The following is a 218,209-nucleotide window of genomic DNA, read 5'->3' on the forward strand; positions in this document are numbered from 1 at the left end:
TCATCTTCATCTCTCGATTGAAACAGTCACTCCCCTGACTATTTCAACGTCCCAAGATATAATCTCAGGAAGGCGATCATGCTTAAAACGGAAGTCATTGAGCTTGCGAATGACAGTTGAAGTTGAAATAGAAAGCTGATGGGCAATGTCAGTCATAGAAGCCTATTCAATCAACTTTTGAGCAATTTTTTGGTTGATAATACGAGGGATTTGGTGATTTTTCTTAACGATAGAAGTCTCAGCGACCATCATTTTTGAGCGATGATAGCACTTGAATCGACGCTTTTTCAGAAGAATTCTAGTAGGCATACCAGTTGTTTCGAGGTAAGGAATTTTCGACGGTTTTTGAAAATCATATTTCTTCATTTGATTTCCGCAATCAGGACAAGATGGGGCGTCATAGTCCAGTTTAGCAATAATTTCCTTGTGTATATCTCTATTAACAACATCCATAATTTGAATATTAGGGTCTTTAACGTCTGGTAATTTTGTGATAAAATATAATTGTTCCATATGATTCTTTCTAATGATGGTTTCGGCGCTTTTCATTATAGATCTTATGGGACTTTTTTTGTTTTGGTACCCAGAATGATTTTTATGTAAAATTTTTGTACAAAATCATCGGATTAATTTCTTATTTTATAAAAGTTGAATACTAACGCATATACTTATAAAGCAAGTCTTTCTTTAACAAATCACTAACTAAAAATGTGCAGTAATTATTTTATTATAAGCTTTAAAAATACAGGTGAGGAAGATTTTTACTAGCTTTGATAAGTATGATAATTCTAACTGATATAAACAAAGTTATCGTATTAAATATCAAGATAGTTCTGGGCTTAATTATTTTATAGGATTGGCTATTAGTAAGAAATATGGTATAATATAGGGTGAGACCTTCTTAATAAATAGTGAAAGAGTATAAAATGAAAAAAATTGTCATTAACGGCGGGAGACCATTGAAAGGTGAAATTACGATTAGTGGCGCTAAAAATAGTGTCGTAGCCTTGATTCCTGCCATTATTTTATCAGATGATGTTGTGATTTTGGATTGTGTTCCAGACATCTCTGATGTAGCTAGTCTTATTGAGATTATGGAAATCATGGGAGCTAGTGTCAAGCGTTATGACGATGTTCTTGAGATTGATCCTCGTGGTGTTCAAAATAAACCAATGCCTTATGGTAAAATTAATAGCTTGCGTGCGTCTTATTATTTCTACGGTAGTCTTTTAGGACGTTTTGGTGAAGCAACTGTAGGTTTGCCTGGAGGGTGTGACCTAGGACCACGTCCGATTGATTTGCATTTAAAAGCATTTGAAGCTATGGGAGCTAAGACAACCTACGAGGGAGATAATATGAATCTCTCAACCCAAGGATCAAGTCTACATGGTGCACATATCTATATGGATACTGTTAGTGTTGGTGCAACAATCAATACGATGCTAGCAGCAGTAAAAGCTAAAGGTCGAACAGTTATTGAAAATGCTGCTCGCGAACCTGAAATCATTGATGTGGCTACATTATTAAACAATATGGGAGCTCACATTCGTGGCGCGGGTACAGATATGATTACAATTGATGGTGTGGATAGCTTGGACGGGACACGCCACCAAGTCATCCCTGACCGTATCGAAGCAGGTACATATATTTCAATGGCAGCTGCAGTAGGTCATGGGATTCGAATTAATAATGTACTTTATGAGCATTTAGAAGGATTTATTGCTAAACTTGAAGAAATGGGAGTTCACATGACTGTTTCTGAAGACAGTATTTTCGTCGAAGAGCAAACAAATCTAAAGGCTGTTAATATTAAGACAGCTCCTTATCCAGGTTTCGCAACAGATCTTCAACAGCCTATTACTCCTTTGCTATTAAAAGCAGAGGGGCGTGGCACATTGATTGATACAATCTATGAAAAACGTGTCAACCATGTTTTTGAATTAGCCAAAATGAATGCAGATATTTCAACAACAAACGACCACATACTTTATAAGGGTGGAAATCCTTTGCAGGGTGCAAAAGTTAAGGCAACAGATCTACGTGCTGGAGCTGCCTTAGTTATTGCTGGCTTGATGGCTGAAGGAAAAACAGAGATTACCAATGTTGAATTCATCCTTCGAGGCTACTCGAATATTATCGAAAAATTGCGTAATCTTGGTGCAGATATTGAGCTAATCGAAGATTAGCAATTTGAAGATTGCAATGAATATCTGGACTAAATTAGCAAAATTTTCTTTCTATGAGACGGAACGTTTATATTTCCGTCCCTTCTTTTTTACAGATGTAGATGATTTTCATCAACTTGCATCAGATCCTGAAAATCTTCAATTTATCTTTCCTGCACAAGCAAGTATTGAAGAAAGTCAGTATGCTCTTGCCAATTATTTTATGAAATCACCATTGGGGATTTGGGCTATTTGTGATAAAAAAGAGCAACGGATGATTGGAGCTATCAAGTTTGAAAAACTTGATGAAATTAAGAAAGAAGCAGAAATTGGCTATTTTTTAAAGAAAGACTATTGGTCTCAGGGGTATATGACTGAAGCAGTTACCAAATTACGAGATTTATCCATGAACGAGTTTGCCTTGAAGCAACTTTCGATTGTGACACATCTAGAAAATGTTGCTAGTCAGAAAGTAGCAGAAAAATCAAATTTTGTTCTTTATCGTCATTTTAAAGGTAGCGATCGTTATACCCGAAAGATGCGGGATTATCTAGAATTCCGTTATACAAAAGGAAATCTAAATGAGTAAACACCAAGAAATATTAGCCTACTTGGAAGAATTACCAGTTGGGAAGCGTGTCAGTGTTCGTAGTATTTCAAATCGACTAGGAGTAAGTGATGGTACGGCATATCGGGCTATCAAAGAAGCTGAAAATAGGGGACTTGTTGAAACACGTCCTCGAAGTGGAACAGTACGTGTAAAGTCAAAAAAAGTAGCTATTGAGAAATTAACGTTCGCAGAAATTGCAGAAGTTACAGGCTCAGAAGTTTTAGCTGGTCAAGCTGGATTGGATAGAGAATTTAGTAAATTCTCCATTGGGGCGATGACTGAAAAGAATATTCTTTCTTATCTTCATGATGGCGGCTTACTTATCGTAGGAGATCGAACACGTATTCAGTTATTAGCACTTGAAAATGAAAATGCTGTCTTGGTAACAGGTGGATTTGAAGTTCATGAAGATGTTTTAAACCATGCTAATAAAAAAAATATTCCAGTATTGCGCAGTAAGCATGATACATTTACAATTGCGACTATGATCAACAGAGCTTTGTCCAACGTTCAGATTAAGACAGATATTTTAACGGTTGAAAAAATCTATCGTACCAGTCATGAATATGGATTTCTACAGGAAACGGATACTGTCAAAGATTATCTAGACTTGGTTCGTAAGAATAGAACGAGCCGTTTCCCTGTCATCAATCAGCATCAGGTCGTTGTTGGTGTAGTTACTATGCGTGATGCTGGAGATAAATCACCTGGTACAACGATAGATAAGGTCATGACAAGGACAGTCTACATGACTGGTTTAGCGACGAATATCGCTAATGTTAGCCAGAGAATGATTGCTGAAGACTTTGAAATGGTGCCTGTTGTGAGAAGTAATCAAACTTTACTTGGTGTTATTACTAGACGGGATGTCATGGAAAAGATGAGTCGCTCTCAAGTTTCAGCATTACCAACATTTTCAGAACAGGTTGGTCAGAAGTTATCTTACCACCATGATGAAGTTGTCATTACGGTTGAACCATTTATGTTGGAAAAAAATGGAGTCCTTGCAAATGGAGTTCTTTCAGAAATTTTGACCCATATGACGCAGGATCTGGTCGTGAATAGCGGACGTAATCTCATCATTGAACAGATGCTGATTTACTTTTTACAGGCTGTTCAGATCGATGATATCTTGCGGATTCAGGCTAGAATTATTCACCATACGAGAAGGTCAGCCATTATCGACTATGATATTTATATCAATCATCAAATCGTATCAAAAGCAAATGTTACTGTAAAAATTAATTAAAACTAGGAGAAAACATGATTACATTAAAATCAGCTAGAGAAATCGAAGCAATGGATAAGGCTGGCGATTTTCTTGCCAGTATTCACATCGGTTTGCGTGACATCATCAAACCAGGTGTAGATATGTGGGAAGTAGAAGAATATGTGCGTCGTCGTTGTAAAGAAGAAAATTTCCTCCCTCTTCAAATTGGTGTTGATGGGGCAATGATGGATTATCCATACGCAACTTGTTGTTCGCTTAATGACGAAGTAGCCCATGCTTTTCCACGCCACTATATTTTGAAGGAAGGCGATTTGCTGAAGGTAGATATGGTTCTTGGTGGGCCAATCGCTAAGTCTGACCTCAATGTTTCTAAACTAAATTTTAACAACGTTGAGCAGATGAAAAAATATACTCAAAACTTTACGGGCGGCTTGGCAGATTCTTGTTGGGCTTACGCTGTTGGAAAACCATCAGAAGAAATTAAAAACTTGATGGATGTTACCAAAGAAGCTATGTATAAGGGAATTGAGCAGGCTGTTGTAGGAAATCGTATTGGAGATATTGGAGCTGCTATTCAGGAATATGCTGAAAGTCGTGGTTACGGAGTTGTTCGTGATCTTGTAGGACACGGAGTTGGTCCAACTATGCATGAAGAACCAATGGTGCCTAACTATGGTATCGCAGGTCGTGGTCTCCGCCTTCGTGAAGGCATGGTCTTAACCATTGAGCCTATGATCAATACAGGTGATTGGGAAATCGATACAGATATGAAAACAGGCTGGGCACATAAAACTATCGACGGTGGTCTATCATGTCAGTACGAGCATCAGTTTGTTATTACAAAAGATGGGCCTGTAATTTTGACAAGTCAAGGTGAAGAGGGAACTTATTAATCAAAAAAGGAGCTGAGCTCCTTTTTTTGATTCTCTCAAGTTGAAAATAAATTTACGTAGCAGATATCTTACAAACGTTTTCTTTTATAGTAAAATAAAAGATGACTATATGAAAGAAGGTTCTTAATTGGAAAGTATTTTATTTTTTATTTCTGTCTTTATAGCTGGGGTCTTGTCATTCTTTTCTCCCTGTATCTTTCCCTTGTTACCAGTCTACGCAGGTGTTCTGCTAGATGATCAAGAGGAGTCAAAGACATTTCGTTTTTTGGGTAAAGATGTTGCCTGGTCAGGATTGATTCGTACCCTCTGTTTTATTGCGGGTATCTCTCTCATTTTCTTTATTCTTGGATTTGGAGCAGGATTCCTTGGGAATTTACTTTATGCTGACTGGTTCCGTTATGTCATGGGAATCATGATTATTATACTGGGATTGCATCAGATGGAAATTCTTCATCTACAAAAATTAGAGGTACAAAAAACAGTAACATTTAATCAAAAACAGTCTAGCAAATATTTGTCGGCCTTTTTACTGGGTATCAGCTTCAGCTTTGGCTGGACTCCATGTATAGGTCCAGTTTTAAGTTCTGTTTTAGCACTGGCTGCCTCAGGAGGAAATGGAGCTCTTCAGGGGGCCTTATTAACCCTCATTTACACTCTCGGAATGGCACTTCCATTTTTAGTTCTGGCCTTGGCGTCAGGTCTTGTCATGCCTTATTTTAGTAGAATCAAATCCCACATACTTTTATTGAAGAAAATTGGTGGTTTATTGATCGTTCTCATGGGAATTTTATTAATGTTGGGACAGTTAAATGTTTTATCTGGAATATTAGGATAAAAGGAGTTATCTATGAAAAAAATTATCTATTTTGGACTTAGTTTCTTGTCTCTCTTTCTTCTGATTGCTTGTGGCAAGGAAGAGAAAAAATCGAGTCCACAAAATCAATCAAATCAGACACAACAAGCGCCTGTGAAGCAAGTAGCTATTGGAGCAGAAGCACCTGATTTCACCCTCCAATCGATGGATGGAAAAGAAGTCAAATTATCTGATTATAAAGGCAAAAAAGTTTATCTTAAATTTTGGGCATCTTGGTGCGGACCATGTAAGAAGAGTATGCCAGAATTGATGGAGCTTGCTGCTAAGGAAGATCGCAATTTCGAAATTTTATCTGTCATTGCGCCAGGGCTTCAAGGTGAAAAAACTGTAGATCAATTTCCAAAGTGGTTTGAAGAACAAGGTTATAAAGACATCCCTGTTTTATATGATACAAAAGGAGCTGTTTTTCAAGCCTATCAAATTCGAAGTATCCCTACAGAGTATCTAATTGATTCACAGGGTAAAATTGCTAAGATGCAATTAGGTGCAATTAGTAACGCAGATGCAGAAGCAGCTTTTGCTCAAATGAAATAAAGTAATGAAATATAAAAATGTCTAGACAAATCGTCTAGACATTTTTTCTAACATAAATTAGTTTTTTGAAGCTGCTTGGAATTCAGGGTTTTTCCAAGCTTCATCAATAATAGCTTGCAATTCTTTTGCTGAAGCTTGCATTTTTTGAGTTTCAGCATCGTTCAATGGGATGTTAACTGGACGAACAATACCGTGTGCACCAACGATAGCTGGTTGACCGATAAAGACGTTTTCAACTCCGTATTGACCTTCTTGGAATACTGAAAGTGGAAGAACAGCATTTTCATCATCAAGGATAGCTTTTGTGATACGAGCAAGGGCTACTGCGATACCGTAGTATGTTGCACCTTTTTTGTTGATGATTGAGTAAGCAGCATCACGAACTGAGATGAAGAGTTCTACAAGGTCAGCTTCATCCAAGTCACGGTTAGCTTGCAACCATTGTTCCAATTTTACACCGGCAACGTTAGCGTGTGACCAAACAGCAAACTCAGAGTCACCGTGTTCACCCATGATGTAGGCGTGAACTGAACGAGCATCAACGCCGATTTTTTCAGCAAGTGCTTGACGGAAACGAGCTGAGTCAAGTGAAGTACCTGAACCGATAACACGTTCTTTAGGGAAACCTGAGAATTTCCAAGTTGAGTAAGTCAAAACGTCAACTGGGTTAGCTGCAACAAGGAAGATACCGTCGAAACCAGAAGCAACAACTTGTTCAACGATTGATTTGTTGATAGCAAGGTTTTTACCAACAAGGTCAAGACGAGTTTCACCTGGTTTTTGTGGAGCACCAGCAGTGATAACTACAAGGTCAGCGTCCGCACAGTCTTCATACTTAGCTGCATAAATTTTCTTAGGTGAAGTAAAAGCAAGCGCGTGGCTAAGGTCTTCAGCATCACCAACAGCTTTTTCAAACAATTGAGGAATTTCAATGATACCAAGTTCTTGTGCAATTCCTTGGTTAACAAGAGCAAAAGCGTATGATGATCCTACGGCACCGTCACCGACAAGGATAACTTTTTTGTGTTGTTTAGTTAATGTCATTTGTCTAAACATCTCCTTCATTTTTTAAGGGCTTCCCCCGTTTAGTTTCATTCTATCACTTTTAAATAGCTTTGTCACGGATATAACATCCACTTAGCCATGTAAACGTTTTAGTCGGATTGGAAGACTGAAATCTAGGTCAAACTATGGTATAATATATCTAGTTACTAATAGTGAAATGAGGCATTTGTTAATGCAAGATAAAAATTTAGTGAATGTCAATCTGACAAAGGAGATGAAGACCAGCTTTATCGACTACGCCATGAGTGTTATCGTATCGCGGGCCCTTCCTGATGTTCGAGATGGGTTGAAACCAGTTCATCGCCGCATTCTATACGGTATGAACGAATTGGGTGTGACACCAGATAAACCTCATAAGAAATCTGCCCGTATTACAGGGGATGTCATGGGTAAATACCACCCACACGGTGACTCATCTATCTACGAAGCTATGGTTCGTATGGCGCAATGGTGGAGTTACCGTTACATGCTTGTAGATGGGCATGGGAACTTTGGTTCCATGGATGGTGATGGTGCTGCCGCGCAACGTTATACCGAAGCACGTATGAGTAAGATTGCTCTTGAAATGCTTCGTGACATCAATAAAAATACCGTTGATTTTGTTGATAACTATGATGCCAATGAACGTGAACCTGTTGTTTTACCAGCTCGTTTTCCAAATCTTTTGGTCAATGGAGCTACAGGTATCGCTGTTGGTATGGCGACCAATATTCCACCACATAACTTGGGTGAAACCATTGATGCTGTTAAGTTAGTGATGGATAATCCAGAAGTCACCACCAAGGAATTAATGGAAGTTCTTCCTGGTCCAGATTTTCCAACTGGTGCTCTGGTCATGGGGAAATCAGGTATTCATAAGGCCTACGAAACTGGTAAAGGATCGATTGTGCTTCGTTCTCGTACTGAAATCGAAGAAACTAAGACTGGTCGCGAACGTATCGTTGTAACAGAATTTCCATACATGGTCAACAAGACTAAAGTCCATGAACATATTGTGCGTTTAGTTCAAGAAAAACGTATCGAAGGAATTACAGCTGTTCGTGATGAATCAAACCGTGAGGGAGTTCGCTTTGTTATCGAAGTGAAGCGTGATGCGTCAGCCAATGTTATCTTGAACAACTTGTTCAAGATGACTCAAATGCAAACTAGCTTTGGATTTAACATGCTGGCTATCCAGAATGGTGTACCAAAGATTCTTTCTCTTCGTCAAATCTTGGATGCCTATATTGAGCACCAAAAAGAAGTGGTGACTCGTCGTACTCAATTTGACAAAGAGAAAGCTGAAGCGCGTGCACACATCTTAGAAGGTTTGTTGATTGCTCTGGACCACATCGACGAAGTCATTCGTATCATCCGTGCCAGTGAAACGGATGCAGAAGCCCAAGCTGAATTGATGAGCAAGTTCAAGTTATCTGAACGTCAAAGTCAGGCAATTCTTGATATGCGTCTCCGTCGATTGACAGGTTTGGAACGTGACAAGATTCAGTCAGAATATGATGAGCTTATTGCCTTGATTGCTGACTTGGCAGACATTCTTGCAAAACCAGAACGCGTAGCGCAAATTATCAAGGAAGAATTGGATGAGGTCAAACGTAAGTTTGGCGATCCACGTCGTACTGAGTTGATGGTTGGTGAAGTCTTGACTCTTGAAGATGAAGACTTGATTGAAGAGTCTGATGTCCTTATCACTCTATCAAATAAAGGTTATATCAAACGTTTGGACCAAGACGAATTTACAGCTCAAAAACGTGGTGGACGTGGCGTTCAAGGAACTGGAGTTAAGGACGATGACTTTGTGCGTGAATTGGTTTCAACCAGCACTCACGATCATTTGCTATTCTTCACCAATAAAGGACGTGTTTATCGTCTTAAGGGATATGAAATTCCAGAATACGGTCGTACAGCCAAAGGGTTGCCAGTTGTCAATCTTTTGAAACTGGATGAAGGTGAAAGCATTCAAACCATTATCAATGTTGAATCAGAACGTAGTGATGATGCTTATCTCTTCTTTACAACTCGCGCAGGTATTGTCAAAAGAACCAGTGTCAAAGAATTTGCCAACATTCGTCAAAATGGTCTCAAAGCCTTAAATCTGAAAGATGAGGATGAGTTGATTAATGTCTTACTAACTGAAAAAGACACAGATATCATCATCGGAACCAGATTAGGCTATGCAGTTCGTTTCAGTCAGTCTTCAGTTCGTAGCATGAGTCGTATTGCCACTGGTGTTAAAGGGGTAAACCTTCGTGAAGGTGATGCTGTAGTTGGAGCAAGGGTGATTACTGACCAAGATGAAGTCCTTATCATTACTGAGAAAGGATACGGTAAGCGCACAGTTGCGACTGAATATCCAACAAAAGGGCGTGCCGGTAAGGGAATGAAAACAGCCAATGTTACTGAAAAAAATGGTCCTCTGGCTGGTCTCTTAACAGTAAAAGGGGATGAAGATCTGATGATTATCACTGACACAGGTGTCATGATTCGAACCAATGTTGCCAATATTTCACAAACGGGACGTTCAACTATGGGAGTAAAAGTGATGCGTCTAGATCAAGATGCTAAGATTGTGACTTTTACAAGTGTTGCAGCAGCAGAAAAAGAAGAAGTTGGGGCAGAACAGGAAACAGAAAGTGAAGCATAATGTCTAAAAAAATCAATAAAAAGAAAAATAAACGAAAAAATCTGTTGATCAATATATTGGCAGGATTTCTGATACTGCTATCAATCGCTTTGATTTTTAACGCTAAAATCCGTGATATTTTTATGGTTTGGAATACTAATAAGTACCAAGTAAGTCAGGTATCAAAAGAAAAATTAGAAGAAAATCAGGATACAGAAGGAAATTTTGATTTCGATTCAGTGAAGGCTATCTCATCTGAAGCGGTTTTATCTTCGCAGTGGGATGCCCAACAACTTCCTGTTATTGGTGGAATTGCCATTCCTGAAGTAGAGATTAACCTACCTATCTTTAAAGGTTTAGATAATGTGAACTTGTTCTATGGGGCAGGAACCATGAAACCAAATCAAAAAATGGGAGAGGGAAATTATTCTCTCGCTAGTCACCATATTTTTACAGCTGAAAATGCCAGTCAGATGCTCTTTTCACCTTTGGTCAATGCCAAAGAAGGGATGAAAATTTATTTGACTGATAAGGAAAAGGTTTATACCTATGTCATTCGTGAAGTCAAACACGTTACACCTGACCGCGTTGATGAAATAGAAGACCGTGAGGGAATCAAAGAAATTACCTTGGTAACCTGTGTAGACTACAATGCCACAGAACGGATTATCGTGAAGGGAGATTTCAAAGAAGTGAAACCTTATGCAGAAACTCCATCAGATATCTTAGAAGCCTTTAATAAGCCTTATAAACAAAGATATTAAGAGATAAGATTAATAAAAAAGGTTTGCTAGTATTAGCGAACCTTTTTCTTGTCAATTTCAGAAAATAGATAGGAAAAAGACTTTTCAATTTTGGTAAAAAGTAGTATAATGTTTCTATTATAGAAATTTTTAGAAAATTCCGAAAGAGGTTTGTTATGGGATACACAGTTGCTGTTGTCGGCGCTACAGGTGCCGTTGGTGCTCAAATGATCAAAATGTTGGAAGAATCAACTCTTCCTATCGATAAGATTCGTTACCTTGCGTCTGCACGTTCTGCAGGAAAGATTTTGCAATTCAAAGGTCAAGATGTGACCATCGAAGAAACAACAGAAGACGCTTTTGAAGGGGTTGATATTGCTCTTTTCTCAGCTGGTGGATCAACTTCTGCAAAATATGCACCTTATGCTGTTAAGGCAGGCGCAGTCGTCGTAGATAACACTTCTTATTTCCGTCAAAATCCAGATGTACCATTGGTTGTTCCTGAAGTGAATGCCCACGCCCTTGATGCTCACAACGGAATTATCTCTTGTCCTAACTGTTCAACAATTCAAATGATGGTGGCTCTTGAGCCCGTTCGTCAAAAATGGGGATTGGACCGTATTATCGTTTCAACTTACCAAGCTGTTTCAGGTGCTGGTATGGGAGCAATTCTTGAAACTCAACGTGAGCTTCGTGAAGTCTTGAATGATGGCGTGAATCCACGTGATTTGCATGCGGAAATCTTGCCTTCAGGTGGCGATAAGAAACACTATCCAATTGCTTTTAATGCCCTTCCTCAAATCGATGTCTTCACTGATAATGACTACACTTACGAAGAAATGAAGATGACCAATGAAACCAAGAAGATCATGGAAGACGATAGCATTGCCGTATCAGCAACATGTGTACGTATTCCAGTTTTGTCAGCTCACTCTGAGTCAGTCTATATTGAAACAAAAGAAGTAGCACCAATTGAAGAAGTGAAAGCTGCTATTGCTGCATTCCCAGGTGCAGTTCTTGAAGATGATGTTGCTCACCAAATCTATCCTCAAGCAGTTAATGCTGTTGGTTCACGTGATACTTTCGTTGGACGTATCCGTAAAGATTTGGATGCAGAAAAAGGTATCCACATGTGGGTAGTATCTGATAACCTTCTTAAAGGTGCCGCTTGGAACTCAGTACAAATTGCAGAAACACTTCACGAACGTGGATTGGTTCGTCCAACAGCTGAATTAAAATTTGAATTGAAATAATGTGTAGGAGTTCTTTTGAACTCCTTCTTTAAAATAGAGAGGTGTTTTGTATGTCTTATCAAGATTTAAAAGATTGTAAAATTATCACGGCCTTTATTACTCCTTTTCATGAAGATGGCTCTATCAATTTCGATGCCATTCCAAAGTTGATTGAACATTTATTAGCACATCATACAGATGGAATTCTCCTAGCAGGAACAACTGCTGAGAGTCCGACTCTAACTCACGATGAGGAGTTGCAGTTGTTTGCGGCTGTTCAAAAGGTTGTCAACGGACGAGTTCCTTTAATCGCTGGTGTTGGTACCAATGATACACGTGACTCTATTGAGTTTGTCAAAGAGGTAGCAGAGTTTGGCGGTTTTGCGGCTGGTCTTGCGATTGTTCCTTACTATAATAAACCATCCCAAGAAGGTATGTATCAGCACTTTAAAGCCATTGCAGATGCCTCTGATTTGCCAATTATCATCTATAACATTCCAGGTCGTGTAGTTGTCGAAATGACTCCTGATACCTTACTTCGTTTGGCGGAACATCCAAACATTATCGGTGTCAAAGAATGTACCAGTCTTGCCAATATGGCTTACTTGATTGAGCATAAACCAGATGAATTCTTGGTGTACACTGGTGAGGATGGTGATGCTTTTCATGCTATGAACCTTGGTGCAGACGGAGTTATCTCTGTTGCTTCCCATACAAATGGAGATGAGATGCATGAAATGTTTACTGCAATCGAAGAAAGTGATATGAAGAAAGCGGCAGCTATTCAACGTAAATTTATTCCTAAAGTCAACGCTCTCTTCTCTTACCCAAGTCCGGCACCTGTTAAGGCGGTACTCAACTATATGGGATTTGAAGCTGGGCCAACTCGTCTACCTTTGGTACCTGCTCCTGAAGAGGATGCTAAACGCATTATCAAGGTTGTTATTGATGGGGATTACGAAGCAACTAAGGCGACTGTCACTGGAGTCCTTCGTCCTGATTACTAAGATAACTAATATAAAAAACTTTCTAAACAAGTAAAATTGTTGGAAAGTTTTTTTCTTTTTCTACGAATAAATAGATAGAGAGAAAAACAAGGAGTCTATCATGAAAATTAAGATTGATAATTTTGAGATTTATAAGTTGAAACAAGCAGGTTTAAGTAATCAACAGGTTTTAAAGGTACTTCAATATGGAGAAATCTATGATCAAGAATTAACCCTAGAAACGATAGCAGAAGCATCTGAGTGTAGAAATCCAGTGGTTTTTATGGAACGTTACCATAAACTCACCTTTGAAAGTATGGAGCGATTACGAAGTGATTTTGAAAAATTTCCTTCTTTTTCCATCCTAGACGATGTCTATCCCTTTGCTCTCAGTGAAATCTATGATGCTCCAGTGTTGTTATTCTATAAGGGCGATTTAAATCTCTTAAAGTTACCTAAGATTGCAGTTGTGGGCAGTCGCTCTTGTAGTCAAACAGGGACAAAATCAGTCCGTAAGGTTATTGAAGAACTGGAGAATGAGCTGGTGATTGTGAGTGGGCTTGCTAGAGGGATTGATACTGCAGCACATATGTCAATTCTTCAAGGTGGTGGAAAAACCATTGCAGTCATTGGGACTGGCTTGGATGTCTATTATCCACGATCCAATAAACGACTGCAGGACTACATCGGTGAATATCATTTGCTACTGAGTGAATATGGACCGGGTGAAGAACCTTTGAAATATCACTTTCCAGCAAGAAATCGAATTATTGCTGGCCTATGTATGGGTGTCATCGTTGCTGAGGCAAAGATGAGATCTGGTAGTTTGATTACTTGTGAGCGAGCTATGGAAGAAGGAAGAGATGTTTTTGCTATTCCAGGGAGTATTTTAGATGGTCGTTCAGATGGTTGTCATCACTTGGTTCAAGAAGGTGCAAAACTTGTTTCAAGTGGTCAGGATGTGCTAGCAGAATTTGAATTTTAAGAACTAGCAAGGTTTTATCGGTTAAACTTTTCTTCTATATATAGGAGTTAAGTCTTGACAGGTTTTTAAAAATGGTTTACACTTTATAAAGTTTATTACTTTGAAAAGGTGTGATACTGTGGCTACGGCAACAAAGAAGAAAAAATCAACAGTTAAAAAAAATCTAGTAATCGTGGAGTCGCCTGCAAAGGCTAAAACGATTGAAAAATACCTGGGTAGAAATTATAAGGTTTTAGCCAGTGTTGGTCATATTCGTGATTTGAAAAAATCCAGTATGTCAGTCGATGTAGAAAATAATTATGAACCCCAATATATCAATATTCGTGGGAAAGGTCCTCTGATCAATGACTTGAAAAAAGAAGCTAAAAAAGCCAATAAAGTCTTTCTCGCAAGTGACCCGGACCGCGAAGGAGAAGCAATTTCTTGGCATTTAGCTCATATTCTTAATCTAGATGAAAATGATGCTAACCGTGTTGTTTTCAACGAGATTACCAAGGATGCGGTAAAAAATGCCTTTAAAGAACCTCGTAAGATTGATATGGATTTGGTGGATGCCCAACAAGCCCGTCGTGTCTTGGACCGCTTGGTAGGTTATTCTATTTCACCGATTTTATGGAAAAAGGTCAAAAAGGGCTTGTCAGCTGGCCGTGTTCAGTCTGTTGCTCTCAAGTTAATCATTGACCGTGAAAATGAGATCAATGCTTTTCAACCAGAAGAATATTGGACGATTGATGGAGTCTTCAAAAAGGGGACTAAGCAATTCCAAGCATCCTTCTATGGAATGAATGGCAAGAAGATGAAATTGACAAGCAATGAAGAGGTCAAAGAAGTCTTGTCTCATCTATCTAGCAAAGACTTTACAGTTGATCAGGTAGATAAAAAAGAACGCAAGCGTAACGCTCCACTTCCTTATACTACCTCAACTATGCAGATGGATGCAGCTAATAAAATCAATTTCCGTACTCGAAAGACCATGATGGTTGCCCAGCAACTCTATGAAGGGATTAATATTGGTACGGGCGTCCAAGGTTTGATTACCTATATGCGTACAGACTCGACTCGTATCAGTCCAGTTGCTCAAAATGAAGCTGCAAACTACATTAATGAACGTTTTGGCAGTAAATATTCTAAGCATGGCAGCAAGGTAAAGAATGCGACTGGTGCTCAGGATGCCCATGAGGCTATTCGCCCATCAAGTGTCTTTAACACGCCAGAAAAAATTGCTAAGTATTTGGATAAAGACCAACTTAAGCTTTATACTCTTATCTGGAATCGCTTTGTAGCGAGTCAGATGACGGGTGCTATCTTTGATACCATGGCTGTGAAGCTCTCTCAAAATGGAGTTCAATTTGCAGCAAATGGAAGTCAGGTTAAATTTGACGGTTACTTGGCCATTTACAATGATTCAGATAAGAATAAGATGTTGCCGGATATGGTAGTTGGTGATGTCGTCAAGCAGGTCAATAGTAAGCCTGAGCAGCACTTCACTCAACCGCCAGCACGTTATTCGGAAGCGACACTGATTAAAACTTTGGAAGAAAACGGAGTCGGTCGCCCATCAACTTATGCACCTACCATTGAAACTATTCAAAAGCGCTATTATGTGCGTTTGGCAGCCAAGCGTTTTGAACCAACAGAGTTGGGAGAAATTGTTAACAAGCTCATCGTTGAATATTTCCCTGATATCGTCAATGTAACCTTTACAGCTGAAATGGAAGGTAAACTGGATGATGTCGAAGTTGGAAAAGAGCAGTGGCAACGAGTCATTGATGAATTTTACCAACCCTTCTCTAAAGAGGTTGCCAAAGCCGAAGAGGAAATGGAAAAAATCCAAATCAAGGATGAGCCAGCAGGATTTGATTGTGAAGAGTGTGGCAGTCCGATGGTTATTAAACTTGGTCGTTTTGGTAAGTTTTATGCTTGTAGCAATTTCCCAGATTGCCGTCATACACAAGCAATCGTGAAAGAAATTGGTGTGGAGTGTCCAAGCTGTCATCAAGGTCAAATTATTGAACGAAAAACTAAGCGTAATCGTATCTTTTATGGTTGCAATCGCTATCCAGAGTGTGAATTCACTTCTTGGGACAAGCCTGTTGGACGAGATTGTCCAAAATGTGGTAACTTCCTCATGGAGAAAAAAGTCCGTGGTGGCGGTAAGCAGATCGTTTGTAGCAATGGTGATTACGAAGAAGAAAAAATCAAATAAAATGAGTCCTGAAAGTAAATTTCAGGCTCTTTTTAGTAAAGGCTTGACAAAATTCATCATTGTATGCGAAACTAGAAGAAGATTATTTTATACTCAATGAAAATCAAAGAGCAAACTAGGAAGCTAGCCGCAGGCTGCTCAAAGCACTGCTTTGAGGTTGTAGATAGAACTGACGAAGTCAGTAACATATATACGGTAAGGCGACGCTGACGTGGTTTGAAGAGATTTTCGAAGAGTATTAACTAGGAGAAGTTATGCGTATTGTTTATCTGATTATTGGATTTCTGTCATTAGCTTTGGCTATTGTTGGAGTTGTCTTGCCCTTGTTGCCTACGACTCCTTTTCTTTTGTTGTCTATTGCTTGTTTTTCGAGAAGTTCCAAGCGGTTTGAAGATTGGCTCTATCATACCAAGCTTTATCAAACCTATGTTGCGGACTTTAGAGAAACCAAGTCCATTGCGCGTGAACGCAAGAAAAAAATTATTGTATCGATTTATATCCTGATGGGAATTTCCATTTATTTTGCTCCTCTTTTACCAGTCAAAATCGGTCTGGGATGTTTAACCATCTTTATTACCTACTATCTTTTTAAGGTGATTCCTGATAAAGAATAACTTTAATAAGTAACGAATTTCCTTGATAAAAACAAAAACATATTCGGAATAATATGATATAATAAATTTAAACTAATCTTCAAGGAGAATCAAATGATTTACGAATTTTGTGCTGAAAATGTAACTTTGCTTGAAAAAGCTATGCAGGCAGGAGCTCGCCGCATCGAGCTCTGTGATAATCTAGCAGTTGGTGGAACAACTCCAAGCTACGGAGTGACCAAGGCAGCTGTGGAACTGGCTGCCGACTACGATACGACCATTATGACTATGATTCGACCACGTGGTGGTGATTTTGTCTACAATGACCTCGAGATTGCTATTATGCTCGAGGATATTCGTCTAACTGCTCAAGCAGGGAGCCAAGGCGTTGTCTTTGGTGCATTGACTGCTGATAAGAAGTTGGACAAGGCCAATCTTGAAAAATTGATTGCTGCATCTAAAGGTATGGAAATTGTTTTCCATATGGCTTTTGATGAATTGAGCGACCAAGATCAGTTGGAAGCTATTGATTGGCTTAGCCAAGCTGGAGTGACACGCATTCTGACTCGTGCTGGTGTATCTGGCGACTCGTTAGAGAAACGTTTTGCTCACTATCATAGAATTCTAGAACACGCTGCAGGAAAAATTGAAATTTTACCTGGTGGAGGGATTGACATGGACAACCGTCAAACCTTTATTGACCAACTGGGTGTGACACAATTACATGGAACTAAGGTCGTCTTTTAATAAATAGAAAGGAACTGCTAGCTTTTGGTAGCAGTTTTCGCTTATGTTTGAAATTTTTAAAGCTTATCAGTTTAATAGTAAAAAGGCTAAAGAGTATGGATTTGTAGAAAATCAAGGCGTATGGAACCATAGTTCGACTATCTTGCACGGAGATTTTCTCATGAGAGTTATAGTTGTGGACGGAGACTTATCTTTTCAAGTTTTTGACAAGGAAACTGGTGATCTTTATCCTCAAGTTCACATGGAAAGTATGAGAGGTACTTTTGTTGGAACTGTTCGAGAGGCTTGTTTAGAAGTTCTTTATGAAATCCGAAAGGCCTGTTTTGACGTGCAGGGATTTCTCTGTCCACAGACTAAGAGAATTATGGCAGTTGTTCAAGAAAAGTATGAAAACCAATTAGAATACTTATGGGAAAAATCACCTGATACGGCAGTTTTACGTCATGAAGATAATCAGAAGTGGTATGCGGTTCTTATGAAGATTTCTTGGGATAAGCTTGAAAAGGGCAGAGAAGGATTAGTTGAAGCAGTTAATCTCAAACAGGATCAAGTATCTGATTTGTTGGTAAAAAAAGGGATTTATCCAGCCTTTCATATGAACAAGCGCTACTGGATTAGTCTTCCACTCGATGACACTCTAACTGACGAAAAGGTGCTTGAATTGATCGAAAAAAGTTGGAACTTGACCTTGAAAAAGTAACTAGTTTTGCTTGATTTTTCAAATACTTTCAATTAGCAAAATATTCTTTACTGAAGAAATTTTCAGAAAATATTGGATTTTTTCTTGACATGTGTTTTTTCCTATGCTAAAATACTAAGCAAGATATCAAACGAAGGAGAAAGTCAAACATGAAAACAGCTAAGTTTAATCAATTTGCTTTGTTGTTGAGATACTCGGGCTAGTGCAAAAGCATTAGTCCTGTTTGGCTTACCAAGCGGGAGTAAATCAACATCTCGCTTGGAACTCCGAGCGAGATGTTTTTTTAAAACCGAATTTAGAAAAGGGGAAATCTTATGAGAACAGTTGAATTTCTAGATACTAGCCTTCGAGATGGTGAGCAGACACCAGGTGTTAATTTTTCGATCAAGGAAAAGATTGCCATTGCAAGACAACTGGAAAAATGGGGAATTTCGGCAATTGAAGCTGGTTTTCCAGCAGCTAGTCCAGACTCACTTACTGCAGTTCAGGAAATCGCAAAAGTCTTGAAGAAAACAGCGGTGACTGGTTTAGCTCGCTCTGTTAAATCAGACATTGACGCTTGTTATGAAGCACTGAAAGAAGCTAAGTATCCACAAATCCATGTTTTTATCGCTACTAGTCCTATTCATCGTGAATTTAAGTTGAATAAAAGCAAAGAGGAAATATTGGAAGCTATTAAAGAGCATGTTTCCTATGCACGTAGTAAATTTGAAGTGGTAGAATTCTCTCCTGAAGATGCGACTAGAACTGAGCTGGATTTCCTCTTACAAGTCGTTCAAACAGCGGTAGACGCAGGTGCGACTTATATCAATATTCCTGACACGGTTGGTTTTACCACACCAGAGGAATATGGGAATATCTTCAAGTATCTGATTGATAATGTTAAAACTGACCGTCAGATTATCTATTCTCCTCACTGTCACGATGACCTTGGAATGGCGGTTGCAAATAGCCTTGCAGCTGTTAAGAATGGTGCAGGGCGTGTTGAAGGAACCATTAATGGTATTGGAGAACGAGCTGGGAATGCTGCTTTAGAAGAAATAGCGGTAGCCCTCAATATTCGACAAGATTATTATCAAGCAGAGACAAGTATTGTCCTAAATGAAACGATTAATACGTCCGAAATGGTCTCTCGCTTCTCAGGAATTCCAGTTCCAAAAAATAAGGCGGTTGTTGGAGGAAATGCCTTCTCTCACGAATCAGGTATTCACCAAGATGGTGTTCTTAAAAATCCTCTCACTTATGAAATCATTACACCTGAATTGGTTGGTGCCAAGAGTAATAGTCTTCCACTCGGTAAATTGTCTGGTCGCCATGCTTTTGTTGAGAAACTAAGAGATTTGGCTCTAGACTTTACAGACGAAGATATCAAGCCACTCTTTACTAAGTTCAAGGCCTTGGCAGATAAGAAGCAAGAAATCACAGATGCTGATATTCGAGCTCTGGTAGCTGGCACCATGGTTGAAAATCCAGAAGGCTTCCACTTTGATGACTTGCAACTTCAAACCCATTCTGAAAATGACCTTGAAGCGACAGTTAGATTAGCTAATTTTGATGGTGAGAAAGTTGAATTTAATGCAACAGGTCAAGGTTCAGTTGAAGCTATTTTCAATGCTATTGATAAATTCTTTAATCAATCTGTTCGCTTGGTATCCTATACGATTGATGCGGTAACTGATGGTATTGATGCCCAGGCACGTGTATTGGTAACTGTTGAAAACAGAGATACAGAGACTATCTTTAACGCAGCTGGACTTGATTTCGATGTGTTGAAGGCTTCGGCTATTGCCTACATTAATGCCAATACCTTTGTTCAAAAAGAGAATGCTGGTGAAATGGGAACAACAGTTTCCTATCGCGATATGCCTAGCGTGTAAAGGAGAAAGCTATGACAAGAAAAATAGTTGCCCTAGCAGGTGATGGTATCGGACCTGAAATCATGGAAGCTGGTTTAGAAGTTCTAGCATCTATATCTGAAAAAACAGGTTTTGACTATGAGATTGACAGACGACCTTTCGGAGGTGCAGGTATTGATGCTGCAGGGCATCCTTTACCTGATGAAACCCTCAAGGCAAGTAGGAAAGCAGATGCTATCCTACTAGCAGCTATCGGTAGTCCTCAGTATGATGGAGCAGCGGTTCGCCCTGAACAAGGCTTGCTGGCTCTCCGTAAGGAACTCAATCTCTATGCCAATATTCGTCCGGTAAAAATCTTTGACAGTCTCAAGCATTTGTCACCTCTTAAGCCAGAACGAATAACTGGTGTTGACTTTGTAGTAGTACGTGAGTTGACAGGTGGGATTTACTTTGGAGATCATATCCTTGAAGAGAAATCGGCACGTGATATCAATGAATACAGCTATGAAGAAGTAGAGAGGATTATACGTAAGGCTTTTGAAATGGCAAGAAGTCGGAGAAAAATCCTTACCAGTATCGATAAGCAAAATGTTTTGGCAACATCAAAACTCTGGCGGAGAGTTGCTGATGAAGTCGCAAAAGATTTTTCGGATGTAACTTTGGAACACCAGCTAGTCGACTCAGCTGCCATGCTCATGATTACAAATCCAGCCAAGTTTGATGTTATCGTGACAGAGAATCTTTTCGGAGATATCTTATCTGATGAATCAAGCGTTCTATCTGGTACACTCGGGGTTATGCCATCAGCCAGCCACTCTGAAGATGGTCCGAGTCTCTATGAACCGATTCACGGTTCAGCACCTGATATTGCTGGACAAGGTATTGCCAATCCTATTTCCATGATTTTATCAGTTGCCATGATGCTGAGAGACAGCTTTGGACGTTTTGAGGATGCGCAGCGTATTGAACGTGCTGTTGAAGCTAGTTTAGCGGCTGGTATTTTAACAAGAGATATAGGAGGACAGGCTTCGACTAAGGAAATGACAGAAGCCATTATCGCAAGACTATGAAACTAAACGAAGGAATTACTTTTGCTCTCTTGATTTGGAACCTTTTGATTTTTACCATCTATGGTATTGACAAATTTAAAGCCCAAAGAGGTGCTTGGCGAATACCTGAAAAATATTTACTATCATTTGCATTTTTTTGTGGTGGTTTTGGTGCCTGGTTGGCAGGACTCACTTTTCATCACAAGACTAGAAAATGGTATTTTAAAACAGTTTGGTTCCTAGGGATAATGACTACACTAGTAGCTTTATATTTTGTATGGAGGTAATGAATGGCAGGAAAATCGATTTTTGATAAATTATGGGACCTCCATGTGATCACAGGAGAAGAGGGACAACCACAACTCATGTATGTGGATCAACACTATATCCACGAAGTGACCAGTCCTCAGGCATTTCAAGGTTTACGAGACACAGGACGCAGATTGAGACGACCAGACTTGACATTTGGGACCTTTGACCACAATGTACCGACAGTTAATATCTACGATATTCGAGATGTAATATCCAAGGCTCAAATTGATAAGTTAGCAGAAAATGTTGAGGAATTCGGGATTGAACATGCGGCCCATGGTTCTGAAAAACAAGGCATCGTTCACATGGTTGGTCCAGAAACAGGACGAACACAACCAGGAAAATTCATCGTCTGTGGTGATAGCCATACAGCAACCCATGGAGCTTTTGGAGCGATTGCCTTTGGAATTGGGACCAGTGAGGTCGAGCACGTATTTGCTACTCAAACCCTCTGGCAGGTCAAACCCAAGAAAATGCTGGTAGAATTCACTGGTGTTCCTCAAAAAGGAGTTTATTCCAAGGACTTCATTTTAGCCTTGATTGCCAAGTACGGCGTTGCCTGTGGTGTTGGCTATGTGGTGGAATATCGTGGACAGGCTATTGATGCACTGAGCATGGAAGAGCGAATGACCATCTGCAATATGTCCATCGAGTTTGGATCCAAGATGGGAATCATGAATCCAGATCAGACAACCTATGACTATCTTGAGGGACGAGAGTGTGTTCCCAAAGATTTTGACGCAGCAGTTGCTGATTGGAAAAGGATTGTTAGCGACGACGATGCTGTTTATGACAAGGTGATTCGTATGGATGTTTCTGAATTAGCACCTATGGTGACTTGGGGAACCAATCCAGCTATGGGTGTTGATTTTGATAGTAGCTTCCCAGAAATAAAGGATATGAACGATGAACGTGCTTATCATTACATGGATTTACAACCAGGTCAGAAACCAGCAGATATTGAACTAGGATATATCTTTATCGGCTCTTGTACAAATGCTCGTCTCAGCGACTTGCAACTGGCTGCGCGATTTGTTAAAGGGAAGAGAATAGCACCCAACTTAACGGCTATCGTAGTCCCAGGCTCTCGTCCTGTGAAACGAGCTGCTGAGAAGTTGGGCTTGGACAAGATATTTCTAGATGCTGGCTTTGAGTGGAGAGACCCAGGTTGTTCTATGTGCCTAGGAATGAATCCGGACAAGGTTCCTGATGGTGTCCACTGCGCCTCAACAAGCAACCGCAACTTTGAAGATAGACAAGGCTTTGGTGCTAAGACTCATCTCTGTAGTCCAGCTATGGCAGCTGCGGCAGCTATTGCAGGGCGTTTCGTAGATGTTCGGGAAATGCCAGAAGCCCAGTAAGGAGAGGATATGGAGAAATTTACAGTTTATACAGGAACGATCGTTCCTCTCATGAATGATAACATCGACACCGACCAAATCCTACCCAAGCAGTTTCTCAAGTTGATTGATAAGAAAGGCTTTGGTAAGTATCTCATGTATGCTTGGCGTTATCTAGATGACAAGTATACTGAGGATCCAGATTTTGTCTTTAACCGACCTGAATATCGTAAAGCCAGTATCCTTATCTCAGGGGATAACTTTGGGGCAGGTTCTTCGAGGGAACACGCAGCTTGGGCACTAGCTGACTATGGTTTTAAGGTCGTGATTGCAGGATCTTTTGGGGACATTCATTACAATAATGAACTCAATAATGGTATGTTACCCATTGTTCAACCTAGGGAAGTTAGAGAAAAACTCGCCCAGCTCCAACCAACTGACCAAGTGACGGTTGACTTGGAACAACAAAAAATCATCTCACCTATTGGAGAATTCTTCTTTGAAATCGATAGTGAATGGAAACACAAGCTCTTAAATGGTTTGGATGATATCGGTATTACCTTGCAGTATGAAGACTTGATTGCTGCATATGAAAAACAACGCCCAGCCTACTGGCAGGATTAGAAAAAATAGAAAAGGAAATAGAACTATGACAAAACACATTCAATGGAACGGAACACTTTCACAAGAAGGTTATGACATTTTAAAAGGTGAGGGCGGATGTATCGTTTGCCCTACAAAAGTTGGTTACATCATCATGACTAGCGATAAGGCAGGTCTTGAACGCAAGTTTGAAGCCAAGGAACGCAACCGTAACAAACCAGGTGTTGTTCTCTGCGGTAGCATGGACGAGCTTCGCGCTTTAGCGCAGCTAAATCCTGAAATCGAAGCCTTCTATCAAAAACATTGGGATGAAGACATTCTTCTTGGTTGTATCCTTCCTTGGAAACCAGAAGCCTTTGAAAAACTCAAAGCATACGGTGATGGCCGTGAAGAACTCATGACTGACGTCCGTGGTACTAGCTGTTTCGTTATCAAGTTTGGGAAAGCTGGTGAACAATTGGCTGCCAAACTTTGGGAAGAAGGCAAGATGGTCTATGCCTCATCTGCAAACCCATCTGGAAAAGGAAACCGTGGTAAGGTAGAAGGTATCGGAGAACGCATCGAAGGAGCAGTTGACCTTGTTATCGAGGCAGACGACTATGTGGCATCAATCCAGCCTGACAAAACGATTGAAACTCGCTACGAGCAAGGTGTGATGGTCTCTATGGTTGATAAAGACGGTAAACTCATCCCAGAACAAGGAGGAGCACGTTCAACCTCACCAGCTCCAGTTGTAATCCGCAAAGGTCTTGATATTGATAAAATCATGATGCACCTGTCAGACACCTTTAACTCATGGGACTACCGTCAGGGAGAGTATTATTAGGATGTAGAAGAAGTGAGGTTTATACTCTTCGAAAATCTCTTCAAACCACGTCAGTGTCGCCTTACCGTAGATATATGTAACTGACTTCGTCAGTCTTATCTACAACCTCAAAGCAGTGCTTTGAGCAGCCTGCGGCTAGCTTCCTAGTTTGCTCTTTGATTTTCATTGAGTATTAGTCATTATTGTAATAAGAGTGTGACATCTTTAAATTACTGAATAAGTTAGTAAGAAAGACGTTTTAGTTTAAGTCTCAATTTTAGAGAATGACTTTGGTTAAACTGACTAAGACGATAAAGTTTTTAAATTTATTTCTTTTATCAATCGTAACTAAAAATAACAGAGAACTTCTGAATCGATAAAAACAGAATTTTTAAAAGTATTCATACACAATTAAAATCAAAGTTCATTTTTTGTTGATAGGTGGCTTAAGAAATATCGTAATACAAGTATAAACTTTGAAATTTACCAGCTAATCAATGAACCATACTCTATTCAGGGAAAGCAAGTAATGAGTTTCTAACAATATAATAGACTGAATCTAGAACAGTACACTCTGATTGCTAGAAATATTTCTAGAAATTAGTTTAACTTTGCTAATTGATTTGTTCATACCCTATTTCAATCTACTATAACTTTAATATGTTTGTTTATACAGTAACATTTCTCCTCTTTTTGATTTTAAATGAGTATTGAATTGAGATAAGTTGAGTTAATTGGATTAAGAACCTCAAAAAAACAAAAAGGAAAGCATCTCATGAAAAGATGTTTTCCTTTTATTGTATAAGTTATCGAATAGAGTTATCTTAAATTCAGAAAGGTTCAAAAATGATATTTGATGAATAATGATACTCTACATTTTAACGATTTTATTAGTTATTTTCAACTTGTTCACTATATTTTGGTCTTAGTGTGGTTCCTGAATTGATAATAGTGCGTTTTTGAACTAAAGGCAATTCTGTACGATTATAAACTGTTCTCCAAGGTTCCCAAGCAAGACCTGTTTTTTCTTGAATTTTTACGCGAAGATTGCGAACATTTCCTCTAAATTGTAGTTCAGTTTGGAAACCAGCAGTTCTATTTTTTCCATTATCTTCCCATTCACGAGAGCGGATGCTTTCAATTCCATTTTCGTCATATGTGACTTCGTCCCAGTAAACGTAGTAACGAGCGACATACCCACCCTTATGTTGCAAATTGAGATAGCCATTCTTGTAAGAGGTAATTTTAGTTTCAATATAATCAGTACTGTTTTGGATTGTTGCAACTTGATTATCTCTTAAAAAGGCAGTTTTATAAGAAATAGGGACTGCAGGATTTTGTGTACTAAAATTAGCTCCTTCTTGAATTAATTTCTTGAGATCTTCAGGTGTTCCAGTAACTACTCGAGCAGCGCCATCAGCGTTGCCGCCAACAATAACAGCTGTTACAGAAGTATTTTTCAAAACACGAGCCCATTCAGATTCAGGGTTAATAGGCACACCTTTAATGACAGCATTTATAGCTGCTTTAAGTTCTGTACTTGTACTTGTTGTTTCAAATTTAACATACATTTGACGGCCATAAGACATACTAGAAACATAAACAGGAGGTGTTTGTTCATCCAAGCCACGATCTTGTAAATCGTTGACTGTTACATTATCACCAAAGACATCTCCAGGATTTTTTGGTGCATCAAAGTTAGCGGTAAAGTAAATTTGTTTAAAGTCGACAACTTCAATTTGTTTTTCACCTTTTTGTGCAGCTTCAAAGTCAATTTTTAAATCAACCCCAATTTTTTCAAAGTTGCTACCAAATTTTGCTTTTAGTTGATTCATACTATATGCTGAAGTAGAATCGTATTGCATACGAGCAGGTGCAGGATTACTTGATGCATAATTTGCATTCCATCTATTTACCAGAGTGTTAATTCCTTCCTGCATACCACTGACTGTTGTGTTTGCATCAGTATAGCTATCTGATCCAGCCATTCCTGGAAGGTCCACGCTGATTCTACCCTGTTTTCTATCAATACTAACAAGTTGAGGTTTATTTTCTAATAACCCTTGATCTGCTCGGAACAAAGCGCCTAAGAAGATGTCGCTATTACCGTTAATTGAAACATCAGCTGAATTATTAGAAATACTCTTTTTCACTTTTTCAATTACAACAAACTCATTCCCTTGTTGTTTTGAAGATGTATTTGAATAATTTTCGATTGCTTCACCTCTACGAGTTAAAATATCAATTTTATTGTAGTTTAATCCGAAAAGATATTTATTCAAGTCCTTATCTGCCTGATTAGTAGATCTCATGAGGTTTTCCATAACATCTGCTTTTGGCGCTTCAGTTACAGTAGTGGCGTCTTTTTCTTCAGGTTTTGAATTGAGGTTTGGAGTATTTTCTTGTTCGTTTACTGTAGGTTCTGTTTTGGGATTAGAACTACTTGAAATTGGGGTTTCAGTAGCTTTTACAGTATTATTTTGAATAATCGAAGCTGTACTTAATAAAAAAGTTGCAATAACTACACCACAGACACCAATGCTACGTTTTCGGATAGAATAACGAAAACCTTTGTCAAGATTATTTTGAATCATATAAAGCTCCTAGGTTTATTATTTCATTTTATCATCTCTTGAATGCGCTTTCTAGGGATAAAGATATTCTAGCAGAAATAAAAATCTTATGCAATCGTTTTCTGTGAAAATTAGACATATCTTTATATATGTTTAATTTTATTTCGAAGATTTTAGCTTTTTAGTGTAATTTTTCTTTACTTGAGAGTTCACTTATGATAATCCTCTTATGCAGCTGATTCGTCATACGATTGAGTACATAAATAATCAGAAACATTTAGGAAGCGGTATTATTGACAGCAATCGCGAGAATATGACAGAAATAATTCGTGTAACCCCATCTTATAAACTAGCTGATCGTGCTAAGATTATCCGACTAAATCAAACCAAACCTCTTCGTCATGCATATTTTCGAGAGTATAGAAAATTGCAAGAACTTTGCCTGATGATTCTAAATAGAGAAAAGCATGGTTTAGGATACCAAGAGCAAAAAATCCATGGTATTCTTTTTGATGTTGCCTGGCTTTGGGAAGAGTATGTTTATACCTTGTTGCCAAAAGATTTCATCCATCCATGAAATAAGGATAAGACGGACGGTGTTTCGGTATTTTCTGATCGTAAACGAAAAGTTTTCCCAGATTTTTATAATAGAGAACTAAGAACAGTTTTAGATGCTAAATATAAAAAACTAGAATTTACTGAAAAAGGAATTAAACGTGAGGACTTGTTCCAGCTGATTTCTTATTCTTATATTTTAAAAGCTGATCAGGCTGGGCTTGTTTTTCCAAGCAAGGAAAAGGTAGTTGATAATGAGATAGGCAAGTTAGCAGGCTATGGAGCCCTGTTGAAGAAATGGTCTATCCAAATACCTGGACAAGCCGAAAGTTATCAAGATTTTGTCAAGAGGCTTGAATCCTTTGAAAAAGTCTTTATCGAAAATCTTGGTAAAGATTTGAAAGGTAAGACAAATACAGGGTAGATGTCTAGTTATATCCTTGATTGGAAACAAAAAACACGAACATTATTTGTTTTCGGTCATTACAATTGACAAAAAACGGACAATATTGTAAACTTGTTAGAGTAATTGTCTGGAAAAGACGAGGCTATTCCTAACTTTAGGAAGGTCTAAACAAGAGAAATGAGAGAAATATGTTAAACGAATTTCCAATCTTTGACTATGAAGATATTCAGCTAATCCCAAATAAGTGTGTCCTTCAAAGTCGAGCAGAGGCTGATACACAGGTAACTTTAGGGAAACATACCTTTAAGTTGCCAGTTGTGCCTTCCAATATGCAGACAATCCTAGATGAAAATGTTGCTGAACAACTTGCTAAGGGTGGCTATTTCTACATCATGCACCGTTTTGATGAAGCTGGGCGTATTCCCTTTGTGAAACGCATGCATGAGAAAGGTTTGATTGCTTCTATCTCTGTTGGTGTTAAAGATTACGAATATGACTTTGTTAGTCAATTAAAGGCTGATGCACCAGAGTACATCACTATTGATATTGCTCATGGTCATGCTGACAGCGTGATTTCTATGATTCAGCACATCAAGAAAGAATTGCCAGATACTTTTGTTATCGCTGGTAACGTTGGAACTCCAGAAGCTGTGCGTGAACTTGAAAATGCTGGTGCGGATGCGACTAAGGTTGGAATCGGTCCAGGTAAGGTTTGTATCACTAAGGTAAAAACTGGTTTTGGTACAGGTGGTTGGCAGCTGGCGGCGCTACGTTGGTGTGCGAAGGCTGCGCGTAAACCGATAATTGCCGATGGTGGTATCCGTACACACGGAGATATTGCCAAGTCAATCCGCTTTGGTGCAAGTATGGTTATGATTGGTTCACTATTTGCAGGCCATATCGAAAGTCCTGGTAAAACAGTTGAAGTTGATGGTAAACAATTCAAAGAATACTACGGTTCGGCTTCAGAATACCAAAAAGGTGCTTATAAGAATGTCGAAGGTAAAAAAATCCTTCTTCCTGCTAAAGGACATTTGCAAGATACCTTGACTGAGATGGAACAGGATTTGCAAAGTTCGATTTCTTATGCTGGAGGTCGAAAGGTAGCTGATCTTAGACATGTGGATTATGTGATTGTGAAGAACTCTATCTGGAATGGAGATGCTCACTAAAAATATGATTACTTATTTATGCCGCGAATTGGCGTGGCGTTTCTACAAGGTACCGTAAATACCTAACAATGAGTAAGCTGCAGAGATATAAGAATAGGTGTTGAATCTATTTCTTTGTTTTCCAGAGGCTTACTTGGTAAGTCTCTTTTTATTTCGGAGGTTATTGTGAAATTATTAGAAGAACGAATTTTAAAGGACGGAAACGTTCTTGGTGAGAATATTCTTAAGGTGGATTCTTTCTTGACCCACCAAGTTGATTCTTCCTTGATGCGAGAAATTGGTCGCACTTTTGCAGAACATTTTAAAAATGCTGGTATTACCAAAGTCGTGACCATTGAAGCGTCAGGGATTGCCCCAGCCCTTTATGTGGCTGAACAGTTAGATGTTCCCATGATTTTTGCTAAGAAGGCAAAAAATATCACGATGAATGAAGGAATTTTGACTGCTGAGGTTTATTCTTTCACTAAACAAGTTACTAGTACCGTATCCATTGCAGGGAAGTTCTTATCTCCAGGAGATAAAGTATTAATTATTGATGATTTCTTGGCTAATGGCCAAGCAGCTAAAGGTTTGATTCAGATTATCGAACAGGCTGGTGCTACAGTCGAGGCCGTCGGGATTGTGATTGAAAAATCTTTCCAAGATGGTCGTGAACTGTTAGAAAAATCAGGTCATCAAGTAGTATCACTTGCGCGATTAGAGCGTTTTGAAAATGGAAAAGTTATCTTCAAGGAGGCAGATATCTAATGAAGCAACAGGAAAACCACTCACAGGCAGCCGTTCTTGGTTTGCAACACTTGCTAGCCATGTACTCAGGTTCAATTCTGGTACCAATCATGATTGCAAGTGCTTTAGGGTATTCAGCTCAACAGTTGACCTACCTTATTTCAACAGATATCTTTATGTGTGGGGTTGCAACTCTTTTACAATTGCAACTCAATAAACATTTTGGTGTCGGTTTGCCTATTGTTCTTGGGGTAGCCTTCCAGTCTGTTGCTCCTCTTATCATGATCGGTCAGAGTCATGGTAGTGGTGCTATGTTTGGAGCTTTGATTGCTTCAGGGATTTATGTTATCCTGATTTCAGGTATCTTCTCTAAAGTTGCCAATCTGTTCCCTTCAATCGTAACGGGTTCTGTCATTACAACAATCGGATTGACCTTGATTCCAGTTGCTATCGGAAATATGGGAAATAATGTTGAAAAACCTACTGGACAAAGTTTAGCTTTGGCAATGATTACTGTTCTCATTATTCTTTTGGTAAATATTCTTACAAAAGGATTTATCAAATCTATTTCCATTTTGATCGGTTTGATTGCAGGTACGATTATCGCTGCAACTATGGGCTTGGTTGACTTCTCTCCAGTAGCAGAAGCTCCACTCGTTCATATCCCAACTCCATTCTACTTCGGTGCTCCACAATTTGAGATTTCTTCTATTGTCATGATGTGTATTATCGCTACTGTATCTATGGTAGAATCAACTGGTGTTTATCTTGCCCTTTCTGATATTACTAAAGATCCAATCGATAGCACTCGTCTTCGCAATGGTTATCGTGCAGAAGGTCTCGCTGTTCTGCTTGGTGGACTTTTCAACACCTTCCCATATACAGGATTTTCACAAAACGTTGGTTTGGTGAAACTTTCAGGTATTCGTACTCGTTTGCCAATCTACTACGCAGCTGGTTTCCTCATCTTACTTGGTCTCTTGCCTAAGTTTGGTGCCTTGGCTCAGATTATTCCTAGCCCTGTTCTTGGTGGAGCAATGCTGGTCATGTTCGGTTTTGTTTCTCTACAAGGGATGCAAATCTTGGCGCGTGTAGACTTTGAGCACAATGAACACAACTTCCTCATTGCAGCAGTTTCTATTTCTGCTGGGGTGGGATTGAACGGAAGCAATCTCTTCAATACTTTACCGACTGAATTACAAATGTTCTTTTCAAATGGTATTGTTATTGCAAGTACAGTAGCCATTGTCTTGAATGCTATTTTGAATCGTAAAAAATAAAAATAAATGAGAAGCGATAGAAATATCCTTCTCATTTTCTTTTTTAGAGCTTGAGTATTGTTTATAGAGTCCTTTTTATGGTAAAATGGTTCTATGAATGAAAGAATGAAAGAGCTCGTTGAACTGCTCAATCGCTATGCGACAGAGTATTATACAAGTGATAATCCATCTGTATCTGATAGTGAGTATGACCGTCTTTATCGTGAATTGGTAGAGTTAGAAAAAGCTCATCCTGACCAAGTTTTACCAGAAAGTCCGACACATCGTGTTGGTGGAAAGATTCTTGATGGGTTTGAGAAATATAGTCATCAGTATCCTCTCTATAGTTTGCAGGATGCTTTTTCACGTGAAGAACTGGATGCCTTTGATGCGCGTGTTCGTAAAGAATTGGATGATGTCACTTATATTTGTGAGTTGAAGATTGATGGTTTATCGATTTCCTTGACTTATGAGCAGGGAATTTTTGTTGCTGGAGCAACTCGAGGTGATGGCTCCATTGGTGAAAACATCACTGAAAATCTTAAACGAGTGAAAGACATTCCTTTATCATTATCTGAAAAAATAGATATAACAGTTCGTGGTGAATGTTATATGCCGAGAGCTTCTTTTGACCAGGTCAATCAATCTCGTCAAGAAAACGGGGAGCCAGAATTTGCCAATCCAAGAAATGCTGCTGCAGGAACACTTCGTCAGTTAGATACAGCAGTAGTAGCCAAACGTAATCTTGCAACCTTCCTTTATCAGGAAGCTAGTCCTTCAACTCGGAATAGTCAAGAGAAGGTTTTAAAACATTTAGAACAATTAGGCTTTGTAGTTAATCAAAGACGTCTATTAGCTCATAGTATGGACGAGGTTTGGGCGTTTATCCAAGAAGTAGGTCAAGAAAGAGATCAATTGCCATATGATATAGACGGTGTCGTGATTAAGGTCAACGACCTAGCTGGTCAAGAGCAACTAGGATTTACAGTCAAAGCACCTAAATGGGCAGTAGCATATAAATTCCCAGCAGAAGAAAAAGAAGCGAAACTGCTTTCTGTTGACTGGACAGTAGGAAGAACTGGTGTCGTAACTCCGACTGCTAATCTTACTCCGGTGCAATTGGCAGGTACAACAGTTAGTCGTGCAACGCTTCATAATGTAGACTATATCGCTGAAAAGGATATCCGCAAGGATGATACTGTCATTGTCTACAAGGCGGGAGATATCATACCAGCCGTTCTACGAGTGGTGGAGTCTAAACGTGTGTCGGAGGAAAAACTAGATATTCCAACAAACTGTCCAAGTTGTGAGAGCAAGTTGTTACACTTTGAAGATGAGGTGGCTCTTCGTTGTATCAATCCACGATGCCCTGCTCAAATCAAGGAAGGTTTGACGCATTTCGCATCGCGTGATGCTATGAATATCTCTGGCCTTGGCCCATCAATCGTGGAGAAATTATTTGCTGCCGATTTGGTTAAGGATATTGCAGATATTTATCGCTTGACTGTGGAAGATTTGCTTTTGCTAGATGGTATCAAGGAAAAATCTGCTCAAAAGCTCCACCAGGCTATTCAAGCATCCAAAGAAAATTCTGCTGAAAAACTCTTGTTTGGTTTGGGGATTCGTCATGTAGGAAGTAAGGCAAGTCAGTTGCTTTTACAAAACTTCCACTCAATCGAATCGCTAGCACAAGCCAATCCTGAAGAAATTGCAAATATTGAAAGTTTGGGTAGTGTCATTGCTCAAAGCCTACAGACCTATTTTGCTACAGAGGGTTCTGAAATCCTTTTAAGGGAATTGAAAGAATCAGGTGTTAATCTAGACTTCAAAGGACAGACAGTTGTAGCAAATGCAGCCTTGTCTGGTCTAACTGTCGTATTGACAGGAAAGCTAGAGCGTCTTAATCGCTCAGAAGCTAAAAATAAATTAGAAAGTCTAGGAGCCAAGGTTACTGGTAGTGTGTCGAAAAAAACAGACCTTGTTGTAGCAGGAGCAGATGCAGGAAGCAAGCTCCAAAAAGCACAAGAACTGGGAATAGAGATTCGTGATGAAGCTTGGCTTGAGAGTTTGTAAGCTATGAAAGAAGAAAAAAAACGCGCACGCCTCATTTATAATCCGACCTCAGGCCAGGAAATTATCAAGCAAAATATCGCAGAAGTTCTAGAAGTGTTAGAGAGCATAGGCTATGAAACAAGTGCTTTTCAGACCAAACCTGAACACTTATCAGCCCAGAAAGAAGCAGAAAGAGCTGCAAAAGCTGGATTTGATTTGGTTTTGGTAGCTGGTGGCGATGGTACTATCAATGAAGTGGTTAATGGAATTGCACCTCTGGAACATCGTCCAAAGATCGCCATCATTCCTACTGGAACTACCAATGACTATGCAAGAGCATTGAAAATCCCTATGGGGGATCCAGTTGCTGCAGCGAAAATCATTACTAAAAATGAAACCAAGCAAATTGATATTGGTCGTGCTTATGGTGATAAGTATTTCATCAATATTGCTGCGGCAGGAACTCTTACGGAGTTAACTTTTAGTGTTCCGAGTGAACTAAAGACGCGTTTGGGTTATCTGGCCTACGTTGCTAAAGGCTTCGAGATGTTTCCAAAATCCAAAGCCCGTCCTGTTCGTATTTACCATGATTGGGGAATTTTTACAGGAGAAGTTTCTCTTGTCTTTGTTGCCTTGACCAATTCTATTGGTGGATTTGAGCAATTTGCACCTGATACCAGACTGTATGATGGCAATTTCACGCTTATTCTGGTAAAGACGGATAAAATACTAGATATGTTGAGTTTGCTAGTTCAGGCCATGAACGGAGGCCAACACGTGTCAGATGTCAATGTTGAATATCTTAAAACGAGTAAACTCCGAATTGAAACTTTAGATCAGGAAGAGCCATTTATGCTTAATCTTGATGGAGAATACGGTGGCGACACACCAGTAGATTTGGAAGTATGTCATAACCACATTGAGTTTTTTGTGAATCGTGAGGCACTTGATCAAGAAATTATTAGTCACATATAAAATCAAATTAATTTAGAAATTAGGGAGAACCATGTACAATTATCCTGTACTTATTCATTATCATCGCAGGGATGAAGCCTACGAGGCTTGCAGTTTCAGCAAAAAGCCTCTAGATTCAGTAGAGCTTATCAAAGAAGAAGAATATTTTGGAGCTAAATTTTCACTGACTCAATCGAGTGAAGTAGCCCTTGAGACCATGACTTTTACTGTTGAAAAAGATGGTGTCAGCAAAGAATATCCTATTCGCTTCAATTACTATCCACTTTTGACAGAGGTTTGGATTTTGGATGGAGACGATACAGTTTATTACTCTGAAAATCCAGCTATTGCCAGTCCCCACTATAAGGACCAAAATCCTTTTGCCTTCGACAAGGCAATTAATAGTGCTAGTTTTGACCACCACTGGGGTTATCAAGGAGAGTTGGGATGTCAAGTTTCTGAAATTGAAACAAGATTTAGCCTATGGGCACCAACAGCTACATCTGTCCAAGTAGTAGTCTATGAATCTGCAAGTAACGACGCACCTATCCTTAAAACCTTTGAAATGGAGCGTGGAAATAGTTACTCCTATAGTCACAAGTATAATACAATTGGTGTTTGGAGTTTATCAGTTCCAGAAAGCTTAGCAGGTTGTGCTTACCACTACCAAATTGACTTTCCTCATCACCAGTCATTAACTCGTGATCCATATACAATAGCGACAAGTCCTGATGGAAAACGTTCAGCCATTGTCTCAAACCAAGATCGTCAAGTCGAAGGTTTTGAGGTTAAGCATGGTACAGAAGCAACTTGGCGTTTGGAAAATCCTTGCCAGGCAGTTGTGTATGAAATGCATATCCGTGATTTGACTAAGTCTGAAACCTCTGGTGTTGCGCCAGAATTAAAAGGAACCTTCTTAGGTGCAGCGCAAACTGGAACAGTTAACCAATATGGTCAATCGACAGCGTTTGATTACATCAAAGAACTTGGTGTCAACTATGTTCAGTTGCAACCAATTGCTGACCGTCATAAAGAATACGACGCTGATGGAAATGTAACTTATAACTGGGGATATGATCCACAAAACTACAATGCTCCAGAAACTAGCATGTCTACAAATCCAAATGATCCAGGTCAAGCTATCCGTGATTTGAAAGCCATGGTCCAAGCTTATCACGATGCTGGTATCGGCGTTATTATGGACGTTGTTTACAATCATACCTTCTCAACCGTTGATGCACCATTCCAAACAACGGTTCCCGATTATTATTATCGAATGAACCATGATGGAACCTACCAAAATGGAACAGGAGTCGGTAACGAAACTGCCAGTGAGCATGAAATGTTCCGTAAATATATGATTGATTCTCTTCTCTACTGGGTAAAAGAATATAATATTGACGGCTTCCGCTTTGATTTGATGGGAATTCATGACGTCAAAACCATGCAAATGATTCGTTGGGCTATGGACGAAGTCGATCCGAAAATCATCCTGTATGGAGAAGGTTGGGATATGGGAACAGGTCTTGCTCCTTATGACAAGGCTAAGAAAGACAATGCCTACCAATTGCCAAACATTGGATTCTTTAATGATAATCAACGTGATGCGGTCAAAGGTTGTGAAGTCTATGGCTCTATCAAATCTGGCTTCGTCAGTGGAGCAGGTACTGAGCCAATTGTCGCAAAGGCTATCCTTGGAAGCCGAGAGCTTGGTTCATACCTTAGTCCAAACCAAGTCTTGAACTATGTAGAAGCCCACGATAACTACAACTTACATGATTTACTTAAAACCCTTCATCCGATGGAGAGTGATAAACGTATCATGAAGAAAGTAGAAACAGCAACGGCTATGAACCTCCTCATGCAAGGGATGGCTTTCATGGAACTGGGGCAAGAATTTGGCCGTACTAAACTCGTAGCTACAGGCGAAAATGGAGAGTTGACTCACGCAGATCGTGAGCGAGCAATGAACAGTTACAATGCTCCTGATAGTGTCAACCAAGTCAACTGGGATTTGATCAATGAGCGTCAAGATAGCATCGAGTTTGTCCGTCAGATTATCCGTCTTAAAACACAAACTAGTGCCTTTTCATACCCTACCTATGAAGAAGTATACCGTCATGTCTTTGTTCACACAGCCATTGAAAATAGTGGTTGGATTGTCTACGAGATTCATGGTGGCGAAGAGCACTTCTTGGTTGTATTCAATGCCAAAGGAGCTTCATATTACTATGAAAATGCAGGAAATCTTGAAATGCTAGTTACAAATAGCCGTTCTAACCAAGAAAATGTTATTGACGACGTCAGTGTGGCAGTTATGAATGTTTTATCCTAAAAAATAACCTAAAACTCAAGATTTATGCTTGAGTTTTTTTATATTTCTAGACATAAAAATAAAAATGGAACAATTACTAAAAATAGTTGAAAATTTCAGAAAATTTGGTAAAATTATATAAAAAGAGTTATCTACGAATATTATGTTATCAAAATCTAAAAATGTTCAGTTTTTAAGCGAGTTGTTTTATATATAGATAATGAGAGTTATTTTTGTAACAGTAGCTAATAGAAAATTCCATCGCTTATCATTATTTATGAAAATTTTAGAAATGTTAAGATAACTATATGAAGATTTTCGAAAAAAATTTTAGGAGAATTCGGAAATTAGTTGAAAGTTTTCTTAAAAGATAGTATAATAAAGTCATAGAAAACGCTTACAATAAAAGGGGGATTCAATGGATAAATTTGAGGCTTTAAGAACTTTTACTAGTGGCGAAAATTTTCATCTTCAGCACTATTTGGGAGCGCATCGTGACGAAAGAGACGGTGAGTATGGTTATACATTCCGTGTCTGGGCGCCAAATGCGCAGGCTGTCCATCTAGTTGGTGATTTTACTAACTGGCTTGAAAATCAAATCCCCATGGTTCGTAATGAATCTGGAGTTTGGGAAGTTTTTACAACTTTAGCTCAAGAGGGGCATATTTATAAATATCATATTACTCGTGCTAATGGTCATCAGCTTATGAAGATTGATCCTTTGGCAGTACGCTATGAAGCTCGTCCGGGAACAGGAGCTGTTTTAACAGAAATACCTGAGAAAAAATGGAAAGACGGTCTCTGGTTAGCTCGTAGAAAACGTTGGAGATTTTTCGAAAGACCGGTCAATATCTATGAGGCGCATGCAGGATCTTGGAAGAGAAATCCTGATGGGACACCTTATAGCTTTGCTCAACTTAAAGAAGAGCTCATCCCCTATCTTGTTGAGATGAACTATACTCACATCGAGTTTATGCCTTTGATGTCTCATCCTCTTGGATTGAGTTGGGGCTATCAGCTCATGGGTTACTTTGCTTTAGAGCATGCCTATGGTCGTCCAGAAGAGTTTCAAGATTTTGTTGAGGAGTGTCACCTTAACAATATCGGTGTAATTGTGGATTGGGTGCCAGGTCACTTTACAATCAATGATGATGCTTTGGCATACTATGATGGCACACCGACTTTTGAATACCAGGATCATAATAAGGCTAACAACTACGGTTGGGGCGCGCTTAACTTTGACCTTGGTAAAAATGAAGTCCAATCTTTCTTGATTTCTAGCATTAAGTTCTGGATTGATTTCTATCACCTAGATGGTATTCGTGTAGACGCTGTAAGTAATATTCTCTATCTAGATTATGATAATGCTCCGTGGACCCCAAATAAAGACGGTGGCAATCTCAACTATGAAGGCTATTATTTCCTACAACGTTTGAACGATGTTATTAAGCTAGCTCATCCGGATGTTATGATGATTGCAGAGGAGTCTTCTTCAGGTACCAAGATTACTGGTATGAAGGAAATAGGTGGACTTGGATTTGACTACAAGTGGAACATGGGTTGGATGAATGACATCCTGCGTTTCTACGAAGAAGATCCAATTTACCGTAAGTATGACTTTAATCTAGTGACCTTCAGCTTTATGTATGTGTTCAAGGAGAATTATCTCTTACCATTCTCACACGATGAAGTGGTTCATGGTAAGAAGAGTATGATGCACAAGATGTGGGGAGATCGATATAATCAATTCGCAGGCTTACGCAATCTCTACACTTACCAAATTTGTCATCCAGGTAAAAAATTGCTTTTCATGGGTAGTGAATATGGTCAATTCCTAGAATGGAAATCTGAAGAACAGCTGGAATGGTCTAACCTAGAAGATCCAATGAATGCTAAGATGAAGTATTTCACTTCTCAGCTAAACCAGTTTTACAAAGACCACCGCTGTCTGTGGGAAATCGATACCAGCTATGATGGTATTGAAATCATCGATGCGGATAATAGAGACCAGAGTGTTCTTTCCTTCATCCGTAAGGGTAAAAAGGATGATATGTTAGTCTGTGTCTTTAATATGGCACCAGTCGAACGAAAAGATTTTACAATCGGACTTCCTGTTGCAGGGATTTACGAAGAAGTCTGGAATACTGAGTTAGAAGAGTGGGGAGGCGTTTGGAAAGAACATAATCAAACTGTTCAAACGCAAGAAGGACTATGGAAAGATTATGAGCAGACCCTGACCTTTACCCTACCAGCTATGGGAGCAAGTGTATGGAAAATCAAACGTCGCTTGAAACCTACTAAAATTGTCACAAGTAAAAACCAAAAAGGAGTAGAAAATGAAGAATGAAATGTTAGCTTTGATTCTTGCTGGTGGGCAAGGAACTCGTCTCGGTAAACTCACTCAAAGCATTGCAAAACCAGCTGTGCAATTTGGTGGGCGCTACCGTATCATTGACTTTGCCCTATCAAACTGTGCCAACTCAGGGATTCATAATGTTGGAGTCATCACCCAGTATCAACCACTTGCTCTCAACAACCATATTGGGAATGGTTCAAGTTGGGGATTAGACGGTATCAATTCTGGTGTCTCTATTCTTCAACCTTATTCTGCAAGTGAAGGAAATCGTTGGTTTGAAGGGACTAGTCACGCTATTTACCAAAATATCGACTATATCGACAGTGTTAATCCTGAGTATGTTTTGATTCTATCTGGGGACCACATCTACAAAATGGACTATGATGATATGCTCCAGTCTCACAAGGATAATAATGCCAGCTTGACAGTAGCTGTTCTAGATGTCCCTCTTAAAGAAGCAAGCCGTTTTGGTATCATGAATACAGATGCCAATAACCGCATTGTTGAATTTGAAGAAAAACCAGCCCAACCTAAATCTACCAAAGCCTCTATGGGTATTTATATCTTTGATTGGCAGCGTCTCAGAAATATGCTTGTTGCTGCTGAAAAGAGCAATGTCGATATGTCAGACTTTGGTAAGAATGTCATTCCAAATTACCTTGAGTCTGGTGAAAGTGTCTATGCTTATGAATTTAATGGTTACTGGAAAGACGTTGGTACTATTGAGTCACTTTGGGAAGCGAATATGGAATATATTTCTCCAGAAAATGCCTTGGATAGTCGTAACCGTCAATGGAAGATTTACTCAAGAAATTTAATTTCACCACCAAACTTCCTTGGGGCCAACGCTCATGTGGAAGACTCCTTAGTTGTAGATGGATGTTTCGTTGATGGGACTGTTAAACATTCTATCCTTTCAACAGGAGCACAAGTTAGAGCAGGGGCAGAAGTAGTAGATTCAGTTATCATGAGTGGAGCAGTTATTGGTAGAGGTGCTAAAATTACACGTGCAATCATCGGTGAAGGCGCAGTCATCGCTGATGGTGTTGAAATTGATGGTACAGAAGAAGTACAAGTAGTCGGATATAACGAAGTAGTGGGGGTAGCAACAGATGAAGATTGATAAATATTCAGCGATTTTAGGAAATACCGTTGGTTTCCATGATATGTCAACCTTGACAAGTAACCGTCCAGTGGCAACTTTACCATTTGGAGGAAAGTATCGTTTGATTGACTTCCCGCTTTCAAGTTTAGCTAATGCAGGCGTTCGTAGTATCTTTGGAATTTTCCAACAAGATAACATCAGCTCTGTATTTGATCATATTCGTTCAGGACGTGAGTGGGGCTTGAATACACTTCTTAGCCACTACTATCTTGGAATCTACAATACTCGTGTAGAGAGCAGTACTGTTGGTAAAGAATACTATCAACAACTTTTGACTTACCTAAAACGTTCAGGTTCAGACCAAACAGTTTCCTTGAACTGTGATGTTTTAGTGAATATCGATCTCAATCAAGTTTTCCATTTGCATAATACAACAAAATCACCAATTACAGTTGTTTATAAAAAATTGCCTAAGAAGGACATTTCTGAAGTAAATGCAATCCTTGATATTGATGAAACTGACCATGTGCTTTCTCACAAACTCTTTGATAAAAAATCAAACCAAGAATACTACAACATGTCGACAGATATCTTTGTTGTAGACACTCAATGGTTGATTAAACGTTTGGAAGAAGAAGCTCAAAAAGAATATCCAGAAAAATTGCGTTATGTTCTTCGTGATTTGGCAGCCAAAGAAGGTGCTTTTGCATATGAATATACAGGTTACCTAGCAAATATTCATTCAGTAGAAACATACTATCAAGCTAATCTAGATATGCTGAATCAGCAAAAATTCTATTCTTTGTTCTCACCAAATCAAAAGATTCATACTAAAGTTAAAAACGAAGAACCTACCTACTACGCATCTGGTTCAAAAGTGAACACCTCTCAATTTGCTTCTGGTAGTATCATTGAAGGTGAAGTGGATAAATCTATTATTTCGCGTAATGTTCGTATCAATAAAGACAGCTTGGTTAAAGAGTCTCTTATCTTCCCTCGCGTTGTCGTTGGAAAAGGTGCAAAGATTGAGTATGCAATTGTAGATAAGGGTGCTGAAATAGCTGAGGGAGTTGTTATTCGAGGTACAGCAGAAAAACCTGTTGTTATCAAAAAAGGCGAAAAAGTAACAGAGGATGTCCTTTCATGAAAATTTTATTTGTAGCAGCAGAGGGCGCTCCCTTTTCAAAAACAGGTGGATTGGGAGACGTTATCGGAGCACTTCCAAAATCATTAGTAAAAGCTGGGCATGAAGTTGCTGTTATCTTACCTTACTATGACATGGTAGAAGCCAAGTTTGGTGATCAGATTGAAGATGTCCTTCAATTCGAAGTCTATGTTGGTTGGCGCAGACAATTTTGTGGAATTAAGAAAACTGTTTTAAACGGTGTTACCTTCTACTTTATCGACAATCAATATTATTTCTTCCGTGGGCATGTTTATGGAGATTTCGATGATGGTGAACGTTTTGCCTTCTTCCAACTTGCTGCCCTTGAAGCTATGGAGCGTATTGGATTCATACCTGACGTCCTCCATGCTCATGATTACCATACAGCAATGATTCCTTTCTTGCTGAAGGAAAAATACAGATGGATTCAAGCTTACCAAGGAATCAAGACTGTTTTGACCATTCATAACTTGGAATTTCAGGGTCAATTTTCTGAGAGTATGCTTTGGGACTTGTTCAGGGTTGGATTTGAGCGCTACGCTGATGGAACAGTTCGTTGGAATGATTGCCTCAACTGGATGAAGGCAGGTATTCTATACGCTGATCGTGTATCAACTGTGTCACCGAGCTATGCTTATGAGATCATGACTACAGAGTTTGGTTGTGGTATTGATCAGATTCTTCGTATGGAATCTGGTAAGGTTTCAGGTATTGTTAATGGTATTGATACAGATTTGTACAACCCAGAGACGGATGCGTTACTTGAGTATCATTTTAATAAAAATGATCTGTCAGGAAAGGCTCAAAATAAAGCAAAACTTCAAGAAAAAGTTGGTCTTCCAGTACGTCCTGATGTGCCATTGATTGGTATTGTATCTCGCTTGACTCGTCAAAAAGGATTTGATATAGTAGTTGAAAGCTTGCATCGTATGCTTCAAGAGGATATTCAAATCGTTCTTTTGGGAACTGGTGATCCTGGATTTGAACAAGCCTTCTCTTGGTTTAGTCAAGTATTCCCAGAAAAACTTTCTGCCAATATCACTTTCGATGTGAAATTAGCTCAAGAGATTTATGCAGCATGTGATATTTTCCTCATGCCAAGTCGCTTTGAACCGTGTGGACTTTCACAAATGATGGCCATGAGATATGGTACGCTTCCTTTGGTAAATGAGGTTGGTGGTCTTAGAGATACTGTTCAAGCCTTTAATCCAATTGATGGAACAGGTACAGGCTTTAGCTTTAACAACCTAACTCCATACTGGCTCAACTGGGCATTGCAAACAGCTTTGGATGTTTATCACAACCATCCTGATGTTTGGAAGAACATGCAAGTTCAAGCTATGGAATGTGATTTCTCTTGGGATACAGCCTGCAAGTCATATCTTGATTTGTACCATAGCTTAGCAAACTAAATAGTTAAAATCGTATGATACCTTCATACGATTTTTTGAGATTCTGAAAGTAAGGCAATTATATGAAAAAAATTAAAGGACTCTGTGTACTGGATGTTGATGGGACACTAATAGAAGAGGAAGTTATTGATTTGTTGGGGAAAGAAGCAGAGTGTGAAAATGAAGTAGCTCTACTGACTGCCCAAGCTATGAGGGGAGAACTAGATTTTGAAGAAAGCCTGAGAAAACGTGTTTCACTTCTAAAAGGACTTTCTATAGATACTTTTGATAAGATTTATCATGAACTACACCTTAGTAAAAATGCTGCGCAATTTATTAACACTCTGCAAAAAAATCAGATAGAAGTGGGTTTAGTTTCGGGTGGATTTACACCTGTGGTTGAAAGAATAGCAAAAGATTTAGGGATTTCATTATTTTCTGCTAATCAACTGGAAATCAGAGATGGTCATTTAACTGGAAGTCTTGTTGGTCCTATTATAAGCAGAGAAGTTAAAAAAGAAACCCTAGTAAGATGGGCTGATGAATTAAAAGTACCTATCGAAAGGACGATTGCTATTGGAGATGGAGCTAATGATTTAGCAATGTTGAAGAGAGCTGGAATCGGCATTGGCTTCTGTGCCAAAGAAATCGTGAAAGAGGAAATTCCCCTTCAAATTGAAGATAGAGATTTAACAAAAGTATTGAATCTGATAGATTTCCTTTGATTAGAAAGATGAGTGTATGAAAATTGTTATCGCGCCTGACTCTTTTAAGGAGAGTCTCTCTGCTAACCAAGTGGCTGAAGCTATAAAACGCGGCTTTAAAAAAGCTCTACCTGAATCGAAATGTTTGCTCTTACCTGTTGGCGATGGAGGGGAAGGAACAGTGGATGCCATTAAAAATTCACTTGGTCTTGTAGAAAAAACTGCTTTAGTGACAGGTCCCTTTGGAGATGAGGTTCAAATGACTTATGTTCAAAAAGGAGAACTTGCTCTTTTCGAGGTGGCTGATTTAGTTGGGCTTGCTAAAATTCCTATTGAAAAACGAAATCCACTGAAGATTCAAACAAAGGGGATTGGTCAACTGATCCTATATTTAATCGAACAAGGAATGAAAGAGATCTATATAGGAGTTGGTGGGACATCCAGTAACGATGGTGGTATTGGAATTGCCTCAGGACTCGGGTATCAGTTTTATGATGAAAGCGGGATGGAACTTGAGGCTTGTGGCCAGTCCTTATTTGAAATTAGTAAGATTTTGGACAAAAGTGTCGTTACCATGCCTGCTGATGTGCGTATCAAAATCTTAGCAGATGTGACCAATCTACTCTGTGGAACTCACGGTGCTACCTATACATTTGGAAAGCAAAAAGGGTTGGAACCAGCTAAATTCCAAGACGTTGATATTGCTATTGAAAATTTTTACCACAAAGTTGCACCTGAAATGTTAAAATTGGATGGTGCTGGAGCAGGTGGTGGTATTGCGGCTGGTTTGTGTGCCTTTGCAGGAGCAGAGATTGTATCTGGTATTCAAACCTGTTTAGATTTAATAAACTTTGATGAACAGGTTGTAGATGCAGATCTAGTTATCGTTGGTGAAGGTAGATTGGATGCTCAAAGTTTTTCAGGCAAGGCGCCAATCGGGGTAGCAAAAAGAACACCAAATGGTGTTCCAGTTATTGCTATTTGTGGTAGTTTAGCTGAGGATTTACCTCCTTTACCATTTGAGAATGTCATCGCTGCTTTTTCTATATTAGAAAAAAGTGAACCACTGGAAGACAGTCTAAAAAATGCCGCTATCTATTTAGAAGATACAGCTGCAAACATTGGTCAAATTTTAGCTTTGAAGAAAAATTAACCAAACCATTTTTTCCAGAGAGAAGTAGGAGCTTTCGTCTCTTTCTCTTGCCATAAGTCTGAAAAGGCCTTTCGGAGGTCTTTTTCACTTGTTTGAACCGGAACATCACTATGGATAACCAGTCCGAAAGGAGAAGAGTTATGATCTTCAGAAACGATAGTTGCTTGGCAATCAGAATCTTTAGCATTTTTTAAATAATAAACTTGTCTGTCAAACTCAACTTGAGGAGAGATTTTGACAAATAGAGGTTCAGTTTCTTTTTTAAAAGTCTCCAAAATAGTCAAAAAACCTTTTTGAAATTTGTCATCATTCGCAGTAGCGAGTTCAGCGTAGCCAAGAACACGTTCTTCAAAGGTACCAAGAAAACGTCTTTGTTCGTCGGGATTTAATTTAAGCCCGCCATGAGCTTTTTCTAATATTTGTTTTGATATATCAGTCATAAAAATAGTATATCATAAAATAAAGGAGAAAACAGATAAAAGAAAGCGATTACTTTATAAACTTAAGGAAAATTTGCACAAAGATAACGTTTTTCCTTGAAAAAGGTGTCTTTTTAAGGTATAATAGAGGAGTAAAAAATATAACTCAATAAGGAGAATAAGAAATGTCAATTATTACTGATGTTTACGCTCGCGAAGTCCTAGACTCACGCGGTAACCCAACACTTGAAGTAGAAGTTTATACTGAATCAGGTGCTCATGGACGTGGTATGGTTCCATCAGGAGCTTCTACTGGTGAACACGAAGCAGTTGAACTTCGTGACGGTGACAAATCTCGTTACGGTGGTCTTGGTACTCAAAAAGCTGTTGACAACGTAAACAACATTATTGCTGAAGCAATCATCGGCTATGATGTACGTGATCAACAAGCTATCGACCGTGCTATGATCGCTCTTGACGGTACTCCTAACAAAGGTAAATTGGGAGCAAACGCAATCCTTGGTGTGTCTATCGCTGTAGCTCGTGCTGCTGCTGACTACCTTGAAATCCCACTTTACAGCTACCTTGGTGGATTCAACACTAAAGTTCTTCCAACTCCAATGATGAACATCATCAATGGTGGATCTCACTCAGATGCTCCAATCGCTTTCCAAGAATTCATGATCGTACCTGCTGGTGCACCTACATTCAAAGAAGCTCTTCGTTGGGGTGCTGAAATCTTCCACGCTCTTAAGAAAATCCTTAAAGGTCGTGGTCTTGAAACAGCCGTTGGTGACGAAGGTGGATTTGCTCCTCGTTTCGACGGAACTGAAGATGGTGTAGAAACTATCATCGCTGCTATCGAAGCTGCTGGTTATGTTCCAGGTAAAGACGTATTTATCGGATTTGACTGTGCATCATCAGAATTCTACGATAAAGAACGCAAAGTTTACGATTACACTAAATTTGAAGGTGAAGGCGCTGCTGTTCGTACTGCTGAAGAACAAATCGCTTACCTTGAAGGATTGGTTGACAAATACCCTATCATACTTATCGAAGATGGTATGGATGAAAACGACTGGGAAGGTTGGAAAGCTCTTACTGAACGTCTTGGTGGTAAAGTTCAATTGATTGGTGACGACTTATTCGTAACAAACACTGCTTACCTTGAAAGAGGTATCGCTGAAGGCGCTGCTAACTCAATCCTTATCAAAGTTAACCAAATCGGTACTCTTACTGAAACATTCGATGCTATCGAAATGGCTAAAGAAGCTGGTTACACTGCTGTTGTATCACACCGTTCAGGTGAAACTGAAGATTCAACAATCGCTGACATCGCAGTTGCAACAAACGCAGGACAAATCAAGACTGGTTCACTTTCACGTACAGACCGTATCGCTAAATACAACCAATTACTTCGTATCGAAGACCAACTTGGTGAAGTAGCTGAATACCGTGGATTGAAATCATTCTACAACCTTAAGAAATAAAATAGTTCAGTGAACTATTTTATCCCGAACCTTGAAACTCAAAAGTTCGGCTCTTGATTTAACAAGATTTAAGCCCCTCGGATTTTATCCGAAGGGCTTTTTTTTCTGTTCAGGGGGCAAAAATATTAAGAAATAATTTCGCACATAAATTCCCTGTATTTTCACTATTCTAGGTGGAAATTAAAGATTTTTAAGCATATTTTTGGTATAATAATACCCAGGAAAAACTAGAGAAAAGAAGGAGGTAGAGATGGAAAAGTATTTATCTGTTACAACTTTGACTAAGTATTTAAAAATGAAATTCGATAAAGACCCCTACTTGGAACGGGTCTATTTAACTGGTCAAGTCTCTAACTTCCGTAAGCGTCCAACCCATCAGTATTTTTCTCTTAAAGATGACCGAGCGGTTATTCAGGCGACCATTTGGTCGGGTGTCTACCAACGTTTGGGATTTGACTTGGAAGAAGGGATGAAAATTAATGTAGTTGGTCGTGTCCAAGTCTATGAGCCAAGCGGAAGTTATTCGATTATCATTGAAAAAGCTGAACCAGATGGTGTTGGTGCTTTAGCTATCCAATTTGAACAACTTAAGAAGAAACTGGCAGAAGAAGGTTTGTTTCAAGAGCGATTTAAACAATCTTTACCACAATTTTCAAAAAAAATAGGTGTGGTGACCAGCCGTAGCGGAGCTGTCATTCAGGATATTATTACGACAGTTAGCAGACGCTTCCCTGGTGTGGAAATTGTCTTATATCCTACTAAAGTTCAAGGTGAGGGTGCTGCAGAGGAAATTGCTCGTAATATAACTCGAGCCAATGAACGTGAGGATTTAGATGTTCTGATTATTGGACGTGGTGGTGGATCCATTGAAGATCTTTGGGCCTTTAACGAAGAGATTGTAGTTCGCTCTATCTTTGAATCACCGTTACCCATCATTTCAAGTGTGGGTCACGAAACAGATGTCACTTTGGCTGATTTTGTTGCTGACAAGAGAGCGGCAACGCCGACAGCTGCTGCTGAACTCGCTACACCAGTAACTAAGTTAGATCTTTTGGCCTATCTTCAGAATCAAGAAAAACGAATGACTACAGCAGTTAAGCATACCTTGTCAAAGAAAAAAGAAGCTTTGAGAATCCTCAGTCAATCGGTCATCTTCAGACAACCAGAGCGTTTATATGACGGTTATCTACAACGCTTGGATCAGTTACAGCTGCGACTGAAGCAAGGATTGAATGCTGAATTGGTTCGTAATCAACAAAAGGTGCAAGAACAAGTCCACCGTTTGGAACAATTATCACCAATCATCAAAATCCAGCGTTATCAGGATCATATCCAGCAATTAAAGAAACTGCTGCGTAGTCAGATGGCTGTGATCTATGATGCAAAAGTAGCAGAAGTAAAACGCCTATCAGAAGCTCTCCTTATGCTAGATACTAGTCGAATTGTAGCCAGAGGTTATGCAATTGTTAAAAAAGGAGAAGTCGTAGTGGCTTCTGCGAAAGATCTGAAAGAAAATGACCAAATATCACTGTTGATGCGAGACGGTCAAGTAGAATTAGAGGTAAGAGATGTCAAAACAAAAGAAATTTGAGGAAAATTTAGCAGAGCTTGAGACTATTGTTCAAAGCTTAGAAAATGGTGAAATTGCTTTGGAAGATGCTATTTCTGCATTTCAAAAAGGAATGCTCTTATCCAAAGAATTGCAGGCAACACTTGATAAGGCTGAAAAGACCTTGGTCAAGGTGATGCAAGAAGATGGAACAGAAAGTGAACTGGTATGAACAAGCAGGAAAAACTAGCTTTGGTCGAGTCAGCTCTTGAAGACTTTTATGGCAACCAACAATTTGCATCCAGTTTAAGAGAGGCTGTTCTCTATTCCGTCCATGCTGGTGGTAAACGGATTCGTCCATATTTACTTTTAGAAATTTTGGACTCCTTGCAAGTGCCTATCACTCAGGAACATGCTCAAGTTGCAGCGGCACTAGAAATGATTCATACAGGAAGTTTGATCCATGATGATCTTCCTGCTATGGATAATGATGATTTTCGTCGGGGGCGTTTGACCAACCATAAGGTGTATGGTGAAGCTCTAGCTATTTTAGCAGGGGATGCGCTTTTTTTGGATCCCTATGCTTTAATTGCTCAAGCTGATTTGCCTAGTCAAACCAAGGTAGATTTAATATCTAATTTATCCCTTGCTTCTGGAAGTATGGGAATGGTAGCTGGTCAAGTGTTAGATATGGAAGGCGAAGGAAAACACTTGAATTTAGAGGAACTTCAGACTATCCATGCTAATAAGACAGGTAAACTTTTAGCCTTTCCTTTCCAAGCGGCTGGAATCATTGCTGGATTGGATGAAAATCTTCAAAAACAGCTTAAAACAGTTGGCGAGTTGATTGGTCTTGCTTTCCAAGTGAGAGATGATGTGCTTGATGTTACAGCAAGTTTTGAGGAAATTGGCAAGACACCCCAGAAAGACTTGCAGGCCGAAAAGTCAACTTATCCTGCTTTGTTAGGATTAGATCAGGCGATAGCATTTTGCAATCAAACCTTGGATCAAGCTAATGCGAAACTTGAAGAGATTAGCCAAGTTGTGAGCTTTGATAAGGAACCAATTGTGAAAATAGTAGAAAGTTTGAGAATCAATGGCTAAGGAAAGAGTAGATGTACTAGCTTACAAACAAGGTTTATTTGAAACGAGAGAACAAGCCAAACGAGGTGTTATGGCAGGTTTGGTAGTCGCTGTTTTAAATGGCGAACGATTTGATAAACCAGGAGAAAAAATTCCTGATGATACAGAGTTGAAACTCAAGGGTGAGAAACTTAAGTATGTCAGTCGTGGTGGCTTGAAACTTGAGAAGGCACTAGATATTTTTGATCTATCAGTTGAGGGACAAACGATCATTGATATCGGAGCTTCAACAGGTGGTTTTACTGACGTCATGTTGCAAAATGGTGCTAAACTAGTTTTTGCAGTTGATGTTGGTACTAACCAACTGGCATGGAAATTACGCCAAGACCCTCGTGTTGTAAGTATGGAGCAGTTTAATTTTCGATATGCTGAAAAGACTGACTTTGAAGAAGAACCGAGTTTTGCCAGTATTGATGTTAGTTTTATTTCCCTAGGCCTTATTCTGCCAGCTTTGCACCGAGTTTTAGCTGATCAAGGTCAGGTTGTAGCTTTAGTTAAGCCTCAATTTGAGGCTGGTCGAGAACAGATTGGTAAAAATGGAATTATCAGAGATGCCAAAGTTCACCAAAATGTTTTAGAATCAGTTACTAAAATGGCAGTTGATGAAGGATTTTCAGTCTTAGGATTGGATTTTTCTCCGATTCAAGGAGGACATGGAAATATTGAATTCTTAGCCTATTTACGGAAGGAAGACCAGGCGAGCAATCAGGTTGTTACTGAAATAGAAAAAATAGTGGAGAAAGCACATAGAGAATTTAAAGATGAATAAAAAAGAGAGACTTGAGAAGATTAGAAGATTTGTTACAGATTATCAAATCGGCACACAGGAAGAAATCGTTGAACACTTGAGAGAAGCGGGTATCTCTGCTACTCAAGCAACAGTCTCCCGAGATATTAAAGAGTTAGGTATTGTAAAAATTCCATTGAAGGACAATACTTACATCTATGAATTACCAAAATCAATCGTTAGAAGCTTGCAGTTGGCAGAAAACAATATTATTCATGCTGAACGCATGGGGCATATGATCAATTTGCAAGTCATTCCAGGAAATACTATTTTCGTCAAGAGTCAGTTGATGACTGTTTTTTCTGACCAAATTTTTAGCTGTATTGCTGATGATAATTCCATCTTGATGGTATTGAGAAGTGAAGAAACAGCCAAGGATATTTTTGAGCAAGTTAAAAATTGGTAGGATTATATGTTACTGGAAATTTCGATTAAAAATTTTGCTATCATCGAATCAATTTCTTTGAACTTTGAACAAGGGATGACAGTTTTAACTGGTGAAACAGGTGCGGGTAAATCAATCATTATTGATGCTATGAATATGATGTTAGGAGCTCGAGCTACAACAGAAGTTATTCGTCATGGGGCTCCAAAAGCGGAAATTGAAGGTCTTTTTTCAATTGAAAGTAATCGCGCACTAGAAGAAATTTTTGATGAACAAGGATTAGAATTAAGTGATGAAATCATTATTCGTCGCGAAATTTTACAAAACGGTCGGAGCATCAGTCGTGTCAATGGACAGATGGTTAATCTTTCAGTATTAAGGACGATTGGTCAACAGCTAGTTGATATCCATGGTCAACATGACCAAGAGGAGTTAATGCGCCCACATCGACATATCCAGATGTTGGATGAGTTTGGGGATGCTTCTTTCTTTGAATTAAAAGAAGCCTATCAGTTGAGCTTTGATAACTATCGCCGTATGCGAAAGCAAGTGCTTGACATCAAAAAAAATCAGCAGGAACACAAGGCGCGAATTGAGATGTTGGAATTTCAGATGGCTGAGATTGAAGCAGCTAATTTGAAAGCTGGTGAAGATGTTACTATCAATCAAGAAAGAGACAAACTACTGAACCATAAACATATTGCCGATACTTTAACAAATGCTTACAGTATGTTGGATAATGAAGAGTTTTCTAGTCTGGCAAATGTTCGTTCGGCCATGAATGATATGGAAAGTCTTGAAGAGTTCGATTCAGAGTATCGTGAGATTTCAGGCTCTCTTTCTGAATCCTATTATGTCCTAGAAGATATCACCAAGCGCTTGGAATCCATTATTGATGGTTTAGATTTTGATGGTAATCGTTTGATGCAGGTTGAAAGCCGACTAGATTTAATTCACACCATTACCCGTAAGTATGGTGGTAGTGTAGATGATGTCCTAGAATACTTTGCCAAGATTACAGACGAATACAATCTTCTAACAGGAAATAATCTATCTTCTGAAGATATGGAAATCGAACTCAAGAAACTTGAAAAAAATCTTGTGGACCTAGCAGGTCAAGTTGCTCAAGCTCGCCATAAAATAGCGCAGGACTTAGAAGATGAAATCAAGCAAGAATTGCAAGACCTTTACATGGAGAAAGCACAATTTCAAGTTCGTTTTAGTCAAGGAAAATTCAGTCGTGAAGGTAATGAGAGTGTTGAATTTTACATCTCCACCAATCCTGGAGAAGATTTTAAACCTTTAGTAAAAGTAGCTTCTGGTGGAGAGTTATCTCGTCTCATGTTAGCTATCAAGTCCGCTTTTTCTCGTAAGGAAGGCAAGACCAGTATCGTCTTTGATGAGGTGGATACGGGAGTTTCAGGTCGTGTAGCTCAAGCCATCGCGCAAAAAATTCACAAAATTGGACAGCACGGTCAAGTATTAGCTATTTCTCACCTTCCGCAAGTTATTGCGATTGCAGATTATCAGTTCTTCATCGAAAAGATTAGCAATGAACATTCAACCGTTTCAACAGTTCGCTTGTTAACAGTTGAAGAAAGGATTGAAGAAGTCGCTAAGATGTTGGCTGGGGAGAATGTGACAGAAGCAGCATTGACTCAAGCGAGAGAATTATTACAAAGTAAGGAGAAATAAATGACAGACTATTATGTAATTGGTGATGTCCACGGAAAAGCTGGAATGTTAGAAGATTTACTTAAAACATGGGATGGCAAGACTCAATTACTTTTTCTTGGAGATTTGATTGATAGAGGAGAAGATAGTCGCCGAGTTCTAGAAATGGTCAAGGATTTGGTAGATAAGCAAGGAGCTATCTGCTTATCAGGAAATCATGAGTATATGTTTTTAACTTGGTTGGATAATCCTGAAGAAAGTTATGACCACTATCGTCGAAATGGCGGGGATACAACTATTAATTCTATTTTGGGGCGCCCACTGGATGCACCAGTAGATGGAGTAGCAGATGCAAAGCGTGTTGAGACAGAAGCAGCAGACTTAGTGGAGTTTATCCGTCAGATGCCTTTTGTCATTGAAACGGAAAAGTATATCTTTGTTCATGCCGGTATTGATTTGACTTTGGATGATTGGCACGATACTACTGACTATAAGAAGGTATGGCTCAGAAAACCATTTCACGAAGCAGCCAATCATACTGGAAAAAACATTGTCTTTGGACATACACCAGTCTATGGTTTGTTGGATCAAAAACCTGGTACATCTGAACTTTGGATTACAGAAGACGGTAAGATTGGAATGGATGGAGGAGCTGTTTACGGTGGTGTCCTTCACGGTATTGTCTTTACCGACCAAGGTATGACTGAGCACTATTTTATCGAAAATGACGGCTTTGTTGCTGAAGATTAGTACTCCTAACAGGGTATGGTCTTGTCAAAATGTTAAAAACAATTTATAATTAATAGATACCCTGAAAGGAAGAGAATGATGAACTTAGAAGAATTGAAAAAACGACAGGAGAAGATTCGTAACTTCTCCATTATCGCCCATATTGACCACGGGAAATCAACTCTAGCAGACCGCATTTTGGAAAAGACGGAGACGGTTTCAAGCCGTGAAATGCAGGCCCAACTTCTTGATAGTATGGATTTAGAGCGTGAGCGTGGAATTACTATCAAGCTTAATGCTATCGAGCTTAATTATACGGCTAAAGATGGTGAGACCTATATCTTCCACTTGATTGACACACCTGGACACGTGGACTTTACCTATGAGGTTTCACGTTCCCTAGCTGCCTGTGAAGGTGCTATTTTGGTCGTTGATGCCGCCCAAGGGATTGAGGCTCAAACACTGGCAAACGTCTATCTTGCCTTGGATAATGATTTGGAAATCCTTCCAGTTATTAACAAGATTGACCTGCCTGCTGCAGACCCTGAGCGCGTGCGTACAGAAATTGAAGATGTCATTGGTCTAGACGCTAGCGAAGCAGTATTGGCTTCAGCCAAGGCGGGTATCGGTATCGAAGAAATTCTCGAGCAAATTGTCGAAAAAGTTCCAGCCCCAACTGGTGACGTGTCAGCACCATTGAAAGCCTTGATTTTCGACTCAGTATACGATGCCTATCGTGGAGTTATCCTCCAAGTTCGTGTCATGGATGGAGTAGTCAAACCTGGTGATAAGATTCAGCTCATGAGCAATGGTAAAACCTTCGATGTAACTGAAGTCGGAATTTTCACACCTAAAGCAGTTGGGCGTGATTTCCTTGCGACGGGTGACGTTGGTTATATCGCGGCTTCTATCAAGACGGTTCAGGACACACGTGTCGGTGATACAGTAACCTTGGCGATAAATCCAGCGACTGAACCACTTTCAGGATACAAGCAGATGAATCCAATGGTTTTCGCAGGTCTCTATCCAATCGAGTCAAATAAATACAATGACCTTCGTGAAGCTCTTGAAAAATTGCAACTGAATGATGCTAGCTTGCAGTTTGAACCAGAAACATCCCAGGCTCTTGGATTTGGTTTCCGTTGTGGTTTCCTTGGACTTCTTCATATGGATGTTATTCAGGAACGTTTGGAACGTGAGTTTAACATCGACCTCATCATGACAGCTCCGTCTGTTATCTACAAGGTTAATCAGACTGATGGTGAGTCTATGGATGTGTCTAACCCATCCGAGTTTCCTGATCCTACAAAGATTGCGACTATTGAAGAGCCTTATGTTAAGGCACAAATCATGGTACCGCAGGAGTTTGTCGGAGCAGTAATGGAATTGGCTCAACGCAAGCGTGGGGACTTTGTAACTATGGACTATATTGATGATAATCGTGTCAATGTCATCTATCAAATCCCACTAGCTGAAATCGTCTTTGACTTCTTTGATAAGCTCAAATCTTCAACACGCGGTTATGCAAGCTTTGATTATGAATTATCAGAGTATCGTCCATCTAAGCTGGTGAAAATGGATATCCTTCTTAATGGTGCTAAGGTGGATGCTCTTAGCTTTATTGTTCACAAAGACTTTGCTTATGAACGTGGGAAACTCATTGTTGATAAGCTCAAGAAAATCATCCCTCGTCAACAATTTGAAGTGCCGATTCAAGCAGCTATTGGGCACAAGATTGTGGCTCGTACTGATATCAAGGCTCTTCGTAAGAACGTACTTGCTAAGTGTTACGGTGGTGACGTTTCTCGTAAACGCAAACTCCTTGAAAAACAAAAAGCTGGTAAGAAACGCATGAAAGCCATCGGTTCTGTAGAAGTACCACAAGAAGCCTTCCTCAGCGTATTGAGCATGGATGAAGAATAGTTGAGCTCTCAAGAAAAAATAAGATAAATATAAAATAATGATTTTTTAAGAGGCTGGGTAAAAAGTCAATTTTCTCCGAAAATGAAAAAATATAACGCATAGTATCAAGGTTTTCAACATCTGATATTATGCGTTTTTCTGATTTTAAAGATTTTTTGCCCATCCTCTTTTCTTAATGTTTGACAAACGCGTCAACCTCAAGTATAGCAGATTGAACTTGGAATAGTACACTAAAGATTCTAAAACATTTTTAGAAATTGATTTGACTTTCCTAATCTCTTTGTTCATGTCTTATTTCAATCAACTATACAAGTTTGGGAATCGGTATTTCTGGGCGGAAGGTTATTATGTGAGTACAGTAGGTCTCAATGAAGCCACAATTAAGAAATATATTCAAGATTAAAGAAATTATCCAGTGGATGATTTCTAAACGAGTATGAAAATTTGAAAATAAGTAAAGCATGATCTATCACTAGATAAATTGAGTGTAAAAGAATATGAGGATCCCTTTAGGGATAGTAGCAAGTAATACTCACGCCTTTTTAAGAGGCAAGTGACGAGTCAAGAGCAATGAGGCTTGAACAAGGTGAAAGCCAGCGTCTTTAGGCGCTGGCTGGTAATTTGGGCTTATAGCGTTAGTGCAAACCACCCGTTAGATGGGTGGTTATGTTTTTTTGATTTTTTTCAATTTTTATTCTACAATAAAATTATATGAAGAGAAGGCGGTAACAATATGCTTAATGCGAAAATTTTTTATATATTTTTATTTTTGATCGTTGTCGAAACTACAGGCTTGTTGTTGTTGAAAAGAGGTCTCGAAATGGGTTATTTAGACACAAAAGCTATTATCCTCGCAATTTTTTCATTTGCTTTTTACAACCTATGTTCATTCGTTTGGGTCTACTTTACAATAAAAAACAATAAAAAATAAATAGACGTATTTTTAGTCAGAACCTCTCAAAAAACGCATTTTCTTGCACCTGCTCCGTAAATGTGTTATACGGATTCTGCGAAAAAGTGATAGTTTTCTAAGCCATGAGCAATGGAAAAGCACCAGCAGTACGAATGCTGAGGCTTTTTTTACGTGGTTGCAAATCACGTCCGGCCCAGTGGCACTTAATCATCACCTTTCTTATCTAGCCAGACATAAGAAACTCAAATAGTAGGTTCAGATGATTATCGCTATGTAAAAATTCCTAAATCATGGGTTCATTTCAAAGAAATTGAAGGTGGAGATGATATTCAGTACTGTGATGGGACGGATGTCAATATTGTAACTCTCAATACCTTTAAACCTTAGCAGTTTGGTATTAGTGAAAGTGAATATGCAGCTCTTGAAACTGTTCAAATTTCAACTAGCATTTATGAATCTAAACAGAAAAGTCAAGACTTTTCCAAGGTATGGGGGTCAAAATCAACTATCGGAGGCTATGAGGCATACGTAGTAAACTGTATTGCGAAGAATGGTAAATATCTAATTATCTGGGTATTTAAATCCGATGATGGCAAGTTTAGATACGTTTCTCTCGAAGGTGTTCCAGAGGTATTAAAAAATCTCCTTCCAATGGTTGAAGAAAGTTGGACCAATAAAAAGAGTTAACATCGTGAAAACAGGAGTCATTCCTGTTTTTTTATTATACTTATTAGGAAATTATAAAAAATATGTTTGAAATCATCAAATGTTTAATTCGTAAACAAAAAAAATAAAAATCAAACAAAATACAACAAAAAAACATTGACAACGGTTTCATATAGTGTTATACTTATACCATAAAAGTTAAATATGAAGGGAGAAGGCCATGGGATTAGATCATTTCTTTGACAAAGACCTAGTCTTTTGCTTAGAAGCAGATAATCAAGAGCAACTTTTCGATCAAGTTGCAACCATATTGGAAGAAAAGAAAGTTGTTACAGAGACTTATCGTTCGGCCTTGATTGAACGTGAAAAATCGTTCCCAACTGGTTTGGATATGGAGTTTTTAGGGAAGGATTTGCCTAACGTAGCTATTCCTCATACTGATACAATTCATAATCTAACTGAAAATGTTGTCGTGGTTCGTCTGGAAAAACCAGTAACGTTCCACAATATGATTGCCCCTGATAAGGAAGTAGAAGTATCATTACTCTTCTTTATCATCAACAATTCAAGCTCAAGTCAAACAAATATTCTTGCGCAGTTGATGGACTTCTTTACAGGCAATGGTCATCTTGAAGCGCTCTCTAAGATTACGGAACCTGAAGCTTTGTTCCAATATATCTCAGAAGCGACTGCTTAATTTGTTAATAATTTTTATATAAAAACGGAGGAAATCCAAATGATTAAAATTCTTGCTGCTTGTGGTGCAGGTGTTAACTCAAGCCACCAAATTAAAAGTGCTCTTGAAGAAGAACTTTCTAACCGTGGGTACGATGTTCAATGTGATGCTGTTATGGTAAAAGATGTCAATGAAGACTTGATTAAAGGTTATGATATCTTCACACCAATCGCTGCTACTGATTTAGGTTTTGAACCAGGTATCCCAGTTGTTGAAGCAGGACCAATCTTGTTCCGTATTCCAGCTATGAGCGCTCCAGTTTACGACAATATTGAAGCAGCTATCAAAGAACATGGTCTAAGCTAATTATTAATTTGTAAATATTCCATAAAAATAAAGGGAGGAAAATTATGGATTTCATTATTGACTTGGCCAATAAAGTATTCAAGCCAATCTTGGATATGGGTGGCCCAATTATCATGCTGATCATTTTGACAGTATTGGCTTTACTATTTGGAGTGAAATTCTCCAAAGCACTTGAAGGTGGTATCAAACTTGCCATCGCACTTACTGGTATCGGTGCTATCATCGGAATGCTTAACGGAGCTTTCTCAGCTTCTCTTGCAAAATTCGTTGAAAATACTGGTATTCAATTGAACATCACCGACGTTGGTTGGGCACCACTTGCTACAATCACTTGGGGTTCAGCTTGGACACTTTACTTCTTGCTTGTGATGTTGATCGTCAACATTGTAATGCTTGCAATGAAGAAAACTGATACACTTGACGTCGATATCTTTGATATCTGGCACTTGTCTATCACAGGTCTTTTGATTAAATGGTACGCTGACAACAATGGAGTTAGCCAAGGAGTTTCACTCTTCATCGCGACTGCAGCAGTTGTCCTTGTAGGGGTTCTTAAAATCATCAACTCTGACTTGATGAAACCAACATTTGATGACCTTCTTAACGCACCAAGTTCATCACCAATGACTTCAACTCACATGAACTACATGATGAACCCAGTTATCATGGTTTTGGATAAGATTTTTGATAAACTCTTCCCAGGTCTTGATAAATACGACTTTGACGCTGCTAAATTGAACAAACGAATCGGTTTCTGGGGATCTAAATTCTTCATCGGTTTCATCCTTGGTATCGTTATCGGTTTGATGGGAACTCCACATCCAGTTCCTGGTGTTGAAGGTGCTGAAAAATGGGAACTTGTTATTAAAGGTTGGTTGTCACTTGGTTTGACTGCCGGTGTCTGCTTGGAGCTCTTCTCATTGATCGGTTCATGGTTCATCGCAGCCGTAGAACCACTTTCACAAGGTATTACAAACGTTGCTACTAAACGTCTTCAAGGACGTAAATTCAACATCGGTCTTGACTGGCCATTTATCGCTGGTCGTGCTGAAATCTGGGCTTGTGCCAACGTACTTGCACCAATCATGTTGGTTGAAGCTGTGCTTCTTTCAAATGTCGGAAATGGTATCTTGCCACTTGCTGGTATCATCGCAATGGGTGTAACTCCAGCTCTCTTGGTAGTTACTCGTGGTAAATTGCTCCGTATGATTATCTTCGGAACACTCTTGTTGCCACTCTTCCTTCTTTCAGGTACACTTATCGCACCATTTGCAACAGAACTTGCTAAAGGTGTAGGTGCCTTCCCAGAAGGTGTAAGCCAAACTCAATTGATTACTCACTCAACTCTTGAAGGACCAATCGAAAAACTATTTGGTTGGGCAATTGGTAATGCTACAACTGGTGATATCAAAGCTATCCTTGGCGCATTAGTATTCCTAGTATTCTACGTTGGTATCTTTGCATGGTACAGAAAACAAATGATCAAACGTAATGAAGAATACGCAGCAAACGCAAAATAATTCGCTCCTAAAAATGTAAATTGTAAAAACTAGGTTGTCAGTTTCCAAATCTGGAGTCGACAGCCTAGTTTTTTTAGGTCTTAAATAAATGGAGGTAATTCTAATGATTGAATTAAAAACAGAACAGCTATGTGTACAGTTTCAAACTTTTGGTGGTGCACTTTCTTCAATAAAAGACAAAGATGGAATGGAGTATTTGTGGCAGGGAAATCCAACTTACTGGAGTGGACAAGCACCTGTTTTATTTCCAATTTGTGGATCCGTTAGAAATGATAGTGTCTTGTATGATCAAGAAGATGGTAGTCAAGTAAAAGGTAAAATTCCACGTCATGGATTGGTTCGAAAAAAAGAATTTGAATTAGTAGAACAAACAGAGAACTCTGTCACCTTTGCTATCGAAGATGACCAAGAAATGTATGAGAACTATCCCTATCATTTTCGTCTAGAAATAACTTATACTGTTACGGGAAAGACTATTCGAACACAGTATCAAGTTACCAATAAGGAAACAGATAAGAAAATGCCTTACTTTATTGGTGGACATCCTGGCTTTAACTGTCCTTTATTTGATGATGAAGCTTATGAAGACTACTATCTTGAATTTGAAAAGTCAGAAACTTGTACAGTTCCTAAACCATTCCCAGAAACAGGGATGTTAGATTTTCAAGATAGAAGTAGCTGGTTAAAAGACCAAAAAGAATTGGATCTAAACTATGATTTCTTTAGCTATGATGCTGTGACTTTAGATGAGTTAGCCTCTCGCTCTGTTTCCTTACGGTCACGTAAGCATGATAAGGGGTTGAAACTAAACTTTAAGGAGTTTCCAAACCTCATTGTTTGGTCAACGCTCAATAAAGGTCCCTTCCTTGCTCTGGAACCTTGGTCAGGTTTGTCAACATCACTTGAAGAGGGCAATCATCTAGAGGATAAGAAAAATGTTCGAATCTTAAATCCAGGTCAAAGTGATCAAATTGGTTTTGATATAGAAATTTTATAAAAATAAACAAAAACAAACACAAACTGTTGACTTTTTTAAACAATAGTAGTATATTATGTTTAGAAAGAACAATTTGTGTTTATTTTAACAAGTTATTCTTCAAATTTCTCCCAGGAGAAGTTTTTAAGAGTGATTAGATAAATCATTCTTAAACTAAAATAGTCAACAAAAACTACCAGTAACTACTTGGTAATGGTCATTTTCTTTCCAGAACCAAAAAATTTTTACTGGTCTATATAAAAAAGGAGTATACAATATGTCTATTGTTATTGGTGCAGATGCTGCAGGTTTGAGATTGAAAGAAGTCGTTAAAGATTTCTTGGAAAAAGAAAACTTCCACGTTGTGGATGTTACAGCTGAAGGTCAAGACTTCGTTGATGTAACTCTTGCAGTTGCTGAAGAAGTTAAAAAAGAAGAACAAAACCTTGGTATTGTCATTGATGCTTATGGTGCAGGTCCATTTATGGTTGCTACTAAAATCAAGGGAATGGTTGCAGCAGAAGTATCTGACGAACGTTCAGCCTATATGACTCGTGGTCACAACAACTCACGTATGATTACTATGGGTGCTCAACTCGTTGGTGACGAATTGGCTAAAAACATTGCTAAAGGCTTTGTAAATGGTAAGTATGACGGCGGTCGTCACCAAATTCGTGTCGACATGTTGAACAAAATGTGCTAATTTTTATAACGAAAGAAAGGTAAGATAAAAATGAGAATTGCAATTGGATGTGACCACATCGTAACTAATGAAAAAATGGCGGTTTCAGAATTTTTGAAATCAAAAGGACATGAAGTCATCGACTTTGGTACTTATGACCACGCTCGTACTCACTACCCAATCTTTGGTAAAAAAGTTGGTGAAGCAGTAGTTAGTGGACAAGCTGATCTTGGTGTATGTATCTGTGGTACTGGTGTAGGTATCAATAACGCTGTTAACAAAGTTCCAGGTGTTCGTTCTGCTTTGGTTCGTGATATGACAACAGCTCTTTACGCTAAAGAACAATTGAATGCCAACGTTATCGGATTTGGTGGTAAAATCACTGGTGAATTGCTTATGTGCGATATCATTGAAGCTTTCATCAACGCTGAATACAAACCATCTGAAGAAAATAAAAAATTGATCGCTAAAATCCAACACGTTGAAACTCATAACGATCATCAAACGGATGCCAACTTCTTTACAGAATTCCTTGAAAAATGGGATCGCGGTGAATACCACGACTAAGAGGTGACTTATGATTTTAACAGTCACAATGAACCCATCCATTGATATTTCCTATCCTTTGGATGAATTGAAAATTGACACTGTCAACCGTGTTGTCGATGTTACGAAAACAGCGGGTGGTAAAGGTCTCAATGTTACACGAGTTCTATCAGAATTTGGTGATTCTGTAGTCGCAACTGGACTTGTTGGTGGTAAACTTGGTGATTTTTTAGTAGAAAATATTGATGATCAAGTTTCGAAACGTTTCTTTTCTATCCAAGGGGAAACTCGTAACTGTATCGCAATTCTACATGGAGAAAATCAAACAGAAATCCTAGAAAAAGGTCCTGTAGTTCAAGAAAAAGAAGGACAAGATTTCTTGGCTCATTTCAAGGAACTTTTAGAAACTGTAGAGGTAGTAGCCATTTCAGGTAGTCTACCAGCAGGACTTCCTGTTGACTATTATGCTAGTCTAGTTGAACTTGCTAACCAAGCTGGTAAACCTGTTGTCTTGGACTGTTCAGGAGCTGCACTTCAGGCGGTTCTTGAATCTCCACATAAACCAACGGTTATCAAACCAAATAATGAAGAATTGTCTCAACTTTTGGGTAGAGAAATTTCTAAAGACTTGGATGAATTAAAAGAGGTTCTTCAAGAACCACTATTTGATGGAATCGAGTGGATTATCGTTTCATTAGGTGCTAATGGTGCATTTGCTAAGCACGGTGATACTTTCTATAAAGTAGATATTCCAAAAATCCAAGTTGTAAACCCAGTTGGATCTGGTGATTCTACAGTAGCAGGTATTGCTTCAGGTCTTTTCCATAAAGAAACGGATCAAGAATTACTGACTAAGGCTAATGTCCTTGGTATGCTCAATGCTCAAGAAAAAATGACTGGTCATGTCAATATGGCTAACTATCAAGGTCTATATGACCAATTAGTAGTGAAAGAGGTATAAAATGGTTTTAACAGAAAATAAACGTGCATGTTTGGAAAAACTCTCTGATGAGAATGGTATCATCTCAGCTCTTGCTTTTGACCAACGCGGTGCTTTGAAACGTCTCATGGCTCAATACCAAACAGAGGAGCCAACAGTAGCTCAAATGGAAGAACTTAAAGTATTGGTAGCAGATGAATTGACTAAATACGCTTCATCTATGCTTCTTGACCCTGAGTACGGACTTCCAGCTACAAAAGCTCTTGATCAAAATGCAGGTCTTCTCCTTGCTTATGAAAAAACAGGATACGACACAACAAGCACAAAACGTTTGCCAGACTGCTTGGATGTTTGGTCTGCAAAACGTATCAAAGAACAAGGTGCAGATGCTGTTAAGTTCTTGCTTTACTATGACGTAGATAGCTCTGACGAACTTAACCAACAAAAACAAGCCTACATCGAACGTATTGGTTCTGAGTGTGTGGCTGAAGACATTCCATTCTTCCTTGAAATCTTGGCTTACGATGAAAAGATTGCTGACGCAGGTTCTGCAGAATATGCTAAAGTAAAACCACACAAGGTTATCGGTGCCATGAAGGTCTTCTCAGACCCACGTTTCAACATCGATGTATTGAAAGTTGAAGTTCCAGTAAACGTGAAATATGTTGAAGGATTTGGTGATGGAGAAGTCGTTTACAGCCGTGAAGAAGCAGCAGCATTCTTCAAAGCGCAAGATGAAGCAACTAACCTTCCATACATCTACTTGAGTGCAGGTGTATCCGCTAAGCTCTTCCAAGAAACTCTTGTCTTTGCCCACGAATCAGGCGCAAACTTCAACGGAGTTCTTTGTGGACGTGCAACATGGGCTGGATCAGTTGAAGCTTACATCAAAGATGGTGAAGCAGCAGCTCGCGAATGGCTTCGTACAACTGGATTTGAAAACATTGATGAACTCAATAAAGTACTTCAAACAACAGCTACTTCATGGACTGAACGTGTGTAAACTTCCCCCTTTATGTCCTAAAACCTAGTAAAAAAACTTTTAAAAAAAGTTGTATGTAAAGGTTTACAAAATAAAAATCTTGTGCTATACTTAAATCACAAGTTAATACAAAGTGAGTGTTACTAAGTAATATTAGGCATGATCACAGATGACTCAGATGTATATTTTTTGAGTTCATTTGTGGTCATTTTTTATGCTCACAAAACTTAAATAATAGGGCAAGGAGGTTGCCATGTATCGGATATTAAATCCAATGAATAACAATGTTTCTCTCGTGCGGAATAGCAAGGGAGAGGAGTTGATCGTAATTGGTAAGGGTATTTCGTTCGGTAAGAAGAAGGGAGATTTGATTTCTGAGGATCAGGTTGAAAAAGTTTTTCGGATGAAAACAGAAGAGTCGCGAGAAAATTTTATGGCTCTTCTCAAGGATGTACCGCTTGATTTTATTACGGTTACTTATGAGATAATTGATAATCTTTCTAAAAAATATCAATATCCTGTCCAAGAGTATCTATACGTCACTCTGACAGACCATATCTATTGTTCTTATCAGGCTATTAGTCAAGGACGCTATAAGGATAGTAACTTGCCTGATATTTCTGCCAAGTATCCTATCGCTTTTCAAATTGCACAAGAAGCTTTTGAAATTTATCGTCAAAAACTGACAGAAAATTTTCCTGAAGACGAGATCATTCGTATCGCTTATCACTTCATCAATGCAGAAGGTGAAAACGAAGTCGAAGTTGTTGAGTCGATTGATAAGAGAAAGGAAATTTTAAAAAGAGTTGAAAGCGTTTTGAAGAGTTATAAAATCCAGCGAACACCTGAAAATAATAATTTCTACGATCGCTTTATGATTCATCTCAATTATTTTTTGGATTATCTGGATCGTAGTCGCGATGATAATCAATCCTTGCTCGATATGGAAGAACATATAAAAAATACCTATCCAGAAGCATTCGAGATTGGTAGTAAAATTTATGAGGTCATTGCTCAGGAAACTGGTCTTGACCTCTACAAGAGTGAACGAGTTTATCTTGTTCTACACATCCAACGTTTATTGTCATAACGCTTTACTAAAAAATATATAAGGAGAAATCTATCATGAATAGAGAAGAAGTGACATTGTTAGGTTTTGAGATTGTTGCCTATGCTGGCGATGCTCGTTCAAAACTATTGGAAGCTTTGAAGGCTGCTGAAGCTGGTGATTTTGCGAAAGCGGATAGCTTAGTTGAGGAAGCTGGTAGCTGCATCGCAGAGGCTCACCACGCCCAAACAAGCTTGTTAACAAAGGAAGCTGCAGGTGAAGATTTAGCCTATAGCGTGACCATGATGCATGGTCAAGATCACCTGATGACAACAATCTTGCTAAAAGATTTGATGCATCATTTAATTGAACTTTATAAAAGAGGAGCTAAATAATGAATAAGTTAATTGCCTATATCGAGAAAGGAAAGCCTTTCTTTGAAAAACTATCTCGAAATATCTATCTTCGTGCTATTCGTGATGGATTTATCGCTGGAATGCCAGTCATTCTCTTCTCAAGTATTTTTATCTTGATTGCTTTTGTTCCAAACTCTTGGGGCTTTAAATGGTCTGATGAAGTAGTAGCACTTTTGATGAAACCTTACAGCTACTCTATGGGGATTCTAGCAGTCTTGGTAGCTGGTACCACTGCCAAATCTTTAACGGACTCCGTCAATCGTAGTATGGAGAAAACCAACCAAATCAACTATATGTCAACGCTATTGGCGGCTATTGTTGGTTTGCTGATGTTAGCAGCTGACCCAATCGAGGGTGGCTTTGCAACTGGTTTCCTTGGAACAAAAGGCTTGCTTTCAGCCTTCCTGGCAGCTTTTGTAACTGTAGCTATCTATAAGGTTTGTGTCAAGAACAACGTTACTATTCGCATGCCTGACGAAGTTCCACCGAATATCTCACAAGTCTTTAAAGACGTTATTCCGTTTACGCTTTCAGTTGTTTCTCTTTATGCTCTTGACTTGCTCGCTCGTCAATTTGTTGGTACAAGCGTTGCAGAATCAATCGGTAAGTTCTTTGCACCTCTTTTCTCAGCAGCAGACGGTTATCTTGGTATTACAATTATCTTTGGTGCTTTTGCCTTCTTCTGGTTTGTCGGTATTCACGGCCCATCTATCGTTGAACCTGCCATTGCAGCGATTACATATGCAAATGCCGAAGTCAACTTGAACCTTCTTCAACAAGGTATGCATGCTGATAAGATCCTTACATCTGGTACACAAATGTTTATCGTCACTATGGGTGGTACAGGAGCAACTCTTGTAGTTCCTTTCATGTTTATGTGGTTGTGTAAGTCGAAACGAAATCGTGCTATTGGACGTGCTTCAGTAGTTCCTACATTCTTCGGTGTAAATGAACCAATCTTGTTTGGTGCACCACTTGTTTTGAACCCAATCTTCTTTATTCCATTTATCTTCGCACCTATTGCAAACGTATGGATCTTTAAGTTCTTTATTGAAACACTTGGCATGAACTCATTTACTGCCAACCTTCCATGGACTACACCAGGACCTCTTGGTATTGTTCTTGGTACAAACTTCCAGTTCTTGTCATTTGCTCTTGCAGCATTGTTAATCGTAGTGGATATTGCAATCTACTATCCATTCCTTAAAGTTTATGACGAACAAATTCTTGAAGAAGAACGTTCTGGTAAAGCCAACGATGAATTAAAAGAAAAAGTAGCCGCAAACTTCAATACTGCTAAAGCGGATGCTATCCTTGAAAAAGCTGGAGTAGAATCAGCACAAAATACAATCACTGAAGAAACCAACGTACTCGTTCTCTGTGCAGGTGGAGGAACAAGTGGTCTTCTTGCCAACGCCTTGAACAAAGCAGCAGCAGAATACAATGTTCCTGTTAAGGCAGCCGCTGGTGGCTATGGTGCTCACCGTGAAATGTTGCCAGAATTTGACCTTGTTATCCTTGCTCCTCAAGTAGCATCAAACTATGAGGACATGAAGGCTGAAACTGATAAATTAGGTATCAAACTTGCTAAGACAGAAGGTGCTCAATACATTAAATTGACTCGTGATGGAAAAGGTGCTCTTGCCTTTGTTCAAGCGCAATTCGATTGATGATAGGGACTGTAAAACAGTCTCCTATCATCACGGAAATCGCTATGGCGAATTTCCTAATCGCCTTGTTAATTCGTCGGTAAAAAAATATCGTTTTTACCTCCTCATGTCACAATTCGACTGACCTTGAGGACTATAAAAGAGTCTCCTGATTATATATTTGTTTTCCCCCTTTATGTCACTATTTGGTGACTTTGTACAAGAAGTGAGATGGAGATGGATGGCTCACTAACTCCTCTCCCCTCACTTTTCATTTTATCCAATCAAGAAATAGGTGAAAAAATGACAAAAACACTTCCTAAAGATTTTATTTTCGGTGGCGCAACAGCGGCTTATCAAGCAGAAGGTGCTACACATACAGATGGTAAAGGACCAGTTGCATGGGATAAATATTTAGCTGATAACTATTGGTATACAGCTGAACCAGCGAGTGATTTCTACCATAAATATCCAGTAGATTTGCAGTTGGCTGAGGAATATGGGGTAAACGGTATCCGTATTTCAATTGCTTGGTCACGTATTTTTCCAACTGGTTATGGTGAAGTAAATCCAAAAGGGGTAGAATTCTATCATAACTTATTTGCAGAATGTCATAAACGTCATGTAGAACCGTTCGTTACACTTCACCACTTCGATACACCGGAAGCACTTCATTCAAATGGAGACTTCTTAAATCGTGAAAATATCGAACACTTTGTGGACTATGCTGCATTCTGTTTTGAAGAGTTTCCTGAAGTGAACTACTGGACTACTTTCAATGAAATCGGCCCAATCGGTGATGGTCAATATTTGGTCGGCAAGTTTCCTCCAGGTATTCAGTATGATTTGGCTAAAGTATTCCAATCTCACCACAATATGATGGTGTCTCATGCTCGTGCTGTGAAATTGTATAAAGACAAAGGCTATAAAGGTGAAATCGGGGTTGTTCACGCCCTTCCAACTAAGTATCCATTGGATCCTAAAAATCCTGCAGACGTTCGTGCTGCTGAGTTGGAAGATATCATCCACAACAAATTTATCTTGGATGCTACATACCTTGGACACTATTCAGATGCAACAATGGAAGGTGTAAACCACTTCTTATCAGTAAATGGTGGTAGCTTGGATCTTCGTGACGAAGACTTTGCAGCACTTGAAGCATCTAAAGATTTGAACGACTTCCTTGGAATTAACTACTACATGAGTGACTGGATGGAAGCCTTTGATGGTGAAACTGAAATCATCCACAATGGTAAAGGAGAGAAAGGAAGCTCTAAATACCAAATCAAAGGTGTTGGTCGTCGTGTAGCTCCGGACTATGTGCCTCGCACTGACTGGGACTGGATTATCTACCCTCAAGGTTTGTATGATCAAATCATGCGTGTTAAGAAAGATTATCCAAACTACAAGAAGATCTACATCACTGAAAACGGACTTGGATACAAAGATGAATTTGTCGATAACACTGTTTACGATGATGGCCGTATTGATTATGTGAAACAACACTTGGAAGTTATTTCAGATGCCATTACTGATGGAGCAGTAGTCAAAGGATACTTCATCTGGTCACTCATGGACGTCTTCTCTTGGTCAAATGGTTATGAAAAACGCTATGGCCTCTTCTATGTGGACTTTGAAACGCAAGAACGCTATCCAAAGAAATCAGCTCACTGGTATAAAAAACTAGCTGAAACCCAAGTGATTGAATAGTACAACTAGTTATTAGGTATAGAATTTAAGCGAGGAAAGTTTATGCTCAAAGATTTTATCAAATCAATCTATGAAAAAGTTTATATTATTAACTTTGAACATTGCTCTCATGTACCATCCTTGACCAAGGAGCAACTTGCAAGTCTTGGAAAATGGTATGTCTCGACGGGTAAGGAGTGGATTTGTCATTCAGACTATGAATTTGAAGAATTTCAAAAGCTATTTTTAAATTTTGTCAACGCAGAAGATAAGGATAACATTTCCTTTGTTTCGGATTTTATGCCATTTCAACACTAAAATATTATAAAGAGGAATCTATCTCATACTAGGGGTTATTCCTCTTTTTTATCTACTTTTTACCAAAATTTTTAAAATTTTCTTGACAGATTTATGTGATAGGAGTAAACTATTAACTAGTTAAATAACTGGTTAAGTACATAAAAAGGTAACTCACTCGCTCAAATCTTGTTTGAAATATAGAAAATAGGAGGAGTTTTAAAAGTGATTTCGTTTTTCAGTTGTATGGTTAACCAGTTAAGGAAGGTCTTTAGGAAAAAGTGTAATTCTTCTTTAACGAATAAATGAAAATAGAAAGTGTGTTTAGATGAAAATCAATAAAAAATATGTTCTTGGTTCGGTAGCTCTTTTAGCATTAAGCCTTTCCAGTTATGAATTGGGGCGTTACCAAGCGTTACAGACTAGCAAAGAGTCTAATCGTGTGTCTTATATAGAAGGGAATCAGGCTGGTGCTAAGACTGAAAATCTGACGCCTGATGAGGTTAGTCAGCGAGAGGGGATCAATGCTGAGCAGATCGTCGTTAAGATTACCGATCAAGGTTACGTAACTTCACATGGGGACCATTATCATTACTTTAATGGCAAGGTTCCTTATGATGCTATCATTAGTGAAGAACTTCTGATGAAAGATCCGAATTATCAGTTGAAGGATTCAGACATTGTCAACGAAGTCAAGGGTGGTTATGTCATTAAGGTTGATGGTCGCTATTATGTATACCTCAAAGATGCATCCCATGCAGAAAATATTCGTAGTAAGGATGAGATCAATCGTCAGAAGCAAGAACACGGACATGGTAGTGGAACAAAAGTTAGCAATGAAGTTACCCTAGCAAGGGCTCAGGGACGTTATACAACGGATGACGGCTATGTTTTTAATGCAAGTGATATTATTGAGGATACTGGCGATGCTTACATCGTTCCCCATGGCAATCACTTCCATTATATTCCTAAGAGTGACTTGTCTGCCAGTGAATTAGCTGCGGCTCAAGCCTTCCTATCTGGTAAAGGTGGCCAAACAAGCTCAGTTGGGTATCGTCCGTCAACAAATTCTTCTAGCAGCTCATCAGAGGCATCGAATAGTAGTTCATATGGACAAACAAATCATAGTAATGTTGAGACAAATATTAGAAGATGGGCTCCAACTGTTAGCCCACAAGTGGATAATAGTTATCAAGCAAGTCCAAGTGAAGACATATCTAGTCTTTTGAAACAACTTTATGCCTTGCCACTCAGCCAACGACATGTGGAATCAGATGGACTTGTCTTTGATCCAGCGCAAATCACAAGAAAAACTGCGAATGGTGTTGCAGTGCCACACGGAGATCATTACCACTTTATCCCTTATTCTCAAATGTCTGTTCTGGAAGAAAAGATTGCACGGATGATTCCAGTTAAAAATCAAGGGAATATTTCAGCGCCTGGAGCAGCTAGTTTACGGCCAAATCCTACATTAAAACCAGTTCCACAGCCCGTCCCAAATCCGCAACCAGCACCAGTTCCACTTCCTGATAACCATTCTAATGAGGAGCTTGCCAAACAAGTAGTCAGAAAAGTTGGTCAGGGGTATGTCCTAGAAGAAAAGGGAGTTTCGCATTATGTCTTGAGTAAGGATTTGTCTAAAGAGAATCTTATAGCTTTTGAGAAAGAACTGAATAAGGTGGCTACACCAGCGCATACCTTGGCGGAGAAGAAAAGCACAATAGCTCCTCGAAATCAGGAATTCTATGATAAGGCTTATAGTTTGTTGGAGCAAACACATAAGAACTTACTTGAAAACAAGGGGCGGATGTCTGACTTCAAGACTTTGGATCAGTTGTTAGAGAGATTAAACGATGAGCATGTTAATAAGATAGCTTTTGTAGATGATTTGCTTAAATTTATTGCACCGATTAGTCATCCAGAACGGCTTGACAAGCCGAACGCTCAAATTGAGTATAGTGAAGATGAAGTTCGTGTAGCTCAGCTAGCGGATAAGTACACAACATCGGATGGTTATATCTTTGATGCCCATGATATTATCAGTGACGAGGGAGATGCTTATGTAACGCCACATATGGGTCATAGTCATTGGATAGGTAAGGATAGTTTGTCCGATAAAGAAAAATCCGAGGCTCAAGCCTATACCAAAGAGAAAAATATCAACCCTCCATCTGAAGATAGTGCGACCCAGGCAAATCCCAATGCGGAAAGCGCAGCATCTATTTACGAACGCGTTAAAGGTGAAAAACGAATTCCATTGGTTCGTTTACCTTATAATGTTGAACATACTGTAGCAATAAAAAATGGTAATCTAATTATTCCTCACAAGGATCATTACCATAATATCAAGTTTGCTTGGTTTGACGACAAATCTTATAAGGCACCGAATGGTTATAGTCTTGAAGACTTATTTGCAACGATTAAGTACTATGTAGAACACCCAGATGAACGTCCACATTCAAATGATGGTTGGGGAAATGCTAGCGAGCATGTCTTGGGTAAAAAAGATAATAGTCAAGATCCTACTAATAACTATAAACCAGAGGAAGAACCTGAAGAGGAAAGTCCTGTTGAACCAGAAGAACCACAGGTTGAGACTGAAAAGGTAGAAGCTAAGCTCAAAGAAGCAGAGGAACTATTAAAGACAGTCACAGATGCAAACCTTAAATCCAATGCTAGCGAAACCTTGGTTGGTTTGCGAAATAATCTGACTTTGGGAACTATGGATAACAATGGTATTATGGCTCAAGCTGAAAATCTCACAGCCTTACTAAAAAATAGTAAGCCTAAAACAAGTCAAAACGATTAAAATTCGTGAGTTAAAAATAACCAGTGAGAACTGAAAATGAAATCTAGTTCTCACTTTTTTCATGAAAATGCACAAAAAATATTGACATTTTAAATTTTTAGGAGTAAAATGTTTACTAGTTAATTAAATGGTTAAATACTAGTTAAGGAGTTGTTATGAAAAAAAGAAGTATCCTATGGCTCATGCTTGCCTTCCTTGCTCTCGTTTTAGGAGCTTGTGGACAGAAGATCAGTCAAGATAAGAGTGATGAAACTAAAGGGATGAAAATTGTGACCAGTTTTTATCCTATCTATGCTATGGTCAAGGAAGTATCTGGTGACTTGAATGATGTTCGGATGATTCAGTCAAGTAGCGGAATTCACTCCTTTGAACCTTCAGCAAATGACATTGCTGCCATCTATGATGCAGATGTCTTTGTTTACCATTCTCATACGCTCGAATCTTGGGCAGGAAGTTTAGATCCCAATCTTAAAAAATCTAAAGTTAAGGTTTTAGAGGCTTCTGAGGGAATGACTTTAGACCGCGTCCCAGGGCTAGAAGATGTGGAAGCAGGGGATGGAGTTGATGAAAAAACGCTCTATGACCCTCACACTTGGCTAGATCCTGAAAAAGCTGGCGAAGAAGCTCAGATTATCGCTGATAAACTTTCAGAGGTGGATAGTGAGCATAAAGAAACTTACCAGAAAAATGCGCAAGCCTTTATCAAAAAAGCTCAAGAATTGACTAAGAAATTCCAGCCTAAATTTGAAAAAGCGACTCAGAAAACATTTGTAACACAACATACAGCCTTTTCTTATCTAGCGAAGAGATTTGGACTTAATCAACTTGGTATTGCAGGCATCTCTCCTGAACAAGAACCAAGTCCACGACAACTAACAGAAATTCAGGAATTTGTTAAAACTTATAAGGTTAAAACGATTTTTACAGAAAGTAATGCTTCTTCAAAAGTAGCTGAAACTCTTGTCAAATCAACAGGTGTGGGTCTTAAAACTCTGAATCCTTTAGAGGCAGACCCACAAAATGACAAGACTTATCTAGAAAATCTAGAAGAAAATATGAGTATTTTAGTAGAAGAATTAAAGTGAGGAAAGAATGAAAATCAATAAAAAATATCTAGCTGGGTCAGCAGCTGCACTTGTTTTAAGTGTCTGTGCTTATGAACTAGGTTTGCATCAAGCCCAAACTGTAAAAGAAAATAACCGTGTTTCATACATTGATGGTAAACAACCGAGTCAAAAGGCAGAGAACTTGACACCAGATGAAGTTAGTCAGCGAGAGGGGATTAATGCTGAACAGATTGTCATCAAGATTACGGACCAAGGTTATGTGACTTCTCATGGGGACCATTATCATTACTATAATGGCAAGGTTCCTTATGATGCTATCATCAGTGAAGAATTGCTAATGAAAAATCCGAATTATCAGTTGAAGGATTCAGATATTGTCAATGAAATTAAGGGTGGCTATGTGATTAAGGTAGATGGTAAGTATTATGTCTATCTAAAGGATGCATCACATGCTGATAATGTTCGATCAAAAGAAGAAATCACTCGTCAGAAGCAAGAACACAGTAGTAATCACGGAGGTGGTTCTAATGATAATGCGGTAGTTGTTGCAAGAGCTCAAGGTCGTTATACAACAGATGATGGTTATATCTTTAATGCATCTGACATCATAGAAGATACAGGTGATGCCTATATCGTTCCACATGGCAATCACTTCCATTATATTCCTAAGAGTGACTTGTCTGCCAGTGAATTAGCTGCAGCTCGAGCCTTCCTATCTGGAAAAGGTAATCAACCAAGCTCAGTTGGGTATCGTCCGTCAACAAATTCTTCTAGCAGCTCATCAGAGGCATCGAATAGTAGTTCATATGGACAAACAAATCATAGTAATGTTGAGACAAATATTAGAAGATGGGCTCCAACTGTTAGCCCACAAGTGGATAATAGTTATCAAGCAAGTCCAAGTGAAGACGTATCTAGTCTTTTGAAACAACTTTATGCCTTGCCACTCAGCCAACGACATGTGGAATCAGATGGGCTTGTCTTTGATCCAGCGCAAATTACAAGAAAAACTGCGAATGGTGTTGCAGTGCCACACGGAGATCATTACCACTTTATCCCTTATTCTCAAATGTCTGATTTAGAGCAGAAGATTGCGAGAATGATTTCTGAAAATTATCAAGGAAATCATACTACTGCAGGTGGTAAAGAATTAAAACCAATTCCGACTCCAATCCCTGCTCCAGAGCCTACCCCAATACCAAGTCCACAACCTGTACCAAATCCTCAACCAGCTCCAAGCAATCCAATTGATGGAAAATTGGTAAAACAGGCGATTCGAAAGGTGGATGATGGTTATGTCTTCGAAGAGAATGGAATTTCGCGTTATATTTCTGCCAAGGAACTTTCAGCAGAAACTGTTGCAGCCATTGATAATAAACTTGCCAAACAAGAAAGTTTGTTTCATGAGTTAGGAGCTAAGAAAACCAATCTTGCATCTGCTTATCAAAAATTTTACAACAAAGTTTATGATTTACTAGCAACAGTTCATCAAGATTTGATTTCCAATAAAGGGCGCCAAGCTGATTTTGACGCTTTGGATAGACTATTGGAACGTCTCAACGATGAGTCAAGTGATAAAGTCAAGTTAGTTGATGATATCCTTGCTTTTCTAGCGCCGATTCGTCATCCAGAACGTTTAGGAAAACCAAATGCACAAATAACTTACACAGATGATGAGATTCAAGTAGCCAAGTTGGCAGGCAAGTATACAACAGAAGATGGCTATATCTTTGATCCTCGTGATATCACCAGTGATGAGGGGGATGCCTATGTAACTCCGCATATGAGCCACAGTCATTGGATTAAGAAAGATAGTTTGTCTGAAGCTGAAAGAGCAGCAGGTCAAGCTTATGCTAAAGAGAAAGGTTTGACACCTCCTTCAACAAATCATCAAAGTTCAGGAAATACTGAAGCTAAGGGAGCAGAAGCGATTTACAATCGAGTAAAAGCAGCTAAGAAGGTACCACTTGATCGTATGCCTTACAATCTCCAACATACTGTGGAAGTTAAAAATGGAAGTTTGATTATACCTCATTATGACCATTACCATAACATCAAATTTGAGTGGTTTGACGAAGGACTTTATGAGGCACCTAAGGGGTATACTTTAGAAGAGCTATTTGAAACTGTGAAGTATTATGTCGAACATCCAAACGAACGTCCGCATTCAGATAGTGGTTGGGGCAATGCGAGCGACCATGTTCACAGAAACCACAATAGTCAAACTGCTAACAATCAAACAGAGAAACCAACAGAGGAGAAACCTCAGACAGAAAAAATTGAGGAGGAAAAACCTCGCGAAGAAAAACCGAAAAATGAGAAAGCAGAATCTCCAAAACCAAAAGGACCAGGGGAATCAGAAGAAGAATCACCATCGGAACCAGAGGAACCTCAGGTTGAAACTGAAAAGGTTGAAGAAAAACTGAGAGAGGCGGAAGAGTTACTTAAAAAGATTCAGGATCCAATTCTTAAGTCTAATGCCAACGAAACTCTCACAGGATTAAAAAATAACCTGTTATTTGGTTCTCAGGACAACAATACTATTATGGCAGAAGCTGAAAAGCTATTAATCTTGTTAAAGGAGAGTAAGTAACTATACAACTATTATAGAAGATAAAAAGGGAGCAGAATATGGATTCTGTTCTCTTTTTTATGAAATTGTGTAAAAATTCTTGACATATTTTCTAAATAAAGATAAACTATTTACTAGTTAATTAAATGGTTAAATACTAGTTAAGGAGTTGTTATGAAAAAAAGAACTATCCTATGGCTCATGCTTGCCTTCTTTGTTCTTGTCTTAGGAGCTTGTGGACAAAAGACCAGTCAAGACAAGAGTGATGAAACTAAGGGGATGAAGATTGTGACCAGTTTTTATCCTGTCTATGCTATGGTCAAAGAGGTTTCAGGTGATCTAAATGATGTTCGGATGATTCAGTCTAGTTCTGGTATCCATTCCTTTGAACCTTCTGCAAATGATATTGCAGCCATCTATGATGCCGATGTTTTTGTTTATCATTCTCACACATTAGAGTCATGGGCGGGAAGTTTGGATCCAAGCCTACAAAAGTCCAAGGTAAAGGTGTTGGAAGCATCTGAAGGTATGACCTTGGAGCGCGTGCCTGGCTTAGAAGATATGCAGGCAGGAGATGGGATTGATGAGAAGACCTTGTACGATCCTCACACATGGTTAGATCCTGAAAAGGTTGCAGAAGAAGCACAGATAATTGCTGATAAGTTATCCGAACTGGACAGTGCCAACAAGGATACCTATCAGAAAAATGCACAGAACCTTAGTGCTAAGGCTCATGACTTAACTAAGAAATACCAACCCATCTTTGAAAAAGCAAATCAAAAGACATTTGTGACCCAACACACAGCCTTTTCATATTTGGCAAAACGATTTGGACTCAATCAGCTTGGGATTGCAGGAATCTCTCCTGACCAAGAACCAAGTCCAAGACAGTTAACCGAAATCCAGGAATTTGTAAAGACTTATAAGGTCAAAACCATCTTTACAGAGAGTAACGCTTCATCAAAGGTAGCTGATACACTTGTCAAATCAACAGGTGTGAGTCTGAAAACCCTCAATCCTTTAGAGGCAGACCCACAAAATGACAAGTCCTACATAGAAAACCTAGAAGAAAATATGGCTATCTTAGCTGAAGAATTGAAATGAGGAGATTATGAAGATTAATAAAAAATATCTAGCAGGATCTGCAGTGGTCCTTGCTTTAAGTATCTGCGTTTATGCTTTAAATCAACATCAAGCACCTGAGAAAAAAGATGATAATCGTGTATCCTATGTTGACGGTAAAGGATCTGAAGCTAAGAAGAATGAATCTCTGACACCAGATCAAGTTAGCAAGAAGGAAGGAATAGAAGCTGAACAGATTGTTACCAAGATCACTGATCAAGGTTATGTAACGTCCCACGGCGACCATTTCCATTACTATAATGGTAAGGTGCCTTATGATGCTATCTTTAGCGAAGAACTGGTCATGAAAGATCCGAACTATCAGTTGCGTGATCAAGATATTGTCAATGAGATTAAAGGTGGCTATATCATCAAAGTGGACGGTAAATACTATGTCTATCTAAAAGATGTGAGTCACGCTGATAATATTCGCACCAAAGAACAAATCGAGCAGCAAAAACAAGAACACACATCAGATAGTGGTAGTGCAAGTGAGGAAGTTCTTGCTGCCAGAGCACAAGGTCGATATACAACGGATGATGGTTATGTCTTTAATGCTGCAGATATCATTGAAGATACAGGTGATGCTTATATCGTTCCTCACGGTGGGCATTATCACTACGTTCCAAAGAGTGCCCTATCTTCTAGTGAATTAGCAGCAGCTCAAGCCTATCTAGCTGGAAGAGGAAGTCAACCAAGCCTAACGGATTATAAACCAAATTCAAGTGTTACACCAAGTTCTCAAGCCGATAGCCCAGCAACAAGCATCCCAGTAGATCAAGAGGATAGCCTCCAAAGTCTTCTCGCTCAGTTATATGCTTTACCAGTTAGTCAACGCTATCGAGAATCTGATGGCTTAGTCTTTGATCCAGCTAAAATTACTAGTCGTACACCATCAGGAGTTGCGATTCCACACGGTAATCACTACCATTTCATTCCTTATAGTAGTATGTCTGCTTTGGAGCAAAAAATTGCTCGTTTGATACCACTTGGAGGTGTTCTAACACCAACAAAACCGTTAGAAAATCAAAATAAACCAACAGTTCAGCGTGACCATGAAAATGTAACTCATAACATCCATCATGAAGATGAACATGATCATGGCTTTGCAGCTGAGCGAGTGATTAGAGAAGATGAGCAAGGTTTTGTAGTTTCACATGGAGACCACAATCATTATTTTTACAAGAAAGATTTGACGGCCAAACAGATTAAAGAAGCTCAGGAACACTTGAAAGGTAAAACCGAAGTTAAACCTAATCCATCAGATGAGCACCATGATGAAGACGGGCATGATCACCACCATGGTGAAGACCACGATCACGGATTTGATGCTGACCGAGTGATAAGTGAAGATGAGGAAGGTTTTGTCGTTTCTCATGGAGACCACAATCACTATTTCTTTAAAAAAGATTTATCAGCAGATCAGATTAAGGCAGCGCAAGAGCATTTGCATGGGCACCATCAGGCAGAGCCTGTAAAACCTCTTGCCAAGACTGTAGAAAGTTTCTCTCGAGACGCCAGCGATGAAGAAAAGATAGTTTATATCTCTAAAACTTATGGTGTTCCGCTTGAAGCGATCCGAATTTCAAATGGATTCTTTGTATTTGGAAATCCAGACCAGGCTTATGACCCAACTCACATTCACCCTTATGCAGTTCGAAAGGAACACGTTCGTATTCCTCTCCAAACAGGTGATGCAGAGCTTGATTTCCTAAACGAACTCTATACAACTGCTTTACGTGATGGCGTTTCTCCTTATAGTTTGCAGGTTGAAAATGGTAGCTTTGTTATCCCTCATGGTGACCATAATCACTACATCAAAGTACAAACTAAAGGCTATGAAGTGGCTTTGAAACATAAGATTCCTGCCTTGCAATCTAACTACCAACCAGGAGCCTTTGATGAAGCTACTGTTCAAAATAAGGTTGATCAACTTCTAGCAGAAAGTCGTGAAGTCTATAAAGATAAACCAATTTTACAAAGACAAATTGAGCTTGCCTTGGGACAATTCTCTGAAAATATGAAGAAGCTCTCAACCAACTCAACAGCTGGTTATCTGGCTGCTTTAGATCTCTTTGACAAGCAGTATATCCACGTTGACTCTAGTGTAAAACCAACAGAAATCAGTCCTTTAGACAAGAAATATCAAGCTTTAGTAGATAAGATTAATACCTTGGATACGGATGCTTATGGACTTCCTAAAAAGGATCTCTTGGCTCAACTCCAAGAAACTAAATTGGCTCAAGATGAGGCTGGTTTAGATGCAGTTGAAGCTAAACTACAAGCTCTGCAAGATTTTAATGATCGTACTGGTGTTACGACAGTCGAATACATTAAGTATTTCTATCAACATCTGTCAGATGGTCGTTTAAATGACACTCTTAGAAATAAAGTTGCTAACTTAACTTGGACTCTTTATCAGTCACAATCTTTCCTTAAGGCAACTGACTTGAACAAACTCTTCCCTGAAATCTATCAAACAAAACTAGAAGTTGAAGAAGCAGTGAAGAATGAACCTGTTGCTCATAAACCTTCTGAAACGATCCTAGACACTGAAAAAGTGGATGGTCATAGTGCTAAAACTGCAGTTTATGAGTTCTTGAAAGGTTTGTTTGATGATATTCAACCTGAGGAACAAAGTAACCATGTCTTAAAAGGTCAGGTGGCAGGACTTTTAACAAAAGCTGTAGAATTGGTAAGCCAAGTGAAAGAAGAAGGTGTTAAAGCTTCACTTGCTGACGAAGTTAAAAATCTGAAAGCTGCTCTAGATAAAGATGACGCAGATCTTGATGAATTAAATACGCAAGTCCAAGATCTTCTGAAGCGTATTTCACAAACTATTCAGAATGAACGTGAGAATGTCAAACAAGACCCAGAGGTTTTAGTTCTCTACCAAAAACTTTATAATGGTGTCATTGCCCTTCATACTTATTTAGAAATGAATAATGGTTCTGATGCTGACTTTGAAAAAGTGGACGCCTTATTTGACAAGCTTAGTGCCGCAAGCAAAGATAAGCAAGCTCTTTTAGCTCTTGCTCAAGAAATCGTTTTGTTAAACCAAGAATTTCAATCCAAAGTCAAGCCAGCTGAAGCTAGCACAGAAACAGCCAATACAGAAACAAACGATAAACAAGCTGAGTCAAACTTAACTCCTGCAACTAGCTCTCCAGAAACAAGAGAAAAAGTAGCAGAATAATAAAAAGTTCAGACAGCTACCGTGTCAAAAGTAGGCTGCTGATAAAAAAGAGGTCGGGAATTTTTTCCCGATCTCTTTAGTCTTTATAAGCTACAATCCCAATAATAGTGTCAACAGCACGTTCCATTGTTTGTAGGCTAACGTATTCAAAACGACCGTGCATATTTTCACCACCAGCAAAGATATTTGGAGTTGGAATTCCCATAAAGGAAATTTTAGAACCGTCTGTTCCGCCACGGATAGGTTCGATAATTGGTGTAATATCAAGATTTTCCATTACTGATTTAGCGATGGTGATTGGAGTCATATCCTTTTCAATGACTTCCTTCATGTTGTAATACTGATCCGTCAAAGTTAAAGTAACACGATCACTACCAAGTTCTTGGTTCATCTTATCAGCAATAGCTTTCATGGCAGCTTTACGCGCTTCGAAGGTTTCTTTTTCGAAGTCACGAATGATGTAGCTAGCACGCGCTTCCTCAACACTACCAGATACATCCATGAGATGGTAGAAACCTTGATAGCCCTCAGTCAATTCAGGGCGGTCACCAGCTGGGAGTTGGTTGTGGAAATCAATCGCTAACTGAAGGGCGTTAACCATTTGTCCTTTAGCTGTTCCTGGGTGAACATTACGACCTTGGAAATGAAGTTCAGCACCTGCAGCAGAGAAGGTTTCATACTGAAGTTCACCAAGAGGTCCACCGTCAACTGTATAAGCAAAGTCGACATCGAAGTCATCTGCATCAAATTTATTGGCACCGACACCAATCTCTTCATCAGGTCCAAAGCCGACACGGATTTCGCAGTGTTTAATCTCAGGATGAGCAGTCAAGTATTCAATAGCTGTCATAATCTCAGCGATACCAGATTTGTCATCAGCGCCGAGAAGGGTAGTTCCATCAGTTGTAATCAAGGTTTGCCCTAGATATTTCTCTAAGCTCTTGAAATCCGCTGGATCTAGTTTGAAACCAGAGTTGCCAAGCCCGATAACGCCACCATCATAATTTTCAATAACTTGCGGGTTAACACCTTCAGCATTAAAATCTGCTGTATCCATGTGGGAGATAAAGCCAATCTTACGAGTCAAACTAGGATCGTTAGCTGGAAGAGTACCGATAGCAAAACCGTTTGGTAGATAGTAGACATTTTGCAAACCAACACGTTTCATCTCAGGGATGAGGACATTGCTTGCGAAGTCTACTTGACTTTGGGTACTTGGTGTAGTGGTTGAATGTTCGTCAGAACGTGTATTGACTTTGACATAAGTCAAAAAACGCTCCAACAATGTTGGGTATTTCATAAAAACTCCTTTTTTCCTTGTTTTAAAACCATTGTATCATAGAAAGAAGAGAAAAACAAAAATCAGAAGGAAGATAAAATCCTTATGTTAGCGTTTACTTATGGCTACTTTAGTGATACAATAAAAAAGATAAAAATATCACAAGGATGGAAATATGAAAAAAGCGATTTTAATGATGACATTTGGTTCACCAGAAGAGATTACCTTTGAAGGAGTAGCCGACTTTTTTACCAACATTCGTCGTGGAGTTCGACCTCAAGATCACGAGATTCAAACACTCTATGATAATTATGTTCGAATTGGAGGAACTCCACTTCAAAAAATTACCCGTGAAGAAGTTGCTTTGGTAGAAGCTAGGTTAGGAAATGAATATAGTGTGTATTTTGCCAATAAATTTTCAACCCCTTTTATTCCAGATGTGATTCGGCAAATGGAAGCAGATGGAATTGAAAAGTGTATTTGCTTGATTTTGGAGCCACACTATTCTTTTTACTCTGTCATGGGGTACGAAAAGTTTCTGGAAAGCAAACAAATTCAGTTTTTAGTTATTAAGGACTGGTATCAAGAAGAAGCACTATTAAACTATTGGACAGCTGAAATTGCTAAAATTTTAAAAGAAAAGGTGAAACAGGATAGCTTTAAAGTCATCTTTTCTGCCCACAGTGTGCCCATTTTTGCCTTGGATTTTGGTGATCCCTATATCGACCAGATTTTCGAAAATAGCAAGTTAATTGCTGAGAAATTAGGCTTGAAACCAGAGCAATATACCAACACTTGGCAGAGCGAAAGTGATATTGGTATTCCTTGGATTAAACCAGATGTATTGGAGTATCTTAGAGAACAGGAAGAACATCCAGAGCATTATATTTTTGTGCCTATTAGTTTTATCAGTGAGCATATTGAAGTATTGTTTGACAACGATGTGGAATGTCATGACTTGTGTCAGGAATTGGAGGTGAACTACCATCGTCCACCAATGCCAAATACAGATTCTCGTTTGATTGATGCCTTGGTCAATATTGTCCGAGCTAACGAACATAAAGAATTTAGAGAATTCCTCCCAGAAGAAGAAACCTTTGATGAATTAGTCCCTTCGGAGGAAACTAAGAATATTTTAGATGAATCACAAGACTTACAAATGCCAGAATTTGTTAAAAAATTAATTGAGAAAAAAGGTCGTGAAAATGTCAAGATGCCTTATTTAATCAAAAGAATGCTTGAAAAAGCTGGCAAATTACCTAAAGACTAAGTGAAAATAGAAAAGAACTGGTAATACTCTTCGAAAATCTCTTCAAACTGCGTCAACGTCGCCTTGCCGTACTCAAGTACAGCCTGCGGCTAGTTTCCTAGTTTGCTCTTTGATTTTCATTGAGTATAAGGTTTGTTTCAGATTTCTGCTAAGGTAGGATATAACTTAGAAGGTGAAAGAAAAGGCGGTGGGACAGAAATCGATAGACAAAGTCTTGATTTCGTAGTCCCAGCCCCGCGAGGATGATTAGGAGCTTTTTGGAGTCTAAAAGACGAACAAAAAGTTCAATCAGCTATCGCGTCAAATTATGATTGATAATAAAAAGTGAGGTCGGGATCTTTTTGTCCCAACCTCTTTTTAGGTGACTAGTATTTTTTTGACCTAGTTTTTATGTTATTTACCCAGACAAAATTGGCTGAACAACTGAGTAATAAGTTCATCTGGAGCAGCATCACCAGTAATTTCTCCAAGAATTTCCCAAGTACGAGTTAAATCAACTTGAAGCAAATCAACTGGCATTCCTAGTTTGAGGCCTTCGTTTACAGCTTGTAGGCTTTCAACCGCCTTTTCAATTAATGAAATATGACGGGCATTAGACAAGTAAGTAGCATCTTGTTCGACCAAGCCAGCATTTTCAAAGAAGAGGTTGTTAATCCGTTCTTCAATCTTATCAATGTTTTGATTTTTGAGAACCGAAATACGGATGACATCATCTGGAAGCTCAGCAGTTTCAATCGCTTCTGGGAGGTCGGTTTTGTTGAGAAGAATGATTCGATTAGTATCTTGACTAATTTCAAGAAGTTGTCGGTCTTGGGCAGTTAGTGGTTCACTAGCATTTAGAACCAGTAGAACCAAGTCAGCTTCCTTGAGAGCTTTTTTGGAGCGCTCGACACCGATTTGTTCGACGATGTCATCTGTTTCACGGATACCCGCAGTATCAATCAACTTAAGTGGTACACCATTGATGTTGACGTATTCTTCGATGACATCTCGAGTAGTTCCTGCAATATCAGTTACAATGGCTTTATCTTCGCGCAGGAGGTTATTAAGAAGGCTAGACTTTCCAACGTTTGGACGACCAATGATAGCCGTTGAAATCCCTTCACGGAGAATCTTCCCACGACGTGCCGTTTTTAAGAGATTGGTTAAGAGTTGTTCAAACTCCAAGGTCTTTTCACGGACAACAGCAGTAGTGGCTTCTTCAACATCGTCGTATTCAGGATAGTCGATATTAACCTCTACTTGTGCTAGTGTATTGAGGATTTCCTGACGAGTATTATTAATCAAGTCAGATAGAGAACCGTCTAATTGTTTGACCGCTATATTCATAGCCTTATCAGTCTTGGCGCGGATGATATCCATAACAGCTTCAGCCTGAGTCAAGTCCACACGACCGTTTAGGAAGGCACGCTTGGTAAATTCACCAGGTTCTGCCATACGAGCCCCTTCACGGATAGCCAATTGGAGAATTTCATTGGTTACGGCGATTCCACCGTGGGTGTTAATCTCGATAATATCTTCACGAGTGAAGGTCTTTGGAGACTTCATAGCTCCAACCATGACCTCGTCCATAACCTTACCTGAATGAGGATCAACAATGTGGCCGTAGTTAAGAGTGTGGCTAGCAACCTTGCTCAAGTCCTTGCCTTTAAAGATTTTCTGCGCAATGGCAAAACTATCCGTTCCGCTTAAACGAACAATCCCAATAGCTCCTTCACCAAGTGGTGTCGAGATGGCTGCAATGGTATCAAATTCCCGTGTAATCATTTCAATTCCTTTATAGTTTATTTGTTTGTATAGACTAATATCTCTTCAAATTGTAACAAATTTTAGTATTTTCTTCAATGAATGTTACTTATAAAGAAAAGCCTAAGCAGATTGCTTAAGCTTTACTTAGTGCGCATTTCACCTTGTGGGAAATAGGTTCCTTCAGGCATATCGTTGATAATGACATGAACAGCAGATTGAGGTGCACCAGTGTTGCGAACAACAGCTTCCGTAACTTCCTTGGCTAGGGCTTTCTTTTGCTCTAACGTGCGTCCTTCAAATAAATCGATGCGTACAAATGGCATAATTGCGTCCTCCACTAGTTATTTGATTTCTTCTATTTTACCACAATTTGCCGTTTAAAGCTTTGAGAAAATATGGTATACTAGAATGTAGCAAAAATTTAGAATGGACGTGAAATAGAAGCATGGCACAGTTGTATTATCGTTATGGGACCATGAACTCAGGCAAGACGATTGAGATTCTCAAGGTAGCCTATAACTATGAGGAGCAAGGAAAGGGAGTCGTGATTATGACTTCGGCTCTGGATACGCGTGACGGTGTTGGCTATGTTTCAAGTCGAATTGGGATGAAAAGACCAGCAGTTGCTATTGAGGAAACAACGGATATTTTTGGATTTATCCGAGATTTACCTGAAATTCCATACTGTGTACTTGTCGATGAAGCCCAGTTTTTAAAGCGTCACCATGTTTACGACCTAGCGCGTGTTGTCGATGAGTTAGACATACCTGTTATGGCATTTGGTTTAAAAAATGATTTTCGCAATGAACTATTCGAAGGTTCAAAATATCTTCTGCTTTTAGCAGACAAGATTGACGAAATCAAGACCATTTGCCAGTATTGCAAGAAAAAAGCGACCATGGTGTTGCGTACGCAGAATGGTCTGCCAGTCTATGATGGTGAGCAGATCCAGATAGGTGGCAATGAAACCTATATCTCGGTTTGCCGTAAACATTATTTTGCACCACTGATAACATCTAAAAAGGAACAAGACTATGACAATTGAACTAAGAGATGTTACAATGGAAAATTATTTTGATGTTCTGAATTTGGATGTTAAAGAATATCAAAAACAATTTATTGCTACCAACGCAATTAGTTTAGCTGAAGCATATGTCTACACAAAAAATGGAGATTTTGTAGCTCCATTGGCAGTTTACGATAATGATGCAATCATAGGTTTTGTGATGTTAGCATATGATAAAAAGATAGGAATTAGTAATGGAAATTATTTACTTTTTCGTTTCATGATTGATAAGCATTTTCAAGATCAAGGATATTTTAAACCAATTATGGATAAGGTGCTAGACTATGTTCGGACAGCGCCAGCAGGTTTATCCAATAAACTTTGGTTGTCTTATGAACCAGAAAATGAACATGCAAGATCTTGTTACCTCAGTTATGGATTTAAAGAAACTGGGGAAATGTTTGAGAACGAAGTAGTAGCAATATACGATTTAACAATTGAGAAATAAGGAGAAAAAATGAATATCTATGATCAACTACAAGCTGTAGAAGACCGTTATGAAGAGTTGGGAGAATTGCTGAGTGACCCGGATGTCGTTTCAGACACCAAGCGTTTCATGGAGCTCTCCAAAGAAGAAGCTTCTACTCGTGATACCGTCACAACTTACCGTGAATACAAACAAGTTCTTCAAAACATCGTCGATGCTGAGGAAATGATTAAAGAATCAGGCGGAGATGCTGACTTGGAAGAAATGGCCAAGCAAGAATTGAAAGACGCTAAGGCTGAAAAAGAAGAATATGAAGAAAAACTGAAGATTTTGCTCCTTCCTAAAGATCCAAACGATGACAAAAATATCATCCTTGAAATCCGTGGAGCTGCAGGTGGTGATGAAGCAGCACTTTTTGCTGGCGATTTGCTAACCATGTACCAAAAATATGCTGAAGCTCAGGGCTGGCGTTTTGAAGTTATGGAAGCTTCAATGAACGGTGTTGGCGGTTTTAAAGAAGTAGTTGCTATGGTTTCTGGTCAGTCTGTTTACTCTAAACTCAAGTATGAGTCTGGTGCTCACCGTGTACAGCGCGTCCCTGTGACAGAAAGCCAAGGGCGTGTCCATACCTCAACAGCAACTGTCCTTGTCATGCCTGAAGTCGAAGAAGTAGAATACGATATTGATCCCAAAGACCTTCGTGTGGATATTTACCACGCATCTGGAGCTGGTGGACAGAACGTCAACAAGGTTGCGACTGCCGTTCGTATTGTTCACTTGCCAACCAATATCAAGGTTGAAATGCAGGAAGAACGTACCCAGCAGAAAAACCGTGAGAAGGCAATGAAGATCATTCGTGCGCGTGTTGCTGACCACTTTGCACAGATTGCCCAAGACGAGCAGGACGCAGAGCGTAAGTCTACTATCGGTACTGGTGACCGTTCAGAACGTATCCGTACTTATAACTTCCCACAAAACCGTGTTACCGACCACCGTATTGGCTTGACTCTTCAAAAACTAGATACGATTTTGTCTGGTAAACTAGATGAAGTTGTGGACGCCTTGGTTCTTTATGACCAAACACAAAAATTGGAAGAATTAAACAAATAATGAAATTAGCTCAAATGTTTAAAGATTTTGAGGAAAAGTTGATAGCGCAAGGAGAGGAAGCAGAAAGCCTCTCCTTTGTCTATCGTGGCCTGAAAAATCTATCTTTTACAGACTTTGTCTTTGCTCTTCAGCAAGAAATTTCAGAGAAAGAAAGACAGTTTGTAGAGGACATTTATAGGAAATTGGCAAATCATATACCTGCCCAGTATATTATCGGTCATGCTGAATTCTTTGGAATGCAGTTAAAAGTAGATGAGCGGGTCTTGATTCCCCGTCCAGAGACAGAAGAACTAGTGGAGCTCACCCTGGCTGAGAATCCAAAGGAAAATCTTAAAGTTCTGGATATTGGAACAGGGAGTGGTGCTATCGCTCTTGCCTTAGCTAAAAATAGACCTGATTGGACAATCACAGCTGCCGATATTTCTCAAGATGCTTTGGATTTGGCGATGGAAAACGCTAATAATCAAGGTCTAACATTATCCTTTATTAAATCTGACTGTTTTTCCGAAATTTCTTCAAAATATGATATAATTGTATCCAATCCACCTTACATATCTCGAGTAGATGAGGCAGAAGTAGGTTTGAATGTTCTCCATTCAGAGCCACATTTAGCCCTCTTTGCAGATGAGGATGGTCTAGCGATCTATCGCAGAATTGCGGAAGAATCAAAGGACTTTCTAAATGATGGTGGTAAGATTTATCTTGAAATTGGCTACAAACAAGGAAAAAGTGTGCCCGCTCTCTTTATGGAAAATCTTCCAGAGAAACGAGTTCGTACTCTGAAAGACCAATTTGGCCAAGATAGGATGGTTGTTGTTGATGATGGAGAAAATTAAGAAAGAGCTTGAAAATGGTGGAGCTGTAGTTTTGCCGACAGAAACAGTTTATGGTCTCTTTGCAAAAGCTTTGGATAAAAAGGCAGTTGACCATGTTTACCAGCTCAAACGTCGTCCTAGAGACAAGGCGCTCAATCTCAATGTCGCAAGTTTAGACGATATCTTGAACTTTTCTAAGAATCAGCCACCTTATCTCAATAAACTGGTTGAAAGTTTTTTGCCAGGCCCTTTGACCATTATCTTAGAAGCTAATGACAAGGTTCCTTACTGGGTCAATTCAGACTTGACGACAGTTGGATTTCGCATGCCGAGTCATCCTGTAACTCTGGAATTGATTCGTGAATTTGGCCCCTTAATCGGACCTTCTGCCAATATCTCAGGTCAATCAAGTGGAGTAGATTTTCACAAGATCCTTCATGATTTTGAGCAAGAGGTCGTGGGACTTGAAGACGATGCATTTTTAACAGGTCAGGATTCGACTATTTTAGACCTATCTGGCGATAAGGTGAAGATTCTACGCCAAGGAGCGATTACTCGAGAAGATATCCTTGCCAAGATACCAACAATTCCTTTTGAGGAGGTATGACATGCTACGTGATTTGAAAACAACAGATGTTACAGCTATTTGTGAGATTAATAAAGAAGCTTTAGGTTATTCGTTTAGTTTAGAGGAAACGGCTAGTCAACTAGCTAAGTTATCTCAGGACTCCCATCACTACCTACTGGGTTTCGAGGATTCGACCAGCCATGACTTACTTGGCTATGTCCATGCCGAGGTTTATGAATCCCTTTATTCAAAACCAGGTTTTAATATTCTAGCTTTAGCTGTTTTGCCTCAAACACAGGGCCAGGGTATCGGAAAAACTTTGCTCCAAGGATTGGAACAAGAAGCAAAAAAACGAGGCTATAACTTTATTCGCTTAAATTCTGCAGACCATCGTCTGGGTGCCCATGCATTTTACGAAAAAGTTGGTTATACTTGCGATAAAGTGCAGAAACGGTTTATTCGCATTTTTTAGTTTGGATTTTATATTCTTGTTGTAAAAACAAACTAAAGACCTGTCACACTATAAAGGAGAAGACCTATGATTTTTGACAAAGATGATTTTAAAGCTTATGACGCAGATCTTTGGAATGCTATCGCCAAAGAAGAAGAACGCCAACAAAACAACATCGAGTTGATTGCTTCGGAAAACGTAGTTTCCAAGGCTGTTATGGCTGCTCAAGGGTCTATCTTGACAAACAAATATGCCGAGGGGTACCCAGGACGCCGTTATTACGGTGGAACTGATGTAGTAGATGTCGTTGAAAGTCTAGCTATTGAACGTGCAAAGGAAATCTTTGGTGCAAAATTTGCCAATGTCCAACCTCACTCAGGAAGCCAAGCTAACTGTGCAGCTTACATGGCCTTGATTGAGCCAGGTGATACGGTCATGGGGATGGATTTGGCAGCAGGTGGTCACTTGACTCACGGGGCTCCAGTAAGTTTCTCAGGCCAAACCTACAACTTTGTTTCTTATAGCGTAGATCCAGAAACAGAGCTCTTGGACTTTGACGCTATCTTGAAACAAGCCCAAGAAGTAAAACCTAAACTCATCGTAGCTGGTGCTTCAGCCTATTCTCAAATTATCGACTTTTCGAAATTCCGTGAAATTGCTGATGTTGTTGGTGCTAAACTCATGGTCGATATGGCGCACATTGCTGGTTTGGTTGCTGCAGGTCTTCATCCAAGTCCAGTCCCTTATGCACATATTACAACAACAACGACCCACAAAACCCTTCGTGGACCACGTGGTGGTTTGATTTTGACTAATGACGAAGATCTTGCCAAGAAGATTAATTCTGCTATTTTCCCAGGTATCCAAGGTGGGCCATTAGAGCATGTTGTTGCTGCTAAGGCTGTTGCCTTCAAAGAGGTATTGGACCCAGCATTCAAGGAATATGCAGCAAATGTTATTAAGAACAGCAAGGCTATGGCAGATGTCTTCTTGCAAGACCCTGATTTCCGTATCATTTCTGGCGGAACTGAAAACCACCTCTTCCTAGTTGATGTAACAAAAGTTGTAGAAAACGGAAAAGTTGCTCAAAACTTGCTAGATGAGGTCAATATTACCCTAAATAAAAACTCAATCCCTTACGAAACATTGTCACCATTTAAGACAAGTGGTATTCGTATCGGTGCGGCGGCAACAACTGCACGTGGTTTTGGTGAAGCAGAGAGCCGTAAAGTGGCTGAACTTATCATTAAAACCCTTAAAAATGCAGAAAATGAGGCTGTTTTAGAAGAAGTGAGAAGCGAAGTCAAAGCCTTGACAGATGCCTTCCCATTATACGAGGACTAAAATTTTTATGGACATTTATATTAAGAGAGCTATTATCCATCAGTTCAGCCCAGATGACACGGAGTTGTTTCTAGCGGATAAATTTCTCAATATCACTCCAAAAATCGAAGAATATCTGCGCAAGAAAATCGAACGTGTGTATTCGGATGAAGCCAAGACTGGGATTTTCGAAGAAGAAAATCCCTTCTTCAATCATATTACAGATGATTTGTTGGAGACATCGGTGACACTGGCAAATCTCTGGAAAGAGGAGTTCAGTATTTCTGAAAATCTCAAGACCAATGACTTGATTTTTGTTCAGTTTTCTAAAGAAGGAGTAGAGCATTTTGCATTTCTACGTATTGCCTTGCGTGAGACCTTGACCCACCTTGGTGGAGAGGTTGATAATCCAATCAAGCTAACTCAAAACAATCTTCCAGGATTTGGTACAGGCGCAGATGAGGCCTTGGTGGTCAATCTTCAAAGCCGAAAATATCACCTGATTGAAAAACGAATCAAGTATAACGGAACTTTTTTGAACTATTTTTCTGAGAATCTGATACAGGCTCAGCCAAAGATTTCACCTAAGAAGTCAATCAAGGAACTGGAAAAAACAGCTCAGAGAATTGCTGAAACATTTAATACAGATGATTTTCAGTTTCAATCCAAGGTCAAGTCTGCTATTTTCAATAACCTTGAAGAAAGCAATGAATTGTCTCCTGAAAAATTGGCAAATGACCTTTTTGACAACAATTTGACAGCTCGATTGAGTTTTATTGACCAAGTCAAGGAAGCAGTGCCAGAGCCAGTTCAATTTGATGAAATTGATGCCAGTCGTCAATTAAAGAAATTTGAAAACCAAAAGCTTTCTCTGTCAAATGGGATTGAGTTAATCGTCCCCAATAATATTTACCAAGATGCTGAGTCGGTCGAATTTATCCAAAATGACAATGGTACCTACTCTATCTTAATCAAAAACATCGAGGATATACAAAGCAAATAATGTTTAAATTTATAAGAAGGGTCTTGGTGCTTGTTCTTATCTTATTTACTGGCTATAAACTTTTCCATATGTATCGGGATGTAAAGCAGGTCATGACCTATCAATCCTTGGTACGAGAGGTTTTAAGTGAGCAAGATACGCCAGCAAATGAAGAACTAGTCCTGGCCATGATTTATACCGAAACCAAAGGGAAAGAAAGCGACGTGATGCAGTCAAGTGAGTCTGCTAGTGGAACTACAAATACGATTTCTGACAATAGGAGTAGCATTCGTCAGGGAATTCAAACCTTGACAGAGAATCTTTATTTAGCTCAAGAAAAGGGTGTAGATGCTTGGACTGCTGTACAGGCCTATAACTTTGGGCCTGCTTATATTGATTTTATCGCCCAAAATGGGAAAGAAAATACCCTTGCCCTAGCTAAACAATACTCAAGAGATACCGTTGCTCCGATTTTAGGAAATACAACTGGAAAAACCTATCGATATGTCAATCCAATTTCCATCTTTCAAGGTGGAGAACTTTATGTGGATGGAGGGAACTATTATTACTCTAGACAGGTTCAACTAAATCTCTACATTATTAAATTTTTTAATCTATTTTAAGCACTTAGAAAATTCTAGGTGTTTTTATAAGCTTTCTTTAAGGCTAATAGACTATCCTAGATAGGAAAAGGAGGAACGTCTCATGCGAAAGAAATTCTTTCTGACTAGTGCTGCAGTTCTTTTAGCAGTTGCAACTTTGCAAAGCGCTCAAGCAGCCACTGATGTTCAAAAAGTAATTGATGAAACTTATGTTCAACCTGAGTACGTCTTGGGTTCTTCTCTTACTGAAGATCAAAAAAATCAAACATTAAAAAAACTTGGCTATAACGCCTCTACAGATACCAAAGAACTGAAGACTATGACGCCAGATGTCTACTCAAAGATTATGAATGTCGCCAATGACTCTAGTCTCCAGCTCTATTCGTCTGCCAAAATTCAAAAATTAGGTGAAAAATCTCCACTTGAAGTCAAGATTGAAACCCCTGAAAATATCACTAAAGTGACCCAAGACATGTACCGTAATGCGGCCGTTACCTTGGGTGTGGAACATGCTCGTATAACCGTAGCTGCTCCAATCCCTGTAACAGGTGAAAGTGCCCTAGCAGGTATTTACTATTCATTAGAAGCTAATGGTGTTCAACTTCCTCAAGAAAATAAAGACCTAGCTCAGGAAGAGCTAAAAGCCTTGTCAGACATTAACGATGAAAACAAGGACAAATCAGGCTATGATGCCAATAAACTCAATGTAGCCCTTGCCGATATCAAATCTGCTATCGCTAAAGCTAAAGAGTCTAAGGGTGAGCTTACTGAAGATGATGTTCGTAAGATTGTTGAAGATACGTTGAAAAATTATAAGTTGGATCAGGTTATAACAGGAAATCAGATTAATATCATCATCAACTTTGCCTTCAATCTTTCCAAGAGTGATATTCTCAATAACGAAGATTTCACAAAGACTCTAAAGGATCTGAAACAAAGTATCGTCGCGCAAGCAGGAGATAGTTTTAGCAATATAGACCTTAACTTTGATGCTAATAAAGCTATTCAAGACGGTGGCAATATCCTCAGTGCTATTTGGCAAGCAATTGTAAACTTTTTCAAGAGTTTTGGTGCTTAGGTTAATTCATGGTATAATAGATGGTAACAGAACAGTTGCCGTCTTTTTTTCGGCACATAGAAAGTGAAAAATATGTTAAAGAAAAATGATATTGTAGAAGTTGAGATTGTCGATTTGACCCATGAAGGAGCAGGTGTTGCCAAGGTCGATGGCTTGGTCTTTTTTGTAGAGAATGCTCTTCCGACTGAAAAAATCCTTATGCGTGTCCTTAAAGTCAACAAGAAGATTGGCTTTGGTAAGGTAGAGGAATATCTTACACAATCTCCACATCGTAATCAAGACTTAGATTTGGATTACCTACGTTCAGGCATTGCTGACTTGGGGCATCTAGCTTATCCAGAGCAACTCAAGTTTAAAACCAAGCAAGTAAAAGACAGCCTTTATAAGATTGCTGGAATCACGGATGTAGAGGTTTCAGATACTCTTGGCATGGAAAATCCGATAAAGTATCGTAACAAGGCTCAGGTTCCTGTTCGTCGTGTCAATGGTGTTCTGGAGACTGGTTTCTTCCGTAAGAATTCTCATGATCTTATGCCTCTTGAAGATTTTTATATCCAGGATCCAGTGATAGACCAAGTTATCCTTGCATTACGTGATTTGCTTCGTCGCTATGACTTAAAACCCTATGATGAGAAGGAACAGTCTGGCTTGATTCGTAACCTTGTTGTTCGTCGTGGCCATCATTCAGGTCAAATCATGGTTATCTTGGTGACAACCCGACCTAAAATTTTCCGAGTTGAACAGTTGATCGAACAAGTCATCAAGCAGTTCCCAGAGATTGTGTCTGTCATGCAAAATATCAATGACCAGAATACCAATGCCATTTTTGGAAAAGAATGGCGGGTTCTCTATGGTCAAGATTACATTACAGACCAAATGTTGGGCAATGATTTCCAAATCTCTGGACCAGCCTTTTACCAGGTCAATACAGAAATGGCTGAGAAGCTCTACCAGACAGCTATTGACTTTTCAGAGTTGAAGTCAGATGATGTGGTCATTGATGCCTACTCAGGAATTGGAACTATTGGATTATCTGTCGCTAAGCATGTTAAGGAAGTTTATGGTGTCGAAGTCATCCCAGAAGCAGTAGAGAATAGCCAGAAGAATGCTAGCTTAAACGGCATCACCAATGCCCATTATGTCTGTAACACAGCTGAAAATGCCATGAAGAATTGGCTCAAGGAAGGCATCCAACCAACTGCAATCCTAGTCGATCCACCACGCAAGGGCTTGACCGAAAGCTTTATCAAAGCAAGCGCCCAAACAGGAGCTGAACGCATCGCCTATATCTCCTGTAACGTCGCTACCATGGCGCGGGATATCAAACTCTACCAAGAATTGGGCTATGAATTGAAGAAAGTACAGCCGGTGGATTTGTTTCCACAAACACATCACGTTGAGTGTGTAGCTTTGATGGTAAAAGCCTAGAAACCTTTGAACGAAAGGGATAATCAAAAGCCTTGATTGTAAGGCTTTTTTTGTGTTTTTGTGATAGAATATAGGTAGTTATAATCGACAGCAACTAAGAAGCAGTAAAAATATTATTCATAAAATAATCAAGATAAGGGCAATAAAATGACAGAAATTGACAAAAAGAATTTAAAAAATTATCTTTATTGTACATTTGGAATTACTTATATAGCTTGGGGGATTCTTGCCATCTTTACGCAATCTCATATTTTTGGATTAGAAACGATTATAGGAAGAACTTTACATATAGTAGGTGCACTTGGACCAGCTATTGCAAGTGGCTTTTATTTGAAAAGGAATAATATAAAATTTAAACATTTTGTATTTAGTAAGAAAGAAAATAGTAGTGTTTATTTCATCATTCATTTGTTAGCGATTTTGATACTATTTTCTGTATCTTCCTTAGAATTAAATGAAGTATCAATTTATCTGATGCCATTATTCTTTATACAACTAATTTTTTTTGGTGGTGGACATGAAGAATTAGGATGGAGAGGAATATTACAACCCTTACTTGATAAAAAATATGCTTATTGGCAATCTAATTTGATTGTAGGATCAATTTGGGGAATATGGCATCTGCCTTTATGGTTTATAGTTGGAGAAAGTCATCAAGGATTTCCTTTCATTCTATTTTTTATATATACATTATTTTTAAGTTTTGTTTTTGGGCTTCTTTACCGTCAAACGAAATCTGTGGGGTACTGTCTATTATTTCATGCGTTCGCAAATTTGTTAAATCTCTATTTTGTGTTAAAAATTAATGTTATTTTTATTATCATTTTTATTGGTTATTTGGTTTATACTATATTGGCTAGTAATAGAATTAGTAAGGAAACAACATTTTAAAATTTAGATCAGGCTATCCTTTATTGAAAGTAACGATTTGCTAATTAGATGATCTATGTTAGAGAATTATCTATTATAATTTAAAGTGGAGTGATGAATATCGTTTCTTTTGGAACTAGCGAAAATCTTTCCGTTCCACAGTATCATTTTAAAATGATTTTCATTGCCTTTTGTTTATTAGTACAAAAAATATTATCACATGTCGAGTGTGTAGGTTTGTTAGTGAAATGTGGATAATCGTTCAAAAATCAGAAGGACTAGAGATGTATATGTTGGAATTGTATCAAAATCCTTCTTATAAAGATCTAGTCGCATTTGGGTCCTTAAAAGAAGGAAAAGAATTTGTATCTAAAATAACTGGATATACTCTAGAAAATGAAAATGATTTTGTTCAAGGTAATAAAGTAGAAATAACGAACATTTATATGAAAGGTTTAGAGTAAACATGAGTCTCTTATTTGAAGAATTTAAAACCATTTGTTTCCATTTAAATCGAGTCGGAATTACACCGACACTGATTGGGTCATTGGGATTGGAGTTTAGAACGAAAGAAAATTGGGGGCCGTCTGACATTGACATTCATGTGCCTGGTGACCCTAGAGGTTGGGAAGCGCCTGATCATCTCAGAATTTATGAATGGGACAAGATAATGAAAGTGATGAAAGACTTAGGCTACGTCTTAATAGATATTCATGAGCATGAATTCAAAAAGGATCGAGTGAGTGTTGAATATGGAAGTATCGATTCCTTACCTGATTTTGCAGGAGTTTCGGAATCGGATATAGAGCTTATTCACATTGAAGGTATCACTTTTCGTCTTCCAAGTCTGGAGCAGTATCTAAGTATTTACAAAGCTTCTTCTCAAGACTCCTATCGAAATGATCACAATAACAATAAGGATTTTAAAAAGATCGAGTGGCTGGAAAGACATTTGTAAATTAAGTAGTAAGTTGTAAGACTGGCTGCTATGTTATTTTTATTATCATTTTTATTGGTTATTTAATTTATACTATATTTGCGAGTACTAGAATTAGTAAGAAAAAGCAGGTGGAAAAATTGTAAAAGAGCCACAGGGACTTTTCTGGGGTGGATATCACGCATATTTTTCGGATTTAGATGGATATTATTGGGAAGTTTCTTGGGGACCCAATTTTCAATTTGATGAAAATGGACTATTGAAATTTTAGTAATTAAGGGAGATAGCAAAAATGGCTTCAAGTAAAGAATATTTAGATTTCATTTTAGAACAATTGTCCGAGTTGGAAGAAATATCATATAGAGCAATGATGGGTGAATATATAATTTATTATCGAGGGAAAATCATGGGTGGAATTTATGATGATAGATTTTTAGTGCAGCCTTTCAAATCTGCAATAGCGTATATGCCGAATGTAGAATACGAATTGCCGTATGAAGGTGCAAAGGAAATGCTATTGGTAGATGATGTTGACAACAAAGAATATTTAACCGGCTTATTTAATTCAATGTATGATGAGTTACCTGAAGCAAAACCAAAGAAAAATAAATAATAAAATCTCAGTTTATCTAGGTAATACCATTTAACGATAACCTTATGATATCGTTAAAAAGTATGTGGATATGTTCTCCATGACTGAGGATGTTCTGCCCATGCGATAGGACTCGTAGAATGAGGAGGGAAACCGACGAAATGATACGGTAAGTCCGAATCGCTGAGTGCGTGGCTCTGCTCTTCCGATCTGAGACATCGAAAAGTAGAAGGGGATGGTATTGGTATCAATCAATGAGTAACAAAGGAACAGCATGATTCGAAACATTTTCCTGTAATTTGCGGAGGAACATCAATATGGATGGAATAATAAAAGATTCTATAAAAACGGCTAAACTAATGAAACAATTATGGCCCCAATTGACCGATAAAGAAGCTATTGATGAAGTAAAAAGATATACGAATGGCAAAAATACTGCAATCTTTACTGAAGTTGAAGGTGACACAATTGTAGGTCTAGCACTATGTTCACTCAGATTTGATTATGTTGAAGGTTGTAAATATAGTCCTGTTGGATTCTTAGAAGGGATTATTGTCGACGAGGAATATCGTTTAAAGGATATTGCTAAAAATCTCTGTAAAAAATGTGAGGAATGGGCGAAAAATAAAGGATGTAAGGAATTTGCAAGTGACTGTACTTTAACGAATACGGATTCTATAAGATTTCATCTCAATATTGGATTTCAGGAGGCAAATAGAATTATTCATTTTAAGAAGAAATTATAATTTCAGAACGTGGTCAAAATTTATGTATCTTTAGGAAGTGTGAAAGATTGGACGAACAAATTTTTTTGATGGGTGGAAATCCGCCGATAAAGAACCATACGATTGTTAATAAAATTGTGTCATCAAGGAAGATCGAAAGAATTGTCATTTTTACAGTTTATCGAGAAAATTGGGAACCGTATATGAAAAAGTACACGGAAGTTTTCCGAAGCCATTTTTCTAACCTAAACACTGATTACTTACTCTTGGACATTGAACAGATTAATTTTAGTAGCTATCTAGATGCTGATCTAATTATCATAGGTGGTGGAAATACGGAAAAGTATTTAGCTACTTACGTCAATCAGGAGTTCAAGAATTATATCTATCATATGCTGAATAAAGGGGCGAAAGTTATGGGATTTTCTGCAGGAGCCCTATTATTAGGAGAAAAAGTCTATGTTTCACCAAATGATAATTCAGATCATCAGATAAAGATTAAAAATGGGTTGGGACTTTTTAGTCAGTTTTTAATTAGTGTCCATTATGATTCCTGGAATGATAAAGCTAATAAGGATAGAGCTGAAGAACTCGTTAATGTTCCCATAATCCCACTAAATGATCATTCCTGTCTTGTCTTGGATAAATCTGGAAACATTATTGAGAGAATTGACTAGTTTTCATTATCTAAATCTTGATCTAGGTAACTAAAGTGTAGACGAACTGGATAGGTTACTAGTGAAAACTGCAAAAAGTGTTGTGAAATGAATCGGAGTGTGCTTGATGGATTTTAGTAGTAAGATAGCCATAAATAAAGGGTGGTCAGATGATAAAAAATATTGTGTGACAGATCAAAATCAGCAAAAATATTTCTTGCGTGTTTCTGATAAGGAGAAGTTAGATTCTAAAAAATTTGAATTTGATATGATGGAGAAAGTAGCTTCTCTTGGAGTTCCGATGTGTAAACCAATTAGCATTGAACTCTGCGATGATGGAGTACATTCTTTACACGAATGGATAGACGGGAAAGATGCAAGAGAAACCATTTTAACTTATTCGAAAGAACAACAATACACTTACGGAGTAGAAGCAGGAAGTATACTTCGAAAAATTCATTCACTTCCTGTTACAGAAGTTCGTGAAGATTGGGAATCATTTTTTAATCGAAAAATTGATGACAAAATCAAAAAATACAAAGAATGTCCCGTCCAATACGAAAATGGTCAGATTTTTATTGATTTTTTAAATGCAAATCGAGAATTGTTAAAAGATAGACCACAGGTTTTCCAACATGGAGATTATCATATCGGGAATTTCATGATTGGTGAAGATCGTAAAATTTATGTCATTGACTTTGATCGATTTGATCTTGGAGATCCTTGGGAGGAATTCAATCGTATTGTATGGTCTGCTCAAGTTTCACCTTCTTTTGCCTCTGGTATGATAGATGGATATTTTGATGGTAAGGTTCCAGATTTATTTTGGAAACTTCTTGCTATCTATATTATAAATAACATAGTTGGTGCTCTGCCATGGGCTGTTCCTTACGGAATCGAAGAAATAGCAGTAATGCAAAATCAAGCTAAGGAAATTTTAGAATGGTATGATGATATGAAGCAAATCATTCCTAGTTGGTATTTGATTGAGAATCGGTTGAATAATAAAAGGGTTTAAATATCAATTTGAAAAAATGTCAAGATTATTTGCTCATATTATAATGAATTCAATTCTTTATTAATACCTATCGAGAAATATCTTGAAAATTGGGATGTTGTTTCGGGTTCAAGTTACATGAAAGAATATATTTTAAATTTAGAAAAAGAATTCTCTTTAATAGAAAATGGATTTAAAGAAGAAGAGCAAAGAGCTCTTGCTGACTATCTCTCGAACGATAATGCGTATACCAAAGAATTAGCATTTTTAGCTTTTAAATCCAATGTATATCAAGTTAGAATGTACAGTGTATTTCTCTTTGGATATTTGTCATCATATGAAGAAATTTTGATCTTCATGAGGGATGAGGTTTCAAAGGATGACAATTGGAGAGTTCAAGAAGTATTAGCAAAAGCATTTGATGAATTTTGTAAGCAAACAGGTTATGAAAAATCTCTTCCGGTTATTGACGACTGGCTACAAAATAATAATCCAAATGTCAGAAGAGCTGTTACAGAAGGTTTGAGAATATGGACGAGTAGACCATATTTCAAGGATAATCCAGATGAAGCTATTAAACGAATCGCAACATTAAAAGAAGATTCTAGTGAGTATGTTAGAAAATCAGTTGGTAATGCTTTGAGGGATATTAGCAAAAAATTTCCAGAGTTGATCAAAGAAGAACTTGATGGTTGGGATATTAATAGTAAAGAGATTCAACAAGTTTACAAGTTAGCAAGTAAATTTATTAAGTGACAATTATCAGCTATAAAGTTGAAAAAAGGGAACTATAAAATATTTTCATTCTAAAGTATAATTTTAAACAACAACTCTATCCCTTTCATTCTATAATATAGAAGTTTGCTAGCACCACATATTGAGGCTGTATCACTGCTTGTACGAGCTGAGGCATCAGCGAAGTAGAAGTAGATGCTCCGCCCATGGGACAGCTGTCGTAGAGTAAGGAGTTTACAACGAAACGATACGGTAACAGCGAACCGCTGAGAGTGTTTCTCTGCTCTTAAAAGTGAACGAAAGGAATAAAGAAAAGCGTGAAGGTAGCTTCTCTAATCGAATAGAGGGTAAGAATCAGAGTAATAGTTCAAGTTGGGCTTCTTGATACTATAGTCTGACATGCTATCAATCTATTTCAGAGCTGGACAAATTGTAGTAACTTTCCTTGAAGGAACTGAGGTAGATTTATAAGAGACTGTGACTGGGAAGTTGCAGTCTTTTTAGGGGTTTAATGGTATAATGAGATTATAAATGTGTATAATATTTAAATTCTCTGGAGGACGCATAATGTTGAATTTAGTAAAAGGTCACCGAGTTAGCTTGGTAGAAAGCCTATTTGAATCATTTACAAAGTTAACTGAACATCATTTGACGGCGAATGTACACGCAGAAAAAATATTAGAGGTTTTTCAACACTTTATTGCGATTCATGACGAGCCCTTATTTTTTATTTTGGAATTGCCTGTCAGTATTGATAGAGAAAAAGTGATAGCAAAGAATATTATCAAGGAATCCCATAAGGATGTTTATTATATTGATGGTTGTTCAAGAGAGGAATGCCTAGCACTGTTGATTAGATACGGTGATTTGCTTATTAATGATGGACTTAGTCAGTTTGGATTTGGTGGGCATAAAAGTCATGATGAGATCATGCTTGATAGCTATAATGTTGTGACAATTTATAGTAAAGAACTATCGAAATTTAATGACTTTTTTGAACCTCATAATATTCAATTTGTAGAAGAACTAGTGACAGCTTGGAAAACTTTTTCTAAGACCTCACCAGGAATCTCTGAAATCTATGAAAGTAATGGAAAAACTGTTTATGACTTGCCTGAAGAATTAGCTGAATGGGGAATATATTTAGCTGAAACTCGAACAGAATAGGTATAGTTATAGATTAGAAAGAGAATATTTCAATTCCTCTAATACCCGAAATTTAACTTGAGTCAATTTATAGAAGGAAAAGTTAGATATAAGTACATGTTGAGGCGGTAAGTTTGCTAGTCAAGGAGTAAAACGACGAAGATTAGCATTTACTTCCGCCCATGCGATAGCTGTCCGTGATTGACAAGTGCTAGCACGCAGACAGAACGGAGATAGCGAACCGCTGAGTGTGTCGCTCTGCTCGTAAAAGCTTAGAAACCTTTGAACGAAAGGGATAATGAAAGCCTTGATTGCAAGGCTTTTTGCTTTATGGTGGGTAAGTATCAGAGTGAGAAAATTTTTGGAATGAGTAGAAGTGATAGCTAGAAATTATCAGTTTCTATTTCCATTTACCCTGTGGGTACGTGTTTGTTTCCATTGACAAGGAGTTTGTGGGAATAGAAATGTACCCACCTTGTTTGAATCAAGTGAAGTGTAGTTGAAGGAAATCTGTTGAAAGCAATACTTCATTTTACCGAATAAGTAATAATTTAGGCAACTTCAAATCGATTAAAAAAAACTATTTTAAAGGTTAAGAGTAGACAAAAATTGTCCACTCTTTTTTGCAAACTCAATTTATCAATAAATGAAATGAGGGAATGTAAAATGAAATATTTTGAGGTTGAGTTAGAAAATCCTGATGAATTTTTAAAACTACAAACAGAAGATTTTGTGAAAGCTAATCGCTTGCTACTAAGGAAGATAATCCAGAGCGTTACAGTCTATGAAGAAAACTTCGTCATATCCTTTAAATCTGGCATCGAATTGGAAGTATGAGTCTCATTCCATAACTTTTATATTGAACATATCATCTTGTTGTGTTATACTATAAATTGATATAAACAAAGATGTAGGAGGAACCGAAACTATGACAGCCTCAATGCGTTTAAGATAAGCTGGCAATAAAAAAAGCAGAATCTATACCCGATGATAGGCTTTTTTGTTGTGCTTATTTATACGATATTGAGCATTCATTAGTTACGGTGAGGATATTGGTTATTTAACTATACCTTTATTTAACTATGTCTTTAATATGAATGTTTCCAAATTGTATGTATGCAGACCAAAAGCCACATTGTGGGGTTTGGCCTGCATTTTTTATTGCCTAGAATGCTATTCAAAATAGAAATTCAAGCAAAATAATATGCAGGAGATAATATAAATGGAAAAATACAACAATTGGAAACGAAAATTTTATGCAATATGGGCAGGGCAAGCAGTATCATTAATCACTAGTGCCATCCTGCAAATGGCGATTATTTTTTACCTTACAGAAAAAACAGGATCTGCGATGGTCTTGTCTATGGCTTCATTAGTAGGTTTTTTACCCTATGCGATTTTGGGACCTGCCATTGGTGTGCTAGTGGATCGTCATGATAGGAAGAAGATAATGATTGGTGCCGATTTAATTATCGCAGCAGCTGGTGCAGTGCTTGCTATTGTTGCATTCTGTATGGAGCTACCTGTCTGGATGATTATGATAGTATTGTTTATCCGTAGCATTGGAACAGCTTTTCATACCCCAGCACTCAATGCGGTTACACCACTTTTAGTACCAGAAGAACAGCTAACGAAATGCGCAGGCTATAGTCAGTCTTTGCAGTCTATAAGCTATATTGTTAGTCCGGCAGTTGCAGCACTCTTATACTCCGTTTGGGATTTAAATGCTATTATTGCCATCGACGTATTGGGTGCTGTGATTGCATCTATTACGGTAGCAATTGTACGTATACCTAAGCTGGGTAATCAAGTGCAAAGTTTAGAACCAAATTTCATAAGGGAGATGAAAGAAGGAGTTGTGGTTCTGAGACAAAACAAAGGATTGTTTGCCTTATTACTCTTAGGAACACTATATACTTTTGTTTATATGCCAATCAATGCACTATTTCCTTTAATAAGCATGGAACACTTTAATGGAACGCCTGTGCATATTTCTATTACGGAAATTTCCTTTGCATTTGGGATGCTAGCAGGAGGCTTATTATTAGGAAGATTAGGGGGCTTCGAAAAGCATGTATTACTAATAACAAGTTCATTTTTTATAATGGGGACCAGTTTAGCCGTTTCGGGAATACTTCCTCCAAATGGATTTGTAATATTCGTAGTTTGCTGTGCAATAATGGGGCTTTCGGTGCCATTTTATAGCGGTGTGCAAACAGCTCTTTTTCAGGAGAAAATTAAGCCTGAATATTTAGGACGTGTATTTTCTTTGATCGGAAGTATCATGTCACTTGCTATGCCAATTGGGTTAATTCTTTCTGGATTCTTTGCTGATAAAATCGGTGTAAATCATTGGTTTTTACTATCAGGTATTTTAATTATTGGCATTGCTATAGTTTGCCAAATGATAACTGAGGTTAGAAAATTAGATTTAAAATAAACAATATTGGAGGAATATTTATGTATCTTATTTTCATGTAACTCTTCCTGCTAAAATCGCAGGGTTTTCCCTGCATACAAGCAAATGAAAGCATGCGATTATAGACAGGAGGAAATGTTATGGAATTAATATTAAAAGCAAAAGACATTCGTGTGGAATTCAAAGGACGCGATGTTTTAGATATAAATGAATTAGAAGTATATGATTATGACCGTATTGGTTTAGTAGGAGCAAATGGTGCTGGAAAAAGCACTTTACTCAGGGTACTTTTAGGAGAATTAACTCCCCCAGGATGTAAAATGAATCGTCTGGGTGAACTTGCCTATATTCCCCAGTTGGACGAAGTAACTCTGCAGGAGGAAAAAGATTTTGCACTTGTAGGCAAGCTAGGTGTTGAGCAATTAAATATACAGACTATGAGCGGTGGTGAAGAAACAAGGCTTAAAATAGCACAGGCCTTATCGGCACAGGTTCATGGTATTTTAGCGGATGAACCTACGAGCCATTTAGACCGTGAAGGAATTGATTTTCTAATAGGACAGCTAAAATATTTTACAGGTGCACTGTTAGTTATTAGCCATGACCGCTATTTTCTTGATGAAATAGTAGATAAAATATGGGAACTGAAAGATGGCAAAATCACTGAGTATTGGGGAAACTATTCTGATTATCTTCGTCAGAAAGAGGAAGAACGTAAGAGCCAAGCTGCAGAATACGAACAATTTATTGCGGAACGTGCCCGATTGGAAAGGGCTGCGGAGGAAAAGCGAAAACAGGCTCGTAAAATAGAACAGAAGGCAAAAGGTTCTTCAAAGAAAAAAAGTACTGAAGACGGAGGGCGTTTAGCTCATCAAAAATCAATAGGAAGTAAGGAAAAAAAGATGTATAATGCTGCTAAAACCCTAGAGCACAGGATTGCGGCCTTAGGAAAAGTAGAAGCTCCGGAAGGCATTCGCAGAATTCGTTTCAGGCAAAGTAAAGCATTGGAGCTCCATAATCCATACCCTATAGTCGGTGCAGAAATTAATAAAGTATTTGGGGATAAGGCTCTGTTTGAAAATGCATCTTTTCAAATTCCGTTAGGAGCAAAAGTGGCGTTAACTGGTGGTAATGGAATCGGAAAAACAACTTTAATCCAAATGATCTTAAACCATGAAGAAGGAATTTCTATTTCGCCTAAGGCAAAAATAGGTTACTTTGCACAGAATGGTTACAAGTACAACAGTAATCAGAATGTTATGGAGTTTATGCAGAAGGATTGTGACTACAATATATCAGAAATTCGTTCAGTGCTAGCATCTATGGGGTTCAAACAGAACGATATTGGAAAAAGTTTATCTGTTTTAAGCGGTGGAGAAATTATAAAATTGTTGCTTGCTAAAATGCTCATGGGTAGATATAACATCCTAATAATGGATGAACCCAGTAACTTCCTTGACATACCAAGTTTAGAGGCTTTGGAAATACTAATGAAGGAGTACACCGGAACTATCGTGTTTATCACCCACGATAAACGATTACTCGAAAATGTAGCAGATGTAGTTTATGAAATTAGAGATAAGAAAATAAATCTGAAACATTAAATTTAAGGTAGTCGCTGGTCAGTATAGTCTGTTCTGGTTGGCGACTCCATTGTTAAAGAGTATAAAGACTTTAGATTTTATGAATATTAAAAATAGGAACAGTCAATTGAACTGCTCCTATTTTTCTGCTAAATATATTGTAGTTTTCTTATATGTATAATGATAGATTAGCGGATTCTCATCTACGGTACTTACTTCAAATATGAAGAAGTGATCGCGGTTATCTCTGGACTTTTCCTTATTGAGGACAAAGTAATTCTTACGTGAAGTCGCCATTGTTTTTAGGATATCATCAGTTAGGAAGGTCAATGGAATATTCATGTTAGAGTAGCGGTAGAAGTCACGTTCAAAATCTTGGTAGCTCTCGCTATAATAGTCCATTTGTAGGTGATTACGCTGAAACTCAAGCTGATTCATAGAGCACCTCCTCGACAAGTTCAATACTAATAATGTCTTTTAATTTCAAATTGATGTGACCTGTTGTAGTTTTTATCAAAATGAAATCTTTGGTCAGACTTGGTATTGTTCCAGTGTAGGAAACACGCTTGTTTTTTTCAATCACTTGAATGCGTGTGCGTAGCTGCCCGGCGTATACTTGACTGAGGAGTAATAATTTCTTCTCTAGTGATAAGTCAGACATGTACGTTACTTTGTTTGTATCATCAGAGAGTGCTGATGCATGTTCAGATAGGAAAAAGCCCATCCATTTTTGCATCTTTGTATCCTGGTACTCTCTTGCTGATTGAAATGGTAAATATGAACGGTCAATCATATCAAATCCTTTCTATGCAGAGGCAAGGGTATTTTTATCAAATTGAATCGTAAAACCTTGAATTCCCCCACCTGTGTAACATTCTTTAAAGCGATTGATTACCTCAGTATAGATTATCACAGATGAGCTTGTTGGCTTAATGCTAAATGTAAATTCCAATGGTAATCGGTTTTCAGATTTAGCATGTACTAGTCGTATCGATATTTCAGTTGTTTTGAGTTTTCTCTGACGAAGTTTTGAAGTTGCTGTTTCAACGATTCCATGTAAAAATCTTTCAAGCATTTCAATATCATTACATCCTTTGCTACGGATTTCTGAAAATTGTACTGTATTTTTTTCTTGTTTCATTTTAATCCCTCCAATCCACCCGCGGAATGACCACCGATAAGTTTACTGCGTTCAATATTTCTGGAACCTTCAGTTAGGACGGTTCCTTTTTGTATGGCTAAAAAACCAAACTGTTCTCTGACAACATCAATAGCTGTCTGAAGTCTATTATCTTTTTCAATTTGTTCTACATCATCAAAGAGTGATAGTAGAGTATAGCTTTCATCTACGAAGCCACTATAAGATACACCAATTTGTCTCACTGCACCAGAGGTGTATTTTTTCGGAATAATACAAGTACATGACTCACCATTGTTTTGGGGAGATTTGCGGGTTCAATTTTATTCTGAGCATTTATAGATTTTTTCATCTCAGTCCTAGAATAGCCAATATGAATAGAAACGACAGTAGTCAATACTAGGGCTACTGTTCCGTTCCACAGTATCATTTAAAAATCATTTTCACACCCTTTCGTCTATTAGTATAGAAGAAAGCTCTCAGCACACGTTGAGTGTGTGTGTTTGTTAGTGAAACGTGTCTAATCCTCAAAAGATTCACCCAAACCTTTTGAGTCTCACAGACGCACTATGTGGAATGTGTAGTGTTGCTACAACGACTAAAAGGGTGAAAATTCTTGATTTCAAGCTATTTTACAAGCGTTTTGTCTTTGTAGATAAAGGCAATTTTGACATCAAAAAAGTCCTAAAAAGGTACATGGAAGTAAATGTATTTACGGATATCGCCCACATATCGGAAAAATGAATACAACAATAAATATTTATATCTCAAGCGAGAACTATTCTATATGGTTCTCGATTTTTTTGCGTTTAAGGAGAAATTTTGTAGAAAGAAATGCAGTCATCACATCATATCGTGATTTCTTATCTAGTCCGACAAACTGGCCTGGATATTGTTGAAGCAACAGCTGTGATGGCTGATTTGGAAAAGAGTGGTTTGGTTCAAATCCAACCAGGTGATGAACTGGAGATAAAAGAGTGGGGAGGTATCTCATGAAAAAGATTACAGCAAATCAATATCAAACGTCTGGCGCTATTACAAGATCCCAAAGATTCTCTTTGAGGATGAACGAGGGACATGAAACTGAAAGTCAAGGTGGTTTATGCGGTTCTTAAAGACCGCCAAGAGCTGTCTCTTAGTCTTAGTTGGGAGGACAATCCCTATTATACCAATTGGCTTAATGATTTCTTTGGAAATACGGGTAAGTCCAGCTAGTCTCGCTTTCTAACCTACTGGGAGGGTAATTCAAGAAACAAGTTACTAAAATGCAAGACCAGAGAGACAGAGTAGTATTACCAGATTGAAAAGTTTTTTGTCAGCCAAATGGAGTCACAGCCCAAAGTGATTCTAAGGCTTTGGAAAATGTTCGAAGGGACGGTAACTCGATTCCAGGAGGTAGCGATGGTATTGTTATGCTATGGCCAGTGTACCTGGGGAGTAGCAGCTCGCATCAAGCAGTTAGGATTAAAACTCAAGGACAGAAATGGGGAAAAGATTCTCATTATCAACATCATGGGAAATGCTCAAGACTGGGTGGCAATTGCTGCAATTCTGGGTGGTGAAACAGGCTCTATTCCAAGAGCTGAAGTTATTATCTCATTTGTTGGTGGCAGTCATGGGACCTTTGATTCTTATAGTCATGTGTCTTTTGTCAAGGAGGTCTATCTAGATATTTCATTTCTGGTATGTCGATGAAGACGGTTTTCTCAGGTAGATAATAGTGCCATGAATTTTGCTTATGCGACGAAATAGAGAGTCTTTAATTGAAATTTTCTAATATTTTGGTGACTTATAGTTTTTGTAAGTCACTTTTTTATTATCAAAAAACTTGCATTTTATCATTTAAAATGATAAAATACGTACAAAATAATAAAAAGGAAAAACAATGAATGTTAAAAAGATAATTTCTATTTTTCAATCGTTTTATATTAATGTAAGTGTTGAAAAAATAGCTTTAACTTTACCAATTAGTTTTGAAAAAAGATTTCAATATGCTCAAATGAAGTTTCATAAGGAGTCATTTTTATTGATTAAAGAAAAGAGAAGAGGAAGTTTAGACTCATTTGTTACTCAAGCTCGTAATATGGGTGAAAAAGCTAGCATGGACGTTATTTTGGTATTTTCAAAGCTATCTGACATTGAAAAAAAACAACTCCTTCAAGCTAGAGTTCCTTTTGTAGATTTCAAGGGAAATCTCTTTTTTCCTCCATTGGGATTAGTATTGAATGCTAATGATGATGTTGTAGCATCTAAAGAATTAACACCTAGTGAACAATTAACTTGGATTGCCTTTTTATTGACAAAAGGTCAAAAAGAAGTAGATGTTGATATGCTTTCACAGGTAACTGGACTTCCAAACTCAACGATTTATAGGTGCTTGAGGACTTTTAAAACTTTAGATTGGTTAAATAAGCCAAATAAACTTTACACTTATACAGCATCAAAGAAAGAATTATTCTTAAAATCAGAGTCCTATTTATTTAATCCCATCAAAAAACGGCTCTTATTGCCAGATGTAGATCTGAAGAATATAAAATCTGCTTCTAGGCTTCTATACGGTGGTACTTATGCTTTATCCTATTTGACTTTTTTAGCTGAATCGGATGAAAATAGTAGCTATGTCATATCACAGAGACAATTCAATAAATTATCCTTGCCATTATCTCAGCATGTTTTAGAAGGCAAGGTATTAGAAATATGGCGATATCGCCCTTTTGTATCTGAATTTTGGAACGATTTTAAAGAAAATCAAGATAGACAGTTTGTAGATCCTATTTCACTTTATTTGACCTTAAAAGAAGATGATGATCCACGTGTGGAGGAAGAGATTGAAGTACTAAAAAGTAATATATTACAGTATCTAGGAGAAGATGATGCCAGCTAATACGAAAGCTATTTTTCAAGAAATGTTTGCGAATTTTCAAGACTATTATGTTTTGATTGGAGGGACTGCAACCTCTATTGTATTGGACTCGCAAGGATTTAAAAGTCGGACAACAAAAGATTATGATATGGTCATCATAGATGAATTAAAAAATAAGGAATTTTATGATACCTTGAATCACTTTTTAGAATTGGGAGAATATCAAGGAAGTCAGAAGGATGAAAAAGCACAGCTATTTCGATTTACAACAAATAAACCTGAGTTTCCTTCTATGATTGAACTATTTAGTATTTTACCAGAATACCCATTAAAGAAGGAGGGGAGAGAAACACCCTTACATTTTGATGAAGATGCTAGTTTGTCGGCCTTATTATTGGATAAGGATTATTATAATATATTAGTGCATGAAAAAGAATCCATTCAGGGATACTCGGTGTTGAGTAATCGTGGTTTAATTATTTTCAAGGCTAAAGCTTGGTTGGATATGAGAGAACGCTCTGCCACAGGTATTCAAGGTTTAAGTAAAGCCATAAAAAAACATTTGAACGATATTACTCGATTAACAGCTTTATTAGTAGGGAGTGAAAAACTGTCAAATATAACCTCTAGTGACACGGTGAAAGCAGATATGCACCGTTTTGTGATAGAACTGGAGTCTATGATATCAACTATCCCTCAAAATGATGATATTTTGTTGAATCAAAATGAAGTTTTTGAAATTTTGAAAGATTTTTTAGATAGTTAAAATAATTGTAGAAACATAGGTATATTGGAATGTGACATACTTGTTTTTGTCTGGGAGGACTGATGCGTCAGTTCTCCCGTTTTTTATGTTCAAGTCACTTGACTTAGTTCAGGTAGTTTTTTTGCTGTTCTTTTTTATGCTATAACCATTTCAAGGCGTTTTTGGTAGTATTAGAGAGAGAACTAAATAGCAGAATGTAGTTACATGTTGATTCAAGAAAAAGGTGAGCAACATGTTTTTCGTAAAAGCAAAAAATACCTCCCTTTTGTTCGATTACGATTGGAACTTTGATGAGCGCAGTTGTTGGTCAAGGTGTACAGTCGCTCCATGTAGATGAAGATGGGAAAACTGGAAATCCTGCCACCAATCTTATCCAAGCAAAGCCAGCTGATAGTGCTGAACACATAAACTAAGCCAAATTAAGTGGTCAGGCAAGTGGCGAATTGCCCTTTACCGTTCTAGACGAGGAATTAGATAAAGTAGAACAAGTAGCTAAGGCTGAAGGCGTTCAAGTTGTCACAGATAAGGAAGTCAATCTGGCTACAAAAACAGCAGTGGAAACAAGCATCGCTCTTTCAAAAGAACAGACTGACTCTGATAAGCAGGTCTCGGAAGTTAAGAAAGCGACAGCTGGTTATGCATTGGGAAATTATGGCCTATCTCCTTTAAACTCAATCAATTTTCATAAAGCTAGATGGAAAGAAATGGTAAAACCTTATTTTAAAAAAAAACGATGTCTTTACTATGCCTGAAAATGAAAATATAAGTTTCTAAAAGGAACAGAAATAAATCTGTGTAACTGCAACGAGTAAGTTGCAGTTTTTTATTTTGAATAATGATATAATAGTATAAAGTAATATTCAAGGGGATGTTAATATGCCAAAGGGTTTTCAAACTCCTATAACCATTAAAGAAGCGATTGATAAAATTGATGAAAATAAATATGTTTTGCCAGGAATTCAACGACGTTTTGTTTGGGGAAAAAATCAAATTGAACTACTTTTCGACAGTATTATGAGAGATTACCCTTTTAATTCATTGATGTTGTGGGAAATAAATTCTCCTCAAATAAAAAATAATTATAACTATTATTCTTTTTTGAGAAAGTATAAACAAAGATTTGAAGTTGAAAATGAAATGATTAATAAAACAGCTTCCGATGATGATTTTTTTGCTGTTATTGATGGGCAACAAAGACTAAATAGCTTATACCTTGGTTTAAAAGGAAGCTATACAATGAAAAAACCTCATAGACCTTGGGTAGATAAATCTGATTACTTTGAAGAACAGTTTTTATATTTAGATATTACTTCGGAATACCAAAGTGAATCAGATATCGACAGAGCATATAATTTCAGATTTTTGCCGAAATCTGAGGCTGAAAATAGTAAAGATAAAACTTGGTATAAAGTCGGTGATATTCTTCAAATAAATCCTGATGACATATTTGAAGAAATTAGTGATTTTGTTGAACAACAATTAAATATAAAAGATAAAAAATACGCACGTAATACACTAAGAAAATTAAATAAAGTAATTAGGGAAGATAAAATTCTTAATTACTACTTGGAAACCGAACAAGATCTTGATAAAGTATTAGATATATTTATACGCACAAACGACGGTGGGACTAAATTAACATTTTCAGATTTGTTAATGTCAGTTTTAACAACTCATTGGAAAGAGAGTAGGGATGAGTTCGATGAATTGATTAAAGATGTCCGTAGCTTTGGTGATTTTAATATTAGTTCGGATTTAATAATTAAATCTATTTTAATGTTGTTTTCTAATGATATTAAAAATAGAGTAAAAAATTTTGATGAAGAATTATTAAATTCTGTAATTAAAAATTGGTCTAGAATAAAATTAAGCATTTCCAATACTTTCCAAATGTTTTATAGGATGGGATTTAATTCTCAAACTTTTCCAGCTCTAAATGCTGCAATTCCCATTATTTATTATGTTTATAAAAATAACTTAGAAGAAGCGATTATTAAGGTTAGATTCTTTGGTAGCCCAAATCATAAATTGATTAAACAATGGCTTATTTTATCTTTCCTGAAGAGAATATTTGGTGGTCAATCCGATACTGTTCTTGTTGATCTTAGAAAGATTATTAATGAAAATAGCAGTTCTAGTTTTCCTTTGCAAGTTATTATTGATAAAGCTAAATCAAATCCAACAAAAAACTATAACTTCGATACTGAATTTATTGACGATTTGTTTGAACGGACATATGGTGGAGATGTATTTTTTGTACTATCATTATTCTATCCGGATTTAGATTACTTTAACCAAAATTTCCATGTTGACCATATTCATCCTCAAACACTATTCAAAAGGAAAGATAGCTCTTATAGTGCCATGATTAAAAGAGTTGGTAAAAATTGGAATAAATTGGGTAATTTGCAACTATTAAATAGTGAACTTAATACAGCAAAAAGTGATAATGATCTAGCTACCTGGGTTAAAAATAATGGTATTTCTAAAAAACGATTATTTATTAATGAGTCAGTAAGTTTGGATTTTTCTGATTTTGAAGAGTTTTATACAAACAGAGTTATTAATATGAAAGAACATTTGAGAACTATTTTAAATGATAAGTATTAATATAAAAATAAGCTTGGAGAAATCACATGAGAATAGATAAAATATGTTTAGAAGAACAATTTAATTACGACGATGTATCAGAATCTGAATTAAAAATTATTTTTGAAAAAAGACTAGAAGAAGCAAAAGAAAAATCAGTCTTTGAACCTTTCTGTATACCATACAGTTATAGTAAGTTTAAAAAGGACATTGTTCTTAATGAAGAGGTAGTACTTGAGAAAGGTTTTCATTTTTATCATCATTCAGAAAGTGAACTATTAGAATATGCATTAAAGCATAGGAATAATAGTCAATTACATATTAATGATATGTCAGGTTTGTGGTTGGATGAATATCCAGCACCAAATGAATCAGGTCGTGTATTTATGGTATCCACTAATGGACAACATCGCAGATTAGTTTTTAAATGTTTGGGTTTGAAATTTATAGAGGCAAACATTAAATATCTAAATAAAAAGAGAGGTAGTTGGAGATATTACTTTCATAGACCAAATAGCTTTATGATAAAGTTATTAAATTGGATGATTTTTAACAAAAGGATTGAGGTTGAGTATTTGGATAGTCGAACTTATTTGATCACAGATTCTTCGAATCTAATTCCATGGATTTTACCAAACTCAGAAATTTTTAAAGCATCAGATATTCGAAAAGATATGTTGAAACGATTAAACTTAGTAGAAAAATCATTCGGAAAACAGGATTTTGATGATGGTTTTATAAGAAAATCATTTCTTTTGTGGTATATAGATGTTCTACGAGTAAATTTTATTATTTATCTAAAAAAATTGTAATAATTTTACTTTGAATCAGAATCTGTATGCTATGCTATGCTACTAGTATCAGATTAATACTTTTTACTGTCTATACAAAAACTTAGACTCGTTAGTTTTCAGTTAAATGATTAACAGGTTTAAGAATAAGACCTTAGTGGTTTCTTATTCTCTTAAATTGATTTTATATATTTTCCACTATTTAAATATACTCTGTTTCATTACCAATTTTAGTGTATTACGCTTTAAAAACATTGACAGATTTAAATCTCTGAAGTATACTAAAGTAGTCCAGTGGAAACATTGGATAGGGCGACAATATACCCACCTATATATATTTTTGGCTTTAAAGCCTGAAAGGAGGTGTGTGCTATGAACTTAACTGTCTTAATTGACTGGAAGTTCGTTGTTGCCCTTGGCACAGCTGCGGTTGGAACCATTTTCGCTTTGAATATGGATTCTTCAGCAGCTGAGCGTGTTTCAATCCATGCGATTGAAGCTACTAAGGAGTTTGCAGTTGCTACTAAAAGCAACTGTTAACTCCTATATATTTGGAGAAGCACATAATCTCAGGATTTTATGCTTTTTTTTATTTTATAAAAATATTCAAGGTTAGAAAAATAATGAAAAAAATTGATTGTTCATATATCTATAAAGAAGAAATTGATAAAAATATAAATATGCTAAAGCATTTTATAGAATCGTGGGTGAAATCCCAGTTTATTCGGAATGAAGAACTTTTTCAATTTGCTGATGATGATTTCTATTTTTATCGTTTCGCAGTAGAAAGACAGGAAAAAGCTGCTAAAATATTACTAACTAACATCCTTTGGCGGGTACTGAAGGAGTATAATATACCTGTAGAATATTCACATGATGCTCCATTTATTTTTATAATTAAAGAAAATCATGAACGAATAGGATATAGGTTAGCAGATTTCCTTGAAGATGAAGATATCAATAGTATTCTTAAATCTAATCATGTCGATAAAGCGATTATCCTTAGAACTTCAAAAGGTAAGCAAACAAAAAAATTAATTGAGCTAGAGAATCAACAATATAAAGATGCAAATGTAAATATAAGAGCATTATCTATTCATGAATTTTATTTAAAACAATTTGGTGAAGAAGAATATAAAGCGTTTATTGATTCTATTGATAATTACCTAAACGTTACAAAGGAAATCACAGGTTATAAATCTGTTAAATTTCTTTCTAAAATGAATCTGGCTTCAATAAAAATATTTGAACAGAAAAAGCTTAAAGATTGGGATTATTTGAATTACAGGTATCAGATTATTAACGCAAATGATAAGAAAGTCCAGAACTATTTATATCTCACTCAAAAAGATATTATTTTTGAAAATCTGGATGATATGCATAAATCATATATTTTCGATAAATTATATGAAACAATGGTAAGTTCGAACGAATATGCTGCAAGTTTTATAACATCGGAATGGCTTTATTATTCGTTTAAGGGTAAAAAAAACTTTGATTATACTTCTGTCGTTAGTGGATACTTAAAATCTATTGAACAGTTATTGTATAAGATTGTTATGCTCAATATTGACAACGATTGTAAAATAGCAATGAAACGAGATATGTTAAAAAAAGCTTTCAGACAGAATATCCCAGTTTTTGAGCTAATTGATAACAAATTTAATAAAATCCCTGAAAATAAGCAAGGGAACAATTATAGGTTCACAAACTATCCATATATCGAATTTACGGAACATCATAAAGAATTCATGGATAGTTCTATTGGAACTTTTGAGTATTTTTTAAGATGTAATAAGCATATTTTTTCAAATCCGGATAACGCAAAAACAGTTACTGACATGATTAGTTGTTTTAGAATTGAATGTCGAAACGGTTTCTTTCATACTCATAATTTAAATGATTGGGATTTGGTTGAAAAAATACGTAGAAATGCGATCTACCTTTATTTCGTCTTATTGGGATCATGTATTATTCCAGAAAGGAGGAGACGTGAGTTAAATCTTATTTACCATGATCAATTTGATGAACTTTGTAAAAAAATCCGAGAATTCAAGAAGTATAATATATATTTTGTATTTGAATATGAAGATGGAATAAAACAAAAACTAGTATATGACATTCATAATAACACTATTGAATTTAATGATGATGGTGTAGAACATTATGATGGTCTTTTATTCTATAAAGTAGACGAATTTGAAGATTCTCTTAAACAGATTGATAAAGGTGAGTTAGAAGATAAAAAGCTTTATTTAACTAGAGATAATTTACCGAAAAAAATATTTGGAGTTCATAGAAAACATCGAAACTATGAATATGAAGAAATTTTTTTTTGATTAATAATAATTTTTCATTGAATAGATTTTAGATTATTAGCTTTTAGAGTACAGTGTGCAACACATAAATTATATAGTTAAGGCGAGGAACTAGATAGCATCCTATCAAGATATTTTTAAATAGATGATATTGCATTTTGGATTATGACAAAGGAGTACTAACATGCCGAAATATACCGACGAAGATATTAGAAAATTGAATAAAATTACATTAAAAATTGCTGGTGATTATTTAGGTATAAGTTCACAGGCAGTTGCTATAGGTCTTAGAAACAATCTCCTTCCAATTGGTTTTGCTATTCATAACGAAGAAAGAGACAGACGTTTCACAGAGAGTTGGTCATATCATATTATCGCTGAAAGAATGATTTCGTACAATCATGGTAAGCTATCAGAGATCCATGTTGAAAATATTGAAACTAGTTTAGATAAAATAATAGAGGAATTTAACGGTTTAAAACAAGATTTACTTTTTATATTAAGCGAAAATGCAGAAGTGAAGAATTAGAAGTCTTTGAATTTGCGTTTTCGCTTGGTAAATATAAAAACGGTGATGTAAAATATAAGGGTAAAGGTGTTTCAAATGAAGATGATAAAGACCATTTCTAGAGAAGAACTCTATGAAGCTCGTTTGTAAAATGAAGTACAACAAAAACATGTTCATCTGATATACTAGAGTTACGAAAAACAGTATAAAGGAAAAAGAAGATGCCATTTTAAAGGCTTTTAAACACTTTAATTTGCTATAGAATAATGGGGCACCCCTACATAAGATTTGTAATTTTTGTAGGGTTTATTTTTATCATTTCGTTGAAAAGTTCATGAATTCGTGATAAACTATGTTAGAATTTATTTAGGAGGTTGATGATGAGCGTTAGTTATAAAAAGTTATCACATGTCTTAATAGAGAGAGAACTCACTCATTCACAATTACAACGTATGGTGGGATATAGTGCAAACATTACATCTAGATTGAAGAAAGATGAGTACGTTTCTTTGGAAACAATCGAAAATATATGTCAGAAATTAGATTGTAAGGTAGATGATATTTTAGAATTTGATTGTAATATTTCAAAAGAAAATATAGTATTTTGAATGTTTCTTTTTTTAAATATGAATGTCTATATTATAAAAAAGAAACTACTTTTAAGGAGTTGGTATGGAAAAATATAAGACTATTGATTTATTTGCTGGTATTGGTGGAATAAGAATGGGGTTCGAAAGGGCTTTTGATAATGAAATTGATACAGTTTTTGTGAGTGAATGGGATGCACATGCCCAGAAGACTTATAAAGCAAATTTTAATGATAATTTTGAAATTGCTGGAGATATTACCAAAATCGATGAAAAAGATATTCCTTCATTTGATATATGTCTAGCAGGATTCCCTTGTCAGGCATTTAGTATGGCTGGAAAACATATGGGATTTGATGATGATTATAAGGGATTATGTAGAGGAACATTATTCCTTGATGTTGCACGAATCTGTGAATATCACAAGCCTAAAGTTATCTTCTGTGAAAATGTAAAGGGATTGACTATCCATGATAAAGGAAAAACATTTAAAGTAATATGTAATACCTTTGAAAAATTAGGCTATAAAGTCTTTTCTCAAGTATTGAATTCCAAGGATTTTGGTGTTCCACAGAATAGAGAGAGAATTTATATAGTTGCTTTTAGGGATGATATTGCGCCTAAATATTTTAAATTTCCTAATCCAACAGATTCAACAAAAACTCTAATAGATATACAAGAAGAAAATCCTGTTCCTGCGAAATATTATTTAAGTGATACATATATGGAGACTTTAATAAGACATAAAGAACGGCATGCAGCAAAAGGTAATGGATTTGGATACGAAATACGAGAATGGCATGGTATTGCAGGTGCTATTGTATGTGGTGGAATGGGGAGAGAAAGAAACTTGGTAATAGATAAAAGACAAACAGACTTGACACCGACTACGCATATCAAAGGTGAGATAAACAAGGAAGGTATTAGAAAAATGACACCTCGTGAGTGGGCAAGATTACAAGGATTTCCAGATTCGTATAAACTTGTCTTAGCTGATACACATTTGTATAAACAGTTCGGAAATACTGTTACCGTAAATGTAATTCAGTCAATTGCAGAAAAAATTCGAGATGTCCTTAATGGAACGTGGGAAGATGGACCAGATCCTCAGTATGGACAATTGTCTTTGTTTGACTGTTTAGATTAGGTTAATAACATTTACATTTCTAGATTTGTTTTCGGGGATAGGTGGCTTTCAATATGCTTAGTAAATGTGGCAGTCATTGCGTAATGGCATAATAAACAGATGGGAAAGCTATAGAGATATTTAAGTAGAATTATGGTATTATACATGTTGAAGAAATTAGTGAGATAAAGAACGAAGATATACCAGCGTTTAATTTATTATGTACAAATTTTCCTATAATAGAAGGTCATACCGAATTTGGATAAAAAGTAGAGTATTAAGTTTTAGATATTAAGATTATGGTGTTCCGAAAATAAGGAAGAGAGTTTTTATTTTTTGTGTGAGAAATAACATAGATATCTCATTTGGGTATCTAGCGCCAACTGTGTGTGACATTTTATTTTAAAAAATAATGGGCGGAATAACAGGAAGGGGTCATTCTTTCATAATTTTTATAAGAGGTGAGATGACATTCAGAGATAGATAACAAATACAATCGAGATTGCTATCGTGTAGATGGTGTTCAACGTTGTATTGTTGTTGAAGAATATCTTCGCTCACAAGGATTTTCTTGTAATTTCTACCCTGCAGGAAATAAGGGTAAACAAGTTGGAAATCCTCTCCCTACTGTAGTAGTTTTAGCAATAGTACGTCAGCTTTTATAAGTAGGAATAATATAAGATAAGGCGAGATGAGTTTATTCATTCCGCCTTTGTTAATATGAATTGTGATTTTTATTTTGATGTGCGTATATGTAAAGCGCCTCTGTAGTCGTTACTGTAATATCTTACCCATTTAGCAATGCTATCAGCATTCTTTCCATTGTATGTATTAATATTATAATTAGAAGGCATTCCTTTTTTTGCTCTGAGACTAAAAATCAATTTTGGCCAAATTGCATCTACAGCATCTTGTCTATTTAATCTTTTGTATGAACTTTCATCATATGGATTTGAAAATTCAATCAGGTATTTAGCAGGCGCGATGGATAATTTACTACCTGTTCCATCAAATAAGAAGTATTTGAGGATTGGTCCTAAATATTCTTTATATCTGGAAAAAGGACAATTTAAATCAGTTGTTCTAGTATCTTCTGCAATTATTCCTGACATTCTTTTTTTCCAATAGTCATCAATAATTATATCAAGATTTTCAATTGAAACCTTTGCGTTTTGGCAAGCAAATTCAAAGCCTGGACGAGAAGTATGATTAACCAGTGCAGCGGGTGCAGCCTGCAATGATTTTAATGAGACGCCTTCTCCATTTATTTCTACATCCGCTTTTGCTCCAGCAGGAGCCTTTCCACTACCTATGCTAAATGCAATTGTTTCAAGATGAGTATCTGACATTTCTTTTAATTCAGTTATTGTGAAATCGACTGGAAGTTTGCCAAATTCTTTTCCCATAAAGCCAACACTTTTTATTGGCTGACCAAATAGTGTTTCGTTATGATCTCTTTTGTATATCATTATTAGTTTAAATATTAATTCGTCTCTTTCTCCAACGTTCATAATTATTCTCCTTTGGTAAATGACTGTAGATTACCAACAAATCTTTCAGGAGCAGATAGGATATCTACAACATCTTGGTATTTCATAGGTGACAAACTATTTATATAATCGACAGTCCTATTAAGATAGTGCTCTGAATAAAAGAACCAACCATAAACAACATCTAATTCTTGTAGACAAAGTTTCTGTTCTCTTTCAATTTGATTTTCTAAATCAGTTATTGTTGTATCTGTCTTTTGAATCTTAGACTCAATGTTTTCTCGTTTTTTAATAGCTCGTTCACTACATTTTAAAAGTTCTTTCTTATAAGAATTAAGTTTGAGTTTGTATTTAGAGAGTCTCTTACATAGAGCAACATATTTGATAGCAACTTCAGTATGTAGGGGACATATTATGTGCGTACCAATGGGCAATTCCCCACGTTTTCCAGTAAGTCTTTCTATGTCATGTGGTAATCCTCTAGGTGAGAATTGATATAGCCAGATACGATACTCATTTTTCATGTAATTAAGTAAAACATCTGTGTGATCAGAGCTGTCCTGTTTGGAATTTAAATATGTTTTTACATCTGAATCAAATGTCATTAATTTACATTGTAAAACATATGCAAAATCAGGTTCTCTTAATAGAGAAGTTAAAGTTCTGAGCCCCCTTGCCAATGAGCCTATGATTTTGTTATTTTCATTTGTACTTTTGTTACTTTCGATTAATAACTGCAACATATATGACGCTGGTGTAAAAGTTTTTTTCTTAAACTCTTCATGGAATATTTCGGAATATGTTTTCTTGATTACAGTTCCTTGTTCATGTGTTTTTGGAAGATTTTCACATGAAAAACCGTTCATTGGAATATCAATTATTTTTAGTTCTGTAAAAATTGAAATGGCTTGTTTGTATAGTTCTGCATCTTTGATTACTATTTCATTCAAGCCATCTCTATATGTCTGTTTTGACCATTCTTCGCATAATGTTCTAATATCTTTCAAACCTATTTACCTCTCAATTTGTTTTAAATCTTCAAACAGCTTATCCACAGATATTTCCAACCCATCTGCAATTTTTTTGATGTTCAATAAGGAAATGTTTCTTTTCCCTGATTCTACTGAAGAGAAGTAAGTTCGATCCATTTCAATCTTTAATGCGAATTTTTCCTGGCTGAGACCAGTTTTCTGACGCAGTTCTCGTACTCGCTGACCAAATAATGTTAAATAATCTTTTTCCACAGGATTACACCTCCTCAATATATAATTATAAATTATATTGATTTTGAGACAACGGACTATAAGCAACAATAGTATTCAGGTGACTTTAAGAAAGTAAAATTTATTTATTTATTTATTTATTTATTTATTTATTTATTTATTTATTTATTTATTTATTTATTTGCTTATTTGCCTGAAAATTTCTAAAGAAGATGAGCTTCAAACTGAAAATTAATGAGATGATTGAAAATAGTAGAGGGAAAGATTTTATGCTAGAGTGGAAATCTATTATTCCAGAAGATGAATATGAAGCTAGTGCAGCTTTTAGTGAGAATAGTCATTACGAGATTTCTACGATGACTTTGAAGGGTAAGAAACATCTGATTCGATTGAAATTTCCCTTCTGTCATTTTTACCAAATCATAGATAGAGACTTATTTGATGCTCTTCATCAGATTCCTAGTTCGCCAGCGCTTGAATCCCCGATTTGTAAGCTAGAGACCAGTAGCCTGATTACAGAAGTGATTCATAGGGCGGGTGGAGTTTTGACTGAAGAAGAGTTGGTTCATTTTCGTATTTGTGCAAAGAATCTAGTCGTTGACTTAATTCTCTATAAAAATCAAGAGAGTGATATAAGGATAGAAGAGGTTGGTAAAAAATGAAGTGGGTTCATATTGGTGAGGAAATCAAGTATGATTGGTATGAATTACGGTGTCAACTTTCTCAAGAAAATCATCTGCAAATTTTTCTTGAAGGCTTAAAGAATCAAAAGTTAAAATACTGTATAGATTTTGGTAAGATTCTTTTCTGCAGATCTATCGATCAGGGGTGGGACCTGAATTTACTAGAAGAAGATTTACTTAGTGGACCAGAAATTCCCTATTTATCAGATGGGATTTTACTTGAAATAATAGATAGTCACCTCAAAAACAGAGTTCAAAAAATTTACTCTGTTCCAATCTATCACTACCAAGTTCAGGGAATTAATTTTGGGATAGACGTCCTTACAGAGGCATTTCCGATTATAAAAAAACTAGACTGAAGCCTAGGTAAAATTAAACCTTTTCAATAATAAAATAGACTCCATAATATCTATAGGGAATTTATCCACTAGAAATATTATAGAGCTTAAATCCTTACAGCTTTATCTACAGATTTTGGTAAGTTCTTTATAAAATATCCACCCTGAGGGAATCGAACCCCCATCTCAAGAACCGGAATCTTACGTGATATCCATTACACTAAGGGTGGAAACTTTAATTATTATATCAAAAAAGAGAGCTGAACTCAAGTTTTTTCTAAACTCAGCAAAAGGAGAATAAAAAAAGGATTCAGTATTGAACCGAATCCTCTATATGATTATTTTTTCTCAAGAAGAGCTTTGATTTCTTGAAGAACTTCCAATTCAGTTGGACCAGCAGGTGCTTCTTCAACAACCTCTTCTTTTTTAGTAAGGCTTTGAGCTTTTTCCATAGCTTTAATCACAAAGAATAGAACAGTACCAACTACAAGGAAGTTGATAATAGCACTCAAGAATTTACCGTAAGTAACACCATTCCATGCAAGCTCAGCGATGTTTTGTACTTTCGCAGCTTCCAAGGCTGGGTTCAATAGGAGTGGAGTGATGATATCATTAACAAATGAAGTCACGATAGCACCAAAAGCAGAAGCGATGATCACACCGACAGCAAGGTCTACAACGTTACCTCGGAGCAAAAATTCTTTAAGATCCTTTAACATTTTCTTTTTCCTTTCGAAATTTTTACAATCTAAATTATAACTTAATCATCTGTTGAATGCAAGAAATATGCTTAGTGTTTTTTAAAAACAAAAACTTTACTGAAGATATAGTTGAGGATTATGATTGTAACTTGTGCAAAAATAGTCTCAATTGTGTTGATAGTATTGAGATTATCACCTACAAACTGACCGATAATATGGGGGAAGCTTGTCACAAAAATAAAGGTCAGCAGCAGGTCTAAGAGGAAAGTTATGAATCTAGCGGTCGTAAATTTTATCAGACGCTTGAACCAATTTTTTCGTTTCTGTTTAAAAACAATGGTATCGTTGGTGAAAAAAGCAAACAAAATTCCAGTTATATTTCCCAGAGCAGTCGCCCATAATTCTTGTTGGCAAAGGTAAAAAATCGTGATACGAACAATGATCGAAACAAGAGTAGTTGCAACCCCGAAAAATAAGTAGGAGAGGATTTCATTATCGAAGAATTTTTTGATGTATGTTTTCATAAAAATAGTATAGCATAAAGGAGATAAATGTGCTATACTTGTAAGGTTGACTTGCTCAACCCTTGGTGCTTAGCTTCTTTCACCAAGCATATTATATGTGATATTGTCACTAAAGGAGAAAACATGAAAAAATTAACTGTCCGTGATATGGCGGATATTGCCATTGTCGCAGCAATTTATGTGGTTTTGACAATCACACCACCCCTTAATGCTATCAGTTACGGTGCTTATCAGTTCCGTATTTCTGAAATGATGAATTTCCTTGCCTTTTACAATCCTAAGTACATTATCGGTGTTACTCTTGGATGTATGATTGCTAATTTCTTCAGTTTTGGAATCATCGATGTCGCAGTTGGTGGAGGCTCTACGCTTGTCTTCCTAAGTTTAGGCGTATGGTTGTTTAGCAAATATAGTAAAGACTATCTTTTTAATGGATTGATTCGTAAAGATCATTTCTTCTTTTCAATTCTTTTTTCGATTTCAATGATCACCATTGCTGCTGAATTGAACATCGTAGCAGAAGCACCTTTCTTCTTAACTTGGTTTACAACTGCTATCGGAGAATTCGCTTCACTCATTGTTGGTGCTATTCTTATTGGAAAAATCGGTAAACGTCTTGATTTGACTAGATAATGAAATCACATCAAGTATTCATGAAAAGGTCTGAACTCTGTTCAGTCTTTTTCTTTGTCCATAAAACTAGTTGTACAATAAAAGTGATATAATAAGGTAAAAAGGAGCTTTAATTATGATAGATTATTTTTTAATTGGGCTAAAATCAATGATGAAAAGCTCGGTTTTGACTTTTGCTATTTACTTTATTTCCTTCCTTCTTTTACTGATTCTATGGCGTCGTTATGTCATTGTGCGTCAAAGTGGCGGAAACTTTTTCGCCCCGTTTCATATTTCTAAGGGAAGATTTTATATCCATAATGCTTATGTTTTTAGAAAGCGCATTATACCACTGAATAATATTAAAAAGATTGAGGTCGATTTTATTCCAAGTGTTAAATTGAATGGTGCTAGATATTTTTTGTGTATTGAACAAAAGAGCGGAAAAGCTCTAGCCTATTTCTTTGGCCAATCAAAAGAGAATGATAAGCTTGTCAGAAATTTAAAAAATGAAACGAAAAAGTATCATATCAAAGTTATCATTCACTGACAATTCCAAATATTGGAGAGGGATAAAGATGGAAAGGTTACAAATAATCAGAAATAATCAGCATTTAAGAAGATTACTTTTAGATGAGTGTGATATTTACTTTTATGATCAAATCAGAGAGGTGCAGTTTTCTAACAACGATGAAGAATATTCTCTAGCTTGTCAGGCCTTTGCGAGGGAGAATATGTAATTCTTGAGGATGAGAGTATCGGCTTTATAGGGAGTGAAGGCCAAGTTGGTCGGGTAGCAGAAAGCCTTAATGACTTTCTTACTTCATACTGCTTCTATCTCTGATTTTTCTTGTCGTTTGCTCTATCAAAACAAGCATTTGTTGGAAAAATTCAGTCAGGGATTTATCGACAAAGCACGAGAAAATTATCAGTCAAAAGGTGAAGATTGGGATAAAGTGAGAACTGGACTTGCACAAGAGTTGGGACTTGAATTTGATCCAGAAAAACTGCAAGAGTTAGCCTTAAAATTTTATCAATCAGCCATAAGAACCCCTCTTTTCACTTGTAAATATGGTCATGGTGAGAATGAATATATTTGTGATTCTGTCTTGTCAGATATTGTGGGCTTGTGGGTTTCAGAGCTTGTTGGAATGAGTAGGGAAGAAATGATGAACTTTGGCAACTAATAACTAGATGGTAATGATTTTTCTCTGTAGCTTGGGTATGGATTTCTAAAAAAGATGATGGAAAAATAAGGTCTGAAATTAATTAAAAAAAGAAAAAACTTTATTTCCTTAAGTTTTTTTATGTTATAATAGTAACAGAAAAATTTTTAGGAGTTTATATGAGTTCTTCAGAATTTATTTCAAAGATTGATTATTATTGCCATAAGAAAGAGGGTCTATTTGACCAAAGCAAGTTTAAATATGCCATTCGCTCGATGTTTGCAGGTGCTTTCTTAACCTTTAGTACAGCCGCTGGGGCCATAGGTGCTGATCTACTCAATAGCATTGTTCCTAGTGCTGGCTATTTTCTTTTTCCCTTTGTGTTTGCTTGGGGACTGGTTTACATTGTATTTTTAAATGCTGAATTGGTCACATCAAACATGATGTACCTGACAGCTGGAACATTCTTGAAGAAGATTGACTGGAAGAAAGCCTTTATTATCTTACTTTATTGTGCTTTTTTCAACTTAGTTGGAGCCATCTTAGCAGGTTGGTGCTTTGCTAATTCATCGGCTTTTTCACACCTGACTCACGATAGTTACTTACCAAAGATTGTAGCCAAGAAGTTGGCACGACCTAGTGAGTTGGTCTTGTTGGAAGGGATTTTGGCAAATATGTTTGTAAATATTGCCATTCTATCTTCTATTTTGGTTAAGGATAGCAGTGCTAAGTTGTGGATTATCTTATCAGCTATCTCTATGTTTGTTTTCTTATCTAACGAGCATATTGCAGCCAACTTTTCATCCTTTAGCATTATTAAATTCAGCATTGTTTCTGACCAAATTGCTAACTTTGATATTCCAAATATCCTACGCCATTGGGGAGTTACCTTTATTGCTAACTTGATTGGTGGAGGATTCTTGATAGGCTTACCATACGCTTTTTTAAACAAAAACGAAGAGACTTACGTTGATTAGACCTGAGTATTTTATATTGGCTAATAGAAGAAGAGAGAATCATTGCGATTCTCTTTTTATTTAGAATTAAATGCAGTCATTACTGGCTGATAACTTTAATCTAATCTTTATTTCAGAAATTTATTATTACTCCAATTGGTAAAATATATTAAATAATTTAGTATAGAAAATATAAACCTAACTAAAATAATAATTATAAATTAATAAAATAAATGTATAGAATAAGGATGGAAAGGATTGCTAAAATTAGTAAGAATTTAAAGTTATGTCTTAAGAAAGCCTTCCCATAATTTCGATTTTATGTTATAATATTCACAAATAAAAGTTTTAGGAGTTTATATGGTTTCTTCAGAATTTATCTCAAAAATTGAATTTGCTTGTAAGAAAAAGGAAAGTCTTTACAGTCAAAGTAAATTCAAGTATGCTATCCGTTCAATGTTTGCTGGTGCATTCTTAACATTTAGTACAGCAGCTGGTGCAGTTGGAGCTGACTTGATTAATAAGATTGCTCCTGGTAGTGGACGTTTCCTCTTCCCATTTGTTTTCGCTTGGGGATTGGCTTACATTGTCTTCTTGAATGCTGAGTTAGTAACATCTAACATGATGTTCTTGACAGCTGGTAGCTTTTTGAAAAAAATTAGCTGGAGAAAAACAGCTGAAATTCTTCTATACTGTACACTCTTTAATTTGATCGGTGCTCTTATAGCAGGTTGGGGCTTTGCCCATTCAGCAGCTTATGCAAACCTAACACACGATAGCTTTATTTCTGGCGTTGTAGAAATGAAGTTGGGCCGTTCAAATGAACTAGTCTTACTCGAAGCTATCTTGGCTAATGTCTTTGTAAATATCGCAATTCTTTCATTTGTTTTAGTCAAAGATGGGGGAGCTAAACTTTGGTTAGTTCTATCTGCGATTTACATGTTTGTATTCTTAACAAACGAGCACATCGCCGCAAACTTTGCATCATTTGCGATTGTGAAATTCAGTGTCGCTGCTGATTCAATTGCAAACTTCGGTATTGGAAATATTCTTCGTCACTGGGGTGTAACCTTTATTGGTAACTTTATTGGTGGTGGTCTACTGATAGGATTGCCTTACGCCTTCTTAAATAAAAACGAAGATACATACGTAGATTAAAAGTTGGATTCATTCCAACTTTTTCTTTTTGTTTTTCCATGCTATAATGAATGTAGAATAGATAAATATAGAGGAATAACATGAACGAGATTAAATGTCCCAATTGTGGCGAAGTATTTACAGTCAATGAAAGTCAATATGCAGAATTGATTTCTCAAGTTCGAACTGTAGAGTTTGATAAGGAATTACACGAGCGAATCAAGCAAGAGTTGACATTAGTGGAACAAAAAGCCTTAAATGAACAACAGGCAAAACTGGCTCAAAAGGATCAAGAAATTGCCCAGCTTCAAAGTCAAATTAACAACTTTGATACAGAAAAAGAATTGGCTAAGAAAGAGGTGGAGCAAAGTGCTAGTCAAAGCTTGCTAGAGAAAGAAAAAGAAGTCCAAGCTCTCGAAAATCAATTGGCTACCTTGCGCTTGGAGCATGAAAATCAACTACAAAAAACTCTTTCTAATCTTGAAAAAGAACGCGATCAGGTCAAAAATCAGCTCCTCTTACAAGAAAAAGAAAATGAGTTGTCTCTAGCTTCTGTTAAACAAAACTACGAAGCCCAGCTTAAGGCAGCCAGTGAACAGGTTGAATTTTACAAGAATTTCAAGGCGCAACAATCAACCAAGGCAATCGGTGAAAGTTTGGAACACTATGCAGAAAGTGAGTTTAACAAGGTTCGAAGCTTTGCCTTTCCAAATGCATACTTTGAGAAGGACAATAAGGTTTCAGCACGTGGTTCTAAGGGTGATTTTATTTTCCGTGATTTTGATGAAAATGGACTAGAATTCATTTCCATTATGTTTGAGATGAAAAATGAAGCAGACGGGACAGAGAAGAAACATAAGAATGCGGATTTTTACAAAGAGTTGGATAAGGACCGCCGTGAGAAAAACTGTGAGTATGCAGTTTTGGTAACTATGCTTGAGGCTGATAACGACTACTTCAATACAGGGATTGTCGATGTTAGCCACGAGTATGAGAAGATGTATGTCATTCGTCCCCAGTTCTTTATTCAACTAATTGGACTTTTGCGCAACGCTGCCCTTAATTCTCTCAAATACAAGCAGGAATTGGCTTTGGTTCGCGAGCAAAATATCGATATCACGCATTTTGAGGAAGATTTGGACGCTTTCAAGGTAGCTTTTGCAAAGAATTATAATTCAGCTTCTGTTAACTTTGGTAAGGCCATTGACGAAATCGACAAGTCCATCAAGCGGATGGAAGAAGTCAAGAAATTCCTGACCACATCAGAAAACCAACTGCGCCTTGCTAACAACAAATTGGATGATGTTTCCGTTAAAAAATTGACAAGAAAAAATCCAACTATGAAAGCGAAATTTGATGCCTTGAAGGGGGAGTAGAAAGCAGTGGAAAATGAATTATTAGTATTGAATACTGAAGAAGTAAATGGCTCTGAAAATTTAAATTATGACGAATTAGAAGAACTATTGGAACAGCAATTTACTATGGAGTTTTCTAATCTTGAGAAATTAGAACTAGAATGTAAAGAAATTAGTTCACCGGATAAATTAGGAGATGTCATTTTAGATGAAATTTGGAGTCAATTTGCGAATCAAATTGATTTAGACATGACAAGCGACACACTTCTTAAGCAGTATAACGATAAACATCCTAATGGTTATACAAAAGAAGAGGGTGCTAAAATAATGAATGATAAAAGGTATACTGATGCAAATAATGCTATGAAAGAAAAGCAAAAAAATGGAAATTTAAAGGATGAATATACTGGAAAAACAATTAAAATTAACGAAAAAGCTAATTTGGATCATGTCATACCAAGAAAACAGATTTTTGAAAACACATGGAGGAAAATAGCAAATATTGAAACTTCTGATTTAGCCAATAAATCAGAAAATTTTGCAGCAACTAATGAATCTCTTAATAAAAGTAAAGGGGCAAAATCTAATAGCGAGTATATAAAGAAAAGAGATGTAAGAGAAAAAAATCTAAAAGAACAAGTTGAAAAAGCTAATAAAAAAATTGATAAGATGAATATCTCAGATCCCGAAAAGCGAAATCTTAAAGCTGAAAATAATAAAAAATTAAATGATAAATTATCTGCTGATTCACATAAGATGCTAAAGGTTGAGAAAAAAGCCAAGAAAGCTATCAATAAAGATATAGCAAAAAAAGCTCCTGTAAGAATGGCGAACAAGGCAGGTAAAGATGCAGTTAAAGCTATGTTTGTTGCAGCGTTATTTGGGATGTTGAAAGAAATAATGAATGCTTTGGTTCGTTTTTTTAAATCTAAAAAACGTTCGTTTGATACATTCTTAGATGAAATGAAAAATGCGCTTCATTCCTTCTTTAGTAAAATTAAAGAATTTATCAAAGTTGGAATTGATAGTTTTGTTGGGAGTATCGTGGGAGAAATTATTGGAGCTTTCGCTCAAAAGTTGAAAAAGTTACCAAACTTGATTAAGCAAATATTTGGATCAATAAGAGAGAGTATTTCTTATCTATCAAATCCCGAAAGTCAGTCACATTCTACTGAGATTAAACTTGCACATATTTCAAAAATCATTACTTCTGCATTAGTAGGAGTAGGAGCAATGTTTTTAGGAGAATATTTTGAAAAGTACTTATTACCACTATCAGGAATGGGATTTGAGATTAAATTTTTAGGGACCATAGCAAATATCTTGGGAATGTTTTTAGCTAGTTTACTAACCGGAATTTTGGGAGCAATAATTATTAATGGAATTGATCAATTTATTTCCAGAAAGTTAATTGAGGAAAATCAAAAGAAACAAGCTAATAAGAAAAATGAATTGTTAAGAATTCAGGATGTTCAAATTTTTGTTGCCGAAGAAAATGTTGCTATTAAACGGAACCAAATTTTTAGTAAAATGGCCCAAAATCATCAAAAATTACGAGAATTACTTGGAAATGTCCAAGAAGATATTTATCTATCTAAGGTGAATTTCAAACAAAGATTACTAAATAATGAAGTATATTTTGATGAAAAGCATGATGAACTAGCTGAGATGCAAAACGTATTAAATGATTTACTATAGGAGGGGATTGTTATGTCAGAAGAATTAGAGATTCAAGTTTTGGCAAAGTCTGAAAAATTTAATGAGAAAAAAGAAGCGTTAAAAGCTTTTAGTGAAGAAATACCAGAACAATCAGATTTACCAACAGTTCCTCAGGAAGAGAATATATTTAATATTTTTTCTGTCGACTATGGAGTTAAAGGTAAGGATTTAAACGCTCTCACGGATGCTGTTCAAAATAGAATGATTGAACAAAACCAGCACATAAAAAAGATTATTCAAGAATTTAATACAATTTACGAAACTTTTCAGATATTAGATGATGACTATATTCAAAGAATTTCAGACTCTTTAATTGCTGCAAAAGAAGCTAATAATACGGCTTTACAGGGATTAAAAGAAATTGAAGCCTATCAAGAAAATAATAAAAACTTATTAAATGATGTTTTTAAACAAAATAAAGATTTAATTGATATTTTAAAGAAACATCATGATAGATTAGATGATTTAGAAAAACTAGAAAATAGTTTTAATAATTTACAAGTACAAGTAAATAATACACAAAATAATTTTAAAAATTACCTTGATGAAATCAATAACAAATCAATAACAGAGGGAAATAATCTAAAGTTAGTTGTTGAAGGTCTTGAAACAAAATTAGAAGAAAAGCAAAAGGAGATTGTTTTTCTAAAAAAAGGACTCTATACTCTAGGAATCACCGTTGTTTTAATAGTATTATTTCTATTGTTTAAAGGTATGTAGATGATTAGTGAAACTTATTTAAAATTGTTAAAATCAGAAGTGAAAAAGCTTGATGATCTGACAAATAATTCTTTTGAATTTGAGACTGTTCTTCAAGAAATTGTTGATAATAAAAAGTATTCGGAATTAGAGTTTATAAAACGTTTAGGTAATTCGTCAAATAATGATAGATTTCCTAAGATTAAAGATAGACAAACTAGTATTTTAGAATTATTGTATAAATATCTTGGTTCTAGATTTATAGATAGTGAGTACGCTATTTTAAAAGAAATCAAGACCAAATCATTTGAGGAGCTGTCCGATGAATTAAACTCTCTGATAGGATTAGAAAATGTAAAGAAAGAAATAGAAGACCTAGTAATCTTTAACAAAGTTCAGAAAAACCGAGAAAAGATTGGGTTGAAAAAAACAAATAGAACGATGCACATGGCTTTCCTCGGGAATCCAGGTACAGGTAAAACAACAGTTGCTAGAATTGTTGGTAATATGTATCGTTCTCTAGGAATACTAAGTAAAGGTCATTTTATTGAGGCGACTAGAACGGACTTAATAGCTGAATACCAAGGACAAACAGCTTTAAAAGTTAAAAGACTAATTCAAAAAGCTAAAGGTGGTGTTTTATTTATTGATGAAGCATACAGTATCACAGAAAATGAAAAAAGTGACAGTTATGGTCGAGAGTGTTTAACAGAACTGACAAAAGCTTTAGAAGACTACCGTGATGATTTAGTTGTAATTGTAGCAGGATATGATGACTTAATGAAGAAATTCTTTGAATCTAATCCAGGCTTAAAATCAAGATTTAACTACTTTATTATGTTTGAAGATTATACTGTGGATCAAATGTTAGATATTTTTCTTTCATATTGCAAAAATGAAGAGTACACTTTGAATGATTCTGCAAAAGATAAATTAAAAAAATATTTAGAATTACATAGTAACAATCCTGAAAATAAAAATGCGAATGGTCGGTTTGTAAGAAATGTATTTGATAAGATAATTATGAATCAAGCAAAGCGTTTAAGTAAACTTTCTTTGGCTACAAAAGATAATTACATTACGATTCTTGAAGAAGATATTTCATGAATGAAATTAGAAAGCAAAAATGAACGGTATTATCAATTTTAAAAAAGAAGCAGGGATGACCTCGCATGATGCAGTTTTCAAGCTGCGTAGGATTTTAGGAACTAAGAAGATTGGTCATGGTGGGACCTTGGATCCGGATGTGGTGGGTGTTTTGCCGATTGCGGTTGGCAAGGCGACACGCATGGTCGAGTTTATGCAGGACGAGGGTAAGGTCTATGAGGGGGAAATCACTCTAGGTTATTCCACGACTACCGAGGATTCTAGTGGTGAGGTAGTTTCAGAGACACCAGTTTTGTCACCTTTGAATGAGAATCTTGTCGATGAAGCAATTGCTAGTCTGACAGGTCCTATCACTCAGATTCCACCTATGTATTCCGCTGTCAAGGTCAATGGGCGCAAACTTTATGAGTATGCGCGTGCTGGTCAAGAAGTAGAGCGTCCAGAGCGTCAGGTGACGATTTATCAATTTGAACGGACAAGTCCGATTTCTTATGAGGATAAACTTGCGAGATTTACTTTTCGTGTAAAATGCAGCAAAGGGACTTATATCCGTACCTTGTCAGTTGACTTGGGAGAAAAACTTGGCTATGCAGCTCATATGTCTCATTTAACACGAACAAGTGCAGCGGGCTTGCAGTTAGATAATGCTTTGACCTTGGAAGAAATTTCCGAAAAAGTAGAGGCTGGACAACTAGACTTTCTTCATCCATTAGAGATTGGAACAGGTGACTTAGTTAAAGTTTATTTGACTCCAGAACAAGCAGAAGAAGTGCGTTTTGGTCGCTTTATTGAATTGGAGCAAACTGAGAAGGAATTGGCTGGTTTTGAAGGTGATAAATTATTAGCCATTTTAGAGAAACGGGATCATCTTTATAAACCAAGAAAGGTTTTCTATTAATTAGAGCTGGTGGAAAAATTACAAACTGATGTTTAGTTTAAAAAAGCTGATAGACAGTCTAGTTTAGAAGAGAAATTATTTTGAAAAAGGGTTGATAACACGGTGATATTTGACAGTTTTGCTTGCTTATGATAATATTTAAATAAAGAAAAGCTAGAAAACTTTCAGAGGATATTATGAGTATTGAGATGACTGTTAGTGAGATTGCTGAGGTCTTGGGCTTGTCCCGCCAAGCAATCAATAACCGTGTCAAGGAATTACCTGAAGAAGATACGACTAAAAATGATAAAGGAGTCACTGTGGTAACTCGCAGTGGCTTGATTAAGCTTGAAGAAATCTACAAAAAAACCATTTTTGAAGATGAACCTGTTAGTGATGATGTGAAGCAACGTGAGTTAATGGAGATTCTTGTTGATGAAAAGAACGCTGAAATCATCCGTCTTTATGAGCAGTTAAAGGCCAAAGACAAACAGTTAGCTGAAAAAGATGAACAGATGCGTGTTAAAGACCGTCAAATCGCAGAAAAAGATAAGCAATTGGATCAACAACAACAGTTAACTCTACAAGCTATGAAGGACCAAGAAAACCTTCAGTTGGAGTTGGATCAGGCTAAGCAAGAGGTACAAGCAACGAAGAAAGGCTTCTTTGCTCGCTTATTTGGAGGATAAGAAAAAACTGCTTGGTTTCTAGGTATAACCAAGTAGTTTCTTTTTACACATATAGTAAGGGATGGATAAAATGGAAAAATTAAGAGATTACATTTCATTTGATTTGGAATTTAATAAACACCAAGATAAAACTCACTTGATTCAGGTATCTGCGGTCCGTTTTAAAGATGGTGAAGAAGTAGGAGCATTTGACTCTTATGTTCATACAGATGTGCCTTTGAAAAGTTTTATCAATGGTTTAACGGGTATCACGTCTGAAACCTTGAAAGACGCACCGATGGTGGAAGATGTACTTAAGAATTTTCAAGACTTTGTGGGTGAGTTACCCCTTATTGGTTATAATGCAGCCAAGAGTGATTTACCGATTTTATTGGAGCATGGTTTGGATTATAGTAGCCAATATCTAGTTGATCTCTATGATGAAGCTTTTGAGCGACGCAGTTCTGATCTTCACGGCATTGCAAATCTCAAGTTACAGACTGTGGCTGAATTTCTTGGATTCAAGGGTCAATCTCATAATAGTTTAGAGGATGCGCGAATGACTGCGCGTGTTTATGAAGCTTTTCTAGAATCTGATGAAAGTAGAATATTACTGGACTCCAAGAGTAGTCTAAACTCTAATCCTTTCGGTGGTTTAGATTTATCACAGCTGTTTGATTAGGAGGTTTTATGAAACCTGAAAAACCTAAAAAATTGGGTTTTAAAAAGATTTACCTAAATCTGGATAAAATCCTCTTTCTATTTTTTCTAATCTTCATGCTGGTAGATTATATTTGGTTGCCATTGAACTCATTGATAGCAGGCTTTTTACTCAGTCAGACGGGCTATTTGTTTATCTCTTACAATAACATTTTTGAGATTATCAAAAATGCGCCTTTAGTCAGCTTTGGTTTTTTAATCTTAATAGCCATTAACCTTTTAGTAGCCTATTTTCAAATTAGTCTTCTCTTCATTGGGGCTCGACACCTTCTCTATCATGAAAAACGAACCTTGATTGAGTATAGTCGCAAGGTCTTTCGTGAAAGTATAGCCTTCATGAAACGTCTGACTCTTTCCAAGGCCTTGTTTATCTTCGTTTATATCGCTATGATTTTTCCGTTTATCAGGAAGATTTTTAAAATTTATTATTTTAATAAAATAGTTATACCTGATTTTATCCAGACCTACATGGAAGACAAGTATTGGATATGGTGGCTTGGTATTATCATCTTGTCAATTCTCTTCCTATACGTTTCTGTTAAGTTGGTTTTTGTTCTACCAAAAATCTTTTTTGAAAAGATGACGGTTAAGGATGCTGTGGTCTACAGTCTAGAAAAAACCAGGAATCATTTTTGGTTTTACGCTTGGCATCTTTTTCTCATTGTTGTCAAAACAAATCTTTTCTTTTACTTACTTCTAATCCCACTATTGGTTGGCCAGTTTTTAGTAGATGGTCTCACACATCGAGAATCTTTGATTCTTGCTATTTCGAACTATATTTTGATTAAAAATATCCACTATATGGCTTTGACTTACTTCTTGGTTAAGTTTACCTCCTTTTTAACTGGTGAGGAGTTGGATATTATGCCAAGACGAAAGAAAGATCATATCATGAGATGGGGTGTAATGGGGTGCGCCAGTGTCTTCTTTGCGATTGAGGGTTATGTTTATCTAGAAGCACCCGTAGTCAATCCTCCGCTTGTCATCTCTCACAGAGGAGTTTCTAATGGGAATGGTGTCCAAAATACAGTTGAATCCTTAGAAAAAACAGCTCAGTTAAAACCAGATTTAGTTGAGATGGATGTGCAGGAAACCAAGGATGGTCAGTTTGTCATGATGCATGATGCTAACCTAAAAAGTTTAGCGGGATTAAATGTAACACCGCAAGACTTAACTTTAGATGAGTTGAAGCAATTAGATATTTATGAAAATGGTTATCAGACCAAAATTTCCAGCTTTGATGATTATATAAATCGTGCCAATGACCTTCATCAGAAATTGCTGATCGAAATTAAAACGAGTCGAAAAGATAGTGCCCAAATGATGGATCATTTTCTAGATCAATATGGGGCAAAGATCAAAGTCTATGGGCATCAGATGCAATCTTTGGATTATCATGTTATTGAAAAAGTAAGTCAGTATGATAAGGAAATTCCAGTCTATTTCATTCTGCCCTACAATTCCGTTTTTCCAAGAACGAATGCTACAGGTTATACCATGGAATATTCTACCTTAGATGAATATTTTGTAACCAAGCTTTGGAATACAAAACAAAAACTCTATGTATGGACAATCAATAGTTCGGAATCCTTTGATAAATCCCTACGTTTGGGAGTTGATGGTATGATAACAGATGATCTAGAAAGAATTAAAGAAGAGCTTGAAACCGCTCAGGAAGATCCTGAATATACGGACTTGCTTCTCAAGAAAGCAGCAGAAATATTTACTTTCTAGGTAAGACAAAAGAGGCTGAATTGAACATCAGCCTCTTTTTATGCTATTAGAATGGTAATTTACCAGCAAAAGCACCTAGTTTCTTCTTAGTTGCTTCATCAATTTGTTCAAGAGCAGCATTGACTGCTTGAACAGTCATATCTGATAGAGTTTCAATATCTTCTGGGTCAACAACCGCAGGATTGAAATCAATTTTTGTAACTTTCTTGTCTCCTGTTAGTGTGGCAGTTACAAGGTTTTGAGCAGAAGTGCCAACAAATTCTGTAGCAGCAAGTTCAGCCTGACTTTGCTCCATTTGTTTTTGAAGTTTTTGAGCTTGACGCATCATGTTTTGCATATTCATCATGGTGGTATATAGCTTCCTTTTCTATTATTTTCCTTATTATTTTAACAATTTTAACTATAAAAGTCTATTCTAATTTTAAAGGAGTAAACATTAAATTTTCTGACAATTTATTGAATAATTAGAAAAAACATGATATAATAAATTTAAAAAATGGGATTCCCGTGATTTAATAGGAGTATTTAATGAAAAAACTTGGTTTTATCCTTTTATCTTCGGCATTGTTGTTATCTGCTTGTGCAGTTCGTTTTGAACAATCGTCAACTACAAGTGATTCATCTCAGGTCGCAAAATTATCAGAAGATAACCAAAAATTATTGGATAAGGCAACTAGTGACTACAAAACCTTTGTGGAAGAACAGATTGATAAACTTTTAACAGATACAGAAGGTTTTGTTAAACTTTTGAAGGATGGTAAGTTAGAGGAAGCTAAAAAGGCATACCCTTTAATCCGTATGTCCTATGAACGTTCAGAGCCGATTGCAGAGAGCTTCGGTGAATCTGATGTGAAGATTGACTTTCGTTTGGCAGACTATCTAGATGAAAATAAGACTGAAGAAGGTTGGTCTGGTTTCCACCGTATCGAGCGCATTCTTTGGGAGGAAAACACAACCAAAGGAACTGAGTCTTATGGTGACCAACTGGTAAATGACATCAAGGAATTGAAGGCTAAGATTGCTACTGTAGATGTTGATTACAAGATTATGCTAACTGGTGCTGTTGACCTTCTAAATGAAGTAGCGACAAGTAAGATTACTGGTGAAGAGGAGATTTATTCTCATACAGATTTGTATGATTTTCGTGCCAATATCCAAGGTGCTGAGAAGATTTTCCAGCTATTTAAACCCTTGCTTGAAAAATCAGATGTAGCTTTGGTTAAAGAGTTAGAAGAAGATTTCAAATCTGTCAATAGTTTGTTAGACAAACACATGACGGACAAGGAACACTATAAGCTCTATACAGACTTAACGAAAGAGGATACCAAAGAATTGTCTGAAGCAGTGACAAAACTTGGTGAACCATTATCACAAATGGGTAAATTTCTTGGTGGAGAATAAGTAGTATGACAAACAAAGGCGAAAAATTTTTTGAACAAAAAATGGACCGTCGAGAATTTCTAAAAAAAGCAGGTATCGGAGGGGCTGGTCTCGCACTTGGACTCTCTGGTGCTTCTGCTTTTTTCGCACCTAAGCTTGATGGTCAGGAGAAAATCTCGTACGGGGATGAAAAAATAGCCTTCTATGGCAAACACCAAGCTGGCATTACAACTGTCATGCAGAAAAACATTTATTTTGTGGTTTTAGATTTGCATACAACTGACAAAGAGAAAATCATCCAGTTATTTAAGGATTGGACGGATTATAGTGCCAAACTTGTAGAGGGAGAATTGGTTAAAAAAGATGGTAACAATAGCCTCTTGCCTCCAAGTGATACTGGAGAAACAGTTGGTCTTAATCCTCATCGTTTGACCCTGACCTTTGGAATTTCGGCTAGTTTCCTAGAAAAGATGAAACTAGAGAACAAACGTCCCAAACTTTTCAGAGATTTACCTCCATTTCCAAAGGAACAGTTACGAGAAAAGTATACGGGTGGAGATATAGTTATCCAAGCTTGTGCTGATGATGAGCAAGTTGCCTTTCATGCTATTAGAAATCTTATCCGAAAAGGGAGAAATGCAGTTACTCTTCGTTGGAGTCAATCAGGGTTTGCAGCTATCGGTAATCGTATGGAAACTCCTCGTAATCTCTTTGGTTTTAAAGACGGGACTGCTAATGTTACCACTGAGAAAGAATTTGATCAGGTTGTTTGGGCTGACAGTAAGGATTGGATGGAAAATGGTTCTTACATGGCAGTTCGGCGCATCCAGATGTTCCTAGATACTTGGGATCGAACCAATCTCGAGGAACAAGAAAATACCTTTGGGCGCTATAAAGAAAGTGGCGCTCCCTTTGGCAAGAAGAACGAATTTGATGAGGTTGATTTAAGCCTTCTTCCTGATGATTCTCATGTGCGCTTAGCTAAAGAAGTGGATAAGCCTCTCTTGCGTCGATCGTATTCTTATTCTGATGGAATTGATGAAAAGACAGGTCAGTTTGACACAGGTTTGCTCTTTATCTCCTTCCAAAAGGACCCAGATAACTTTGTTAAGGTGCAGACCAATCTAGGTGCTACGGATAAAATGAATGAATACGTTACCCATATAGGCAGTGGACTTTTTGCCTGTTTTGGTGGTGTAGAGAAGGGAGGTTACATTGGGCAGAAATTATTGGAATCCTAAAAGTATTATCCTCCTATTTGCTTGTTTCTTCTTGTTGATTTTTCCGGTAGGAGCTAAGGAAAATTTGAGTCCTTACTTTGTGAAAATAGCTGATGCAACTAAAGTTGTTAAAGAAGGCAAACAAGATCAGGCTAGAAAACTAATCGATGAAATGACCAAAGATTTCGAGAAAGTCGAGAATTCTGACTCTGAAGCAGGACGTCAAGTTCAAGAAAGGTTAGCCTTAACTGGTGATATTACTGAAGAACAGTTAACTCAGATTTCTTTAGCCCTTTTGACATTTGAGAAAGAGCAAAATCCAGTCGACCTAGATGCAGAAAAAGAGAAACTTGTAAGTCGCTTAGAACCTCGTTTTCAAGCGTTAGACAAGGCAATCGCTTCTCAAGATCTGGAAGCAGTAAGAGAAGCCTATAAAAAAATGAATTCAACCTGGACCATCAATGAAGCAGTGGTTCGAGACCATAGTACAGCTCATTATGGACAAGTGGAAACAGCAATTTCCTTTCTGCGTAGTAGCATTGAGACTGAACCAACGAACTTTGATACTATTCAGGCATCCTTTGATGATTTGAAGACAGCCATTTCTAACTTTGTTGATGGAAAAGAAGTTGAAACAAATTCAACGAATCTGACACTTAAGGATGGGATAGATCTTTTAAAGAAGGCTTTGACCCAATTTCAAGCTGGTCAAGATAGTGAAGCAGCTGCAACCATGAAGGAGTTTATTACAATTTGGCCAACAATCGAAGGTTCTGTAAGTACAACCAATCCTTCGCTTTATACCAAGGTTGAAAGTGAAAGTCCTGTCATCATGGTTAAGGGAAAGGAAAGTGAATATCAAGAAAAGCTTTCTAGCTTGATTGCAGAGCTATCTCAAATTGATACTAGCGCTTCCTATAATGCATTTGATGCCATGCTCATCTTGCTCCGTGAAGGTGTAGAAGCACTCTTGATTGTCATGGCGCTTGTGACAACTTTGAAAGCTGCTAAGATGAGAAAGGGCCTCAAGTGGGTCTATGGTGGTGCATTTGCGGGAATAGTGGCCAGTCTTTTAATTGCCTATATCCTACAGATTGCCTTTCCAGCAGTCACCTCAGGAACTAACCGTGAAATCATCGAAGGTGCAGTCGGAATTTTTGCGGTTATCATGATGATTTTAATCGGTATTTGGCTTCATAGCAAATCTTCTGTTAAAAAATGGAATACTTTTATGGAATCACAAATGCAAACTGTCACGAAAACAGGATCTTTCCTTTCTATGTTTGCTCTGAGTTTTCTAGCCGTATTCCGAGAAGGTGCTGAGACGATTTTATTCTATGTGGGGATTCTGCCAAGGATTTCTAGTTTTGATTTTGTCCTAGGAATTTCTCTGGCCCTCTCAGTCTTAGTCGTGATTGCTTTTGTGATGAACAAGGCCAGTCAATTTTTCCTACCTCACAAGGTTTCCTTTATCCTGACTTGGATGATTTATGCCTTAGCCTTTAAGATGACGGGAGTCAGTATCCATGCCTTACAGTTGACAAATATGATTCCAAACCATCTGATCTCAGGAATACCAAGTATTGATATATTGGGAATTTACCCTAGTTGGGAAGGGTTAGCAGGTCAGACTCTCTTTATCCTCGTAGTTTTTCTAATTACCATTAGACAGGGTGAAAAGTGATGGATCAAAAGGAATTGACAATTATTGAACATTTGGTAGAATTTAGAAAGAGATTGCTAGCAGTAGTTGTTTGCTTCTTTCTAGTATTCTGCGTTTCACTATTATTTGCTGATCAGGTTTATCAATTTATCACACAAGGCTTTAGTCAGAAGTTGATGGTCTTAGGGCCGAATGATATTTTATGGATTTATCTCCGTTTAGCAAGTTTAATGTCCTTTAGCCTTACCTTACCTTTTACGGTCTATCAAGTCTGGAGTTTTGTTCGACCAGCACTTAAAACTGAAGAAGCAGGGGCGATTTTTGCTTATATCCCTGCAACTTTCCTTTGTTTTATCTTGGGATTAGCCTTTGGATTTTATTTTGTCACACCAGCTATACTTCAGGTCTTACTAGGATTAGGTGAAAACTTATTTGAAACGCAATTAACGGCGCAAAATTATCTAGCTTTTGTCTTTCAAACTACTGTACCACTAGCATTTATCTTTGAATTGCCAGTTATCATTGCTTTCTCAACCTCAATTGGTTTGATTGGGCCTGGCCTACTCATTACTTACAGACGTTATGCTTACTTCATTTTATTGGTATTGGCAGTTATATTGACGCCGGCCGATTTTATTAGCGATTTAGCGATGACTGTTCCCCTAATCCTTTTGTATGAGGTTAGTATCGCTATTAGTAAATGGATAATTAAGAGAAAAAGGAAAGGAGAAAAAAATGGGAATCTTACGTGATATTGGTGCACCAGGCTTGATAGTCATTGTTCTTGGAGCACTATTGATTTTTGGGCCAAAACGCTTACCAGAGTTAGGCGAATCAGTAGGAAAAATGCTTGCCGAGTTTAAGAAATCCGTTAAGGGCATTGGTGAGCAAGAAGAAAAATAAACGAAAAATAATTGAATAGAGTTGAGAATTGTTGGCTTGGAATTATCTCTGGCTACAATCTCAACTTTTTTATTTAGTTTAAGGTTTCTTTAAGTTTTCTATAATATTCTAAAGAACTCTATATTAATGGAAAGATGGATTTGAAAACCTACTTTTTATCATTCAAGATACCTTCCCAAAAAGTATGTAACAACCCTCTTTCTGACTAGAGAATTCTAGTATTTATTTCGATAAAAGGCTAGGTTGTGATATAATAATAAAGAATGAGTTTTTTTAAGAACAGACTAAAGGAGTATTAAAATGATCTACGCTGGAATTTTAGCAGGTGGAACCAGCACGCGCATGGGGATTAGTAATTTACCTAAACAATGCTTAGAGCTAGAAGAACCAGTCAGAGAAATCAAAGATATTCACCGAGTTTTTGCAACTGACTTAAATACCGCATTTAAGACAGTCTTTAAGTGGGAAGTATAATGGAGGATGATTGTGGAAAAAAACATTAAGGAAAAACTTACCTCTTTACTATCAACTGATGAAGATATTCTGAGCGTTGAACAACTGGGAGGCATGACCAATCAAAACTACTTGGTCAAAACAAGCTCAAACCAATATATTGTTAAGTTTTTCGGAAAAGGTACAGATAAACTAATCGATCGCCAGAATGAGAAGTTCAATCTTGAATTGTTGAAAGATTTGAAATTAGATGTAGAAAATTATCTTTTCGATATTGAAGCAGGAATTAAGGTTAATCAATACATTGAAAATGCTGAGACACTTGATTCAACTATCATTAAAACCAAATTTGAAAAGATTGCACCAATTCTACAAACCATTCACGCTTCTGGTAAAGAATTAAAAGGAGAGTTTGCTCCTTTTGAGGAAATCAAAAAATATGAATCATTGATTCAAGGAGAGATTTACTATCCGAACTATGAAACTGTCAGAAAGTTAGTATTTTCTCTGAAAGACCAACTTGAAGAAATTGGTATCGATAAGAAATCATGTCACATTGATTTGGTTCCTGAAAATTTCATAGAAGGACCAGATGGTCACCTTTATCTCATTGATTGGGAATATTCATCTATGAATGATCCCATGTGGGATTTAGCCGCCCTTTTCCTAGAATCAGAGTTTTCTTTAGAAGAGGAAGAAGACTTTCTAAGTCATTATAAGAGTGACAAGACTTCAGTTTCTAGAGAAAAAATTCGTATCTACAAAATCTTGCAGGACATCATTTGGAGTCTTTGGACTATTTACAAAGAAGAAAATGGTGCAGATTTCGGAGATTATGGAATTTCTCGCTACAATAGAGCTGTAAAAGAATTAGAGTCTGAAGGAGATTTATATGAAAACTAAAAATGGAGTTTCTTTTGGTCTACTTTCAGGTGTCTTCTGGGGATTAGGCTTAACCATTAGTGCCTATATCTTCTCTATATTTACTGACCTATCACCTTTTGTAGTAGCAGCAGCACACGATTTTCTGAGTATTTTTATCTTGCTAGGATATCTTTTATTTAAAGAAGGTAAAGTACGTATTTCAATCTTCTTGAACATTCGAAATGTCAGTGTCATTATTGGAGCACTTTTAGCTGGGCCGATTGGGATGCAAGCCAATCTCTATGCGGTCAAATATATCGGTAGTTCATTAGCATCCTCAGTTTCAGCTATTTATCCTGCAGTATCTGTCATTCTCGCTTTCTTTTTCTTAAAGCATAAGATTTCTAAGAATACAGTATTTGGTATTTTGTTAATCATAGCAGGCATTATTGCTCAGACCTACAAGGTTGAACAAGTGAATTCCTTCTATATCGGAATACTCTGTGCCTTGATTTGTGCGCTTGCTTGGGGAAGTGAAAGTGTTCTGAGCTCATTCGCTATGGAAAGTGAACTCAGTGAACTCGAAGCACTCTTGATACGACAAGTCACATCTTTCTTGTCCTACCTTGTCATTGTTCTCTTCTCGCATCATTCATTTGCGGAAGTAGCAAATGGTCAATTGTTGGGTCTTTTGATTATCTTTGCAGCATCAAATATGATTTCTTATCTAGCCTATTATATGGCTATTAATCGATTGCAGCCGGCAAAAGCTACTGGTCTAAATGTGAGTTATGTAGTATGGACTGTTTTGTTTGCAGCTATTTTCTTGGGCTCGCCCCTTAATTTACTGACCATTATTACTTCCCTTATCGTAATGGCTGGTGTTTATATTATTATTAAAGAATAAAGGAGAAAACGCGTGAAAGCGATTATTTTAGCAGCCGGATTGGGAACTCGTTTGAGACCCATGACAGAAAATACTCCCAAAGCCTTGGTCAAGGTTAATGAAAAACCTTTAGTTGAATATCAAATCGAATTTTTAAAAGAACGTGGTATTGATGATATTATCATCGTTGTCGGTTATTTAAAAGAACAATTCGACTATCTTAAAGAAAAGTACGGGGTTCGTTTGGTCTTTAATGATAAGTTTGCTGATTACAATAATTTTTACTCACTTTACTTGGTGAAAGAAGAGTTGGCTAATAGCTACGTTATCGATGCGGATAACTATCTTTTCAAAAATATGTTCCGTAATGATATCGAGCGTTCAACATATTTCAGTGTTTATCGTGAAGACTGTGACAATGAATGGTTCCTAGTTTACGGAGAAGATTACAAAGTTCAAGATATAATCGTCGATAGTAAGAATGGACGCATCTTGAGTGGTGTATCGTTCTGGGATGCTCCAACAGCTGAAAAGATTGTTGGATTTATCGATGAAGCCTATGCAAGCGGTGAATTTGTAGATCTCTACTGGGACAACATGGTTAAAGATAATATCAAAGAACTGGATGTTTACGTAGAGGAATTGGAAGAAAATTCTATCTACGAAATCGACAGTGTCAAAGATTATCAAAAATTGGAGAAGATTCTCTCTTCACAAAAATAAGTAAACTAAAATACGTCAGACACCGTACCTATTTTTGCTTGACTTTTTAGGGTTGATACAGTATACTAGTAAAAATTTAACCTTTAAGGGAAGTCCAGAGAGGCTCACAAGGTGTCAGATAGAAAATAGATTACACAAACTTCGAATAAACACAGTTTATTTGATTCTTTTCTGTAAGTATCTTACTGAAACCTTGCGATTGCAAGGTTTTTCTTTTTCTGAACCCCTTAAAATTTAAGGAGGAAACGGTATGAATCCAAATTGTAAAAAACGCATGGGTGCTATTCGCTTGGAAACCATGAAAGTAGTGTCTCAAAAGGAAATCGCACCAGCAATCTTTGAACTAGTACTTCAAGGAGAAATGGTTGAAGCTATGAAAGCTGGACAATTTCTACATTTGCGTGTACCTGATGATGCCCATCTCTTGCGTCGTCCGATTTCAATCTCGTCTATAGATAAGGCTAAAAAACAATGCCATCTTATTTATCGTATCGAAGGTTCTGGTACAGCAATTTTTTCAACTTTGAAACCAGGTGATAGTTTAGATGTTATGGGACCTCAAGGAAATGGCTTTGACTTATCTGATTTAGATAAGCAGAGTCATGTTCTCCTAGTCGGTGGAGGAATTGGTGTGCCCCCTTTACTTGAAGTAGCTAAACAATTAGATGAACGTGGTGTAGATGTCACAACAGTTCTAGGATTCGCTACTAAAGATGCTGTTATTTTGGAAGATGAATTATCCATATTTAGTCAGGTCTTTGTAACGACTGATGATGGATCTTATGGTATTAAAGGAAATGTATCGGTAGTGATTAATGAATTTGACACAGAATTTGATGCAATCTACTCATGCGGTGCGCCAGGTATGATGAAATACATTAATCAAACATTTTACGACCATCCAAGAGCTTACCTATCCCTAGAATCCCGTATGGCCTGTGGCATGGGAGCTTGCTACGCTTGCGTCTTGAAAGTGCCTGATAGTGAAACAGTTAGTCAACGTGTGTGTGAAGATGGCCCTGTATTTAAAACAGGCACAGTTGTTTTATAAGGAGAGTGTCATGACTACAAATCGATTACAAGTTTCTCTACCAGGCTTAGAATTAAAGAATCCTATCATTCCTGCTTCAGGCTGTTTTGGCTTTGGTCAAGAATATGCCAAATACTATGATTTAGACCTTTTAGGCTCTATCATGATTAAGGCGACTACCCTAGAACCCAGGTTTGGAAATCCAACTCCAAGGGTTGCAGAAACACCAGCAGGTATGCTAAACGCCATTGGTTTACAAAATCCTGGTTTAGAAGTCGTTCTCTCTGAAAAATTACCTTGGCTTGAAAGAGAATACCCAAATCTCCCTATTATCGCCAATGTTGCTGGCTTTTCAAAACAAGAATACGCGGCCGTATCTCATGGAATTTCTAAGGCAACTAACGTGAAAGCCATTGAGCTCAATATCTCTTGTCCTAACGTTGATCATGGGAATCATGGACTTTTAATTGGACAAGATCCTGAGTTGGCCTATGATGTGGTGAAGGCTGCGGTAGAAGCATCAGAAGTGCCCGTTTACGTCAAATTGACTCCAAGTGTTACTGACATCGTAACCATTGCTAAGGCTGCAGAAGATGCTGGAGCTAGTGGAATCACCATGATCAATACCCTTGTAGGAATGCGTTTTGATCTCAAAACAAGAAAGCCGATTATTGCAAATGGGATAGGTGGCATGTCTGGACCTGCAGTATTTCCTGTAGCTCTAAAACTAATCCGTCAAGTAGCTCAAACAACTAAGCTTCCAATCATTGGTATAGGGGGAGTGGATTCTGCTGAAGCTGCCTTAGAAATGTATCTGGCTGGTGCATCAGCTATCGGAGTCGGAACAGCAAACTTTACCAACCCATATTCTTGTCCAGATATTATCGAAAATCTGCCAAAAGTCATGGACAAATATGGTATTGATAGTCTAGAGCAACTCCGTAAAGAAGTCAAAGAAGGTTTACTTTAAGTTTTATGTGCTGAATTCAGTCTAAATTGTTTTGAAAGCGCCATTTTTTTGGTATAATAAATACTATGATTATTACAGTACCTATTAAAACAGAAAAAGATATTGCAACACCAGGACCAAACGTCCTTGTACTTGGTTATTTTGATGGAGTTCACCTTGGACATCAAAAATTATTTGAAATAGCTTCTAATATTGCTGCTGAAAAGCGCCAGGGAGTAGCTCTAGTAACTTTTAACGAATCACCAAAACTAACTCTGAATCAATATTCACCTGAACATTTATTGCATATTTTGTATGCTAGTGAACGTGAACGTAGATTGAAGAGAGCTGGAGTTGAGAGTTTGTATTTGATGGATTTCACTAGTCGAGTAGCAAATATGACTGCCCAAGAATTCATTGATACCTATGTCAAGGAAGCAAAGGCAGATACGATTGTAGTTGGTTTTGACTATACTCTTGGTTCAGATAGAAAAACAGCTGAGGATTTAAAAGAACTCTTCCATGGTGAAGTGGTTATTGTTCCACCAGTTGAGGATGAAAAGGGGAAAATTAGTTCAACGCGTATCCGCCAAGCCATTCTAGAAGGAGATGTAAAAGAAGCAGGCAAACTTTTGGGATTTCCTTTACCAACGAGAGGAGTAGTGGTTCACGGAAATGCTCGAGGTCGAACTATTGGCTTCCCGACAGCTAATCTAGTCAACTTGGATCGGACATATATGCCAGCTGATGGTGTTTATGCCGTTGATGTTGAAATTCAAAGAAAAGTCTATCGTGGTATGGCAAGTCTAGGTAAAAATGAAACCTTTGATGGCGAAGAAGAGCGTTTTGAAGTTCATATCTTTGATTTTTCTGACGATATCTATGGGGAAACTGTCATCGTTTCCTGGTTGGACCGTATCCGTGATATGGTGAAATTTGATAGCGTTGATCAATTAGTTAAACAACTAGAAGAAGATGAAAAGATAGCTAGAAAATAAAATCAAAAAATAGTAGAGTTTGGGATTTTCTCAAACTCTTTTTTATTTGTATTTTTAGCTTAAGTTTGGGGAATCATCATAACTATTATAGTAGGCTAAATAAAGAATAGTTCATTTCGACTTCTAAAAAATTGCTAGAAATTGATTTGACTCCCCTAATCAATTTGTTTATATCTTATTTCAATCCACTATATTTAACTTAGGTCAACATTTAAAATTAAAACTGACAAGTAGCTATATAAAAATTAGAGTATTATGAACAGAATCTATCTTTTCTCCATTTTGCTTAAATAATAAGGATTGTTTTTTATGATAGAAAAGTGTTTTCTTCAATGTCTATCTTGATTTTTTGAGTATCCTAAAAGGTTATGCTATACTAGAAATATGTTAGATTTGGAGAAATATAGTGTGACCATGTGGGAAGAGGACAAGATTCTCTCTTTCCGTCAAAAATTATTAGCTTGGTATGACGAAAACAAGCGTGATTTACCTTGGAGACGGAGTAAGAATCCTTATCATATCTGGGTATCTGAAATTATGTTGCAGCAGACTCGAGTTGATACCGTCATTCCCTATTATGAACGTTTTTTAGACTGGTTTCCGACTGTTGAGAGCTTAGCAAATGCTCCTGAGGATCGCTTATTAAAAGCCTGGGAAGGACTTGGCTATTATTCTCGTGTCCGCAATATGCAAACAGCCGCTCAACAGATTATGAGTGAATTTGAAGGCAAGTTCCCGTCTACTTATGAAGGTATTTCAAGTTTAAAAGGGATTGGTCCTTATACAGCTGGTGCAATCTCTAGTATTGCATTTAACCTTCCGCAGCCTGCAGTAGATGGCAATGTCATGCGCGTTTTGGCACGTTTGTTTGAAGTAAATCATGATATTGGAAATCCTAGCAATCGAAAAATATTTCAAGCTATGATGGAAGTTCTGATAGATCCTGATCGTCCAGGTGATTTCAATCAGGCTTTGATGGATTTAGGTTCAGATATTGAGGCTCCTGTTAATCCAAGACCAGAAGAGAGTCCTGTTAAGGAGTTCAGTGCTGCTTACCAACATGGGACCATGGATCGCTATCCCATTAAGGCTCCAAAGAAAAAGCCAATCCCTATTTATCTAAAGGCTCTTGTAGTGCAAAATAGTCAGGGGCAGTTTCTATTAGAAAAGAATGAGAGTGAAAATCTCTTGGTTGGATTTTGGCATTTTCCTTTGATTGAAGTTGATGAATTCTCAGACCAGACTCAGGACTTGGACCTTTTTAGTCAAGTAGCGGAGCCGATTCTAGAACTGGGACCATCTCCACAGGAGAGTTTTGAACAGGACTATGATCTTAAAGTTGAGTGGCAAGATCTACGTTTTGAAGAGGTCAAGCACATTTTCAGCCATCGTAAATGGCATATCCAGATAATTGCAGGCCGAGTTGCTGAGACAAAGGAATATGCAGATAGAGAAGTCCTTTGGCTAAGTCCAGAAGAATTTATCAATTATCCCCTAGCCAAACCTCAGCAAAAGATTTGGCAAGCCTACTTGAAAAGAAGCTGCTAGCATCGGTCATGCGTGTCTTCTTTACTTTTTTTTGGTATAATGAGATAAGGAAAAAGGTGACTAAATGAAAAAAATACTAATTGTAGATGATGAAAAACCCATCTCAGATATTATAAAATTTAATATGACCAAGGAAGGTTATGAAGTTGTAACTGCTTTTAATGGTCGTGAAGCACTTGAACAATTTGAAGCTGAGCAACCAGATATTATTATCTTGGATTTGATGCTTCCAGAGATTGATGGACTTGAGGTCGCAAAAACTATTCGTAAGACAAGTAGTGTTCCCATTATCATGCTTTCAGCAAAGGATAGCGAATTTGATAAGGTTATCGGGCTTGAGCTTGGGGCGGATGACTATGTAACCAAGCCGTTTTCAAATCGTGAACTACAGGCCCGTGTTAAAGCTCTTCTCCGTCGTACAGATCTTGTCTCAGTTGATAGCCAAGAACCTGAAACGAAATTACAAAGTCTGCAGATTGGCGATTTGGAGATTTTACCAGATGCCTACGTGGCTAAGAAATATGGTGAAGAGTTAGACCTAACCCACCGTGAATTCGAACTCTTGCATCATTTAGCTTCTCATCTTGGACAAGTTATTACCCGAGAACATCTTCTTGAAACCGTTTGGGGATATGACTATTTTGGAGATGTCCGTACAGTTGATGTAACCATTCGACGCTTGCGTGAGAAGATTGAAGATACACCAAGCAGACCTGAATACATCCTAACTCGTCGTGGAGTAGGATATTATATGAGAAATAATGATTGAAGTAATTAGACAAACAATTTTGACGAGCGACTTTATCTTTATCCTCATCTTAATTGGCTTTATTCTGTTAGTGTCTTTTCTCTTGCTTGAGAGTCGTCGTGATAATATTCGTTTGAGGCAGATCAATCAGAAAATAAAAGATTTGATTGATGGTGATTATTCTCAGGTTTTGGATATGCAAGGAAGCTCAGAGATAACTAATATCACTAACAATCTTAATGATTTGTCTGAAGTCATTCGTCTGACTCAAGAAAATCTGGAACAAGAGAGTAAAAGGTTGCATAGTATCCTGTCCTACATGACAGACGGAGTGCTTGCGACCAATCGTCGTGGTCAGATTATCATGATTAATGACATGGCCAAGAGACAACTTGGAGTTGAAAGGGATGATGCTCTTAATCAAAATATCTTAGAGTTACTCAAGATTGAAGAAGAGTATGAGCTGAGAGAACTTATTACTCAGAGCCCTGAGCTGATGATTTATTCGCAGAATCTTAATGGCGAATATATCAGTTTGCGCGTTCGTTTTGCCTTGATTCGTAGAGAGTCTGGCTTTATCTCTGGTTTAGTAGCAGTTCTACATGATACGACTGAACAAGAGAAGGAAGAACGTGAGAGAAGGCTTTTCGTTTCGAACGTTAGTCATGAGTTGCGTACACCTTTGACCAGTGTAAAATCCTATCTTGAGGCCTTGGACGAAGGAGCGCTGACAGAACCAGTTGCTCCAGACTTTATCAAGGTTTCTTTGGATGAAACCAACCGTATGATGCGGATGGTGACGGACCTCTTGCATCTATCACGGATTGATAACGCAACTAGTCACTTAGATGTTGAGTTGATAAACTTTACGGCCTTTATCACCTTTATCCTTAATCGTTTTGATAAAATGAAAAGTCAAGATGAGGAGAAGAAGTACGAGTTGGTGAGAGATTATCCGATTACTTCTGTTTGGATTGAGATTGATACAGATAAGATGACCCAGGTGATTGACAATATCCTGAATAACGCTATCAAGTATTCACCAGATGGTGGAAAAATCACTGTTAACATGAAAACTACAGATGATCAGATGATTTTATCTATTTCAGATCAAGGACTTGGGATTCCTAAAGAAGATTTACCAAAGATTTTTGACCGTTTTTATAGGGTTGATAAGGCTAGAAGTCGTGCTCAAGGAGGAACAGGACTAGGATTGGCTATCGCCAAGGAAATCATCAAGCAACATAAAGGCTTTATCTGGGCCAAGAGTGAATATGGCAAGGGATCTACCTTTACTATCGTACTTCCATACGATAAGGATGCCGTGAAAGAAGAGATTTGGGAGGATGAACTAGAAGACTAGAATGAGTGATATCGGTTTTAAATACAGTATTTTAGCATCGGGTTCCAGTGGAAATTCATTTTACTTGGAAACACCAAAAAAGAAAATTTTAGTAGATGCGGGACTCTCTGGCAAAAAAATTACAAGCCTCTTGAGTGAAATCAATCGTAAACCAGAGGATTTGGATGCTATCTTGATTACGCATGAGCATTCAGACCATATCCATGGCGTGGGCGTTCTGGCTCGTAAGTACGGAATGGATCTTTATGCCAATGAGAAAACCTGGCAGGCTATGGAAAACAGTAAGTATCTTGGTAAGGTTGACTCATCTCAAAAGCATATTTTCGAGATGGGGAAAACCAAAACCTTTGGTGACATCGATATTGAGAGTTTCGGTGTGAGTCATGATGCAGTCGCGCCCCAGTTTTATCGCTTTATGAAGGATGATAAGAGCTTTGTCATGCTGACGGATACGGGCTATGTTAGTGACCGTATGGCTGGCATTGTCGAGAATGCAGATGGCTATCTGATCGAGTCAAATCATGATGTGGAAATTCTACGAGCAGGATCCTACGCATGGCGACTCAAACAACGCATCCTGTCTGACCTTGGTCACCTCTCAAACGAGGATGGAGCAGACGCCATGATTCGCACACTAGGTGATCGTACCAAGAAAATTTACCTAGGCCATTTGTCCAAGGAAAATAATATCAAGGAACTGGCCCACATGACCATGGTCAATCAGTTAGCTCAGGCAGATCTGGGAGTAGGAGTAGACTTTCAAGTTTACGATACTTCACCAGACACCGCAACACCACTGACTGATATATAGAAAGGAACGCCGAGAGGTGTTCTTTTTATATTGACTGGGTTCTTAAAAAGTAATACAATGGTATTACCAATAATTCTAGGAGAAGAAACATGCCGACTATTACATTAAAAGTTTCCGAAGCAGATAAAACATTTATGAAAGCCATGGCTAAGTTTGAAGGAGTTTCTCTATCCGAGTTGATACGAACAAAAACTTTAGAAGCTTTAGAGGATGAATATGATGCTCGTGTAGCAGATTTAGCTTATCAAGAGCATTTAGAAGACTTGGAAAAAGGACTTAAACCCATTACTTGGGAAGAAATGATGCATAATCTAGGTCTGGAGGAAGATTAACTTGTATAAGCTAGTTCCAACAAGACGATTTATCAAACAACTAAAGAAATTAGATCGTTATACGCAGATACTAATTAAAAAGTATCTAGAAAATAACGTTTTAGAGGATCCAAGAAGGCATGGGAAAGCTTTGGTGGGGAATCCATGTGGGCAATGGCTGTACCGGATTGGTAATTATCGAGTTATTGTGCACATTGTAGATGATGAACTGATAGTCTCTACTTTAGAAATAGGTCATCGTAGAGATAATTCTTGAATTTCTTTTCCAAATAAATTTTCATTTTCTAAAATATGATATAATAGGGTTTACAATATAAGAAAGGTTGCTTATGACAATAGATATTAGTGAAGAACAGTTGGCTCTGGAGTCGGCTGACTTATTAAAAATTCTTTTAAAAGATCGAACGACAAAGAAAAATATTGTTTGGGCGACACATTCTTATGAATTGTTGGGAAAAGGATTTGCTCCAAGTGATCGCATCACTCCAAGTAGGGTGACGGGAACCTATGCAAGCTTGATTCAACCTCGTTCGGAAAAGTCTAAGTATGAGCAAAAAGATAGAACCAAGATTCGAGCGGAAGTATTTACGCCTACATGGTTGGTTGAAAAGCAAAATGCTTATGTGGAAGCTGAACTTGAAGTTCTAGCGCTTGAAGAATATATCAAAGTCCGCTGGCTAGAAATTACCTGTGGTGAGGCTCCTTATATGGTAACCCGCTATGATACAGTAACCGGAGAGGAAATTCCACTGTCTGAGCGAGTTGGTTTTGTTGATAGAAAATTACAGCGCATTAGTCGTGAGGTTACAGAAGAAGCCACCTTCTATGAACTTGTAAAAGAAGTTTACCGTGCTTCCTATGGCTATGAGTATCAAGGAGATTCCCTGCTTTTGGCGCGTGAAAATCTTTTAGCAACCTTTGAGGATTACTATCTAGCTAAGACTGGAAATCAACCAACATTAGAGCAAAAGAAAGAAATTGCAACCATTATCTCTTATAACGTCTTTCAGATGGACGGATTGAATAAAATCAGTCCTTACTCAGGTACACAAAAGCAATCTCAACAGCTAAGCTTGTTTTCAGATGAGCTGGAAGTAGAACAAGCAGTAGAATCTAAAACCCAAATCAAAGACTGGAAAAAGAATAAGATGATAGGTTTTGAGCGCCTATCTAGTGAGGAAAGTGAAATGAAATTTGATGTCGTGATAGGAAATCCGCCGTATCAAATAGATAGTGGGACATCTGCTCGTGATGATGCTATATATAATTTATTTTATGACTCTGCTGAAGAGATTTCAAAAAAATACCTACTTATTACCCCTGCTCGTTTTCTATTTAATGCAGGATCTACTCCTAAAAAATGGAATAAGAAAATGCTTGAAGACGAAAAATTAAAGGTTGTTTTCTATGAGCAAGACTCATCAAAAGTATTTCCGGGTGTTGGCATTTCTGGAGGTGTTGTAATTCTATATAGGAATGAAGATAAAATTTCTGGGCCTATAGGCTCCTTTACCAGTCATCCGGAGCTAAATAGTATTTCAAAGAAAGTAGAAAGTAACACTCCATCAACTTTGAATAATATTATTTCAGGTAGAGGTATCTATAGATTAACAGAAAAAGCGCATTTGGATTTTCCTCAGATTGAAAGTATACAATCAAAGGGGCATAAAAATGATATTGGTACAGGTGCATTTGATAAATTTACTGACATAATTTTCTTTGATTCGATTAATGAAAAGAAAGAAAATTTTACTAAGGTATATGGTAGATATCAAAACAATCGAGTGTATAGATATATACAAAGTGATTATATAAACAAACCTTTAGGTCATGAGAATTGGAGAGTTATACTACCAAAAGCGTATGGAACTGGCATTGCGAATAATAACACTTCTGTAATTTTGATAGGAGAACCATTTGTTATAGAACCTCTTTCAGCTTTTACTGAAACATACATTTCGATTGGTCAGTTTAGTAGTCAAGAGGAAGCATTAAACTGTTTAAAATATATAAAGAGTAAATTTGCTAGAGTATTACTCGCTGTCTTAAAAGTTACTCAGGATAATACACGTGATAAGTGGGCTAAAGTCCCACTCCAAGACTTTACGGTCAATTCGGACATTGATTGGACACAATCAGTGGCTGACATTGACCGTCAGCTCTATCAAAAATATGACCTTTCCCCTGAGGAAATTGCCTTTATTGAGACCCATGTAAGGGAGATGGACTAGAAAAATACTTTTATTTGACATATAGCGCCCAATGATCTATAATAGATTGCATAGGATTAGGTCAGGAAGCATACGATGCCCTGACCCTTTTTGTTTTATAGGAGATTAGTTTGAAGGAACATAAAACATTCAATCAACAATTAACGATTTTAAGAAATAGGGGAGTTGTGGTCCCAACGAATGGCAAACCAAAGAGATTTTTAGAACAAGAAAATTATTACAATGTTATAAACGGCTACAAAGATTTATTTTTAGTAAAGGATAGCAATAATCTCCCTGTTGAGCCTGAACTTTATCAAGAAGATACTCATTTTAACGAACTCAAAGCCCTATTTTTATTTGACAGGGAATTACGAATATTATTATTGAAATATTTATTGATATTCGAAAACTCAATAAAAACTACGATTGCATATGAATTTTCCAAAAAATATTCTCGGAAGAATGCTTATTTAGATATTGCAAATTTTGTCGATAATGACCCTAAAAAGGTTCTTCAACAAATCTCTATCTTAACAAAGACTATTCATGATAAGGTAGATAGGACAGGGGCTATTAAGCACTACATTGAAGAGCATGGAGAAGTCCCACTTTGGGTTTTGGTTAATTTTCTTACGATGGGAAACATTGCTAATTTTTACAATATTTTAACGGATAGCATGAAGAATATCATTGCAAAGTTTTATACAGACAAGTACAGAACACAAAATAAAGATCATACATTTAGACTTTCTAGTGCAGATTTAAGCGCTTGTTTGAAAGTGGTTAACTTAGTTAGAAATATCTGTGCACATGATGAACGACTGTATAATGTTAATTTAAGAAGTGTCAGAGTTTCCCAGATAGCAAATCATTTTGGGATTAGCAGATATGATAATAAACGTTTCATAGTGGTCATTCTATTTTTAAAAGTTGTACTTGATAAAAAAGATTTTCAAAGATTATATAAAGCTTTGATGCATTTATTTAAACAGTACGCTGATGAATTCAAAACAGTAGTATTTAACGACATTTTAAAGACTATGGGAATCGACTTAACTGAGTTGGAAAAATTAGCCTAATTTCATTTTAAAAGGAACACGTATGTCAGTTGAGATTAAAACAAAAAAGAAAATTGATCCTAAAATCTATGCTTACACTACACCGACTGTAACCAGTAATGAGGGCTGGATTAAGATTGGTTATACGGAGCGTGATGTAACGCAACGGATTAAAGAACAAACGCATACTGCTCATATAGATACAGATATCTTATGGACGGCTGCTGCAGCATATACGGAAGAACCTGATAAAGGAAAAACTTTTAAGGATCATGATTTCCACCATTTCCTTTCTTTCCATGATGTGGAGCGTCGTCCTAAGACGGAATGGTTTTACTTTAATGGAACTCCTGAAAAATCTAAAAATCTTTTTGATAAGTTTGTTCAGCATGATTTGTCAGGGTATCAGCCCGGCCAAGGACAGGACTATACTCTGCGACAAGAGCAAAAAGAAGCAGTTGCTAAAACGGTAGCTTATTTCAAGAATCACCCAGGAGGTAAGTTCCTCTGGAATGCCAAGCCACGCTTTGGTAAGACCTTGTCTACCTATGACCTAGCTCGTCGGATGGAAGCTGTCAATGTCCTGATTGTAACAAACAGACCTGCCATTGCTAATTCGTGGTATGATGATTTCGAAACATTCATAGCAGGTCAAACGACTTACAAGTTTGTTTCAGAGTCAGATAGCCTTAAAAATCGTCCAACATTGTCACGAAAAGAATTTGTTGGCCTTTTAGATGATGATGTACGACAACTTGCTTTTATCAGTCTTCAAGACTTGAAAGGTTCTGCTTATCTAGGTGGAGAGCATAATAAACTCAAATGGGTAACTGACCTACATTGGGATTTGTTGGTCATCGATGAGGCTCATGAAGGAGTTGATACTTTTAAGACAGATCAAGCCTTTAACAAGATTCGTCGGAATTTTACTTTACATCTTTCTGGAACTCCATTTAAGGCACTAGCTAAGGGAGATTTTACAGAGGAGCAGATCTATAACTGGTCTTATGCGGATGAACAGTCTGCCAAATCTACTTGGTCTCCTGAACAAGAAGAGGAAAATCCATATGAAAGCTTGCCTCAGTTGAATCTCTTTACCTATCAAATGTCCCAGATGATTGGTGAAGAGCTAGAAAAAGGTGCTCAACTAGATGGTGAAAATATCGATTATGCTTTTGACTTGAGTGAATTTTTCGCTACAGATGATAAAGGGAAATTTGTCCATGAACAAGATGTTATAAATTGGTTAGATACTCTATCAAGCAATGAAAAGTATCCATTTTCAACCAAAGAACTTCGGAACGAACTCAAGCATACTTTTTGGTTGTTGGAGCGTGTAGCCTCAGCTAAGGCCTTAAAAGCACTACTAGAAGAACACCCCATCTATGAAAATTATGAGATTGTTCTAGCTGCTGGTGACGGACGTATGTCAGAGGAAGATGATAAGGTCAAACTCAAATCCTTAGACTTGGTTAGAAAAGCGATAGCAGAGAATGACAAAACCATTACCCTATCAGTCGGTCAGTTGACGACAGGTGTGACTATCCCTGAATGGACAGGCGTATTGATGTTATCAAACTTGAAATCACCTGCTCTCTATATGCAGGCTGCCTTTCGTGCTCAGAATCCATATTCATGGAGTGATAACAAAGGAAATCACTTCCGCAAAGAAAGAGCCTATGTATTTGACTTTGCGCCAGAAAGAACCTTGATTCTCTTCGATGAGTTTGCCAATAACTTATCTCTTGCAACTGCTGGAGGTGGAGGAACTTCCGCAACTCGTGAAGAAAATATTAGAGAATTACTAAATTTCTTCCCTGTTATAGCAGAAGACCGTGCAGGTAAGATGGTTGAAATTGATGCCAAGGCGGTTCTAACCATACCTCGTCAGATAAAAGCTAGAGAAGTCCTCAAACGAGGCTTTATGTCCAATCTCTTATTTGATAATATCAGCGGCATTTTCCAAGCTAGTCAAACCGTTCTAGATATTTTAAATGAGCTTCCAGTTGAAAAGGAAGGCAAGTTACAAACACCTTCTGCACTACTAGACTTTTCAGATGTTACAGTCGATGATGAGGGCAATGCAGTAGTTGACCATGAAATCGTAGTTAATCAGCAGATGCGACTTTTTGGTGAAAAAGTTTATGCGCTGGGTGAGTCAGTTACAGAGTTGGTCACTGAGAATGAAGACAAAACTCAAAAACAGCTGGTCAATGACTTGAGCAAGACAGTTTCTTCAGTGATAGTAGGGGAATTGAAAGCTGGATATGATCTGAAAACTCGGGAAACAGACCAAATCAAGAAAGAAATTTCCAAAACATTTGAGAATGAAGTTCGAAAAAATGAGATAGAACGTAAAATTTCTGAAGCTCATATCAAGGAAGAGTTGCAACAACAGCTCAAGGAAACAAATGATAAGGAACAGAAAGATAAGATTCAAGAAGTTCTTGAAAAACGTTTAGAAGAAAATAATCTCATTCACAAAGAAAAATTAGAACAAACACTCAAAAAAGAAGTGGAAAAAATGCCTGAGAAATTTATCGAACAAGTTGAGATAAAACGTGTGGAGCAGTTGAAACAATCCGCTCAGGATGAGATTCGTGATCACCTTCGAGGATTTGCAAGAACAATTCCTAGTTTTATTATGGCCTATGGTGATCCATCTCTAACACTTGATAATTTTGACACCTTTGTTCCTGAACATGTTTTTTATGAAGTAACAGGGATTACGATTGATCAATTTAGATATTTGAGAGATGGTGGGCAAGATTTTACAGGACATCTATTCGATCGAGCAACGTTTGATGAAGCCATTCAAGAATTTCTTCGTAAGAAAGAGGAATTGGCAGATTATTTTAAAGATCAGAAAGAAGATATTTTTGACTATATTCCACCGCAGAAAACCAATCAGATTTTCACTCCTAAACGAGTGGTAAAGAGAATGGTGGATGATCTTGAAAAAGAAAACCCAGGAATCTTTGATGATTCATCTAAGACATTTATTGATTTGTATATGAAATCAGGCCTCTATATTGCAGAATTGGTTAAACGTCTCTATAATAGCGTAGGTATGCAAGAAGCCTTTCCAAATCCTGAAGAACGCTTAAAACATATCCTAGAAAATCAAGTTTATGGATTTGCGCCTTCAGAAATTATCTACAACATTTCCACTAATTTTATCTTTGGAAATCTCTCCCAAGATATTAGTAGAAAGAACTTTGTTTTAGAAGATACCATTCCTGCTGCTAAAGAAGGAAGGATTCAGGAGTTGGTTGATTCCTATTTTGAAAATAATTAAAAAAGAAGGCATTGACCTTCTTTTTTATATCTTTTTTACAAGCCTGCAAATTCTTTGATTTCTTGTGCTGACATAGAAGAGTCGCAACGGACATTGATTTGTCCATCAGCAATGTGAACGAAGCCTGGTACAGTTGGGATTCCGCAGCGTGAGCGGAATGCTTGCAACTCATTGAGTTGGCTTGGTTCTTCACTATTGATGAAGTAGATGTGAGCTTTAGTTTCAGCTACGACACCTGACAATGTAGCAGCAAATTTACGGCAGTAAGGGCAAGTTTTGCGACCGATAAAGAAGGTTGCAGTTTCTTTTTTATCAAGAGCTTCTTGCGCACGCGCAACTGTAGTGACTTCAAGGTCTTTGATGTTATCTAAAAATTGTTCCATGAGATTACCTCGCTTTCATTGATATGTCTAGTATGCCATAAAGTTTCTAAAATTGCTTAGATTTGATACGAAAAAAAGATGAGATTGGTTGGTCTCATCTTTTATAGGGCCTTATTTTACAAAAGCATTGATTTCTGCTTCGATATTAGTAATCTTAGCTTGTGATTCTTCGTTTGTTTCCCCTACAACTGCAATGTAGAACTTGATTTTTGGTTCTGTACCTGAAGGGCGAACGGCAATCCATGAACCGTCAGCAAGTGTGTATTTCAACACATCACTTGGAGGAGTTGTTAAGTTTGTAACAGTACCGTCAGCAGCAGTAGCTGTTTGAGCTTTGAAGTCTTCTACGACCGTGATAGCTGTTGCATTCCATTCTTTTGGAGCATTGTTACGGAATTTAGCCATAATCGCTTTGATTTGTTCAGCACCATCGACACCTGAAAGGGTAACAGAGATTGTCTTTTCTGCATAGTAGCCGTACTCTTTGTAGATTTCTTCGATACCGTCAGCAAGGGTCAAACCACGTGAACGATAGTAGGCAGCAAGTTCAGCAACGACTAGAACAGCTTGGATAGCGTCTTTATCACGTACGAATGGTTTAATCAAGTAACCGAAGCTTTCTTCAAATCCCATCATGTAAGTGTGATTGTGTTTTTCTTCGAATTCTTGGATTTTTTCAGCGATAAATTTGAAACCAGTCAGAACGTTGAACATGGTTGCCCCGTAGCTTTCAGCAATTTTCGTTACCAAGTCAGTTGAAACGATAGATTTGCAGAGCGCTGCATTTTCAGGAAGAGTTCCAGCATTTTTGTGGGCTTCCAAGATGTATTTAGCCATGATAGCACCGATTTGGTTACCTGAAAGGTTGAGGTAGCTACCATCTTTTTGAAGAACTTCAACACCAACACGGTCAGCGTCTGGGTCAGTTGCGACAAGAACGTCTGCACCAACTTGACGACCAAGTTCTTCAGCAAGGGCAAAGGCTGCTTGGCTTTCTGGGTTTGGAGATTTTACAGTTGAGAAGTCAGGATCGGCAGTTGCTTGCGCTTCAACGACTTGAACAGAGTCAAATCCTGCTTGGGCAAGGGCACGACGAGCCAACATTTCACCAGTACCATGAAGTGGTGTGTAGACAATCTTCATGTCTTTACCGAATTCTTCAATCAAGGCTGGGTTGATGTTTACGTCCTTAACCTCTTTAAGGTATTCTACGTCAACAGCTTCGCCGATGACTTCAATTAAGCCAGAAGCTTTTTCAGCTTCCACATCAGCAACTTCAACTGCAAATGGATTTTCGATTGCACGGATATAAGTAGTCAATGCGTCCGCGTCGTGTGGAGGCATTTGTCCACCGTCTTCACCGTAAACCTTGTAACCGTTAAATGGTGCAGGGTTGTGGCTGGCTGTGACCATGATACCTGCGAAACAGTTGAGATGACGAACTGCAAATGATAGTTCTGGAGTTGGACGAAGGCTTTCAAATACGTAAGATTTGATGCCGTGTTTAGCAAGAACTGCCGCAGACTCAAAGGCAAACTCAGGTGAGAAGTGACGGCTATCGTAGGCAATTGCTACACCGCGTTCTTTTTCGTTTCCACCTTTTGACTCAATCAAACGAGCCAATCCCTCAGTAGCTTGACGAACAACGTAGATGTTGATGCGATTTGTACCAGCGCCAATCAAGCCACGCATACCTGCAGTACCAAATTCAAGATTTGTATAGAAGGCATCTTCCTTAGTTTTTTCGTCCATATTTTCCAAATCATGACGAAGATAGTCTGGAAGTTCTGCGAAATCAACCCATTTTTGGTAGTTTTCTTGGTAAGACATAGGAAATCTCCTTTAATATATAATCTAATCGCTTACATTATATCACGATTTGAAGTTTTAGTAAAACGTTAGCATAAGTTTCTGAAAAAGTTATGAAATATACCTAAACCACAAGTCTTGAACGGCTTACCGAAACATGCTATACTAACTGTATGATTATTTTACAAGCTAATAAAATTGAACGTTCTTTTGCAGGAGAGGTTCTTTTTGATAATATAAACCTACAAGTAGATGAAAGAGACCGTATTGCCCTCGTTGGAAAAAATGGTGCTGGGAAGTCTACTTTGCTCAAGATATTGGTTGGAGAAGAGGAGCCAACCACTGGTGAAATCAATAAGAAAAAAGATATTTCCCTCTCATATCTAGCACAGGATAGCCGTTTTGAGTCTGAGAACACCATTTACGATGAAATGCTACATGTATTTGATGACTTGCGTCGTACTGAAAGACAACTTCGCCAGATGGAGTTGGAGATGGGGGAAAAGACTGGAGCAGAACTAGATAAACTCATGTCTGACTATGATCGCCTATCAGAAAATTTTCGTCATGCTGGAGGATTTACCTATGAAGCCGATATTCGTGCTATCTTAAATGGCTTCAAGTTTGACGAGTCTATGTGGCAGATGAAAATTGCAGAGTTATCTGGTGGTCAAAATACTCGTCTAGCTCTTGCTAAAATGCTCCTTGAAAAGCCTAATCTCTTGGTCTTGGATGAGCCGACTAACCACCTAGATATTGAAACCATTGCCTGGTTAGAAAACTACCTTGTAAACTATAGCGGTGCCCTCATTATCGTCAGTCACGACCGTTATTTCCTCGATAAGGTTGCGACCATAACACTCGACTTAACAAAACATTCTTTGGACAGATATGTAGGAAACTACTCGAGCTTTGTGGAGCAGAAGGAGCAAAAACTCGCAACTGAAGCTAAGAACTATGAAAAACAACAGAAGGAAATTGCTGCCTTAGAAGACTTTGTTAACCGAAATCTTGTTCGAGCATCGACAACCAAACGTGCTCAATCTCGACGCAAGCAACTGGAGAAAATGGAGAGATTGGACAAGCCTGAAGCTGGCAAGAAATCAGCTAATATGACCTTCCATTCTGATAGAGTATCTGGTAATGTCGTTTTGACGGTGGAGAATGCTGCCATTGGCTATGATGGTGAAATCTTATCAGAACCCATTAACCTTGATCTTCGTAAGATGAACGCCATCGCCATTGTTGGTCCTAATGGTATTGGTAAGTCAACCTTTATTAAGTCTATTGTAGACCAAATTCCATTTATTAAGGGGGAGAAGCGTTTTGGTGCTAATGTTGAGGTTGGTTACTATGACCAGACGCAAAGTAAGTTAACTCCGAGCAATACAGTCTTAGACGAACTCTGGAATGATTTTAAATTGACGCCAGAAGTTGAAATCCGTAATCGCCTAGGTGCCTTCCTTTTCTCTGGTGACGATGTTAAGAAATCAGTTGGAATGCTTTCAGGTGGAGAGAAAGCTCGTTTGCTTCTAGCTAAACTTTCCATGGAAAACAATAACTTCTTGATCCTCGATGAGCCGACAAACCACTTAGACATCGATAGCAAGGAAGTCTTGGAAAATGCACTGATTGACTTTGATGGGACTCTTCTATTTGTCAGCCATGACCGTTACTTTATCAACCGAGTGGCCACTCATGTGTTGGAATTATCTGAGAATGGGTCAACACTTTATCTGGGTGATTATGACTATTATGTTGATAAAAAAGCAGAGCTAGCAGCTAGCCAAGCAGAAGAAGCAGCAGCTGTTAACGAAGAAAAAGAAGCTTCTCCAGTTAATGACTACCAAGCTCAAAAGGAAAGTCAAAAAGAACTTCGTAAATTGATGAGACAAATCGAAAGTCTTGAGACAGAAATCGAAGAGCTGGAAACTCAAGCCCAAGCAATCTCTGAACAAATGCATACCACCAATGATGCGGATGAACTCATGCAATTGCAAGCAGAACTGGATAAAATTAGCCATCGTCAGGAAGAAGCTATGCTGGAGTGGGAAGAATTGTCGGAGCAGGTGTAAGATGGAAAATCTTGGAAAAGTCTTTCGTGAATTTCGAATCAGTAAAAATTACTCTCTAAAAGAAGCTGCAGGAGAGGCCTGTTCGACCTCCCAATTATCCCGATTTGAATTGGGGGAGTCAGATCTGGCTGCATCTCGTTTCTTTGAAATATTAGATAATATTCACGTGACGATTGAGAATTTTATGGATAAGACTAGAAATTTTCAACATCATGAGCATGTCGGCTTGATGGCTCAGATTATTCCGCTTTACTATTCAAATGATATTGGAGGTTTTCAAAAGCTTCAAGAAGAACAACTTGAAAAGGCTAAGAGTTCAACAAATCCCCTCTATTTTGAGCTGAACTGGATTTTGTTACAAGGTCTGATTTGTCAAAGAGATGCTAGCTTCACTATGAAGCAAGCTGATCTGGATAAGGTGGCGGATTATCTTTTCCAAACAGATGAATGGACCATGTATGAGTTGATTCTCTTTGGCAATCTCTACAGCTTTTATGATGTGGACTATGTTGCTCGCCTTGGTAGAGAAGTGATGGAGAGGGAGGATTTCTACAAAGAAATTGGTCGCCATCGAAAACTGGTCTTGATTTTAGCTCTTAATTGTTACCAGCATTGTTTAGAACATCTTGCTTTTGAAAATGCCAGCTACTTTGAAGCTTATATAGAGAAGATCATAGGTAAGAGCATCAAACTCTATGAGCGTAATGTTTTCCACTTTCTTAAAGGATTTGCTCTTTATCAGAAGGGGCAAAAAGAAGAAGGTTGTAAACAAATGCAGGAAGCCATGCATATTTTTGATGTGCTAGGTCTTCCAGAGCAAGTAGCTTACTATCAGGAACATTACGATAAATTTGTAAAAGATTAATTTCCCAAATAAGGGAAAAATGAGAAACTCCTTCAAGTTTTGATACAATAGTTTCAAAATTTGAGAGGAGTTTTTATGAATCGATATGCAGTACAGTTGATTAGTCGTGGAGCTATTAACAAACTAGGAAATATGCTCTATGATTATGGGAATAGTGTTTGGTTGGCATCGATGGGAACGATTGGGCAAACCGTTCTAGGGATTTATCAGATTTCTGAACTCGTTACATCCATTCTAGTCAATCCTTTTGGTGGAGTGATTTCAGATCGTTTTTCCCGTCGCAAGATTTTGATGACAACAGACTTGGTTTGTGGGATTCTCTGTCTGGCCATTTCTTTTATCAGAAATGATAACTGGATGATTGGAGCTTTGATCTTTGCTAATATTGTCCAGGCCATTGCATTTGCTTTTTCTCGGCCTGCCAATAAAGCTATTATCACAGAGGTGGTAGCAAAGGACGAGATAGTGACCTATAACTCTCGCTTGGAGTTAGTTTTACAGGTTGTAGGAGTCAGTTCTCCGGTGCTTTCTTTCCTTGTTTTACAATTTGCAAGTCTCCATCTGACGCTCTTATTAGATGCTTTGACCTTTTTCATCGCTTTTGCCCTAGTCGCTTTACTTCCCAAAGAAGAATCAAAGGTTCAAGAGCAGAAGAGTTTTACAGGGAAAGATATTTTTGCAGATATCAAAGATGGCTTACACTATATCTGGCATCAAAAAGAAATTTTCTTTCTCTTATTAGTGGCTTCCAGTGTGAATTTCTTTTTTGCAGCTTTTGAGTTTTTGCTCCCTTTTTCAAATAAATTTTATGGTATAGACGGAGCCTATGCAACTATCTTAACCATGGGTGCAATTGGCTCAATCATCGGAGCATTGATTGCAAATAAATTTAAATCCAATATGAATACACTTTTGTTCTTATTGATCCTCACAGGAGTAGGAGTTTTCATGATGGGCTTGCCACTGCCAAATTTTCTAACTTTTTCAGGAAACCTAGTTTGTGAACTCTTTATGACAATTTTTAATATTCACTTCTTTACACAGGTACAGACCAAGGTTGACGGAGAATATCTGGGGAGGGTATTGAGTACCATTTTTACACTGGCAATTCTCTTTATGCCGATTGCGAAAGGGTTAATGACCTGTCTACCGAGCGTCCATTTAGCTTCCTTTTTAATTATCGGACTTGGAGTTATTTTACTTTCGTTGATATCGATAGTCTATATTCAAAGACGGAAGAAGGATTCGAGTGAGAAAAACCAAAATTGAAGATAAAATTGAGTAAATCTGCCCATTATAAAACGTATCGTATCAGTTCATTGAAGTCTTGATATTATACGTTTTTTTAATTTTAAAGACTTTTTAACTATTTTCTACGATTTGTTAAACTTATCAAGGTAAAAAAATGCTACAAGACAGTAGACATCCTGAAGTTTCTATCTTATTTTTAATACTAATTGAGTTATAAAAGGGCATGCTCAAATAACACCTCATCTGTATACAATAAAATGGACTAGGTAATCATTTTAGGGAATTGACCGATTACAATAGTATATATCCGTGAATGCCATCTGCTTCAGTCTTTTTTCTGTTAATGTAGTATAATAAAGGGTGTAGGGATTCTATTTTTTGAAAGGATTTTTCTAAGAACGAAACTCCAATTAGAAAGAGGAGAAGCATGAAGCAATCACTTGAATTTTTAAGAGAAAGAATCACCGATAAGATGTCCTTAGAGGATATGGTAGCTATCTTTGAAGACTTGTGTCGTGAGCCTATTGATGATGAGATGATTTTATTTGAATCAGGGACGTTTACAAGTATATCTGATAATCCCTTGTTTCAACTATCGTTGGTAAGGCAAGCTCCAAATGAAGATGAAGAGTTTTATCAAGTTCACCTTGATATTTTCTATGAAGCTAGTCAAGACAATCAAATCTTTAGTGAATCAACCTGGGATGAAGATTTAGAGGAAAATATTTTTGACTACATTAGAAATTCAGAAGTATTTGCCTATGCTAAAGAGCAGGAATACCTAGCAGTCAAAATGTATCTTGAAGAAACTTAAGAAAAGGTAGTAATATGTTTGATTTTTTTAGAAAGAAAAAAGCTAAGGTCCTTTCTATGAATTTACACGGAAATTCTATCGATGTTCTAGAAACAAGCTTGAATTTCCCTTTATCATTAAAGGATATTGAAACTGTTTTTGGAAAACCTGACCGATTTTTCAAAAAAGAAGGGCAGTTTATCAAATACATTTATGATGAACTTGGTTTCGTATTTGTGCATTCCTTTGAAGTTAAACAACACTTAAAGAGTTGTGAGGTCTATATTGATGAGGAGTATTTAATAACTTCGCTATATTTATATTTTGGAGAGAAGGTCAAACCCATGTGGGACGAGGAAGAATTACCTCTCAATCCTTGCAAGACCCTGATAACTTGTAATGGAAAAAGCCCTTATTTTATTTCTGATAGACAGAGAGTAGGGGATTTTAACTTGATTTTATGGACTCCTTACGGAACTAATTTTAATGGAATTGCAGAGACCATCACTGACACACTTTCTATTTCCTACTTTCCAGAGGTCAAACATGAACGGGAAAGCTACAAGTTAAAAGAAACTGACGAAGAACTGCTACACTTTGACAATATAAATTTTAAACTAACTATTATCCAAGTTTTGATGTATGATTTACTTGTACTGAAACCCTACTTTGACATCTATGATTTTGCGGAAGAATTTAGTGAAGAGGAAATCGACACAGAAAGTATGGAGATTATTCAGCCGGCCCTTGAATATATGATGAATCTTCCTATACCTAAGAAATATGCCGAACAAGTTCAAGAAATCTATATGGATGGCGGAAATGAAATTTATCTGAATTTGATTCCTCAGTGGGATGGAGAAGATGATGGTTTCGATCTAAATGAAGTGAGTCTTAAAGAACTGCAACAGTTTCCAAATCTGAAGCAAGCGACTATCATAAGCAATAATTTTGAACATGTCAAAGAAACGTTCGACAAGCAAGGGGTTCAAGTGAAGTTATTATAATTGTCGCATTTATCTGGATAAATCATAAATGGATGAGATAAGTTCTTTAAGGATAAGGGCTAAAAAGGAAAGAAATCTGGTGTTGGAAAATGAACATTCTTGATCTTAATTCTAATCAGAAAGAGACGATATTGTTAATCCACCCTATGTTATCATCTGCTCAAGGGATGAAGTCCCTTATTGCAGACCAGATGGGGCAAGAGTTTAGATATATCATTCCGGATTTGTCTGCGCATGGGCAATCAGCTTCGGATACTTACGAGTCAGCTCTTAAGGAAAGCCAGATGATCTATGATTATCTAAAAGAACATCAGATAAAAGACCTGAGTTTAGCCTTTGGTGCATCCTTGGGTGGAGTTGTGTTACTGAAATTATTGAATTACAAGGATATCAGGTTTGGGAAACTTGTTTTTGAAGGGGTTAGTTTATGGACCAATGCGCCCTTGCTTGATGTCTTTACTAGGTATTTATTGTTAATAAAGCATAGAAAAGCCTTGCGAAATAGAAATATAGCTGTTCATAAGATGGTTTCACTTTATGGAGAAAAAGGAGAGATGATGGCGGATTCTTTCATTGCTATGGCTGAAGAAAGTATCAGACATATTTCCCATGATTGTGCCTTCGTAGCTTTGCCTAATCTTACGCTAGAGGAACAAAAAAACTGTGTTTTCTTTTATGGTTCAAAAGAATTCGACTTGATAGCTGCTAAAAAAGTTCTTCCAAAAAAGTATCCTCATGCCACATTTCACATTTGGCAAGGATATGACCACTGTCGCAAGATCACTGAAAATTCGGCAGTTTACTCTAAGATCCTGCGAGATGAAATGTTAACTAATGTACAGTATTAGAACACACAAAAAAGACCTATGTGTAAGACCATAGAAATGAGTGAAAATAGATTGATGCAAGATCCTGTATGACCTTAACTTTATCTAAGAGCTGCTAAAATAGTTGCTCGCCAAAAGTGCTTGCAACTCCAAACATATTTAGAAAGATAAATTGATGAAAAAAAACAATCGACTGATAAAAATTGTCCTTTGCTCAACGTTTCTTTTGACCTTAGTAGCTTGCAGTCAACCACAAAAGGCAAGCGATGCTACTACGGAAAACTCAGTAACTCAAACACAGTCTGGTCAAGTTTCCTGGAAAGCGTCTTACACCAATATGAACAGTAAACCAAGTGCAGAAGAAGTTCGAAAAGCTTTGGCTGCGCATTTGGATAAGGACAGTGTGGATGCATTTTTCAACCTTGTAAATGATTATAACAATACTGTCGGTTCAGTTGGTTTAACTGGAGATTTTTCTACATTTACCAAAAACGAGTATGACGTAGAAAAGATTAGTAATCTTTGGACACCGAAAAAAGGTGATTTTGTAGGTACCAACTGTCGTATCAACAGTTATTGTTTATTGAAAAATTCCATCGAAATTCCTAAGTTAGAGAAAGATGATTCCCTTTTGTTTGTCGATAATGATGCTATTGATAAGGGAAAAATCTTTGGTGCAGAAGACAAGGATGCCTTTGATATTCTATTCTCAAGAGTCAAGACCCAAGCAACAACTGATGTCAAGGTTCATGCTGCTAAGATGGAAAACTTCCTTTCTCAATTCAAGTTTAATGAAAATGCAAGAATGTTGTCTGTAGTCGTCCATGATGACTTGGATGGGCAATCCCTCTTTATCGGCCATGTCGGTATACTTGTGCCAAGCGAGGATGGCTGCCTCTTTGTTGAAAAGTTGACCTTTGAGGAACCTTATCAAGCCATTAAATTTGCGACCAAGGAAGATTGCTACAAATATCTAGATACAAAATATGAAAACTATACAGGTGAAGGTCTAGCTAAACCATTTATTATGGATAATGATAAGTGGGTTCAACTCTAAAAGTAGTATTTTTGGGATGATTTGCCTAAAGAGTGGGATAAGAAGTTACCAATCGAATGATAGCTAAATTGATATGATTAGAGGACAGCAAGCATGGATGAACATACATTAAGAGTTGTAAAAATTGATAAGGAAGCTATTTTTGAATTGATCTACGAAACTTTTAGAGCGCAAGAGCAAGAACTGCTGGACCTGTCTCCAGTAGATGTTATCAATGATTGTGCTATGGATTGGTAAAAGGGAGAGTTTATCTTTGCAGCACATCTTCAGGAAAATAGTCTGGGAGAATTGAATCCTCTTCCCAACGATATTGATATCCAAGATTTGCTGCAAAAACTACCTGTTACAACAGATTCCGTTCTTGGCAAAGAAGTGATTTATAGAGACTTTTCATTCGATCAATTAAAAAAATAGTATAATAGTAGTAAATAAAATAGTTATAAGGAGACACAATGGATATTAAAGATTTTACAGAAAAAGAACAAGAAATGATTAAAAAGGGACTAACTTTCTCTAAGCTGAATGATAAGGAAACTGCCGATAAGATTATCGGTTTGATTCCTCAAGATATGATTAAACGGATTCCATTTTTTGTTAGAAAACATGCCATTACACGTACTGTTAAGAGAATCTCGCTCGAGTATCCAGAGTTGTACGCTGTAGCTGAACAAGAAGGCCAACTTCCTGAAAAGGAAGCTCAAGAATTGCGCCAAATTCTTACAGATATTTTCCAAGAAAAAATGAACAAACATAAGATTAAGTAGTTTTTAATTAATTACTAAATCTTATACTTGTTCGTATTGAAATGATAGTATTTTATTCCCACATGCTGTGTTGGGCTCTGACACCATAGCTATCTAGGGAACCATCTCTATTAAACTTAGCTTCAATCCGGTATCTTTTCCAGAGGTCGTAATCTGCTGTTTGAATAGTCAGAATGAAGTTGGTATCCTTATCAGAGACATTATAATCAGCAGGATTGACTTCAAAGATATCGATTAATTGTCGTGTTTGAAAGTCTTGGAGCTTGAGATTTGCTAAACTGACATGATTGATAGAAATTTCCTGCAACTGACGAGTATCCTTGGGCGTTCTGTAGTAGGTGACGACGCAGTTTTTGAGCTGATCAGTATCTTTTTCTGTAGGAGTAAGGCTCATAAAGCCATAGGACTGATTATCCCGCATGACTTCGAGAACGTAGTAGAAGTGGTCGTTTTTTGGATTGGTAATAGGACTATCTGCATCTTTATCTGCGAAGGTGAACCCATGATCTAAAAGCTCGGAAGCCTTGGTCTCCCCGATAATGACAGTGGTATCTTGAATGGTTACTGGAACAGGTTGCGCTGGAAGGCCACTCATCATCATGCAAAACATAAAAACATAACTCGTTAAAAAAGCTGTCCCGACAAAAGAGTTGGTTGATGCATAGGCATGACTGTTATGAAAGTTTTTTCTTATAGCTAGTACAACAAATTTTCCAAGACTTTTTAAAACCATACTAACAAGTACAATAAAAAATTGTTTTTTCAAACATTCATAAATGGCTTGAGGAAAGCTATTACCATGATAGTAGAAGCTAGCTAATAGGAGTAGATTTACGATTAAATAGATCAGCAAGAACCAATGAATCTCTTTAAGGGCATTGGCATCAGTGATTTCTTCATAGTCAACGTGAATTCTTCCTTGAACAGCATGGCCGAGTTTATAAATCCATTTGGGAATGTCTTTGCCTTTTTTTACAGCAACTACAAGTCTAATATAAAGATAAATGGTAAAGGATAAGGATAGAAAGAAAAGAGCATAAAATCCTAAAACAATAGTAGTGAACATGACTACTTCCCCCTATTTAACATACAATAAAACAATTTCTTAGCTCCATTATAGCATTTTCTAGGAAAATAGAGCTAGAAATATCCGTATGATACTATCTGATTCAAAGGAGTAAAATCATGGGAATGATTGCCAATTATCAATATTTACCAGACGATGAATTAGAACAAATAAAAGGTCTTTCCAATCAAGAAGATGACTTGTTAGATTTTGCTGAAGATTCCGCTGATAGTCATGATATCTTAATAGATATTGACAAAATGTGGGATGCCTTGGTCTTTGTCTTGACAGGATTTAGTAGTTCAGAATTTTTGGACGACAATCCCTTGAGAGAAGCTGTTTTAGGGGTGACTCCTTTAGAGGATGTATCTGAATATATCGCCTATACTGAAAAAAACAGGATAGCTGAGATTGTAGAAGCTTTAGAAAGTTTTGACATGGACAGAGCTATGACTGACTTTAGCATGGAAGCCTGTAAGAAAGCCGACTTGTATCCTAATATTTGGGATTATCTTGAGGAAGAGGAAGAAATCAAGGATGACATTTTAACCTGCTTTGTAAATATGAAAGAGTTTTACAAAAAGATTCTGGAGCTCAATGGAAATGTCCTCGTCACCATTTGTTAATCAGAATTTATCCATGTAAGAAAAGGTAGTCAGATGAATCCATATTTACAAGAATATATCACCCTGACAAGGGAATACCATGCTAAAGATGGAAAGCCTTCAAGTGTCGCGGCTCTCTATGATTTGGCTGATGAATTAGCTAAATCTGATGATTTAGAAGCGAAGAAAGTCTTAGTTAACCTCTATGAACAATTGGGTCTCTACACTAGTGCCTATAGCTTATTTACCGAAATCTTAGATAAACCAGACCGAAAACAATTAAAGAAACTGAGCCGTTTACAAGAAATGAGTCAGAGTCATGGCGATCGTTTTGCCCTTCCTCGTCCCCTAAGAAAAGAAGAGAAGAAGCAAAGACAGGACTTGTTAAAAGACTTACCTCATTTTCTCTATCATCCAGATCCCTTAGCTACAGGTTCATTTGTTGAAGGAGAAGCTAAGCTTTGTCCATCTTGTGGGAAAGAAAGCAATATTTATTATGACTTGATTCCTTACTGTATTGACAACATAGAATACCTTTGCCCATTTTGTATTGCAAACGGTCAAGCGGCCAAAAAATTCGATGCGGAATTTATCCAAGATGCCGAGTGGCAGGGTGAATTGGATTCAGAAAAGAATCAGCTGCTTTTTTGTCAGACCCCAGGATACTCTAGTTGGCAGGGAGAATATTGGCTTTCTTGTTGTCAAGATTACTGTGCTTACTTGGGTACAGTTGGAACTCGAGAATTGAAGGACATGGGAATCGCTGAGCAAGTCTTGGCAGACTATGAAGCGCGTGAAGAATATCAAGAGGTAGAAGACTACTTGGTCAAAGACGGGCCTATCTGTGGTTATTTGTTTAGATGTCTACATTGTCAAAAATACCAGATCTGGGTCGATGCAGATTAAATCGAAATGTGATTCGCTATGAAAATTAAAGTGAAGCCTATGGAAGGACTAGAAGTATTCGAAGCTGCTTCCAAAGATTTATTAGATAATATGCAGGGATTTAAAGACAATCTATCTGCTCAATTTCCCCTATTAGATAGTGATAACTGGCAGTATGATAAGGGATCGATAAAAGTTTGTAGGGCTGATGAGTCAGGATTCAAAAAAAGATGTAGAGTCGGAATCAGCTACAACTTGAAAGTCTCCTTATTAAACGAAGATGCCGAGCAAATCTGGCTACTGTTTAAAGACTGGTTCAATGCTAGCAGATTGGGTCAAGTTGAAAGAAATTCTAATAATGAGGATTTGAGAAGATATGTCTTTTCAGCAAGTTCCCCTCTAGGTGATCAGGTAGATTGTTCGATTTATTTGCCTAATGAGTGGAATATCCCTCAGATTAGCCTTTCAGGCTATCTAACAGCTCGCTATAGGGCTTGTGATCTTGATAAATCGCAAGGATAAGACGGAGGTTTTTAGAGATGAGAAAGATTGATTGGGACAAGATAAAGACTCGTTTAGATGCCTTGCTGGTTATTGATGAGTATCTGACAGATCCGAGTGAGGATTGGCTCAGACTCGTGATTAAGACTGAGGAAGACTATGGACTCCGCTACCTTATTGATAATGGCTCTGGTGATTCTTTAGATGTGATTTTGACTGATAAAATGATCCTTATAAAAGGCTTTGATCATGAAAGTAGTTTAAGCCAGTTTGCTGCTGACGAGTGGAATCAAGATATCATCGATAGTTTTTATAAAGGACTGGATGAAAAGTATGTCTCACTTTATTCAGAAGACCAAAAAGATGAAACAACCTTCCTTATCTGGTATGACGGTCAAGCGCATCAACAGACTTACCAAGACCAGGATGGCGGAGAATGGTTGCTATCTTACCTCTTTGATAGCTTTGAGAGATTTCATGAGTTTGTGACTGACTATTATGAAATTACCGTATATAAGGATTTACTTAGGAAACTTTACATGGAAGGAAAACTTTCAGACTTAGAATTAAAGCAATTAATCCAGGAGAGTTAAGAGAGTAATTATGAGAGTGAACTATAAAAATACCCCTGAAAGATATCAAACTCTGGCAGAAATAATCATCACACCATTGCTTGATTTACTCAAAAGTTTAACCTTGTTAGAAGAGGAAATTTTTGAGCGTAACAGAGCACTGGATAAGGAAAAAGAAGGCCTTGGCATCCCAGCAAATCAAGTTCATCCCAAGTGGAATGAACTTCTGGATGACTATTTTCAGAGACAAATGCAACTTCTAACTGGACGAGTGACTCAAAAATACTTGGAAAGAGGACCTCGAAATTCTTATGCTTCCCCAAGTGAGTATAACTATGTTCAAACGAATGATTTTTCTGTAGATTTTATCATGACAAAAGCTGAAGAAGCAAGAATTATCACCCATTATCAAGAAGCTTTAGAAATGAAGCATCAGTTTGTTCTTAGATTGGTGGATGGAAATTGGTTGCTTGACCAGAAATTTTACGGTTTTGAGGATGAAGAAACTTGGTATGGCGACTTACTTTGAGTAAGATAGCTTTACTTTCCAACTGATATGAGAAAAGGAGAAGTCCTATGAAATTTTTGAAAAATCTATTTGCTAGTAAGAAAGAAAAGTCAGAGAAGAAAAAGAGCCTTACCTTGTCCATGCCCCTCTTCAAAGGCAAGCAGGCTTATTCTTTAGACCAGGTTTTTCAGGAATTGAAATCTCACTGGGGGCTTGAAATTTCTGAAGTTTCTGGTGATGATTCTAGTGCAACCTTTGTGATTGATGGTGCTTTCGTTGCTTTGGCATTGATGGATCTTCCTATCCCAAGTCAAGAATTTGAAGAATTGTATGCTTATTCTTACCTCTGGCAGGATGTTGAGAAGGAAACACAGGAGCACACAAAACACGCTATTGTTTCTATCCTGTCTGACAATCTTTCGCCAGTAGAAACTTATTCCTTATTAACTAAAGTCAATGCCTCTATCCTAAAAACTAGTCAATCAGCTATTGGTATTTATCAGGGTTCTACCACCTTGCTTTTGCCCAAAGATCTTTATCTAGACCTGGCTGACCTTTTGAAAGAAGAAATGCTTCCCCTTCAACTCTGGATCTATATGGGGATTATCAATCAGAAAGATAAGACCAGCATTTACACTTATGGTTTGAAAGAGTTTGGAAAAACTGAGATTGAAATTATCGACTCCCCTATGAATAGCGATGACTTATATTTTTTTCTCTTGTCCATTCTTCAGTATATTTTGGGCAGTGATGTCACCTTAAAGGACGGTGAAACCATTGGCTTTTCAGAAGATCAAAAAATCAAAATCACTGAGTCAAAAGCCATCTATTTGGAAGGAAATTCCTTGAAATTAGAGGTTTAGACCATGATTTATAATTGAGTGTTCTTCCTAGATTGAGGTTTTTATGAAGCGTGATATAAAAAAGTATTATCTCTACCGATTTCTGGTCTATAAATTTGAAAAACTCTCTTGTAAGAATCCAAGTATCAAGGAAATAAAGCCAGAGAACAAAGAAAAAATCCTTCTCGAGGCTACTCGAACTAGTCAAAAGATTATTCTAGTCCTTGGAATTCTTTATGTTTTGCTAAATTCTGCTTTATTCATTTACCTAAGGCTCAGTGATTTCCAAAATCCTTTGTTTATGATGTATACTGACTACATCGACTATTTGGGTCAGCTGATAAACGGAGAATGGGGCGGTAGTTGGCGTCAAAAGAAAGCTAGTTTTTTGATGATTGCTATACTGGCTTTACCGATTGTACTGATAGAAGGCGGCCCCTTCTTCTTGCTAGTTTTATTAGTTGGGAATTGGACATTAAAGAGAAAGATAAGATTTGAGAGAGAACATAAAGGAGTAGAGAGCCATGGCTAGAACGGCGATAATAGGTACTTTAATAGTTTTTGCAATCTTTAATCTGCTACTCGGTCTGGGGTTTTATCTTTTTCTAAAAAAGAGGAAAGAGAATGGGCAGTCATTGTACGAAACGCCTGTAAACCAACAAACTCGAACTGAAAAGCTGGGTCTAGGTGAGATTTTGGTCTACCTGTCCCTGATTGCAATCGCGGGGATGTTTGCTTTTCAGACCTTAAATAGAGGTGGTGTTGGGAATTCTATTTTAGCCAAAATGATCCTCCTACCAGCTCTAATGGCCCTTTTTAATGCTCGAAAACGAACAGGGAAGTCTATGCTCGCCCTCCTTATAACCTTTATGGTTTTTCTAGTAGGAGTCATGTTTAATCTCACGATTGGACTCCCGCCTCAAGCACCGATTTTGCAAATTAATGAAAGTAAAATCACGTTAGCAGAAACAAAAGCAAGTGATCTGATGGAAGCTGGATTTGATATCTATGTAAGACAAGGTGATGGTGGTAGCGACTCCGAAGACCTCCTGACAGAAGGCAATTTCCAAAAGTATTCAGGAGATAAGTCAGTCACTATCGAAAAAGGCTTCAGACTTGATAGCAATGCTGTTCCCTACGCTCCCTATCTCTTTGCAAAAGATGGCATAGTTCTTGGGAGTATTTCCTTTTACGGGGCAGAAGATAAGGACGTGGTTCTAGAAGATTCTAAGGTTATTCAGGTTCGATTTAACAAGGATAGCATTGAAGCAGCTAAAGAACATTCTATAATTTTGAAATTGGATGAACTCGACTTGACTAGTCGACTGGATGTTCCACTTGTTCAAGAAACTTTTAAAAAGCATCTATGGTCAATCCCCCCATCACATACAAGTGATGTCACTCAATTGTGGTATGGATTACAGTGGTCAAGTAACAGTGACTCTCTATTTTGGAATGAATATTATAGTCTTATCCGACTAGATGAAAATTATTTGATGACTGATTTTGAGCTAGCTATTCAAGTAGCACGAGATGAGTAGATAGGATTTTGAATAGTTGACTGTACTTATAACTACTTGAGGAACTGAGTATTTTAGTTCCTTTTTAATCTTTTTGAACTTATTTTAAAACGATTTCTATTTTGAAACTAAAGCAATTTCACGAACAAAATGTTAAATTGTTTAAAAAAGGTTCTAAAAATACTTTACAAGATAGTGAAAACATGATATAGTAATGAAGCTTAGAAAATGAGATGATGTTTTCTAGCAAATATAAACCCGAGTAAAAAATGCCTACGGACAGGCAGGGTTGAATGCCGAAGCGTGGTTGGAAAGCCACATTATTGATAGGGTTAAAAGCCTACTTTTATAAGTTGATGTTAGGGCACTTGTCCTAATTCGTATAGATTTGTTAGTGTGGTGAAAGCACACGTCATCTTGTGAAACGATCAATAAAGTACGTAATATTTGCTACTAGAGAGTTAGGAAACATCAGGAACAGACATACTCAAAAGAAACAAACATAAACACGTCAGTAGATTGTAGAGCAGGTGCCAACCTGCTCTTTTTTCATAAGTATCCTTTAGCACCTTGCATTGTTAAGGTGTAAAACTATGGTAAAGGAGTATGTCTCTATAATGTTAAATCAAAACCAAGCTCCTATTTATGAGGGACTGGTCAAGTTACGAAAGAAAAGAATTGTACCTTTTGATGTACCTGGTCACAAACGTGGCCGTGGGAATCCAGAGTTGGTTGAACTTCTGGGTGAGAAATGTGTAGGAATTGATGTCAATTCTATGAAGCCTTTGGATAATCTAGGGCATCCCATTTCGATTATCAGAGAAGCAGAGGAACTAGCAGCGGAAGCTTTTGGAGCTGCTCATGCCTTCCTAATGATTGGGGGGACAACTTCATCTGTTCAAACCATGATTCTCTCCACTTGTAAAGCTGGAGATAAGATTATTCTTCCGCGTAACGTACATAAATCAGCTATCAACGCCCTTGTTTTGTGTGGTGCTATCCCCATCTATATCGAGATGAGTGTGGATCCTAAAATCGGTATTGCTTTGGGGCTTGAAAATGATCGTGTGGCGCAAGCTATTAAGGACCATCCAGATGCCAAGGCTATCCTAATTAACAATCCAACCTACTATGGTATTTGTTCAGATCTTAAGGGGTTAACAGAGATGGCCCATGCTGCAGGAATGAAAGTCTTAGTAGACGAGGCACACGGAGCTCATCTCCACTTTACAGATAAACTTCCTCTATCTGCTATGGATGCAGGAGCAGATATGTCAGCAGTGTCTATGCATAAATCTGGTGGTAGCTTGACACAAAGTTCACTTCTTTTAGTTGGGGATCAGATGAATCCCGAGTACGTGCGTCAAATCATTAACCTAACCCAATCAACATCAGCATCCTATTTGTTAATGTCTAGTTTGGATGTTTCACGCCGCAATCTGGCCCTTCGTGGTAAAGAGTCATTTGAGAAGGTCATTGAGCTATCTGAGTATGCTCGTCGTGAAATCAATGCCATCGGTGGCTACTACGCCTACTCAAAAGAGTTAGTAGATGGCGTGTCGGTCTGTGATTTTGACGTTACTAAGCTGTCAGTTTACACTCAGGGCATTGGTTTAACAGGTATTGAAGTTTATGACCTCTTACGGGATGAATATGACATTCAGATTGAGTTTGGTGATATTGGCAATATCTTGGCCTACATTTCGATTGGTGACCGCATTCAAGACATTGAACGCTTGGTTGGTGCTTTGGCTGACATCAAGAGACTCTACTCACGAGATGGGAAGGACTTGATTGCTGGAGAATATATCCAACCTGAGTTAGTGCTTTCTCCTCAGGAAGCCTTCTACTCAGAGAGAAGAAGTTTAACCCTGGACGAGTCCATTGGTCAAGTCTGTGGCGAATTTGTCATGTGCTATCCTCCAGGAATTCCAATCCTGGCGCCAGGTGAACGGATTACACGAGAGATTGTTGATTATATAAAATTCGCCAAAGAACGTGGTTGTTCCCTCCAAGGAACGGAAGATCCAGAGGTCAATCACATCAACGTCATTGAAAGAAAGGAGAACTAGATGGATTTATGGTTTTCTGAAGTTCATACTCCAGATGTGAAATTATCCCTGAGAACAGCCAAGCAACTCTACGCTGGTAAAAGTGAATGGCAGGATATCGAAGTTTTAGACACGCCTGCTTTTGGGAAGATATTGATTTTAAATGGGCATGTCTTGTTTTCAGATGCAGATGACTTTGTCTACAATGAAATGACGGTCCATGTGCCTATGGCTGTCCATCCCAATCCAAAGAAAGTTTTGGTAATTGGGGGTGGTGATGGTGGTGTTGCCCAAGTTTTGACACTCTATCCAGAATTGGAACAAATCGATATCGTGGAACCTGATGAGATGTTGGTTGAGGTCTGTCGTGAGTATTTCCCAGACTTTGCAGCAGGACTTGATGACCCTCGTGTCACCATTTACTATCAAAATGGATTGAGATTTTTGAGAAACTGTGAAAATGATTACGATATTATCATTAACGATGCGACAGATCCCTTTGGCCATACGGAAGGGCTCTTTACCAAGGAATTTTACGGTAATAGTTACAGAGCCTTGAAAGAGGACGGAATTATGATTTATCAGCATGGTAGTCCCTTCTTTGACGAGGATGAGTCTGCATGCCGCAGCATGCACCGCAAGGTCAATCAAGCCTTTCCAATCAGCCGAGTTTATCAGGCTCATATCCCTACCAGTCCTGCTGGCTATTGGTTATTTGGATTTGCATCGAAAAAATATCACCCTGTCAAAGATTTTGACAAGGAAGGCTGGAAAAAACGCAAGCTTTTCACAGAATACTACACTGCAAACCTACATGTGGGGGCCTTTATGTTGCCAAAATACGTTGAAGACATTTTAGAAGAAGAGGAAGGAAGAAAATGAGTCGTTTATTAGTTATCGGATGTGGGGGCGTTGCCCAGGTTGCTATTTCAAAGATTTGTCAAGACAGCGAAACTTTTAAAGAGATTATGATTGCAAGCCGTACCAAGTCAAAATGTGATGACTTGAAGGCTAAATTAGAAGGTAAAACAAATACTAAGATTGAGACAGCTGCTCTTGATGCTGACAAGGTAGAAGAAGTGATTGCCTTGATTGAAAGCTACAAACCAGAAGCTGTTTTGAACGTAGCTCTACCATACCAAGATTTGACTATTATGGATGCTTGTTTGGCAACAGGTGTGCACTATATTGACACAGCTAACTACGAGGCAGAGGATACAGAAGATCCTGAGTGGCGTGCCATCTATGAGAAACGTTGTAAGGAACTTGGTTTTACTGCCTACTTTGACTACTCATGGCAGTGGGCTTACCAAGAAAAATTCAAGGAAGCTGGATTAACCGCTCTGCTTGGATCTGGTTTCGACCCAGGTGTGACCAGCGTCTTTTCAGCATATGCACTCAAACATTATTTTGATGAAATCCATTATATCGACATTTTGGACTGTAATGGTGGTGACCATGGTTATCCATTTGCGACAAACTTTAACCCAGAAATCAATCTACGTGAGGTTTCTGCACCAGGTTCTTACTGGGAAGATGGAAAATGGGTAGAAGTCGAAGCTATGTCTATCAAACGTGAGTATGATTTCCCTCAAGTTGGGCAAAAAGACATGTATCTCCTTCACCATGAAGAAATTGAATCATTAGCAAAGAATATTCCAGGAGTTAAACGCATTCGCTTCTTTATGACCTTTGGTCAATCTTACTTGACGCACATGAAATGTCTTGAAAATGTTGGACTCCTCCGTACAGATACTATTAACTTCAATGGACAAGAAATCGTTCCAATTCAATTCTTGAAAGCCTTGCTTCCAGATCCTGCAAGCCTTGGCCCACGCACTGTTGGTAAAACCAATATCGGCTGTATCTTTACAGGTGTCAAAGATGGCGTTGAGAAGACTATCTACATCTACAATGTTTGCGACCACCAGGAATGCTACGCAGAAGTTGGTTCACAGGCAATTTCTTACACAACAGGTGTTCCTGCCATGATTGGAACAAAATTAGTGATGGATGGTACTTGGAAACAACCAGGAGTTCATAACCTTGAAGAGTTGGATCCAGATCCATTCATGGAAGCCTTGAATAAATACGGTTTGCCATGGGTTGTGGTTGAAAATCCACAAATGGTGGACTAATGAAGTTAGAACAAGTACCAACACCTTCTTATATCATTGACTTAGGAAAATTAGAGGAGAATTGCCGCATTCTACAAGAGGTTCAAGAAAAGGCAGGCTGTAAGGTGTTGCTAGCTCAAAAGGCCTATTCCCTCTATAAAACCTATCCTTTGATTAGTCAGTATCTGTCTGGTACGACAGCTAGTGGTCTCTATGAAGCTAAGCTAGCTAGAGAAGAGTTCCCGGGAGAAGTCCATGTCTTTGCGCCTGCTTTCAAGGAAGCTGACATGGAAGAGTTGCTTCAAATATCTGATCATATTGTTTTTAACTCTGAGAGACAATTACGAAAATATGGTCAACCTTGTCGTGAAGCTGGTATTAGTGTAGGTCTACGCATCAATCCTCAATGTTCAACACAAGGAGATCACGCGCTCTATGACCCTTGTGCTCCTGGATCCCGTTTTGGAGTGACATCAGACAAGATACCGAGTGATTTGCTGGACTTGGTGGACGGCCTTCATTTTCATACTCTTTGTGAGCAAGGGGCAGATGATTTACAAACGACTTTGAAAGCAGTAGAAGAGCAGTTTGGAGCCTATTTGCATGAGGTCAAATGGCTCAATATGGGAGGTGGACACCACATTACGAGAGCCGACTATGATGTGGACTTGCTGATTTCTGAGATTAAACGTATTCGTGAAACCTATAACCTTGACGTCTATATCGAACCAGGAGAAGCGATTGCACTCAATGCTGGTTATTTAGCTACTGAAGTCTTAGACATCGTTGAAAATGGGATTGAGACTTTAGTCTTAGATGCTTCAGCAAGTTGTCATATGCCAGATGTCCTTGAGATGCCCTATCGTCCCCCATTGAGAGATGGCTTTGAAGCGAAAGAAAAAGCCTATACTTATAGATTATCTTCCAATACCTGCCTAACAGGTGATATTATTGGCGACTATAGTTTTGAAAATCCAGTTGAGATTGGAGATAGATTGTACTTCGAGGATATGGCAATCTACTCCTTTGTTAAGAATAATACCTTTAACGGGATTGGACTTCCAAGTTTGTATGTGATGGATAAAGAGGGTGAGTGCAGTCTAGTCAAATCCTTCGGCTACCAAGACTTTAAGGAGAGATTATCATGATGGATAGTCCAAAAAAATTAGGCTATCGTATGCCAGCAGAGTATGAACCCCACCATGGGACTCTCATGATATGGCCTACTCGACCAGGGTCTTGGCCTTTTCAAGGTAAGGCATCTAAAAAAGCTTTTAGTCAGATTATCAAAACCATTACTCAGGGAGAAACAGTTTATCTTTTGGTGGAGCAGGACTATCTATCTGAAGCCCAATCCTATCTTGGAGACCAGGTCGTTTATCTAGATATCCCAACAAATGATGCCTGGGCTCGTGATACAGGTCCGACCATTCTCCTTAATGATAAAAGGGAAAACTTGGCGGTAGATTGGTCTTTCAATGCTTGGGGTGGCTCATATGACGGTCTTTATCAAGACTATGAAGCAGATGACCAAGTGGCCAGTCGCTTTGCAGAAGTTTTAGAGATACCTGTTTACGATGCCAAACCTTTTGTACTGGAAGGTGGTGCTATACACAGTGACGGCCAAGGAACCATTCTTGTGACTGAAAGTTGCCTTCTTAGTCCTGGTCGCAATCCTCACATGACTAAAGAGGAGATTGAAAAGACCTTACTAGAGAGCCTTGGAGCTGAAAAAGTCATCTGGCTTCCTTATGGTATTTATCAAGATGAAACCAATGAACACGTTGACAATGTGGCAGCCTTTGTTGGTCCAGCGGAGATTGTTTTAGCTTGGACGGACGACCAAGACGATCCCCAGTATGCCATGTCTGCAGCTGATTTAGCTCTCTTAGAGAAGGAAACTGATGCAAAAGGCCGTTCCTTTACCATTCATAAACTTCCGATTCCAGCTATCCATCAAGTAGTGACGGAAGAAGATTTGCCAGGCTATTCATATGAAGAAGGCGAAGAGGAGCGCTATGCTGGTGAGCGTTTAGCAGCATCCTATGTGAACTTCTATATTGCCAATAAGTCTGTCTTGGTGCCACAATTTCAGGACGAAAACGACCAAGTGGCCTTGGATATCCTGAGTAAGTGTTTCCCAGACCGTGAAGTCGTCGGAATCCCTGCAAGAGATATTCTTTTAGGTGGTGGAAATATCCACTGTATTACCCAACAAATTCCAGAATAGGAGAAAAAGATGAGAAATGTAACGGTTGCAGCTATTCAAATGCAATGCGCTAAGGATGTGGATACGAATATCCAAACAGCCGAACGTTTAGTACGTCAAGCTACTGAGCAAGGGGCGCAAATTATTCTCTTGCCTGAGTTGTTTGAACGTCCCTATTTCTGTCAGGAACGTCAGTATGACTACTACCAGTATGCCCAGTCGGTGACAGAAAATACTGCTATTCAGCATTTTAAGGTGATTGCTAAGGAGCTAAAAGTCGTTTTACCAATCAGTTTCTACGAAAAGGATGGTAATGTTTTGTACAATTCTATTGCTATCATTGATGCAGATGGAGAAGTACTAGGCGTTTATCGGAAGACGCATATACCAGATGACCATTATTATCAAGAAAAATTCTTCTTTACTCCTGGAAATACTGGTTTTAAAGTTTGGGATACTCGCTATGCCAAGATTGGTATTGGGATCTGCTGGGACCAGTGGTTCCCTGAAACTGCCCGTTGTCTTGCCTTAAATGGCGCAGAATTACTCTTTTACCCAACAGCAATCGGTTCGGAGCCTATTTTGGATACAGATAGTTGTGGTCATTGGCAACGCACCATGCAGGGACACGCTGCAGCAAATATCGTCCCAGTTATTGCGGCTAATCGTTATGGCGTAGAAGAAGTTCAACCTTGCGAGGAAAATGGAGGGCAAAGTTCTATCCTTAACTTCTACGGTTCATCCTTTATGACCGACGAAACAGGAGCTATCTTGACCCAAGCAGAACGACAAGGCGAAGCCATCCTCTTAACAACTTATGACCTCAACAAAGGAGCAAATGAACGCCTAAACTGGGGCTTGTTTAGAGACAGAAGACCAGATATGTATAAAGATATTGTCAGATAATAACAAAAAGTAGCCCACTCAGGCTACTTTTTAAAATTCTTTATAAACATAAGGATTCTCTGGTTTATCGACTTTTACAAAGGATTGAACTTCAAGGGTTGGGAGGACTTGGTTGAGTTCCTTGTGATAGCGATTGCTAATCTTACCTTTGACTCTCACCCAAGTGTTATTTTCATACTGATTAGTGTTTCCTGTAGTCAAAAGTCCAAAAACTCCTGAATCAGCGATACAGTGCATGATACCAAAACGAAAGACAAATTGACTATTAGAGTAATTGGGATCATTGTAGACAAAGCCAGTAAACTCGATCTCCTTACCTTCAAATTCATTTGGAAAATCGTAGATAACTTCCATAATTTCCAAGTAATTCTCATCGGTGATGACAATGCTTGATTGGGCTAAGTATTTATCAGCACTCTTACGAACAGTGTCTATATAAGCTGTATGTGAATAAAACCTACTCGTATCTGGTTTAAGATACTGACTGCTAGTACCTTCACTTGCTTGGATTGCCTTATCAGTTCCTTCCGACAAAGGGAAATAATATCCTTTGGCCGATACTGTTTGCGAATCTAGAGCGACAGTTGGAAATGTAAATCCAACTAACAAGGGTAAACTTAAGAGGACAAAACTAGCAAGCTTGGCTGAAAAACTATGTAAGTGACTATGTTCTTTCAAACGCTTGAAGCAAATATAGGCTTGAGCAATGGCTAGTAACAAAGATAAAAACATAGTAATATAAGCCAGATATGAGTAGTGGAGGTTTATATACTGATTGAGCTTACCTGATTGGTGAAGATAAAGGGTTAAGATAAAATAGCTAAATAGAATAAGAAATCGAATCATAACATCACCCCAACTAGATAAGAATAGACAAGAACAACAAGTGTTACAATTGTCATGAATTGCCAAATAAAGCGAGTTTTGAGATAATTCTTCATCATGAGTAGGTTCTTGACATCAAGCATGGGACCTATAACTAGAAAGGCAAGCACTGGAGCAAAGCCAAAACTTGATAGAAGAGAAGATCCGATAAAGGCATCCGCTTCACTACAGAGAGATAGTAGGAAGGATAAGACCATCAGAAGAACAATCGCAAGTAGTGGTGTTGCGCTGATAGATGTCAGAACCCGAGTTGGTACATAGACCTGAACTATGCTGGCAAAAAGACAGCCAAAGACCAAGTAACGCCCCATATCAAAGAATTCATCAATAGCTTGGATAAAGACTTGAAGCAATTTTTGACTTTTAGTCAAGTGAGAAAAATTATGCTCATGACAAGCCAGCCTATTTTCCTTCTGAATGGGTTCTTCCCAGAAAAATCCAAGAAAAATACCCAATATAGTAGCAACGAGAATAGAGCCCAAAGCACGTAGTAACACCATTTTAAATGAGTTACCAAAGGCCGAATAGGTCGCAAAGAGTACGATGGGATTGATGATAGGAGCTGTTACTAGAAAGGGAACAGCTGTATAGCTTGGAACCTTCTTCTCCAAGAAACGATTGATGATCGGAACAATTCCACACTCACAAGAGGGAAATAGAAAACCGATGAAGCTACCAAAAAAGATTCTCCCTAGGCGGTTTTTAGGGAGAAATTTATAGACCTTCTCAGGAGTCACATAGACTTCAATGGCACCAGAGATGATGCTACCAATTAAGACAAAGGGTAAAGCTTCAATGATAATTGATAGAAAAATAGCGCCAGCTTGTAAAAGACTAGAGGGTAGAGATTGAAAGATAGTCATCTATTTTTTCTTTTCTGCCTTATCTTTCTTTTCTTTGTCATCTGGGAAAGTCACTTGCTTCAAATCTGGAAGTTTAGCGAACTCTTCGAACATCTTATCTAAGTCATCAGTTTTTGTAAATTTAACAGCCATTGGGCATACCTCAATTCTTATTGTTTCCTCTATTATACTATTATTTCTGGGAAATAGTTGGATTTTAAAACAAACATTGCTTTTCTCTTTATAAAGTTGAAATAAAGCAACAAATTAAGGAAAACAAGCTTTCTTCCTTATGGTATAATAGATTCATGGATAAAAAATATGAAAAAATTTCCCAAGATTTGGGTGTAACCTTAAAGCAAATTGATACGGTCTTGTCTTTGACAGCAGAAGGAGCAACCATTCCCTTTATCGCTCGTTATCGGAAAGACATGACTGGTAGTTTGGATGAGGTGGCTATCAAAGCTATTATCGACCTTGATAAAAGTCTTACCAACCTCAATGACCGTAAGGAAGCTGTTTTGTCAAAAATCAAAGAGCAAGGTAAGTTGACCAAAGAGTTAGAAGAAGCCATCTTAGCTGCTGAAAAACTCGCAGACGTTGAAGAGCTCTATCTTCCCTATAAGGAAAAACGTCGCACCAAGGCAACGATTGCGCGTGAGGCGGGGCTTTTCCCTCTTGCTCGCTTAATCTTACAAAATGTTTCTGACCTAGAAAAAGAAGCAGAAGCATTTGTCTGTGAAGGATTCGAGACTCCACAAGATGCTTTAGCAGGTGCAGTTGATATTTTGGTTGAAGCTCTCTCTGAGGATGTCAACTTGCGTTCGATGACTTATCAAGAAGTTCTTAGACATTCTAAAATTACATCTCAACTTAAAGACGAAACTCTAGATGAAAAGCAAGTCTTTCAGATTTATTACGATTTCTCAGAGACGGTTCCTAACATGCAGGGATATCGTACTCTTGCCCTTAATCGTGGTGAGAAGTTAGGCATCTTGAAGATTGGTTTTGAGCATGCGGTTGAACGTATTCAAGCCTTCTTTGCTGCTCGTTTTAAGGTTAAAAATGCCTATATTGAAGAAGTTATTCAGCAATCTGTTAAGAAGAAGGTACTGCCAACTATCGAGCGTCGTATCCGTACAGAGTTAACAGAGAAGGCAGAAGAAGGAGCTATTCAACTCTTCTCAGAAAACCTCCGTAATCTTCTTCTGGTAGCACCTCTTAAAGGGCGCGTGGTTCTTGGTTTTGACCCTGCTTTTCGTACAGGTGCCAAGCTTGCGGTCGTTGATGCGACTGGGAAAATGTTGACGACACAAGTCATTTATCCAGTCAAACCAGCTTCAGCTCGTCAGATTGAAGAAGCTAAGCGTGATTTGGCAGATTTGATTGGCCAATACGGTGTTGAAATTATCGCTATCGGAAATGGAACTGCTAGTCGTGAGAGTGAAGCCTTTGTGGCAGAACTTCTGAAAGAGTTTCCAGAAGTTAGCTATGTCATTGTCAATGAGAGTGGTGCGTCTGTCTACTCAGCTAGTGAACTTGCCCGTCAGGAGTTTCCAGAACTAACCGTTGAAAAACGTTCGGCAATCTCAATCGCTCGTCGCTTGCAAGATCCCCTTGCTGAATTGGTTAAAATTGACCCTAAATCCATCGGTGTTGGCCAGTATCAGCACGATGTTAGTCAGAAAAAACTATCTGAAAGTCTTGATTTCGTGGTGGATACAGTTGTTAACCAAGTTGGTGTCAATATCAATACAGCTAGTCCAGCCCTACTTTCACATGTTGCAGGACTAAACAAAACCATCTCTGAAAATATCGTTAAGTACCGTGAGGAAGAAGGAAAAATCACTTCACGAGCCCAAATCAAGAAAGTTCCTCGACTAGGTGCTAAGGCCTTTGAGCAGGCTGCTGGTTTCCTTCGTATTCCTGAAAGCAGCAACATCCTTGACAATACTGGTGTTCACCCAGAAAACTATGCAGCGGTCAAGGAACTCTTCAAACGCTTAGATATTAAAGACCTAAATGAAGAAGCGCAAGCCAAGCTAAAATCCGTTTCAATCAAGGAAATGGCTCAAGAGCTAGAACTCGGTCAAGAAACACTTAAAGACATTATCGCTGACCTTCTCAAACCAGGACGTGATTTCCGTGATTCCTTTGATGCTCCAGTCCTTCGTCAGGATGTCTTGGATATCAAAGACTTACAAGTTGGGCAAAAACTTGAAGGAGTTGTGCGCAACGTCGTTGACTTCGGTGCCTTTGTTGATATCGGTATCCATGAGGATGGTCTCATTCATATTTCTCACATGAGTAAGAAATTTATCAAACATCCAAGTCAAGTAGTATCAGTCGGCGATTTGGTAACCGTTTGGGTGAAAAAAATCGACGCTGACCGCGAAAAAGTGAATCTGTCGCTTCTTGCACCAAATGAATCTAACTGATTACGTTAAACAGGTTTCTATAGAAGATTTTGGAAAACCTTTCAAACACCAAGCTCAATGGAATACTCGTCTACGGTCGACAGGTGGGCGATTTTTCCCTAAGGATGGTCATTTGGATTTCAATCCCAAAGTATATCAAGAACTTGGTTTAGAGGTTTTTCGTAAAATTGTTCGTCATGAGCTCTGTCATTACCATCTTTACTTTGAAGGCAAGGGCTATCAGCATAAGGATTTAGCCTTTAAGCAACTTCTAAAAGAGGTCGATGGTCTCCGCTTTGTTCCTCCCTTATCAAGTGCCAATCAAAAGCCAAGCTTAGTCTATACTTGTCAGACTTGTCACCAAATCTATCAAAGAAAGCGAAAAATCGATACCAAGCGTTATCGTTGTGGTCTCTGTCGTGGAAAGCTCCTCTTGTTAAATCGGCCTAAGGACTGATGTAGCAAATCTAGCTTAGTGCTATACTAAGATTAAGAAATCCGAAAGAGGAATAAATTATGAATACAAAATTTTATAAAATGAGAAGAAATCGCATGATATCAGGTGTTCTTGCAGGTCTATCTGATAAGTGGAATCTTGATGTAACCCTAGTTCGTTTCCTTTTTGCAATCTTTACAATCGCAAACTTTGGACTCGGAATTATTATCTACATTATCTTAGCTTCTATCCTACCAACAAAGGAAGATATCGAAGCTGAAATGTATGGAACAGGCCCACGCAAGATCAAAGAAGCCAAACCTATCAATGATGACGAAGGTTGGTTTTGGTAAATCAAATTAACTGTCTATATTTTGATAGTAAAAGAGGCTGGGACGAAAGTCCTAGCCTCTCAATTGTCTTTGGATTGCCGAGCAAGACGCAGTGGTTGAGTGGGCTTTACTACGCTGATTTCATCAGCTTTTACAGCCCTACTCAACTGTGCGGAGGTGGGACGACGAAATCGAATTCTAACGAATTACTGATTTCTGTCCCACTCTCTTTTTTAAATACTAAACAATTGACCCAATAGATAAGTCATTCCCATGGTTAAAAGACCGATACAAAGGTTACGAATCATAGCTGTTTTGGTTGGGGCTTTCCCGAGTCTTGCACTGGTGTAACCTGTAATCAATAGAGAAATCGCAACGATAAAGACAGTAGCAGGAATTCTGTATTCGCTTGGGAAAATAATAATCGAAAGCATTGGTGGTAGGCTACCAAGTACGAAGGCAATAAAGCTAGATGCAGCAGCATGCCAAGGATTAGTAAATTCTTCGTACTCGATTCCGTATTTTTCCTCAACCAAAGCCTTGAGAGGATTTTTAAGAAATGCTTTGTTGGTTAGTAGTTGAGCAGATGTTTCACACTCACCATTTTGAAGATAAGCTGCATAGAGGGATTTTTTTGCAGCTTCGGTATCCTTATCCAAAAGTAATTGTTCACGCGCTACAGCGGCTTCTTCAGTGTCTTTTTGAGTTGATACAGAGACATATTCACCTCCAGCCATAGAAAAGGCACCAGCAAGGATTGCGGCTAAACCTGAGAGAAAGATTATCCAGATATTACTGGTTGCACTGGCAACACCGATAACGACTCCAGCGATGGAAATAATCCCGTCATTAGCTCCAAGAACACCAGCACGTAAAATATTTAAACGGCCAGCAAAGTTTGCATCAATTTCATGTGTAATTTCTGACATAGTTTTCTCCTTCCTGTCCATTATAAAGTAAAGAGGAAGTGAATACAAACTTTTTAAACTATCTGAAAAAAATTCTACAATTCTAATTTAAGACAAAGTAATTAGAAGTAGCCATAGCTATTGCTTATGCCAAGATATAACAAAGTTGTATTTGTAACCTAGTGAAATAGGTGATACAATGAACCTAATGAAATCTTTGGAGGTCTGATGATGACTCGTGAATTTAAATTTGAAACCCTACAATTGCATGCAGGACAAGTTGTAGATGCTACTACCAAATCTCGTGCTGTACCCATTTACCAAACAACATCTTTTGTATTTGAAGATACACAAGAAGGAGCAGAACTTTTTGCACTTCAGAAAGCTGGGAATATCTATACTCGTATTACTAACCCAACAACTTCATCCTTTGAAGAGCGTATTGCAGCTCTTGAAGGTGGTGTTGGTGCTCTTGCCACAGCATCTGGGATGGCAGCTCTTACTTATACTATTCTTGGACTTGCTCACGCAGGTGACCATGTTGTTGCAGCTTCAACTATCTACGGTGGTACTTTTAACCTATTGAAAGAAACCCTTCCTCGTTACGGAATCACCACAACTTTTGTTGATATCGATAATCTAGAAGAGGTAGAAGCAGCGATTAAAGACAATACCAAACTTGTTTTGATTGAAACCTTGGGAAATCCAGTCATCAACATTCCTGATATCGAAAAAATTGCTGAAATTGCTCATAAACATCAGATTCCTTTGGTTGCAGACAATACCTTTGCAACACCATATCTGATCAATGTCTTTTCTCACGGTGTAGATATCGCAGTCCACTCGGCTACTAAGTTTATCGGTGGTCATGGTACAACAATCGGTGGTGTTATCGTTGATAGTGGGAAGTTTGACTGGACTGCTTCAGGGAAATTCCCTCAATTAGTCGAAGAAGATCCAAGCTACCACAATATCAGCTATACTCGTGATGTTGGTGCTGCAGCTTTTATCGTTGCTGCTCGTGTTCAACTGCTTCGCGATATGGGAGCTGCCCTTTCACCATTTAACTCATTCTTGCTCTTGCAAGGCCTTGAAACACTTTCTCTCCGTGTAGAACGCCATGTTCAAAACGCTGAGAAAATCGTTGATTTCCTTGTGAACCATCCAAAGGTTGAAAAAGTTAATTATCCAAAATTAGCTGATAGCCCTTACCATACCTTAGCAGAGAAATATTTACCAAAAGGTGTTGGTTCAATCTTTACCTTCCATGTTAAAGGTGGAGAAGCAGAAGCACGTAAGGTGATTGACAACTTGGAAATCTTTTCAAACCTAGCCAATGTGGCAGATGCAAAATCATTGGTCGTTCATCCAGCAACTACAACTCATGCCCAGTTGTCTGACTCAGATTTAGAAGCAGCAGGGGTAACTAAAAATCAAATTCGTCTATCAATTGGTCTTGAAAATGTTGATGATTTGATTGAAGATTTGCGTCTTGCTCTTGAAAATATTTAAAAATATATAAAATTTATCTGGTTTAAGATCCTTCTCACGAATAATAAAGTGAGGAGGATTTTTATGTATAGTATTTCATTTCAAGAAGATTCACTCTTGCCAAGAGAACGGCTGGTGACAGAAGGAGTGGGAGCTCTGAGCAATCAGGAATTACTAGCTATTTTACTCAGAACAGGAACTCGTCAATCGACTGTTTTTGAAATCGCTCAAAAAGTATTGAATCAATTAAGTTGCTTAACTGATTTGAAAAAAATGACCCTACAAGAACTACAGGGATTATCAGGTATTGGTAGAGTGAAAGCTATTGAGTTGCAAGCCATGATTGAACTGGGCCATCGTATTCATAAGCAAGAAACCATGGAGGCAGAGAGTATTCTCAGTAGTCAAAGGTTGGCTAAAAAGATGCAAGCTGAACTGGGAGATAAAAAACAAGAGCACCTGGTGGCGCTCTATCTTAATACTCAAAATCAAATCATTCATCAGCAAACCATTTTTATCGGCTCAGCTACTAGAAGTATTGCTGAACCACGGGAAATTCTCCACTATGCTTTAAAGCATATGGCAACATCTGTGATACTGGTTCACAATCACCCTTCTGGTGCTGTCATGCCAAGTAGAAATGATGACCATGTTACGAAGCTTGTCAAAGAAGCCTGTGAATTAATGGGGTTGGTCTTATTGGATCATCTTATCGTCTCACACTCCGATTATTTTAGTTACCGTGAGAAGACGGATCTGGTGTAAAAAACCTGTATATGATACAGGTTTTACAATTCATTGACGACATAGTCGAAAAGTGTTTTATCTTTGGGGCGATTTTCAAAGAGAAATTCAGGATGCCATTGAACACCGAGGTAAGGGAAACCATCCGTTGTTGTAACAGCCTCGATAATTCCATCTTTAGGATCATGAGCTACAACCTTGAGATTTGGAGCTAGGTCCTTAATACTCTGATGGTGGAAAGAGTTGATATGAGAGATTTCTCCATAGATTTCTCGAAGAATAGTATCAGGCTCGGTGACTAAACGTTGAGTTGTATACTCGGCTGAAGTATCCTGCCAATGGTCTTCAATATCTTGATAAAGAGTTCCTCCCATAGCCACATTAAAGAGCTGGGTGCCTCGACAAACAGAAAAAATTGGTTTCTTTTGTTTGATTGCTTCTTCAATGAGTGCCAACTCAAAAAAATCGCGTTGAAGGTGGTAGTCATCGCTATCGATCGTTTTAGATTCACCATAGAACTTTGGATCGACATTTTGTCCACCAGTTAAAATGAGTTTATCAATCAAGCTAATGTAGTAACTGGCCATTTCTTGATCACCAATTGGTAGGATAATGGGAATTCCCCCAGCTTCCTTGACTCCTTCAACAAAGCCCTTCGCAGCATAGCTCATCATCAGCTCATCATCAGGATGAGCTTTTTCGTTTCCTGTAATCCCAATAACTGGTTTTTTCATAAATGCTTACGCTTTCTAATCCTCTTTTCTCATGAAATAGAGGAGAGTTTGCAATTCACTAGTTAAATCCACATACTGAGCTACCACATCTTTTGGTAGTTGGAGATGAACGGGTGAAAAGCTTAAAATTCCTTTAATACCTGCTTCAACAAGAAGATTAGCTACTTCTTGTGATTTGACACTCGGAACAGTTAAGATTGCAGTTTTAACATCTGCATTTTTTATTTTCTCCTTGATTTGGGAAATTCCATAAATTGGGATTCCATCGGGAGTTTTTGTCCCAACCTCAGGATGATCATCCAAATCAAAAGCCATAATGATTTTCATTTTGTTTCGTTCGTGGAAACGGTAGTGAAGGAGAGCGTGCCCCATATTACCAATACCCACCAACATAACATTTGTAATAGAATTATCATTTAGAAGATCAGCAAAAAACGTCATTAGTTTTTTGACATCGTAGCCAAATCCACGGCGACCAAGTTCACCAAAGTAGGAAAAATCTCGTCTAACGGTAGCAGAATCAATACCAATGGCCTCGGCAATTTGTTTTGAGTTGGCTCTTTCAATCTTTTCTGCATGAAATCTTTTAAAGATACGATAATAAAGAGAAAGTCTCTTTGCTGTTGCTTTTGGAATAGCAGACTGTTTTTCTTTCACAAAATCACAACCTTTCTAAATACTATTTTATAGAAAGATTGTGAAAAAATCAACAAAAATAAGAAAAAACTAAGAAAAATCTTAGCTTATCTTCGTAAAATCATAGTGAGATAGAAAACGATAGAGATTTCCCAGAAGCCCCTGATAGATTTCTTTTCCATTATAGGTCAGAGAAGTAATGACAGTAGTATCTGGAAGAGTCACACAGCCTGAAAGTGATAGCATGAGTGCTTCATAATCTTCGTATTCTAAAACGCGATCGACTTGATAGGTATCTTTGTAAGTTAATCGAAACATGATTGCCTTCTATCTTTCGCTTTTAGTAAATACATCACGTTCAACAAGACTATCCATCAAGAAGTAAAATTTCTCTTGGTGGATATGAGTTTCTTCTGACTTAAAGATATCGACTAAACGTAGACCAAATTTATCAGTGATGTTGATTTTTGCACCTGTTAAGTCTTTGTTGATGATAATCTTAAGTTGGAAACCTTCCCCACTATTTGGAACTTTTTCAAGAAGACGCGTTAGTTCATAGTTACCAACCTTAGTTTCAAAAAAAGTGTTATCTTTTAGAGTGAACTTTTTGACGGTTGGGCTAAGTGTGTAATTATAACGGCAATTTTTAAGACTAATGGTTTTTTCGAATGCCATTGAGTTAACCTCCAATGATTTCTTTTAGAGTTTGTGCGAGAGTGATTATTTCTTGCTCTGTATTTTGAGGTGAAATGCTGACGCGAACGGATTCGTGTAAGCGAGGAGAGTCTTCACCGTAGAAAGCCTGAAGAACATGACTAACCTGAACGACACCTGCAGTACAAGCAGAGCCAGTTGAAATAGAAATACCTTCAAGATCTAGACGAAGGAGTAGTAGATCATTACGTTGACCTGGGAATCCAATATTAAGGACATAAGGTAGCTGGTCATTTCCTTGATTGAGGTAATAGTCTGTGTCAGCCATTTCCTTTAAGAATGTTTCTTTTAGTTTTTGAACCTTTTCAAAGTTTTGTGCTTGGTTTTCAAGATCATCCTTTAGAGCTGCTACCATTCCCACAATGGCAGGAAGATTTTCTGTTCCTGCTCTTTTTTTCTGCTCTTGATCACCACCATGAAGGTAGGAGTCAAAATCTGTAGATGCAGCATAGAGAAAACCAACTCCTTTTGGACCATAAAATTTGTGTGCAGAAGCGCTAAGAAAATCAATTCCCAATTTTTCGGGAAGAATCTCTAATTTACCAACTGCCTGAACCGCATCGACATGATAGACGGCTGGATGATTTTTTAGAACTTCCCCAATTTCAGCAATAGGTAAAAGTGTACCAGTTTCATTGTTTGCAAACATAGTAGAAACAAGAATGGTATCTTCACGCAGTGCATTTTTGACCTGGTCTGCAGTAATTTCTTGATTTTCAGGCTGTAAAATAGTCACTTCCAAACCGAAATTTTCAACCAAGTATTTGATGGGTTCTAGAACAGCATGGTGCTCAATCGCAGTAGTGATAATGTGCTTTCCACGATTTTGATGGCGAAGGCAGTAGCCGATGATAGCAGTATTATTGCTTTCAGTACCACCAGTGGTAAAGAATATATGTTGTGGCTTTGTTCCTAGTAAACTTGCTAGTTCTTGACGAGCTTCTCGTAATAGTTTACCTGCTTGGCGCCCATGTCCATGAATACTAGAAGGGTTGCCATAAGTTTCTTGCATGACTTGAGTCATTGCTGAGATAGCTACTGAAGACATAGGAGTCGTTGCAGCATTATCCAAATAAATCAAAAACTCACCTAATTTCTATTTAAATAGTGGACTAACTGGTTTTCTTTCATGAATACGAACCATAGCATCACCAATCAATTCGCTAGCAGTGATATATTGTACGTTTTTAGGTTTTCTACTTTCTGTCAATACAGAATCTGTAACCAAGATTTCCTTGATATTTGTTGCATCTAATAACTCTGCTGCACCGTTAACGAATAGTCCATGACTGGATACAGCGTAGATTTCAGTTGCACCGTCACGTTCTAAGATTTTAGCAGCTTCAGAGAAGGTGCGGCCAGTGTTCAGAATGTCATCGATCAAGATTGCCTTTTTACCTTCGACATCTCCGATGATGTAACCTTGACTGCGTTCAGAATCATCTTGTGCATAATCAATGATGGCAATTGGAGCATCAAGATATTCAGCAAGACTACGAGCACGTTTTACACCAGAGTTTTTAGGACTAACAACAACCACATCGGAGCCAGTCAACCCTTTGTCACAGTAGTGTTTTGCAAAAAGTGGGATAGTATAGAGGTTATCTACAGGAATATCAAAGAATCCTTGAACCTGAACGGCATGGAGGTCAAGAGTCAATACACGACTAACTCCAGCTTTGACCAGCATATTTGCAACCAGTTTTGCAGTAAGTGGTTCGCGTGAAGAAGCGATACGGTCTTGGCGAGCGTAGCCGAAGTATGGAAGTACAACGTTAATGGTATTTGCACTAGCGCGAACACAAGCATCAACCATAATCAAGAGTTCCATCAAGTGGTTATTTACTGGATAACTAGTTGATTGGATAATATAAACATCGTATCCACGAACACTTTCCTCAATATTAACCTGGATTTCACCATCTGAAAATTGACGTGAAGATACTTTTCCAAGTGGAACACCTGCAGCATCTGCGATTCTTTGAGCAATTTCCTGGTTGGAAGATAGTGCGAAAAGTTTCATGTTTTTTGTATCTGACATCGATAAACCGTCCTCTTTAAACTAAGTGAATCGCTGTAGTGAAACACTTTTAGTGATAAATACTCTCTACAACAGATTCTATTATTTTTCATCCCTTTTATTTTATCAAAAAAAGAAGATTATTTCAGTATTTTTTCATATTTTCTATAAAACGAACCAATTTTGAAGGAGCTTTTTTGTAATGGATTTCATTGGCTTGTAAAAATTCTTGGAAATCAAGACTACCTTGGTTGCCATCTTCCACTTCTAATTCAAGCTCAAAGTCAACAATATCAAAGTATTCACTTTGATCAAGTGCCATGAGTCCGATCGGAGTTTGCTTTTCGTATCGAACAGTAGTTAGGCAACCTAAAACTACCCAGCCACTGGTTGAAAGTCCACGGCTAGTCAATTCGTCAAGAATCATTCCTTGTGGAAGTTTACATTCTTTAAGACAATGGTTTGCTTCCTCAAGGCTGAGATCTTGATTGTACTCCATATTTCCAACTTTTTGTGGGATTTTTATGGTCAATTCAGCGCTATTTTCAAAAGTACGAATGCGCATAGCGATTTTATGTTTACGAAGGTAAAAATCGGGCGTGTCTAGGTAGTAATTTTTTTGTGTAATAGGTGTGACTCCTGAAAAGTGCTCCTGCAATCTTTGATATTCATCCTTGTTTAGAAGTGTTTTCATTTCAATTTCTAAATGTTTCATTTTTTTTACTTTTTCCTTATCTTTGAAAGCGATTGTATGGTATAATAAGCATTGTATTTATTGTATAAGATTTTTCCTAGAAAATCAAAAACTAGATAAATCGAAGTGTATAGAGAATTGGATGAAAAAGATATATGATTACAGAATGGGAAGAATTTTTAGATCCTTACATTCAGGCTGTCGGAGAGCTGAAGATAAAACTCCGAGGTATTCGAAAACAATACCGCAAACAAAATAAACATTCTCCAATTGAGTTTGTAACTGGTCGAGTCAAACCAATCGAAAGTATAAAAGAAAAAATGGCTCGTCGAGGTATTGGATACGATACGCTGGAACAGGACTTGCAAGATATTGCAGGTTTACGCGTCATGGTTCAATTTGTAGATGACGTGAGCGAGGTTGTTGCCATCCTTCGTAAGAGGCAAGACATGAGAGTGGTACAAGAACGTGACTACATCACTCATCGAAAGGCTTCAGGCTATCGTTCTTACCATTTGATTATTGAGTATACTGTTGACACAATCAAGGGGGCAAGAACGATTCTGGTGGAGATTCAGATTCGTACCTTGGCTATGAATTTCTGGGCTACCATTGAGCATTCTCTTAATTATAAATATCAAGGCGATTTTCCAGAAGAAATTAAGGAACGTTTGGAAATTACAGCAAGGATATCCCACCAATTGGATGAAGAGATGAGTAAAATTCGTGATGATATCCAGGAAGCACAAGCTCTCTTTGATCCATTGCATAGAAAGTTAAATGACGGGGTAGGTAATAGTGACGATACCGATGAAGAATACAGGTAAACGAATTGATCTAATCGCTAATCGCAAACCTCAAAGTCAAAGAGTCTTATATGAATTAAGAGATCGACTAAAAAAAAATAACTTTATATTAAATGATAAACATCCCGATATCGTGATTTCCATAGGTGGGGATGGGATGCTTTTGTCTGCTTTTCACAAGTATGAAGACCAGCTGGATAAGGTTCGCTTTGTGGGAGTTCATACGGGGCACTTGGGCTTTTATACGGACTATCGTGATTTCGAACTGGATCAACTGGTTACTAATTTGCTATTAGACAGTGGAGCTCGAGTATCATACCCGCTTTTAAATGTAAAGATTTTTCTGGAAAATGGTGAAGTGAAAATTTTCCGTGCCTTGAACGAAGCAAGCATTCGGAGAACTGATAGAACCATGGTAGCGGACGTTGTTATCAATCATGTACCGTTTGAACGCTTTCGGGGGGATGGTTTGACCGTCTCGACACCAACTGGAAGTACAGCTTATAATAAATCTCTTGGGGGTGCTGTATTACATCACACTATCGAAGCTCTACAATTGACGGAGATTGCAAGTTTGAACAATCGTGTCTATAGGACTCTCGGTTCGTCAATCATTGTACCTAAGAAGGATAAGATTGAGCTGATACCGACACGCAATGACTATCATACAATTTCAGTTGACAATAGTGTTTATTCCTTCCGTAATATCGAGCGAATAGAGTACCAGATAGACCACCACAAAATCCACTTTGTCGCGACTCCAAGTCATACCAGTTTTTGGAATCGTGTCAAGGATGCCTTTATTGGTGAGGTGGATGAATGAGGTTTGAATTTATTGCTGACGAACATGTCAAGGTAAAGACCTTTTTAAAAAAACACGAAGTCTCGAAAGGTTTACTTGCTAAGATCAAGTTTCGAGGTGGAGATATTCGCGTAAACGGTCATCCACAAAATGCAACCTATCTCTTAGATATTGGGGATGTGGTTGTCATCGATATTCCTCCTGAGGAAGGTTTCGAGACACTGGAAGCAATAGATTATCCACTTGATATTCTGTTTGAGGATGATCATTTCTTGATTTTAAACAAACCCTTTGGTGTAGCCTCGATTCCTAGTGTCAATCATTCCAATACCATCGCTAACTTTATCAAGGGCTACTATGTGAATCAGAACTACGAAAATCAACAGGTCCACATTGTAACCAGACTAGATCGAGATACTTCGGGTCTTATGCTTTTTGCGAAACATGGTTATGCTCATGCTAGACTAGACAAACAATTGCAGAAGAAAGCCATTGAAAAGCGATACTTTGCTCTGGTTAAAGGAGATGGTTTTCTGGAACCTCAAGGTGAGATTATTGCACCGATTGCCCGTGACGAAGATTCAATCATTACTAGACGAGTTGCAAAAGGTGGTAAGTATGCCCATACTTCCTATCGTATAGTGGAGTCTTATGGCAATATTCATCTAGTTGATATTCGACTACATACAGGAAGGACCCACCAGATTCGTGTCCATTTCTCCCATATCGGTTTCCCTTTACTTGGTGATGACCTATATGGTGGTAGTCTTGAACATGGCATAGAGCGTCAAGCTCTGCATTGCCATTACTTATCGTTTTATCATCCTTTTCTTGAAGAGCAGTTGGAGATGGAAAGTCCACTGCCGGATGATTTCAACACCCTTATTACTCGGTTATCAAATAATAATTTATCTTAAAAGGAGTAAAAACTCATGGAAGTTTTTGAAAGTTTAAAAGCCAACCTAGTTGGTAAAAATGCACGTATTGTCTTGCCTGAAGGTGAAGAACCACGTATTCTTCAAGCAACAAAACGCATCGTAAAAGAAACAGATGTTATCCCTGTCCTGCTAGGAAACCCTGACAAAATTAAAATCTATCTTGAAATCGAAGGAATCATGGATGGTTATGAAGTAATCGATCCTGCACATTATCCTCAATTTGAAGACATGGTAGCATCACTTGTAGAACGTCGTAAAGGAAAAATGACTGAAGAAGAAGCTCGTGAAATCTTGGTTAAAGACGTGAACTATTTTGGTGTTATGTTGGTATACATGGGCTTGGTAGATGGAATGGTTTCAGGAGCTATTCACTCTACTGCGGCGACTGTTCGCCCAGCCCTTCAAATCATTAAAACACGTCCAAATGTTAGTCGTACTTCAGGTGCCTTCCTTATGGTTCGTGGCACTGAGCGTTACCTATTTGGTGACTGTGCCATCAATATCAATCCTGATGCTGAAGCTTTGGCAGAAATTGCGATTAACTCTGCTATCACAGCTAAGATGTTCGGTATCGAACCAAAAATTGCAATGCTAAGCTATTCAACTAAAGGTTCTGGTTTTGGTGAAAGCGTAGATAAAGTTGTTGAAGCAACTAAGATTGCTCATGATCTTCGTCCTGACCTTGAAATTGATGGGGAATTGCAATTTGATGCTGCCTTCGTTCCAGAAACAGCTGCTCTTAAGGCACCAGGAAGCAAGGTTGCTGGACAAGCAAACGTCTTTATCTTCCCAGGTATCGAGGCAGGGAATATTGGCTACAAGATGGCAGAACGTCTCGGTGGCTTTGCAGCAGTTGGTCCAGTATTGCAAGGTTTGAACAAACCAGTTAATGACCTTTCTCGTGGATGTAACTCAGATGACGTCTTCAAACTTACTCTAATCACAGCAGCACAAGCTGTACACCAATAAAATACAAGATAGCTCCTTTTCTGTTAAAGGAGCTTTTCAATAGGAAGAATTCAAACTGGTTATTAAAAGGTGATAGGAATATCGGCTTTTGTTAATACTCGGTGAAGTTTATAGATCAAACCTATAGATACCCAAAGAATTGGTTGGAAACATAGTCAATACTGCCAGTTCTATAGAAATTAGCTTCTGCAATCTTTTGAATGACTATTTATTTTTTTACTCACTTAATGTTCAGAAAGGAGTATTTTAATTTGAAATATAAGTATTTACTTTTCGACCTCGACCACACTTTGCTTGATTTTGATGCTGCTGAGGATGTGGCTTTAGACTTTCTACTCGCTGAAGAAGGAGTTGAGGATATCCAAACTTACAAAGATTATTATGTGCCCATGAACAAAGCCCTTTGGAAGGATTTGGAGCAAAAGAAAATCAGTAAACAAGAGCTCGTTAACACGCGCTTTTCTCGTTTATTTGCTCATTTTGGACAGGAAAAAGACGGTAGTTTTCTAGCCCAGCGTTACCAATTTTACCTCGCTCAACTGGGACAAACTTTTTCAGGCGCTCATGAACTTTTGGACAGTCTCATTGAGCGTGATTATGAGCTGTATGCTGCGACAAATGGGATAACTGCTATTCAAACGAGTCGTTTGGCTCAATCAGGTCTGGCTCCCTATTTCAATCAAGTATTTATCTCTGAACAGTTGCAAACACAAAAGCCTGATGCTCTCTTTTATGAAAAAATTGGTCAGCAGATTGCTGGATTTAGCAAAGCAAAGGCGCTGATGATTGGAGATTCTCTAACCGCCGATATCCAAGGTGGCAATAATTCTGAGATTGACACTATCTGGTACAATCCTCATCACCTCGAAAATCACACACAAGACCGGCCGACTTACGAAGTCCATTCTTACCAAGATTTGCTGGATTGCTTAGATAAACTGTAAAAAGTGGTTTAGATAGCCACTTTTTGCTATAATAGAGGCAGTAAAAACGAAGGAGTCGGCTATGGAACACTCGTCTTGGCATGCTTTGATTAAGGAGCAATTACCTGAGGGTTATTTTGCGAAAATCAATCAGTTTATGGAGCAGGTCTATGCTCAGGGAACTGTTTATCCACCTAAGGAAAAGGTTTTTCAGGCTCTCTTGACTACACCGCTTGAAGAAGTTAAGGTGGTGATTCTGGGGCAGGATCCTTATCACGGACCAGGTCAGGCGCAGGGCTTGAGTTTTTCTGTTCCTGACTCTATCCCAGCTCCGCCATCCTTGCAAAATATCTTGAAAGAATTGTCAGATGATATCGGAGTTAAGAAATCCCATGATTTGACGGCTTGGGCTGAGCAAGGAGTCTTACTTCTCAATACATGTCTGACTGTTCCTGCCGGTCATGCCAATGGTCATGCTGGGCAGATATGGGAGCCATTTACAGATGCAGTGATTAAGGTTGTCAATAATTTAGATAGACCAGTGATTTTTGTACTCTGGGGTGCTTATGCACGCAAGAAGAAGGTCTTGGTTACCAATCCTCACCACTTGATTATCGAATCAGCCCATCCCAGTCCTTTGTCGGTTTATAGAGGATTTTGGGGTTCCAAGCCTTTTTCCAAGGCTAATGCATTCTTAACAGAAACAGGACAAGAGCCAATCGATTGGCTTAGATAAGGAGAGAATATGCCTCAGTTAGCGACAATTTGCTACATTGATAATGGAAAAGAATTGCTCATGCTTCATCGCAATAAAAAGCCTAATGATGTCCATGCAGGGAAATGGATTGGTGTTGGTGGAAAGATTGAACGTGGGGAAACACCACAAGAATGTGCTGCTCGTGAGATTTTAGAAGAAACTGGTCTAAAAGCAAAACCAGTATTAAAAGGAGTGATCACCTTTCCTGAGTTCACACCGGACTTGGACTGGTACACCTACGTCTTTAAGGTGACAGAGTTTGAGGGGGACTTGATTGACTGCAATGAGGGAACGCTGGAATGGGTTCCCTATGATGAAGTTCTGAGCAAGCCAACTTGGGAAGGTGACCACACCTTTGTTGAGTGGCTTTTAGAGGATAAGCCCTTCTTTTCAGCCAAGTTTGTTTATGATGGGGATAAACTATTGGATACCCAAGTCGATTTCTATGAATAAAGGAGAAAGTAGATGCTACTAATCAAAAATGGTCGTGTAATGGATCCCAAGTCTAGTTTGGATCAAGTGTGTGATGTCTTGGTTCAAGATGGGAAAATTGTCAAAATTGCGCCTGAAATCAAAGAAGAAGGAGCAGATGTGCTTGATGCTACTGGTCTAGTCGTTGCTCCTGGCTTGGTAGATATCCATGTTCATTTCCGTGAACCTGGTCAGACCCACAAGGAAGATATCCATACTGGTGCCCTAGCAGCCGCTGCAGGTGGTTTTACAACGGTTGTCATGATGGCTAATACTAGTCCAACTATTTCAGATGTGGAGACTTTACAAGAAGTTCTTCAGTCAGCTGCCAAGGAAAAAATCAATGTCAAGACGGTTGCCACTATCACCAAAAACTTTAATGGCCAAGACTTGACTGACTTTAAGGCGCTTTTGGAAGCAGGTGCCGTTGGTTTTTCTGATGACGGTATTCCGCTTGAAAGCAGTAAAGTTGTCAAGGAAGCCATGGAAGAAGCCAAAAAGCTCAATACCTTTATCAGTCTTCATGAGGAAGATCCAGGTTTGAATGGGATTCTTGGCTTTAATGAAAATATCGCTAAAAAACATTTCCATATATGCGGTGCGACTGGGGTGGCTGAGTATGCTATGATGGCGCGTGATGTTATGATTGCCTATGCGACCAAGGCTCATGTTCATATCCAGCATTTATCTAAGGAAGAAAGTGTCAAAGTTGTGGAGTTTGCTCAAAATATGGGAGCAAACGTAACTGCAGAAGTAGCTCCACAGCATTTTTCTAAGACTGAAGCTCTGCTTTTGACTAAAGGAAGTAACGCTAAGATGAATCCACCTCTTCGTTTGGAATCAGACCGTCGCGCCGTCATTGAAGGTTTAAAATCTGGAGTCATTTCTGTCATTGCTACTGACCACGCGCCTCACCATGCAGACGAAAAGAATGTTGAGGATATTACCAAAGCTCCATCAGGTATGACAGGTTTGGAAACTTCCTTGTCACTTGGTTTGACCTATCTGGTGGAAGCTGGCGAGTTGAGTTTAATGCAATTGCTAGAAAAAATGACCTACAATCCAGCCAAACTTTATAATTTTGAAGCAGGTTATCTAACTGAAAATGGGCCAGCTGATATTACGATTTTCGATGATAAAGCTGACCGAATCGTAGACACGCATTTTGCTTCTAAAGCAGCTAATTCACCATTCATTGGTGAACAATTAAAAGGGCAGGTCAAATATACTATCTGTAAGGGACAAATCGTTTATCAAGCAGATTAGGAGCTTGAGGATGAATTATTTTCGTAAACTTAGAAATCGAAAACGAAATGCTTGCCATGGAGTATTTTGTCCAGCAGCTAACCGTGCTAAAATTCAGTATGAAACCAAGGAAAAAGCTGATCACGCCGTAGACTATGATAATGGTGGCTTGGTTAGAAGCTATTATTGCGCCTCATGTAATTGTTGGCACACGACATCAAAAGCTAGTAATCCACCCTTGAGCTTGAGAAAATACGGCTTAAAGCTTTTTGGCTTGGATGAAAAGGAGTAGAAAGAGTAGGTATGCATACAACAGAAACAATTAAAGACAAAATCATCTTATTTTTAAAAATTTTCTTTCCTATTTTAATTTATCAATTCGCTAATTTTTCCGCATCTTTTGTCGATACCACGATGACAGGGCAATATAATACTCTTGATCTAGCGGGTGTTTCCATTGCGACTAGTTTGTGGAATCCTTTCTTTACCTTCCTGACAGGGATTGTCTCAGCCTTGGTTCCTATTATTGGCCACCATTTGGGACAAGGAAAAAAGAAAGAAGTTTCTTCGGATTTTTATCAATTTCTTTATTTGGCTTTAGCCTTATCTATCGTACTTTTTGGCTTGGTTTTCTTTTTAGCACCAATTGTGTTACAATTCATGGGGCTGGAAGTGGCTGTATCCAGTGTTGCCATACGTTATCTATGGCTCCTAGCCATCGGTATTATTCCACTTTTGCTTTTTAGTGTTATTCGTTCGTTACTTGATACGCTAGGACTGACAAAGTTGTCTATGTATCTTATGCTTCTTTTACTTCCTTTAAATAGTGGATTTAACTATTTACTAATATATGGAGCTTTTGGTTTTCCTGAGTTAGGAGGTGCAGGAGCAGGTCTGGGGACTTCCCTTGCGTACTGGGCTTTGTTACTGATTTCAGTTTTGGTCTTGTTAAAGCATAAAAAGCTTAAGGAATATCAACTCCAAAAACCTATGCCCCTACAAATCAAAAAAATCAAGGAAGCTATTTATCTTGGTCTACCAATTGGGGGGACGGTATTTGCTGAGGTTGCCATTTTTTCAGTTGTTGGTTTGATTATGGCAAAATTCTCATCACTTATTATTGCCAGTCATCAGTCAGCTATGAACTTTTCTAATCTGATGTATGCCTTTCCCATGAGTATTTCAACTGCCATGGCCATTGTGATTTCTTATGAGGTAGGAGCTAAACGGTTGGAAGATGCTAAGCAGTATATCCATATTGGTCGTTTAACAGCTTTGGTGTTTGCATTTTTAACACTTAGTTTTCTCTACATCTATCGTGAAAATGTAGCTAGACTATATGGTCAAGATTCAGAATTTATTCAACTGACAGCATCTTTTATGACCTATAGCTTGTTCTTCCAGTTAGCTGATACCTTTGCGGCACCTTTACAAGGTATTTTAAGAGGTTACAAGGATACGATTGTTCCTTTTTGTCTTGGTCTTCTCGGATACTGGGGTGTTGGGATTCCGCTTGGGTTATATCTTGATTATTCGACTAGTTTAGGTGCGTACTCCTATTGGATTGCTCTTATCATTAGTTTAATGGTAAGTGGAATTCTTTATCAGTGGCGTTTACAAGTTATTATGAAAAGATTCAAATAATTTGTTGAAAAATGATGAAAAAACAACTTGTGAAATTTGTATTTTACACAAAGAAAAGTCTCGATTTTATTGACTTTTCTTTTTTTATATTGTGAAAAATTACAGGCATATTTTTTGACACTAATTAACCTATAAAGTAAAATAGAACTATAAGAATTTAAACTTAGAAAGGCAAGATTATGTCAACTTTAGATAAAAATCTTTTGCTTGAGATGTTCCGTAAGATGGAAGAAATTCGTCGTATGGACTTAAAAATTGCTCAATTAGTAAAAAAAGGTAAAGTGCCAGGTATGACGCACTTTTCTGTTGGGGAGGAAGCTGCAAACGTTGGGGCTATGTTAGCTCTAAACGAAGATGACCTCATAACATCGAACCACCGTGGTCACGGACAAGCCATTGCTAAAGGAATCGACCTTAATGGTATGATGGCTGAAATCCTTGGTAAGTATACTGGAACTTGTAAAGGTAAAGGTGGATCAATGCACATCGCAGACCTTGATGCAGGTAACCTTGGTGCCAACGGTATCGTAGGTGGTGGTATGGGAATCGCAGTAGGTGCAGCCCTTACTCAACAAATGAAAAACACTGGTAAAATCGTTGTCTGCTTCTTTGGTGATGGAGCGACTAACGAAGGTGTATTCCACGAAGCTGTTAATATGGCTTCAATTTGGAATCTTCCAGTAATTTTCTACTGTATCAATAACGGTTATGGAATTTCTGCCGACATTAAGAAAATGACAAATGTCAAGCATATCCATGAGCGTAGTGCTGCTTACGGTATTCCAGGAATGTTTATCGAAGACGGTAACAATGTTATCGATGTCTACGAAGGATTTAAGAAAGCAGTTGACCATGTTCGTTCTGGTAAAGGCCCTGTCTTGATCGAAAGTGTAACCTATCGTTGGCTTGGTCACTCATCATCAGACCCTGGTAAATATCGTACACGTGAAGAAGTCGATGAGTGGAAGGAAAAAGATCCAATCGAAAATCTTCGCAAGTACCTTTTTGAGAATAAAATTGCTAGTGCAGAAGAACTCGAAGAAATTCAAGCGCAAGTTAAGGAAGCAGTGGAAGCATCTGTTAAGTTTGCAGAAGAAAGTCCGTTCCCTCCACTTGAATCAGCATTTGAAGATATTTACGCAGACTAAGGAGAAGTAGAGAAATATGGAAACAAAATTAATGTCTTTCCGCGATACCATTATCCTTGCAATGTCTGAGGAAATGCGTCGCGACGAAAATGTGCTCTTGATGGGTGAAGATGTCGGTGTCTTTGGTGGAGACTTTGGTACATCTGTAGGTATGCTTGAGGAATTTGGACCAGAACGTGTACGTGACTGTCCTATTTCCGAAGCAGCGATTTCTGGAGCAGCTGCTGGTGCTGCTATGACTGGACTTCGCCCAATCGTTGACATGACTTTCATGGACTTTTCTGTTATTGCCATGGATAATATCGTCAACCAAGCAGCTAAAACTCGTTACATGTTTGGTGGTAAAGGTCAAGTGCCTATGACAATCCGCTGTGCCGCTGGTAATGGAGTAGGTTCTGCAGCTCAGCACTCACAATCATTGGAATCTTGGTTTACTCATATCCCAGGATTGAAGGTTGTAGCTCCAGGTACACCAGCCGATATGAAGGGACTTCTTAAGTCTTCTATCCGTGATAACAACCCAGTCATCATCCTTGAATACAAATCAGAATTTAACCAAAAAGGTGAAGTTCCAGTTGATCCGGACTATACAATTCCGCTTGGTGTTGGTGAAATTAAACGCGAAGGAACTGATGTAACAGTTGTAACATACGGTAAAATGCTTCGTCGTGTCATGCAAGCAGCTGAAGAATTGACTGAAGAAGGCATCTCAGTAGAAGTAGTAGACCCACGTACCTTGGTTCCACTTGATAAAGACATCATCATTAACTCAGTTAAGAAAACTGGAAAAGTGGTTCTTGTCAATGACGCTCATAAGACAAGTGGATTTATCGGAGAAATCTCAGCTATCATTTCTGAATCAGAAGCATTTGATTACTTGGATGCACCTATTCGCCGTTGTGCTGGTGAAGATGTACCAATGCCTTATGCACAAAATCTTGAAAATGCAATGATTCCGACAGTTGAAAGCATCAAAGATGCAATCCGTAAAACTTATAACAAACAATAACACATAATATAAATTATGTAAAAAATTAATTAGACGAGAAGCTTTGTATCTTTTAGGTGCAGAGTTCTCTGCGTTCTTGATATCTTAGATTAGAGCACGGGCTAAAAGCTCGGAAAAAAGATAAATCTCCTTGACTTCATCGAAGTCTGCGTAGATTTCCTATTTTTCAGTCGCTTTTAAACGCCCTTAGTATCTTATAATTGAATTCGGACGGAGGTCTGCGAAAAAAAGATAGATTTCCTTGTGTTCATGGAACACATCGTCAATCTCCTATTTTTTCATTGCCCTCTTCGTCCTTAATATCTTGTAATAGAATAGGAGAGGTCATGGCTGATGATAAGCTAAGAGCGACTCCTGCGGCTAGAAAATTAGCGGATGATTTAGGGATAAATCTCTACGACATTTCTGGCTCAGGCGCAAACGGTCGTGTCCACAAAGAAGACGTGGAAACATTTAAAGACACTAATGTGGTTCGCATTTCACCACTCGCAAAACGAATTGCACTAGAGCATAATATTGCTTGGCAGGAAATCCAAGGAACTGGTCACCGTGGTAAGATTATGAAGAAGGATGTTTTAGCCTTTCTTCCTGAAAATATCGAAAACGATACGATTAAATCACCTGCTCAAATTGAGAAAGTGGAAGAAGTTCCAGATAACGTAACACCTTATGGAGAAATCGAACGTATTCCGATGACTCCTATGCGTAAGGTTATTGCACAACGTATGGTTGAGTCATACTTGACTGCTCCAACCTTTACGCTTAATTATGATGTAGATATGTCTGAAATGCTTGCGCTTCGTAAGAAAGTTCTTGATCCAATTATGGAAGCAACTGGTAAGAAAATCACTGTTACAGATTTGCTTTCACTTGCGGTTGTCAAAACTCTTATGAAACATCCATATATCAACGCTTCGTTGACTGAAGATGGTAAGACAATCATCACTCACAATTATGTCAACCTTGCGATGGCAGTTGGTATGGATAATGGATTGATGACACCAGTTGTCTATAATGCAGAAAAAATGAGCTTGTCTGAGTTGGTAGTTGCATTTAAGGACGTTATTGGACGTACCTTGGAAGGAAAACTAGCTCCTAGCGAATTGCAAAATTCAACCTTCACCATCAGTAACTTGGGGATGTTTGGTGTTCAATCATTTGGTCCTATCATCAATCAACCAAACTCAGCAATTCTCGGGGTTAGCTCAACAGTTGAGAAACCAGTTGTAGTTAATGGTGAAATCGTGATTCGTCCAATTATGAGTCTTGGATTGACAATTGACCACCGTGTCGTAGATGGTATGGCTGGTGCTAAGTTTATGAAAGACTTGAAAGCTTTAATTGAAAACCCAATCTCAATGTTGGTTTAAAATATTTGTTTTAGAAATATAGATAGAGGAAGTAAGATATGGCCTTAGAAGTAATTATGCCAAAAGCCGGCGTGGATATGACAGAAGGACAAATCGTCCAATGGAATAAAAAAGTCGGAGAATTTGTAAAAGAAGGAGAAATCCTTTTGGAAATCATGACTGACAAAGTCAGCATGGAATTGGAAGCAGAAGAAGACGGTTACTTGATCGCTATCCTGAAAGGGGACGGCGAAACTGTTCCTGTTACTGAAGTTATCGGATATCTTGGTGAGGAAGGGGAAAACATCCCATCAGCTGGAGCATCTGCACCAGAAGCTAGCCCAGCACCTACAGCAAGTGCTTCGAACGATGATGGTAAGAGCGATGATGCTTATGATATCGTTGTTATTGGTGGTGGACCTGCTGGTTATGTTTCTGCCATTAAAGCAGCTCAATTAGGTGGTAAGGTTGCTCTTGTTGAGAAATCTGAACTTGGTGGAACTTGCTTAAACCGTGGATGTATCCCAACTAAAACTTACCTTCACAACGCCGAAATTATCGAGAATATCGGTCATGCAGCAAATCGTGGTATCGTGATTGAAAATCCTAACTTCACTGTTGATATGGAAAAACTTTTAGAAACAAAATCTAAAGTTGTCAATACCCTTGTAGGTGGTGTTGCAGGACTTCTTCGTAGCTATGGAGTTGATGTTCATAAGGGTATCGGTACTATTACTAAAGATAAGAATGTCTTGGTAAATGGTTCTGAATTGCTTGAAACTAAGAAAATCATCCTTGCTGGTGGTTCAAAAGTAAGCAAAATCAACGTTCCTGGTATGGAATCATCACTTGTTATGACTAGTGACGATATCCTTGAAATGAATGAAGTACCAGAAAGCCTTGTGATCATTGGTGGTGGAGTTGTCGGTATCGAGCTTGGCCAAGCCTTCATGACTTTTGGTTCAAAAGTTACTGTTATCGAAATGATGGATCGCATTGTCCCAGCAATGGATGCGGAAGTATCTAAGAACCTTCGCTTGATTCTTGAACGCAAAGGTATGACTATCTTGACAGGTACTAAACTTCAAGAAATCATTGAAGAAGATGGCAAACTTCGTATCAAAGTTGAAGGAAAAGATGATATCATCGCAAATAAAGCCCTTCTTTCAATCGGTCGTGTTCCAGATCTTGAAGGAATCGGTGAAGTTGAGTTTGAGTTAGACCGTGGTCGTATCAAAGTTAACGAGTACATGGAAACTTCTGTTCCTGGTATTTATGCACCAGGTGATATCAACGGTACTAAAATGTTGGCACATGCTGCCTTCCGTATGGGTGAAGTTGCTGCTGAAAATGCCCTTAAAGGAAACCACGCTGTTGCTAAATTGAACTTGACTCCTGCAGCTATTTACACACTTCCAGAAGTAGCAGCAGTTGGTTTGACAGAAGAACAAGCTCGTGAGAAATATGATGTCCAAATCGGTAAATTCAATTTTGCCGCAAACGGACGTGCCATTGCTTCAGATGCAGCTCAAGGTTTCGTTAAGGTTATTGCCGATAAGAAATATGGTGAAATCCTTGGTGTTCACATCATTGGTCCTGCAGCAGCTGAATTGATCAACGAAGCGTCAAGCATCATCGAAATGGAAATCACTGTTGAAGAAATGCTTAAGACAATCCACGGACACCCAACATACTCAGAAGTTATGTACGAAGCGTTTGCGGATGTTCTTGGAATGGCTATCCATTCACCTAAGAAAAAATAAATAAGTTTTTCAACTAAATTTTCTTAAAGTAGTACGGACGGCAGCGACCTCTATTAGAGTGCCATGTCTAAAAATTGAGCCTCTTGTCTCAATTTTTCCGAGAAATGTAACGTGTTATCGTTACATTTCTTTTTACCACTTTAGAAAATTGGATTGTTATGAACAGAATTTAAAAACTAGATTTTTGGAAATACTATGAAATACATTATCAATCATTCAAATGACACTGCCTTTAATATTGCTTTAGAGGAATATGCTTTTAAACATCTTTTGGACGAGGATCAAATCTTCCTTCTTTGGATCAACAAACCATCTATCATTGTAGGACGTCACCAAAATACGATTGAAGAAATTAACCGTGACTATGTTCGTGAACACGGAATTGAAGTAGTGCGCCGTATCAGTGGTGGTGGGGCTGTTTACCATGATTTGAATAACCTTAACTACACCATTATTTCAAAAGAAGATGAAAACAAGGCCTTTGACTTCAAGAGCTTCTCTACTCCAGTTATCAATACCTTAGCTGAACTCGGTGTTAAAGCTGAGTTCACTGGCCGTAACGACCTTGAGATTGATGGCAAGAAATTCTGTGGAAATGCACAAGCCTATATCAATGGTCGTATCATGCACCATGGTTGTCTTCTCTTTGACGTGGATTTGTCAGTCCTTGCTAATGCCCTCAAAGTATCTAAGGACAAATTTGAGTCTAAAGGTGTTAAATCAGTTCGCGCACGTGTAACCAATATCGTAGATGAATTGCCAGAAAAAATCACCGTAGAAGAATTCCGTGATCTACTTTTGGAATACATGAAGAAAGAATATCCTGAAATGACAGAATATGTATTTTCAGATGAAGAATTGGCTGAAATCAATCGTATCAAAGAAACTAAGTTTGGAACTTGGGACTGGAACTATGGGAAATCACCTAAATACAATGTCCGTCGTGGAACTAAATTCCCAAGTGGTAAGGTTGAAATCTTTGCTAACGTCATTGAATCAAAAATTCAAGACATTAAGATTTACGGTGACTTCTTTGGTATCGAAGATGTTGCAGCAGTAGAAGATGTCCTTCGTGGTGTTAAATACGAACGTGAAGATGTTCTTAAAGCCCTTCAAACCATTAACTTAGGCCGTTACTTCGCAGGGATTACTGCTGAAGAAATTGCTGAAGCAGTTGTTGAATAAAGAAAAAAGAAGTTGGACTTTACCAACTTCTTTTGGCTCATTGTCAACTGTAGTGGGTTGATATAATAGTATTAGACCTTGATTTTTCAAGGTCTTTTTTGAATTTGGTCAATTTTTGGTCAACCTTTTTTAGAAAAAATTATTGACTTAATAACTCTCTAACACGTTTGTTTTCTGATTCTTCTTTTTCTCTGATTAAGTGACCATATGTTTGAGTTATTTGTGTAATATCTTTGTGTCCCATGTTTGAAGCTATAACCCAAATATCAATCCCATAGCCTAACATAATACTTGCGTACGTGTGTCTAATACCAGTTGCTGATAAATCCATTGGATTGAGTTTTAACTTTTTGAGATGCTCTCTTAAACGCTTATTCACTTCGTGATTTGAAGGAACAACAGTGTACAAATCGAAAAAGATATGATTTTCTTTATTTTTAATATTTGTTTGTTCAATATCTCTACTTTGAATCTCTTTTAATTGATTCAAAACATTCAATGTTTCTATATCTACTGGTATAGTTCTGATTGATGTTTCTGTTTTTGGTGGTCGCCATTCTTGTTTTCGAGGGTCATACCGCCTGTATGTTTTGACTTCTTGAGTTTCATTCAAAACACAATCCCATGTCAAGCCTAGCACCTCACCGAAACGCAAGCCAGTTTTTAGTTGAATAAAAAGAAGATAGTCAATAATATTAAATTTCTGTTCAATATTATGTTTTACCTCTTTCAATAACTTATGATAATCTTCCGAACTTGTAATAGCTTTGTCTTTTTTAATCTTTCGGCTTGCTTGTCCTGTAATAACCACACCATCTGTAAAATCAATGATTGATAACTTATCTTTTTTCGCAAATTGAATGACTTTTCTAACTTCCGCATTTAAGCGCCGAACTGTATCTTTTCCAACTCTTTTTGCGTATTCGTTGATAAATTCTTGATACTCACTAAAATTGATGTTAGTAGCCGATTTATCTTTGAAATAATCTAAAATAAGTTTACCTCTATGCTTGTGATGTGCAATTGTCCCCTGACTTTTATTTAAAGGAACTATTTGCAGATTATACCATTTCTGCCATAATTGATAGAGAGATATATTTGAATCAATTACGTTACCGTTTAACAACTCTAATTCAATTTTACTTGCTTCCAATATTGCTTCTTTTTTCGTTTGAAATCCTGAAGCTGAAGCAACTACCTTTTTATTCTTATCAAATATTCTATAATCCCAAGTTTTCTTTTTACCTCTTTGTCTGTATGAAATTGCCATACGATTATCCTTTCTTTTTAAAAAGATAACCAAGACATTCGTCTTGGCTATTATATCATGTTTCTTTCAATAACTCTGAGAAATGCTGTTCAAAAAATGCCCTTGTCTTAGAGGCAAGAAAGATATATTTACCACCCTGATTTTGAGGATATTTTACAAAACCATCTTTGTTTTTATCAATATCGATTTTTGAGCGAATATCAGCTCGATAGAGAACATTTTCCAAAAGCCAAGGTCGAGAGACTGAAACCATCTCTAAAACCTCAGATAAGCCCATATATTGCCCCTGAGAAGCCTTGTTTTTTAAGTCAAGATATTCATCTTTCTCTACTATAATATGAGTACTAGGAAGATTTACTTCTAAATTGTCTATTTTGATTAAAATTTTATCTGTCATATAAATTTTTCTCTTTCTATGATAAAATAAGGTATAGAAATAGTATTTACTGTTTCCATTAACTTTAGTTGTCGCTGTTTTTCTTGGTTTGGTCACTAGGAGAGTCAGCGATAACTTTTTTTATATCTGATAAGATATCATCAGTAGCAGTGTCTATTCCTTTGCTAATGAGTTCTTCTGCAATTTCTTCAATAGATTGTTTTTGTTCCATTAGCTCAAGATATTGTCTCATTTCAAACGTTAATTCTTTGTATTGATTATCATCAATTTTGACATGATAAACAATGTAATGAATACGACGATTTAGTTGAGTGATGGGGTCGTACTTCTGTTTGTCGGGTGCAACCAACATTTTATAAATTTGGTATGGTGTGAAGATGCTAGAGATATGGACTGTATCCCACAAAGCATATACATTGCTGTAACGTGCATGAACTTGATTTGGATATACATCTAGCAACTTTAAAAATGTTTGATAATCAATATCCCCTTTAAATTCATCCATAAATAAAATTGATTCTCCGGTATAATTATCAAGCCCCCCTGTACCATAATCTGATAAAACATAAACATTTTCAATACCAAATTCTTCTTTTAAACGAACTTGCATATAACTTTTACCTGTTCCTGAACCTCCAAAATGCCAGTATACAGTAATGTTCTTGACCAGAGGAGCGTTAGCGACTTGCATTTGATAATAATGCTCTTTAATCATTTTTGAAAACTTACGATAAGATAAATTTTGACGCATAATCTCTTCAGGGGATAGACCTGCTTCAAGTAATTCTTGAATTACTTCTAAATCTTTTCTTTTTCCTTGTTGATTCGCTTCAATAATACCATGATTCATCATCGAAACAACAGTTGTATGAGCTTTTTCTTCATGCTTCCCTGTCTTATTGAGATATGCTACGACTTGTTCACGAGTTCCACGAGTCAGCTCAACATGAATAGTCGGATAGAGCTTTTTGATAGCTGAAAAACGTGTCTGATTTTTTGCTTCTAAAATAAGATGAGAATGATGATTGCCATTATCTCCTATCTCATAATTAGCAGCTGCTGAACGAGTTTCTTCTTTACCGTCCACCCAAAGATAAATTAGATGTTCAACCATTTCTACAGGACTATATTTTTTATCCGCTTCAAGATTGTTTCGAAATTCTTCTACTTGTTTTCGAGTTTCATCTGAATATTTTTCATCATTAAAACTTGTATCATTAACATCAAAGAGCTTATCAATATTGTTGAGAGTACAACAAAATGAATTCGCTTTAAATTGAGAGTTGAGTTCTTTTGACATAATATAAATTTCCTCCGTTTTTGTCTTTGTCTTGATAGTAAAAAACTCTTTTTGACTTGTCGATTTGTGTCTTTGTCTTTGATGTTGAGTAAAGGTAATACTAGCTTTACTCAACAACCTAGACATATAACGAACCGCGTATATGTGCTGGTGTACCTGCTTACCTTCGGTAGCAGTACACCGCACTATTAACCATCATTATTTTTAATAGGATAGACTTCACCAATATTACATTTAGCAACAGATGAAAAATTTTTTCCTTCAGGGTCTCTAATAATATCGTTGAATTGATAATCTTTATCTAAATAATTTAATTCCTTTTTTATTTTTGGAAATAATTTTTCAATAATATCAGCACTTTCATTATTTGAGGGCAATCTTCCATTTAATACTGCATAATCTTTATAATAAGTGACAGTCAATGCTTTTAATGAACGATTGGCTTTCTTTACAATGACTTGTTTTGTATTCAAATAACGTGAAGATTCTTCCATTGACGGCTCTACATTGATGTGAGTACAATAACGACGAATTTTCCTAGTAGCTAGATAGGATTTTATGCCATTGATGAAAGAATCAGAATCAGCACTTCGAGATATAAAATCTATACCAATTGTTATTAATAAGACAGAAAATGCACTTACTGTAATTAAACGCAAAATCCAAATAGACATTACAAAATAATAGAACGTTTCTAAATGAATTTGAATAATTAAAAACGTTGCTAAACGTTCTATAATAAAGAATATTAATAAAATAAAAACTGTAAAATTAATTACATTATACTTATTGAAATAATTTCTCATGTACTTTTTTCCTTTCTAATCGTATATGTTGGGGTTAGCAAGGGCATGATGTGAGTTTTGTGTTCATTGTCTGTAAACTTGACAATGCCTGTACCAATCCCTGTTGGAACTACAATATTTTCAACGTTAGCGTTGGGGAGTAAAAATTGGCAAGTATTCGCATTTATCTCACCTAGAATAAAGACACAGTTGATTTGTTCACGGACTGCCGTATTCCCTGCAAAAGCAGTCGCATCAAAACGTTGACTGCATAAAATGAGTGAAATTGAGGTCTGACGACCTAGCAGAGCAATCGTCCCAAGCAATTGCCCAAATGCTTCACGGGACTGCTTTGAACTTCCCTGAACGAGTGCTAATAGCTCATCTATTACAATATAAACTCTTTCAAAACGCTTGTTAGGCTCTTTCAGTAATATCTCTCCACGCTGGTATATCTTTTCAATAACCCGACCCAATAATTCATTGACTTCAGTAATAAAACTGTTTAAGTTTGAACCGTGCATTGGAGCTAATACTTCCAAGCCTAATTCTTTGCTTAGTAAATAAATATCGGATAGCTTGGGATCAACGCAAATAATTTGATTTGTGAAAGATTTTAGACAAGTAATCAAATAACGTAAAAAGTGTGTCTTACCCGATCCAGATGCACCGCTGACTGCTAAATGTGTAACCGTTTTCATAGAGATATTACAAATGTTGTTCGCCATAATTGGAAGAGAATTTTCTGATACGTTCTCTTTAATAAAAGATGGAAGATTATCAATCTTTAAACGTGTTGGAATACCATCCAGCCATGGAAAGAAGAAAGCCCGAGCTAAATTGGGATTAGTAGTATCATAAGGAACAAAGAAAGCATTATTTTGAGGTAATAGTGTCTTGTATGGATATAGTATTCCAGAGCATATTGCAAATATATTAAAGTAAAGTCGTGAATCAAGTGAGTACGAGACCGGGAGATTTACAATGTAAAAGAATCCCGTGTCATTGCTTGCGACTTTAATATTAAACGAACCTAAATATGATGATTCATTATTAATATCTAGAGCATTATTCAAATTTCTTAGAATGAATTGTTCTAATTCGAATTTGTTTTTACCAAATTCAGTAGTGCCAGAAACAACTGCTTCTGACACTTTCTGAGTTTGGCTTTTATTCATTAAAAAAGCCATTTTTTACTTTCCTTTCTTAATACCTTTTGCACGAAAATAAATCTTACGATTCATTTCAATTGCTTCTAAATGTTCAAACTCGATAGAATCACCAATTTTATAAGCAGATAAATCAATATCACAATCTGCAGGAAGTTTAATTTTGAAAGGATTATGAGTTTCAGTTGCGACCCAAACTTGTTTTCCTGTTACTTCGTTGGTTGGTTTGTTATCCTCAAATTTGACTTGAGTTTCAGCTTTAAGACCAACCAGAATGATTTGTTCGTTACCAAGAGCAGCTTCTGCGTTTGCTACTGAGTAAGATGAAAAATTTTTGTAGAATACCATAATTGGACTCCTTTGTAAAAAAAGTATTTTAAAGTTTTGCTACTAAAGCATTAACTTTATGAGTCTATTCTAACAATAATTTTTTCCAAAAGCTACAAAAATGTGTATTTTAAATTTGACAAATAGGTTAAAACGATATACAATTGATATATACAAAATACAAAAAATTATTTGGAGGACCAAAAAAATGTCTACTTTAAAACTAAAGAGATTATCTGAATTTATTGATGACATGATACAAAAGTATCAAATTGAGGAAATAAAAAATATTAAAAAAAGTTTACGTATAAAATTTGTTAGAGAATTGGAAGCAATGGGAGAGTGGGATAAGGCTAAATATAAAACTTTTGAAAGAAGTAGAACTAAAGTATTCACTTATGAGATTCTTGATAGATTAGAGGAGCGTTGTCAAGCTTACTTAGTTAAGAAGAGCGGATTTGATTTTGATAAGTTCAAAGATTATAAAAGCAACATAGATAGCGAAAACTATTTTGAAGAACTAACAGAAGATGAACTAAAGGATATGCATGAAAGAGCTGTTTTTAGGTCATGGGCTGGGTCTATCTCAAAAGAAGAGATTCGAGATGTTATGCTAACAGCTTTATTTGAAAAATTTTTTACTCCTATTGATGTTGAACAATGGCAAAAAGATAGTGATATTTTAACAATTGTTGATGTTAATAATGATAGAAAATCTAGTTTCGAATATTACAAGGCGAAGGAGCGTTATTCGTCTCACAATAAATCTGCATATTATAAAGAAAGAAAATAAATGAATAAAAAAATAACCGCTAGGATTCTTTCTTAGCGGTTTGGTTTTTCTTTTACGGTTTTTATAAGTAATTGGAAGGCTTCTAACAGCTGTTCTTGACTCGTTTGTGGAAGTTGAGTTAATTGGTCAGCTAATAACTCTAGATGTGGGTTCTTTGGGGTTATACGGCTTTCAAATAGCTCTGATGGTGTAATGTTAAGAGCTGTGATAATCTTTTCTAGTGTATCAATCTTTATATTTGACCCTTTTGTTTCAAGGTTGGAAATATAATCTATGCCCACACCAGCCTTTTCACTGAGATTTTGCTGACTTAAATTTTTTTCTTTCCGTATGATTCGTATTCGTTGTCCGACATACTTTTGTAAATGAATTGATTTCATAAGCTACCTCGTTTCAATACCATGATACAAGGAAGATAACTGTAAAATAACCCATATACAAACAAAGTTTTGTTAAAATATTGCCTACAAACTAAAAATGTGTTAAAATAGTGTTATAAAATATGTAAAAACGCATGATATACTACATATATCATGGTTTGACTTAACAGTCAAACCAACACTATTAGCCCTTACGAGGAGAAAATGATGAAGAAACTGCAAACCCTCACAACTTCAACAGCTATTGCGCTTGCATCAGTTGGTGGAACTGCATTTGCTCAAGAAGCTCAAGCGACTTCAGTACCTACTGACACTGCTGTCAATGAACCTGCTCTTGTTACTAAGTCACAAGTGAAACCACTTGAAAAGAGTGAAGTTCCTGCGCCTTCTACAGTAAAACCTGCTCTTGAAGCACAAAAAGCTGTAGTAAAAGATGCTGAAGCTAAGATTGACACAGCTGAAGCTGATGTAAAAGCAAAAGAAGCTACTGTTGCTTCAACTGAAAAAGAAGTAGCTACTGCTACTAAAGCTGTCAAAGATGCTGAAGCAATTGCTTCTCAAGTAACACCTGAAAAAGTTGCTCAAGTCAAAGATACTCAAGCTAAGAACCTTGAAGCTCAAACTGCTAACCAAGAAGCAACTGAAGCTACAAATGCTCAAATCAAGGCTGAAACAAACGTTCTTGCTGAAAAGCAATCAGACGTGGCAACAGCTAAAGAGAATCTTGACCAAGCTGAAAAAGACGTCCAAACAGCTGAACAAACAGTCGCAAATGCAGAATCTGCACTTGACGGAACTGGACTTACAAATGCTGAGAAAGACTTAAAAGAAGCTCAAAAAGGTGTCAAAGAAGCAGAAACTACAGTCTCTGACGCACAAACTGCATTCAAAAATGCAACAAAAGCAGATGCAGACCGCGATCAAGCTATCAAATCAGCTGAAACAGATGTCAATACTAAAAATGATGCTGTCAAATTGGCAAAAGAAAAATTGGCAACTGCTAATCAACATGCTGAATCAGTAGATGCTAAATTGCAAACAGCTCAAGATGAGTTGACAAAAGCTCAAGATGCACTCAAAAATGTTGATGTTGTAAATATCCAAAATCCAACTTTCCACATCTCTGATAGTCTCCGTGATAAAATTGGTGCAAAATCAAATGATATCACATACAAAGACGCTTACGAATTGTGGCGAGCAAATGATAACGAAACAACTCGACGTGTTATGCGCGGTATGGCTGTTCAAATGTCAAGTGCTTCAACTATCAAAATCAGCGAAGCTGATAAAAATCGTCCAGTTGATTTGAATAACTTGACTGATGACCAATTAATTGAAATTAGTGATTTCTATGCTGAAATGCTTACTCAATTGAACCATAATTTTGATTATAATGCAAACAAAAAAGCTTATGTTTCACGTGAAACACTTGACCGTTCAAAACAAGATGCTAAACGTTATGAAGAACGTGCTCTTGACCCAGATGTAGCTGGTCATATCCGTAGCGGACTTGAAAATCTTACATCATTTGGTGACGGACACGATTTCAAAACTATGTATGATTTGAAATATGGTGTTAAACGTACATTCCAATTGACGTCTTATGAAGATGAAGTTGAAAATTGGGGACATTTGCGTAACAACTTGTCTAACCAAGCCGTTAGTTCGGTAGCTTTGACAGTTGCAAATATTAACGGTAAATACTGGATGCTAACAACATTTGGTGGTACCCAAGAAACATCCGTTTCTAAACGTGTTGACATCGCAACTCTTGAAAAAGGTGTCGCAACAGCTGAATCAAACCTTGAACAAGCTAAAACTGCATCAGAAAATGCTAAGAATGCTTTGACAACAGCTTCAACAGATTACGCAAGCGCACTTAGCTTGAAAACTGAAGCTGAAAAAGTCCTTGCTGATGCAATGGCTACGCCACTTCAAGCCCAAGTTGCTGAAAACAACCTACGTTTAGCAAACATTGCTCTTGAAAATGCTAAGAAACGTGAAACTCAAGCAAGTGAAGCAGTCGCTAACTTCTCAGCAAGTCTAGCTGACAAGAAATCTGCTCTTGAAAAAGCTCAAGATGCACTTAAAGAAGCTAAAACTGTTCAAACAATTGCGTCACAAGCTCTTGAAAATGCTTCAGCTAAACTTGAAGACCAAGAAACTAAACTAGACAACTTGAACAAACAAGTTACAAAACTTCTTGCTGAAAAAGATGCACTCGTAAAAGAAGCCAAAGAATTGGCTGAAACCTTGCAAGCATATTTGGACGCACCAGTTGCTCTAGCAAATGCTCAAGACACTCAAGCTAAAGCTGAAGCTAAACTTGAAACAGCAAAAGCTGAACTCACTACGGCACAGTCTACTCTTGAAGACTTGTTGTCTGCGTATCGTACAGAATATGCTAAGTTGGTTGACTTGCAAACAGATTACGATGAACTCGTTGACCTTGCAGAGAAAGCTCAAGAAAATGTTGTTGCAACACTTCCTGACGGTACAGTAATCGCTATCCCTAAAGGTGCTCCAACTGCTGAAGTGCTTCCTGAATTGAATCTTAAAGAACTTGCTAAAGAAGATGCTAAAGATAGCATTGTGAAAACACTTCCTGACGGAACAATTGTCGCTGTCCCTAAAGATGCACCAGTTGCTGAAACACTCCCTGAACTAAATCTTGAAGAACTAGCTAAAGAAGATGCCAAAGGTAGCGTTGTAAAAACACTTCCTGACGGAACAATCGTTGCTGTTCCTAAAGATGCACCAGTTGCTGAAGAACTTCCTACTGTCAATGTTGACGAATTGAAGAAAGCTCTTGATGCAGGTAAAGAAGTTACATTGGATGCACAAGGGAATGTTGTTGTGAAAGAAAAACGTGAAACATACTCAGCGCCTGCTGTTAAATTAGTAGAAAACGAAAAAGTGACTTACTCAAGAGTAGAACGTGCAAAATCATTACCAAACACTGGCGAAAACTCAAGTGTTGCAATGTTGGTACTCGGTGCAATTCTTGGAACATTTGGACTTGTAACAGTACGTAGAAAAAATTAGAATAATACAAAAATCTTCTTATTATAAATAGGAAGATTTTTTGGATTCACAAAACTAGTTGAAAAGACTTCGCTATTTAAACTAGTTTTGTGAATGAGTATATAAGGATATTCAGAAACTTGGTTGGTCAACCTTTGGTCAACTTTCAAATTTTGAATATACCTTAGATGGTGACGATGTCTTGGTATATCTGATACTCACTTACATATTCTAACTTATTTTAACTAAGATAAAACTGTAGTGGGTTGAATAAAAACTAACATCTGGAGAGGACAATTGATGTCCTCTTCATTTTTATATTCAGAGCGATGAAAATTCGTTTCTTAAAGTTGTCAAAGTTCCGAAATCCAAAGGCATTTC

At 37.6% G+C, this 218,209-nt stretch carries 212 protein-coding genes, 1 tRNA gene, 11 pseudogenes and 2 riboswitches (1 of these 226 running past the window's edge); of the genes and pseudogenes, 185 read left to right on the top strand and 39 right to left on the bottom strand.

What is annotated here, in order from left to right; translation table 11 throughout:
• Positions 1–513: pseudogene (locus tag QM867_RS00505) on the bottom strand (transposase) (it extends 791 nt beyond the left edge of the window).
• A 413-nt stretch (positions 514–926) separates the two neighbouring features.
• Here QM867_RS00505 and QM867_RS00510 point away from each other — a divergent pair.
• The 6 genes from QM867_RS00510 (at position 927) to sdbB (ending at position 6,307) form a co-directional block, all read left to right on the top strand.
• Positions 927–2,186 carry a UDP-N-acetylglucosamine 1-carboxyvinyltransferase gene (locus QM867_RS00510; RefSeq protein WP_075232439.1) on the top strand — a complete coding sequence of 420 codons (1,260 nt, stop codon included), beginning with the start codon at positions 927–929 and terminating at the stop codon, positions 2,184–2,186.
• Positions 2,187–2,202: 16 nt separating this feature from the next.
• Positions 2,203–2,754, top strand: a complete 552-nt coding sequence (locus QM867_RS00515; protein ID WP_153224967.1) for a GNAT family N-acetyltransferase — start codon at positions 2,203–2,205, stop codon at positions 2,752–2,754.
• The gene (gene spxR / locus QM867_RS00520) at positions 2,747–4,024 is read left to right on the top strand and encodes a CBS-HotDog domain-containing transcription factor SpxR (protein WP_000033785.1); all 1,278 of its coding nucleotides are present in this window, start codon (positions 2,747–2,749) and stop codon (positions 4,022–4,024) included. Before QM867_RS00515 ends, spxR begins: the two co-directional genes overlap by 8 nt.
• A 14-nt stretch (positions 4,025–4,038) precedes the next feature.
• Entirely contained in the window at positions 4,039–4,899 is an 861-nt protein-coding gene (locus QM867_RS00525; RefSeq protein WP_248034388.1) for a methionyl aminopeptidase, read from the top strand.
• Positions 4,900–5,026: 127 nt separating this feature from the next.
• Positions 5,027–5,734, top strand: coding sequence for a thiol-disulfide oxidoreductase-associated membrane protein CcdA2 (gene ccdA2, locus QM867_RS00530; protein WP_281334904.1), 708 nt, complete (start codon positions 5,027–5,029; stop codon positions 5,732–5,734).
• Between the two features lie 12 nt (positions 5,735–5,746).
• Positions 5,747–6,307, top strand: coding sequence for a thiol-disulfide oxidoreductase-associated lipoprotein SdbB (gene sdbB, locus QM867_RS00535; RefSeq protein WP_414314902.1), 561 nt, complete (start codon positions 5,747–5,749; stop codon positions 6,305–6,307).
• A gap of 57 nt (positions 6,308–6,364) precedes the next feature.
• Here sdbB and QM867_RS00540 read toward each other — a convergent pair whose 3' ends face one another.
• Entirely contained in the window at positions 6,365–7,351 is a 987-nt protein-coding gene (locus tag QM867_RS00540; protein ID WP_000176425.1) for an L-lactate dehydrogenase, read from the bottom strand.
• Between the two features lie 193 nt (positions 7,352–7,544).
• On the opposite strand from QM867_RS00540, the gene gyrA reads away from it, so the two are divergent.
• The 15 genes from gyrA to QM867_RS00615 all read left to right on the top strand — a co-directional run bounded on the left by gyrA (position 7,545) and on the right by QM867_RS00615 (position 24,170).
• Positions 7,545–10,013 carry a DNA gyrase subunit A gene (gyrA, locus tag QM867_RS00545; RefSeq protein WP_075232434.1) on the top strand — a complete coding sequence of 823 codons (2,469 nt, stop codon included), beginning with the start codon at positions 7,545–7,547 and terminating at the stop codon, positions 10,011–10,013.
• Entirely contained in the window at positions 10,013–10,756 is a 744-nt protein-coding gene (locus QM867_RS00550; protein ID WP_153225724.1) for a class A sortase, read from the top strand. The genes gyrA and QM867_RS00550 overlap by 1 nt, the downstream gene beginning before the upstream one ends.
• A 155-nt stretch (positions 10,757–10,911) precedes the next feature.
• The gene (locus QM867_RS00555) at positions 10,912–11,988 is read left to right on the top strand and encodes an aspartate-semialdehyde dehydrogenase (RefSeq protein WP_414284881.1); all 1,077 of its coding nucleotides are present in this window, start codon (positions 10,912–10,914) and stop codon (positions 11,986–11,988) included.
• Between the two features lie 50 nt (positions 11,989–12,038).
• A complete protein-coding gene (gene dapA / locus QM867_RS00560) occupies positions 12,039–12,974 on the top strand; it encodes a 4-hydroxy-tetrahydrodipicolinate synthase (protein ID WP_414284883.1) in 936 nt (311 codons plus the stop codon).
• A 106-nt stretch (positions 12,975–13,080) separates the two neighbouring features.
• On the top strand, positions 13,081–13,938 hold the full coding sequence (gene dprA / locus QM867_RS00565) for a DNA-processing protein DprA (protein ID WP_152904343.1): 858 nt from the start codon (positions 13,081–13,083) through the stop codon (positions 13,936–13,938).
• Positions 13,939–14,056: 118 nt separating this feature from the next.
• Complete coding sequence (topA, locus tag QM867_RS00570) at positions 14,057–16,144, top strand: type I DNA topoisomerase (protein WP_315639009.1); 2,088 nt, start codon at positions 14,057–14,059, stop codon at positions 16,142–16,144.
• Positions 16,145–16,398: 254 nt separating this feature from the next.
• On the top strand, positions 16,399–16,758 hold the full coding sequence (locus QM867_RS00575) for a YbaN family protein (RefSeq protein WP_001223807.1): 360 nt from the start codon (positions 16,399–16,401) through the stop codon (positions 16,756–16,758).
• A gap of 93 nt (positions 16,759–16,851) precedes the next feature.
• Positions 16,852–17,484 carry a copper homeostasis protein CutC gene (locus QM867_RS00580; RefSeq protein ID WP_153225729.1) on the top strand — a complete coding sequence of 211 codons (633 nt, stop codon included), beginning with the start codon at positions 16,852–16,854 and terminating at the stop codon, positions 17,482–17,484.
• A gap of 43 nt (positions 17,485–17,527) precedes the next feature.
• Entirely contained in the window at positions 17,528–18,184 is a 657-nt protein-coding gene (locus QM867_RS00585; protein WP_414314903.1) for an MmcQ/YjbR family DNA-binding protein, read from the top strand.
• Positions 18,185–18,498: 314 nt separating this feature from the next.
• Positions 18,499–20,061, top strand: a complete 1,563-nt coding sequence (locus QM867_RS00590; RefSeq protein ID WP_414314904.1) for a 2-isopropylmalate synthase — start codon at positions 18,499–18,501, stop codon at positions 20,059–20,061.
• 11 nt (positions 20,062–20,072) lie between these two features.
• Positions 20,073–21,110 carry a 3-isopropylmalate dehydrogenase gene (leuB, locus tag QM867_RS00595; protein WP_414273583.1) on the top strand — a complete coding sequence of 346 codons (1,038 nt, stop codon included), beginning with the start codon at positions 20,073–20,075 and terminating at the stop codon, positions 21,108–21,110.
• A complete protein-coding gene (locus QM867_RS00600) occupies positions 21,107–21,376 on the top strand; it encodes a DUF1294 domain-containing protein (RefSeq protein WP_414273584.1) in 270 nt (89 codons plus the stop codon). Before leuB ends, QM867_RS00600 begins: the two co-directional genes overlap by 4 nt.
• A 3-nt stretch (positions 21,377–21,379) precedes the next feature.
• On the top strand, positions 21,380–22,762 hold the full coding sequence (gene leuC / locus QM867_RS00605) for a 3-isopropylmalate dehydratase large subunit (protein WP_414314905.1): 1,383 nt from the start codon (positions 21,380–21,382) through the stop codon (positions 22,760–22,762).
• A 9-nt stretch (positions 22,763–22,771) separates the two neighbouring features.
• Positions 22,772–23,365, top strand: a complete 594-nt coding sequence (gene leuD / locus QM867_RS00610) for a 3-isopropylmalate dehydratase small subunit (protein ID WP_414314906.1) — start codon at positions 22,772–22,774, stop codon at positions 23,363–23,365.
• A 25-nt stretch (positions 23,366–23,390) separates the two neighbouring features.
• Positions 23,391–24,170: an L-threonylcarbamoyladenylate synthase gene (locus QM867_RS00615; protein WP_000160505.1), complete on the top strand. Its 780-nt coding sequence runs from the start codon at positions 23,391–23,393 to the stop codon at positions 24,168–24,170.
• A gap of 869 nt (positions 24,171–25,039) precedes the next feature.
• Here the strand turns inward: QM867_RS00615 and QM867_RS00620 are convergent.
• Positions 25,040–26,743 carry a thiol-activated cytolysin family protein gene (locus tag QM867_RS00620; protein WP_414314907.1) on the bottom strand — a complete coding sequence of 568 codons (1,704 nt, stop codon included), beginning with the start codon at positions 26,741–26,743 and terminating at the stop codon, positions 25,040–25,042.
• Between the two features lie 184 nt (positions 26,744–26,927).
• Here QM867_RS00620 and QM867_RS00625 point away from each other — a divergent pair.
• The 13 genes and pseudogenes from QM867_RS00625 to QM867_RS00685 form a co-directional block, all read left to right on the top strand.
• Positions 26,928–27,701 (top strand): annotated as a pseudogene (locus QM867_RS00625) (5-methylcytosine restriction system specificity protein McrC); the annotation flags it as partial.
• 170 nt (positions 27,702–27,871) lie between these two features.
• Complete coding sequence (gene guaC, locus QM867_RS00630; RefSeq protein ID WP_075231606.1) at positions 27,872–28,855, top strand: GMP reductase; 984 nt, start codon at positions 27,872–27,874, stop codon at positions 28,853–28,855.
• Positions 28,848–28,944: riboswitch (purine riboswitch) on the top strand. (Overlaps the previous gene by 8 nt.)
• A gap of 76 nt (positions 28,945–29,020) precedes the next feature.
• Positions 29,021–29,602 carry a xanthine phosphoribosyltransferase gene (locus QM867_RS00635; protein ID WP_414314908.1) on the top strand — a complete coding sequence of 194 codons (582 nt, stop codon included), beginning with the start codon at positions 29,021–29,023 and terminating at the stop codon, positions 29,600–29,602.
• Positions 29,602–30,861 carry a nucleobase:cation symporter-2 family protein gene (locus tag QM867_RS00640; protein WP_223141077.1) on the top strand — a complete coding sequence of 420 codons (1,260 nt, stop codon included), beginning with the start codon at positions 29,602–29,604 and terminating at the stop codon, positions 30,859–30,861. The genes QM867_RS00635 and QM867_RS00640 overlap by 1 nt, the downstream gene beginning before the upstream one ends.
• A gap of 93 nt (positions 30,862–30,954) precedes the next feature.
• The gene (gene ligA / locus QM867_RS00645) at positions 30,955–32,913 is read left to right on the top strand and encodes an NAD-dependent DNA ligase LigA (protein WP_414314909.1); all 1,959 of its coding nucleotides are present in this window, start codon (positions 30,955–30,957) and stop codon (positions 32,911–32,913) included.
• 3 nt (positions 32,914–32,916) lie between these two features.
• Complete coding sequence (locus QM867_RS00650) at positions 32,917–33,867, top strand: diacylglycerol kinase family lipid kinase (RefSeq protein WP_414273592.1); 951 nt, start codon at positions 32,917–32,919, stop codon at positions 33,865–33,867.
• Positions 33,868–33,898: 31 nt separating this feature from the next.
• Complete coding sequence (pulA, locus tag QM867_RS00655; RefSeq protein WP_414314910.1) at positions 33,899–36,181, top strand: type I pullulanase; 2,283 nt, start codon at positions 33,899–33,901, stop codon at positions 36,179–36,181.
• A 397-nt stretch (positions 36,182–36,578) separates the two neighbouring features.
• Entirely contained in the window at positions 36,579–38,507 is a 1,929-nt protein-coding gene (gene glgB, locus QM867_RS00660) for a 1,4-alpha-glucan branching protein GlgB (RefSeq protein WP_414314911.1), read from the top strand.
• Positions 38,497–39,639: a glucose-1-phosphate adenylyltransferase gene (locus tag QM867_RS00665; protein ID WP_414314912.1), complete on the top strand. Its 1,143-nt coding sequence runs from the start codon at positions 38,497–38,499 to the stop codon at positions 39,637–39,639. The genes glgB and QM867_RS00665 overlap by 11 nt, the downstream gene beginning before the upstream one ends.
• Positions 39,629–40,768 (top strand): glucose-1-phosphate adenylyltransferase subunit GlgD, encoded by a 1,140-nt coding sequence (gene glgD / locus QM867_RS00670; RefSeq protein ID WP_414314913.1) that lies wholly within the window; start codon positions 39,629–39,631, stop codon positions 40,766–40,768. The genes QM867_RS00665 and glgD overlap by 11 nt, the downstream gene beginning before the upstream one ends.
• Positions 40,765–42,198 carry a glycogen synthase GlgA gene (glgA, locus tag QM867_RS00675; protein ID WP_414314914.1) on the top strand — a complete coding sequence of 478 codons (1,434 nt, stop codon included), beginning with the start codon at positions 40,765–40,767 and terminating at the stop codon, positions 42,196–42,198. The genes glgD and glgA overlap by 4 nt, the downstream gene beginning before the upstream one ends.
• A gap of 62 nt (positions 42,199–42,260) precedes the next feature.
• Positions 42,261–42,902 carry a phosphoserine phosphatase SerB gene (gene serB / locus QM867_RS00680; protein WP_414314915.1) on the top strand — a complete coding sequence of 214 codons (642 nt, stop codon included), beginning with the start codon at positions 42,261–42,263 and terminating at the stop codon, positions 42,900–42,902.
• Between the two features lie 16 nt (positions 42,903–42,918).
• Entirely contained in the window at positions 42,919–44,034 is a 1,116-nt protein-coding gene (locus QM867_RS00685) for a glycerate kinase (RefSeq protein WP_414314916.1), read from the top strand.
• Here the strand turns inward: QM867_RS00685 and QM867_RS00690 are convergent.
• A complete protein-coding gene (locus QM867_RS00690; protein WP_414314917.1) occupies positions 44,031–44,474 on the bottom strand; it encodes a DUF1694 domain-containing protein in 444 nt (147 codons plus the stop codon). The two genes, QM867_RS00685 and QM867_RS00690, sit on opposite strands and share 4 nt — an antisense overlap.
• A 164-nt stretch (positions 44,475–44,638) precedes the next feature.
• On the opposite strand from QM867_RS00690, the gene eno reads away from it, so the two are divergent.
• The 29 genes and pseudogenes from eno to QM867_RS00835 all read left to right on the top strand — a co-directional run bounded on the left by eno (position 44,639) and on the right by QM867_RS00835 (position 78,265).
• Positions 44,639–45,943: a surface-displayed alpha-enolase gene (eno, locus tag QM867_RS00695; protein ID WP_414314918.1), complete on the top strand. Its 1,305-nt coding sequence runs from the start codon at positions 44,639–44,641 to the stop codon at positions 45,941–45,943.
• Positions 45,944–46,193: 250 nt separating this feature from the next.
• The gene (xseA, locus tag QM867_RS00700; RefSeq protein ID WP_414314919.1) at positions 46,194–47,534 is read left to right on the top strand and encodes an exodeoxyribonuclease VII large subunit; all 1,341 of its coding nucleotides are present in this window, start codon (positions 46,194–46,196) and stop codon (positions 47,532–47,534) included.
• Entirely contained in the window at positions 47,512–47,724 is a 213-nt protein-coding gene (locus tag QM867_RS00705; protein ID WP_000043228.1) for an exodeoxyribonuclease VII small subunit, read from the top strand. Before xseA ends, QM867_RS00705 begins: the two co-directional genes overlap by 23 nt.
• Positions 47,721–48,596, top strand: a complete 876-nt coding sequence (locus QM867_RS00710) for a polyprenyl synthetase family protein (protein ID WP_414314920.1) — start codon at positions 47,721–47,723, stop codon at positions 48,594–48,596. Before QM867_RS00705 ends, QM867_RS00710 begins: the two co-directional genes overlap by 4 nt.
• On the top strand, positions 48,589–49,404 hold the full coding sequence (locus tag QM867_RS00715) for a TlyA family RNA methyltransferase (protein ID WP_414314921.1): 816 nt from the start codon (positions 48,589–48,591) through the stop codon (positions 49,402–49,404). The genes QM867_RS00710 and QM867_RS00715 overlap by 8 nt, the downstream gene beginning before the upstream one ends.
• Positions 49,397–49,828: an arginine repressor gene (locus QM867_RS00720; protein WP_049526273.1), complete on the top strand. Its 432-nt coding sequence runs from the start codon at positions 49,397–49,399 to the stop codon at positions 49,826–49,828. The genes QM867_RS00715 and QM867_RS00720 overlap by 8 nt, the downstream gene beginning before the upstream one ends.
• 6 nt (positions 49,829–49,834) lie before the next feature.
• Positions 49,835–51,502, top strand: a complete 1,668-nt coding sequence (recN, locus tag QM867_RS00725) for a DNA repair protein RecN (RefSeq protein WP_414314922.1) — start codon at positions 49,835–49,837, stop codon at positions 51,500–51,502.
• Entirely contained in the window at positions 51,503–52,231 is a 729-nt protein-coding gene (locus QM867_RS00730) for a metallophosphoesterase family protein (protein WP_414276761.1), read from the top strand.
• A gap of 78 nt (positions 52,232–52,309) precedes the next feature.
• A complete protein-coding gene (gene lepA, locus QM867_RS00735; RefSeq protein WP_315640915.1) occupies positions 52,310–54,133 on the top strand; it encodes a translation elongation factor 4 in 1,824 nt (607 codons plus the stop codon).
• Positions 54,134–54,431: 298 nt separating this feature from the next.
• Positions 54,432–54,662, top strand: a pseudogene (locus tag QM867_RS00740) (hypothetical protein); the annotation flags it as partial.
• Positions 54,663–55,283: 621 nt separating this feature from the next.
• Positions 55,284–55,733, top strand: a pseudogene (locus QM867_RS00745) (hypothetical protein); the annotation flags it as partial.
• Between the two features lie 199 nt (positions 55,734–55,932).
• Positions 55,933–56,409, top strand: a complete 477-nt coding sequence (locus tag QM867_RS00750; protein ID WP_371558994.1) for a PTS sugar transporter subunit IIA — start codon at positions 55,933–55,935, stop codon at positions 56,407–56,409.
• A 39-nt stretch (positions 56,410–56,448) separates the two neighbouring features.
• A complete protein-coding gene (locus QM867_RS00755) occupies positions 56,449–56,754 on the top strand; it encodes a PTS sugar transporter subunit IIB (protein WP_000590576.1) in 306 nt (101 codons plus the stop codon).
• Between the two features lie 44 nt (positions 56,755–56,798).
• Positions 56,799–58,274, top strand: a complete 1,476-nt coding sequence (locus tag QM867_RS00760) for a PTS galactitol transporter subunit IIC (protein WP_301560186.1) — start codon at positions 56,799–56,801, stop codon at positions 58,272–58,274.
• Between the two features lie 103 nt (positions 58,275–58,377).
• Positions 58,378–59,271, top strand: a complete 894-nt coding sequence (locus tag QM867_RS00765) for an aldose 1-epimerase family protein (protein WP_414314923.1) — start codon at positions 58,378–58,380, stop codon at positions 59,269–59,271.
• Between the two features lie 256 nt (positions 59,272–59,527).
• A complete protein-coding gene (gene lacA, locus QM867_RS00770; RefSeq protein WP_000029280.1) occupies positions 59,528–59,953 on the top strand; it encodes a galactose-6-phosphate isomerase subunit LacA in 426 nt (141 codons plus the stop codon).
• A gap of 30 nt (positions 59,954–59,983) precedes the next feature.
• Positions 59,984–60,499, top strand: a complete 516-nt coding sequence (gene lacB, locus QM867_RS00775; RefSeq protein WP_001216925.1) for a galactose-6-phosphate isomerase subunit LacB — start codon at positions 59,984–59,986, stop codon at positions 60,497–60,499.
• A gap of 10 nt (positions 60,500–60,509) precedes the next feature.
• Positions 60,510–61,439: a tagatose-6-phosphate kinase gene (locus QM867_RS00780; protein WP_414314924.1), complete on the top strand. Its 930-nt coding sequence runs from the start codon at positions 60,510–60,512 to the stop codon at positions 61,437–61,439.
• A 1-nt stretch (position 61,440) separates the two neighbouring features.
• The gene (gene lacD / locus QM867_RS00785; protein WP_414314925.1) at positions 61,441–62,421 is read left to right on the top strand and encodes a tagatose-bisphosphate aldolase; all 981 of its coding nucleotides are present in this window, start codon (positions 61,441–61,443) and stop codon (positions 62,419–62,421) included.
• A 232-nt stretch (positions 62,422–62,653) separates the two neighbouring features.
• A complete protein-coding gene (locus QM867_RS00790) occupies positions 62,654–63,490 on the top strand; it encodes a PRD domain-containing protein (protein WP_049510215.1) in 837 nt (278 codons plus the stop codon).
• A 35-nt stretch (positions 63,491–63,525) separates the two neighbouring features.
• The gene (locus QM867_RS00795; protein ID WP_001078322.1) at positions 63,526–63,843 is read left to right on the top strand and encodes a PTS lactose/cellobiose transporter subunit IIA; all 318 of its coding nucleotides are present in this window, start codon (positions 63,526–63,528) and stop codon (positions 63,841–63,843) included.
• Positions 63,843–65,534, top strand: a complete 1,692-nt coding sequence (locus QM867_RS00800; protein WP_414314926.1) for a lactose-specific PTS transporter subunit EIIC — start codon at positions 63,843–63,845, stop codon at positions 65,532–65,534. Before QM867_RS00795 ends, QM867_RS00800 begins: the two co-directional genes overlap by 1 nt.
• Before the next feature lie 282 nt (positions 65,535–65,816).
• On the top strand, positions 65,817–67,223 hold the full coding sequence (gene lacG, locus QM867_RS00805) for a 6-phospho-beta-galactosidase (protein WP_414314927.1): 1,407 nt from the start codon (positions 65,817–65,819) through the stop codon (positions 67,221–67,223).
• A 42-nt stretch (positions 67,224–67,265) separates the two neighbouring features.
• Positions 67,266–67,520 carry a DUF3884 family protein gene (locus QM867_RS00810; protein WP_075231579.1) on the top strand — a complete coding sequence of 85 codons (255 nt, stop codon included), beginning with the start codon at positions 67,266–67,268 and terminating at the stop codon, positions 67,518–67,520.
• A gap of 307 nt (positions 67,521–67,827) precedes the next feature.
• Positions 67,828–70,308, top strand: coding sequence for a pneumococcal-type histidine triad protein (locus tag QM867_RS00815; protein ID WP_414314928.1), 2,481 nt, complete (start codon positions 67,828–67,830; stop codon positions 70,306–70,308).
• Positions 70,309–70,463: 155 nt separating this feature from the next.
• On the top strand, positions 70,464–71,393 hold the full coding sequence (locus tag QM867_RS00820; RefSeq protein ID WP_315639053.1) for a metal ABC transporter substrate-binding protein: 930 nt from the start codon (positions 70,464–70,466) through the stop codon (positions 71,391–71,393).
• Between the two features lie 7 nt (positions 71,394–71,400).
• A complete protein-coding gene (locus tag QM867_RS00825) occupies positions 71,401–73,968 on the top strand; it encodes a pneumococcal-type histidine triad protein (RefSeq protein WP_414314929.1) in 2,568 nt (855 codons plus the stop codon).
• 153 nt (positions 73,969–74,121) lie between these two features.
• Positions 74,122–75,051 carry a metal ABC transporter solute-binding protein, Zn/Mn family gene (locus QM867_RS00830; protein WP_075231577.1) on the top strand — a complete coding sequence of 310 codons (930 nt, stop codon included), beginning with the start codon at positions 74,122–74,124 and terminating at the stop codon, positions 75,049–75,051.
• A 7-nt stretch (positions 75,052–75,058) separates the two neighbouring features.
• On the top strand, positions 75,059–78,265 hold the full coding sequence (locus tag QM867_RS00835; protein ID WP_414314930.1) for a pneumococcal-type histidine triad protein: 3,207 nt from the start codon (positions 75,059–75,061) through the stop codon (positions 78,263–78,265).
• Between the two features lie 76 nt (positions 78,266–78,341).
• Here QM867_RS00835 and pepT read toward each other — a convergent pair whose 3' ends face one another.
• On the bottom strand, positions 78,342–79,565 hold the full coding sequence (gene pepT, locus QM867_RS00840) for a peptidase T (RefSeq protein ID WP_414314931.1): 1,224 nt from the start codon (positions 79,563–79,565) through the stop codon (positions 78,342–78,344).
• A 154-nt stretch (positions 79,566–79,719) separates the two neighbouring features.
• Between pepT and hemH the strand changes: the two genes are divergently transcribed.
• Positions 79,720–80,814 carry a ferrochelatase gene (hemH, locus tag QM867_RS00845; protein ID WP_414314932.1) on the top strand — a complete coding sequence of 365 codons (1,095 nt, stop codon included), beginning with the start codon at positions 79,720–79,722 and terminating at the stop codon, positions 80,812–80,814.
• Between the two features lie 393 nt (positions 80,815–81,207).
• Here hemH and mnmE read toward each other — a convergent pair whose 3' ends face one another.
• Complete coding sequence (gene mnmE, locus QM867_RS00850; RefSeq protein ID WP_414314933.1) at positions 81,208–82,581, bottom strand: tRNA uridine-5-carboxymethylaminomethyl(34) synthesis GTPase MnmE; 1,374 nt, start codon at positions 82,579–82,581, stop codon at positions 81,208–81,210.
• A 122-nt stretch (positions 82,582–82,703) separates the two neighbouring features.
• Positions 82,704–82,886 carry a 4-oxalocrotonate tautomerase gene (locus tag QM867_RS00855; protein WP_001117401.1) on the bottom strand — a complete coding sequence of 61 codons (183 nt, stop codon included), beginning with the start codon at positions 82,884–82,886 and terminating at the stop codon, positions 82,704–82,706.
• A gap of 122 nt (positions 82,887–83,008) precedes the next feature.
• Between QM867_RS00855 and QM867_RS00860 the strand changes: the two genes are divergently transcribed.
• From QM867_RS00860 to msr(D), 24 genes and pseudogenes are all read left to right on the top strand, one after another.
• Complete coding sequence (locus QM867_RS00860) at positions 83,009–83,608, top strand: thymidine kinase (RefSeq protein ID WP_414314934.1); 600 nt, start codon at positions 83,009–83,011, stop codon at positions 83,606–83,608.
• Positions 83,598–84,077, top strand: coding sequence for a GNAT family N-acetyltransferase (locus tag QM867_RS00865; RefSeq protein ID WP_414314935.1), 480 nt, complete (start codon positions 83,598–83,600; stop codon positions 84,075–84,077). Before QM867_RS00860 ends, QM867_RS00865 begins: the two co-directional genes overlap by 11 nt.
• A 9-nt stretch (positions 84,078–84,086) precedes the next feature.
• Entirely contained in the window at positions 84,087–85,166 is a 1,080-nt protein-coding gene (gene prfA, locus QM867_RS00870) for a peptide chain release factor 1 (protein ID WP_223339630.1), read from the top strand.
• Positions 85,166–86,002: a peptide chain release factor N(5)-glutamine methyltransferase gene (gene prmC / locus QM867_RS00875; RefSeq protein WP_414314936.1), complete on the top strand. Its 837-nt coding sequence runs from the start codon at positions 85,166–85,168 to the stop codon at positions 86,000–86,002. The genes prfA and prmC overlap by 1 nt, the downstream gene beginning before the upstream one ends.
• On the top strand, positions 85,986–86,588 hold the full coding sequence (locus QM867_RS00880; protein ID WP_414314937.1) for an L-threonylcarbamoyladenylate synthase: 603 nt from the start codon (positions 85,986–85,988) through the stop codon (positions 86,586–86,588). The genes prmC and QM867_RS00880 overlap by 17 nt, the downstream gene beginning before the upstream one ends.
• A 1-nt stretch (position 86,589) precedes the next feature.
• A complete protein-coding gene (locus tag QM867_RS00885; protein ID WP_248034340.1) occupies positions 86,590–87,021 on the top strand; it encodes a GNAT family N-acetyltransferase in 432 nt (143 codons plus the stop codon).
• Positions 87,022–87,087: 66 nt separating this feature from the next.
• A complete protein-coding gene (gene glyA / locus QM867_RS00890; RefSeq protein ID WP_414314938.1) occupies positions 87,088–88,344 on the top strand; it encodes a serine hydroxymethyltransferase in 1,257 nt (418 codons plus the stop codon).
• Positions 88,345–88,351: 7 nt separating this feature from the next.
• On the top strand, positions 88,352–89,326 hold the full coding sequence (locus QM867_RS00895; RefSeq protein ID WP_414314939.1) for a nucleoid-associated protein: 975 nt from the start codon (positions 88,352–88,354) through the stop codon (positions 89,324–89,326).
• Complete coding sequence (locus tag QM867_RS00900) at positions 89,326–89,928, top strand: lysozyme family protein (protein WP_075231768.1); 603 nt, start codon at positions 89,326–89,328, stop codon at positions 89,926–89,928. The genes QM867_RS00895 and QM867_RS00900 overlap by 1 nt, the downstream gene beginning before the upstream one ends.
• Positions 89,929–90,010: 82 nt before the next feature.
• Positions 90,011–90,985, top strand: coding sequence for a DUF1002 domain-containing protein (locus QM867_RS00905; RefSeq protein WP_049509015.1), 975 nt, complete (start codon positions 90,011–90,013; stop codon positions 90,983–90,985).
• Between the two features lie 72 nt (positions 90,986–91,057).
• The gene (gene rlmD, locus QM867_RS00910) at positions 91,058–92,413 is read left to right on the top strand and encodes a 23S rRNA (uracil(1939)-C(5))-methyltransferase RlmD (protein WP_414314940.1); all 1,356 of its coding nucleotides are present in this window, start codon (positions 91,058–91,060) and stop codon (positions 92,411–92,413) included.
• A gap of 147 nt (positions 92,414–92,560) precedes the next feature.
• On the top strand, positions 92,561–93,304 hold the full coding sequence (locus QM867_RS00915) for a lysostaphin resistance A-like protein (RefSeq protein WP_414314941.1): 744 nt from the start codon (positions 92,561–92,563) through the stop codon (positions 93,302–93,304).
• Positions 93,305–93,567: 263 nt separating this feature from the next.
• Positions 93,568–93,747, top strand: a complete 180-nt coding sequence (locus QM867_RS00920; protein ID WP_414314942.1) for a hypothetical protein — start codon at positions 93,568–93,570, stop codon at positions 93,745–93,747.
• Positions 93,748–93,749: 2 nt separating this feature from the next.
• Positions 93,750–94,241 (top strand): phosphoribosylanthranilate isomerase, encoded by a 492-nt coding sequence (locus QM867_RS00925; RefSeq protein WP_414314943.1) that lies wholly within the window; start codon positions 93,750–93,752, stop codon positions 94,239–94,241.
• Between the two features lie 109 nt (positions 94,242–94,350).
• Positions 94,351–94,491, top strand: a pseudogene (locus QM867_RS00930) (VOC family protein); the annotation flags it as partial.
• 21 nt (positions 94,492–94,512) lie between these two features.
• Positions 94,513–94,833 carry a TfoX/Sxy family protein gene (locus QM867_RS00935; RefSeq protein WP_414314944.1) on the top strand — a complete coding sequence of 107 codons (321 nt, stop codon included), beginning with the start codon at positions 94,513–94,515 and terminating at the stop codon, positions 94,831–94,833.
• 296 nt (positions 94,834–95,129) lie between these two features.
• A complete protein-coding gene (aac(6'), locus tag QM867_RS00940) occupies positions 95,130–95,558 on the top strand; it encodes an aminoglycoside 6'-N-acetyltransferase (protein WP_414314945.1) in 429 nt (142 codons plus the stop codon).
• A gap of 47 nt (positions 95,559–95,605) precedes the next feature.
• On the top strand, positions 95,606–96,214 hold the full coding sequence (locus tag QM867_RS00945) for a Type 1 glutamine amidotransferase-like domain-containing protein (protein ID WP_414314946.1): 609 nt from the start codon (positions 95,606–95,608) through the stop codon (positions 96,212–96,214).
• A 106-nt stretch (positions 96,215–96,320) separates the two neighbouring features.
• On the top strand, positions 96,321–97,211 hold the full coding sequence (locus QM867_RS00950) for an aminoglycoside phosphotransferase family protein (RefSeq protein ID WP_414314947.1): 891 nt from the start codon (positions 96,321–96,323) through the stop codon (positions 97,209–97,211).
• Positions 97,212–97,328: 117 nt separating this feature from the next.
• On the top strand, positions 97,329–97,946 hold the full coding sequence (locus QM867_RS00955; protein WP_414314948.1) for a DNA alkylation repair protein: 618 nt from the start codon (positions 97,329–97,331) through the stop codon (positions 97,944–97,946).
• Between the two features lie 546 nt (positions 97,947–98,492).
• A complete protein-coding gene (locus tag QM867_RS00960) occupies positions 98,493–99,092 on the top strand; it encodes a hypothetical protein (protein WP_414314949.1) in 600 nt (199 codons plus the stop codon).
• Positions 99,093–99,737: 645 nt separating this feature from the next.
• Positions 99,738–99,908: a hypothetical protein gene (locus QM867_RS00965; protein ID WP_000873143.1), complete on the top strand. Its 171-nt coding sequence runs from the start codon at positions 99,738–99,740 to the stop codon at positions 99,906–99,908.
• A 385-nt stretch (positions 99,909–100,293) separates the two neighbouring features.
• Positions 100,294–101,511: a macrolide efflux MFS transporter Mef(A) gene (gene mef(A), locus QM867_RS00970; RefSeq protein ID WP_000417519.1), complete on the top strand. Its 1,218-nt coding sequence runs from the start codon at positions 100,294–100,296 to the stop codon at positions 101,509–101,511.
• Between the two features lie 119 nt (positions 101,512–101,630).
• Complete coding sequence (gene msr(D), locus QM867_RS00975; RefSeq protein ID WP_000420313.1) at positions 101,631–103,094, top strand: ABC-F type ribosomal protection protein Msr(D); 1,464 nt, start codon at positions 101,631–101,633, stop codon at positions 103,092–103,094.
• Between the two features lie 117 nt (positions 103,095–103,211).
• Here msr(D) and QM867_RS00980 read toward each other — a convergent pair whose 3' ends face one another.
• The 4 genes from QM867_RS00980 to QM867_RS00995 are packed head-to-tail and all read right to left on the bottom strand — an operon-like array spanning position 103,212 to position 104,456.
• On the bottom strand, positions 103,212–103,511 hold the full coding sequence (locus tag QM867_RS00980) for a DUF5960 family protein (RefSeq protein ID WP_001072467.1): 300 nt from the start codon (positions 103,509–103,511) through the stop codon (positions 103,212–103,214).
• Positions 103,498–103,866, bottom strand: a complete 369-nt coding sequence (locus tag QM867_RS00985) for a hypothetical protein (RefSeq protein ID WP_000567222.1) — start codon at positions 103,864–103,866, stop codon at positions 103,498–103,500. Before QM867_RS00985 ends, QM867_RS00980 begins: the two co-directional genes overlap by 14 nt.
• A gap of 12 nt (positions 103,867–103,878) precedes the next feature.
• Entirely contained in the window at positions 103,879–104,214 is a 336-nt protein-coding gene (locus tag QM867_RS00990; RefSeq protein ID WP_000806926.1) for a hypothetical protein, read from the bottom strand.
• Positions 104,211–104,456, bottom strand: coding sequence for a hypothetical protein (locus QM867_RS00995; RefSeq protein ID WP_001813542.1), 246 nt, complete (start codon positions 104,454–104,456; stop codon positions 104,211–104,213). Before QM867_RS00995 ends, QM867_RS00990 begins: the two co-directional genes overlap by 4 nt.
• 589 nt (positions 104,457–105,045) lie before the next feature.
• Here QM867_RS00995 and QM867_RS01000 point away from each other — a divergent pair.
• The 16 genes and pseudogenes from QM867_RS01000 (at position 105,046) to QM867_RS01075 (ending at position 115,780) form a co-directional block, all read left to right on the top strand.
• Positions 105,046–105,207 carry a hypothetical protein gene (locus QM867_RS01000; protein ID WP_414314950.1) on the top strand — a complete coding sequence of 54 codons (162 nt, stop codon included), beginning with the start codon at positions 105,046–105,048 and terminating at the stop codon, positions 105,205–105,207.
• Positions 105,204–105,393, top strand: a pseudogene (locus tag QM867_RS01005) (replication initiator protein A); the annotation flags it as partial. The gene QM867_RS01000 and the pseudogene QM867_RS01005, both read left to right, overlap by 4 nt.
• Positions 105,394–105,612: 219 nt before the next feature.
• Positions 105,613–105,906 (top strand): CHAP domain-containing protein, encoded by a 294-nt coding sequence (locus QM867_RS01010; RefSeq protein WP_414314951.1) that lies wholly within the window; start codon positions 105,613–105,615, stop codon positions 105,904–105,906.
• A 190-nt stretch (positions 105,907–106,096) separates the two neighbouring features.
• On the top strand, positions 106,097–107,095 hold the full coding sequence (locus tag QM867_RS01015) for a hypothetical protein (RefSeq protein WP_414314952.1): 999 nt from the start codon (positions 106,097–106,099) through the stop codon (positions 107,093–107,095).
• A pseudogene (locus QM867_RS01020) lies at positions 107,085–107,549 on the top strand (hypothetical protein); the annotation flags it as partial. The gene QM867_RS01015 and the pseudogene QM867_RS01020, both read left to right, overlap by 11 nt.
• Before the next feature lie 30 nt (positions 107,550–107,579).
• Positions 107,580–107,840, top strand: a complete 261-nt coding sequence (locus QM867_RS01025; protein ID WP_414314998.1) for a hypothetical protein — start codon at positions 107,580–107,582, stop codon at positions 107,838–107,840.
• Positions 107,841–108,130: 290 nt separating this feature from the next.
• Entirely contained in the window at positions 108,131–108,253 is a 123-nt protein-coding gene (locus QM867_RS01030) for a hypothetical protein (RefSeq protein WP_414314953.1), read from the top strand.
• A 30-nt stretch (positions 108,254–108,283) separates the two neighbouring features.
• Positions 108,284–108,421: pseudogene (locus QM867_RS01035) on the top strand (hypothetical protein); the annotation flags it as partial.
• Between the two features lie 48 nt (positions 108,422–108,469).
• Positions 108,470–108,592 (top strand): annotated as a pseudogene (locus QM867_RS01040) (DUF4343 domain-containing protein); the annotation flags it as partial.
• A gap of 124 nt (positions 108,593–108,716) precedes the next feature.
• On the top strand, positions 108,717–110,450 hold the full coding sequence (locus QM867_RS01045; RefSeq protein ID WP_414314954.1) for a DUF262 domain-containing protein: 1,734 nt from the start codon (positions 108,717–108,719) through the stop codon (positions 110,448–110,450).
• Positions 110,451–110,476: 26 nt separating this feature from the next.
• Entirely contained in the window at positions 110,477–111,241 is a 765-nt protein-coding gene (locus QM867_RS01050) for a hypothetical protein (protein WP_414314955.1), read from the top strand.
• A 351-nt stretch (positions 111,242–111,592) separates the two neighbouring features.
• A complete protein-coding gene (locus QM867_RS01055) occupies positions 111,593–111,760 on the top strand; it encodes a hypothetical protein (RefSeq protein WP_006153932.1) in 168 nt (55 codons plus the stop codon).
• A gap of 83 nt (positions 111,761–111,843) precedes the next feature.
• Positions 111,844–113,559, top strand: a complete 1,716-nt coding sequence (locus tag QM867_RS01060) for a kinase (RefSeq protein ID WP_414314956.1) — start codon at positions 111,844–111,846, stop codon at positions 113,557–113,559.
• Between the two features lie 163 nt (positions 113,560–113,722).
• A complete protein-coding gene (locus tag QM867_RS01065) occupies positions 113,723–114,067 on the top strand; it encodes a hypothetical protein (RefSeq protein WP_414314957.1) in 345 nt (114 codons plus the stop codon).
• Positions 114,068–114,426: 359 nt separating this feature from the next.
• A complete protein-coding gene (locus tag QM867_RS01070) occupies positions 114,427–114,654 on the top strand; it encodes a helix-turn-helix domain-containing protein (RefSeq protein ID WP_414314999.1) in 228 nt (75 codons plus the stop codon).
• 64 nt (positions 114,655–114,718) lie between these two features.
• Positions 114,719–115,780 carry a DNA cytosine methyltransferase gene (locus QM867_RS01075; RefSeq protein ID WP_414314958.1) on the top strand — a complete coding sequence of 354 codons (1,062 nt, stop codon included), beginning with the start codon at positions 114,719–114,721 and terminating at the stop codon, positions 115,778–115,780.
• A gap of 713 nt (positions 115,781–116,493) precedes the next feature.
• Here QM867_RS01075 and QM867_RS01080 read toward each other — a convergent pair.
• The 3 genes from QM867_RS01080 to QM867_RS01090 are packed head-to-tail and all read right to left on the bottom strand — an operon-like array spanning position 116,494 to position 118,493.
• Positions 116,494–117,270, bottom strand: a complete 777-nt coding sequence (locus QM867_RS01080) for a hypothetical protein (RefSeq protein WP_414314959.1) — start codon at positions 117,268–117,270, stop codon at positions 116,494–116,496.
• Between the two features lie 2 nt (positions 117,271–117,272).
• Positions 117,273–118,256 carry a hypothetical protein gene (locus tag QM867_RS01085; protein WP_414314960.1) on the bottom strand — a complete coding sequence of 328 codons (984 nt, stop codon included), beginning with the start codon at positions 118,254–118,256 and terminating at the stop codon, positions 117,273–117,275.
• A gap of 6 nt (positions 118,257–118,262) precedes the next feature.
• Complete coding sequence (locus QM867_RS01090; RefSeq protein WP_414314961.1) at positions 118,263–118,493, bottom strand: helix-turn-helix domain-containing protein; 231 nt, start codon at positions 118,491–118,493, stop codon at positions 118,263–118,265.
• A gap of 248 nt (positions 118,494–118,741) precedes the next feature.
• On the opposite strand from QM867_RS01090, the gene QM867_RS01095 reads away from it, so the two are divergent.
• The gene (locus QM867_RS01095; protein WP_414294925.1) at positions 118,742–119,134 is read left to right on the top strand and encodes a hypothetical protein; all 393 of its coding nucleotides are present in this window, start codon (positions 118,742–118,744) and stop codon (positions 119,132–119,134) included.
• The gene (locus QM867_RS01100) at positions 119,131–119,514 is read left to right on the top strand and encodes a hypothetical protein (RefSeq protein WP_414294924.1); all 384 of its coding nucleotides are present in this window, start codon (positions 119,131–119,133) and stop codon (positions 119,512–119,514) included. Before QM867_RS01095 ends, QM867_RS01100 begins: the two co-directional genes overlap by 4 nt.
• A 137-nt stretch (positions 119,515–119,651) precedes the next feature.
• Here QM867_RS01100 and QM867_RS01105 read toward each other — a convergent pair.
• The 3 genes from QM867_RS01105 to QM867_RS01115 all read right to left on the bottom strand — a co-directional run bounded on the left by QM867_RS01105 (position 119,652) and on the right by QM867_RS01115 (position 120,718).
• Positions 119,652–119,723, bottom strand: a tRNA-Arg gene (locus QM867_RS01105).
• A gap of 108 nt (positions 119,724–119,831) precedes the next feature.
• Entirely contained in the window at positions 119,832–120,212 is a 381-nt protein-coding gene (gene mscL, locus QM867_RS01110; RefSeq protein WP_075231750.1) for a large conductance mechanosensitive channel protein MscL, read from the bottom strand.
• 71 nt (positions 120,213–120,283) lie between these two features.
• On the bottom strand, positions 120,284–120,718 hold the full coding sequence (locus tag QM867_RS01115; protein WP_414267838.1) for a GtrA family protein: 435 nt from the start codon (positions 120,716–120,718) through the stop codon (positions 120,284–120,286).
• Between the two features lie 28 nt (positions 120,719–120,746).
• A riboswitch (PreQ1 riboswitch) is annotated at positions 120,747–120,844 on the top strand.
• Between QM867_RS01115 and QM867_RS01120 the strand changes: the two genes are divergently transcribed.
• The 13 genes and pseudogenes from QM867_RS01120 to QM867_RS01180 all read left to right on the top strand — a co-directional run bounded on the left by QM867_RS01120 (position 120,842) and on the right by QM867_RS01180 (position 133,468).
• Positions 120,842–121,351 carry a QueT transporter family protein gene (locus QM867_RS01120; RefSeq protein ID WP_414267840.1) on the top strand — a complete coding sequence of 170 codons (510 nt, stop codon included), beginning with the start codon at positions 120,842–120,844 and terminating at the stop codon, positions 121,349–121,351. Its footprint overlaps the riboswitch before it by 3 nt.
• Before the next feature lie 115 nt (positions 121,352–121,466).
• A complete protein-coding gene (locus tag QM867_RS01125; protein ID WP_414314962.1) occupies positions 121,467–121,880 on the top strand; it encodes a hypothetical protein in 414 nt (137 codons plus the stop codon).
• A gap of 28 nt (positions 121,881–121,908) precedes the next feature.
• Positions 121,909–122,517 (top strand): annotated as a pseudogene (locus QM867_RS01130) (hypothetical protein).
• Positions 122,518–122,675: 158 nt separating this feature from the next.
• On the top strand, positions 122,676–123,473 hold the full coding sequence (locus QM867_RS01135; protein ID WP_414294920.1) for a formate/nitrite transporter family protein: 798 nt from the start codon (positions 122,676–122,678) through the stop codon (positions 123,471–123,473).
• A 339-nt stretch (positions 123,474–123,812) separates the two neighbouring features.
• Positions 123,813–124,610, top strand: coding sequence for a formate/nitrite transporter family protein (locus tag QM867_RS01140; protein ID WP_281334847.1), 798 nt, complete (start codon positions 123,813–123,815; stop codon positions 124,608–124,610).
• 80 nt (positions 124,611–124,690) lie between these two features.
• Positions 124,691–125,965, top strand: coding sequence for a DUF2130 domain-containing protein (locus QM867_RS01145; protein ID WP_414314963.1), 1,275 nt, complete (start codon positions 124,691–124,693; stop codon positions 125,963–125,965).
• Positions 125,966–125,971: 6 nt separating this feature from the next.
• Positions 125,972–127,642 (top strand): hypothetical protein, encoded by a 1,671-nt coding sequence (locus QM867_RS01150; protein WP_414275986.1) that lies wholly within the window; start codon positions 125,972–125,974, stop codon positions 127,640–127,642.
• A 12-nt stretch (positions 127,643–127,654) separates the two neighbouring features.
• Positions 127,655–128,383, top strand: coding sequence for a hypothetical protein (locus tag QM867_RS01155; RefSeq protein WP_414275987.1), 729 nt, complete (start codon positions 127,655–127,657; stop codon positions 128,381–128,383).
• A complete protein-coding gene (locus tag QM867_RS01160; RefSeq protein ID WP_414275988.1) occupies positions 128,384–129,469 on the top strand; it encodes an AAA family ATPase in 1,086 nt (361 codons plus the stop codon).
• 19 nt (positions 129,470–129,488) lie between these two features.
• Complete coding sequence (truB, locus tag QM867_RS01165; protein WP_414275989.1) at positions 129,489–130,367, top strand: tRNA pseudouridine(55) synthase TruB; 879 nt, start codon at positions 129,489–129,491, stop codon at positions 130,365–130,367.
• Positions 130,368–130,543: 176 nt separating this feature from the next.
• A complete protein-coding gene (gene rocS, locus QM867_RS01170; protein WP_000021254.1) occupies positions 130,544–131,035 on the top strand; it encodes a chromosome segregation protein RocS in 492 nt (163 codons plus the stop codon).
• A 70-nt stretch (positions 131,036–131,105) separates the two neighbouring features.
• Entirely contained in the window at positions 131,106–131,696 is a 591-nt protein-coding gene (locus tag QM867_RS01175; RefSeq protein ID WP_311523492.1) for a 3'-5' exonuclease, read from the top strand.
• A gap of 8 nt (positions 131,697–131,704) precedes the next feature.
• On the top strand, positions 131,705–133,468 hold the full coding sequence (locus tag QM867_RS01180) for a glycerophosphoryl diester phosphodiesterase membrane domain-containing protein (RefSeq protein ID WP_414314964.1): 1,764 nt from the start codon (positions 131,705–131,707) through the stop codon (positions 133,466–133,468).
• Between the two features lie 46 nt (positions 133,469–133,514).
• Here the strand turns inward: QM867_RS01180 and QM867_RS01185 are convergent, their stop codons facing one another.
• Positions 133,515–133,814, bottom strand: coding sequence for a YbaB/EbfC family nucleoid-associated protein (locus tag QM867_RS01185; RefSeq protein WP_000981533.1), 300 nt, complete (start codon positions 133,812–133,814; stop codon positions 133,515–133,517).
• Between the two features lie 182 nt (positions 133,815–133,996).
• Between QM867_RS01185 and efeO the strand changes: the two genes are divergently transcribed.
• The 21 genes and pseudogenes from efeO (at position 133,997) to QM867_RS01290 (ending at position 155,908) form a co-directional block, all read left to right on the top strand.
• On the top strand, positions 133,997–134,869 hold the full coding sequence (gene efeO / locus QM867_RS01190; RefSeq protein ID WP_414314965.1) for an iron uptake system protein EfeO: 873 nt from the start codon (positions 133,997–133,999) through the stop codon (positions 134,867–134,869).
• Positions 134,870–134,874: 5 nt separating this feature from the next.
• Positions 134,875–136,089, top strand: coding sequence for an iron uptake transporter deferrochelatase/peroxidase subunit (gene efeB / locus QM867_RS01195; RefSeq protein ID WP_315639088.1), 1,215 nt, complete (start codon positions 134,875–134,877; stop codon positions 136,087–136,089).
• Positions 136,064–137,752 carry an FTR1 family iron permease gene (locus tag QM867_RS01200; RefSeq protein ID WP_414314966.1) on the top strand — a complete coding sequence of 563 codons (1,689 nt, stop codon included), beginning with the start codon at positions 136,064–136,066 and terminating at the stop codon, positions 137,750–137,752. The genes efeB and QM867_RS01200 overlap by 26 nt, the downstream gene beginning before the upstream one ends.
• Positions 137,752–138,483, top strand: coding sequence for a twin-arginine translocase subunit TatC (tatC, locus tag QM867_RS01205; RefSeq protein WP_414314967.1), 732 nt, complete (start codon positions 137,752–137,754; stop codon positions 138,481–138,483). Before QM867_RS01200 ends, tatC begins: the two co-directional genes overlap by 1 nt.
• Positions 138,467–138,634 (top strand): twin-arginine translocase TatA/TatE family subunit, encoded by a 168-nt coding sequence (locus QM867_RS01210; protein ID WP_414314968.1) that lies wholly within the window; start codon positions 138,467–138,469, stop codon positions 138,632–138,634. Before tatC ends, QM867_RS01210 begins: the two co-directional genes overlap by 17 nt.
• A 300-nt stretch (positions 138,635–138,934) precedes the next feature.
• Positions 138,935–139,015: pseudogene (locus QM867_RS01215) on the top strand (2-C-methyl-D-erythritol 4-phosphate cytidylyltransferase); the annotation flags it as partial.
• A 99-nt stretch (positions 139,016–139,114) separates the two neighbouring features.
• Positions 139,115–139,990 (top strand): choline/ethanolamine kinase family protein, encoded by an 876-nt coding sequence (locus QM867_RS01220; protein WP_414314969.1) that lies wholly within the window; start codon positions 139,115–139,117, stop codon positions 139,988–139,990.
• The gene (locus QM867_RS01225; RefSeq protein ID WP_075231737.1) at positions 139,980–140,858 is read left to right on the top strand and encodes a DMT family transporter; all 879 of its coding nucleotides are present in this window, start codon (positions 139,980–139,982) and stop codon (positions 140,856–140,858) included. Before QM867_RS01220 ends, QM867_RS01225 begins: the two co-directional genes overlap by 11 nt.
• Positions 140,859–140,870: 12 nt before the next feature.
• Entirely contained in the window at positions 140,871–141,560 is a 690-nt protein-coding gene (locus QM867_RS01230) for a sugar phosphate nucleotidyltransferase (protein WP_075231736.1), read from the top strand.
• Positions 141,561–141,810: 250 nt separating this feature from the next.
• Complete coding sequence (locus QM867_RS01235) at positions 141,811–142,611, top strand: dihydroorotate dehydrogenase electron transfer subunit (RefSeq protein ID WP_075231735.1); 801 nt, start codon at positions 141,811–141,813, stop codon at positions 142,609–142,611.
• Positions 142,574–143,560, top strand: coding sequence for a dihydroorotate dehydrogenase (locus tag QM867_RS01240; protein WP_083301286.1), 987 nt, complete (start codon positions 142,574–142,576; stop codon positions 143,558–143,560). The genes QM867_RS01235 and QM867_RS01240 overlap by 38 nt, the downstream gene beginning before the upstream one ends.
• Positions 143,561–143,625: 65 nt before the next feature.
• Positions 143,626–144,537 carry a bifunctional riboflavin kinase/FAD synthetase gene (locus tag QM867_RS01245; RefSeq protein WP_061863015.1) on the top strand — a complete coding sequence of 304 codons (912 nt, stop codon included), beginning with the start codon at positions 143,626–143,628 and terminating at the stop codon, positions 144,535–144,537.
• Between the two features lie 384 nt (positions 144,538–144,921).
• On the top strand, positions 144,922–146,085 hold the full coding sequence (mutY, locus tag QM867_RS01250; protein WP_414314970.1) for an A/G-specific adenine glycosylase: 1,164 nt from the start codon (positions 144,922–144,924) through the stop codon (positions 146,083–146,085).
• Positions 146,086–146,149: 64 nt separating this feature from the next.
• Positions 146,150–146,854, top strand: coding sequence for a response regulator YycF (yycF, locus tag QM867_RS01255; protein ID WP_075231732.1), 705 nt, complete (start codon positions 146,150–146,152; stop codon positions 146,852–146,854).
• Complete coding sequence (vicK, locus tag QM867_RS01260) at positions 146,847–148,196, top strand: cell wall metabolism sensor histidine kinase VicK (protein WP_248034301.1); 1,350 nt, start codon at positions 146,847–146,849, stop codon at positions 148,194–148,196. Before yycF ends, vicK begins: the two co-directional genes overlap by 8 nt.
• A gap of 1 nt (position 148,197) precedes the next feature.
• Positions 148,198–149,007, top strand: a complete 810-nt coding sequence (locus QM867_RS01265) for an MBL fold metallo-hydrolase (protein ID WP_248034300.1) — start codon at positions 148,198–148,200, stop codon at positions 149,005–149,007.
• A gap of 89 nt (positions 149,008–149,096) precedes the next feature.
• Positions 149,097–149,339: a type II toxin-antitoxin system RelB family antitoxin gene (gene relB, locus QM867_RS01270; RefSeq protein WP_248034299.1), complete on the top strand. Its 243-nt coding sequence runs from the start codon at positions 149,097–149,099 to the stop codon at positions 149,337–149,339.
• Position 149,340: 1 nt separating this feature from the next.
• Complete coding sequence (locus tag QM867_RS01275; protein ID WP_248034298.1) at positions 149,341–149,595, top strand: type II toxin-antitoxin system RelE family toxin; 255 nt, start codon at positions 149,341–149,343, stop codon at positions 149,593–149,595.
• Between the two features lie 73 nt (positions 149,596–149,668).
• A complete protein-coding gene (locus tag QM867_RS01280) occupies positions 149,669–151,570 on the top strand; it encodes an Eco57I restriction-modification methylase domain-containing protein (RefSeq protein ID WP_248034297.1) in 1,902 nt (633 codons plus the stop codon).
• Positions 151,571–151,680: 110 nt separating this feature from the next.
• A complete protein-coding gene (locus tag QM867_RS01285; RefSeq protein WP_248034296.1) occupies positions 151,681–152,631 on the top strand; it encodes an Abi family protein in 951 nt (316 codons plus the stop codon).
• Positions 152,632–152,653: 22 nt separating this feature from the next.
• Positions 152,654–155,908 carry a DEAD/DEAH box helicase family protein gene (locus QM867_RS01290; protein ID WP_414294910.1) on the top strand — a complete coding sequence of 1,085 codons (3,255 nt, stop codon included), beginning with the start codon at positions 152,654–152,656 and terminating at the stop codon, positions 155,906–155,908.
• Positions 155,909–155,943: 35 nt separating this feature from the next.
• On the opposite strand, the gene QM867_RS01295 is transcribed toward QM867_RS01290, so the two are convergent.
• The gene (locus QM867_RS01295) at positions 155,944–156,291 is read right to left on the bottom strand and encodes a thioredoxin (protein ID WP_414294909.1); all 348 of its coding nucleotides are present in this window, start codon (positions 156,289–156,291) and stop codon (positions 155,944–155,946) included.
• 111 nt (positions 156,292–156,402) lie between these two features.
• Complete coding sequence (locus tag QM867_RS01300; RefSeq protein ID WP_414314971.1) at positions 156,403–158,121, bottom strand: phospho-sugar mutase; 1,719 nt, start codon at positions 158,119–158,121, stop codon at positions 156,403–156,405.
• A 152-nt stretch (positions 158,122–158,273) separates the two neighbouring features.
• Here QM867_RS01300 and QM867_RS01305 point away from each other — a divergent pair, with 152 nt between their 5' ends.
• The 9 genes from QM867_RS01305 to QM867_RS01345 all read left to right on the top strand — a co-directional run bounded on the left by QM867_RS01305 (position 158,274) and on the right by QM867_RS01345 (position 166,739).
• Positions 158,274–160,175 carry an ABC-F family ATP-binding cassette domain-containing protein gene (locus QM867_RS01305; RefSeq protein WP_414273865.1) on the top strand — a complete coding sequence of 634 codons (1,902 nt, stop codon included), beginning with the start codon at positions 158,274–158,276 and terminating at the stop codon, positions 160,173–160,175.
• A gap of 1 nt (position 160,176) precedes the next feature.
• On the top strand, positions 160,177–161,040 hold the full coding sequence (locus QM867_RS01310) for an XRE/MutR family transcriptional regulator (protein WP_414314972.1): 864 nt from the start codon (positions 160,177–160,179) through the stop codon (positions 161,038–161,040).
• Positions 161,041–161,115: 75 nt separating this feature from the next.
• Positions 161,116–162,309 (top strand): MFS transporter, encoded by a 1,194-nt coding sequence (locus QM867_RS01315; protein WP_248034290.1) that lies wholly within the window; start codon positions 161,116–161,118, stop codon positions 162,307–162,309.
• 409 nt (positions 162,310–162,718) lie between these two features.
• On the top strand, positions 162,719–163,105 hold the full coding sequence (locus QM867_RS01320) for a hypothetical protein (RefSeq protein WP_248034289.1): 387 nt from the start codon (positions 162,719–162,721) through the stop codon (positions 163,103–163,105).
• A gap of 14 nt (positions 163,106–163,119) precedes the next feature.
• Positions 163,120–164,091, top strand: a complete 972-nt coding sequence (locus QM867_RS01325) for a DUF6892 domain-containing protein (RefSeq protein WP_248034288.1) — start codon at positions 163,120–163,122, stop codon at positions 164,089–164,091.
• An 89-nt stretch (positions 164,092–164,180) separates the two neighbouring features.
• Positions 164,181–164,939, top strand: a complete 759-nt coding sequence (locus QM867_RS01330) for an alpha/beta hydrolase (RefSeq protein ID WP_248034287.1) — start codon at positions 164,181–164,183, stop codon at positions 164,937–164,939.
• A gap of 154 nt (positions 164,940–165,093) precedes the next feature.
• Positions 165,094–165,975: a DUF4300 family protein gene (locus tag QM867_RS01335; RefSeq protein WP_248034286.1), complete on the top strand. Its 882-nt coding sequence runs from the start codon at positions 165,094–165,096 to the stop codon at positions 165,973–165,975.
• A gap of 93 nt (positions 165,976–166,068) precedes the next feature.
• Positions 166,069–166,212: a hypothetical protein gene (locus tag QM867_RS01340; RefSeq protein ID WP_248034285.1), complete on the top strand. Its 144-nt coding sequence runs from the start codon at positions 166,069–166,071 to the stop codon at positions 166,210–166,212.
• 215 nt (positions 166,213–166,427) lie between these two features.
• Complete coding sequence (locus QM867_RS01345) at positions 166,428–166,739, top strand: hypothetical protein (RefSeq protein WP_248034284.1); 312 nt, start codon at positions 166,428–166,430, stop codon at positions 166,737–166,739.
• 52 nt (positions 166,740–166,791) lie between these two features.
• On the opposite strand, the gene QM867_RS01350 is transcribed toward QM867_RS01345, so the two are convergent.
• Positions 166,792–167,805: a hypothetical protein gene (locus tag QM867_RS01350; RefSeq protein ID WP_414314973.1), complete on the bottom strand. Its 1,014-nt coding sequence runs from the start codon at positions 167,803–167,805 to the stop codon at positions 166,792–166,794.
• Between the two features lie 119 nt (positions 167,806–167,924).
• Between QM867_RS01350 and QM867_RS01355 the strand changes: the two genes are divergently transcribed.
• The 14 genes from QM867_RS01355 (at position 167,925) to aguB (ending at position 180,521) form a co-directional block, all read left to right on the top strand.
• Positions 167,925–168,431, top strand: coding sequence for a YfbM family protein (locus QM867_RS01355; RefSeq protein WP_414314974.1), 507 nt, complete (start codon positions 167,925–167,927; stop codon positions 168,429–168,431).
• Between the two features lie 33 nt (positions 168,432–168,464).
• Positions 168,465–169,316 carry a CbrC family protein gene (locus QM867_RS01360; RefSeq protein WP_414314975.1) on the top strand — a complete coding sequence of 284 codons (852 nt, stop codon included), beginning with the start codon at positions 168,465–168,467 and terminating at the stop codon, positions 169,314–169,316.
• Between the two features lie 18 nt (positions 169,317–169,334).
• Entirely contained in the window at positions 169,335–169,817 is a 483-nt protein-coding gene (locus QM867_RS01365; protein WP_414314976.1) for a hypothetical protein, read from the top strand.
• Between the two features lie 17 nt (positions 169,818–169,834).
• On the top strand, positions 169,835–170,389 hold the full coding sequence (locus QM867_RS01370; RefSeq protein ID WP_075231385.1) for a hypothetical protein: 555 nt from the start codon (positions 169,835–169,837) through the stop codon (positions 170,387–170,389).
• 10 nt (positions 170,390–170,399) lie between these two features.
• Complete coding sequence (locus QM867_RS01375; RefSeq protein ID WP_414314977.1) at positions 170,400–170,897, top strand: hypothetical protein; 498 nt, start codon at positions 170,400–170,402, stop codon at positions 170,895–170,897.
• 47 nt (positions 170,898–170,944) lie between these two features.
• Positions 170,945–171,739, top strand: coding sequence for a DUF4261 domain-containing protein (locus tag QM867_RS01380; protein ID WP_075231383.1), 795 nt, complete (start codon positions 170,945–170,947; stop codon positions 171,737–171,739).
• 43 nt (positions 171,740–171,782) lie between these two features.
• Positions 171,783–172,250, top strand: a complete 468-nt coding sequence (locus QM867_RS01385; RefSeq protein ID WP_414314978.1) for a hypothetical protein — start codon at positions 171,783–171,785, stop codon at positions 172,248–172,250.
• Entirely contained in the window at positions 172,243–173,259 is a 1,017-nt protein-coding gene (locus tag QM867_RS01390; protein WP_414314979.1) for a hypothetical protein, read from the top strand. The genes QM867_RS01385 and QM867_RS01390 overlap by 8 nt, the downstream gene beginning before the upstream one ends.
• A gap of 596 nt (positions 173,260–173,855) precedes the next feature.
• Complete coding sequence (locus QM867_RS01395; protein ID WP_414314980.1) at positions 173,856–175,310, top strand: aminotransferase class I/II-fold pyridoxal phosphate-dependent enzyme; 1,455 nt, start codon at positions 173,856–173,858, stop codon at positions 175,308–175,310.
• A complete protein-coding gene (gene speE, locus QM867_RS01400; protein WP_414314981.1) occupies positions 175,311–176,171 on the top strand; it encodes a polyamine aminopropyltransferase in 861 nt (286 codons plus the stop codon).
• A complete protein-coding gene (locus tag QM867_RS01405) occupies positions 176,168–177,427 on the top strand; it encodes a saccharopine dehydrogenase family protein (RefSeq protein WP_248034272.1) in 1,260 nt (419 codons plus the stop codon). The genes speE and QM867_RS01405 overlap by 4 nt, the downstream gene beginning before the upstream one ends.
• Positions 177,427–178,554 carry a carboxynorspermidine decarboxylase gene (gene nspC, locus QM867_RS01410; protein ID WP_248034271.1) on the top strand — a complete coding sequence of 376 codons (1,128 nt, stop codon included), beginning with the start codon at positions 177,427–177,429 and terminating at the stop codon, positions 178,552–178,554. The genes QM867_RS01405 and nspC overlap by 1 nt, the downstream gene beginning before the upstream one ends.
• Entirely contained in the window at positions 178,551–179,636 is a 1,086-nt protein-coding gene (gene aguA / locus QM867_RS01415) for an agmatine deiminase (RefSeq protein ID WP_248034270.1), read from the top strand. The genes nspC and aguA overlap by 4 nt, the downstream gene beginning before the upstream one ends.
• 9 nt (positions 179,637–179,645) lie before the next feature.
• On the top strand, positions 179,646–180,521 hold the full coding sequence (gene aguB / locus QM867_RS01420) for an N-carbamoylputrescine amidase (protein ID WP_248034269.1): 876 nt from the start codon (positions 179,646–179,648) through the stop codon (positions 180,519–180,521).
• 30 nt (positions 180,522–180,551) lie between these two features.
• On the opposite strand, the gene QM867_RS01425 is transcribed toward aguB, so the two are convergent.
• The 3 genes from QM867_RS01425 to QM867_RS01435 are packed head-to-tail and all read right to left on the bottom strand — an operon-like array spanning position 180,552 to position 182,401.
• Entirely contained in the window at positions 180,552–181,367 is an 816-nt protein-coding gene (locus tag QM867_RS01425; RefSeq protein ID WP_414314982.1) for a TIGR03943 family putative permease subunit, read from the bottom strand.
• The gene (locus tag QM867_RS01430; protein ID WP_414314983.1) at positions 181,364–182,269 is read right to left on the bottom strand and encodes a permease; all 906 of its coding nucleotides are present in this window, start codon (positions 182,267–182,269) and stop codon (positions 181,364–181,366) included. Before QM867_RS01430 ends, QM867_RS01425 begins: the two co-directional genes overlap by 4 nt.
• Complete coding sequence (locus QM867_RS01435) at positions 182,270–182,401, bottom strand: SPJ_0845 family protein (protein WP_000268695.1); 132 nt, start codon at positions 182,399–182,401, stop codon at positions 182,270–182,272.
• Between the two features lie 155 nt (positions 182,402–182,556).
• Here QM867_RS01435 and QM867_RS01440 point away from each other — a divergent pair, with 155 nt between their 5' ends.
• From QM867_RS01440 to QM867_RS01450, 3 genes are read left to right on the top strand one after another with little or no spacing between them, the layout of a single operon-like run.
• A complete protein-coding gene (locus QM867_RS01440) occupies positions 182,557–184,686 on the top strand; it encodes a Tex family protein (protein ID WP_371607756.1) in 2,130 nt (709 codons plus the stop codon).
• A complete protein-coding gene (locus QM867_RS01445; protein WP_281335595.1) occupies positions 184,673–185,122 on the top strand; it encodes a SprT family protein in 450 nt (149 codons plus the stop codon). Before QM867_RS01440 ends, QM867_RS01445 begins: the two co-directional genes overlap by 14 nt.
• A 59-nt stretch (positions 185,123–185,181) precedes the next feature.
• Positions 185,182–185,454 (top strand): PspC domain-containing protein, encoded by a 273-nt coding sequence (locus QM867_RS01450; protein ID WP_371607755.1) that lies wholly within the window; start codon positions 185,182–185,184, stop codon positions 185,452–185,454.
• 212 nt (positions 185,455–185,666) lie between these two features.
• Here the strand turns inward: QM867_RS01450 and QM867_RS01455 are convergent, their stop codons facing one another.
• The gene (locus tag QM867_RS01455) at positions 185,667–186,362 is read right to left on the bottom strand and encodes a VIT family protein (RefSeq protein ID WP_414314984.1); all 696 of its coding nucleotides are present in this window, start codon (positions 186,360–186,362) and stop codon (positions 185,667–185,669) included.
• Positions 186,363–186,572: 210 nt separating this feature from the next.
• On the opposite strand from QM867_RS01455, the gene QM867_RS01460 reads away from it, so the two are divergent.
• Complete coding sequence (locus tag QM867_RS01460) at positions 186,573–187,853, top strand: O-acetylhomoserine aminocarboxypropyltransferase/cysteine synthase family protein (RefSeq protein ID WP_075231398.1); 1,281 nt, start codon at positions 186,573–186,575, stop codon at positions 187,851–187,853.
• Positions 187,854–187,916: 63 nt separating this feature from the next.
• Positions 187,917–188,597, top strand: coding sequence for a RadC family protein (gene radC / locus QM867_RS01465; protein WP_075231366.1), 681 nt, complete (start codon positions 187,917–187,919; stop codon positions 188,595–188,597).
• 23 nt (positions 188,598–188,620) lie between these two features.
• Here radC and QM867_RS01470 read toward each other — a convergent pair whose 3' ends face one another.
• The 7 genes from QM867_RS01470 to QM867_RS01500 all read right to left on the bottom strand — a co-directional run bounded on the left by QM867_RS01470 (position 188,621) and on the right by QM867_RS01500 (position 193,395).
• A complete protein-coding gene (locus tag QM867_RS01470) occupies positions 188,621–189,310 on the bottom strand; it encodes a gamma-glutamyl-gamma-aminobutyrate hydrolase family protein (RefSeq protein WP_075231365.1) in 690 nt (229 codons plus the stop codon).
• Between the two features lie 15 nt (positions 189,311–189,325).
• Positions 189,326–189,967 (bottom strand): redox-sensing transcriptional repressor Rex, encoded by a 642-nt coding sequence (locus QM867_RS01475; protein ID WP_075231364.1) that lies wholly within the window; start codon positions 189,965–189,967, stop codon positions 189,326–189,328.
• Positions 189,968–190,048: 81 nt separating this feature from the next.
• Positions 190,049–190,264, bottom strand: coding sequence for a DUF4649 family protein (locus QM867_RS01480; RefSeq protein ID WP_070460469.1), 216 nt, complete (start codon positions 190,262–190,264; stop codon positions 190,049–190,051).
• Positions 190,265–190,273: 9 nt separating this feature from the next.
• A complete protein-coding gene (locus QM867_RS01485) occupies positions 190,274–190,621 on the bottom strand; it encodes a DUF1831 domain-containing protein (RefSeq protein ID WP_075230512.1) in 348 nt (115 codons plus the stop codon).
• 4 nt (positions 190,622–190,625) lie between these two features.
• Positions 190,626–191,741, bottom strand: a complete 1,116-nt coding sequence (locus tag QM867_RS01490) for a cysteine desulfurase family protein (RefSeq protein WP_414314985.1) — start codon at positions 191,739–191,741, stop codon at positions 190,626–190,628.
• 15 nt (positions 191,742–191,756) lie between these two features.
• A complete protein-coding gene (locus QM867_RS01495; RefSeq protein ID WP_049526337.1) occupies positions 191,757–192,701 on the bottom strand; it encodes a ribose-phosphate diphosphokinase in 945 nt (314 codons plus the stop codon).
• A gap of 124 nt (positions 192,702–192,825) precedes the next feature.
• Entirely contained in the window at positions 192,826–193,395 is a 570-nt protein-coding gene (locus QM867_RS01500; RefSeq protein WP_414314986.1) for a CYTH domain-containing protein, read from the bottom strand.
• Between the two features lie 134 nt (positions 193,396–193,529).
• On the opposite strand from QM867_RS01500, the gene QM867_RS01505 reads away from it, so the two are divergent.
• From QM867_RS01505 to QM867_RS01575, 15 genes are all read left to right on the top strand, one after another.
• A complete protein-coding gene (locus QM867_RS01505) occupies positions 193,530–194,201 on the top strand; it encodes a GTP pyrophosphokinase family protein (RefSeq protein ID WP_075230515.1) in 672 nt (223 codons plus the stop codon).
• Positions 194,185–195,003, top strand: coding sequence for an NAD kinase (locus tag QM867_RS01510; RefSeq protein WP_414314987.1), 819 nt, complete (start codon positions 194,185–194,187; stop codon positions 195,001–195,003). The genes QM867_RS01505 and QM867_RS01510 overlap by 17 nt, the downstream gene beginning before the upstream one ends.
• Positions 195,000–195,899, top strand: a complete 900-nt coding sequence (locus tag QM867_RS01515) for an RluA family pseudouridine synthase (protein ID WP_414314988.1) — start codon at positions 195,000–195,002, stop codon at positions 195,897–195,899. Before QM867_RS01510 ends, QM867_RS01515 begins: the two co-directional genes overlap by 4 nt.
• A 15-nt stretch (positions 195,900–195,914) precedes the next feature.
• On the top strand, positions 195,915–196,889 hold the full coding sequence (pta, locus tag QM867_RS01520; protein WP_075230517.1) for a phosphate acetyltransferase: 975 nt from the start codon (positions 195,915–195,917) through the stop codon (positions 196,887–196,889).
• A 251-nt stretch (positions 196,890–197,140) separates the two neighbouring features.
• The gene (locus QM867_RS01525; RefSeq protein WP_371607745.1) at positions 197,141–197,833 is read left to right on the top strand and encodes a YjjG family noncanonical pyrimidine nucleotidase; all 693 of its coding nucleotides are present in this window, start codon (positions 197,141–197,143) and stop codon (positions 197,831–197,833) included.
• 61 nt (positions 197,834–197,894) lie between these two features.
• Positions 197,895–198,548 (top strand): uracil-DNA glycosylase, encoded by a 654-nt coding sequence (locus QM867_RS01530; RefSeq protein ID WP_414314989.1) that lies wholly within the window; start codon positions 197,895–197,897, stop codon positions 198,546–198,548.
• 9 nt (positions 198,549–198,557) lie between these two features.
• Positions 198,558–199,022 (top strand): NUDIX hydrolase, encoded by a 465-nt coding sequence (locus QM867_RS01535; RefSeq protein WP_045606760.1) that lies wholly within the window; start codon positions 198,558–198,560, stop codon positions 199,020–199,022.
• A gap of 12 nt (positions 199,023–199,034) precedes the next feature.
• Positions 199,035–200,306 (top strand): dihydroorotase, encoded by a 1,272-nt coding sequence (locus tag QM867_RS01540; RefSeq protein WP_414314990.1) that lies wholly within the window; start codon positions 199,035–199,037, stop codon positions 200,304–200,306.
• Positions 200,307–200,316: 10 nt separating this feature from the next.
• Complete coding sequence (locus QM867_RS01545) at positions 200,317–200,577, top strand: hypothetical protein (RefSeq protein WP_414314991.1); 261 nt, start codon at positions 200,317–200,319, stop codon at positions 200,575–200,577.
• A gap of 11 nt (positions 200,578–200,588) precedes the next feature.
• Positions 200,589–201,929: an MATE family efflux transporter gene (locus QM867_RS01550; RefSeq protein ID WP_414314992.1), complete on the top strand. Its 1,341-nt coding sequence runs from the start codon at positions 200,589–200,591 to the stop codon at positions 201,927–201,929.
• A 179-nt stretch (positions 201,930–202,108) separates the two neighbouring features.
• Positions 202,109–203,077, top strand: coding sequence for a thiamine pyrophosphate-dependent dehydrogenase E1 component subunit alpha (locus QM867_RS01555; protein ID WP_414314993.1), 969 nt, complete (start codon positions 202,109–202,111; stop codon positions 203,075–203,077).
• 16 nt (positions 203,078–203,093) lie between these two features.
• Positions 203,094–204,086 (top strand): alpha-ketoacid dehydrogenase subunit beta, encoded by a 993-nt coding sequence (locus QM867_RS01560; protein ID WP_414314994.1) that lies wholly within the window; start codon positions 203,094–203,096, stop codon positions 204,084–204,086.
• 326 nt (positions 204,087–204,412) lie between these two features.
• A complete protein-coding gene (locus QM867_RS01565; protein WP_414314995.1) occupies positions 204,413–205,456 on the top strand; it encodes a dihydrolipoamide acetyltransferase in 1,044 nt (347 codons plus the stop codon).
• Between the two features lie 38 nt (positions 205,457–205,494).
• The gene (gene lpdA, locus QM867_RS01570) at positions 205,495–207,198 is read left to right on the top strand and encodes a dihydrolipoyl dehydrogenase (RefSeq protein ID WP_414314996.1); all 1,704 of its coding nucleotides are present in this window, start codon (positions 205,495–205,497) and stop codon (positions 207,196–207,198) included.
• A 195-nt stretch (positions 207,199–207,393) separates the two neighbouring features.
• Complete coding sequence (locus QM867_RS01575) at positions 207,394–208,383, top strand: lipoate--protein ligase (protein ID WP_248034240.1); 990 nt, start codon at positions 207,394–207,396, stop codon at positions 208,381–208,383.
• Between the two features lie 139 nt (positions 208,384–208,522).
• Here QM867_RS01575 and QM867_RS01580 read toward each other — a convergent pair whose 3' ends face one another.
• From QM867_RS01580 to QM867_RS01605, 6 genes are all read right to left on the bottom strand, one after another.
• Positions 208,523–209,653 (bottom strand): site-specific integrase, encoded by a 1,131-nt coding sequence (locus QM867_RS01580; RefSeq protein WP_223140062.1) that lies wholly within the window; start codon positions 209,651–209,653, stop codon positions 208,523–208,525.
• A 55-nt stretch (positions 209,654–209,708) separates the two neighbouring features.
• Positions 209,709–210,050, bottom strand: a complete 342-nt coding sequence (locus tag QM867_RS01585) for a DUF771 domain-containing protein (RefSeq protein WP_223140061.1) — start codon at positions 210,048–210,050, stop codon at positions 209,709–209,711.
• 64 nt (positions 210,051–210,114) lie between these two features.
• Positions 210,115–211,350 (bottom strand): replication protein RepA, encoded by a 1,236-nt coding sequence (locus tag QM867_RS01590; RefSeq protein ID WP_223140060.1) that lies wholly within the window; start codon positions 211,348–211,350, stop codon positions 210,115–210,117.
• Between the two features lie 188 nt (positions 211,351–211,538).
• Positions 211,539–212,156 carry a hypothetical protein gene (locus tag QM867_RS01595; RefSeq protein ID WP_223140059.1) on the bottom strand — a complete coding sequence of 206 codons (618 nt, stop codon included), beginning with the start codon at positions 212,154–212,156 and terminating at the stop codon, positions 211,539–211,541.
• Positions 212,153–213,325: a P-loop NTPase fold protein gene (locus QM867_RS01600; protein ID WP_223140058.1), complete on the bottom strand. Its 1,173-nt coding sequence runs from the start codon at positions 213,323–213,325 to the stop codon at positions 212,153–212,155. The genes QM867_RS01595 and QM867_RS01600 overlap by 4 nt, the downstream gene beginning before the upstream one ends.
• 3 nt (positions 213,326–213,328) lie before the next feature.
• Positions 213,329–213,652 carry a hypothetical protein gene (locus tag QM867_RS01605; protein WP_223140057.1) on the bottom strand — a complete coding sequence of 108 codons (324 nt, stop codon included), beginning with the start codon at positions 213,650–213,652 and terminating at the stop codon, positions 213,329–213,331.
• A 187-nt stretch (positions 213,653–213,839) separates the two neighbouring features.
• Between QM867_RS01605 and QM867_RS01610 the strand changes: the two genes are divergently transcribed.
• Complete coding sequence (locus QM867_RS01610) at positions 213,840–214,424, top strand: hypothetical protein (protein ID WP_223140056.1); 585 nt, start codon at positions 213,840–213,842, stop codon at positions 214,422–214,424.
• A gap of 32 nt (positions 214,425–214,456) precedes the next feature.
• On the opposite strand, the gene QM867_RS01615 is transcribed toward QM867_RS01610, so the two are convergent.
• Positions 214,457–214,804, bottom strand: a complete 348-nt coding sequence (locus QM867_RS01615; protein ID WP_223140055.1) for a helix-turn-helix domain-containing protein — start codon at positions 214,802–214,804, stop codon at positions 214,457–214,459.
• A gap of 204 nt (positions 214,805–215,008) precedes the next feature.
• Here QM867_RS01615 and QM867_RS01620 point away from each other — a divergent pair, with 204 nt between their 5' ends.
• Positions 215,009–217,849, top strand: a complete 2,841-nt coding sequence (locus QM867_RS01620) for an SEC10/PgrA surface exclusion domain-containing protein (RefSeq protein ID WP_414314997.1) — start codon at positions 215,009–215,011, stop codon at positions 217,847–217,849.
• The last annotated feature ends 360 nt before the right edge of the window (positions 217,850–218,209 follow it).

The sequence above is a fragment of the Streptococcus infantis genome (assembly GCF_047463635.1).
GTDB lineage: Bacteria > Bacillota > Bacilli > Lactobacillales > Streptococcaceae > Streptococcus > Streptococcus infantis_W.

What these genes read in the sequence shown, in the direction of transcription:
- QM867_RS00510 (WP_075232439.1), top strand. Translation starts at nt 927, where the DNA reads ATGAAAAAAATTGTCATTAACGGCGGGAGACCATTGAAAGGTGAAATT.
- QM867_RS00515 (WP_153224967.1), top strand. Translation starts at nt 2,203, where the DNA reads ATGAATATCTGGACTAAATTAGCAAAATTTTCTTTCTATGAGACGGAA.
- spxR (WP_000033785.1), top strand. Translation starts at nt 2,747, where the DNA reads ATGAGTAAACACCAAGAAATATTAGCCTACTTGGAAGAATTACCAGTT.
- QM867_RS00525 (WP_248034388.1), top strand. Translation starts at nt 4,039, where the DNA reads ATGATTACATTAAAATCAGCTAGAGAAATCGAAGCAATGGATAAGGCT.
- sdbB (WP_414314902.1), top strand. Translation starts at nt 5,747, where the DNA reads ATGAAAAAAATTATCTATTTTGGACTTAGTTTCTTGTCTCTCTTTCTT.
- QM867_RS00540 (WP_000176425.1), bottom strand. Translation starts at nt 7,351, where the DNA reads ATGACATTAACTAAACAACACAAAAAAGTTATCCTTGTCGGTGACGGT.
- gyrA (WP_075232434.1), top strand. Translation starts at nt 7,545, where the DNA reads ATGCAAGATAAAAATTTAGTGAATGTCAATCTGACAAAGGAGATGAAG.
- QM867_RS00550 (WP_153225724.1), top strand. Translation starts at nt 10,013, where the DNA reads ATGTCTAAAAAAATCAATAAAAAGAAAAATAAACGAAAAAATCTGTTG.
- QM867_RS00555 (WP_414284881.1), top strand. Translation starts at nt 10,912, where the DNA reads ATGGGATACACAGTTGCTGTTGTCGGCGCTACAGGTGCCGTTGGTGCT.
- dapA (WP_414284883.1), top strand. Translation starts at nt 12,039, where the DNA reads ATGTCTTATCAAGATTTAAAAGATTGTAAAATTATCACGGCCTTTATT.
- QM867_RS00575 (WP_001223807.1), top strand. Translation starts at nt 16,399, where the DNA reads ATGCGTATTGTTTATCTGATTATTGGATTTCTGTCATTAGCTTTGGCT.
- QM867_RS00580 (WP_153225729.1), top strand. Translation starts at nt 16,852, where the DNA reads ATGATTTACGAATTTTGTGCTGAAAATGTAACTTTGCTTGAAAAAGCT.
- QM867_RS00585 (WP_414314903.1), top strand. Translation starts at nt 17,528, where the DNA reads ATGTTTGAAATTTTTAAAGCTTATCAGTTTAATAGTAAAAAGGCTAAA.
- QM867_RS00590 (WP_414314904.1), top strand. Translation starts at nt 18,499, where the DNA reads ATGAGAACAGTTGAATTTCTAGATACTAGCCTTCGAGATGGTGAGCAG.
- leuB (WP_414273583.1), top strand. Translation starts at nt 20,073, where the DNA reads ATGACAAGAAAAATAGTTGCCCTAGCAGGTGATGGTATCGGACCTGAA.
- QM867_RS00600 (WP_414273584.1), top strand. Translation starts at nt 21,107, where the DNA reads ATGAAACTAAACGAAGGAATTACTTTTGCTCTCTTGATTTGGAACCTT.
- leuC (WP_414314905.1), top strand. Translation starts at nt 21,380, where the DNA reads ATGGCAGGAAAATCGATTTTTGATAAATTATGGGACCTCCATGTGATC.
- leuD (WP_414314906.1), top strand. Translation starts at nt 22,772, where the DNA reads ATGGAGAAATTTACAGTTTATACAGGAACGATCGTTCCTCTCATGAAT.
- QM867_RS00615 (WP_000160505.1), top strand. Translation starts at nt 23,391, where the DNA reads ATGACAAAACACATTCAATGGAACGGAACACTTTCACAAGAAGGTTAT.
- QM867_RS00620 (WP_414314907.1), bottom strand. Translation starts at nt 26,743, where the DNA reads ATGATTCAAAATAATCTTGACAAAGGTTTTCGTTATTCTATCCGAAAA.
- guaC (WP_075231606.1), top strand. Translation starts at nt 27,872, where the DNA reads ATGTTAAACGAATTTCCAATCTTTGACTATGAAGATATTCAGCTAATC.
- QM867_RS00640 (WP_223141077.1), top strand. Translation starts at nt 29,602, where the DNA reads ATGAAGCAACAGGAAAACCACTCACAGGCAGCCGTTCTTGGTTTGCAA.
- ligA (WP_414314909.1), top strand. Translation starts at nt 30,955, where the DNA reads ATGAATGAAAGAATGAAAGAGCTCGTTGAACTGCTCAATCGCTATGCG.
- QM867_RS00650 (WP_414273592.1), top strand. Translation starts at nt 32,917, where the DNA reads ATGAAAGAAGAAAAAAAACGCGCACGCCTCATTTATAATCCGACCTCA.
- pulA (WP_414314910.1), top strand. Translation starts at nt 33,899, where the DNA reads ATGTACAATTATCCTGTACTTATTCATTATCATCGCAGGGATGAAGCC.
- glgB (WP_414314911.1), top strand. Translation starts at nt 36,579, where the DNA reads ATGGATAAATTTGAGGCTTTAAGAACTTTTACTAGTGGCGAAAATTTT.
- QM867_RS00665 (WP_414314912.1), top strand. Translation starts at nt 38,497, where the DNA reads ATGAAGAATGAAATGTTAGCTTTGATTCTTGCTGGTGGGCAAGGAACT.
- glgD (WP_414314913.1), top strand. Translation starts at nt 39,629, where the DNA reads ATGAAGATTGATAAATATTCAGCGATTTTAGGAAATACCGTTGGTTTC.
- glgA (WP_414314914.1), top strand. Translation starts at nt 40,765, where the DNA reads ATGAAAATTTTATTTGTAGCAGCAGAGGGCGCTCCCTTTTCAAAAACA.
- serB (WP_414314915.1), top strand. Translation starts at nt 42,261, where the DNA reads ATGAAAAAAATTAAAGGACTCTGTGTACTGGATGTTGATGGGACACTA.
- QM867_RS00685 (WP_414314916.1), top strand. Translation starts at nt 42,919, where the DNA reads ATGAAAATTGTTATCGCGCCTGACTCTTTTAAGGAGAGTCTCTCTGCT.
- QM867_RS00690 (WP_414314917.1), bottom strand. Translation starts at nt 44,474, where the DNA reads ATGACTGATATATCAAAACAAATATTAGAAAAAGCTCATGGCGGGCTT.
- eno (WP_414314918.1), top strand. Translation starts at nt 44,639, where the DNA reads ATGTCAATTATTACTGATGTTTACGCTCGCGAAGTCCTAGACTCACGC.
- xseA (WP_414314919.1), top strand. Translation starts at nt 46,194, where the DNA reads ATGGAAAAGTATTTATCTGTTACAACTTTGACTAAGTATTTAAAAATG.
- QM867_RS00705 (WP_000043228.1), top strand. Translation starts at nt 47,512, where the DNA reads ATGTCAAAACAAAAGAAATTTGAGGAAAATTTAGCAGAGCTTGAGACT.
- QM867_RS00710 (WP_414314920.1), top strand. Translation starts at nt 47,721, where the DNA reads ATGAACAAGCAGGAAAAACTAGCTTTGGTCGAGTCAGCTCTTGAAGAC.
- QM867_RS00715 (WP_414314921.1), top strand. Translation starts at nt 48,589, where the DNA reads ATGGCTAAGGAAAGAGTAGATGTACTAGCTTACAAACAAGGTTTATTT.
- QM867_RS00720 (WP_049526273.1), top strand. Translation starts at nt 49,397, where the DNA reads ATGAATAAAAAAGAGAGACTTGAGAAGATTAGAAGATTTGTTACAGAT.
- recN (WP_414314922.1), top strand. Translation starts at nt 49,835, where the DNA reads ATGTTACTGGAAATTTCGATTAAAAATTTTGCTATCATCGAATCAATT.
- QM867_RS00730 (WP_414276761.1), top strand. Translation starts at nt 51,503, where the DNA reads ATGACAGACTATTATGTAATTGGTGATGTCCACGGAAAAGCTGGAATG.
- lepA (WP_315640915.1), top strand. Translation starts at nt 52,310, where the DNA reads ATGAACTTAGAAGAATTGAAAAAACGACAGGAGAAGATTCGTAACTTC.
- QM867_RS00750 (WP_371558994.1), top strand. Translation starts at nt 55,933, where the DNA reads ATGGGATTAGATCATTTCTTTGACAAAGACCTAGTCTTTTGCTTAGAA.
- QM867_RS00755 (WP_000590576.1), top strand. Translation starts at nt 56,449, where the DNA reads ATGATTAAAATTCTTGCTGCTTGTGGTGCAGGTGTTAACTCAAGCCAC.
- QM867_RS00760 (WP_301560186.1), top strand. Translation starts at nt 56,799, where the DNA reads ATGGATTTCATTATTGACTTGGCCAATAAAGTATTCAAGCCAATCTTG.
- QM867_RS00765 (WP_414314923.1), top strand. Translation starts at nt 58,378, where the DNA reads ATGATTGAATTAAAAACAGAACAGCTATGTGTACAGTTTCAAACTTTT.
- lacA (WP_000029280.1), top strand. Translation starts at nt 59,528, where the DNA reads ATGTCTATTGTTATTGGTGCAGATGCTGCAGGTTTGAGATTGAAAGAA.
- lacB (WP_001216925.1), top strand. Translation starts at nt 59,984, where the DNA reads ATGAGAATTGCAATTGGATGTGACCACATCGTAACTAATGAAAAAATG.
- QM867_RS00780 (WP_414314924.1), top strand. Translation starts at nt 60,510, where the DNA reads ATGATTTTAACAGTCACAATGAACCCATCCATTGATATTTCCTATCCT.
- lacD (WP_414314925.1), top strand. Translation starts at nt 61,441, where the DNA reads ATGGTTTTAACAGAAAATAAACGTGCATGTTTGGAAAAACTCTCTGAT.
- QM867_RS00790 (WP_049510215.1), top strand. Translation starts at nt 62,654, where the DNA reads ATGTATCGGATATTAAATCCAATGAATAACAATGTTTCTCTCGTGCGG.
- QM867_RS00795 (WP_001078322.1), top strand. Translation starts at nt 63,526, where the DNA reads ATGAATAGAGAAGAAGTGACATTGTTAGGTTTTGAGATTGTTGCCTAT.
- QM867_RS00800 (WP_414314926.1), top strand. Translation starts at nt 63,843, where the DNA reads ATGAATAAGTTAATTGCCTATATCGAGAAAGGAAAGCCTTTCTTTGAA.
- lacG (WP_414314927.1), top strand. Translation starts at nt 65,817, where the DNA reads ATGACAAAAACACTTCCTAAAGATTTTATTTTCGGTGGCGCAACAGCG.
- QM867_RS00810 (WP_075231579.1), top strand. Translation starts at nt 67,266, where the DNA reads ATGCTCAAAGATTTTATCAAATCAATCTATGAAAAAGTTTATATTATT.
- QM867_RS00815 (WP_414314928.1), top strand. Translation starts at nt 67,828, where the DNA reads ATGAAAATCAATAAAAAATATGTTCTTGGTTCGGTAGCTCTTTTAGCA.
- QM867_RS00820 (WP_315639053.1), top strand. Translation starts at nt 70,464, where the DNA reads ATGAAAAAAAGAAGTATCCTATGGCTCATGCTTGCCTTCCTTGCTCTC.
- QM867_RS00825 (WP_414314929.1), top strand. Translation starts at nt 71,401, where the DNA reads ATGAAAATCAATAAAAAATATCTAGCTGGGTCAGCAGCTGCACTTGTT.
- QM867_RS00830 (WP_075231577.1), top strand. Translation starts at nt 74,122, where the DNA reads ATGAAAAAAAGAACTATCCTATGGCTCATGCTTGCCTTCTTTGTTCTT.
- QM867_RS00835 (WP_414314930.1), top strand. Translation starts at nt 75,059, where the DNA reads ATGAAGATTAATAAAAAATATCTAGCAGGATCTGCAGTGGTCCTTGCT.
- pepT (WP_414314931.1), bottom strand. Translation starts at nt 79,565, where the DNA reads ATGAAATACCCAACATTGTTGGAGCGTTTTTTGACTTATGTCAAAGTC.
- hemH (WP_414314932.1), top strand. Translation starts at nt 79,720, where the DNA reads ATGAAAAAAGCGATTTTAATGATGACATTTGGTTCACCAGAAGAGATT.
- mnmE (WP_414314933.1), bottom strand. Translation starts at nt 82,581, where the DNA reads ATGATTACACGGGAATTTGATACCATTGCAGCCATCTCGACACCACTT.
- QM867_RS00855 (WP_001117401.1), bottom strand. Translation starts at nt 82,886, where the DNA reads ATGCCATTTGTACGCATCGATTTATTTGAAGGACGCACGTTAGAGCAA.
- QM867_RS00860 (WP_414314934.1), top strand. Translation starts at nt 83,009, where the DNA reads ATGGCACAGTTGTATTATCGTTATGGGACCATGAACTCAGGCAAGACG.
- QM867_RS00865 (WP_414314935.1), top strand. Translation starts at nt 83,598, where the DNA reads ATGACAATTGAACTAAGAGATGTTACAATGGAAAATTATTTTGATGTT.
- prfA (WP_223339630.1), top strand. Translation starts at nt 84,087, where the DNA reads ATGAATATCTATGATCAACTACAAGCTGTAGAAGACCGTTATGAAGAG.
- prmC (WP_414314936.1), top strand. Translation starts at nt 85,166, where the DNA reads ATGAAATTAGCTCAAATGTTTAAAGATTTTGAGGAAAAGTTGATAGCG.
- QM867_RS00880 (WP_414314937.1), top strand. Translation starts at nt 85,986, where the DNA reads ATGATGGAGAAAATTAAGAAAGAGCTTGAAAATGGTGGAGCTGTAGTT.
- QM867_RS00885 (WP_248034340.1), top strand. Translation starts at nt 86,590, where the DNA reads ATGCTACGTGATTTGAAAACAACAGATGTTACAGCTATTTGTGAGATT.
- glyA (WP_414314938.1), top strand. Translation starts at nt 87,088, where the DNA reads ATGATTTTTGACAAAGATGATTTTAAAGCTTATGACGCAGATCTTTGG.
- QM867_RS00895 (WP_414314939.1), top strand. Translation starts at nt 88,352, where the DNA reads ATGGACATTTATATTAAGAGAGCTATTATCCATCAGTTCAGCCCAGAT.
- QM867_RS00900 (WP_075231768.1), top strand. Translation starts at nt 89,326, where the DNA reads ATGTTTAAATTTATAAGAAGGGTCTTGGTGCTTGTTCTTATCTTATTT.
- QM867_RS00905 (WP_049509015.1), top strand. Translation starts at nt 90,011, where the DNA reads ATGCGAAAGAAATTCTTTCTGACTAGTGCTGCAGTTCTTTTAGCAGTT.
- rlmD (WP_414314940.1), top strand. Translation starts at nt 91,058, where the DNA reads ATGTTAAAGAAAAATGATATTGTAGAAGTTGAGATTGTCGATTTGACC.
- QM867_RS00915 (WP_414314941.1), top strand. Translation starts at nt 92,561, where the DNA reads ATGACAGAAATTGACAAAAAGAATTTAAAAAATTATCTTTATTGTACA.
- QM867_RS00920 (WP_414314942.1), top strand. Translation starts at nt 93,568, where the DNA reads ATGTATATGTTGGAATTGTATCAAAATCCTTCTTATAAAGATCTAGTC.
- QM867_RS00925 (WP_414314943.1), top strand. Translation starts at nt 93,750, where the DNA reads ATGAGTCTCTTATTTGAAGAATTTAAAACCATTTGTTTCCATTTAAAT.
- QM867_RS00935 (WP_414314944.1), top strand. Translation starts at nt 94,513, where the DNA reads ATGGCTTCAAGTAAAGAATATTTAGATTTCATTTTAGAACAATTGTCC.
- QM867_RS00950 (WP_414314947.1), top strand. Translation starts at nt 96,321, where the DNA reads ATGGATTTTAGTAGTAAGATAGCCATAAATAAAGGGTGGTCAGATGAT.
- QM867_RS00955 (WP_414314948.1), top strand. Translation starts at nt 97,329, where the DNA reads ATGAAAGAATATATTTTAAATTTAGAAAAAGAATTCTCTTTAATAGAA.
- QM867_RS00960 (WP_414314949.1), top strand. Translation starts at nt 98,493, where the DNA reads ATGTTGAATTTAGTAAAAGGTCACCGAGTTAGCTTGGTAGAAAGCCTA.
- QM867_RS00965 (WP_000873143.1), top strand. Translation starts at nt 99,738, where the DNA reads ATGAAATATTTTGAGGTTGAGTTAGAAAATCCTGATGAATTTTTAAAA.
- QM867_RS00980 (WP_001072467.1), bottom strand. Translation starts at nt 103,511, where the DNA reads ATGAATCAGCTTGAGTTTCAGCGTAATCACCTACAAATGGACTATTAT.
- QM867_RS00985 (WP_000567222.1), bottom strand. Translation starts at nt 103,866, where the DNA reads ATGATTGACCGTTCATATTTACCATTTCAATCAGCAAGAGAGTACCAG.
- QM867_RS00990 (WP_000806926.1), bottom strand. Translation starts at nt 104,214, where the DNA reads ATGAAACAAGAAAAAAATACAGTACAATTTTCAGAAATCCGTAGCAAA.
- QM867_RS01000 (WP_414314950.1), top strand. Translation starts at nt 105,046, where the DNA reads ATGCAGTCATCACATCATATCGTGATTTCTTATCTAGTCCGACAAACT.
- QM867_RS01010 (WP_414314951.1), top strand. Translation starts at nt 105,613, where the DNA reads ATGGTATTGTTATGCTATGGCCAGTGTACCTGGGGAGTAGCAGCTCGC.
- QM867_RS01015 (WP_414314952.1), top strand. Translation starts at nt 106,097, where the DNA reads ATGAATGTTAAAAAGATAATTTCTATTTTTCAATCGTTTTATATTAAT.
- QM867_RS01025 (WP_414314998.1), top strand. Translation starts at nt 107,580, where the DNA reads ATGAGAGAACGCTCTGCCACAGGTATTCAAGGTTTAAGTAAAGCCATA.
- QM867_RS01030 (WP_414314953.1), top strand. Translation starts at nt 108,131, where the DNA reads ATGAGCGCAGTTGTTGGTCAAGGTGTACAGTCGCTCCATGTAGATGAA.
- QM867_RS01045 (WP_414314954.1), top strand. Translation starts at nt 108,717, where the DNA reads ATGCCAAAGGGTTTTCAAACTCCTATAACCATTAAAGAAGCGATTGAT.
- QM867_RS01050 (WP_414314955.1), top strand. Translation starts at nt 110,477, where the DNA reads ATGAGAATAGATAAAATATGTTTAGAAGAACAATTTAATTACGACGAT.
- QM867_RS01055 (WP_006153932.1), top strand. Translation starts at nt 111,593, where the DNA reads ATGAACTTAACTGTCTTAATTGACTGGAAGTTCGTTGTTGCCCTTGGC.
- QM867_RS01060 (WP_414314956.1), top strand. Translation starts at nt 111,844, where the DNA reads ATGAAAAAAATTGATTGTTCATATATCTATAAAGAAGAAATTGATAAA.
- QM867_RS01065 (WP_414314957.1), top strand. Translation starts at nt 113,723, where the DNA reads ATGCCGAAATATACCGACGAAGATATTAGAAAATTGAATAAAATTACA.
- QM867_RS01070 (WP_414314999.1), top strand. Translation starts at nt 114,427, where the DNA reads ATGAGCGTTAGTTATAAAAAGTTATCACATGTCTTAATAGAGAGAGAA.
- QM867_RS01075 (WP_414314958.1), top strand. Translation starts at nt 114,719, where the DNA reads ATGGAAAAATATAAGACTATTGATTTATTTGCTGGTATTGGTGGAATA.
- QM867_RS01080 (WP_414314959.1), bottom strand. Translation starts at nt 117,270, where the DNA reads ATGAACGTTGGAGAAAGAGACGAATTAATATTTAAACTAATAATGATA.
- QM867_RS01095 (WP_414294925.1), top strand. Translation starts at nt 118,742, where the DNA reads ATGCTAGAGTGGAAATCTATTATTCCAGAAGATGAATATGAAGCTAGT.
- QM867_RS01100 (WP_414294924.1), top strand. Translation starts at nt 119,131, where the DNA reads ATGAAGTGGGTTCATATTGGTGAGGAAATCAAGTATGATTGGTATGAA.
- mscL (WP_075231750.1), bottom strand. Translation starts at nt 120,212, where the DNA reads ATGTTAAAGGATCTTAAAGAATTTTTGCTCCGAGGTAACGTTGTAGAC.
- QM867_RS01115 (WP_414267838.1), bottom strand. Translation starts at nt 120,718, where the DNA reads ATGAAAACATACATCAAAAAATTCTTCGATAATGAAATCCTCTCCTAC.
- QM867_RS01120 (WP_414267840.1), top strand. Translation starts at nt 120,842, where the DNA reads ATGAAAAAATTAACTGTCCGTGATATGGCGGATATTGCCATTGTCGCA.
- QM867_RS01125 (WP_414314962.1), top strand. Translation starts at nt 121,467, where the DNA reads ATGATAGATTATTTTTTAATTGGGCTAAAATCAATGATGAAAAGCTCG.
- QM867_RS01135 (WP_414294920.1), top strand. Translation starts at nt 122,676, where the DNA reads ATGAGTTCTTCAGAATTTATTTCAAAGATTGATTATTATTGCCATAAG.
- QM867_RS01140 (WP_281334847.1), top strand. Translation starts at nt 123,813, where the DNA reads ATGGTTTCTTCAGAATTTATCTCAAAAATTGAATTTGCTTGTAAGAAA.
- QM867_RS01145 (WP_414314963.1), top strand. Translation starts at nt 124,691, where the DNA reads ATGAACGAGATTAAATGTCCCAATTGTGGCGAAGTATTTACAGTCAAT.
- QM867_RS01155 (WP_414275987.1), top strand. Translation starts at nt 127,655, where the DNA reads ATGTCAGAAGAATTAGAGATTCAAGTTTTGGCAAAGTCTGAAAAATTT.
- QM867_RS01160 (WP_414275988.1), top strand. Translation starts at nt 128,384, where the DNA reads ATGATTAGTGAAACTTATTTAAAATTGTTAAAATCAGAAGTGAAAAAG.
- truB (WP_414275989.1), top strand. Translation starts at nt 129,489, where the DNA reads ATGAACGGTATTATCAATTTTAAAAAAGAAGCAGGGATGACCTCGCAT.
- rocS (WP_000021254.1), top strand. Translation starts at nt 130,544, where the DNA reads ATGAGTATTGAGATGACTGTTAGTGAGATTGCTGAGGTCTTGGGCTTG.
- QM867_RS01175 (WP_311523492.1), top strand. Translation starts at nt 131,106, where the DNA reads ATGGAAAAATTAAGAGATTACATTTCATTTGATTTGGAATTTAATAAA.
- QM867_RS01180 (WP_414314964.1), top strand. Translation starts at nt 131,705, where the DNA reads ATGAAACCTGAAAAACCTAAAAAATTGGGTTTTAAAAAGATTTACCTA.
- QM867_RS01185 (WP_000981533.1), bottom strand. Translation starts at nt 133,814, where the DNA reads ATGATGAATATGCAAAACATGATGCGTCAAGCTCAAAAACTTCAAAAA.
- efeO (WP_414314965.1), top strand. Translation starts at nt 133,997, where the DNA reads ATGAAAAAACTTGGTTTTATCCTTTTATCTTCGGCATTGTTGTTATCT.
- efeB (WP_315639088.1), top strand. Translation starts at nt 134,875, where the DNA reads ATGACAAACAAAGGCGAAAAATTTTTTGAACAAAAAATGGACCGTCGA.
- tatC (WP_414314967.1), top strand. Translation starts at nt 137,752, where the DNA reads ATGGATCAAAAGGAATTGACAATTATTGAACATTTGGTAGAATTTAGA.
- QM867_RS01210 (WP_414314968.1), top strand. Translation starts at nt 138,467, where the DNA reads ATGGGAATCTTACGTGATATTGGTGCACCAGGCTTGATAGTCATTGTT.
- QM867_RS01220 (WP_414314969.1), top strand. Translation starts at nt 139,115, where the DNA reads ATGATTGTGGAAAAAAACATTAAGGAAAAACTTACCTCTTTACTATCA.
- QM867_RS01225 (WP_075231737.1), top strand. Translation starts at nt 139,980, where the DNA reads ATGAAAACTAAAAATGGAGTTTCTTTTGGTCTACTTTCAGGTGTCTTC.
- QM867_RS01235 (WP_075231735.1), top strand. Translation starts at nt 141,811, where the DNA reads ATGAATCCAAATTGTAAAAAACGCATGGGTGCTATTCGCTTGGAAACC.
- QM867_RS01240 (WP_083301286.1), top strand. Translation starts at nt 142,574, where the DNA reads ATGGCCCTGTATTTAAAACAGGCACAGTTGTTTTATAAGGAGAGTGTC.
- QM867_RS01245 (WP_061863015.1), top strand. Translation starts at nt 143,626, where the DNA reads ATGATTATTACAGTACCTATTAAAACAGAAAAAGATATTGCAACACCA.
- mutY (WP_414314970.1), top strand. Translation starts at nt 144,922, where the DNA reads ATGTTAGATTTGGAGAAATATAGTGTGACCATGTGGGAAGAGGACAAG.
- yycF (WP_075231732.1), top strand. Translation starts at nt 146,150, where the DNA reads ATGAAAAAAATACTAATTGTAGATGATGAAAAACCCATCTCAGATATT.
- vicK (WP_248034301.1), top strand. Translation starts at nt 146,847, where the DNA reads ATGATTGAAGTAATTAGACAAACAATTTTGACGAGCGACTTTATCTTT.
- QM867_RS01265 (WP_248034300.1), top strand. Translation starts at nt 148,198, where the DNA reads ATGAGTGATATCGGTTTTAAATACAGTATTTTAGCATCGGGTTCCAGT.
- relB (WP_248034299.1), top strand. Translation starts at nt 149,097, where the DNA reads ATGCCGACTATTACATTAAAAGTTTCCGAAGCAGATAAAACATTTATG.
- QM867_RS01280 (WP_248034297.1), top strand. Translation starts at nt 149,669, where the DNA reads ATGACAATAGATATTAGTGAAGAACAGTTGGCTCTGGAGTCGGCTGAC.
- QM867_RS01290 (WP_414294910.1), top strand. Translation starts at nt 152,654, where the DNA reads ATGTCAGTTGAGATTAAAACAAAAAAGAAAATTGATCCTAAAATCTAT.
- QM867_RS01295 (WP_414294909.1), bottom strand. Translation starts at nt 156,291, where the DNA reads ATGGAACAATTTTTAGATAACATCAAAGACCTTGAAGTCACTACAGTT.
- QM867_RS01300 (WP_414314971.1), bottom strand. Translation starts at nt 158,121, where the DNA reads ATGTCTTACCAAGAAAACTACCAAAAATGGGTTGATTTCGCAGAACTT.
- QM867_RS01305 (WP_414273865.1), top strand. Translation starts at nt 158,274, where the DNA reads ATGATTATTTTACAAGCTAATAAAATTGAACGTTCTTTTGCAGGAGAG.
- QM867_RS01310 (WP_414314972.1), top strand. Translation starts at nt 160,177, where the DNA reads ATGGAAAATCTTGGAAAAGTCTTTCGTGAATTTCGAATCAGTAAAAAT.
- QM867_RS01315 (WP_248034290.1), top strand. Translation starts at nt 161,116, where the DNA reads ATGAATCGATATGCAGTACAGTTGATTAGTCGTGGAGCTATTAACAAA.
- QM867_RS01320 (WP_248034289.1), top strand. Translation starts at nt 162,719, where the DNA reads ATGAAGCAATCACTTGAATTTTTAAGAGAAAGAATCACCGATAAGATG.
- QM867_RS01325 (WP_248034288.1), top strand. Translation starts at nt 163,120, where the DNA reads ATGTTTGATTTTTTTAGAAAGAAAAAAGCTAAGGTCCTTTCTATGAAT.
- QM867_RS01330 (WP_248034287.1), top strand. Translation starts at nt 164,181, where the DNA reads ATGAACATTCTTGATCTTAATTCTAATCAGAAAGAGACGATATTGTTA.
- QM867_RS01335 (WP_248034286.1), top strand. Translation starts at nt 165,094, where the DNA reads ATGAAAAAAAACAATCGACTGATAAAAATTGTCCTTTGCTCAACGTTT.
- QM867_RS01340 (WP_248034285.1), top strand. Translation starts at nt 166,069, where the DNA reads ATGGATGAACATACATTAAGAGTTGTAAAAATTGATAAGGAAGCTATT.
- QM867_RS01345 (WP_248034284.1), top strand. Translation starts at nt 166,428, where the DNA reads ATGGATATTAAAGATTTTACAGAAAAAGAACAAGAAATGATTAAAAAG.
- QM867_RS01350 (WP_414314973.1), bottom strand. Translation starts at nt 167,805, where the DNA reads ATGTTCACTACTATTGTTTTAGGATTTTATGCTCTTTTCTTTCTATCC.
- QM867_RS01355 (WP_414314974.1), top strand. Translation starts at nt 167,925, where the DNA reads ATGGGAATGATTGCCAATTATCAATATTTACCAGACGATGAATTAGAA.
- QM867_RS01360 (WP_414314975.1), top strand. Translation starts at nt 168,465, where the DNA reads ATGAATCCATATTTACAAGAATATATCACCCTGACAAGGGAATACCAT.
- QM867_RS01365 (WP_414314976.1), top strand. Translation starts at nt 169,335, where the DNA reads ATGAAAATTAAAGTGAAGCCTATGGAAGGACTAGAAGTATTCGAAGCT.
- QM867_RS01370 (WP_075231385.1), top strand. Translation starts at nt 169,835, where the DNA reads ATGAGAAAGATTGATTGGGACAAGATAAAGACTCGTTTAGATGCCTTG.
- QM867_RS01375 (WP_414314977.1), top strand. Translation starts at nt 170,400, where the DNA reads ATGAGAGTGAACTATAAAAATACCCCTGAAAGATATCAAACTCTGGCA.
- QM867_RS01380 (WP_075231383.1), top strand. Translation starts at nt 170,945, where the DNA reads ATGAAATTTTTGAAAAATCTATTTGCTAGTAAGAAAGAAAAGTCAGAG.
- QM867_RS01385 (WP_414314978.1), top strand. Translation starts at nt 171,783, where the DNA reads ATGAAGCGTGATATAAAAAAGTATTATCTCTACCGATTTCTGGTCTAT.
- QM867_RS01390 (WP_414314979.1), top strand. Translation starts at nt 172,243, where the DNA reads ATGGCTAGAACGGCGATAATAGGTACTTTAATAGTTTTTGCAATCTTT.
- QM867_RS01395 (WP_414314980.1), top strand. Translation starts at nt 173,856, where the DNA reads ATGTTAAATCAAAACCAAGCTCCTATTTATGAGGGACTGGTCAAGTTA.
- speE (WP_414314981.1), top strand. Translation starts at nt 175,311, where the DNA reads ATGGATTTATGGTTTTCTGAAGTTCATACTCCAGATGTGAAATTATCC.
- QM867_RS01405 (WP_248034272.1), top strand. Translation starts at nt 176,168, where the DNA reads ATGAGTCGTTTATTAGTTATCGGATGTGGGGGCGTTGCCCAGGTTGCT.
- nspC (WP_248034271.1), top strand. Translation starts at nt 177,427, where the DNA reads ATGAAGTTAGAACAAGTACCAACACCTTCTTATATCATTGACTTAGGA.
- aguA (WP_248034270.1), top strand. Translation starts at nt 178,551, where the DNA reads ATGATGGATAGTCCAAAAAAATTAGGCTATCGTATGCCAGCAGAGTAT.
- aguB (WP_248034269.1), top strand. Translation starts at nt 179,646, where the DNA reads ATGAGAAATGTAACGGTTGCAGCTATTCAAATGCAATGCGCTAAGGAT.
- QM867_RS01425 (WP_414314982.1), bottom strand. Translation starts at nt 181,367, where the DNA reads ATGATTCGATTTCTTATTCTATTTAGCTATTTTATCTTAACCCTTTAT.
- QM867_RS01430 (WP_414314983.1), bottom strand. Translation starts at nt 182,269, where the DNA reads ATGACTATCTTTCAATCTCTACCCTCTAGTCTTTTACAAGCTGGCGCT.
- QM867_RS01435 (WP_000268695.1), bottom strand. Translation starts at nt 182,401, where the DNA reads ATGGCTGTTAAATTTACAAAAACTGATGACTTAGATAAGATGTTCGAA.
- QM867_RS01440 (WP_371607756.1), top strand. Translation starts at nt 182,557, where the DNA reads ATGGATAAAAAATATGAAAAAATTTCCCAAGATTTGGGTGTAACCTTA.
- QM867_RS01445 (WP_281335595.1), top strand. Translation starts at nt 184,673, where the DNA reads ATGAATCTAACTGATTACGTTAAACAGGTTTCTATAGAAGATTTTGGA.
- QM867_RS01450 (WP_371607755.1), top strand. Translation starts at nt 185,182, where the DNA reads ATGAATACAAAATTTTATAAAATGAGAAGAAATCGCATGATATCAGGT.
- QM867_RS01455 (WP_414314984.1), bottom strand. Translation starts at nt 186,362, where the DNA reads ATGTCAGAAATTACACATGAAATTGATGCAAACTTTGCTGGCCGTTTA.
- QM867_RS01460 (WP_075231398.1), top strand. Translation starts at nt 186,573, where the DNA reads ATGACTCGTGAATTTAAATTTGAAACCCTACAATTGCATGCAGGACAA.
- radC (WP_075231366.1), top strand. Translation starts at nt 187,917, where the DNA reads ATGTATAGTATTTCATTTCAAGAAGATTCACTCTTGCCAAGAGAACGG.
- QM867_RS01470 (WP_075231365.1), bottom strand. Translation starts at nt 189,310, where the DNA reads ATGAAAAAACCAGTTATTGGGATTACAGGAAACGAAAAAGCTCATCCT.
- QM867_RS01480 (WP_070460469.1), bottom strand. Translation starts at nt 190,264, where the DNA reads ATGTTTCGATTAACTTACAAAGATACCTATCAAGTCGATCGCGTTTTA.
- QM867_RS01485 (WP_075230512.1), bottom strand. Translation starts at nt 190,621, where the DNA reads ATGGCATTCGAAAAAACCATTAGTCTTAAAAATTGCCGTTATAATTAC.
- QM867_RS01495 (WP_049526337.1), bottom strand. Translation starts at nt 192,701, where the DNA reads ATGTCAGATACAAAAAACATGAAACTTTTCGCACTATCTTCCAACCAG.
- QM867_RS01500 (WP_414314986.1), bottom strand. Translation starts at nt 193,395, where the DNA reads ATGAAACATTTAGAAATTGAAATGAAAACACTTCTAAACAAGGATGAA.
- QM867_RS01505 (WP_075230515.1), top strand. Translation starts at nt 193,530, where the DNA reads ATGATTACAGAATGGGAAGAATTTTTAGATCCTTACATTCAGGCTGTC.
- QM867_RS01510 (WP_414314987.1), top strand. Translation starts at nt 194,185, where the DNA reads ATGAAGAATACAGGTAAACGAATTGATCTAATCGCTAATCGCAAACCT.
- QM867_RS01515 (WP_414314988.1), top strand. Translation starts at nt 195,000, where the DNA reads ATGAGGTTTGAATTTATTGCTGACGAACATGTCAAGGTAAAGACCTTT.
- pta (WP_075230517.1), top strand. Translation starts at nt 195,915, where the DNA reads ATGGAAGTTTTTGAAAGTTTAAAAGCCAACCTAGTTGGTAAAAATGCA.
- QM867_RS01530 (WP_414314989.1), top strand. Translation starts at nt 197,895, where the DNA reads ATGGAACACTCGTCTTGGCATGCTTTGATTAAGGAGCAATTACCTGAG.
- QM867_RS01535 (WP_045606760.1), top strand. Translation starts at nt 198,558, where the DNA reads ATGCCTCAGTTAGCGACAATTTGCTACATTGATAATGGAAAAGAATTG.
- QM867_RS01540 (WP_414314990.1), top strand. Translation starts at nt 199,035, where the DNA reads ATGCTACTAATCAAAAATGGTCGTGTAATGGATCCCAAGTCTAGTTTG.
- QM867_RS01545 (WP_414314991.1), top strand. Translation starts at nt 200,317, where the DNA reads ATGAATTATTTTCGTAAACTTAGAAATCGAAAACGAAATGCTTGCCAT.
- QM867_RS01550 (WP_414314992.1), top strand. Translation starts at nt 200,589, where the DNA reads ATGCATACAACAGAAACAATTAAAGACAAAATCATCTTATTTTTAAAA.
- QM867_RS01555 (WP_414314993.1), top strand. Translation starts at nt 202,109, where the DNA reads ATGTCAACTTTAGATAAAAATCTTTTGCTTGAGATGTTCCGTAAGATG.
- QM867_RS01560 (WP_414314994.1), top strand. Translation starts at nt 203,094, where the DNA reads ATGGAAACAAAATTAATGTCTTTCCGCGATACCATTATCCTTGCAATG.
- QM867_RS01565 (WP_414314995.1), top strand. Translation starts at nt 204,413, where the DNA reads ATGGCTGATGATAAGCTAAGAGCGACTCCTGCGGCTAGAAAATTAGCG.
- lpdA (WP_414314996.1), top strand. Translation starts at nt 205,495, where the DNA reads ATGGCCTTAGAAGTAATTATGCCAAAAGCCGGCGTGGATATGACAGAA.
- QM867_RS01575 (WP_248034240.1), top strand. Translation starts at nt 207,394, where the DNA reads ATGAAATACATTATCAATCATTCAAATGACACTGCCTTTAATATTGCT.
- QM867_RS01580 (WP_223140062.1), bottom strand. Translation starts at nt 209,653, where the DNA reads ATGGCAATTTCATACAGACAAAGAGGTAAAAAGAAAACTTGGGATTAT.
- QM867_RS01585 (WP_223140061.1), bottom strand. Translation starts at nt 210,050, where the DNA reads ATGACAGATAAAATTTTAATCAAAATAGACAATTTAGAAGTAAATCTT.
- QM867_RS01590 (WP_223140060.1), bottom strand. Translation starts at nt 211,350, where the DNA reads ATGTCAAAAGAACTCAACTCTCAATTTAAAGCGAATTCATTTTGTTGT.
- QM867_RS01595 (WP_223140059.1), bottom strand. Translation starts at nt 212,156, where the DNA reads ATGAGAAATTATTTCAATAAGTATAATGTAATTAATTTTACAGTTTTT.
- QM867_RS01600 (WP_223140058.1), bottom strand. Translation starts at nt 213,325, where the DNA reads ATGGCTTTTTTAATGAATAAAAGCCAAACTCAGAAAGTGTCAGAAGCA.
- QM867_RS01605 (WP_223140057.1), bottom strand. Translation starts at nt 213,652, where the DNA reads ATGGTATTCTACAAAAATTTTTCATCTTACTCAGTAGCAAACGCAGAA.
- QM867_RS01610 (WP_223140056.1), top strand. Translation starts at nt 213,840, where the DNA reads ATGTCTACTTTAAAACTAAAGAGATTATCTGAATTTATTGATGACATG.
- QM867_RS01615 (WP_223140055.1), bottom strand. Translation starts at nt 214,804, where the DNA reads ATGAAATCAATTCATTTACAAAAGTATGTCGGACAACGAATACGAATC.
- QM867_RS01620 (WP_414314997.1), top strand. Translation starts at nt 215,009, where the DNA reads ATGATGAAGAAACTGCAAACCCTCACAACTTCAACAGCTATTGCGCTT.